The sequence below is a fragment of the Glacieibacterium arshaanense genome (assembly GCF_004681125.1).
Classification (GTDB): domain Bacteria; phylum Pseudomonadota; class Alphaproteobacteria; order Sphingomonadales; family Sphingomonadaceae; genus Polymorphobacter_A; species Polymorphobacter_A arshaanense.
Window position 1 is genome coordinate 1,079,972 of sequence record NZ_SIHO01000001.1, and the last position, 223,105, is coordinate 1,303,076.

Consider the following 223,105-nt stretch of genomic DNA (forward strand, 5'->3'; position numbering starts at 1 on the left):
CGCAGTTTGTTGCATGTTGCGGTCGCGCTGCCGCCGCTCCTCATTGGCTGCGCTTTGGTGCTGTCGGGACGACGCGGGCTAGATGCGCTGGCGCTGGGCGAAGACGTTGCGGCCAGCCTCGGCGTCGATGTCGCGCGGCTGCGGCTGCGTATCGTCGTCGGCACCGCGCTCGCTGTCGGTGCCGGTGTCGCTGTCGCCGGGTCGATCGGCTTTATCGGGCTGGTGGTGCCGCATCTGGTGCGGCCTCGCGTCGGTGGCCGCCCTGGCGCGGCGCTGATGCCGAGCGCGCTGGCGGGCGCGGCGCTGCTGTGCGCTGCCGACCTCGTCGTGCGGTTGCCGGTGGCGGGGCATGACCTTAAACTGGGGGTTGTCACCGCGCTCATCGGTGCGCCCTTCTTCCTCTGGCTGATCGTCCGCCAGCGCGAAGTCATCGAGCCATGATGCTGGACGTCAACGGCCTCGCGCGCCCGCCCATATTGGCGCCGCTGTCGTTCAGCATCGCAGCGGGCGAACTTGTTGGTCTTGTGGGGCCCAACGGCGCCGGCAAGACCACTCTGCTGCGCGCCCTCGCCGGCCTGACGACAGGCCCCGGCACCGTGCGCATTGACGGCACTACTCTCACCGAAATGCCCGCGCGCGTCCGGGCGCGCCGGCTGGCATGGCTGCCTGCCGATCGCGGCACGGTCTGGCCGATGCGTGGCCGCGATATCGTGGCGCTTGGGATGATGCCGCTCGGCGTGCGCGACGAGGCCGCAATCGACGCCGCACTCGCAGCTGTCGATGCCAACGGCTTTGCCGACCGCGATGTCCAGACGCTATCGACCGGCGAGCGCGCGCGCGTGCTGCTGGCTCGCGCGCTGGTGGCACGGCCGGAGTTGTTATTGCTCGACGAACCCATTGCCAACCTCGATCCCGAACACCGCCTCGGCGTGCTCGATGCGCTGCGCGGCGAAGCGGCGCGCGGCGCTGCGGTGGTGGTGGCGCTGCACGATCTCGATCTGGCGGCGGCGCGCTGCGACCGGTTGCTACTGCTCGATTGTGGGCGGTTGATCGCCGACGGCCCGCCTGACGCAGTCCTGACCGCCGCGACATTGGCGCAGGTGTTCAAGGTGCGCCGCGATGAGACGGGCTGGCAGCGCGCTTGAGCCCCGGTTGCAAGCTTGAGTGACTGCCGGCGCGCGCCTATAGCCTTTGCACTATGGCAAGCACCCTCGGCACCGCGCTCAGCGCCACCGCAACCGTCAAATCCAACGCCGAAGCGATGGAGCGCCAAGTCGCTGACCTGGCCGCCTTGGTTGGCAAAATCGCGCTCGGCGGACCGCAAAGCTCACGCGAACGCCACGTCGCACGCGGCAAGCTGTTGCCGCGCCGACGCGTCGAAGCGCTGCTCGATCCGGGCTGCGCCTTCCTCGAAATCGCGCAGCTTGCGGCGCATCAGGTCTATGAGGACGACGTACCGGCAGCAGGCATGATCGCCGGTGTCGGGCAGGTCAGCGGGCGGCTGTGCGTGATTGTCGCGAACGACCCGACCGTGAAGGGCGGCAGCTACTACCCGCTCACCGTCAAGAAGCACCTGCGCGCGCAGGAAATCGCGATGCAGAACAATCTGCCGTGCGTCTATCTGGTCGACAGCGGCGGTGCCAATCTGCCGCGCCAGGACGAAGTTTTCCCCGACCGCGACCATTTCGGCCGCATCTTTTACAATCAGGCCAATATGTCGGCCGCCGGCATCAGCCAGATTGCTGTCGTCATGGGGAGCTGCACTGCGGGCGGCGCCTATGTCCCCGCGATGTCCGACGAGAGCATCATCGTCCGCGACCAGGGCACGATTTTTCTGGGCGGGCCGCCGCTGGTCAAGGCCGCGACCGGCGAGGAGGTCAGCGCCGAGGATCTGGGCGGCGGTGACGTCCATGCACGGCTGTCGGGGGTCGTCGATCACCTCGCCGAAAACGACAGTCACGCGCTCGAAATCGCGCGGAATATTGTCGCCACCCTGCCCGCGCCCGAACCGGCGTTGAAGGGCCGCGCGGCCAGCGCACCGCTGTTTCCGGCGAGCGACTTGTACGGCCTGATCCCCACCGACATGCGCCAGCCGTATGACGTGCGCGAAATCATCGCGCGGCTGGTCGATGGCTCGCAATTCGACGAGTTCAAGAAGCTCTACGGCGAAACGCTGGTCACCGGCTTTGCGCATATCGAAGGGCTGCCCGTCGGCATCATCGCCAACAACGGCATCCTGTTTTCGGAAAGTGCACAAAAGGGCGCGCACTTCATCGAGCTGTGCTGCCAGCGCAAGATTCCGCTGCTGTTCCTGCAAAATATCAGCGGCTTCATGGTCGGCCGAAAATATGAAAATGAAGGCATCGCCAAGCACGGCGCCAAGATGGTTACCGCCGTCGCCTGCGCGGCAGTGCCGAAGATTACCGTGGTCATCGGCGGCAGCTTCGGCGCCGGCAACTACGGTATGTGCGGCCGCGCCTATTCACCGCGCTTCCTGTGGATGTGGCCCAATGCGCGCATCAGTGTCATGGGCGGCGAACAGGCCTCCAGCGTGCTCGCCACCGTCAAGTCGGGCGGGTTCAAGAATGCCAAGGAGGAGGAAGCCTTCAAGGCGCCTATCCGCGACCAGTATGAACGTGAAGGCCACCCCTATCACGCCAGCGCGCGGCTGTGGGACGACGGGGTCATCGACCCCGCCGACACGCGCCGCGTCATTGCGCTGAGCCTTGTCGCCAGCCTCAACGCGCCGATCCCGGAGACGCGCTTCGGCACGTTCCGGATGTGATGATGCACAAGTTCGCCCTCGCCGCTGCGCTGACACTCGCGGCACCCGTCGCTGCCGCGCCCGCTGCGAGCGCCGCCAGCGCAAACGACACCGGCACCGTGCTTGCGGTCATCGACAGCTGGTTCGCGGCCATGCGCGCCAAGGACCGCCCGGCGTTCGAAGTGGTAATGCAGGCGGAGTCGACCTTCATCGCGATGCGTCGGACGGCCGATGGCTGGACGCAGGTGCGGCGCAACCGCAGCGAGCTTGCCGACGCACTGCTGACCCGGCCCGGCGAGATCATCGAGCGTTTCATCGAGCGCCCGACGGTTCTCGTACATGGGCCCATTGCCACCGTCTGGGGGCGTTACGAGATCGGCATTGACGGCAAGCGGCTGCATTGCGGCGTCGACAGCTTCAACCTGATCAAGGATGGCGTAGGCTGGAAAATTGCGAATGCCAGCTGGACCATCGAACCCGAAGGTTGCCCGAAATGACCGCCTCCCTCCTCGTCACGCTCGATGACCGCGGCACCGCGCGCGTCACGCTCAACCGGCCCGACAAGCATAATGCCTTCGATGCCGAGCTAATCGCCGAACTGACCGCGGCGTTCACCGCGATTTCGGCCGATCCAAAGGTTCGCGCCGTCGTGCTGCGCGGCAACGGGCCGAGCTTCTGCGCCGGCGCCGATGCGGCATGGATGCGCGCTTCGGCCGACCTCAGCGAAGCCGAAAACCGCGCCGACGCGCAGCGCCTGTCGGCGATGCTCGCGACCATCAACGATTGCCCCAAGCCGGTTATCGCGGTGGCGCATGGCTCGGTGTTCGGCGGCGGTGTCGGGCTGGTCGCCTGCGCCGATCTAGTCATTGCCCGTAGCAACACCCGGTTCCGGCTATCCGAGGTCCGGCTTGGACTGACACCTGCAACCATCTCGCCATTCGTCGTCGGGAAGATCGGCGCCAGCCACGCGCGGCGCTATTTCACCACGGCCGAAGATATCGGTGCCGAACAGGCCGTGCATATCGGCCTCGCGCATATCCACACCGACGACGCCGACCTCCAGACCGTGCACTGGCTCACGGCTATAGACCAGGGCGCGCCCGGTGCCATCGCTGACGCCAAGGCACTGGTCCGCGACGTTGCCGACCGGCCGATTACCGACGAGCTACGCGCGCTGACCGCCGACCGAATTGCCGCGCGCCGCGCCAGCGACGAAGGTCGCGAAGGTCTCGCGGCGTTCATTGAAAAGCGCAAACCCAAGTGGGCCCCGAATGCATAAGCTCCTGATTGCCAACCGAGGCGAAATCGCCCGCCGTATCATCCGCACAGCGCATAGGATGGGCATCGATACCGTCGCGCTCTATTCGGATGCTGACGCGGGTGCGCCGCATGTGCGCGAGGCGACACAGGCGGTGCATATTGGTGCGTCGCCCGCGACCGAATCTTATCTCGATGCTGCGAAAATCCTCGCTGCCGCCAAGGCCAGCGGCGCCGATGCCGTCCACCCCGGCTATGGCTTCCTTTCCGAAAATGCCGTGTTTGCAGAAAGCGTCATCAAGGCAGGGCTGATCTGGGTCGGCCCCTCGCCAGCCGCTATGAAGGCTATGGGGCTCAAGGATACTGCCAAGGCGGTGATGAAGAAAGCCGGCGTGCCGATCACGCCAGGCTATCAAGGAACCGACCAGAGCCTCGTTCGGCTTGAGCGCGCCGCAGCGCAGATCGGCTATCCGCTGCTGATCAAGGCGGTGGCGGGCGGCGGCGGCAAGGGCATGCGAAGCGTCAACGACGCCGCCGCGTTCGCCGAGAATCTGCTGTCGTGCCAGCGCGAAGGCGCAGCCAGCTTCGGCAATCCCGGCGTGCTGCTCGAAAAGCTGATTACCCGGCCGCGGCATGTCGAGGTCCAGGTATTCGCCGACAAGCACGGCAATGTCGTGCATCTGTTCGAGCGCGATTGCAGCCTCCAGCGCCGTCACCAGAAGGTCATCGAGGAAGCCCCGGCGCCGGGGCTGTCGGACAATCTGCGCAACATGCTCGGCGTCGCGGCCTGTGCAGCGGCCACCGCGATCCGCTACGAAGGCGCCGGCACCGTCGAATTCATCCTCGACCTCGACAACACCGACAAAGCCGGCGACCCGGCGTTCTACTTCATGGAAATGAACACGCGGCTGCAAGTCGAACACCCGGTCACCGAATGCATCACCGGTTATGACCTTGTCGAATGGCAGCTGCGCGTCGCGCGCGGCGAAATGCTGCCGGCGCATCAGGACGCCATCCAGGTCACCGGCCACGCGGTCGAAGCGCGCTTCTACGCCGAGGACCCTGAGACCGGCTTCCTGCCCTCAACCGGCACGTTGAAAACGCTGCGCTTTCCTGCCGGGCAGGGCATCCGCATCGACAGCGGTGTCGAACAGGGCAGCGAGATCAGCCCCTATTACGACCCGATGATCGCCAAGGTCATCACGCACGGCGCCGACCGCTCTGCCGCGATCGACCGGCTCGTCGCGGCGCTCGACGGTTGTGTGGTGGAGGGCGTCAAGACCAATCGCGCGTTTCTGGCGCGGCTTGTCGATCACGCGGCGTTCCGGGCCGGCGATATCGATACCGGATTCATCGCGCGCCACGGCGACGACTTGGCCACGACCGAGGCTGCGAAGCCGACGTTGATCGCGCTTGCGGCTTTGGCGCTCGCCCGCGAAGGCACAACGACCAGCGCCGAGGGCCTATTTGCGCGACTTGGGAATTGGCGGCTCAACTTGCCGTACGAGCGGCATATCGACCTGTTCGGCGCGGACAATGTCGCGCAGACGGTCGTGTTGCGTGACGAGGCCGGCAAGCAGCGCCTAGACGGCCCCGGCTTCAGGATGCTGGCGACCAGCCGCTGGCTCGATGACGTCAATTTCGAGGCTGAACTCGACGGCATGCTGCACCGTGCAGTCGTGCTGGTCGGCGCCGATAGCGTCGAAGTCCGTGTCGGCGCGCGCGTGCACCGTTTCGCGCGCCGGGCGCTCGCCGCCGATGCGCGCGGACTGGCGAGCGACGCGCGCGTGGCGGCGCCGATGCCCGGCCGCGTGCTGGCGCTCGATGTCGCCGTGGGTGACAGCGTTGCGGTCGGCGACCGCTTGCTCGTGCTCGAAGCGATGAAGATGGAGCACCGGCTGTCGGCTAAGCTGGCGGGTACGATTGCCGCCGTCCATGTAGCCGCCGGCGATCAGGTGGCCGATGGCATGCTTCTTGTTGAAATTGAAGGAATACCCGCATGAGCTTGACGATGCTCGATTTTGGTCATGACGAGACCATCAAGATGCTGCGCGACAGCGTGCGCGCCTTTGCCGCTGCCGAACTGGCACCGCGCGCCGCGGAAATCGACAGCGAGAACAAGTTTCCGCGCGATCTGTGGACCAAGTTCGGCGACCTTGGCCTGCACGGCATTACCGTCCCCGAAGCGGATGGCGGACTCGGCCTCGGCTACTTGGCGCACGTCATCGCGATCGAGGAAATTAGTCGCGCCTCGGCGAGCGTAGGCCTCAGCTACGGCGCACATTCGAACCTGTGCATCAACCAGATCGCGCGCTGGGGCACCGCCGAGCAGAAGGCCAAATATTTGCCGAAACTGATTTCGGGCGAGCATCTCGGCAGCCTCGCCATGTCCGAACCCGGCGCCGGTTCAGACGTCGTGTCGATGCGGATGCGCGCAGAGAAGCGCAACGACCGCTACGTCCTCAACGGCAACAAATTCTGGATCACCAATGGCCCCGGCGCCGATACGTTGGTGGTCTATGGCAAAACAGACCCGGCGGCCGGCGCACGCGGCATCACAGCGTTCCTGATCGAGCGCGACATGAAAGGATTTTCGACCGCGCAGAAGCTCGACAAGCTCGGCATGCGCGGCTCGGATACCTGTGAGCTGGTGTTCGAAGATTGCGAAGTGCCGTTCGAGAACGTGCTTGGCGAGGAAGGCCGCGGCGTCCAGGTGCTGATGTCGGGGCTCGACTATGAACGTGTCGTACTGTGCGGCGGACCGCTGGGCATCATGCAGGCCTGCCTCGATATCGTCGTGCCCTATGTCCACGAACGCCAGCAATTCGGCCAATCGATCGGAACGTTCCAGTTGATGCAGGGCAAGCTCGCCGACATGTACGTCGCGCTGTCGACAGCGCGCTCCTATGTCTATGCCGTCGCCGCCGCCTGCGACCGTGGCGAGACGACGCGCAAGGATGCTGCCGGCGCCATCCTCTACAGCGCAGAAAAGGCAACGTGGATGGCACTCGAAGCGATCCAGGCGCTGGGCGGCAATGGCTATATCAACGATTACGCCACCGGCCGGCTGCTCCGCGATGCCAAGCTGTACGAGATCGGCGCGGGCACCAGCGAAATCCGCCGTTATCTGATCGGCCGCGAGCTGTTCGACGAAACCGCCTGAACATCAAAAAGGCGGCGCGGACTTGATCAGTCTGCGCCGCCCGTTTGCGGCCCTCCGGTCGAACTATGATTTACGGCAATCTATCTGCCAATTGTATAACGGCAAACATGCTGGCAGCGCAAGCCGTTACGCCGTCGGTTGCGGCCGCATCGCGCTGCGCAGCATGACGACCGCCGTATAGAGCACGACCACAACAACGCCCCAGCGCAGCGCCTCGAGCGGAAGTGATTTGACGACATAGGCCGCAAGCAGCACTGCAGGAATCCCACCTGCCGCAAGCGAAAGCACGAGCTTGAAATCAATACGATCCGATTTGAGGAAGCGGAAACCGCTCGATGGCATCAGGAACGCGCAACTGCCCATCATAATCGGAAAAACCGCTTCAGGATTGAGGCCCATCAGGCTGAGCAAAACTAGCGACGGCGCATACATGCCAATGCCTGCGGTCATCAAAGCGCCCAGGATGAAATGTGCAAACACCGCGGCGGCGAACTGCGTTGGCGGCAACGACAGCGCATCACCGCCCGCCGGCATTAGTCCAAGGTTCGTCATGGCATAGAGCACTGCCGCAATCAGCAACGCGATCCCGACGAAAGTTTGCACGGCGCGTACGGGCATCCGTGTCACGACGGGCGCGCCGATCAGGGCACCCACAACCGCAGCGGCGATACAGGCGACCAGCAATTTCGGATCGACCTTGACCAAGGTGATGAACACCAGCGCCTGGGCTATAGAAGGGAGAGCATGCCCGACGTTGAGTACTGCCGGCAGATAGCTGTCGGGTACCAGCTTGCGCAGCTTGATCCATGCGGTGGTCGGCGCGAACGAGCCGATGCCGAGCGTATCGAAGAAGTTGGTGACCGCGCCAAGCGCCATGCCTTCGCCGCTAAAGCCGAATGCCCCACGTGCCCGCGCCGTGCGCACCAGCACGCTCGCAAACACCAATCCAATCAGCGCCAGCGCGCCCAGCAAGAATGGAACCATGCCTTATCCCCTTAATCCGCGCAAAACGGCGCGGCGTTGCTGCAGGCTAAAGCCAATCCGACGCGCGCGCCACTGCGGTGACGCTACAAGATGTAATAGTCGCCGGCGGCGCGGACGGTCACCTCGCCAATCGACACACCCCAGGGCTGGTCGATGGCGTAGATGATTGCATCGGCGATGAAACGCGGGTCGAGATTGACATAGTCGATGCCTTCAGGGTCGACGCGTGCCGGGTCGATGGTGCCGTCGACAAGCCCGGCGAACACCTCGTTTGCCGCAGCGGCATTGCCACCGAGGATCCCGGCAAGGCCTTCGCCGTTGACGACCGTGCCGCCGAGACCGGTGCCAAACACGCCGGTGGGCTTGACCGTGGTCACCTTAATCTTGCCGCGCGCTTCGAGCCGAAGCGATTCGCCGAGCACGTTGACCGCCGCCTTGGTTGCGCCATAGACCGCCGCACCGACGGTCGGATAATTGCCGTAGATCGACGAGACATTGACCATCTGGCCCTGCCCTGCAGCGATCATCGCATCATAGGCTGCGACCATGCCGTTGAGCACGCCCTTGAAATTGATGTCGATGCAGCGGACCCAGGCGTCATAGGCAGCAGCGTGGTCGGCGTAGAACGCCAGCGGCATGACGCCGGCGTTGTTGACCATAACGTCTATGCCGTCGTGGTTCTGCACGGCGGCGGCGACAAGCGCCTTCATTGCGGTCAGGTCGGTGACGTCGGTGACCACGGCTTGTGCAGCGCCGCCCTGTGCGCGGATTTCGGCGACCGCGGCATCGAGCGCGGCCGCATTGATGTCGCCCAGTGTGACCTTCGCACCCCGTGTCGCGGCCTTTGCGGCAACCAGCCTGCCGAAACCGCTGCCGGCGCCGGTGATGACGATTGATTTTCCTGAAACATGGTCCGGCATGGCAATATTCCCGTTTGGCGACGCTGCGTTGCGAGTCACGCTAACGGCGGTGCTGGCCGGACGCCACTGCTACATGGCACGCACGTCAGGATTGCCGGGCGCGGGCTTCGCCAAGCAGCAGTGCCTTGATGTCGCCCTTTGTCTTGAAGCTGTGGAACAGCAGATAGGCGGACAGGAACGGCGTGCCGCCGAAAACCGCGATCAGCCCCAGTGCCAATCCACCCGGGCTGAATTGATGCCGCCATGACACCCACAGTCCCGACAGCAGCAGGAAACCGAGGAAATCGAGATTGAACTGCCCGGGCCATGTCATCGCCGCGATGTCGCCGAAGAATATCGGCATCAGTCCCATCCCGTGGTTCGCGATGACCACCGAAGTGTAGGCGGCGATACCGATGATGCAGGCGGCCAGATACAGGCGCAACGGCGACATTCCTTATCCCCTCGTATTGCCGTCCACGGCATTTAATCCCGTGGTACTGGCATGACGATATCCGAATGTAGCATGCGCTACAATAGTCGCTGGCGTTGCGCGCGCACTTAGGTCGCGGCGTTAGTCCAGCGGCAACTCACGCACTTCGACTGTGCCGCCGCATTCGTAAACCGGATTGCCAGAAACCAGCGCTTGAGCCGCAGGAAGGTCGGCTGCTCGGATCCGGATGAAGCCGGCAAGCTGTGCGGTAAGCGGTGCAGCCGTCGCGCCCTTGCGCAGTGTCACGCCGTCACCGATCGAGCTGCCGCCCACGAAAGCTCCTTGCGCGTGCAGCGCAGCGAAATAGGCGTCCCACAGCGTTGCATCGGGCGTACGCGGCGTATCGCCATGCATCAGCAGGATGTATTCGGGCATGGCCACCCCGTCGTGATCATCTGGAAGGAAGTGGTAGCGGAGGAGGGATTTGAACCCCCGACCCCAGGATTATGATTCCCGTGCTCTAACCAACTGAGCTACTCCGCCACGCCCGCGCCGGCCGTCAGACCGCATCGCGAGACGCGCCATATAGTCAGGGGGCGTGGGGCGGTCAACCTTGCGTGCGGGGCAGCGACCGGATTTGCACGCAGCCGCCGGCGGCGCTATCGAAAGCGCCATGAAAACCCCCTCGCCTCGCCCCACCTGGTCGCTTGTCATCCATGGCGGCTCCGGCATCATGACGCGCACCTCGACCCCGCCCGAACAGGATGTCGCCGCGCGCGCCGGGCTGGCCGCGGCGCTGGCGGCAGGTGCCGCGATACTCGACGGTGGCGGCAGCGCGCTCGATGCCGTCGAGGCGGCGGTGCGCATCCTCGAAGACGATTCGCACTTCAACGCTGGGCGCGGCGCTGTGTTCACCGCCGAAGGCACAACTTCGCTCGACGCCGCCGTTATGACCGGCGACCGCAAGGCCGGCGCCGTCGCGGGGCTTTCGGCATCACGCAATCCGGTCAGCGTTGCGCGTGCCGTCATGGAGGCAACGCCGCACGTGATGCTGTCGGGCGTTGGTGCCGATGCCTTTTCCGCCGACTATGGCCTCGAACAGGTCGGCCCCGACTGGTTCCACACCGATGAGCGCTGGCAACAGCTCGTCGACATGCGCGCCGCCGGTGGCGGTGATGCCAAATTTGATGCCAGCCTGAAATACGGCACAGTCGGTGCAGTGGCGCGTGACACCGCCGGGCATGTCGCTGCTGCAACCTCGACAGGCGGGCTGACCGGCAAGCGCTGGGGCCGCATCGGTGATACGCCGATCATCGGTGCGGGCACCTATGCCGATGACCGCGCCGGTGCGGTGTCGGCCACTGGATCGGGCGAATACTTCATCCGCGAAACCGTGGCCGCCGAAATCTGCGCGCGGGTGCGGTTGCGCGGCGATGCCATGCAGGCCGCCGCCGATGCCGTGGTCCGCGATGAACTGCGCGCGTTGGGAGGCGCAGGCGGCGTCATTCTGGTCGGTGCCGATGGCAGCAGCGGCTGGTCATTCAACACGCCGGGCATGTATCGCGGCCGCGTCAGCGCGAACGAACCGGCGCTTGTCGCAATTTACGGAGACGAACCATGACCCAGTATGACGTGCTTATCGTCGGCGCCGGCCAAGCCGGCGCACAGGTCGCCATGTCACTACGCATGGCCAATTTCGAAGGAAGCATCGCGCTGATCGGTACCGAACCCGATGCGCCGTATGAACGCCCGCCGCTGAGCAAGGACTATCTCGCGGGTGAAAAGGCCGCCGACCGGCTGCAGTTGCGCCCGGCCGATTTCTGGACCTCACGCAACATCGAGCTGCGGCTTGGCGAGCGCGTCACGGCAGTCGACGCGACCGCGCACAACGCCACCACCGACCGCGGGGTCACGCTGGGCTACCGCCACCTCGTCTGGGCCACCGGCGGTCCGCCGCGCGCGTTGCCGGTACCGGGTGGTAACCTTGCCGGCGTGCACGTTATCCGCACGCGCGCCGATGTCGATACGCTGCGCGCCGAGGCCGAAACCGCGACCAACATCATCATCGTCGGCGGCGGCTATATCGGGCTGGAGGCCGCTGCGGTGCTGTCGAAAGCGGGCAAGCATGTCACCGTGCTCGAAGCGATGGACCGCGTGCTGGCGCGGGTTGCCGGCGAGCCGGTGTCGCGATTCTATGAAGCACAGCACCGCGCGCACGGCGTGACCATCGTGCTCGGCGCCAAGATCGAGAAATTCGAGGGTGAAGGCCGCGTCAATGCGGTGCGGACGGCAGACGGCGTGTTACCGGCCGATTTGGTGATTGTCGGCATCGGTATCGTGCCGGCGGTCGCCGAACTGGCGGCGGCCGGTGCCAAGGTCAGCAACGGCATCGAAGTCGATAATCTGTGCCGCACGTCTTTGCCCGACGTGTTCGCGATCGGTGACTGCGCTTTCCATGTCAACGAGTATGCCCTCGGCAACGGCATCCGGCTCGAATCGGTGCAGAACGCCATCGATCAGGCCAAGACCGTCGCGGGCGTCATCACCGGAGCCCCCAAGCCGTATCACGCGGTGCCGTGGTTCTGGTCGAACCAATATGACCTCAAGCTGCAGACGGTCGGGCTATCGGGTGGCCATGATGCGACGGTGACGCGCGGCGACCCCGCCAGCGGTTCATGGAGCCTCGTCTACCTCAATAAGGGCCGCGTCGTGGCGCTCGACTGCATCAACGCGGCGCGCGATTTCGTTCAGGGCAAGGCGCTGGTTGACGCAGGCGTCATGCAAGGGCTTGTCCCCGACCTCGAATTGCTCAAGAACAGCGAAGTGCCGCTCAAATCGCTGTTACCGGCGGCTTGAGCCAATAGCGTCAGCGCAAGCCAAACGGCTGCGCATCAAATCTAGGGGAAGCCATTTGTCGATCGATCCTGCCCTCGCCCGCCGCCTGTCGATTCCGGTCATCGGGTCGCCGCTGTTCATCATCTCCGGTCCCGAAATGGTGATCGCGCAGTGCAAGGCCGGTGTCATCGGCAGCTTCCCCAGCCTCAACGCGCGGCCGCTGGCACAGTTCGAGGAATGGCTGCAGCGCCTGTCGACCGAACTCGGCCCCGATGACGCGCCCTACGCGGTCAATCTCATTGTGCACAAATCGAACGACCGGCTGCTCGATGACCTGGCGCTGTGCGTCAAGTACAAGGTGCCGATCGTGATCACGTCGCTTGGTGCTCGCACCGACGTCAACGAAGCGATCCGCAGCTACGGCGGCACGGTGCTCCACGATGTCATCGACAACCGCTTCGCGCACAAGGCCATCGAAAAGGGCGCCACGGGCATTATCGCGGTCGCGGCAGGCGCAGGAGGTCATGCCGGCACGACGTCGCCGTTCGCGCTGGTTTCCGAAATCCGCGAATGGTTCGACGGTCCGCTGGCACTTTCAGGCTCGATCGCCACAGGCGACGCCGTGCTGGCAGCCCAGGCTGCCGGTGCCGATTTCGGCTATATCGGCTCGGCGTTCATCGCCACCGAGGAAGCCCGCGCGGTGCCCGGCTATAAGGACATGATCGTCGATAGCGCCGCCAGCGACATCGTCTATTCGAACCTGTTCACCGGCGTGCACGGCAACTACCTGCGCCCGTCGATCGTCCGCGCCGGCATGGACCCCGACAAGCTGCCGCAGAGCGACCCGAGCGCGATGAACTTCGGTAGCGGCGGCAACACCGAGGCTAAGGCGTGGAAAGACATCTGGGGCTGCGGCCAGGGCATCGGCGCGGTCAAGGCCGTCGTGCCGGTCGCCGAGATGGTGGCGCGGCTGAAGCGCGAGTATGACGCCGCGCGCGCCCGCCTCGGCCTGCCCGCTCGCACGGCGGTCGCTGCTTAGGCGCATTCATGCTATGACGGTGGCGAAGGAGCTGCCGTCATGGAACTCAATATCGCGCTCGAAACCGTCTGCCGTATCATCCTACGTGCGCGCGAGTTCGATGCGCTGGTCCCCGATTCGGACCCCGACGAGGGCTCGAACGCCAGCGACGACGGCAGTGTCGACGAACTCGAAGCTGACGGCGACAATCCCGTCGAGCAAGAGCTGCGCGCCGCCATCGACGATCTCGCCGATGACGAGGCCATCGAGCTCGTCGCACTGGCGCTGGTCGGCCGCGGAACCTTTGACGCCAGCGAATGGGAGGACGCGCTGGAAGCCGCAGAAGACGATGGCCGTGCCGCCGCCGACTTCCTGCTCGGTCTGCCGCTGCTCGGCGATTATCTCGAAAACGGTCTCGCGGCGTTCGAGCTGAGCTGCAATGGCATGGGGCAGATCGTTTAAGAGCCTCCGGCTAGCAGGCCTGAGGCCTGCACCCAATTGTTGGCCGGTGACCCAAACCTGGTATCGCGTTTGATGCGCGCGCATGAAAATGGGTGCAGGGGCAAGCCCCTGCCCGCCGGAGGCTCTCAAGTCGCCAGCAACCCCGCCGCCACGTGCCGCCCTTCATTGACCAGCACGTTGTAAGTCCGCGCAGCAGCACGCGAGTCCATGAACTCGGTAGCCCAGCCCTTGGCTTGTAGTGCCTTGAGCAGCGCCAGATCAGGTCGCTGCATCGTGCTGCCGGTGCCGATCAGCACCAGTTCTATGGCAGGCTCGGCCGTTTCGAGCGCCGTGAAGGCATCGCAGTCGAGCGCCGTCAGCGCCCAGACCGCGCGCGCGCTGACCAGCACGCCCTCAGGCCAGACATTGCCGCCAACGACAAAGCCGCGGCCGGCATAGCCTTCGACCAGCAGCGCGTCAGTGTGCTGCGGTTCAAACTTGAGCATTCGGCTACTTGCGCGGCGCAACGCGTTCGGCACGCGCCGCGATGCGTTCGCCGCGCGGCGCGTCTTCGGACGCATCCGATCGCGTCTTGATGCCGAGCGAGATGAGCAGCGACGACGACACGAAGATCGACGAATAGGTGCCGACGACGATTCCCAGCAGCATCGCGGCGGTGAAACCGAAAATAACGTCGGGGCCGAGCAACAGCATCGCGGTCAGCGCTACGATCATCGCCAGCGACGTCATCACAGTACGCGGAAGCGTTTCGTTGACCGAAAGATCGATGATCGGGCCGATGTCCATCTTACGATATTTGCGCAGGTTTTCACGGATACGGTCATCGATGACCACCTTGTCGTTCAATGAATAGCCGATGATGGTCAGGATCGCGGCGATGACGTTGAGGTCAAATTCAAGCTGTGTCAGCGCAAAGAATCCGAGTGTCACCAGCACGTCGTGGACGAGCGCGACGACGGTCGAGACGCCGAAATACCATTCGAAGCGGATCCAGGTGAACAACGCCACCGCCGCCATCGACAGCAAGACTGCGAGCGCGCCCTTTTGAATCAGTTCCTGACTGACCTTGCCGCTGACCGACTCGACACGCCGGAAGCTGACCTCGCCGTATTTGGCCTTGAGGTCGGCCTGCACCTTGGCCACGACCTTCTGCACTGCGGTCTGGTCACCTTCAGGCAGCGGCAGACGGATCAGGATGGTGCGGTTGTTGCCGAACTCCTGCAGCGATGCCTTGCCGACGTTAAGGCCCTCGACTTCGGCGCGCAGCCCGTCGAGTTGCGGCGGGCTCTTGAACTCGACCTCCATCGTCAGACCGCCGACAAAGTCGACGCCAAGATTGAGACCGCGGATACCGAGCAACGCCAGCGACCCGAGCGTCAGCGCGATGGTCAGCGCGAACGCCCAGTAACGCATCCGCACGAAGCCGATGTTGGTGTTGTCGGGAACAAGCTTGAGTGTCATGCGGCCGTTTCCGTCAGATTACGAGAGTTGAAGGGCGACGACGGCTGAGCCACCGCGCCACCATCAACCGAGTTACGGTGACAGCGGTGAACACCGACGTCGCGATGCCGATCGACAGCACGACCGCAAAGCCCTTGATCGGGCCCGAGCCGAACGAGAACATGATGACCGCGACAATGATGTTGAGACTGTTTGCGTCCCAGATGGTGCGCGTCGCATCGCGGTAGCCGACCTCAATCGACGGCACGATGCCCCTACCCTTGCGCGCTTCTTCGCGGATTCGCTCGTTGATCAGCACGTTGGCATCGACAGCGGCACCGATCGTTAACACCAGACCAGCGATGCCCGGCAAGGTCAGCGTCGCCCCGAGCATCGACATGATGCCGAGGATCATCAGTACGTTGAGCACCAGCGCGATCACCGAATAGATGCCGAACCGGCCATAGGTGAGGATCATCAGCGTCGCCACAGCGAGCACCGCAGCAATCGACGCCAGCGCACCGGCGCGGATCGAATCGGCGCCGAGATCGGGACCGACAGTGCGCTCCTCGATGACCTTGAGCTCGACTGGTAGCTTGCCCGAGCGCAGCAACACCGCGAGGTTGTTGGCGCTTTCGGTGGTGAAACTGCCCGAAATAATGCCGGCACCACCAAGGATGGCGTCGTTGATGCGCGGTGCCGAGATCACCTTGTTGTCGAGGATGATGGCGAACGGCTTGCCGATGTTTTCCTGCGTCGCCTTGGCGAAACGGCGCCCACCGGCACTGTCGAAGCGGAACGACACCACGGCCTGCCCGTCCTGGAAGCTCGGCTGCGAATCGACGAGTTGGTCGCCGGTGATCATGACGCGGCGCTTGACGACGATCACGCCGGGCTGATCGGCATATTGCAGCACCTGCGACCCCGGAGGCGCGCGACCCGCAGCCGCTTCGGCCGGATCGGCATCGACATCGACCAGTTTGAATTCAAGCTTGGCGGTCTTGCCGAGCAGCGCCTTGAGCGCCGACGGATCCTGCAGGCCGGGTACTTGCACAACAATGCGGTTGTCGCCCTGACGGACGATCGTCGGCTCGCGCGTGCCGAGTTCATCGATGCGACGGCGAATGACTTCAACAGCCTGCGTCATCGCCGAATTGACTGCGGTGGCGATGCCGGCGTCGGTGGGCGTCAGGATGATGCGGTTGCCGTCAACCACACTGACTTCGACATCGCGCTGGCCCGACAGCGAACCGACAGGGCGTGTGACGTTGCGCAAGGTTTCAACAGCGGTATCGAGGCGCGTCGGATCGGTAATGGTGATGCTGAGCACACCGCCGGAAATCGACAGGTCGGTGAACGCCACCGGCCCGCCGTCGGCGCCGCGCAATTCGGATCGGACGGTTTCCTCAAGCCCTTCGAGCTTGGTCTTGCGCACGTCGTCGGTATTGGCTTCGAGCAGGATGTGCGAGCCGCCGCGCAAGTCGAGCCCAAGGTTGAGCTGCTTGTGTGGCACCCACGACGGCCAGTTTGCGACGGTGGCTTCAGGAAAGAAGTTGGGAACTGCGAACGCCAAGCCGACGAACAACGTCAGCATGATCGACCAGATTTTCCACTGTGGAAAGTCGAGCATCAAGCCGGCTCAGCTCTTGGCGTCGTTGGCAGCAGCGGGGGCACCGCGGGTGCGGACATCGGTCAGCGTGCCCTTGAGCGCCTTGACCTTGACAGTCGGCGACAGCTCGATTTCGACTTCACCGTCGCTGACCTTGACGACGCGGCCAATCAGCCCGCCGCCGGTGACGACCTCGTCGCCCTTCTTGACGGCGTCGATCATCGCGCGATGCGCCTTGACGCGCTTTTGCTGCGGCCGGATCATCAGGAAATAGAAGATCACGAAGATCGCAATCAGCGGCACGAATTGGATGAAGGCAGCGGCGCCGCCTGAAGCCCCCGCCGTCTGGGCAAAGGCCGGAGATGCGAACATGAAAGTGACTTCCGTATTGCGTGATTGAATCTGCTGCCGCCTATACAAGAACGCGACGCCCAAGCAAATGCGGGCCAGCAAATCATGTCATGACAGCCAGAGCTATGTCATAGAGCGCCCATTCAGTTTCAACCCCGGACCTTGACCATGCCGCTGCCCACGCCCAACGAAGCCCCTGCCCCGGCAACAACCGCACCCGAGATCGCGGCCACGCTGGCACGGATCGCCGATGCGCTTGAGCGACTGGCACCGCCGCCTCTTCCGGTGTCGGGAACTGTGGCAGTCGATGGCAGCCATTCGTTCGTCTGGTCGCATCACCAGCTGCGCTCGGTGTTACCGGCGCGGACGCAGCCTCTCGATTGTTTCGAGGGGGTCGAGCCGCAGAAGGCGGCGCTGCTTGAAAACTGCCGCCGGCTGGCTGCCGGGCTGCCCGCGCATGACGTGTTGCTCTGGGGCGCGCGCGGCATGGGCAAGAGCTCGCTGGTCAAGGCGGTACACGCCACGTTGAGCGCGCAGGGTAAGCCGCTGGCGCTGGTCCAGGTGGGTCGCGACGACATCGCCAGTCTTGGCGATCTGTTCGCGCAACTTGCCAGGCAGCCATTGCCGGCGCTGGTGTTTGCCGATGACCTGTCGTTTGAAGCCGACGAGCACCAGTACAAGGCGCTGCGCTCGGTACTCGAAGGCGGCATCGAAGCGCGGCCCGACAATGTACGCGTGATTGTCACTTCCAACCGCCGCCATCTGGTGGCGCGTGAACATGCCGATGCCGAAGCCGCGAACGCCATCAACGCACGCGATGTGCTTGATGACCGGCTGGCACTCGCCGATCGCTTCGGGCTCAGCCTAGGCTTTCACAACTGCGACCAGCCAACCTATCTCGCCATCGTTGCTGGCTATGCCAAGGCTTACGGCCTCAATGCCGTGCCCGCCGAAGCGCTGACATGGGCGATGACCCGTGGCAGCAGGTCGGGGCGAGTCGCCTGGCAGTTCATTCAGGAACTTGCTGGTCGAGACGGCGTTGTACTTGACACGGTCCGGTAAACCGGCGGATTTGCAAAGCGTTAGAAATCGCGTTGGCGGAGGCGAGAATGCGGCGTTCCCTTTTGGCTGTGGCGTTTGCGCTATTGGTCGGCCTCTTTGGCGCCAGCGCCGCTTCGGCGCAGACGCGTGGCGACCTCAAATGCGAATCGTGGAATTATCAGCCGGCGCGCTGCCCCGTCGACAATCTGGTCGATGCGCAACTGACCAGCGTCATTGCCGGGCAATGCTATCAGGGCCGCAGTTGGGGATTCGACCGCGGCGCCATCTGGGTCAACAATGGCTGCCGCGCGCGCTTCAGCTATCAGACCGCCTATAACGGCGGCGGCTATCCGGGTGGCGGCGGCTACCCCGGCGGCGGTGGTTATCCTGGTGGCGGCGGCGGCGGCTACTACCCCGGCGGCAACCAGGGCACGACCGTCATCAAGTGCGAGTCGTGGAATTATCAGAACGCCCGTTGTCAGGTTGATACGCGCGGCGGCGTCGAGCTGAGCCGTCGCATTGCAGGCAACTGCGTGCAGAACCGCACTTGGGGCTTTGACCGCGGCGGTATCTGGGTGTCTGATGGCTGCCGCGCCGAGTTCCGTGTCTTCTATGGTGGCGGCAATAACGGCGGCGGCGGCTATTACCCGCCGCAGAACGAAGGCTATCGCGTGAAGTGCCAGTCGTGGGATTACCAGCCAGCACGCTGCCCGGCGAGCATCCGGGTCGGCGTGCGCATCACCAACATCATCGCCGGCGAGTGCAAAATGAACCGCACGTGGGGCTGGGATCGCGGCGGCATATGGGTCAACGGCGGCTGCCGCGCCGAATTCATGGTCGACGGCTGACAACAGCCGCGACCAATCTGTTTTGGGGAGACTGAACGCATGCTACGCAATCTGACAACGCTGCTGACCTGCGGCGCACTGGTCATTCCGCAAGTCGGGGCGCTGGCGCAATCGACACCTCCCGACGCATCGTCATCGCGGCAGTCGCCAAGCAACTGGGGCGGCTCAGGGAACAGTGGTAACAACAACAACAGCAATTGGGGTGGTTCCGGCGGCAGCAACAATAACAACAATAACTGGAATAACTCTACCGGCAGCGGCCAACTCACCTGCGAGTCGTGGGACTATCAATACCGCCGCTGTCCGGCGAACACCGGCAACAATGTCCGGCTGACACGCCGCATTGCCGGCAACTGCAACGAGGGCCGGACCTGGGGTTATGACCGCAACGCCATCTGGGTCGACGGCGGCTGCCGCGCGCAGTTCCAATTTGGTAACAATAACAACAACAATAACAACAATTGGGGCCGCGGCTATGCCGGCACACTACGCTGCGAATCGTGGAACTATGCGTTCCGGCGCTGCAACGCCAACACCAACGGTCGCGTTGACCTGCTGCGCACACTCGCCGGCACCTGCCAGCGCGGCCGCAGCTGGGGCTTCGACAATGGCGGCATCTGGGTCAACCAGGGCTGCCGCGGCGAATTCGGCTTCGGTTATGGCAACAACAACGGTGGCAACAATAACAACAACACCGGCGAAGTCGTCGCCGGTGTTGCACTCGCCGCCGGGTTGATCGCCCTGCTCGCCGCCAGCAGCAATTCGGGCAAATCGAGCAGCACCACGACCCCGCCGGTCAACGCCAGCGCACCGCCGGCCGCCATTGTCGCCAATCTGTCGGCGATCCCGACCGATCGCCGGCCTTCGGTGCAGACCTGCCTCGATGAAGCTGCACGCCAGATCGGCGCCACCGGCGGCACGCAGATCAGCCTCGACCGCGTCACTTCGCTGACCCGCGTCAGTGACGGGTGGGAACTGCGCGCGCAGCTGATCACCAGCTATCCCGACGAGTCGCGCTCGGTGACACTGACCTGCCGCGCAGATGGGCCACAGCTGCTGGCGATCGATTTCGGCAGCTGATCGGGCACGCAAAAGCTCCGGCGGGCCGTCAACCGCCGGAGGCGCAACATCGTTGATTCGTGGTGCGCCCGGCTGGATTCGAACCAGCGACCTCAGGATTAGAAGTCCCGCGCTCTATCCAACTGAGCTACGGGCGCAAAGGCCTGCGGCCTATCTGAAATTATCGGCGTAGGCCTGCAGCTTAAGGCTGTGGCTGCCCAGCGGGACGATGGCATAGACGAGGCCTTGCGCCTTGGCATAGGCAATCGCGGCGTCGCGGTCGGGGAACGTCAACTGCACTTGCGCTGCGGTATTGCCCGACCCCGCCCAGCCGGTCAGCGGATCGGCGTGCTGCGGTGCCTCGGGCTCGACGGCGAGAACCCATTGACCGGTGCGCGCATGCCCCGACTGCATTGCATTCTTGGGTCGCTGATAGATGCGCGCCTTCATCGCCTGTGTACTCCCGCCGAAACTGTAGCCGCCGACTTGGGCGAGGAACGTTGCAAGGTCAAGGCTTGCCGCGCAATTGATCGGCCCGTTTGGTGCGCGTGGTGGCCGGCGCCGCCGCCGGATCGTCGGGCCAGGGGTGCCGAGGGTAGCGACCCTTCATTTCAGCCTTCACCGCCGCCCAGCTGCCGCGCCAGAACCCCGGCAGGTCGCGCGTCGTCTGGATGGGGCGGTGCGCGGGCGACAACAGCCGCAATAGTAACGGCACGCCCGCCACCGTCGGATGCACAGACAGCCCGAACAGTTCCTGCACGCGCACATCGACCGACGGCCCCGCGACATCGGCATAGTGGATCGCATGGCTGGTGCCTGCGGGCGTCGCAAATCGGGCTGGCGCTTGGACATCGAGCGCCTGCCGCGCCGGCCAGTCGAGCATATTCGCCAGCGCAGACGTCAACGCCGCCGGCACCAGCGCATCAAGCCGGCGCTTGCCCGTCAACACTGGCCGCAGCCAATCGTCGAGGCCGGCGAGCAATGCCGAGTCCGACAGGTCGGGGAACCGCGTATCGCCCTGCCCGCGCACAAACGCGATGCGTGCGCGCAGCGCTGCAGCTTCGTCATCCCACGGCAACATCTGCAGGCCAGCGCGGGCAACAGCGGCAACCAGCGCATCGGCCAGCAACGCCGCATCGGGATTGTCGAGCGGTCGCCGTGTCAGCACAATTGCCCCGAGCGCGTCTACGGTCTCCGCCACAACCGCACCGCGATCGGCATCATAATCGAGACGGGTTTCACGCGTGATGCGATCGCCAAGCAGCGCATCAACGCTGGCGCGCGTCAGTGCCGCGCCGGCCATCAGCCGTGCGCCGTCAGCACTGCCGCTGGCATCGGCGACCGCCAGCCATTCGCTGTGCGCCAGCGCATCCGAATCGACGACGCGAACCGCGCGACCATTTGCCATCAGGAACGCTGCTTCTGCACTGTTGCGTCGTCGTGCGACGCGATCGGTATAGCCGAGCGCAATGACGGCACCGACGGCGTCTTCGCGTATGGCGTCGGGTTGCTGCTGCACCAGCCGCGCCCAATGTGCCGCCATGCGCCGCGCCGCGTTCGCCCGCGGGCCACGGTCGCGCGCCCAGTGGCGCCGTCGCGTTTCCAGATCGGCATCATTGCCACCGAGCCCGCGTTCGCCGAGCAGCACCGCGACTTCGGCAGCGACGCCCGCCAGTTCGTGGTCAGCTGCACGCACCAGCATGTGCGCCATGCGCGGTGGTATCGGCAATTTCGCAATCCGCTGGCCATGCGGAGTCGGGCGCCCATCATCATCAATCGCATCTAGCCCGCTCAATGTCGTGCGTGCTTCGGCAAGCGCCGGCACCGGCGGCGCGTCAAGCCAATGCAATGTCGCCGGGTCGGCGACACCCCAGCACGCTAGATCGAGCGTCAGCCCGGTCAAATCCGATTCGAGTATCTCAGGTGGATCGAACAGCGGTAGGCCGCCAGTTGCGGCCTTCTCCCAAAGTCGCCACGCCACGCCCGGCGCGGTGCGCCCTGCCCGGCCAGCGCGCTGGGTCACCGAAGATTGCGCGGCGCGTTCGGTGACGAGCTGCGTCAGCCCCGTTGCGCGGTCGAAGCGCGGACGCCTTGCCAGCCCGGAGTCGATGACAACCCGCACACCGTCGATGGTCAGGCTGGTCTCGGCGATACTGCTCGCCAGCACGACCTTGCGCGCGCCACCGCGTGCCGGTGCAATAGCGGCGCGCTGCGCCGCGGGATCGATGGCGCCGTAAAGCTTGTGGAGTTCGACGCCCGCCGGCAACGCTAGTCGCTCGGCGGTGCGCTCGATTTCGCCGGCGCCGGGTAGAAACGCCAAGATGCAGCCAGTCTCGTCGGCCAGCGCACGGTGGACGGCGCGGGCCATCGCGTCCTCGATGCGCTCGCGCGGATCACGGCCCAGGTAGAGCAAATCGACTGGATAGGTCCGTCCCGCCGACTCGATTACCGGCGCGTCGAGCAGTTCGGCATAGCGCGCGCCGTCGAGCGTCGCGGACATCGCCACAAGCCGCAAATCGGGCCGCAACGCCCCGCGAACGTCGAGCGCCAGCGCCAGTCCCAGATCACCTTCGAGGCTGCGTTCGTGAACTTCATCGAACAGCACAACCGCGACGCCCGAAAGTTCAGGATCGTCTTGCACCATGCGCGTGAAGATGCCCTCGGTGAGCACTTCGATGCGGGTGTCGCGCCCGATCTTGCTGTCGAGCCGCGTGCGGTAGCCGACCGTCGCCCCCACCGCTTCGCCGCGTAGCTTAGCCATACGCTCGGCCGCAGCGCGCGCTGCCAGCCGCCGCGGACTGAGCAGTAGTATGCGCTTGCCCGCCGCCCAGGGCCGGTCAAGCAATGCAGGCGCCACCATCGTCGTCTTTCCGGCGCCGGGCGGCGCGACCAGCACAGCAGTGCCGCCATCGTCGAGCGCGGCAATTAGTTCGGGAAGCACGGATTCGACAGGAAGAGTGATTTCAGAGCCTCCGGCGGGCAGGCGTGACGCCTGCACCCAGTTGAAGAGCGCCAAACAGATGGCTGCAGGCCTCAGGCCTGCCTGCCGGGGGCCCTAATAAGCGCGCGCTATCGCGAACTCGACCGTTTCGGTCAGTGCCGCACGGGCGCTGCTGTCGGGGAAGCGCGCCAGCGCGTCGATGGCGCGGGTGCCGTAGTGACGCGCGCGCGCGAGCGTGTCCTCGATGGCGCGGCTGGCGCGCATCAGTTCGAGTGCGTGCGCGAGATCCGCGTCGCTACTGCGGCGGCCCTGCATGGCATCACGCCAGAAAGTGCGTTCATCAGCACCGCCACGGGCATAGGCGAGGATTACGGGCAGCGTGACCTTGCCGTCGCGGAAATCATCGCCGCAATCCTTGCCCATGGTCACGGCATCCGACACGTAATCGATGGCGTCATCGACAAGCTGGAAGGCAATGCCGAGGTTGCGGCCGTAGGCGTCCAGCGCGGCTTCGACGCTGGCATCGCGCTCGGCGACCACGGCGGCGATTTGGCAGGCAGCCGAAAACAGCACGGCGGTCTTGGCCGAGATGATTTCGAGGTAGCGGTCTTCGGTGGTTTCGACGTTGCGCTGGGCCGTCAGCTGCGCGACCTCCCCCTCGGCAATGACGGCTGAGGCATGGCTAAGGATCTTGAGTACGCGTAAGCTGCCGTCTTCGACCATCAGCTCGAACGACCGCGAGAAAAGGAAGTCGCCGACCAGCACGCTGGCGGGATTGCCCCAGACGGTGTTGGCCGTCGCCCGGCCACGCCTCAGATCCGACCCGTCAACGACGTCATCGTGGAGCAACGTCGCGGTGTGGATAAATTCGACGCAGGCAGCGAGCTTGTGGTGGCGCGTGCCGGCATAATCGAGCAACCGCGCGCAGGCCAGCGTCAGCATTGGGCGCAGCCGCTTTCCGCCTCCGGCGATCAGATGCCCGGCGAGTTCGGGAATCAGCGAGACCGGGCTTTGCATGCGGTCGAGAATGACCTTGTTCACCGATGCCAGTTCCGGACCGGCGAGTGCCAGCAGCGCATTCAGCGACGGCGTCGTTTCGCTGCCACGGCCACGCGGGCGGATCGGATGAACGGATGCGGTCATAGGGGCTACCTTTAGCGTGCGGTGCTGCCAGCACAAGTCTGCCGAATGCTGCTTCGCTGGTGTCTTGGACGAAATTGGCTGCTTTTGCCATGTGCCGCATGGTCGCGCTTGCCCAATCGCGCACGCTTGGTGAATATGACACGCGACAGCTTCTCCGGTTCCAGGACACGACGCATGAACGACTCAACCTCGACCGCCGATGCGACGCTGCGCAGCTACCGCGAGAGCATCGACAACATCGATGCCGCACTGGTGTTCATGCTCGCCGAGCGCTTCAAGGTGACGCAAAAGGTCGGCGAGCACAAAGCCGCGACCGGCATGCCGGCCGCCGATCCGGGACGCGAGGCCGCGCAAATCGCGAGGCTGCGCGCGCTGGCCAAGTCGGCCAACCTCGATCCGGAGTTCTCCGAAAAGTTCCTGCGCTTCATCATCCAGGAAGTCATTCGCCACCATCAAGCGAGTGGCGCCGCGGGCTAGCCAGCGGCCGGGAGTTGAAGCGTCACCGCGAGTCCGCCCAAGTCTTCGCTTTCGCCCAGCTCGACGCTGCCGCCGTAGATTTCGGCCACGTCGCGAACAATTGCCAGCCCGAGTCCCGTGCCGGGTTTGCCGGTGTCGAGACGGGCGCCACGTTCGAACAGCTTACCGCGGTCTTCGGCGCTGATGCCGCAGCCGTCATCTTCGATGACGATACGCACGAACGGCTCGCCATCGACGTCGGTCGGCGACGCCGTCACGAACACCCGGCCGCCACCATATTTGGCCGCATTGTCGAGGAGATTGCCTAGCATTTCGTCGAGGTCCTGGCGTTCGCCGCGGAAAACCAGTGTTTCGTCTCCGGTGATGTCGATGACGGTGTGGCGATCTGTGTGGATGCGTTCGATGGTCCGCGCGAGTGCTTCGAGCGACGGCCACAGTTCGGCGCGTGACGCGCTGGCCGCACGACGCCCGGCGGCCCGCGCCCGCGCCAGATGGTGGTCGACATGGCGCTGCATGATCGCGGTTTGCGTTGCGACAGTTTCGGCGAGGTTGGCGCGACCGAGCTGCGCTTCGTTGATCAGCACGCTCATCGGCGTCTTGAGCGCATGCGCTAGGTTGCCGGCGTGCATCCGCGCCGCTTCTGCGGCTTCGGCATTATGATCGAGCAATTCGTTGATCTCCGCAACCAAAGGCCCGATTTCCGGTGGAAAGTCTAGCGGCACCCGCTGTGATTGGCCCGAGCGAATGGCGGCGATGGCACGGCTAACGCGGCGCAAAGGCCAAAGCCCGTACGTCGATTGCAGCGCCGCCAAAATTAGCAGCCCCAGACCGAGTATCGACAGGGACCAAAGTAATGTCGACCGTAGCTGGCGCAACTGCTGGTCAAGATCCGGCGTGCTTTGCGCGACTTGGAAGTGAAACATCATCGGCGAGCCGGGAATCTTGGCGTCGCGCTCGACAACACGCAACGGCTCATTGGCGAAGTCGGCGCTGGCATAGCGACACGGATTGCGGCAATCGGCAACGGTATTAGGTTTCAGCGTCCGGTCCCAAAGCGACCGCGATTTGAACGGCAACTGGCCATTCGCGGAGATTTGCCAATACAACCCAGAATAGGGCTCATAGAATCGCTGGTCGCGCATTGGCAGCGTGAACAGGATCTCACCCGCCGGGTCGATTTCGGATGTCGCCACCATGGCGGTGAGTATGTTGTTGAGCTGGTTGTCGAAGTTTCGGGTGATCGCTGCAGAGAGCACACGATCCAGAGCAATGCCACCAACCAAGAGCAGCGGGATAATCCAAATCGCCGCCAGCGCAATCATGCGCTGCGTCAGCGATCCGGGCGTGATCGCCCAGACACGTGACCGCGCCGCAATAAGCGTGGGGTCAGGTCGCCGGATCTTCGAGACTGTAACCAAGACCGCGCGTCGTGCTGATCAGATCGGCGCCCAGCTTCTTGCGGATGCGCGTGATGAAGACTTCGATGGTGTTCGAATCGCGGTCGAAATCCTGATCATAGATGTGTTCGATCAGTTCGGTACGCGACACCACCTTGCCCTTGTGGTGCATCAAATAGCTCAGCAGCTTAAATTCCTGCGCGGTCAGCTTGACCGGCACGCCGTCGAGCGTCACGCGGCCCGAGCGGCCATCAAGATGCACCGGCCCTGCCGTCAATTCGGAGGTTGCATTGCCCGACGAGCGGCGGATCAAGGCGCGCAGCCGCGCCACCAGTTCCTCGGTCTGGAACGGCTTGGCGAGATAATCGTCGGCACCGGCATCGAGCCCGGCGACCTTGTCCGACCAGCTGTTGCGCGCCGTCAACACGAGCACCGGCATCGTGAGGCCCGACTTGCGCCAGCGGTCAAGCACCGTCAGCCCGTCCATTTCGGGCAATCCGAGATCGAGCACGACAGCGTCATAGCTTTCGGTCGTGCCGAGGAAATGCCCGTCTTCGCCGTCGGTTGCGCTATCAACCGCATAGCCTGCGGCTTCGAGTGTCTCGCGCAGCTGGCGCTGCAGGTTCGGTTCGTCCTCGACGACCAGAATTCGCATATCAGTTCCCCCCCCGGCCGATAAATTGGCCGGTACGCGCATCAACATAGACATCGACGGCGACGCCGTTCTGAATAAACCGCAATTTGTAGACTTGCCGCACGTGATCATATTGCGCGCCGACATAGGTGCCACCCACCTTGCGACTCGCCGAATCGCGGATTTCGCCAAAGCTGACAGTGGTCTGCGGAACCGGATTGTGCCGCAGGTAATTGTCGCCCTTGTCAGTGAATTGCGCGAGGACGGGGGTGGCCAGAACCAGCACCGTCACGCAACAAAGACCAAATTTACTCAATTCCATCGGCTAAACCTTACTCGTGGCCGTTGTTTGCCATAGCCGCGAGGCCGTGAATAGGCCATGAATGCGCGCGCCGCCTGTCCGGCCTACCCTCACCCGTTTCAATTCCATAACAGAACTGACCGCTTAACCTATGGCTGCCCCTATCCTGACGCTCGAAAACATTGGCCTGATCCAGGGATCCGGCTGGCTGCTGCGCGGGCTCGACCTGTTCATTGGCGAGCGCGACCGGTTGGCGCTGGTCGGGCGCAACGGCGCCGGCAAGACGACGTTGCTCAAGATTCTCGCCGGCCAAACGCAACTCGACGAAGGCCGTCGCACGATGCAGCCCGGTGCCAAGATCATCCTGCTCGAACAGGATCCCTCGGTCGCGGGCTTTGCCACGCTGCACGATTTCGCGCTGCGTGGGCCCGATGCCCCCGAAGCCCATGAAGTCGAGTCGATTGCCAATCAGCTCGGCATCGACCTCAATCGCGATGCCGCGACCGCCAGCGGCGGTGAACGCCGCCGTGCCGCGATTGCCCGCGCACTGGCGCAGTCGCCCGATGTGCTGCTGCTCGACGAGCCAACCAACCACCTCGATATCGCCGCGATCGAATGGCTCGAGGCCTGGCTGCAGCGCTACCGCGGCGCTTTCGTCGTCATCAGTCATGATCGCATGTTCCTGACGCGGCTGACGCGCTCGTCGCTGTGGCTAGACAATGGCAAGCTGCGCCGCACCGAAGTCGGCTTCGGCGGCTTCGAAGCTTGGACCGAGGCGGTGTTTGCCGAGCAGGCCAAGAACGCCGACAAGCTCGACAACAAGCTGCGTGCCGAACTTCATTGGCTCGAACGAGGTGTCACCGCACGGCGCAAGCGCAACCAGGGGCGTTTGGCCAAGCTCGCGACAATGCGAGAAACCCGGAAGGCGATGACCGGACCCCAGGGTGTCGCCAAGATCGCGCTGGCTGCCGATGACAACAAAACCAAGGTCGTCATCGATGCCGAGCACGTCACCAAGGCCTACGGCGGCCGGACGTTGATCAAGGACCTGAACTTGCGCGTACTGCGCGGTGATCGCATCGGCGTCATCGGCGCCAACGGCACCGGCAAGTCGACACTGCTCAAGCTGCTGACCGGCGAAATCGCCCCAGATTCGGGCAAGACCAAGCGCGCCGCGACGATCCAGTCAATTCTCATCGACCAGCAGCGCGCGCGCCTCACCCCGGGGTCGACGGTACGTGATATTCTGGCCGATGGCGGCGACTGGCTCGAAGTCGGCGGCGTCCGCAAGCATGTGGCCGGCTATCTCAAGGATTTTCTGTTCGACCCCAACGTGCTCGAGGCGAAAATCGAGACATTTTCGGGCGGCGAGCGTTCGCGGCTGCTGCTGGCGCGGGAGTTTGCACGGCCGTCGAACCTGCTCATCCTTGACGAGCCGACCAACGACCTCGATCTCGAAACGCTCGACCTGTTGCAGGAAGTCATCGACGATTATGCTGGCACGGTGCTGATCGTCAGCCATGACCGCGACTTTCTCGACCGCACGGTGACGATGGTCGTCGCGCTCGGCACCGGCGACGACGGCAAAGTCGATGTCGTGGCGGGTGGCTATTCGGATTGGGAAGCCAAGCGTCGGGAAGATTTGCGCCCGATCCCTACCCCGACACCGGCCAGCATCGCGCGCGAACAGGCAGCGAACGGCCAGCGCAAGCCGCAAGTCAAGCTGACCTACATTGAAGGCCGCGAGCTCGGTCTGCTGCCGGGCCAGATCGACGCGCTGCATGGTGAAATCGCCACCATCGAGGCCGCACTTGCAGATCCGAAGCTCTACACGGCGGACTTCAAGAAGTTCGAAAAGCTGACGAAGACGCTCGATGCAACCCGCGCCAAGCTGGCCGCCGCCGAAGAACGCTGGCTCGAACTCGAAGCGAAGGCCGAAGTGCTCGCCAGCTAGGCAAGCTCGACGCCGGGCACGACATCGGGCTCGACATGTGCCGGCACGACAACACGCGATGGCAGCGGCGTCTTATCTGCGGTGTCATGCGCGCGGATGAACTGCTCGACCACCGGCGCAATCGTGTCGCGCCACTTGCGGCCATTGAAGATGCCATAGTGGCCGGCACCTTCGGCCATATAGTAGCGCTTCATATGGTCAGGCAGGCCGGCCGCGAGATCGAGCGCCGCCTTGGTCTGGCCCAGCCCCGAAATATCGTCGCGCTCGCCTTCGATGGCGAGCAACGCGGTGCGGTTGATCGCCGCGGGGTTGGCCAGCACGCCACGGTGCACGAACTCGCCCTTCGCGACGAGTTGGCGCTGAAATACGACATCGATGGTCTGCAGGTAAAATTCGGCGGTCATGTCGCAGACGGCGCGATACTCCTCATAAAAGGTCTTGGTCGCAGCGGCGGCATCATCGTCGCCGTCAACCAAATGCCTGAACAGTTCCCAATGCGATTTCATGTGGTTGGCAAGGTTCATTGACATGAACCCAGCCAATTGCAGGAACCCCGGATAGACCTTGCGACCAGCGCCCGGATAGATGTTGGGCACGCGCGCCACGACATTCTGCTCGAACCAGGCATAAGGCCGTTCGGTCGCCAGATCATCGACCGAGGTCGGTGCCTTGCGAGTATCGACGGGGCCGCCCATCATCGTCAGCGTCAGCGGCGTTGCCGCGTCACCGGCTGCCGACATCAACGCAACTGCAGCATAAGCTGGCACTGCAGGCTGGCAGACGGCGAGCATATGACCGCCCGGGCCGACCGCGTTCATGAACTCGATGACATAGTCGACATAGTCGTTGAAATCGAAATGACCGTCGCTGACCGGCACCAGCTTGGCGTCGCGCCATTCGGTGACATAGACGTCATGATCGGGCAGCAAACGTTCGATGGTCCCGCGCAGCAACGTCGCATAGTGTCCCGACATCGGCGCCACCACGAGCACCCTCGGGTCGTTGCGGTCCGACACATCGCGAACAAAATGCTTCAATTGCCCGAAGGGTTTACGGACGGCAACGTCTTCCTTTACGGCAACTTCGGTGCCATCAATGATCGTCGAGGTCAGCCCGAAATCGGGCTTGCCGCGCGGTGCCGAAGCATGTGCGAAGACCTCGAGCGCACGCGCCATGACCGGGCTTGCCACGTGCCGCGACCACGGATTGGCCGGGTTGAGCAACAGTTCCGAATTGAACTGCGCAATGCGCCCCATCGTGGCCAACATCGTGCGATTGATTTCGTAACCCGTGTACAACATCGATTTTCCTATGCGTTGCCGCGCCGCAACCGGCGTCGCTTTGCCACAACGCAGGTGCAGCATAAAGCCAAAAACGACGCTGGGTGGCAAAGCTCAAGCCAGATTGAGTGACACTCGAATCCCTGTTAGACGGTGCCATGACCACAGCCGAAGCCGTCGAGATCACGCCAGCGCCCGCAACCGAGCCGCCTGCACGCAAGCTCAAGAAACTGACGCTGCTTTGGCAGTTTGTCCGGCGCTACCCTGCCCATCTGACTGCTGCGCTGGTGGCACTGGTGATTGCCGCAGTCGGCCAGATAGCAGTGTTGCAGGGCTTCAAGCTCGTCGTCGATCACGGGTTCGGTAAGGGCGCCAGCGCCGCATCGGTCGCCCCCTATTTCGAGCAGCTGCTGGCGATTGTCGCGGTGCTTGGCGTCGCCACCGCGGTTCGATTCTACTTTGTCAGCTGGATCGGCGAACGCGTCGTTGCCGACCTACGCATGGCCGTGCAGGCGCACCTGTTGAAACTCGACACCAACTATTTCGAGGAAAACCGCCCGGCCGAAATCGCCTCGCGCCTGACGTCGGACACCGCGATCATCGAGCAAGTCGTATCGAGCTCGGCATCGATTGCGCTGCGCAACAGTTTCACTGGCCTCGGTGGCATCGCCTATCTGTTCTACCTCAGCCCCAAGCTGACCGGGCTGATGTTACTCGTCATTCCGCTTACTGTCGTGCCGATCGTGTTGCTCGGTCGCCGCGTCCGCAACCTTTCGCGATCGAGCCAAGACCGTATTGCCAACATCGGTACCATCGTTTCTGAAGTGCTCGGCGCCATCAAAATTGTCCAGGCCTTCACACAGGAGCCGCGCGAACGCGCGCGATTTAGCGAGGCGGTCGAGGCGGTCTTCAATGCCGCACGTCGCCGTATCGCGGTGCGCGCCGGCATGACGGCGGTCGTCATCTTCCTGATTTTCGGCGCCATCACGCTGGTGCTGTGGCAAGGCGCGCTCGATTTCATCGCCGGCCACACCAGCGGCGGCACCATCACCGCCTTTGTGCTGGCCGCCGCGATGGTCGCCGGCGCATTCGGATCGCTCACCGAGGTGTTCGGCGACTTTATGCGTGCTGCCGGCGCCTCGGGCCGCATGGAAGAATTGCTCGCCGCCGAACCGGCCATCCGCACGCCCGACCAGCCCTTGAAACTACCCGAGCCGCCACGCGGGGAAGTCGCGCTGCACAACGTGTTCTTCCATTACCCCAGCCGCCCCGACGGCGCGGCGCTAACCGGCTTTGAGCTCAGCGTTCGCCCCGGCGAAATGGTTGCGATTGTTGGGCCGTCGGGCGCCGGCAAGTCAACGTTGTTCCAGCTCATCCAGCGTTTCTATGACCCGCAGTCAGGCCAGATCCTCGTGGACGGCGTGCCGATCGACCGCGTCGACCCGCGCGCGCTGCGCCAGCGCATTTCGGTCGTGCCGCAGGAAACCGTGATCTTCGCCGCCACCGCGTACGACAACATCCTCTACGGCCGTCCCGACGCAACCGAAGCTCAGGTCTGGGCCGCTGCAAAGGCCGCGCATGCCGACATGTTCCTGCGCGACCTGCCCGAGGGCATCCACAGCTTCCTCGGTGAATCTGGCACGCGGCTTTCGGGCGGCCAGCGCCAGCGCATGGCGATTGCCCGCGCCGTGCTGCGCGATGCGCCGATCCTGCTGCTCGACGAAGCCACAAGCGCGCTTGATGCTGAATCCGAGGCACTGGTGCAGGCAGCGCTCGACGAACTGATGGTCAACCGCACCACATTGGTTATCGCGCATCGCCTCGCCACCGTACGCGGCGCCGATCGCATCATTGTCATGGACCGCGGCCGCATAGTTGCCGAAGGCACGCATGATGCGCTGATTGCCGGTGGGGGGCTGTACGCCAAGCTGGCGCGGCTGCAGTTCGAGCAAGCCGCCGCGTAGTTTGGGAGATTAAGGGCCTCCGGCGGGCAGGCCTGAGGCCTGCACCCGATTGTTTGGCGCTGTCCAAATGGGTGCAGGCCCCCGTCTTGAGCAAGAATTGGCGTGCCCGCCGGAGGACGTTTCGACTCAGTGCGGCGACGGCAGCAGATACAGCCACAAGTTGAACAACATCACCACGCCGGCAACAATCATCAGTGCCGGCTTGAGCTTCGGGCCGGGTTGACGCAGACCCCAGATGCCAAAGCCGACCAGCGCGAAGATACACACCACCGCCAGCGTCAGTAGCAAGTCACGCACGTCACTCACTGGGTGAGCGCTTGGCGCACCGCATGCGCCCAGTTTTCGCGACGGACACCTCGTGCGTCAGTCGTGATCGCGGGCGCGAACACGCGGTCGGGTTGCGCCATTGCCGCCGCTGCCGTCAGATCGGCGAACAAGCCGGCACCGACGCCCGCGCACATCGCCGCACCCAGTGCCGTCGTTTCGATGACGCGCGGGCGTTCGACAGGCACGCCGAGCGTGTCGGCAATGTCCTGGCACATCCAATCATTGGCGACCATGCCGCCATCGACGCGCAGCTTTGCCGCGACAACGCCGTCGGCGGCCAGCGCATCGAGCAAATCGGCGGTCTGTTGGCCCATCGCCTCGAGCGTGGCGCGGGCGATGTGCGCGCGCGTAGTGCCGCCCGACAGTCCCGTCAGCAGGCCCCGTACATCGGCACGCCAGTGCGGCGCGCCCATGCCGGCAAACGCCGGAATGAGCACGACACCGCCGCTGTCGGGTACTGAAGCTGCCAGCGCTTCGGTTTCCGCGCTCGCGGTGATGATGCCGAGCCCGTCGCGCAGCCATTGCACCGCCGCACCGCCGATGAAGATGCTGCCTTCGACGGCATAGGTCGCTTGGCCCGCGATGCGCCACGCTACTGTCGCCAGCAGCCGGTGCGCCGATACCGGCGGCGTCGCGCCCGAATGCGCTAGCACGAAAATGCCGGTACCATAGGTCGCTTTGGCCATGCCGGGCTGCAGGCACGCCTGCCCGACCGCAGCAGCCTGCTGGTCGCCGATGCTGCCGGTGATGGCGATGTTGCCCCCCAGCAAAGTCGTCGAGCCCAGGTCACCTGCACAGTCGCTGATTGTCGGCAAGGCGCTGCGCGGGATGCCGAACAGGTCGATCAATCCCTCGTCCCATTGGCAGGTTGCGAGGTTCATCAACAGCATGCGCGAGGCGTTGGTGGCATCGGTGGCATGCACACGGCCGCCAGTCAGCCGATAACGCAGATAGCAATCGACGGTCCCGAGCGCGAGGCTGCCGGCGTCGGCCGCCGAACGCACCTGCGGCCAGTTTTCCAGTGCCCAGGCGATCTTGGTTGCCGAAAAATACGGATCGAGCAGTAGGCCGGTGGTCGCTTGCACCGCGGGTTCGCGGCCCTCGGCACGCAGCCTATCGCACAGGTCGGCGCTGCGCCGGTCCTGCCAGACAATCGCTGGCGCCAGTGGCTCCCCGGTTGCGCGGTCCCAGAATACGATGGTTTCGCGCTGGTTGGTGATGCCAATGGCGGCGATGCGCCCGGCCCCGACTTCGCCGACCACGGCCTTCAACGCCGCAAGCGAATGGTTCCAGATTTCGGCGGCGTCATGTTCGACCCAGCCGGGCTGCGGATAGCGCTGCGTCAGCGCATGACCGGCCTGAGCGACAATGCCGCCGCCAAGGTCGAATGCGATGGCGCGGGTGGAGGTGGTGCCCTCGTCTAGCACCAGCAGCAAGGGAGCATCATTCATGCCACTTTCCTAACAAGCCGCATGGTCCTAGGAAAGCCCATGGCTTCGCGATCCGACATCTTCGACCTGCTGATTATCGGTGGCGGCATCAACGGTGCCGGCATCGCGCGCGACGCTTCGGGACGCGGGCTCAAGGTCGCGCTGGTCGAAGCCGGCGATTTCGGCGGCGCGACGTCGAGCGCATCGACCAAGCTCATTCACGGCGGGCTACGCTATCTTGAATTCTATGAGTTCGGGCTGGTGCGCAAGGCACTCAAGGAACGAGAAGTGCTCCTCGACATCGCGCCACACATCAGCTGGCCGCAAAGCTTTGTGTTGCCCAGCGCGCCCGAACGCCCCGACTGGAAACTGCGCGCCGGGCTGTTCCTGTATGACCATCTGGCACGCCGCAAGGTCGTACCGGGATCGAACCGTATCGATTTGCGGCAGGACCGTGCCGGCCGAGCGCTCGAAAGCCATTACACGCACGCCTTCCGCTATTGGGACGGCTGGGTCGATGACGCGCGGCTGGTCATCGCCAATATCGCTGATGCGGCCGCGCGCGGTGCCTTTGTAAGGTCGCGTACCCGCGTCACCGGCACGCTCTGGGACGGCAGCGGCTGGACGGTGGCGCTGTCCGATGGCAGCAGCTTGCGCGCCAAGACCATCGTCAATACCGCCGGCCCCTGGGCCGAGGAGGTAGCGCGCAGCGTTATGGGCCGCAACGACGCGCCGTCGCTGCGGTTGGTGCAGGGCAGCCATATTGTCACGCGGCGCGTCCACCTCGGCCGCGACGCCTTTATGTTGCAGCAGCCCGACGGCCGCATCATCTTCGTGCTGCCGTACGAGCACGACTTCTCGCTGATCGGCACTACCGAGCGGAGCATCGACATGCCCGCCGCCGCGCACATTACCGACGAAGAATCCGACTATCTGATCGCCGCAGTCAACCGCTACCTCGCCCGGCCGCTGACGCTCGATGACATCGTCCACCGCTTCTCGGGTGTGCGGCCACTGATCCTCGAGGAAGGCAAGGCCGACCGCGAAACATCGCGCGACTACAGCCTGGTCAGCCATGACGGCGTGTCGGCGCTGACTGTCGTCGGCGGCAAGATCACCACCTACCGTGTGCTCGCCGAGGATGTGCTCGAAAAGCTGGCGCCCAAATCGAAGCGCTGGACGGCCACCGCACCGCTGCCCGGCGGCGACGTCGAGCGTTTTGCCGGCGAGACCGGCCAGGCAGCGTTCACGCGCTGGATGGACAACCTCGTCACCGCGCAGGAAAATTACGACCCGCGACTCGTGCGGCGACTGGCACGCACGATCGGCACCGGCGCCGAAACGCTGCTGAACGGCGGTCTTGGCGAAAACTTCGGCGGTATTTTCGAAGCCGAGCTCGAGTGGTTCAAGACACTCGAATGGGCGACCACCGCCGAAGATGTGCTGTGGCGCCGCACCAAGCTTGGCCTGCACCTTGATGACGCTGCCAAGGCGCGCGTCGCGGCCTGGTTCGGCGAGGCACCGCCGGCCGCCGAAGCGCTGCCCAAGTCGCGCAAAGCGACGCGCGGTCATCGCTTCGCGGTGCCGGGCGACGACTGACCATCAACCGGGGGACACCATGCGCAAAAGCTTTAATTGTGTCGCAGCAGTTGTACTGTCGGTGTCCACACCCTTGCTTGCCGCACCGGTGGTTGATTCGGCCGGGCTCGAAGCCGCGATCGACCAGAGCCACCGCGCGCTTCATGCCATCCTGAATGGCGATCCCAAGCTTTACGAAGCGCTATTCGCCGACCGCGACGATGTCACTTTGGGCAATCCTTTTGGCCCCTATGCCAAGGGCAAGGCCGCGGTTGCCAAGACCTTGGCAGGTGCCGCTGCAAAATACCGCGACGGTGAAGTCATCGCGGTTGACCGCGTCGCCGTCTATGACGACAACCGCCTCGCGGTCATTGTCGAGGTCGAACACGACCGCGCCAAGGTCGGCACTCGCACCGACCTTGCCGATTTCAGCGCCCGCGTCACCAGCGCCTATGAATATATCGATGGCAAATGGCTGCTGGTCCACCGTCACGCCGACCCGATCACCTCCCCGCGCCCGGCCGAGTCGGTATTGGCAAAATAGCGCCCAGCTCAGTTTCAAAGTTTGCCGCGCAAGGCTGCGGCTACTGGTATTCGCAACTACTTTGTTGCGTAGACCACCCTGCCACCGACGATGGTCTTGAGCACGCTGACGTCCTTGAGGCTTTCAGCAGGAATCGTAAAAATGTCGTCCGACAGCACCGCCATGTCGGCATATTTGCCGGGCTCGATTGAGCCTTTGCTCGCCCCCTCGCCGATGGCCTTAGCCGACCAGATCGTCCACATCTTTAGGGCCTCGGTGACCGATACCGCCTCCTGCTTCTCGAAAATCCCGGCGTCCGAATTGCGTGTGACCGACGCATAGATCGCCAGAAACGGATTGATGTTCGCCAGATAGATTCCGGTCAGATCGGTACCCGCCGCAGGCTCAAGGCCTGCATCGATCATCGAGCGGAACTTGAACCCCGTTTTGGTGAGTTTTTCACCCATGTTTTCCTGATCGGCCTTGACCAGATCGAGCAGCCAGGTCGGTTGCACCGAGATGAAAAGGCCTTGGGGCTTCAACGCGACCGCGCGCTTGAGCTGCTTGTCGGTCAGCTGGAACATGCCGAAATGTTCGATGCGCATCATCGTTGCGCGTGATCGCGCGCCGACTTCGCCTTCATAGGCATCGAGGCAGATGTCGGTGGCCCGGTCACCCGAACAGTGCAGCATCGAGATGACGTTGTTGCTGTTGGCCAGATCCGCAAAGTGCCGCGCCTGTGCCGGCGGGGTCACCAGCGAGCCCTTGTTGCCCGGTGGGTCGGTATCGAAATGCCCTTTGTACTCCTCGTACATATAGCCGGTGCGCGCGTCATTCTCGCCGTCCGCCCACGCCTTGATCGCGGCGAACCTATAGTAGGCGGGATCGACACCCGCCGGCATTTTGAAGCCATCAAGGTTGGCGGGCAAACCTTCGCCGTCCGGCGCTGCCCACACCGATACCGTCAGGCGGATGTCGGGCTTGGCGGTCTTCGCCACCGCTTGCAGGACCGGCAGTGCCGCCGCCGGGGTGATCGCCAGCACCGAGGTGAAGCCGTAAGGCTTCCAGAAGTCCTGAATACCGCTGGCGTAATAACTTTGCAGCTCAGCAACCGTGGGTGTCGTCGGCACCGCGCCCATCGCATCGGTCAGCGTGCCGTCGGGCTGGCCATCCTTGCCAAGCAGCGCCCGGCCGCCGCCCTTGAGCGCCGTGTTGGTGCTGCTGACACCGAGCAGGCGCAATGCCATCGAATTTGCCACCGCCATATGCGCGCCATTGGCGACAACGACCGGATTGTCGGGCGCTACCGCATCGAGTTCGGCTTTGCTCGGCAGGCGCTTTTCGGCGAACTTGTTCTGGCTCGCCGACACGCAGGCGACGAACACCCACTTACCCTTGGGCGTGTTTTTCATCCACGCGGCGATATTGGCGAGCGCCTGTTTGACCGACGGCGTCCCGGGGTAGCGCGCATCGACCCAGGTGTCCTTCATCATGATGGTTTCCATCGGATGCGTATGGCCATCGACCAGGCCGGGCACCACGAGCTTGCCATTCAGGTCGACCAACTGGGTCGAAGCCCCGGCAAGCTTGCGCATGGCCTCGGTGCTGCCGACCTGCTGGAACATGCCGTCCTTCACCGCGACGGCCGCCGCCGTCGATCTTGCAGGGTCGAGCGTAACGATCTTGCCGTTGTAGTAGATGACATCCGGCGCGGCATCCGGCGCCGCCGACAAGGCCGGCGTTGCGGCGGAAATCGCCAAGGCAGACACCAGTGCGAGGCTGAACTTGTTCATCCATCATCTCCCCGTGGCCAGATGGTCGTTCCGAACAGCTCCGCGCGCGTCCCGGGTGGAACTTCAGCTGGTTCAATGGCCCCGGCAGAAGTAGACGTGATTGGACGTCCCGCGGTCAAGCACTGCGTTGCGTGGTAAAGATTTAGGCCGATTCGCGCAGGCAGCGCGTGAACATTTCGGTATCGACATTGCCACCCGACAACAGCACCGCCACTGTCTTGCCACGCACATCGACCTTGCCGGCCAGCACTGCCGCGAGCGCCACCGCGCCGCCGGGTTCGACGACGAGCTTGAGTTCGCGGAAGGCGAAGGCGACGGCCGCCATCACCTCGGCTTCGCTGACCCAGATGCCGGGTAGCGCGCGCTCGGACAAGATGCCAAAGGTCAGCGGGCTGCAGAACAGCGTCTGCAGCGCATCGCAGATCGTCGGGCCGGGGTTTTCGACGGCCAGGATTTTGCGCGCCACCAGACTGCGCGCGACATCGTCATAGCCCTGCGGCTCGACCGGTACGACCGGCAGCCCGCTGCCCAGCGCGATGCCGCTCGCCAGCCCGCCGCCGCCACAGCACACCACAGCGAAATCGGCGGTCTTGTCCATCGCTTCGAGGTCCCGGGCGATTTCCAGCCCGGCAGTTCCCTGCCCCGCCACGACGAACGGATCGTCAAACGGCGGCACGATGACCGCACCACGCTTTTTGGCAATCGCGGTGGCAATCGCGCCGCGGTCCTCGGTCAGCCGGTCATAGAACACCACTTCGGCCCCGTGGCTGCGTGTGCGCGCCACTTTCAGCCCCGGGGCATCCGACGGCATGACGATCGTCGCGGGCATGTTCAGCAGCTTTGCCGCAAACGCCACGCCCTGGGCATGGTTGCCGCTAGAGTAAGCCACAACGCCGCCACTGCGGTCTTCTGGGGAAATCGCCGCGAGCCGGTTATAGGCGCCACGGAATTTGAATGAGCCCGTGCGTTGCAGGCATTCGGGCTTGAGCCAGACCTCGCCGCCGGTTAGCGCGTCGAGCACATCCGAGCGCAGCAACGGCGTCCTCACCGCGACATCCTCGATGCGCCCGGCGGCAACGACCACATCCATCCGCGAAACGCCTTGTGTCATGTCCGTTCTCCGTGCCCAGAAACCATTGAAAAAACGTCGCTTTTGACTTTGCGCTAAACCCTTGAACCACCAACGCAATTTGAACAAAATTTCGTAACAAAAAAACTCTTTACAGCGGGGGGTATCGTCCCTATTTACCCCCGCTCACCGCTGCCCCATGGGGACTTCCAACCGCAAGGCAGCTACTACACGACGCCCCGGAGGTCCCTTGAATTGCACAAGCCATATAACGCGCTGGGGGTAGCCCGCGACACTAATCCGTCGCAGCCCGTTACCCTGATCCGCCCGCACGCTGCTCTTCGCGCCGCCCGCTTCTTTGCCGAGAAGTTTCCGGGGACGACGATGTATGCCGTCAAGGCCAATCCCTCGCCCGACCTCATCCGGACCCTGTGGGACGGCGGTATCAAGGTTTATGACGTCGCCTCGATTGCCGAAGTGCGGCTGGTGCGCGAGCTGCTGCCTGATGCAACCTTGTGCTTCATGCACCCGGTCAAGGCGCCCGAAGCGATTGCCGAAGCTTATTTCGAACACGGCGTCCGCACCTTCTCGCTCGACAATCTCGAAGAGCTCGCAAAGGTCGTTGCCGCGACCAAGGGCGCGACCGACCTGACGTTGTGCGTGCGCCTGCGCGTGTCGTCGGCGCATTCGAAGCTCAGTCTCGCGTCGAAGTTCGGCGTCGGTGTCGAAGATGCGGCGCCGTTGCTGATGGCAGCACGCCAGGCGTCAGACGCGCTCGGTATCTGCTTCCACGTCGGTAGCCAAGCGATGAGCCCGCAGGCCTATAGCGACGCGCTGTCGCTGGTCCGCGCCGCGATCGTGTCGGCCGGCGTCACCGTCGATGTCATCGATGTCGGGGGCGGCTTCCCGTCGATATACCCCGGCATGGAGCCGGGCGAGCTGACTCGCTATTTTGACGTCATCCACGCCGCGTTCGAAGCGCTGCCGATTTCCTATTCGGCCGAGCTGTGGTGCGAACCCGGCCGCGCGCTGTCGGCGGAATATGCGAGCATCATCGTGCGCGTCGAGCAGCGCCGCGACGACGTGCTCTACATCAACGACGGCGCCTATGGCGCGTTGTTCGATGCCGCACACGTTGACTGGCGCTTCCCGGCGCGGCTGCTGCGTGACACGCCGTCGCACACCAAGGACATGGCATTCAGCTTCTACGGCCCGACGTGCGACGACATGGATTTCATGCGCGGTCCGTTCATGCTGCCTGCCGATGTCCAGGCTGGCGACTATCTCGAAATCGGCATGCTTGGCGCTTATGGCTCGGCGATGCGCACCGCGTTCAACGGCTTCACCAATGGTGATACCGTGGTGGTGACCGACGAACCGATGGACAGCGCTTATGGTGACACCGAAGTGACACCTTCGGTCGTTACACCGATCCGTAAGGTCAATTCGTAGCGTAGCCCGCGTCAATTGCAGTTCAACCCGTTCGGCGCCGGATGGTCCGGCCACGGGCGACGTTATTTGACGTCGAGCCACTCATCCTAGGAGTGACCCAATGACCAACCCTATCAACGCCCAGCGCAAGGCAGAGCTGCTGTCGAAGGTCGTCGAGCACATCGACATCCGCAGCTTCGACGCGCGCCCGATCATCGACGGCATGGCGAACATGAGCTTCACTTCGCGCGACCTCGCGCGCGCTACTGCCATCTATAACCAGATGCTCGGCGACCCCGATTGCACGATCTTCCTCGTCATCGCCGGCTCGACCTCGGCGGGCGGCTGCATGGACCTCTATGCCGAGCTGCTGCGCAGCAACATGGTAGACGGCATCGTCGCCACCGGCGCAACGATCGTCGACATGGATTTCTTCGAAGGCCTTGGCCACAAGCATTATCAGGCGCTCGACGTGCCCGACGATGATACGCTGCGTTCGCTGCTCATCGACCGCATCTACGACACCTATATCGATGAAGAGCAGCTGCAGGACTGCGACCACACCATCCTCGAAATCGCCAACAGCCTCGAGCCGCGCGCCTATTCGAGCCGCGCCTTCATCCGCGAGATGGGCAAGTATCTCAGCGAGCACGGCAAGAAGGACAACAGCCTCGTCAAGCTGGCCTATGAGCATGACGTGCCGATCTTCTGCCCGGCATTCGTCGACTCGTCGGCAGGCTTCGGCCTCGTCAAGCACCAGGTCGACCGCGCCAAGGAAGGAAAGCCGTACATGGTGCTCGACGCCATCGCCGACTTCCGCGAGCTCACCGACATCAAGATCAAGGCCGGCACTACTGGCCTGCTGATGATCGGCGGCGGCGTGCCGAAGAACTTCATCCAGGACACCGTCGTTTGCGCCGAAATCCTCGGCCATGACGATGTGCAGGTTCACAAGTACGCGGTGCAGATCACCGTTGCCGACGTCCGCGATGGCGCGTGCTCGTCGTCGACGCTGCAGGAAGCCGCGAGCTGGGGGAAAGTGAACACCGGCATCGAACAGATGGTGTTCGCCGAAGCCGGCTCGGTGATGCCGCTGCTCGCTAGCGACGCCTATCACCGTGGCATCTGGAAGACCCGTGCCAAACGCGCCTGGGGCAAGATGTTCGCCTGAACCCAACTGAACGACTGAATGACGAGCGCCCGGTGGCAACACCGGGCGCTTTTCGTTTACGCTGGTGCCAACAATTGGCAGGCAGAGATACAGAATCTGTTCATACAGGCATTGCTAAATCCGCGCTTGTCGCTGCTTGCACTGCGCCGCATCGGGCCATCACAGCCGCGACATGTGTTGGAGTATCTGTATGCGTTCTGAAATTTCCCCGCTTTTCAAAGTCAGCGTGGCGGTGGTCGCGCTCGCCGGTTCGGCACTCGCTGGCGCGCAGTATGCCGATCGTCTGCCGTGGCATGCCTCCCCTGCAATCACGCCGCCGGCGCGCACCAGCCAAGTCGCGGCGCTCGTCGCGCCGGCGGTCAAGGGCGGCTCGCTCGCCGACATGGTCGCCGCCGTGGGCCCCAGCGTCGTGCAAATCGTCGTCAAACCTACCGGAGGTTTCCATCCTATGCAGTTTGAAGGCCAGCCCGGCGAGGCACCGTCGCAGGGCGGCCTCGGTTCGGGCTTCATTGTCGATGCGAAGGGTATTGTCGTTACCAATAACCATGTTGTCGGCGATGCGCAGACCGTCACCGTGCAGTTGAGCGATGGCCGCGAACTTTCGGGCCGCGTTCTCGGCCGCGACAAGCAGACCGACCTCGCCGTCGTCCAGATCGAAGGCAGCGGTGACTTCACCCCGGTCGCCTGGGGTGACAGCGATCACACCCGCGTCGGCGATCCGATCTTCGCGGTCGGCAGCCCGTTCGGGCTCGGCAGCACCGTGACGTCGGGTATCATTTCGGCACGCGGCCGCGAAATCGGCGCGGGACCTTATGACGACTTCCTGCAGGTCGATGCCGCGATCAATTCGGGCAATTCGGGCGGGCCGCTGTTCGATGCTTCGGGCCGCGTCATCGGCGTCAACACCGCAATCTTCTCGCCGTCGGGCGGCAATGTCGGCATCGGCTTTGCGATTCCCGCGCAGATGGCGCACCGCGTCGTCGAGCAAATCGTCGCCAACGGCCATGTCGCGCGCGGCCGCATCGGCGTCGCGCTGCAGGCGGTGACCCCCGATATCGCCCGCGCCATCGGTGCCCCCGATACCAAGGGCGCGCTGATCGCGCAGGTCGATCCGAACGGCACCGCGGCGCAAGCCGAGCTGCAGTCTGGCGACATTGTCCGCAGCTTCGGCGGCCAGCCAGTTGACGACTCGCGCGATCTTGCGCGGCTGGTGGCCGACGCCAAGGCCGGCACCACGGTGCGCGTCGCTATCGTCCGGCGCGGCCAGCTGATGGACGTGCAGTTGCGCGTCGGCGGCGAACAGCAGGCCTAAGCCCCCGTCGATCCGCGTTGACGCCGGCATTTGACGCCCCCACGAAATCGGGGCAGTCATTTCCGGCAACAACGGGGAGGATAAGTCATGCATAGCGGCATTCTGGCGCCGGTCGCTTTACTCGCACTGTGGTCGATGGTGATGTTGGCGTGGACGCTGACGACACGTATGGGCGCGCTCAAGAAAATGGGCGTCGATATCAGCAAGGTGCGCGGTACCAAGCCGAACATGCTCGATGGCGTCCTGCCCGACAAGACGATGTGGGTGGCGCATAACTACAACCATTTGATGGAGCAGCCGACGGCGTTTTATGCCGTAGCACTGGCGCTGGCGATTATGGGGATGGGCGACGGGCTCAACGCCTGGCTGGCCTGGGCCTATGTCGGCTTGCGTATCGTACACAGTCTGGTGCAGGCGACTACAAACATCGTCGGCATCCGCTTCATGCTGTTCGTGCTGAGCAGCCTGTGCTTGGTTGCGTTGGCGCTACACGCGCTGCTCGGAGCACTGCTGAATTAGGTTCAAACACGCCGGAGGTGGGCATCAACAGCTGACATATTGCCAGTTGTGACGCTTGCCCTCGGCAATCCATTGCACCGCCTGTTCGATGCGGCGCGCGCGTGTATCGGCACGTTTGGCGTCGGTGATCCATTCGAGGTAGTCGCGTCGCGCGCCCGGCGGAAAAGCGTCGAAGTGTGTCCGTGCGCCGCTGTTGGCGGTGAGAGCTGCTGCAAAGTCGTCCGGCATGGCGATTTCGGGCTTGGTGCGTTTGGCTGGACGCGGCGTCGTCGCCCCAGCATCGATCTTGGCAATTGCTCGCGTGACAATTGCCGCAATTGTCTTGTCATCTGGGATATCGGCCAGACACGTCATCCGGCCGAATTGGCCCATCGCAGCCTTCTCGTTGGCGACTACTTCGGGCGCAGCTTCGCCGACAGCATCGCGACGCCAGAAGTTGCACGTCACATGTGCCTTGAAGCCGGCGATATTGGCAACCTGCGCGCCCTTGTAGGTAAACGCTGGCATCCCCCATTTGATTGTCTCGTCAAGGCTAGCGGCGGCGTGCAGTGCGTCGCGCAGCCGCGTCAGCATCGGCTGCGCAAACGGTACGGCTCTGGCGATATAGGCATCGATGCGCGGGTCGCGGTTCATATGCAACTCCTCCCCAGACGCGCAGAATACCCCAGGCCTCAGCGATCGAAAACCGCCACCAGTTCGAGATGCGGCGACCAGCGAAACTGCGCCACCGGCGTCAGCTTGCGCAACCGGTAGCCGCCCGCCACCAGCGTCCGCGCGTCTGCAGCAAAACTGACCGGGTTGCACGACACCGCGACCACCCGCGGCACGTTCGACTTCGCCAGTTGCACGGCCTGCGATGTGGCACCGGCGCGCGGCGGATCGAACACCACGGCATCGAAGCGCTTCAATTCCTCGACGTCCATGGGGCGCCGGAACAAGTCGCGTGTTTCGGGCAGCAGCAACAGCCCTGCCCCGCGTGCTGCCGTGGTCAGCGCCGCTATCGCCGGCCCAGCGTTATCGGCGGCCAACACGCGTCGCCTGTTCGCCGCCAACGGTAGCGCAAACGTCCCCAACCCGCAGAACAGGTCGGCAACGCGTGGCGCATTACCGACACCTGCGAGCACAGCCGCTGTCAATGCGGACTCGCCGTCGCGTGTCGCCTGCAGAAATGGCGCGGGCGGCAGCACGACAGGCACGCCACCGAATCGCAATACCGGCGGCTGCGCCTCAGCAATCGTCTCGACCCCGGCTGGACCTTCGACCGAAAGTCGCGCGAGATTGTGGCGCGCCGCAAAATTGGTGAGCCGCTCAATCTGCTTCAACGTCTGTGCAGCCACATTGGCGAGCAGCACGTCGACGCCGCTGTCGCTCAGCGTCAACGAAATTCCTGCGCCCTGCCCTTCGCCTAGCGCCTGCGACAGCAAAGCGCGCAAGGGCGCCAACAGTGTGAAGAGTTCGGGTACCAACACATGACATTCGTGCAGATCGATCAGGCTGTGGCTCGAATCGGCGTTGAACCCCAGCGTCAACGCTTTGCCGCGCCGCACCGCACGCAGAGCCGCGCGACGACGGCTGAACGATGGCGACAGGTGCAGCGGCGCAATTTCCCCGATCTCGACCCCGATCAGCGCGCGCCGCAGCCGCTCAAGCGCCCAGTCTGCATAGTAGGTATCGCTGACATGTTGCATCGCGCAGCCGCCGCAGTCGGGGAAATGCCGGCACGGCGGCGTTGCATGGTTGGGGCCGGGGTCGACTTCGACCTTACCATCGCTGACGCGTATGCGGTCACCGGTGACGGTGGCGCGGTAATAGTGACCGTCGGCGGTGGCACCATCGCCGCGTCCTGCAATGCGGACGATTTCGGCCCAGTCGGTCATGCCAGGCCCTGCAATACTGCCGGCAATAGTTCAGGCAGATCTTCGGCAATCAGGCCGGTACCGCCCCGTAACCCGGCATCGCCGTGTATCCAGACACCTGCACAAGCGGCGTCGAACGGTGCCATGCCCTGCGCCAGCAATCCGGCGATAATGCCCGCCAGCACATCGCCCGAGCCGGCGGTCGCCAGGGCCGGCGAGGCGTGTGTGTTGACCACGGCGCGGCCATCAGGCGCGGCGATGACGGTATCGGGGCCTTTGAGCACGACAACCGTGCCGGCGCGTGCCGCAGCGGCAAGTGCGCGGTCGATGCGGCTGCCGGGAAGATTGCCGAACATGCGGACGAATTCGCCTTCGTGCGGGGTCAAGACCGCGGCGTTCCGAAGCGCTTCGGGTTCACCAGCGCACAGCGTGAAGGCATCGGCATCGCACACCGTGGCCACCTCCGACGCCAGGACGGCAGCAAGCTTCGCTTTTGCCGCCGCGTCCTGGCCAAGGCCGGGGCCAATGACTACCGCGCCAATGCGACGATCGGTCAACACCCGCGCCAGCGCGGCCACATCAGGGGTGACGCGCAGCATGACGGCATCGAGCCGCGCGGCGTTTTCAGGCAGCGCCAACGGCTGGCAGGCAAGTGTCGCCAATCCGGCACCGGCCCGCAATGCCGCGCGCGCCGCCAGGCGCGCCGCACCACCCGCACCCGCCGGCCCGGCGATGACGATGACACTGCCGCGCTCATATTTGTGAACGTCGGCCACCGCAGCGCGCAATCGCGGCGGCGCGTTGCACCGGGTCTTGCTATCAATAGCTCCCAGACCAATATCGGCGACAACCACTCGGCCGCAGCATGAACGTGCGGGTTCAATGATATGCGCAGGCTTATTCGCACCAAATGTTACTGTGAGGTCGAATACGAACGGCACACCAAACAGCGCACCATCATCGCTGCCGACGCCGCTCGGCAAGTCGATGGCGATTCGCGTGCGCGCGTTGGCGCCCAGCCGCTGCAGTTCGGCGACATCGCCAACTTCAAGTGGCCGGTCGAGTCCGATGCCGAACAGCGCATCAATGAAACCTGCTGCGGGCTTCGCTTCGCCGTAAGCCAATACCGGCCCGGCCCAGCGCGCCGACATCGCGCGGGCATCGGCGCTACGCAGCGGCGCCGCAGCTATGACCCTGACGTCATGACCGCGTTCGGCGAGGTGGCGCGCGACGACATAGCCGTCGCCGCCGTTGTTGCCGGTGCCGCACAGAATGTTGACCTCACGCGGCAAACCGAAACGCCACGCGGCAACTGCCGCGGAAGCCCCTGCCCGCTCCATCAGCTCGAGCGACGGCGTGCCTGCGTCGATGACTCGCCTTTCGACCGCTCGCATCGCTGCCGCGGTCAAAATCGGGCGCATCGCATCAAGGCCGCTTGATAATCCCATGCCCTGCTGTAACAAGCTTCACCTTGAAATGGCACAGAACAAAATCACCCACCGCATCGGCCTGTGCATCGCGTGCGTCGCAGTTCTTGCGGGCTGTACGCCATCGCCGCTTTATTTCAGCAGCAACAAGCGCCCTGGTACCGGCGGCGAAATCCCGCGCGATGGCCGTGGTGAGCCGATCTGGACGGCGATCAGACCCGTTGCACCCTATGCCGCGCCGCCGCAAGCTGCGCCCGTGGCAGCGCCGGCGACCGCCTCACACTAGATATCGGCGTAAACGTGCCGTTCGGCGACAGCGCCGGGGTGCGTCAGTGCGCCCTTGCTCGCTGGACCGACATTCTGTGCATAGCGCCACAAAGCGCCTGACTGATAGGCGTTGGTGCGCGGCGCCCAGCCGGCACGACGTGCCGTCAGCACATGCGCAGGCACATCCAAGTCAATAGTGCCGGCAGCAGCGTCGATCGTGATAATATCGCCGTTTTCGACCAGCGCAATCGGGCCGCCATCGGCGGCTTCTGGGCCGACATGGCCGATGCAGAAGCCGCGCGTCGCGCCTGAAAAGCGCCCGTCGGTGATCAGCGCGACCTTTTCGCCCATACCCTGGCCGTAAAGCGCGGCAGTGGTCGACAGCATCTCGCGCATGCCGGGACCGCCCTTGGGGCCTTCGTAGCGAATGACGATGACTTCGCCCTCGTTGATGGTACGTGCTTCGACGGCGGCGAACGCATCTTCCTCGCACTCGAAAACCCGTGCCGGGCCGGTGAACTGTAGCTTGTGCATGCCGGCAACCTTGACGATGGCGCCATCGGGCGCGAGCGAGCCGCGCAGTCCGACTACGCCGCCAGTCGGCGACAGCGGCGACGACACTGGATAAATGACCTTCTGGTCAGGGTTCCACGTCACTTCGTCGATGTTCTCGCCGATGGTCTTGCCGGTCACCGTCATGCAGTCGCGGTGGATCAGGCCGGCGTCCATCAGCGTCTTCATCACCATGTAGACGCCGCCGGCATCGTGCATGTCCTTGGCGACATACTTCCCGCCGGGCTTGAGGTCGGCGATGTATGGTGTCGTCTTGAAGACTTCGGCGACATCGAACAGGTCGAAGTCGATCCCCGCCTCGCTCGCCATCGCCGGCAGGTGCAGTGCGCCGTTGGTCGAACCACCCGTGGCGGCCACGACGCGCGCCGCGTTGATGAACGCCTCGCGCGTGCAGATGTCGCGCGGCCGGATGTTCTTGGCGAGCAGCTCCATCACCTGCACGCCGGCGGCGCGCGCGATGTCGGCGCGGCTGAGGTACGGCGCCGGCACCATGTTCGAATTGGGCAGCGACAGCCCTATAGCTTCACCGACGCACGCCATGGTGTTCGCGGTGTACTGGCCTCCGCACGCGCCGTGGCCAGGGCACGCGACCTTTTCGAGCGCGATCAGCTCGGACAAGGGGCAATTGCCCGCGCCATATTTGCCGACCGCTTCGAACACATCGACGACGGTGACGTCATTGCCGTGGAATACACCCGGCAGGATCGAGCCGCCGTAGACGAAGATCGACGGCACGTTGAGGCGCAGCATCGCCATCATCATGCCAGGCAGCGACTTGTCGCATCCGGCAAAGCCGACGAGCGCGTCATAGCAATGCCCGCGGACGCTGACTTCGACCGAGTCGGCGATGATCTCGCGGCTAACTAGCGACGATTTCATGCCCTGGTGGCCCATCGCGATGCCGTCGGTGACGGTGATGGTGTTAAAGCGCCGCGGCATGCCGCCGTTGGCGATGACGCCCTCGCGCGCCACGTCAGCCTGCGCATCGAGCGCAGTGTTGCACGGCGCTGAATCATTACCTGCCGACACTACCCCGACGAATGGCTTGGCGATGTCTTCCTCGGTTAAACCCATCGCGTAATAATAGCTGCGGTGCGGCGCACGCTCGGGGCCGACCGAAACATGGCGGCTGGGCAGCTTGGATTTGTCAAAACGGGTCATGGCACGGGCCTTTCAAGAACGACCGGTCAATGGCCGATGGACGCCCCATAGGTCAACATTTCGATTTGGCTTGCACGCGCCGGCGAATGGCCGTTGATTGCGCGTTATGTTCGATACGGACCAATTTGTCTCCGATTGCCTTGACGCCGTGCGCGCCGACCGCTCTCACCGCGGTGTGCTCGAAGTCATGCAGCGGGCGCTTGCCGATCCGGCGGCGGTGCGTGCAGCGTTTGCCACGCCGCAGGCGGGTGTGCTGGCGCCGCTGTTCCGCTCGGACGAACTCACCGTGCTCAACGTCATCTGGAAGCCGGCGATGGCGGTGCCGCCGCACAACCATAACATGTGGGCAGTGATCGGCGTCTATGACGGGCGCGAGGACAACATCTTCTGGAAGCGTCTGCCCGACGGACGCGTCACGGCGGCGGGCGCGCAATCGCTGTCGGCAGGCGATGTCGTGCCCCTAGGCCGCGACATCATCCATTCAGTACACAATCCGGTGGCGCGTTTGAGCGCTGCGATCCACGTCTATGGGGGAGACTTCTTCGCCGATGGCCGCAGCGAATGGGACGCCGAGCTGCTTATCGAGCACGCCTACGACCTCAGCGTGGCGCGGGCACGCTTCGGCTAAACATCTGCGCCGCAACCTCGCTGACAACATCGGCCAGAATATCCGCCCAGGCCGCGATGCCGGCTGCATCGCCGAGCTGGTCCTGTCGCACTTCAAAGCCCAAATACGGTAGCCCGCGCGCTTCGGCATGGCGGTTCATCGTCGCGTTGAGCACGCGCCCCGAATAGGGCTGGTTGTCGCCGACGTTCCAGCCACGCGCAGCCAATGCGGCAATCCCCAGCCGCGCGGCGCGATCGTCCACATTGTAGAGGACCCCCACCGGCCACGGTCGCACTTCGTCAGGGCGTGTCGCCAGCTGCGGCGTGAAGCTGTGAATGCTGACCAGCATTGCCGGTGCAGTCTCGGCAATCGCCGCGTCGATCGTTGCATGATATGGCGCGTGATAGGCGTTGAGGCGCCGGGTGCGCTCGCCGTCAGGAAGTCCATCATTACCAATGATATGCACGCCGTCACTGATATGCGGAATCAGCCCCGTGGCGTCGGGCTCGCGGTTGAAGTCGATGACCAGCCGCGACACTGTTGCGATCACGGCTGGCGCACCCAAACGTGCCGCCAACCTGCGCGCCAGTTCGGCAGTCCCGATGTCGATGGCAATATGCGTCGCCATGGCGGCGGCCGAAACGCCAAGCTCGACACCGTGCGGTACCGCCGCCGATGCGTGGTCGGCGGTCACCAGCAGCCGCACACCAGCAAGGCCCGCGATGCGCTCGGGCGCCGTCACCCGCCGAACTTTGGCGTGCGCTTAGAGAGAAAGGCCGAAACCCCCTCGGCGAAATCAACCCCTTCAAATGCGGCATCGAACTGGCCGGATGACGCGGGATCATCATCGGTGACGCCGGACAGAATCCGTGAGACAATCGCCTTGGTGCCGCGTTGCGTGTGCGGTGAACCTGCCAGCAGTCGCGCGACATGGTCGGCGACGGCGGCATCGATGTTGTCGGCCAGAATCTGTACCAACCCGATGCGGGTCGCCTCAGCGGCATCGATTAGTTCAGCGGTATAGAGCAAGCGCTTGGCCTGCGCCGGCCCGACCAGATCGACCAGCAGCCGCGTGTCGTGCAGCGGATAAACCAGCCCGAGCTTGGCCGGCGTGATGCCGAAACGCGCACGCGGCGACGCGATGCGCAGGTCACACGCCAGAGCGATGCCGCAGCCACCGCCGATACAGTCCCCGTCGACCACCGCCAGCGTCGGCTTGGGCGCGCGCGCCAGCGTCACTTGCGTCGCGCGGATGCCGGCGCCGTTGGCGCGCCGCCATGCCGGATCGGCAGCACTTTTGGCGAACTCGGCAATGTCGGCGCCGGCACAGAATGGTCCCGGGGTGGCGGCCTGCACAATCAGCAAGCGTACATCGGGATTGGCCATCGCGGCGTCGACCAGTCCCGGGAACGCCGTCCACATCGCCTGGTTGAAGGCGTTGCGCTTGTCCGGACGGTCGATGAGCAAGCGCGCAATGCCGGTGTCGATTTCAAGGCGAAGTGGTTCGTTCACACTGGCAATCCCGCAGAACCAAGGAGCGCCCTGTCTGGGAGATTGATCTAGCGAGTGCAATCCAAATCCGGCGTAGCACAGAAAAAGAGCCGCCCCGTTTCCAGGACGGCTCAAAGTTACTCGAGGGGAGTAATCAGAGTTTAGGTCGCAGCCTTACTGGGCAGCAGCCTGAGCGCCGGCCGGCGCGGTGCCGAGCGCGGCAAGGTCGGTGCCGAGCAGCTTGCTCGCCTTGCTGAAGTTCTTCTTGGCTTCGAAGTCAGCACCGGCTTCGCACAGCTGGACGCCAGCGTTGATGTTGTAGCTGACCTTGCCCTGCACAGCCGCCGGAGCGGTGGCGTTGAGCGTGCGCAGCTGCGCGGGCGCCGTGGCGCAATAGTCGTTGGTCGCAGCGGCAGCCGGGCCAGCAGCGGCGCCGACGAAGGCAGCGCTAACAGCAAGGGCGATCGGAGCGACGAGGAAGAAGCGATTGATCATGACAGTCTCCTGTTTGCTTGTTTATCCTGGGGAGGATGGCTTGGTATTGAGTGGTACTCAGAACAACTGAGTGTGGCTTTAAGTGAGACTCAGAAAGCCGTCAACGAAAAACTGAGTGCCAATCAGAAGTTTTTTGCTGCAATGCACAAGTTAGGCTATCGCGCCACGCTGCCAACCCGGTTTTTCGATTTATTTTCAGATTATTAGACGTGCGACAATGCGCCACACAGGAAATCAGTGCAGTGCTGTGCCCGTTAGCCACCAGTCCGGAAATTGCGCTGAAAGTTGCTGTACCGCCCCGTTGCGAGTCGCATCCGACTCGAACAGTGCGAACACCGTGGCGCCTGATCCGGACATACGCACCAACGTCACGCCGGGCTGTTGTTCGAGCGCTGCGATGACCGTAGCGATCACCGGCGCCAGCGCAATCGCCGGCGCTGCCAGATCGTTGCGGAGCACCGCCAGCGGTGCCGCCGGATCGAGTGTGCCCCGATCAATGCCATCCCAACCCCGGAATACTGGGCCAGTCGCCACCGCGACGCGCGGATTGACCAGCAAAACCGGCGTTCCGGCAAGGTCGTGGCGCTGCATCGGTGCCAGCTGATCGCCGCGCCCGGTGCCGAATTGCAAACTGCCGTACAGACAAGCTGGAACATCGGCCCCCAGCCCCGAAGCGATTTCGGCAAGCCGGGCCGGCGGCCAATCAAGCTGCCAGGAACGCGCCAGCAGTCGTAACGCCGCAGCGGCATCGGCCGACCCACCTCCAAGTCCGGCGGCCACCGGAATATGCTTTTCGAGTCGCAGCCGCCCCGCCGCCGGCCTGCCACTGGCGTCGGCCAAGGCCCGTACCGCACGCAGCACGAGATTGTCATCATCGACCAGTGCCGCCGCGAATGGCCCGTCGATCGTCAAGCTCAATACTTCAGCGGGGGTCAGATGCAGCGTATCGCCGAAGTCGACAAAGGCGAAAATCGATTCAAGGTCGTGGTAGCCATCGGGATTGCGCGCCCGCACGTGCAGCGCCAGGTTCAGCTTCGCCGGCGCGAACTCGGTCAGTGCTGGCATCGGGCTATTTCCTGGCTGCGGCCGGCGCCATGGCCAGCGCAACATCCAGTCCGTAATCCAGCTTCGCCTTCAGCAGCGCCTTTTGCCTCTCGGTCGGATCGAGCTCCAGTGCGGCGCTCCAGCGAAAACGCGCTTCGAGCTTGCGGCCGACGCGCCAGAAAGCGTCGCCCAGGTGCTCGTTGATCGTCGGATCGCCGGGTTGTGCCGCAGCCGCACGCTCGAGCTCGGGCACGGCCTTTTCATACTGACCGGTGCGGAAATAGGCCCAGCCCAGCGAGTCGAGGATCGAGGCATCGTCGGGCTTGTACTTGGCGGCGCGCTCGATCAGCGCCTGAGCCTCGGCAAGATTCAGCCCGCGGTCGAGCAACGAATAGCCCAGATAGTTCAGCACGATCGGTTCATTGGGGGCCAATTCAAGCGCAATCCGCAGGTCGCTTTCGGCACCCACCCAGTCACCCACCTGCTCGCGCGCACTGCCGCGCTGGAAGTAATAGGCCCAGAGTGCAGGATCTTTCGGCTTTGCCAGCGCCAGCGCCTTGTCATACGCCGTCACGGCGTCGGCCAGCCGGTCTTCGCTGCGATACCAGTCGCCAAGCCGCGTCCAGTCGTCGATACCGGCGCCCTGCTGCGCTGTCGCGGCCAGTAGTAGGTCGCCCGCCGACTTGTCGCGGTCGAGCGTTTGGAGGACTTGCGCGCGACGCACATTCACGACCGGTGCCATCGGATCGGTGGGACCGATGTGCGCATAGGCCGCCAGCGCCGCTTCGCCCTTGCCACCACGCGCCAGAATATCGCCGGTAATCATCCATGCAGCATCGAGCGACGGGTCAAGGAACGTGCCGATCCGTCCCATTGTCAGCGCCAGCGGCACCGGCCGGTCGCGCGACATGTCTGCCGCAAGCCTCGCCGCCATCCAGGCGATACCGGCGGCAGGCGTCGGCGCCAGCGCGCCGATGCGCTTGCCCGCTTCAAAGCGCGCGCGTGCAGCCGCTAGCGGCAAATCGCCCGGCGCCGACGCCAGCATGTCGGCAGCGGCCTGCGTCTTGCCGGCCTGTTGCAGCGCATCGGCCTCCCCGACCCTAAGCCAGTTGATACCGTTGCCGATGCCGGCCAGCAGAGCATGATAGGCATCGGCGGCTTCGTCCCAGCGCCCGGCGGCGGCCAGCATATGCGCGCGCTGTTCGGCAACATAGCTGTTGGCGATACCGCTGTATTTCGCGGTGTTGAGCAGCGCCAAGGCCGCATCGACGTTGCCGCGGCCGAACTGCGTCCATGCCTCGATGATGGGCGAAGCCACTTGGGCATAACCGACATCACCCAGTCCTGGGCGCAGGGCATCGACGGCGTTCCAGTCTTTGCGTCCTACCGCGTCGGCAATGCGAACGAACGCCACCGTGGCATCGTTCTGCCCGGCGGCAGCGAGTTGCTTGGCAAGCGCCGTGGCGTGCGCCTGATCGCCCGCGACAATAGCCAGTTCGAAACTACGGCGGCGCAGCGCCAGGTCATTGGGGTCCTGACGTTGTGCAGCTTCATAATATTGCGAGGCTGTGGGGAGCGCGTCGGCGCTGAAGGCATAGCGCCCGAGCACATAGCCGTGCATCGCCGAGTCGGTCAGCGGGCTGACAGTGGCGACCGCCGGCGTGGCCAGAAGCAAAAGCGCGTAGGGCGCGAGCGCGCGGTTCATGTGCGGTGGTGGTCCTTGGGTCGCCCTGCTTGCTGTGAGTAATGGCGGGGTAGAGGGGCGATGTCGAGGGGGTGTGGGAGTCGCGCTGGTGTGAGGGCAGGCAGGACGGTAAGGCGTCGTGGCAAAGCCACGCCGTTGGACGGGTTCGTCGGCTGTGGCCTCCGCCCCGCCGGCCGGACGCGGCGCGAGTCCGCGCCTACGGCAAAATATGGAATGGCAAATTTTACCTTAAGCGCCGGCCGCGCTCGCGTCACATATTTGGATAGTTCGGTCCACCGCCACCTTCAGGCACCACCCAGTTGATATTCTGCGTCGGGTCCTTGATATCGCACGTCTTGCAGTGGACGCAGTTCTGCGCGTTGATCTGCAGGCGCGGATTATTGTCCTCCAGCCCGACGATTTCATAGACGCCTGCCGGGCAATAGCGTTGTGCCGGCTCGTCATACAGCGCCAGATTGACCTCGATCGGCACGGTCGGGTCCTTGAGCGTCAGGTGGACTGGCTGGTCTTCTTCATGGTTGGTGTTCGACAGGAAGACGCTGGTCAGCCGGTCGAAGCTGTAGACATTGTCGGGCTTGGGATAGGTGATCGGATAGACGTGATCCTTGCGGAACAGCGACTCATTGTCGGGATGCGTCTTCATCGTGAACGGCATGCGCACACCCAGATGTTCGGCCCACATTGTCACGCCCGCGAGCCCGGTGCCGATCAGATTGCCGAACTTTTCGACCAGCGGCAGCGTGTTGCGGACGCCGCGCAGTTCCGAATAGACCCAGCTATTCTCATACGCCGTCTGATAGGCATCGAGGCTGTCGTTGGCGCGTTGCGACACGATCGCTGCCACCGCCGCATCGGCCGCCATCATGCCGGTCTTCATCGCGGTATGGCTGCCCTTGATGCGCGGCACGTTGACGAAGCCCGCCGAGCAACCGATCAGCGCGCCGCCGGGGAAGTTCAACTTGGGCACCGCCTGCCAGCCGCCGTCGTTGATGGCGCGGGCGCCGTAGCTAACGCGGCGGCCGCCCTTGAGCACCGCCTTGATCGCTGGATGCGTCTTCCAGCGCTGCATTTCCTCGAACGGCGACAGATAGGGGTTCTTGTAATTAAGCCAGGTGACGAAGCCCAGCGCGACCTGGTTGTTCGCCTGATGATAGAGGAAACCGCCGCCGTTGGCGTCATCGAGCGGCCAACCCTGCGTGTGGATGACGCGGCCGGCGACATGGTTTTCGGGATCGATATCCCAGAGTTCCTTGATGCCGATGCCGTAGATCTGCGGCTGGCTGTCCTTGGCCAGATCGAAGCGCTTGATCAGCTGCTTCGACAGGTGCCCGCGCACGCCTTCGGCGAAGAAGGTGTATTTGGCATGGAGCTCGAGGCCGGGTGTGAAGCTGTCCTTGTGGCTGCCGTCCTTGGCAACGCCCATGTCGCCGGTGGCGACGCCCTTGACCGAGCCATCGTCGTTGAACAGCACTTCGGCCGCGGCAAAGCCGGGGAAAATCTCGACACCCAGCGCTTCGGCCTGTCCGGCAAGCCAGCGGCACAGGTTGCCGAGGCTGACGGTGTAGCAGCCCTTGTTGTTCATGAACGGCGGCATCAAGCCGTGCGGGAAGTCGTATTGCTTGTCCTTGGTCAGAATCCAGTGGTGGTTTTCGATGACCGGCACCGTCAGCGGACTGTCCAGTTCGCGCCAGTTCGGCAGCAGCTCGTCGAGCGCCACCGGATCGACGACCGCGCCCGACAGGATGTGGGCGCCGACTTCGGAGCCCTTTTCGAGGATGCAGACGCTGATTTCCGCGCCCTTTTCGGCGGCCGCCTGCTTGACGCGGATCGCCGCTGCCAGACCGGCGGGGCCACCGCCGACGATGACCACGTCATAAGGCATTGATTCGCGGTCGGTACGTGTTTCAGCCATGTGAGTCTTCCCTGCACCCCTCGGACGGCGACAATGCCAGCGCACGCTCGCGCCGTCGCACTATTGCAATGATTCACCAGATACGTTGCCAAAAGCCGCTTGACCAGAGGTACCGCCACCGCAGAGTGACACATGATGTCTCAATCACCCACTTTGTCGGGCGCGGGCCCGCTGTCGGGCGGCGAAGCGGCGGCAGCACTGGCGGCGTTGGCCTGGCTCGTCGACGCCGGGGTCGACACGCTGGTCGGCGATGCGCCCGCGACGTGGCTGGCCGAGGTGCCGCTGGTCCCCGAACCCATCGCCACCGCGGAGCCCCCCGTCCATGCGCCGCGCGCCGGACCGTTGCCGGTCCGCGACAACAGCGCGCTCCTGGCGCGCGTCGCGGCATGCGAAACGCTCGATGCGCTTGCGGCCTTGGTCGTCGAAAGCGGCGGCCGTCCGGCGCTGTTTGCCGACGGCAATCCGGCAACGCGCGTCATGGTTCTAGGCGACATGCCAACCGCGGACGATATTGCCGCGGGGCGGCTGTTTGCCGGGGCGAGCGGGCAGTTGCTCGACCATATGCTTGCGGCAATCGGTCGCGACCGTGCCGACACCTATCTCGCCAATCTGCTGGCACGACCAACGCCGCGCGCCCCTGGCGCTGTCGAAATCGCCGCGCAACTACCTGTGGTGCGGCGCCAGATCGAACTAGTGCGCCCGCACGCGGTGCTGGTGTTCGGCGGCGTCGCGGCGGCGGCGTTGTTCGGCGTCGAAACCGGTATCAACAGGCTGCGCGGCCGCTGGCAAACGCTCGAAATGGGTGCGCTCAAGGTACCTGTGTTGCCTAGCTTCGCGCCGGCCTATCTGCTTGCGCATCCGTCGCACAAAGCCTTGGCGTGGCGCGATCTGCTGCTGTTCAAATCCGCGCTCGCGGCGTACAGCGACCCACCATGAAATCCCGCCTCACCGGCTTTGCGCTGCTGCTCGCGGCGGCCGCCCCCCTTGCCGCCCAAACCTTGGCCCCGCCCGCCGCTACCCCGGCCTATGACGATGGCAGCCGCACGCCGATTACCGTCACTGGCACACCCGCCGACGGCATCACGTTGCGCCAGCGCCGTGTGCCGCCGCAACTGACACCGTCCGAAGCTGCCGCCTATGGCCGCATCTTCCGCGACATCGATGCCGGGCGCACAAGCGCAGCAGAATCGGCGCTCGCCTACATGCCCGCCAACGGCGTGCTCTATGGCTCGGCGGAGGGACAGTTGCTGCTGGCCCGCGGCAGCGGTCGCGCTAGTGTCAACACACTGACCGACTGGCTGTTCGCCAATCCCACCCTGCCGCAAGCGCCGCGCATTGCGCAGCTGGCGGTTGAACGTGGCGCGACCAATCTGCCGCTGCTGCCAAAGGTCAATTCGGCCCCCGCGATCAGTTTCAACCCGCGCATGACGCCCAAGTCGGCGAAGGGCGACAGCGCCAATGACGACGCCTTTGCCGCAGCGCTCAAGCCGCTGCTTGCCGCCGATAATAACAGCGCTGCTGAAAACCGATGGCGCGCGCAACGTTTCGAGGTCTCCGAGCCGGTACGAACCGAATACGCCCAGCGCATTGCCTGGAGCTATTACATCGCCGGCGATGATGCCGCAGCGCGGCGCATGGGCAGCGACGCCGCCACCGGCAGCGGCGAATGGGCAGCACTTGGGGCCTGGGTCAGCGGCCTTGCGGCGTTCCGCGTTGGCGATTGCAATGCTGCAGCGACGGCGTTCAACCTCGCGGGCCAGCGCGGCCCGACGAACGATCTTGCCGCCGCTGCCGCCTATTGGGCAAGCCGTGCCGATTTTGCCTGTATGCGGCCGCAACTCGTCAGCGCCAATCTGGCAAAGGCGGCCAGGTACCGCACTACCTTCTATGGATTGCTCGCGCAGCGGGCGCTAGGGCTGGCCTATCCGTTCAACTGGACCGAACCTGATTTCATCACAGCCGACTGGAACTATCTGAAATCAAAGGGCGGCGCCCGTCGTGCGGCGGCGCTCGTCGAGATTGGCCAGCTTGGTCTTGCCGACCGCGAATTGCGCTACCTCGCCAGCATCAGCCCCGGCACCGACTATGAACCGCTGTTACGGCTGGCGGCGCGGCTCAATCTGCCGGCGACGCAATATTGGCTAGCACACCACCCGCCGCTCGGCCTCGAACCGCCGGTGTCGGCGCGATTCCCCGCCCCCGACTGGGTGCCTTACCGCGGCTGGCGCGTCGACCAGAGTCTCGTCTATGCGCATGCGCTGCAGGAGAGCAATTTCATCACCACCGCCACCAGCCGTGTCGGCGCCAAGGGGCTGATGCAGTTGATGCCGGGCACCGCCAAGCTGGTGCAAAAGAGCTTCGGCGCTGCGGGCGACACGCCGTCGGTCGACCTTTCGGGCGCCGACCTTTCCGACCCGGCGTTTAACTTCGAACTCGGGCAGAGTTACCTCGAGAAGCTGCGCGACATGAGCTATACACAGGGCCTGCTGCCCAAGGTCGTCGCCGCGTACAATGCCGGGCCGGGATCGGTGCAGAAATGGAACGCTTCGCTGCGCGATAATGGCGATGCACTGCTGTTCATCGAGTCGATTCCGTTCAAGGAAACGCGGCATTATGTCGAAATCGTCATGCGCAATTTTTGGATGTACCAGTTGCGCAGCGACACGCCGACGACCAGCATTGATGCGCTCGTGCAAGGCCTGTGGCCGCGCTTCCCCGGCATGCCGGGGCCGACGGGCATCAAGCTGGCGCCGCGCGTCATGCCGCTGACGCCGGTGGTCGCTCCGTCGGCCGGCGCCCCCGTCGAAGCCGAGGAAAAGCCCGATGGCAATTGATTTCAGCGCCAAGTTCCTCCCCGTCCGCATCGCCTGCCTGACGGTATCGGATACGCGCACGTCTGCCGATGACCGCTCGGGCGACACGCTGGTTGCATTGTTGGCCGAGGCAGGGCACGAACTCGCCGGCCGTGCCATCTGCCGCGATGACGTGCCGGCAATTGTGGCTCAGCTCGAGGCGTGGATCTACGATGCCTCGGTCGATTGCATCATCACCACCGGCGGCACCGGCGTCACCGGGCGCGATGTGACGCCTGAGGCGTTGCAGCAGGTTTGCGACAAGGAAATCCCGGGCTTCGGCGAACTCTTCCGCTGGCTCAGCTTTCAAAGCATCGGCACCTCGACGATCCAGTCGCGCGCCACCGGCGGCGTGGCGCGGGGCACCTATATCTTTGCCCTGCCCGGCTCGACCGGCGCGGTCCGCGATGCGTGGAACGGCATATTGGTGACGCAACTCGACAGTCGCCATCGTCCATGCAACTTTGTGGAGCTGATGCCGCGGCTGACCGAGCGCTGACGCGGAACCAGCCTGCCGCGCACGCGTTGACGACGTGCGTGGACGTTACGGGGAGTTAATCATGTCAAATTCAATTCGGGTGCTTTCGGTGGCGCTGATGCTGGCACCTGCTGCAACTCTGGCGGAACCGCAGGGCAACCGTCATGTCGGCGGCAACAGCCAAGCCGCACCGGCGACGCGCCCGGCGCCCGGCAACAGCGGTGGTGGCTACAAGCAGTCGCCCGGCTACCAGCAGCCCGCAGCTCGCCCCGCACAGGGTAACGGTGGCGGCGGCAACTACAAGCCACCCGGCAGCAGCGGCCAATACCCACAGACCAAGCCTGCGACCAAGCCCGGCTATCCCGGCAACGGCGGCGGAGGCGGAGGCGGAGGCGGCGGAAATTACAAGCCACCGCAGGGTGGCAATAACGGCAACGGCAACTACAAACCCCCGCAAGGCGGTAACAACAACGGCAATTACCGGCCGCCGAACAACGGCGGCGGTAACGGCAATTGGAACGGCAATAACAACGGCAGCAATGGCGCCAACTGGAACAACAACAAGCTGCCGCCTCAGTACCGGCCTCCGCCAGGCTACAAGCCGCCGCCGGGTTATCGCCCGCCGCCGGGCGGTGGCTATTATCCACCGCCGGCGTTCTATCCACCCGGCGGGCGCTATCCGCCCGGCCACTACCCTCCCGCCGGCGGCTGGTACCGGCCGCCAGTCTATTATGCGCCGTGGCGCTATCCGCCCGGCTATTACTACCGGCCGTGGTCGGTGGGACTGTTCCTGCCGTCGCTGTTCCTAAGCAGCGCCTATTACTTCACCAGCTACAGTGCGTTCGGGCTCGGCGCACCGCCGTATGGCACGCAGTGGGTGCGCTATGGCCCCGACCTGCTGCTCGTCGAACTTGGTACCGGCCGCATTCGTGCCGTCTACAATAACGTTTTCCTGATGTAGCGGCCTGCCCGCCGGCGGGGACCACCCCGCCGGCAGCACGCTCATTTGAAGTTGGTCGGCAGTCCGAAACGCTGCTGCAGATCATAATTGAGCCCCGACTGCGGGATCCAGTTGCGCAGTTCGGCGCCGGTCACGCGAAATTCGATATCGGCGTAAAAAATCTGAGACTTGCCGGTTGCGACATCGAGTACCGATGTCTGCACCAACATCGGCGTGTAGTTCCATGTGCCGGGCGCGGGGTAGATCGCGACCAGGCTTACAATGGCGACGGGCGGCTTGCCCTTGACCTGCACCGCTTTGGCTAGCTCGACAGCATTGTGCACGTCGGCGAAGGCCGCCGGATCGACCGCCGACTCGGTCTGGATCTGATCGGTGGTGATGCACGTGCCCATCGCCTGGCAGAGCTTGCTGGCATCGGCGAGGTTGTTGAGGATGAACGGCGTCCCGACTTCGCTGCCCAAACCGGAGACCAGCGCATATTTAGTCGGTTCGTCGAGCGTGATCTGTGCGCGTGCCTGCTGCACATTGGCGGGCGGCGGTGAAGCTGGCGGTGTTCCGGCGCTCTGTCCAAGCACGGGTGACGATGCCAGCGCCAGCAACGGTATGGCCTTCAAAAGCAGCTTCATGATCAGATTTCCTATTGCCCCGGTTCAACTTCCGCTGGTCATTTTCGCACCGGATCAAGCCTGGGCCAAGTTAAAATCTGATTTTCTATGTTCTTGTTACGTTCTGTTCAATCGACTATATGTTGATGATGGTCACACCCCCGCCCCTCAAAGGCCGCGGCGCCGCCGACAACGCCGCGAGCGCGCGTTTCGATGCGCTGGCGACCCAGGTCGATGGCGACTGGCTCGACACGCGCGAGAGCCTTGATGACGTAGCGCCGCTGCGCACGACGGTCAGTATCGAGGCGCCCCGGACGATCATCACGCGCAACACCTCGCCCGACATTCCGTTCGACCGCTCGGTCAACGCCTATCGCGGCTGCGAGCACGGCTGCATCTATTGCTTTGCGCGGCCCACGCATGCCTATCTCGGTCTGTCGCCGGGTCTCGATTTCGAGACCAAACTGACCGCCAAGCCAAGTGCCGCGACCTTGCTGCGCGCCGAGCTGTCGAAGCGCGGCTACACGCCCAAACCGTTGGCCATGGGCACCAACACCGATCCCTACCAGCCGATCGAGGCCGCTTTTCGCATCACCCGCGCACTCCTAGGGGTGCTGCTTGAATTCGGCCACCCGGTGACGATCACCACCAAGTCCGATCGCGTCACGGCCGACCTCGACCTGCTTACCCAACTTGCATCGCAAAACCTTGTTGCTGTTGCAATTTCAGTGACCAGCCTCGACCGTACTATTGCCCGCAGCATCGAGCCGCGCGCCCCGACACCTGCGCGGCGCATCGAGGCCATACGGCAACTCGCCGCCGCCGGCGTGCCGGTCTTCGTGTCGGTGTCACCGGTCATCCCGGCGATAACCGACCACGAAATCGAAGCGATACTGGAGGCCGCTGCAGGCGCCGGTGCCTATGCCGCCTTCACCCGCCCCGTCCGGCTGCCGCATGAAGTCGCGCCGTTGTTCCGCGCCTGGCTCGATGCCCACTACCCCGACCGCGCGGCGCGCGTGCTGCACCTCATCCATTCGATGCGCGACGGCCGCGACAATGACCCCGAATTCGGCACGCGGATGGCCGGCAAAGGCCCCTATGCCGAAATGCTGCGCCGCCGCTTCGCCATCGGCTGCGCGCGGTTCGGTCTCGACAAGCCGCGATTGGAACTCGCGACCGATCGCTTCCGCGTACCGAGCGCGCAGCTCAGAATGTGGTAGGTGATGAATCACGTCGCACTTTCCAACCGAAAGTAGCTATGCCATCGTGATGCGCCTTCAAGGTAACATAGGGGAGAATCCTGATGAAACTGCACCTCATTCTGTCGGTGGCACTGCTTGCCACTGCCGGCGCCGCCAGCGCACAAACTGTCCCGCATCCGGGCGCCTGCAAGGCCGATGCGTCCAAGCTGTGCCCCGACGCCGTCGCGGCAATGGATCGGACCGCGGTCCAGGCATGCCTGACGCAAAAAATCGCGCAAGTGTCGCCTGACTGCAAAGCCAATATGGCCGCGATGAAGCAGGCAAACGCTGCCGCAACCGCAGCGCCGACCAGCAAATAACAGGCCTCGCGCTACGCGGTCGGCAAGCGATAGTCGCGGAAGCGGTCGCGTAGCGCAGTCTTGAGCAGCTTGCCCGTCGCCGTGTGCGGTAGCTCGTCGACAAACACGACATCGTCGGGCGTCCACCATTTGGCGATCTTGCCCGACAGGTACGCCAGCACGTCGTCCTTGGTCACGCTGGCGTCGGGCTTGCGCACGACCACCAGAAGCGGCCGCTCGTCCCATTTAGGATGCGCCACGCCGATGACCGCCGCCTCGGCAATCCCCGGGCAGCCAACCGCGGCATTCTCGAGTTCGATCGACGAGATCCACTCGCCGCCCGACTTGATGACGTCCTTCGAGCGGTCGACGATGTGCATGTAGCTCAGCGCATCGAGTGTCGCGACATCGCCGGTGTCGAACCAGCCATCGGCGTCGAGCACCTGGCCGCCATCGCCCTTGAAATACTGTTCAACTGTCCACGGCCCCTTGACCAGCAGCCGGCCGAACGCGACGCCGTCTCGCGGCAGCTCGGCGCCATTGTCGTCGACGATCTTCATTTCAACGCCGAACACCGCGCGCCCCTGCTTGCACTGGGCATCGAGCTTGGCTTCAGGCCCCATCGCCAGCACATCGGGACACGGCGTTCCCGACGTCCCGATCGGCGACAATTCGGTCATGCCCCAGATCTGGCTGACCGCGACGCCATGGTCGTTCTGGAAGCGCTCGATCATCATCCGCGGTACGGCCGAGCCGCCGATGGCGACGCGCTTGAGCTTGCCGAGGTGTTCGCCGGTCTTTTCAAGATGCTGCAACATCGATAGCCAAACCGTTGGAACAGCGAGCGTAAAGTCGACATCCTCATCGACGATCAGCTTGTGCAGCGTCGGCGCATCGGTGTGCGGCCCCGCCAGCACCAGCTTGGCGCCAGTCAGCGCCGCGGCATAGGGCACCGACCAGGCATTGGCGTGGTACATCGGCGAAAACGGCATCACCACCGTCTGCGCGCTCAGCCCGAACACGTCGTTGAGCGACGCGGCAAAGGCGTGCAGCACGTTCGACCGATGCGAATAGAGCACGCCCTTAGGATGGCCGGTTGTGCCGCTCGTATAGCACAGCCCCGACGGCGCGTGCTCGTCGACATCGACCCAGTCAAACTTTCCGTCCTGCGCGGCGACCAATTCTTCGTAGCACAGCAAGTCGAGCGACGAGCTTTCAGGCATATGTGCTCGATCGGTGAGCAGCACGAACTTCTCAATTGTCTTTAGCCGCGGCGCGATTGTTTCGACAAGTTTGACGAAGCTCAGGTCAAAAAACAGCACACGGTCTTCAGCATGGTTGGCGATGTAGACAATTTGATCCTCGAACAAGCGCGGATTAATCGTGTGTGCAACGCCCCCCATCCCCGAAATACCGTACCAGCATTCGAGGTGGCGATAGGTGTTCCAGGCCAATGTCGCGATGCGATCGCCTGGCTTCATGCCCAGTCCGACAAGCGCCTGCGCGACCTTGCGAGCCCGATCGCGAACCTCGCGCCAGTTGGTACATACCTTTGGCCCCTCGACCGTCAGCGAAATGACTTCGCGATTGGGGTGGTTGAGCGCGGCATGATCGATCAATCGCCAGACCAGCAGCGGCCAATCCTGCATTCCACCCAACATCGTCTTCTCCCCAAATTCCGTTGAGATGGTTCCTAGCAAAGCGGTGAGGCAGTGAAAATCCGCTGGTACAAAATTTCAACTTGACGCAAAAAGAACAAAAAAAGAACATGAGACATCAACGACGATTCGGGGCCGTAGCTTTCGCATCGTTGGCAACGGAGGCATTCAGTCGTGGCATCAATGTTCGTTTCGGTATTCTGCATCACCCAGATCGCCCTACTCCTAGCGCTGACGACGCGCGACGTTTGGACTCGCCGCCGTCAGATCGTACACGTGCTGCAACATCGCGGCTGGGTCATGTCGACGCGAGGCCTGCCGCCGATGCAACGCGAGCCGGTGTTCGCCGACGACGGGGGAGCGATAGTCTATCTTCTGCCCGAACGCCGCGAAGTGCTCATGACTGCTTCGCTGCAGCACGCTGCCTGACCCGGCGATAACTGCGGATCGCAAACGGCAAGGTTGACGCATAGGCCAGGCAGATCAGCGACAGCGTCATCCATGGCGCCGAAATCAGCGCTGCGCCAATCAGCCCGACGGCCAGCAATGCCACCAGCCGCCACTGACCGCGGATGCGCGCCGAGCCCCAGCTGTAGGTCGGCAGGTTGGAAATCATGAAGAATGACACGACAATCAAGACGGTCGCGCTGATCGCGGCGCGTAGTTCGAGATTGTCGAGTAGGACCGGCTCGAGCCAGAACGACACAAACATCGGGCTGAGCATGAGCCCTGCCCCGACCGGCGCCGGAATGCCCGTCAAAAAACCGGCTTTTTTGTGCGGCTGATTTTCGACATCGAGCTGGGCGTTAAACCGCGCTAGCCGCAGCGCACAAGTCACCGCATGCGTTAGGGCAATGATCCAGCCGATGCCCGGCAACACATGCAGCGACCAGAAATAGATGATCAACGCAGGCGCCACGCCGAACGCAGTAAGGTCGGACAGCGAGTCGAGTTCGGCGCCAAAGCGCGACGTTCCCTTGAGCAACCGTGCGATACGCCCGTCGAGCGCATCGAGTACACCGGCGATGACGATGGCGAAGACCGCCTTTTCCCATTCGCCGAGAAAAGCCGCGCGCACCCCAGTCAGACCGCAACACAACGCCAAGATGGTCACTGCGTTGGGTATCAGAGCCCGCATCGGGATGACGCGCTGCGAGCGTCTGATTTCGGAATTATCGCCGCTCATGCCATTCACCTGGCGCGCGTCACTGGGTCGCGCCCAGCAGCAACTCGGGCACGCCCTTGCGCGCCAGCACGGTTTCACCGGCAACGCAGCGTTGGCCCGCAAGCACCTGTGAAGTATAGCCTTCGGGCAGATAGACATCGACACGGCTGCCGAACCGGATCAAGCCGACGCGCTCGCCAACAGCCACCTGATCGCCTTCGGCAACGAAGCGCATAATGCGCCGCGCCACCAGGCCGGCAATCTGGCAGAAGCCCACCGCAGTGCCATCGGCGCCCTCGACGATGAAATATTGACGTTCGTTGTCCTCGCTTGCCTTATCGAGGTCGGCGTTGACGAACTTGCCCGGCACATAGGTAATGCGGCGGATATGGCCGGCAATCGGTGCCCGGTTGATGTGGACGTCAAAGACATTCATGAACACCGAAACGCGCGTTACGGTACCCGTAGCGGCATCGCTTTCGAGCCCGCCATCGCCGGTCAACTGGCGCGGCAGCGGGACCTGTGCGATCGAACAGACCATGCCGTCCGCGGGTGAAATGATCAGGCCCTCGCCGTGCGGAGTCGTTCGTTCCGGATCACGGAAGAACGCCGCGACCCAGACTGAAATACCCGCCATCAGCCAGCCCGCAACTTCCCATTTGAGTCCGAATCCGAGAAGAATGGTGATGCCGACCGCGATGGCGACGAACTTGCGGCCTTCGGGATGGATGGTTGGCACGCGATATTTGGCGCTTGTCGGCACCGGCAATGCCGGCGGTGGCGGCGTGGTCGTGTTGCTAAGGTCATTCATGCGCGCCACAGTAGGGCTATTCTATCCGGCTGACAATTCCAGCCGCAGCCCCGGAGCCTGTGATGTTGCGCCAGTCCGTCAACGCCCTATGCCTGTTCTGCGGTTCGCGGAGCGGCAATGATCCGGCTCAAAGCGCACTCGCCGAGGATTTTGGCCGCTTTTGCGCCGCGAACAAGCTCGCGCTGGTCTATGGCGGCGGCGGCATCGGGCTTATGGGACTGGCAGCACGCGCCGCCATCACCCAAGGAGGCAGAACGGTGGGCGTCATTCCACGCGCCTTGATGCACGCCGAAATCGCGCAGGACGGTCTCGACGAGTTGCTGGTGGTCGAGACATTGCACGAACGCAAGGCGCTGATGCATGCACGTGCCGATGCGATCGTCGCGCTCCCCGGCGGCATCGGCACGCTCGACGAGCTATTCGAAGTGATGACGTGGCGCGAGCTAGGCATCCACGACAAGCCGATTTTCTTGCTCGGTGGCAGCTATTGGGCGCCATTCTTGGCGCTGCTCGATCACCTGACGGCAAGCGGCATGGCGCCCGCCAATCTGCACCGGCTCGTCGAGCCCCTCGATGGGCTCGACAGCCTGGCGCAGCGGCTGGGGCTGTAGATCGGCCGGCTCAGGTGGCCTGCATCGACAACCATTCGGCGATCAGGGCCGGCTTTTCCTCGCCTTCGATTTCAACAGTCGTTTCATTGCGAAGTAGGTAGCGGCCGCCGCCCTTGTCCTCGATACCGAGCAGTTTGCCGCGCACGCGCACGCGCTTGCCGACGCGCACCGGCTGCAGGAAGCGCAGTTTGTCGCAGCCGTAGTTGATGCCCATCTTAATGCCCTGAAGCACGATGGCGTTCGACGGCTGCAGCGCGGCAGTCAACGACAGCGTAAGAAAACCGTGCGCGATCGGTCCACCAAACGGCGTCTTGGCGGCGGCTTCGGGATCGACGTGGATGAACTGGTGGTCACCGGTCACATCGGCGAAGGCGTTGACTTTCGCCTGATCAATCAGCACCCAGTCGGATGTTCCGAGATCGGTGCCGATCAGCGCGCGTGCGCCTTCGGGTGTTACCATTTGCGCCATCAATCATCTCCCAAGTCGTGTTGTTGCGTCGGGCATAGTGGCGCGCGATTGGTAGCGCTGCAAGCCCATGGTTGGCCGACCGCGCACTCCACTGTTGATTGACCCGCACTTGCCCCCTACAGCATCTCAGCATCAAATCAGGCCGCGCCGAATGAGGATCCGATGAGCAAAATCAAGGTAGCAAAACCCGTCGTCGAACTTGATGGCGACGAGATGACCCGGATCATCTGGCAGTGGATTCGCGAACAACTTATCCTGCCCTACCTCGATATCGACCTGCACTATTACGATCTGTCGATCGAACATCGCGATGAGACCGACGACAAGGTCACCGTGCAGGCCGCGAACGCCATCAAGGAAGTCGGCGTCGGCGTGAAGTGCGCGACGATCACCCCTGACGAAGAGCGCGTCAAGGAATTCGGCCTCAAGCGCATGTGGAAGTCGCCGAACGGCACGATCCGCAACATCCTCGGCGGCGTGGTATTCCGCGAACCCATCGTCATCCAGTCGGTGCCGCGGCTCGTGCCGGGCTGGACCGATCCGATTGTCGTCGGTCGTCACGCATTCGGTGACCAGTATCGCGCCACCGACTTCCTGGTCCCCGGCCCCGGCCGTTTGACGATGCGTTGGGAGAGCGAGAACGGCAAGGACGTCATCGAGCACGAGGTCTTCGACTATCCGTCGAGCGGCGTCGCGATGGGCATGTACAACCTCGACGATTCGATCCGCGATTTCGCCCGCGCCTGCCTCAACTATGGCATCAGCCGCGAATGGCCGGTCTATCTGTCGACCAAGAATACCATCCTCAAAGCCTATGACGGGCGTTTCAAGGACATCTTTGCCGAAGTTTACGACGCCGAGTTCAAGGCGCGCTACAAGAAGCTCGGCATCGTCTATGAACACCGCCTGATCGACGATCTCGTCGCCTCGGCGCTGAAGTGGTCGGGTAAGTTCATCTGGGCTTGCAAGAACTACGACGGCGACGTCCAGTCGGACATGGTCGCGCAGGGCTTCGGTTCGCTCGGCCTGATGACCTCGGTGCTGCTGACGCCCGATGGCAAGACCGTCGAGGCCGAAGCCGCGCATGGCACCGTCACGCGCCACTACCGCATGCACCAGCAGGGCAAGAGCACCTCGACCAACCCGATCGCGTCAATCTTCGCCTGGACCGGCGGCCTGAAGCATCGCGGCAAGCTCGATGACACGCCGAAGGTTACCGCATTCGCCGAAACGCTCGAGCGCGTCTGCGTCGAGACCGTCGAGGAAGGCAAGATGACCAAGGATCTCGCGATCCTCATCGGCCCCGACCAGCCGTGGATGACGACCGAGCAGTTCTTCGAAGCCGTCCGTGCCAACCTCGACAAGGCGATGGGCGCCTGACCGGCGCTGGCCAATCTGGTCAGTCTTTACGGGTGTAGAGCCAAAAACACGAATGCCGTCCTGCAGGTGCTACCTGCAGGACGGCATTTTTTTGGGCGTCGTTCAAACCCCGCTAGGCCGGATCAACGCAGGCGTTGAGTCGCGGCGAGTGCCTTTTCCGCGAGCCCCTTGGTGCGGTATTTCATGTCATCGAGCGTCGCATCATCGAGCTTTTCGCCCATCGCGCCGCCGAGATAGCGGGCATAGACACCGGCGTTGATGACGGCGAGCCGCCAGCAACCGAACGCGACATAGAAGTCAACCTGGCTGACGTCGCGGCCGGTTCGCCGCGCGTAACGGTCAACAACTTCGGCGTAGGTCAGGAAGCCCCCGGCCTGCGTCACGTCGGTGCTGGTGTTGGCCGAACCGGGACCATCCGACCACCAGACGCCCAGATAGCCGACGTCGGCGAGCGGGTCGCCGAGCGTGCACAATTCCCAGTCGAGCACCGCAGCAATCGCGCCGGTCGACGTGTTGGTCAGGCAATTGCCGAGCCGGTAGTCGCCATGAGCAATCGACACGCCCTGCTGGACGGGCACATGCGACTGCATATAGGCCGCGACCTCGTCGACCGCAGAAATTTCGAAGGTCTTCGATGCCGCCCATTGCGCCGACCAGCGCTTAACCTGGCGTTCGATATAACCCTCGCGCTTAGCGAGATTGCCGAGGCCGACGGCATCGACATCGACGGCGTGGAGGTCGGCAAGCACATCGACCAGGTTCTCGCTGATCTGCCGGCGTAGCGGCATCGCAATTGCCGCCGCGCGGTCGGGCGTGTCGAGCACGACGCCGTCGACATAGGCCATGATATAGAAATCAGCGCCATTGACCGCTGGGTCGGTGCACAGGCCAAGACACGCCGGCACGGGTACGTTGGTCTGGCCCATCGCGCTGATCAGCCGGTGTTCGCGTGCCATGTCATGCGCGGTCGCCAGCACCAGTCCGACCGGCGGGCGGCGCAGCACATAGCGCGTGCCATCGGCACCGGTGACCCGGAATGTCAGGTTCGAGCGGCCACCGGCAATCAGGTCGAAGCTGAACGGTGCGACCGCGCCCGCGACATTCATCGCAAGCCAGGCGCTGACATTGGCGGCATCGATGCCCTGCAGGGCTGCGGCGTCACCCACGAGCGACATTCACGACCTGCGGCACCATATATTCGAGCATGCCCTCCATGCCATTTTCGACACCGAAGCCGCTCTGCTTGTGGCCGGCGAACGGCGTATCGGGCCGCAGGTCGAGGTTGTGGTTGATCCACACCGTGCCGGTTTCCATGCGACGCGCAATGTCGATGGCGGCGTCGACGTCCTTCGACCAGACGGCGCCGGCCAGCCCATAGTCGCTGGCATTGGCGCGATCGATGACGTCGTTGATGTCCTCGAACTTGAGCATCGGCAAGATCGGGCCGAAGGCTTCCTCCTGCACCACGCGCGACGATTCGGGCGGGTTATCGACAATCGTCACCGGCACGAAATAGCCGCCGCCGTCGGGTATGTCGGCACCGTGGATCAACGTCAGATTGTTGGCGCGCGCGTCGTTGAGTAGATCCATTACGCGGTCATACTGGCGCTTGTTCTGGATGGGGCCGAGCACCGTGCCCTGTTCGGCGCCGTCGCCGACCTTGACCGCCTTGGCAATCGCCGCGAGTCGGTCGCGCAGACCGTCATAGACATCGGCATGAACGTACAACCGCTTAGTCGCGACACAGATCTGCGCGCTGTTGAAAAACGCACCGAAGAAAATTTTCTGTGCAACCTCGTCGAGATCGACATCGGGCAGCACGATCGCCGCATCATTGCCACCGAGTTCAAGCGTCACGCGCTTCAGATCTTTCGCGGCGCTTTCCATGACGCGCTTGCCGGTTGCGGTCGAGCCGGTGAAGCTGACCTTGTCGAACCCTGGATGGCTGGTCATCCATGGGCCGAGATCGTCGCCGCCGGTTATGACGTTGAAGACGCCGGGCGGGAAGATGCCGCTGAACAGTTCGCCGATCTTGAGCGTGCACAGCGGCGTGAACGGCGACGGCTTCAATACCATCGTGTTGCCCGCGACGAGTGCCGGCGCGACCTTCCACATCGACAGTGTGACCGGGAAGTTCCACGGGGCGATGGCGCAGATGACGCCGAGCGGGACGTAGCGCGTTTCGATGAACTTCGTCGGCGAATCCTCAATGACATGCACCGGCGGCGTCATGGCCGACACCGCGTGTAGCCACATTGCGGCGCCTTGAATTTCTTGCTTTGCAGCTTCGACCGGACGCCCCTGCTCGTGCGTGAACAGCCGCGCCAGATCGTCGGCGTTCGCCATCAGCACGTCCCCCGCCGCGCGCATCATCGCCTGGCGCTCGGCTATCGGGCGGGCACGCCACGGCTTGAAAGCCGCACGCGCAGCGGCAACCGCCGCATCGAGCTGTTCGCGCGATGCGTCGGGTGCCTGCGCAAACGCCTCGCCGGTTGCGGGATTGAACACGTCGATGGTCTTGGCTGATCCGACAGACTTGCCGTCGATGGTCATGCGATAGTCGGTGTCGAAATTCATGGTGACTCTCCCCAGAGCGATTCGTGATTCGTTGCTGCCTCTATTGGCGAAGCTTTTGTCAGGCGTCCATGAGCAGAACGACCTTGATGCAATCGCCGTGATGCTGCGCTGCAATGGCCTCGTTGATCTGCGAAAACGGAAAGGTCGTGATCATCCGATCGAACGGCAATTTACCCTTTCGGTGCAGTTCGATCAGTTCGGGCAAGAAAGTCTCCGGATCGCTGTCGCCCTCGATGATGCCCTTGAGTGTAAAGCCGAACGTCATCATCGTGTTGACCTCGCCCGGCATCGCAACTCCCGGCGCGGTAACGCCGACCATGCCAAGCACGCCCTTGGGCGCCAGCGACCCGAGGATGCCGGTGTAGACTGCGGGCAGCCCGGTCGTGTCGAAGGCATAGCCGACGCCGTCGGGCACGATGGCGCGTACCGCAGCCGCCAGATCATCGGTCGCGGTGGGATCGATGACATGCGTTGCGCCGAACTCCAGCGCCAGCGCACGGCGTGCGGCAACGGGTTCCACTAGAATGATTGTCGAACAGCCGGCGATCTTGCCGCCCATCACTGCGCTCAGCCCGACCGGGCCGCCACCGGTGATGAGCAAGGTCGATCCCGGCTCGCATTTGAGCGAGCGCGTGATGCCGCCGACGCCAGTCTGGATGCCGCAGCCAAGCGGGCCCATCAGCTCGAGCGGCAGGCCTTCGGGTACCTTCACCAGATTGCGCGCATAGGTCAGCGCATAGGTGGCGAAGGACGACTGGCCGAAGAAGTTGCTGCCGACATCGATGGTGTTGTCGTGCAGCGCCTTGCTGCCATCGGGGCGCATCCCGGCATAGTTGAGTAGCGGCATCGTCGCGCAATAGGCGGCGTCGCCCTTGGCGCAATTGCTGCACGTGCCGCAAGACCGGAAGCTGATGGCGACACGGTCACCGGCGGCGAATTTGGTGATGCTGCTGCCGACCTTTTCGACAACGCCCGAGCCTTCGTGGCCGAGCACGGCGGGCGCCGCGATCATCCCGGCTTCCTTGAACACCAGGTCGGTATGGCAGACGCCGACGCCGACAATGCGCACCAGCACTTCGTCGGGGCGCGGTTCGTCGAGCTCGAGCGTGCGGGTTTCGAATGGCAGGCCGGGGCCAACGGCGACAGCGGCTTGGACTGTGGTCACGCGTGAGTTTCCTTTTGTTAGACCTTGGTAGAAGCGGCGAGCGTCCGCGAAATCGTCGCCAGCGCGGCGGCACGCACGCGGGGAATATCGAGTGCCGGGTCAAGCAGGCACTCGATACCGATGCCAAGCAAAGTGCTGCCGATTGAAAGCGCCGCGGCATCAGGGTCGACTGAGCTGTCGATTTCACCGCGGTCCTGGCCTTGCGTGATCAGCCCTGACAGCCGCGCCTTGACTTTTTCATGCTCTGCCAGGAATTGCGTCTGGTTCGGCAGACGATTGGCAATCGCCGACGCCATCATCACCCAGTAGGCGCGGATGAACGGATCGCGTTCGATCTGCAGCAGGATGACATCGGCATAGGCGATGATCGAGTCGAGCGGCGACGCAGAGTCGGAATCACGCGCCACGAGCAACTCGGCACTCCGCGCAATGACCGCAGCGATGACCGCAGTGACCAGGCCATCCTTCGATCCGAATTTCTGGCTGGCAAGGCCGCGACTGTAGCCCGCAGTAGCGCCAACGCGCTCCAGGCTGGCCGCGGCAAAGCCTTCGGTGGCAATCAATTCTGCGGCCGCCGTCAACAGGCGCTGTTCGGATTCAGCGCGGCGTTCGACCTGCGTCTGTCGCCTGATTTTGAGAAGTTCGGACACGCTGGTGACCTAACATATTTGTTGACTGTATAGCAAATTGGCTTCACGTTCGGGGTAACTAGAATGCGGGAGGTCGCCAAATGTCAATTCCAACAGAAATCGCCAACACTGTCGTTGATCCGAAGGCCTATTCAGAAGGCGTCAAGCTCGACGCGGCCTTCTCGATGCTCCGCCGCGACATGCCGTTCGCGCGCGCGGAGCCCGATGACGTCAACCCGTTCTGGCTGGTGACCAAGCACGCCGATATCATGTCAATCGAGTCGCAGCCGGCGATCTTTCACAACGGCGACCGCCCTACCGTGATGTCGAACAAGGAAGGCGAGCAGTTCGTCCGTGCCGTCACCGGCGGCGAAGCCAATCTGATCCGTTCGCTAGTGTCGGTCGATGGAGACGAGCACAAGGCCTTGCGCGGCGTCGGCTTCCCGGCGTTCACGCCCAAGAAGGTCGGCGCATTGGAAGCGGACATCCGCGCCATTGCGCGCGAGTTTGTCGATCGGATGCTGGCCATGGGTCCCGAATGCGACTTCGCCAAGGACGTTGCCTTCCTGTATCCGCTGCGCGTCATCATGACGGTGCTCGGTGTGCCGCGCGAGGATGAACCCTTCATGCTCAAGCTGACGCAGGAGCTGTTCAACAGCAACGATCCCGATCTCAACCGCGACGGTCAGGTCGGCACGCCGACCGAAATCGCATTGAGCCTGCAACAGACGATGATCGATCTCGAAAACTATTTCGAGAACGTCACCACCGAGTTCCGCGCGCGGCCGCGCGACGTGGTCAACAGCGTCATCGCCAATGCGATGATCAACGGCGAATACATGAACCGCCGACAACTGATGGGCTATTACATCATTGCAGCAACCGCGGGCCACGACACCACGTCGAATACCATTGCTGCCGGTTTCTGGGCACTTGCCGAACGTCCCAACGTGTTCCGCCAGCTCAAGGCGGATCCGAGTCTGGTCAACGGGTTCATCGAAGAATCGATCCGCTGGGCAACGCCGGTCAAGCATTTCATGCGCAGCGCCACCGCGGACATCGAAGTCGCCGGCCAGAAGATTGCCAAGGACGACTGGCTGATGCTGTCGTACCACAGTGCCAACCGCGACGAGGACGTCTTCGACAGGCCGTTCGAGTTCGACATCACGCGCAAGTTCAAGCAGCAGTTGGCGTTCGGTTACGGCCCGCACGTCTGCCTCGGCCAGCACCTCGCGCGACTTGAGATGCGCATCATTGCCGAGGAGATCCTGTCGCGCATCAGCTCGTTCGAACTCGCGGGCGTGCCACAGCGGACCATTTCCAACTTCGTCTGCGGCCCCAAGTCGGTGCCGGTCCGCTTCACCGTCAACTGAGTGCAGGACGATGGCTGAACCGTTCAAGACCTGGCGCTGTGCGTCGTGCGGCTTCATCTATGACGAGGCCGCAGGCGATCCCGAAGAAGGGCTTGCCCCCGGCACGCGCTGGGCCGATGTACCGGACGATTGGTGCTGCCCGCAATGCGGCACCGAAAAGCAGGATTTCGAGATGGTCGAAGCCTGAACAGCTGTCACGCCAAACGACGGAGTGAGTGATGCTCAACAAGCTCGACGACTACCCGATTCACCAGACGCCCGAGCCCATCGCCGTGCTCGCGACCAGCGACCGCAACGCCTATGACCGGACGTGGTTCAACGGCTATGCGGCCGACGGTTCCTATTATTTCGGGATCGGCATGGCGGTGTATCCGCATCGCGGCATCATCGATTGCGCATTCAGCACCGTCCGTCCGGGCGAACGCCAGCATTGCTTCTACGGCTCGCGTCGCGCGCCCGACGAACGCACCGATACCAGCGTCGGCCCGTTCCGGCTCGAAGTCGTCGAGCCGATGCGCCGCACGCGCGTCATCCTCGACGACAATGCCAGCGGACTGTCGTGCGACCTGACATTCTCGACACGCACCGCGGCAATTCAGGAAGCACGCCAGACGCTTTGGTCGGGCACGCGCCGCATCATGGACGCAACGCGGTTCGATCAGTTCGGCCGGTGGAGCGGCACCATCCACACCCCAGATGGTGACATCAAGGTCGATGAAGACGTGTGCCGCGGCACTAAGGACCGGTCATGGGGCGTGCGCCGCATGGGCGAACCCGAAACCGGTGGCGCGCCCAATGCACCCGGCGCATTCTTCTTCCTGTGGGCGCCGATTCATTGGGACGACCATATCACGCACGCGATCTTCTTCGACGGCACGCGTGGCGAAGCGCTCGTGCGTGAAGGCTTTATCGCGCCGATGTATGCAAGCGAGGCCGCAGTGCCGGGCGTGCTCGACGGCCGCGAACACCGTATGGCCACCGCGCGCCACCGTGTCGTCTATGTGCCCGGCACACGGCTTGCGGCATCGGCCGAGATCGACCTTGTCGACCTTGACGAAAAGGTCCGGACAATTTCGCTCGACCCGATCCTGAAGTTCCAGATGAAGGGGCTCGGCTATGGCCACCCGGTCTGGGGCCAAGGCATGTGGAAGGGCGAGCTCGAAATCGGTGGTGAATCGTTCGATCCGCTGCAGCTCGATGCGCTGGCGCCGGAGAATCTGCATGTTCAGCAAATTGTGCGCGCCAGCGACGGCAGCCGTACCGGCATCGGTGTCCTTGAGCAGGTCGTTATCGGTCCCTACGCGCCGGCGGGATTCACGCAGTTCCTCGACGGCGCCAAGTGACGATGGCGTCGCGAATATAGTTCAGCGGCCCAATTTCGGATCAGGTTCCTCTTATTCAGCGATCTAGTCTGTCGCCGCGTTGAACGGTTCGCCGCGCGCTACGGCATTTCCTGCGAAAGATGCGGAAGCGCACCTGCACATATACTGCGGCCAGCGCCCGAGCGACATCGCGACCTCGAGCAAAAACAATGACTCGAATCGAGCGCAACGAGTATTACCAAACCACGCGTAGATCTTTTGCGGGTAACACTGTAGCCAGACGCCAGCGTCCGCTCGGCACCCCCTAACTCTCAGCACTGGCTATCACGCCACCAGTTCATTCGGTGTCGCTCATCCGACGTTTGTGCGCAAGAAATGCTCTTGATGGTACAGCACTCGGCAGCGCACACAACATCGGGCATTCTAACTACATTTACGCCAAAAAATTGGCGCGGGCTTCAGGGCGCGGTTGCGGCGGCAACGGTCGTGGCAATCCAGCCGCCGCCAAGCACGCGACTGCCATCATATACAACCGCAGCCTGCCCAGGCGCGACTCCAAATTCGGGCGTGGCAAAGTCGATGCGAAAGGTGCCGGCGACATCGCGCGTTACGCGTGCGAGGGCTGCAGCGGCCATCGATCGAACCTTGACCATGACATCGCGCCCCGCGCCCAAATCCGGGCCGATCCAGTTGGGTTCATCGAGCGTCAGCGCCGCGACCGCCAGTGCAGCGCGCGGGCCAACGACGACGCGCCGAGTTTCGGGTTCGATGCGCACGACATAGACGGGGGAAGCAAGCCCACCGAGTTCAAGGCCGCGGCGCTGGCCGACTGTGAAGTTGATCAACCCGGCGTGGCGGCCGAGCACATTGCCCGACAGGTCTACGATATCGCCCGGGGCGTCAGCTTCGGGACGCAGCTTGCGTACCACGGCCGCGTAGTCGCCGTTCGGCACGAAGCAGATGTCCTGGCTATCCGGCTTGGCGGCGACGCCGAGGCCGAGCCGCGTCGCATGTTCACGCACCGCGCGCTTGTCGATACCGCCGAGCGGGAAGCGCAGATAATCGAGCTGCGTCTGCGTCGTCGCGTACAGGAAATAACTCTGATCCTTGCCCGGATCGATACCGCGATGCAGCTCGGCACCCACGTGGCCCATCGCCCGGCGGACATAATGGCCGGTCGCCAGGCAATCGGCACCGAGGTCGCGGGCCACGCCAAGCAGGTCGCGGAACTTGACGGTCTGGTTGCAGCGCACGCACGGCACTGGTGTGCGGCCGGAAAGGTAGCTGTCGGCAAAGTCTTCGATGACGCTGTCGGCAAAGGCGCTTTCGTAATCGAGCACATAGTGCGCAATGCCGAGCCGGTCGGCGACGCGCCGCGCGTCATGGATATCCGACCCGGCGCAGCACGCGCCCTTGCGCGCTAGTGCGGCACCATGGTCGTAAAGCTGCAACGTCACGCCGATGGTTTCGCAGCCCGCTTCAGCACAAAGTGCCGCAACCACCGAGGAATCGACCCCGCCCGACATCGCCACGACGACGCGGCTGCCGCGCGGTGGCAGTTCGGGAAGCGCATTAGGGGTGTCGAGCAGCATCATGTGCCCGACTTAGGCGCACCGACCGCGAGGTCAACCCCGCACGACGCCGCAAGCAGCACGCAGCAGAGCGGCGCTTAACCACGAACTTGCCTTAGGTTGCCGGTGCCCGCGCCGTTTTTCGAGGCAGTGTTAGTTGCGTAAAGGCTTCACCGATGGCGACACTTGCGTCGAAACCCCTCCATGACGGCTTCCCTGATTCCGTAATCGGCCCGCTCGGCACGCCGCTGACGCTGGCCCAGCTGCCGCCGCCCGATACGCGGCGCTGGGTCGTTCGCCGCAAGGCCGAGGTTCTGGCCGGCATACGTGGCGGGCTGCTGACACGTTCCGAGGCGTGCAGCCGCTACCGGATCAGCGAGGAAGAACTGCAGCTTTGGGAGCGTGCGCACGACTGCGCGGGGGTGCCAAGCTTGCGCGTCACGCGCGTGCAAGTCTATCGACCGGTGTTCGAACGCAAATGAGCTGCGCTCATGCGTGCTCAATATGGCATCAATGATAGATTATCGTTCTTAACTTATCTTAAATTTTGCGTTATTAAGAAAGGAGTCGGAAACAATGCCGCCTCCGCACGCACGGAGCGCGCCCAAAACAGGGAATGATCTGTGAGAATATTGCTCGTAGAAGATGACAAGCTGATGGCGCGGACGCTGGCGTTGATGCTGACCCAGGCTGGCTTTGAGCATGAATCGGTCGAAAGCGGCGAAGAAGCCATCGAGATGGCGCGGCTTTATGATTACGACGCCATTCTGCTCGACCTCAATCTTCCCGATCTCCACGGCTATGAAGTCTTGCGGTTGCTGCGCCTGTCGCGGATCATGACGCCGGTACTTATCCTATCGGGTGACACCGAAACGGCTGCAAAGGTTTCTGGATTCAGTTTCGGCGCCGATGATTATGTAACGAAGCCCTTCCACCGCGACGAGATTCTGGCACGCATCCATGCGTTGATTCGTCGTGCCAATGGCCACAGCAACTCGGTTGTCCGCACCGGTCCGATTTCGCTCGACCTCGCCGCACGCACCGTTGAAGTCAGCGGCAACCGCGTCCATCTGACAGGCAAGGAGTTTGCCATTCTTGAAATGCTGTGCCTGCGCAAGGGCATGACGCTGACCAAGGAAATGTTCCTCAACCACCTTTATGGCGGCCGTGACGAGCCCGAACTCAAGATCATCGACGTGTTCATTTGCAAGCTGCGTAAGAAGCTGCATCTTGCCGGTGCGTCGGCCAATGGCTGCATCGAAACCGTCTGGGGCCGTGGCTATGCGTTACGCGATCCCGAAGAAGAAGGCGTCGCGCGCGTCGCCTGAGGCTTAGCGCGACAGCGGCACACGTGGCCACGGTGGCAGCACCACCGGCGCCGGCCCCATCTCGAGGCGTTCGAACGCCAGCACCAGCGTTTCGCTGACGATGGCGGGCCGGTTCGCGTCGAGCGCGCCATAGTCGAGGCTCACCGGTCGCGTCTTGATGAAGCGCCAGCGCAGAACGCTGGTGCGCAAATCGCGCGACAGCAAATCAATGGTCACGTTGCGCAAACCGCCTTTGGGATCGCGGCGAGCATTGTCCCACCAGCCATAGAGGTCGAGCGCACCCGTCACGGCACGGCGCAAGCGCAGCAACGGCGGCACTAGCGTATCGGGGTTGACCGCAAACGGCGGGAACACAACTTCGGCAAAGCCGGTATTGCTGCCATCGCCCAGATCGACGGTGAAGTTGCTGCCGCTCGGGAGCTGCTCCTTAACTGGCACCTCAATCGATCTCGATGCGTTCGCAAGTGAGCGTCAGCGATTCGATGGCGACTTCATTGCCCGTCGCCTTGAACGCTGCCGCTTCCCATTTCGACGGCCAGGCGCGCAGCAGCAGCCAGCGCAGCACCGGCGCATGGGTTTCATCGAGCAGCACGATAGCGACGTTGCGAACATCGGCGCTACCCTGCGTGACCGCACGCAACCACGCGAACAGCGCGGTGTCGCCGATGATGCCGCGCTTCAATGTCACATCACCAACCTTGTGCAGCCCGGGGATCTTGCGGACGCTATTGGTTTTGTCGTTGCCGTTGCGATACTCGATGACGCCGACTTCGACCGACAGCCCCGACACCTCGCTGAATCCGGCGCTGGTCACGCCGTCGACTTCTACCAGGAAGTTATACGCCCCATAGGGATTGTCGCGCACCGTCGCCATGCCCTGCCCTTTCGATTACGGCGTTAGTCTATCACCAACTCTGGCCGCCACCAATCGGCAGACTCAGTCGTTCGGCACTATCTTGGGGCGGCGCTTGCCCGCCAGCGCATGGACGATGCCGCGCCATGTCCGCACCTCGTCATCGGTATATTGCGGCCGCGTCAGCAGATTGCGGACATTGCGCTTGGACTGCGCAACCCGGTCGGCAACATTGTAGTAATCCGCCGCCTCGAGCACTTCATCGACTGCGGCAATCAGCCCTTCGAGTTCGCCATGCGCCGCCGGACCAGCATGGTGCGCGAGCAATTGCGCCGGAGTTTCGTCACCTGCCTTGAACCACTCATAGGCCGCGAGCAAAACCGCTTGCGCCAAGTTGAGCGAGCCAAAATCAGGGTTGACCGGCACCGTCAGAATGGCATGGGCGACCGCCAGATCATCGGTTTCGAGGCCGGCGCGTTCGGGGCCGAACATCAGCCCTGATTGCGCGGTCTGCGCGCGCATTTCGGTCGCCGCGCCCGACGGCGTGAACACCGGCTTCGTCAGCCGGCGCGGGCGCACGGTCGTGGCATAGACGGTGTGCAGGTCGGCGATGGCTTCGGCCAGTGTCGGAAATACGCGCGCATCATCGAGGACACGGTCGGCGCCGCTGGCGCGCGGCCAGGCTTCGGGATTGGGCCAGCCGTCGCGCGGCGCCACCAGCCGCATATCGGTCAGCCCGAAGTTGAGCATCGCACGCGCGCAGGCGCCGATGTTCTCGCCGAGTTGCGGTCGCACCAGAATGACCGCCGGTGCGGGCGTGGAAGCACTCATTCCTGGTCGTCGTCGTCCAGCCGGCTGCGACCGGTGGCGCGCAACGGCATCAGCCCGCCGACGAACGTCTCGAAATCGCGCGCCTCGCGGAAGTCGCGGTAGACACTGGCGAAGCGGATATAGGCGACCGGGTCGAGCGCCTGCAGCCCCTCCATCACCATCTCGCCGATGATGGCGCCGTCAATTTCGCTGTCGCCGAGCGACTCGAGCCGCCGCACCACGCCATTGACGAGACGTTCGATACGTTCGGGCTCGATCGGGCGTTTGCGGCAGGCGATTTCGATCGACCGCGCCAGCTTGTCGCGCTCGAACACCTCGCGCTTGCCCGACTTTTTGAGCACCACCAGCTCGCGCAACTGGATCCGCTCGAACGTCGTGAAGCGTGCGCCGCACGCCGGGCACTGCCGCCGCCGTCGAATGGCGCCGCCGTCCTCGGTAGGACGGCTGTCCTTCACCTGGCTGTCTTCATTGGCGCAGAAGGGACAGCGCATTTCAGGGCCTCCGGCGGGCAGGCCTGAGGCCTGCACCCAATAGTTTGGCGCTCTTCAATCGGGTGCAGGGGTTACCCATGCCCGCCGGAGGCCCTTTCACTTAGAACCCGTTTGCATAGATGGGAAAGCGCGCGCACAGCGCCCGCACCCGGCCGTTGACCTCGGCTTCCACCGCCGCATTGCCGGCTTCGCCGTTCTTGGCGAGACCATCGAGCACGTCGGCGACCATTTCGCCGATGGCAGCGAACTCGGCGAGGCCGAAACCGCGCGTCGTGCCAGCGGGCGAACCGACGCGGATGCCGCTGGTCTTGGTCGGCGGCAACGGATCGAACGGCACACCGTTCTTGTTGCAGGTGATACCGGCACGTTCGAGCGCTTCGTCGGCGTCCTTGCCGGTGATCCCCTTCGGGCTCAGGTCGATCAGCGCCAGGTGCGTATCGGTGCCACCGGCGACGACTTCGCAGCCGCGGGCCTTGAGCGTGGCGGCGAGGATCTGCGCATTGGCGATGACGGCGCGGCTATAGTCCTTGAAATCAGGGCGCAGCGCTTCGCCGAAGGCGACGGCCTTGGCGGCGATGACGTGCATCAGCGGGCCGCCCTGCAGCCCGGGGAACACCGCCGAGTTGAACTTCTTGCCGAGTGCTTCGTCGTTCGACAGGATCATGCCGCCACGCGGGCCACGCAGCGTCTTGTGCGTCGTGGTGGTGCAGACATGCGCGTGTGGCAGCGGGCTCGGATGGATACCGGCGGCGACCAAGCCGGCGAAGTGCGCCATGTCGACCATCAGATAGGCCCCTACGCTATCGGCGATGGCGCGGAAGCGCGCGAAATCGATGATGCGCGGATAGGCCGAGCCGCCGGCGATGATCAGGCGCGGCTTGTGCTCGGTCGCTAGGCGCTGGACTTCGTCATAGTCAATCAGATGATCGTCGCGGCGCACGCCGTATTGCACTGCGTTGAACCATTTACCCGACATGCTTGGCGCAGCGCCGTGCGTCAGATGGCCACCGGCGTCGAGGCTCATGCCGAGGATGGTTTCACCGGGCTTGACCAGCGCCAGCATCACCGCGCCGTTGGCCTGCGCGCCCGAGTGTGGCTGGACGTTGGCATAGGCGCAATCGAACAATTGCTTGGCGCGATCTATGGCGAGTTGCTCGACGGCGTCCGACGGTGCGCAGCCCTGATAATAGCGCTTGCCGGGATAGCCTTCGGCGTATTTGTTGGTGAACACCGAGCCCTGGGCTTCGAGCACCGCGCGGCTAACGATGTTCTCGCTGGCGATGAGCTCGATCTGCTCCTGCTCGCGCTTGAGCTCGCTGCTAATGGCGGCAGCGACAGCCGGGTCGACAGTGGCGACGCTCGCGGTGAAGCGGTCATCATTGGGGGTATAGCTCTGGGGGGAACTGCTCATCGGGGGACCTCGCTCAGCTTGGTGACGCGCGCGGCGTGACGGCCGCCGGCAAATGGGGTGGACAGGAATTGGGCGACACAGTCGCGCGCGACCTCGACGCCGATGATGCGACTGCCGAGTGCGAGGCAATTGGCGTCATTATGTTCGCGCGCCAGCTTTGCCATCAAACCGCTAGTGCACAGCGCGGCGCGCACGGCGGGGTTGCGGTTTGCGGCAATCGAAATGCCGATGCCCGAGCCGCAGACGATGATGCCGAATTGCGCGCGGCCACCGGCAATAGCGGTCGCCACGGCTGCGCCGAAATCGGGGTAATCCACCGAGTCGATATTGTTCGCTGTCCCGCAATCAATGACGTCGTGCCCGGCCGCGCGCAGTTCATCGGCAAGTAGCGCCTTGAGCGCATAGCCGGCATGGTCGGAGCCGATGGCGATACTGTGGTTCACGCAAGACCTCGTCGACGTGCGGCGGGATGTGCACACCCTGTAGTAGCAGAGCCGCCCGCGGGCAATCGCCTGTTTGGTCGCAGCGTGCGGAAATCTACCCCGCTGCCGGATCGAAATACGGCCGATCGCCGGCGATGGTGACCCGCTCCATCACCCGCCGCGCCGGGAAATAGTCCGATGCGGCAAGGTGCTGCGAGGCGCGATTGTCCCAGAATGCCAGCGACCCTACTTCCCAACGGAAACGGCATTGGATTTCGGGGTTGGCGGCCTGCGCGTAAAGGTGGTCGAGCAGCCAGCTGCTTTCTTTGTCGCTCAGGCCCTTGATGTGGGTGGTGAAGCCGGTGTTGACATAGAGCGCACGCTGGCCGGTTTCGGGGTGGGTGCGGACCACCGGATGCTCCATCGGCGGATAGAGTTGGTGCAGTTCTTCGACCGACTTGCCGAGCCGCTTGGCAAAGACGCGGGCGATGTCATGAACTGCCGTCAGTCCGCAGACAAAGCGCTGCATTTCGGGACTGAGCAAATCATAGGCCGCCGCCATATCGGCAAACAGCGTATCGCCGCCAACATCGGGCACCTCGATGGCGCGCAGGATTGAACCGAGCGACGGCTTCTCGCGCCAGGTGACGTCGGAATGCCAGTTGTTCTCGCGGCCACGGCTGTTCGGGCCATGTTCTATACGCAGCACTTCGGGCACCGCCTGGTCCTTGGGCGTCGCGGGATGGATTTCGAGTTCGCCGAAGGCGCGCGCGAAGGCGATATGCTGCGCGGTGGTCAGCGTCTGGTTGCGAAAGAACACGACCTTGTGGCGCAACAACGCGGCGCGGATGCCGGCGATCATCGCGTCGTCGAAGTGTGCCAGATCGACACCGTGGATTTCGGCACCGATGCGCGGTGTAAGCGGCCGGATATCCAGCCGATCCGCCACCGGCACTGCCGCAGTGCGTTGTAAAAGTTGTGGCATGTGCGTCCCCTTCCCCAAGGTCGAGCCATCGAGCGACGTTGCGCCCAAGCGCGGAGTGTCCCACGCAGCAAGGGTGCATGCAAGTGCCGACAGTTGGAAGGTCATAGCCGGCGACGACTGGGCTCAGGAGCCGTCGCCGGCTGCGCAGCCATGGAAGATACCATGGCCGGAAAGGCTGTCGCCCATGCGGCGCAGGACAACAGAAGCAGGTTGTCCCACCTGCAGTTTATGCTGTCGACATGCGCGCGACCCGCTTCGGGCCGCCGCGCCGGGGCTTAGGCCGCGAGGCGCAGTTCCATGCGGTCCCAGATTTCGACCAGCGCCTTGGTCAGCGCTTCCATCATGCCCTGGTCATGGAACGGGCCGGGCGTGAAGCGCAGGCGTTCGGTGCCGCGCGGGACGGTCGGGTAATTGATCGGTTGGACGTAGATGCCGTACTCGATCAACAGGATGTCGCTGATGCGCTTGGCCTTGACGGGGTCGCCGACCATCAGCGGCACGATGTGCGTGGTCGAGGCCATGACCGGCAAGCCGGCGTCGCTGAACATCGCTTTTAGCGCGGCAGCGTTGGTTTGCTGTGCCTCGCGCGGGGCGTTGTTGTCCTTGAGGTGGCGGACGCTCGCCAGCGCGCCGGCGACGAGCACCGGCGACAGGCTGGTGGTGAAGATGAACCCCGGCGCATAGCTGCGGATGACATCGACGATGGTCTGCGAGGCGCTGATATAGCCGCCCATCACGCCGAACGCCTTGCCGAGTGTGCCTTCGATGATCGTCACACGGTCGGCGACGCCGTCGCGTTCGGAAATGCCGCCGCCGCGCTTGCCGTACATGCCGACGGCATGGACTTCGTCGAGATAGGTCAGCGCACCGTATTTGTCGGCCAGGTCGCAGAACGCCGCTATCGGCGCGACATCGCCGTCCATCGAATAGACGCTTTCGAACGCGATGAGCTTGGGCACATCGGCAGGTTCGGCGGCGAGCAGTTCTTCGAGGTGGGCGACGTCATTATGGCGGAAGATGCGCTTGGGCGCGCCCGAGTTCTGGATGCCGGCGATCATCGAGGCATGGTTGAGCTCGTCCGAAAAGATCACGCAGCCCGGCAGGATCTTCGCCAGAGTCGCCAGGCTCGCCTCATTCGAGATATAGCCGCTGGTGAACAGCAGCGCGGCTTCCTTGCCGTGCAGTTCGGCAAGCTCGGCCTCGAGATCGAGATGATAATGCGTGTTGCCGCCGATGTTGCGAGTGCCGCCCGAGCCGGCGCCGACGTCATGCAGCGCGGCTTCCATCGCCGAAATGACGGTCTCGTGCTGGCCCATGCCGAGATAGTCGTTCGAGCACCAGACAGTGATCGGCCGGGCGCCGTTGTGGCCGGCAAAGCAGCGCGCGTTGGGATAGCTGCCCTTGTTGCGCAGGATGTCGACGAACACCCGGTAACGACCTTCGGCATGCAGCCGCTCGATCGCACCTTCGAAAATCGCGTTATAGTCCACGCCGCATCCACTTCGGAAACTTGACAGCCTTGTCCGTGCCATAGCGCAGCCGCACGCTTAGTGCCAGTGTTGCGTCATGGCCTGCATTACCTTGCCTTTCAGGGCCTACTGCGGTCGATACGCAATATCCCCTATGCGGCGTTTTGAGGCGCGCCAGATCAAGTCCGGCCCGTCACCCAAAGTTCGTCGAAACCGTTAAACGATGGCGCCGCCTTGCGCGTCCGCGGGCGATTGTCGAGCTCGAGCACTTTGAAGCGGGCGAGCAGCGTGACCAGCGCGACTTGCGCCTCGACCTTCGCCAGCGGCGCACCAAGGCAGAAATGCGCGCCGCCACCGAAGGCATGATGCGTATGATGGGGCCGGTCGATGTGGAACGCGTGCGGGTCAGCATGACATGCCGGGTCGCGGCCGGCTGCGAGCAGCGACGGCATGATTGACGCCCCTGCCCCGACCGTTGTGCCGCCCACCGAAACCGGTGCCAGCGCAATCCGCACGGTCTGCGTCACTGGCGGGTCGTAGCGCAGGACTTCCTCGACCGCGTCGCCGATGCGGTCAGGATGCGTGCGCAACCATGCCAGCTCGCGGGGATTTTCGAGCAGCGCGAGCACCGCATTGCCGATGAGATCGGTCGTCGTGACATTGCCGGCGATCAGCAGCAGCTTGCACATGGTGACGATCTCGGCCGTCGTCATTCGGTCGCCGTCTTCTTCTGCAGTGACCATGGCGCTGATCAGATCGTCGCGGCGGTCGGCGCGGCGCGCCTCGACAGCGCGACGCAGGTACGCCGACAGCGCGGCATCATTGGCGCGCAACTTCGCGTCCTGTTCGGGTGTCTTGGCCGGGTTGAACCCTTGTTCAGCCCCATGCGACCAGCGATAGAAGTCGGCGCTGTCGGCGGGGTCGACCCCCAGCATTTCGGCAATCATAACCAGCGGCAGTTGCGCTGCCAGACCGCCAATGATGTCGAACGGCTTGCCCTCAGGCAGCGCCGCGACCAGCCGCTCGGCAACAGCGGCAATACGCGGCCGCAATGCCTCGATACTGCGCAGGTTGAACGCCTTGCTGACCAGACCGCGCAGCCGCTTATGATCGGGATCATCGAGCACCAGCATCGATTTGTCGCCACCCGTAGAGCCGAGCACCAGCGCGCCGAAACTGCCGGGCGGTGCATTTGCGGGATCGAGCGACAGGCTGCGGTCGCGCATCAGTGCCGCAACATCGGCCTCGCGGGTCAGCACATATCGGTCGAGCACATCATCGCGGTGGACAGGATCGCGGTCGCGCAAGGCATCAAGATAGATATGCGGGCGCTCGCGATAGATTTCGTCAAGCGCGGTCAGCTGCATGCCGGTCGGCAGGTCCGACACGGTATCGGGCGAAGTCATCGGCAGGTCTCCCCAAAGGCCTGCGGCGACGTTATCCGCCAGTTGGAGCCCGTGCAACCGGGCCACACGTAATGCACCTCGGCGCTATTTGAGCCGGTCAGTGACGCTGTCGCGCAGTTCGGCGGGGACTTCAGCTTCGGGAACGGTGATGACCTCGACACCGTTTACCGTGGTGCGGCTGATCTTGTAGCTGAAGCCGTCGGCGCCCTTGGCGGGTGCGGCCTTGCCCTTGCCATAGGTCGCGAAGAGCAGATCGACGCGCGCCCGCACCGCCGGACTGAGCGATGTCGAGGCAACCTCGCCCTTGCTTTCGAGGTGCGAGCCCGGGAGGCCGAAGCCCCCCAGGCCGCCGATGCGTTCGATGACGATATCTACCAAACGCTGCACTCCATTGCAGGTCGCGACACTATCATAGCCCGACCAGCTTCCAGCCCTTGTCGATCGCTTGCGCCAGTGCAGTATCGCCGGGGAACATTGTCCCCGCAAGCTTGCGCGTGCGCGCCGCGAACGTCTTCATCTTCATGTTCGGGCTAGGGCGGAACCCGGTCAGCGCGCGGTACCAGACCTGCCCGACCTTGTCCCAGCTTTTGCCGCCGGCGGCCTTGGCCGCCGTGCAGAACGCCAGATTGGGCGGGCCGCTGGTATAGTGCGGGTCCATGCCCGGCGTCAGCTGCGAGTATTTCGTCGGCTGAGGTGCGAGGCAATGCGTAGCAGCAGGGTTCGCCATGTCGCGCAGGCAGGTCAGCCCGCGGGCCAAGGCCGCCGGCCCCATGATGTCCTTGCCGATCAACCAGTCGGCCTGTGCCGAGGTCTGCCCGGCACGCCACTGGCGGAACATGCTGCCGAACACATCGGACATGCTTTCGTTGAGGCCGCCCGCCTCGTTCGAGTAGGCGAACTGCGAACTGTGCTGCGTGACGCCGTGCGTTAGTTCATGGCCAATGACGTCGGTCGATTTGGTGAAGTCGACAAAGATTTGCCCGTCGCCGTCGCCATAGACCATCTGTCCACCAGTCCAGAAGGCGTTGTTGTATTTGACGCCGTAGTGGATCGACGACTGCATCGTCATGCCCTGGTTGTCGATCGAATTGCGACCGAACACCGCCTTGTAGAATTTGGCGACCTCGGTGGTTTCAACGAAGGCCCGCTTGGCGGTGGCATCGGCTGCCGAGCCCGGATTGGGTACCGGCGTGCCGGGCAGCGAAGTCGTTGTGCTGCAATTGAACACGGTGACGGCAGGCGCCAACGCGAGCGCAGCGCCGCTGGCGAGCAGGCCCTGCGCCGACGCGGTCGTCTTGGTGCGCAGCGCGCGCACCTTGCGCCAAGTGGCATCGAACTCGGCGGTGTTGGCGAAATTCTTGCGTTCCTCGGTCGACAGCTTCTTGTCTTTCGACAGTCGTTCGAGAACGTCGGCGGGAATGATGGTGCAACCGCATTGCATGGTCAGGTCTCCCTCTTGTTGGCGCGACGCAGCGACGGCCGCTGGCCGGCAGGTACAGTTGACGCAACATCAGGACGGTAAGTGGTGGACATAGGTCGAGCACGGGGCGCTTCGGGCCGAAACAAAAGCCATTGCGGCTGTCGGCGTCCAGAACGGCATCATAACATGTTTTGACCGGCAAAACAGCTACTTCAGTGGCGTCCGAAGCGTCCCATAATAGTGACGAAGAATGCCGTCGACCAGCCGATCAGCAACAAGCCGTTGATGCCCTCAATCGCCGCGATGAGCTTCCAGTCGTGCGCGATGGCTTCGTCGCTGTAGCCGATCGCAGCATAGGTTTGCGTCGAGAAATAGACCGCATGGCGCAGGCCTTCGACCGCACCAAGTTCAAGATAGAGCGTCGCATAGAGCCAGATTTCGAGACCGTGGACAACGAACAGCCCGAGCACCAGCGCCATGATCATCGCGACGCCGCGAACCGATAGCGGATGGATTCCCTCACGGTGTTCTTCTCGGGTCACCGCGTAGCTGAATTCGTTGAGCACCAGCAATCCGACGGCGTGCACCATCACGGTCGCCATCACCATGGCGGTGGCGATCGCCAGTTCGGTCAGCACGAACCGGCGCCGGGTTCAAAGATTGGCGAGATCACTTGCTCCAGTCGTTGCGCTTGCCGCGTGTCGCGAACAGCAGCGCGGCGACGAGTGCCGCCGACCCGACACCGACGGCGAGCCAGCCGCCACCGATCCGGCGCTGTGCTGTGGCATCAGTCGCAGGCGCCGGCGCGGCTGCGGCAGGCTTGGGGGTCGGCTTGGGCTTTGCCGACTTGGTGGCCGCGGGCTTTGCTGCGGGCTTCGTGGTCGCCTTCGCTTTGGATGCCGGGGCTGCGGCCTTGCGCGTCCGCTTGGGGGCTACAGCGCTAACGCCGTCTGCGGGGGCTTTGGGGGGCATGTCCGACTCCGTGCAATCTGGAGTGGCCATCAAACCGCAAACAGCCGGCAGCGCCAAGTCCTGATTACGTATGCCGTAATAGCACGGTGCAAGCGCGTCGCGCTTTACGCGTTTCCACCCAGGCAGTAATGGGGGGCAAGGCTCGGACTTGCTCTGGCTTGACGTGAAGGATGTGTAGCCAATGTTTAACTGTTTTGCCCGCAGCTTGATCGCCACTGGCGCTCTGGCACTTTCGATCATTGCCACGCCGGCACTGGCACAGTCTGTCGCCGGGGAGGAGCTCAGCGAAGACGCCAAGCTCGCTGCGCAGTTGTCGAACCCCGTCGCCGCGCTGATCAGCGTGCCGTTCCAGGGCAACTGGGACTCGGGTGGCGGCCCCAACGGCGATGGCAGCAAGTACACGCTCAACATCCAGCCGGTCGTTCCGATCAGCATCGGCGCAGACTGGAACATCATCTCGCGCACCATCTTGCCGTTCATCACCCAGTCGCACATCACGCCCGGCCCGGCCACCGGCCAGACGGGCTTCGGCGACACGACGCAGAGCTTCTTCTTCTCGCCCAAGAAGCCCGCCGGCGGCTGGCTGATCTGGGGCGCCGGACCGGTGTTCCTTATCCCCACCGGCACCAGCAAACCGCTAACCACCGACCAATGGTCGGCTGGCCCGACGGCGGTGTTCCTGACGCAGAAGGATGGCTGGACGGTCGGCATTCTCGCCAACCAGCTCTGGTCGTTTGCCGGCGACAGCAGCAACGGCAAGGTCAACTCGATGTTCCTGCAGCCGTTCCTGAGCTACACGACCAAGAAGTTCACCACCTACAGCATCAACACCGAAACCACCTGCAACTGGGAGCTGGTCGGTAACCAGTGCGCCGTGCCGATCAACGTCACCGTTGGCCAGCTGATGAAGCTCGGCAGCCAGCGTGTGTCGTTCACCGCGGGCGGGCGCTATTATGTCTCGCGCCCCGTCGGCACCGCCGAATGGGGCCTGCGCTTCGTCGCCACCTTGCTGTTCCCGACCGGCGAAAAGTAACCATGTCCGCGCGGCAGTCCGTCACCGATGGCATGGTGCTCATCCCCGGCGGGCTGTTCGCAATGGGCGCGAACGACAGCTACCCCGAGGAAGCGCCGATCCACAATGTCGAGGTCGACAGCTTCTGGATCGACAAGACGACGGTGACCAACGCGCAGTTCGCGGCGTTCGTCGCGGCCACCGGCCATGTCACCGTCGCCGAGACCGTGCCGCGTGCCGAAGACTATCCCGGCGCTCTGCCCGAGATGCTCTACGCCGGCAGCCTGGTGTTCAAGAAGACCCGCGGCAAGGTCGATACCGCCGACTGGTCGCAGTGGTGGGAATTCCGCAAGGGCGCCGACTGGCGCCACCCCTATGGTCCCGGCAGCAGCATCGAGGGGCTCGATGACCACCCCGTCGTCCATGTCGCCTATGCCGATGCACTGGCCTACGCCACCTGGGCCGGCAAGGAACTGCCGACCGAGGCCGAACATGAATATGCCGCACGCGGCGGGCTGATCGGCGCCACCTACGCCTGGGGCAACGTCTTCCGCCCCGGCGGCAAGCACATGGCGAACACCTGGCAGGGCGGCTTCCCGTACGAGAACACCCGCGAGGACGGCTGGGAAACCACCGCCCCCGTCGGCAGCTATCCGGCCAACGGCTACGGCCTGTACGACATGATCGGCAACGTCTGGGAATGGACGCAGGACTGGTACGCGCCCAAACACAGCGCCAACGAGGCCAAGGCCTGCTGCGTCCCCAAGAACCCGCGCGGCCCGGCGACCGGCACCATCGACCCCAACACGCCGCAGGTACCGATCCAGCAGAAGGTCCTCAAGGGCGGCAGCTTCCTGTGTGCGCCAAGCTATTGCAAACGCTACCGCCCCGCCGCGCGCCATGCCGAGTCGATCGATACATCGACCTGCCATGTCGGGTTCCGCTGCGTGGTGCGGGCGAAGTAGAGCCTCCGGCGGGCAGGGCCTTGGCCCTGCACCCATATGTTGGGGCGGTGCTGTCAGGCCGGACGTAGCGCTACACAGCGCCCACGCAAGTCATGGGTGCAGGGCCAAGGCCCTGCCCGCCGGAGGCCCTCCCACAAACACGTCCGAAAACCGCCAGACTTGCCCGCCGCCCATGTTATGTTGCCGGCATGGACAACGCCCCTGCCCCCATTGATCCCGCCACCGCGTACCGCGCCATGCTGGCGCGTGACGCACGGTTCGACGGGCGCTTCTTCGTCTGCGTCCGCACCACCGGCATCTACTGCCGGCCGGTGTGTCCGGCGCGGCCGCCGAAGGTGGAGAACTGCCGGTTCGTGGCTTCGGCGGCGGCGGCTCAGGCGGCGGGGTTTCGGCCGTGCCTGCGCTGCCGGCCCGAGACGGCGCCCGACATGGGGGCGTGGATTGGCAGCTCGAACACCGTGCGGCGGGCGCTGGCGCTGATCGAGGCGGGCGCGCTCGATAGCGGTGATGTCGAGGCGCTGGGTGACCGGCTGGGGGTTGGCGGGCGGCAATTGCGGCGGCTGTTCCGCCAGCATCTCGGCGCCTCGCCGGTGGCGGTGGCGCAGACGGCGCGGGTGCTGCTGGCGAAGCAGCTGATCCATGACACCGGGCTATCGATGGCGCAGGTGGCGTTTGCGGCGGGCTTCGGCAGCGTGCGGCGCTTCAACGAGACATTCCAGGCGCTGTATCAACGCCCGCCGGGTGCGCTGCGGCGGCGCAAGGCCGGGGCCGGTGGTCCGTTGCTGTTGCACCTTCGCTACCGCGGGCCGCTCGACTGGGATGACTTGCTCGCGCAGATCGCCGCGCGTGGCGACGCCGCTGAAACCGTCGCCGATGGCCGCTACCGGCGCAGCTTCGACGGCGGCAGCGTCAGCGTCCACCGCGTCGATGACGACCGGCTGGCGGCGGAGATCGACCTGCCCAAACTGGAGGCGCTGCCGCAGTTGATTGCCGCATTGCGCCGCCGGCTCGATCTGGCGGCCGATCCGGCGGCGATTGCGGCGGTGCTGGCGGCGGATCCGCGACTGGCGGCGGCGGTTGCCGCACGCCCCGGCCTGCGCGTCCCCGGCGCCTGGGATGGCCCCGCCGATCCGACACCTGACCCCGCCGAAAACCCGGCGTGGCGTCCGTGGGGCGCCTATGCCGCACGCTATCTTGCTTTAAGTTCAGGAGCTTCCGATGCAATTGCAGCTTGACCGTTTCACGACGCCGATCGGCGAATTGTTGCTGGTGTTCGATGACGCCGGCCTGCGCGCGCTCGATTTCGTCGATTTCGAGGAGCGCATGCGCCGCCTGCTGCGGCTGCACTATGGCGATGTGACTTTGACCGACGCCCCTGCCCCCGCCGCGATCACCGCGCCGCTGACCGCCTATTTCGCCGGCGATCTGGCCGCGCTCGACAGCGTCAAGGTGGCGACCGGCGGCACCGATTTCCAGCGCGAGGTGTGGGCGGCACTGCGCAACATTCCCGCCGGCGCGACCGCCAGCTACGGCGAACTTGCGGCAGCGGTCGGGCGCCCCAAGGCCAGCCGCGCCATCGGCATGGCGAACGGATCGAACCCCATCGGCATTGTCGTGCCCTGCCACCGCGTCATCGGCGCCAATGGCACGCTGACGGGCTATGCCGGCGGCGTCGAGCGCAAGCGCTGGCTGCTGCGGCACGAGGGCGCGCTGGCTGACGCGTTGATTTGAGCCACGACGAATTTCCGGCCAGCGGATATCCCCGCCCCGGTCCATCGTCCTCGCAATCTGTTCCCGCACCGCCACGGTGGGGGAAATCCTCTTCCCGGTAACGGCTTCCTTGGGTGGGTTGCTTGGTTACCGGGAAGAGGCAGGCTTTGTGTCGCTGGTCGAGGTAGCCGGTAGCGGAGGGCGACGGCTTCCAAGGCCGAACGCGTATATCACGCTGTAGTTCACGCGTTTTTTGGACGCATTTAGTGCAGACGTAAGTGCCCTCCTTGGAACACTTGGAGCTGAAGTCCTCGACCTGACAGAGCGCGGGGCTGAAAAGCGCGGCGGTGAAACGACACGTCCGGGTACGCAAGTGGCGATCGTGGGCCCGGACAGGTTGGACGGGAAACACCCATTTCCCGTCGCCTTGATGAACTTACTAACCGATTCGGTTCGTGAAGTCAAGTGAAATCGCGCCAGCGGCTCAGTCGCCCGCAGCCGCCTCAAGCTTCGCAACGCGCCGGCGGTCGCGGAATGCCACAATCTCGGTCCACGCCAGCAGCGCCAGCCCGAGCATGAATGGAATCAGCGTGTAGATGACGCGGAACAGGAACAGCGCGGCGAGCAACGGCGCCTTGGGCGCGTCGGGCAGCAGCAGCAGCGTGACGGCTTCGAACACCCCCAGCCCGCCCGGCGAATGGCTCATCGCGCCGACGATCATCGCCACAGCATAGACCGTCAGGAAGGTGGCAAACCCCGGCAGGCCCACATCAGGCAGCAGCACGTACAGCGCGGCGGCGGCAAACCCCAGGTCGAACGCGCCGAGCAGGATCTGGATGCCGGTCTCGCGGCCGTTGGGCAGGTAGAGCACATGGCCGAACGCCTTGAGCGGGTGGCGCCACAGCGCCGCGAGCAGCCAGTAGCCCGCCGCACCCGCCAGCAGCAGCACGCCGGCCCAGCGCTCGATGCCGGGCAGATAAGCCGAATATTGCGCGAACGGCCCCGACAATTCGGGCGAAATCACCAGCCCGACGCCCGCCAGCATGACGATACCGAGCCAGAAGGTGAAGCCGCACAGCCCGATGATCAGCGCCACATCGATCGGCGTCACCCCGACGCGCGTGTACATCCGGTACCGCACCGAGCCGCCGGTCAGCACCGTCAGCCCGAGCGTGTGGCTCATCGTGTAGCTGGTGAACGACGCCAGCGCGATCAGCTGGTAGCGCAGCGTGTAGCCGAGGTGGCGCACCGCGAACCAGTCATAGCCGGTCAGCAGCACATAGCTCATGAAGGCAAAGAACGCCGACATTATCAGCGTCGTCGTCGGCGTCGCGTGCACCGCGGCGACGATGTCGGCAATCCGCACCTCGTCGGCGATGCGCATCAGCGCGAAAATCGCGAGCGCCAGCACCAGCATGCCGGCCAACGCGCCCAGCGTGTTGGTCAGGCTCAGGCGCCGCTTGGGCACCGGAGGCAGCAGGTCAGGCGAAGTTGAGGTCAAACCTGAAATGCTCCGCACGCCAAACGCTCGAGTGGGCGACACTGGTGGGCCCGGAGGGGCTCGAACCCCCAACCTAGCCGTTATGAGCGGCCTGCTCTACCATTGAGCTACAGGCCCGACCGTGCCGGATGCATGCGGTAGCGCGAAGCGCGGCGTGGGGCAAGCGTGCGGGGGCACCGAGCGCGCGGCACAAAAAAATTGGGCCGGGTGCGCGTGGCACCCGGCCCAGTGGAATTTGGGTGATCCGACAGGCAGCCGAAGCCGCGCGGATCAAGTTCTGACCTCAAGGGGGGAGGAGCGGCCAGAAACACCCGTCGGGCACCGCAGGGGGGAGGAGCGGTGCCGGACATTCGCTGCCGAAGCAGCAACAATGACCCTATGCCCGATTCATATTTGAGAGAGCAGTCGTTTATGCTGCAGTGCAGCTATGCAGCGGATGCATGGCTGCGCGAGGGTTGTCGAGGAAGTTCAAGGGCCTCCGGCGGGCAGGCCGCAGGCCTGCACCATTTGTTTGGGGCTGGTGTGTCGGGAATGACCGGAATGGGGTGGGAAGCTGAACTTCAGGTATTTGTCCGGTAGTACAAATTCCAGACGTTAGCTTGGAATCGCTTGGAGCAATTCATCAACAAAGAGCCACACACCCATGGCGAAAACCAGCGAGAAAAATCCGATGAAAGCCCAAAACCCCAATGGGTTAGTGCTACGGACCAAATCATGCCGGCCAAACAAGAATATCACCTTATCCTGTTTTAGGGTGGTCAGTATGACACTCATGGGGACAAGGATCATGATAAGGCTACGAGTGATATGATAGCCGAAAATAGATGTGAAGATGCCAAGCAGCACCAGCCCGACGACAACGCGCCACACCTCAATTTGCAAAGTTGATTTCCCAATCACGTTTGCAGGCTAGCATCTATTCCAATGTCCGCAACTGGGAAACAAAGCCAACGATTTGAATGTCTGGAACGGGGTCGTTAGCCGACAGGCAGCTAAAGCCCACCCCCCGCCCCCTCCCTTGCAGGGAGGGGAGCAGCCAGTATGCGGCGCGAAACAACCGGGTGCAGGGGTCACCCCTGCCCGCAGGAGGCCCTTCGCGAACCTCCCTTCCCCTACGCCGTCGGGTCGCGCGTCAGATCGAGCGCTTCGAGCGTCATGCGTTGCACGAGGAAGTCGCGCAGCACGCCGACGCGCACCGATTTGCGCAGTTCGGAGGGGTAGACGAAATAGGTGCGGAAGACGGCGCCTTCGACGTCGGGCAGGATTGGTTTGACGCGCCCCGAGAAGCGGATGAGGTAGCTGGGGAGTGCGGCGATGCCGGCGCCGGCTTCGACGGCTTGCAAAACCCCGAAGCTGTTGTTGATGGTCAGCACCGGCACGCGCTGCGGCGCGTCGGGGCCGACTTCGAGGATCCAGTTGATGCCTTTGAGCGCATCGGGGGCCGAGGCGCCATAGGCGAGCAGCCGGTGGCCATCGAGGTCTTCGAGCGTTTTGGGCTCGCCGTAGCGTTCGAGGTAGGCGGGCGACGCGCACATGCGGTGGCGGATCGGCACCAGCGGTTTCTGGATGAGGTCGCTTTGGCGCGGCGCGTGGAAGCGGATGGCGACATCGGCCTCGCGCTTGGCCAAATCGACATCGCTGTCGCCGAGAAGCATGGTGACGGTGATATCGGGATAAAGATCGAGGAAATCGACCATTTGGCGGGCCAGCCAGGTCGACCCGAAGCTGACGGTGGTGGCGAGGCGGATTTCACCGGTGGGACGGTCGCGCGACGCCTCGATACTCGCCTGGGTGCGGTCGACCGCCTCGGCCATGTCGCGCGTTGCCTGGTGGAGCTGTTCGCCTTCGTGCGTCATTGCGAGGCCGCGGGCGTGGCGGTGGAACAGCTTGGCGTTGATGCTCGATTCGAGCGTCTGGATCTGGCGGCTGAGCGCCGGCTGGCTCATGTGCAGGCGCCGCGCCGCTTCGGTGAAGCTGCCGGCTTCGGCAACGGCATGAAACAGCCGCAGGCGTTCCCAGTCTAGCTGCATCGCTAGCTTGGCGCGTGCGCGAGGAAGCGTTCAGCCTCGAGCGCGGCCATGCAGCCCATGCCGGCGGCGGTGACGGCCTGGCGGAAGACCTTGTCCTTGACGTCGCCGGCGGCGAACACGCCGGGCACCGAGGTGGCGGTCGAGTCGGGGGCGGTGAGCAGATAGCCTTCGCTGTCCATGTCGAGCTGGCCGACGAACAATTCGGTGGCGGGCGTGTGGCCGATGGCGACGAACAGCCCGTCAACCGCGAGCGTGTTGCGTTCACCGGTGACGGTGTCGCGCAGCGTCAGCCCGGTGACGCCGACGGGTTCATGCGTGCCAGTGATTTCGGTGACTTCGGCGTTCCAGATCATCTCGATTTTCGGGTGGGCGAGCACGCGCGCCTGGTTGGTCTTGTCGGCGCGCAGCTCGTCGCGGCGGTGGATCAGGTAGACCTTGGTGGCGAAGTTGGTGAGGAACAGCGCCTCTTCGACCGCGGTGTTGCCGCCGCCGACGACGGCGACGACGCGGCCGCGGTAGAAGAAGCCGTCGCAGGTCGCGCATGCCGAAACGCCGTGGCCACGGAAGGTCAGCTCGGTGTCGAGCCCGAGCCAGCGCGCCTGCGCGCCGGTGGTGATGATGACAGTGTCGGCACTGTAGCGCGTGCCCGAGTCGCCGTTGGCGATGAAGGGCCGCTTCGACAGATCGATATCGAGGATGATGTCGCTGACCAGTTCGGCGCCGACGTGTTCGGCCTGTTCGGCCATCTTGAGCATCAGGTCGGGGCCCTGGATTGTGCTTTCACCGGGCCAGTTTTCGACTTCGGTGGTGATGGTCAGCTGGCCGCCGGGCTGCAGGCCCTGCACGAGCACCGGCGCCAATGCCGCGCGGGCGGCATAAACGGCAGCGGTATAGCCCGCCGGGCCGGAACCGATGACGAGGACCTTGGCATGTTTGACGTCGGACATTCGCGCAGATTCCTTGTTTGCGACTTCTCTAGCGCCAATGGCCAAGCGTTGCCTAGTGGAAGTGGCTGACACCGGTCGAGAGCACCGGAATCGCGTGATTTGTGCGTGCGTTTGACAAAAATGCGTGAATTATTGCCATTCTCCGCAATATAATTATAAATGCCGGCATACGGCACACGCAACGCCACATACCGTCTGTATCCAAGGATTTTCGCATGCACCGGTCCCGCCAGCCGCTCGATCAGATCGACCGCGTCATCCTGAGCCACCTGCAGAACGAAGGCCGAATCACCAACGTCGAACTTGCCGAGCGCGCCGGGCTGACAGCCCCGCCCTGCCTGCGCCGCGTCCGCGCGCTGGAAGAAGGCGGCGTCATCCGCGGCTATCACGCCGACCTCGACGCCGACTCGCTGGGCTACGGCATCACGGTGTTCGCTATGGTCAGCCTGAAGAGCCAGGCCGAAGCCGACCTGCGCGCCTTCGAGGAGCATGTCGCGGCGCTGCCGCAGGTCCGCGAATGCCACATGCTCAACGGCGAGATCGACTTCATTCTGAAGGTCGCAGCGCATGACCTGCAGGAGTTTCAGCGGTTTCTGACGACATCGCTGACGCCGGCGCCGAATGTTGCGAGTGTGAAGACGTCGCTGACGATCCGGACGTCGAAGTCGCTGCCCGGGGTGCCGGTGGATTTATAGGCGCGGGATTGCACGAACCAAGGTCGCTCATCCCGAGGTCGAGGGACGCGCTGAGGGGTCTGCGCGTCGCTATTAGACTGAGATAGAAAGTATCTATAAACTCGCGGAATGCTTCCAGTTTCGCAATACATTGAGCGCCTGCGCTTTCGGTATGCCCCAAGTGTGGCTCATTGGCTCGTCGATTTGTCAACCTGGCGAGCACGCCGCACCTTGAATCGGGACAATCAACTCGGAATATTGGTCGACAATACAGTGCTCAGCCATGCAACGACCCACGAAACCGCATGGATCTCAACAGAACGAGCGGGATCGGGAAGCCAGACCATAGACTCCGGTTATGCTGCACGGATCGCCGTCCATCCGGCAAATTCCAATGATAGGGACTATCACCATATTCGTCAGCTTCCCGGCCTGATTTCGCTCTATCGCCAAGGGCTCATCCAGCTACACACTTCGGCGGAGTTGCAGGCTGAGCAATTTCGTAAACCTGCAGGGCTGTTTCGCGGCTATGGCTATTGCGACCATAATCTTTTCAGCAGTGTGAAGCTGGAAAGTATCGATGGCTATGTCTTCCCCGACCTCGGACCGAAGTGGATGAACCTGCCAAATGCAGGAGATCAGCAACGCCGTAGGCTTGAAGCGCGCGCAGCATCTGATCCCGAATATGCGTCCCTTGTCGATGTGCTCGGACCGAGCAACAGCCAAGACGCATGGCATATTCGCACCGCTGAACAGAATGGCCTCTTCTGCTTCCTGACGATGGATTATCAGCTTTTGAAGAACCTAGAGGCTCAGAAAGGTGCGAAGCGCATAAAAGCCCTTCAAACGCGCGTGATGGCGCCATCCGAACTTGGACAGCATATTGGTTTGTTCCCCATCCCACCACATATTCTAAGCTATGCCGAGGCTAGTTTCCCCGTGCGCAGCGACCTGGCGTGGCCAGACGGGAAACGCAAAGGGCGAAAGAGACGCTAGAAGTGACACGCAATTGTTCGGTTATCAGATTTGTGCGCGAGCACCATCCGAACAACAAAACATAAAGATAGTAAGGGCGGGTCGGCAAAGCCGCCCGTCGGACGGGTTCGCCGGCGTTCGCCGCCGCCCCGCCGGCCGCACGCGCCGCGAGTCGGCGCGCTACGGAAATTCGCAAGTGCGAATTGCCATTGCGCGCGCGCCGCAGCGCGTGGTGGGCGATGACGGGCTCGAACCGCCGACCCTCTCGGTGTAAACGAGATGCTCTACCAACTGAGCTAATCGCCCCGCGCAGTGCAGGTGGCGCGGACTTACCGGCTTAGGGGGCGCACTGCAAGCACCGCGCCCGGTATCGGCAATTGCAACGGCGCGCAAATTGCCCGAATAAGGCCTTACGTTCCACGGAGGCCACCGCATGTTTGCCCGCCTGTTTGTCGACCACCCTGCCAGCGTCGGCGAAACCTATTTCCAGCACATGGGCGAATCGCTCAAGATCGGCGGGCGGCTGTTGCTTGCCGCGCTCGGCTGCGTCGTCCATGCCTTCGTGCCGGGGTGGTGCAAGACCACCGGCAGCACCGCGATCCTGACGCTCCACAAGGAAGTCATGCCGCGCCGCTTCGACCAACCGACGTTTTGATATAACCAACCAACGAACAAGGCCAAATGGCTGACAATAAAGGGGAGTTCGCATGACCAAACTCGGCTTTGACCGCAAGCGCCTGGCGGCAATCGATCCGTTCCTCAACGACCGCTACGTCAAGCCGGGCCGCCTGCCCGGTACGCTGACGCTGGTGGCGCGCCGTGGCGAGATCGCCCACCTAGGCGTCACCGGCATGGCCGATGTCGAGCGCAAGAAGAAGCTCGCCGAAGACACCATCTTCCGCATCTACTCGATGACCAAGCCGCTGACGTCGGTGGCGTTCATGATGCTGGTGGAGGAAGGCAAGGTATCGCTCGACCAGCCGGTGCACCGCTACATTCCGGCGTGGAAGGACCTTGGCGTGTTCAAGGCCGGCACGCACAAGACCGGCTTCATGACGACGCCGACCAGCGGCCCGATGCGCATCGTCGACCTGCTGCGCCACACCAGCGGGTTGACCTATGGCTTCCAGAATCGCACCAATGTCGATGCCGCCTACCGTTCGGCGCGCATCGGCGAGATCGAAAAGGCCGGCACGCTCGACACGATGATCGCCGATCTGGCGAAGATTCCGCTTGAGTTCTCGCCCGGAACTGCCTGGAATTACTCGGTGGCGACTGACATCCTGGGCTATCTCATCGGTGTCATTTCGGGGCAAAAGTTCGAAGATTTCCTGCACGACCGCATCCTCAAGCCGCTCGGCATGAAAGACACCGGCTTCCATGTGCCGGCCGACAAGGCGCACCGTTTCGCCGCCTGCTACACGCCGACGCCCAAGGGCGGCATGGACTTGCAGGACGATCCGACGAAGAGCCCCTATCTGGCGCCGCCGTCGTTCGTGTCGGGCGGCGGCGGGCTGGTTTCAACCGCCGCCGACTATCTCAAATTCGCGCAGGCCATGCTCAACGGCGGCGTCCATATCGACGGCAAGCATCGCCACCGCCTGATCAGCCGCAAGACGCTCGACCTGATGACCGCCAACCACCTGCCCGGCGGCGTCGACCTGCCGGCGCTGTCAAAGTCGCTGTTCAGCGAAGCGCAGTATGACGGCACCGGCTTTGGCCTCGGCTTCGCCACCAGCACCAGCGCCGCACGCACGCTGATGCCGGGCAGCGACGGCGACTATTTCTGGGGCGGCGCCGCCAGCACCTTCTTCTGGATCGACCCGAAAGAAGACCTGATCGCCATCTTCATGACGCAGCTCATCCCGTCATCGACCTATCCGGTGCGCAATGAACTGCGGACGATGATTTATTCGGCATTGGACGACTGACAGGGTCAAAGAGCCTCCGGCGGGCAGGCCTGAGGCCTGCACCCGATTGAAGGGCGCACAACAATTGGGTGCAGGGGTCACCCCTGCACGCCGGAGGCCCTGCTCTCTCAGACCTTGCGCAACTCGTCGGTCAGCGTCGCCAGCGCACCGACCACCGCATCGACCTTTTTGACCGTCGTGGCAATTTTGGCGGCGGCGGCACGGCCATCCTTGACTGCTTTATTGGCCGCCTTGGCATTGTTTAGCGCCGCATCAATGGCATCATTGTTGGCGTCGAGCTTGAGCCGCTTGGCGAGCGACCACATGCCGCTGATCCGCGCATAATTGGCATCGATGCGGTAGATCAGCTCGGGCTTGCCCTTCGCGGCGGTTATGTCGTCGTTATAGTTGTCGTCGGCGTCGATATACGCCTGATCATACTGGTCGAATTTTTCGTCCTTCGTCGACATACGCCACCCCCGTTATTTCGACCGGTTGTTGTACATCGCAGCCCAGCCCTCGGCCTCGCCCAGCGCGGCGATGACTTCGTCGAGTGTTACCGGCGCGCCCTTTTCGAACTCGACGTGCTGTTCGCGCAACGCCGCGAGCGCCTCGACATTCGCGGCATAAACTTTCGCGGCGGTCTGGCTGCGCACCCAGTCCTGATAATCGATCAGCGTCAGCGCGACCGCAGCAGCGCGCGGCGTCGACAGCGACGCCGGCGGTGCCAAGCCGAGCGGCGCCTGGAATTCAGTCACGAACGGCAGCGGATCGGCGTAACCGGTTGAAACCAGTGTCTTGATCAGGTTCTTGCGGACCCGCGCCAGCGTGTCGGCAATTTCCTGATCGGTCTTGGCCTCGCTGGCCAGCGCGTCGGCGAGACGCTGGTTGGCCTCACGGATCATCACGCTGCCATGGATCAGCCGCTCGGTCTGCGCATGTGCTGCACCGACGCCGGCCGCCTTGGCGAGCACCTTGCCGGCAAAATCGAGTGGCACGGTCGCCGGCAGCGACACCGCCGCGGCAAACGCATTGACCGAGCCGAACAGCGACCCGACCGCGGCTTCGAGCTCGCCCGGTGCGTCATATTTCGCCTCCGCCCCGAGCGCCTTATAGGCAGCGCCGAGAGCGTTGATGGCGCGGGCGCGCAGCTGGATGGTTTTCGCCAGCGCCTGGTCCTCGGCAAACTGCGCTTCCTGTTCGGGAATGATGACCGCGGGGTCGCACGCCGTCGCATCCGCGGCGCATTTGACCGCGACTGAACGCACCAGTTGGCGCTGCAATTTGAGGCTGACGTCCGAGGATACGGTCTCAAAGGTCGACGCGGCGACCTCGGTGGTCTGCTGTCCAGCATCGGCAAGCGACAACGCCGGCCCGCGCGGCACCGTCGCACAGGCGGACAGCAATGCGATTGTCACAATGGCCAGACCATGTCGCAGCACGGTGTCCCCCCTTGCCTTCAACGCACCCGAATAGTCAGGATACGCCCTTTGCCGGGCAAGTCCAGCGGCCAGCAACCGGGTGGCTCAGAGCCCGGCGCGCGCCATCAGCGCCGCGGTCGAGTCATCGAAGGCGCCGCCGGATTCGATCTGGCCGGCCATTTCCTTGCCGAGTTCGACGCCCCATTGGTCGAACGGGTTGATGCCGAGCATCGTTGCGGCGGTGAAGGTGCGGTGTTCGTAGAAGGCCAGCAGCGCGCCCAGCGTCGCGGCGTCGAGCCTGTCGAGCAGCAGCGTTGCCGAGGGGCGGTTGCCGGGGAAGCTCTTGGCGGCGGCGAGCGCGGGATCGCCGCCCGACAGCGCCAACGCGGCATCGAAGCTGCGACCCTTCATCAGCGCGGCGCCCTGCGCGAAACAGTTACCGAGTAGTTGGCGGTGGTGCGTCGGCGCGAGTTTGTCACCGGCTTCGATGACTGCGACGAATTCGGTGACGATGGGCTGCGTGCCCTGGTGCAGCAGCTGGAACACCGCATGCTGCGCGTCGGTGCCGGTACCGCCCCAGGTGACCGCGGCAGAGGCGCCGGCGAGCGGCGCGCCGTCGCGGGTGACGCGCTTGCCGTTGCTCTCCATTTCGAGCTGCTGGAGATAGGCGGGCAGCAGCGCGAGGCGCTGGTCATAGGCGAAGACGGCGCGTGTCGGGACGTTCTGGAAGGTGGCAGCCCAGACATCGAGCGCACCGGCGAGTGCCGGCAAATTGTCCGCGAGCGGTGTGTCGCGGAAATGCCGGTCAATGGCGGCGGCGCCGTCGAGCAATGCCGCGAACGTCGCCCAGCCGCAGCGCAGCGCCAAGGGCAGGCCTACGGCGGACCACAGCGAATAGCGGCCGCCGACGGTTTCGGCGAACGGCAGGATGTTCTCGTCGGCGATGCCGTATGCGGCGGCACGTGCGGGCGCGGCGGTGACGGCGATGCAGCGCGACCTTGGTTCGGCGATGCCGCCCGCCGCCAGCCAGTCGAGTGCCGAAGCGGCGTTGGTCATCGTCTCCAGCGTCGTGAAGGTCTTCGACACCAGCACCAGCAGCGTCGACGCCGGATCGCACTGTGCCAGCACGCGTTGCAGCGCGACGCCGTCGATGTTGGCGACGACGTGGCAGGCGGGGCCGTCGCCGCTATCACCCAGCGCATCGAGCAGCAGTGCCGGGCCGAGTGCCGAGCCACCGATGCCGATGTGGACGATGTGGCGCACGTCCGACGCGCGGACGCGGTCGACCAACGTGCGCATTTTGGTTTGTCCCACGGCGGCGGCCGCGACATCACGCGCCGCGCCGACGCCGCGTTCGGCCGTGTGCGTGGCCGCACGGCGCTCGCTGGGGTTGACGATCTCGCCGGCGAACAGTCGCGCTTTCCAGTCGTCGAGTTCGGCGGCGGCCGCCAGCTCGCCAAGCAGCGCCAGTGCGGGGGAATCGACCGCGAGCTTGGAAAAGTCGGCATAAAGCCCCGCGACATTGAGCGACAATGCCTCCAGCCGGCCTTCGTGTTCGTCGAACATTTGCGTCAGCGGCGTCGCGGCCAGCCCCTCGGCGTGCCTTGCCAGCGCCGCTTTGGCGGCCTGCAGGAGGTCGGCGGTCGTTCGGGTCGCGGTCATCAAGGGCTCCATCGCTCGGCCGGTGGTAGCATCAACCGGCGGGCGGCGTCACCCGCACTTGTCGCAGCGCCGCGTCGATTCCACGCGGATTGGCGGGGGCAAAACTTGACTTCGACCGCTGCAGCGCGTCATGCGGGCGTTGCATGATCCACGGACCCGCCCGATGAACAAGCCGCGCCCGGCCGATGCCACGCTCTACCCGACGCCGGCCGATATCGAGAACGCCCGCGCGCGCCACGCACAGCGCGCCGAGGCGCTGCGCCTGCGGCTGGGCGGTGTCACCAAGGTCATCGGCGGTGCGCTGCTGCTGGCGCTGACGTTGCGCAGTCTGGTGTTCGAGCCGTTCACCATCACGTCGCCGTCAATGCAGCCCGGCTTGCTGGTCGGCGATTATCTGTTCGTCGCCAAATGGCCCTATGGCTACAGCCGCTATTCGCTGCCACTGGCGCTGCCGCTGTTTGAAGGCCGCATTCCAGCGGGCCGGATGGCCAAGCGCGGCGATGTCGTGGTGTTCAAGGCGACTGCCGACAACCGCACCGACTTCATCAAGCGCGTCATCGGCCTGCCCGGCGATAGCGTTGCAGTGACGCACGGCCAACTGGTGCTCAACGGTGTCGCGGTGCCGCGCGTTGCCGAGCCGGCGAGCGCGACGCAGCACCGCTTCCGCGAAACGCTGGCGGGCCGCAGCTATGTCGTGACGCACAGCGCCGCCGACACGCCGCTCGATGACTTCGGGCCGGTCGTGGTGCCGCCCGACCATTATTTCATGCTGGGCGACAACCGCGACAACAGCGCCGACAGCCGGCTGGCGCTGATCGACGGCGGCGTCGGCATGGTGCCTGCAGGCAACCTTGTCGGCCGCGCCGACCGGGTGTTCTTCTCGGTCGATGCCGCCAAGTTGCGGCAGTCGCCGGTGCATTGGGGCGCGGCCATCCGGACCGACCGCATCGGGGCGCAGTTTTGAGCCGGACGCTGAAGCCTGCAACCGGTAACACCGACGACACGCTCGCCGCGTGGAGCCGCAGCGCGCTCGGCCATGACTTTGCCGATGCCAGCCTGCTACGCATCGCGCTGACCCATTCGAGCTTTCCTGGCGAAAGCTACGAACGGCTCGAGTTTCTCGGCGACCGCATCCTGGGTGCCATAGTCGCGTCGTGGCTGTTCAAGGAGTTCGGCGAAGTCGAGGGCAAGATGGCACGGCGCTTTGCAGCACTGGTCGATCGCGGCAGCTGCGCCGAAGTCGCGCGGCGCATCGATGTCGGCGCGCACCTGTTCATGGACCGCGCGGCGCGCAATGCGCATGTCGCGGCGTCCGAAAACGTGCTCGGCGACATGACCGAGGCGCTGATCGGCGCGCTGTATGTCGATGGCGGCTGGGCGGCGGCGGAAGCCTTTGTGCGCCGCCATTGGGAACCGATGGTCGATACCGCGACGCGCGCGCCCAAGGACCCCAAATCGGCGCTGCAGGAATGGGCACAGGGCCAGGGGCTGCCGATCCCCACCTATACCGTCATGCGCCGCGAAGGTCCCGACCATGCGCCGCGCTTCCGTGTCGCGGTCAGCATCCGTGGCCGCGACCCCGTCGATGCCAGCGGCAGCAGCAAGCAAGAGGCCGAAAAGGCCGCCGCGGTGGCGATGCTCGCCGCGGTTAGTCAAGGAACACCCGCGCGATGACCAACCAGCAACGTTGCGGCACGGTGGCCGTTGTCGGCGCGCCCAACGCCGGCAAGTCGACGCTCGTCAACGCGCTCGTCGGCCAGAAGGTCGCGATCGTGTCGAACAAGGTGCAGACCACCCGCACACGGCTGATGGGCATTGCCGTCGAGGGTGACGCCCAGCTGCTGCTGATCGATACGCCGGGCATCTTTGCGCCGCGCCGCCGCCTCGACCGCGCGATGGTGCGTGCTGCCTGGGAGGGTGCCAGCGGCGCCGATGTCATCGCCTTTGTCGTTGACGCCAAGACCGGCTTCCGCACCGATGCAGCCGCCATTCTCGACGCGATGGCGACGCGCAAGGAGCCCAAGCTGCTGGTGCTCAACAAGGTCGACATCACCAACAAGGGCAAGTTGCTCGACCTCGCGACGCACGCCAATGGCATCGCGCAGTTCGAGGAAACCTTTTTCATCGCCGCCGAAACCGGCGACGGTGTCCCCGAACTCAAGGCGGCACTCGCTGCGAAACTGCCGCTGAGCCCGTGGCACTTCCCCGAAGACCAGGTCAGCGACGCCACCACCCGCCTGATGGCAGCCGAAATCACTCGCGAGCAGCTCTACCGCCAGCTCCACGCCGAGCTGCCCTATTCGGCGGCGGTCGAGACCGAGAAATGGGAAGACCGCAAGGACGGCTCGACGGTCATCCATCAGCAGATCCTGATCGAGCGCGACAGCCAGAAAGCCATCGTGCTCGGCAAGGGCGGCGCGCGGCTGAAGGAAATCGGCTCGGTCGCGCGCGGCGAAATCGCCACGCTGACCGGCCGCAAGATCCATCTGTTCCTGCACGTCAAGGTCAAGCCCGACTGGTCCGAAGACCGCGATGTCTACAAGGGCATGGGGCTCGACTGGAGCGAGTGACGCAAGTGCCGCGCCGGCGGTGCGTATTTATCCCTAGTTAAATGCGCGCGCCGGCATGATAGTTTTATGAGAATTGGGTAACGGGAGACTCGCATGTCATTTTCAAACTTCGTTCGCGCCGGACTATGCGCACCGCTGATCGCCTTGTCGGTCCCGGCGTTGGCGCAGACCGCCGCGCAGGTTGCCGCGGCACCGAGCTTGCCGGGCGTCGGTCCGCAGGCGGGCGCCGCGCCGACGGCGCCGCCGATGACCCCGAACACCGATTTGCTCGGCACCAGCTGCGGCGAATTCGTGTCGATGCTCGCCGTCGCCAATCCGGGCACCAATCCGACGTCGGACCGCCAGAGCCAGGCAACGCGTGCGCAGCGCGACGTGTTCATGCTGGTCATCTGGACGCACGGCTATGTCACCGGCAAGTCGGGCGCCGACCTGTCGAAGGTTGCGCTGACGCAGGACTGGGTTTCCAAGAACACCGCGAAGCTGGCCAAAATCTGCAAGGCCAACCCGAACATTTCGACCTATCAGGCCGCGGGCAAGCTGTGATGCGCGGCGCAGGACTTATGGCGGGCGTCGCGCTGGCGGCGCTGGTGATCGGCACGCCGGCGCTGGCACGCGGCGGTTTCGGCGGCGGCGGCGGCTTCCACGGCGGTGGCGGTGGATGGGGTGGCGGTGGCTACCACGGCGGCGACGGCTTCGGCGGTGACGATATGCACGGCGATTCCGGCTGGCACGACAGTGCCGGCGGTGCCGACTGGTACCACGGCGCCAACGGCGGCGACTATCGCCCGCCGCAGATGACCGACACCGGATACAAGCCCGGCGCCGCCTACGTCCCCGGCAATGAATATCATCCACCCGCCGCAGCCGTTGGCGGTGATGCCTATCATGCCGGCGGCGTTGCGGTCGGCGGCGACGCCTATCACCCGCCGGAGGCGGCAACCGGCTATCGCTATCCCGGCGCGGTTGATGGCTATCCGCATGGCTATTGGGGCTATGGTTATCACCCCTATGCGGCGTGGGGCGCTGCGGGCGTCGTGACGGCGGCCGCCGTTGTCGGCATCGCCGCGGCCGACACCGCGACCTGGAACGCCGTCTATCCGTACGGGCCGCTGTTCGCCTATCCTTACGCCTATGGCTACACCGCACCGATGGTCTACACGATCAACTGCGGCGGCATCGGCCAGCCGATCTGCGCCACCCCAACGCAGATGTGGAGCCAGTCGTACGCCAATAGCGCGGCGGCGGGTGACGCCATCATGGCGGCGGCACTGGCAGCAAACTAGCGCCGGCGAACTAGCCCCCTGCCCTGACGCCGTGTTTGGCGTTAGGGTGGCGCATGGATATCGAAGCCCCGGCGCTGGTCATCGGCGTGCTGCCGCACGGCGAGCACGGCGCGGTGGTGCGTTTTCTGACGCAGGAACACGGGCTGGTCGCGGGCTATGTACGTGGCGGCCGGTCGCGGCGGCTGCGGCCGGTGCTCGGCATTGGCAATGGCGTAGCGCTGCAACTGCACGCACGGCTCGACAGCCAGCTCGGCAGTGCCACCGCCGAGCTGGGTAGTTCGCGCGCCGGACTGGCGCTCGATGCGCTGGGCGCTGCCAGCCTTGAGTGGCTGACCAGCCTGACCGCGACATTGCTGACCGAAGGCGTGCCGCATCCGCCGCTGTACAGCGCGCTCGACGGATTGCTCGAAGCCATGTCGCTCGGCGTCGATCCGGCGCGCGCCATGGCGGCGCTGGCGCGCTACGAGCTCCTGCTGATGACCGAGCTCGGCTTCGGGCCTGACCTGTCGAACTGCGTCGTCACCGGCGCCACAACCGACCTCGCCTATGTCTCGCCGAAGTCGTCGCACGCCGTCAGCCGGGGGGCCGGCCTGCCCTATGCGTCGCGGCTGTTGCCATTGCCGGCGTTGCTGCTCGGCACCGATGATGCGCCGTCATGGGATGATGTCGCGGCGGCGCTGCACACCACCGGTTATTTCCTCGAACGTGACATGCTGACCGGGCGGCTGGCGGCGCTGCTGCCGGCACGCGCACGCCTGACAAGCCTCATCGCACGGCAGCAGGACGCTGCCGTGCGATGAAGGGCTTGGCGGCTGCGACCGGCAGCGTCAGTCCAGAGGGCCTGAACCTCGCCGCCGGTGCGCCTCAATAGGCACGCTCGCGCCCTACCAGGCGCGGTAACGCGCCTCGAGCCATGTGCCGACACCGAGTGCCAGCAGCACCGGATAGGCCCAGAACACCTGCGCGGTCGCATAGGCCGCCGGCCAGATGGTCGAATCGACGATGCTGGCGAGGTGGATCGACGTGCCGACGACCTGGAAAGCCGCCGCCCAGAGCGGCCAGAAGCGGTCGCTTTGCAGTGCCAACACCAGCAGATAGGCGAGCAGCATCAGATCGATGATCAGGATGCCGGTTTCGGTCCCATAGAAGTGCCGTGTTTCAAAGACCCATGACGCCACCGCAGCCGACAGCAGCAGGACCGCAGTCCATTTTTCGCTGTTGCGCCCCTTCCAGAACGCAATGCCGCACGTGCCGAGCAGCATCGTCATGAATAATAGTTTGAGTAGCATTTGACTAACCTCCAGTCATATCGCCGCGCCACGTCTGGCGCGGAGACAAGCCGCATCACGCAGCGCGTTCGACGGCCGCAAGGTGGCGCGGGGCTTCACCGGTGAGCAGCGGCTTGTCGACGAGGCCGCCGAAGTTGACGGCGCCGAGGCCCATCTGCTTCTGCGCGACGGTCAGCGCGTTGTGCGTGGCGACAATGCTGCTGCGGGCACGGACCAGCATCGAGCAGGTTTCAGCGGCTTCGACGAGCGCGTCCTGACCGATGTGTGCCGAAATGCCGGCGGCCTGGCGGATCGAGGGCATCAGGCCAGTCAGCGACGCGGTGGCGGCGATGGCGGCATCAATGGCGGCTTCGGCAGCGAAAAGCTGCTGGGCGACCTGTTCGGCGATGAGGCGGCGTTCCTTGAGCATGAGACAATATCCTTCCTTGCCGCAAAATTGCGGTTGGTTTCAGTGTTGACGGACGCGGAACGTCCGGGTTGCTAGAGTAAACGCTTCAGCGCTTCGAGCGCGCCCAAAATAGCACCGAATGCCAGTGCCGAGCCGATCGCAATCGACGCGATCCAGGTAAGCCGCGCGGTAATCGACAGGTCATTGCGCTGTCCCCAGGGCAATGAAACGCCGGGTGCGCCGGCCAGGTTGGCTGCAGGCCAACCCGTGATGGTGCCCGTACGGTCGGGCAATGGTGGTGCAGCTGCTGCTGCGGGGCTTGCTTGAGAAGACGCATCGAAGAAGGTCGATGCGCCCGCCAGACGGGGAGGGCCGCTGGCGGGCGGACCGACGACCGGCTTGATCCTGGGGTCAGAAAGTGGGATCGCATTTTCGTCGCTTCTGGTTGAGGCCGGTGCCCCAACAATCGCGAATTCCGGCGTCCCGACAACATCCGACGACTGATATATCAACGATTGATATAGCTCGGCGGCGCTGGCTTCCTTGGCAATACGGGCATTTCCGCCTGCAATTTCAGCAGCTTCGGTGTGGACGAGCAAGCGTGCGGCATCGATGCGGCTCGGCACATCGAGCACCTTCATCGCGGTGCGCAGCCGCATATCGACGGTGTGCGGCGACACGCCGAGCGTGCGCGCAATGTCCTTCGACGTCATGTGGCGGTAGACCAGACGCAGGCAATCGCGCTGGCCGTCGGTGAGCTGGGCGAGGTGCTGCGTCATGACGCGCGCCAACCTGCCCGGTCGGTTACAGACGAGACAATAGCCTGCCGCAAAGCGCCTAGGCACTTGCCGCAAGCTTTCGCCGCGTTGCTGATTTCCGACACAGACCCAGTCATTTTGCTCTTCCCGGGTGGCCAACCGGTTAAGCGATCCCTTAGACCACCGTCTCGTCCTTATATCAGTAGCGACAATCTGGATACAATAACCGTGCAACGCGGCGTGTTTGCGCCACTATGTGTCCGATTCGCACATCTTTGTGATAATATCACTGCCGTAACTAACCGGCATCCGGCTCAAAGGGCCATAAAATTGTATGCCGCCGGACACCCTTCGGACCACTTCCAACCGCAGTGCAGGCGCGATAAGCTGGCGCCACCGGCATTTGCAGATGCCCACCACTTCGAAGCGGGGAAAAAATCATGAACTTTCGGACAGCTCTTGCCGTTGCGGCCACCGTCGCCCTGATGCTGCCTGTCGCCGCGCAGGCGCAGGGCATGGATGCCAAGGTCGAATCGCTCAAGGCCTCGCTCGCCGCCAGCCAGGCGGCGCTGCGCCACTATAGCTGGGTCGAAACCACGACCGTCACCTACAACGGCGAGGTCAAGGCAGTGAAACAGGCGAGCGTGTCCTACGGTCCCGACGGCACGCTGCAGAAGGTGCCGCTGGCCGCTACGCCGCAGGCACAAGCCCCCGGCGGACTGCGCGGGCGCATCGTGGCCGAGAAAAAGGCCGAGATGACCGACTATATGCAAAGTGCCGTGGCGCTGGTGAAGACCTATGTACCACCCGTCCCCGCCAAGCTCGCCGCGGTCAAGGCTGCCGGCAAGGTAGACATCACCATGCCCCCCGGCGGCGGCGCGACGCTGAACTTCCCCGGCTATGAAAAGCCCGGCGATAACCTCGCCATCACCGTCGATCCGGCGACCAACCGCATCCTCGGCATCAATGTCGCGACCTATCTCGATGACCCATCGCAGCCGGTGACGCTGGCGGTGCAGATGGGCCAGCTCGCCGACGGCACTACCTATACCGCTACGACAACGCTCAACGCGCCGGCGAAGAACCTGTCGGTGACGGTGGCAAACGCCAACTACCAGAAACTGCACTAGGGGCCCCTGCCCGCGCGCTGATTCCACGGCGCGCGGGCATGGCGTTCGCAGCCACCGCACGCTAGAACCGCGGCATGACGCTCAAAGCCACCGACCCCGACTCCAACCGCATCCTCGACACCCCGTTCGCGAGCGCGCTCAGCGACCGCTATCTGGTCTATGCGCTGTCGACGATTACCGCACGCTCGCTGCCCGATGTCCGCGACGGGTTGAAGCCGGTGCACCGCCGCTTGCTATGGGGGATGCGGCTTTTGAAGCTCGATCCCGCCACCGGTTACAAGAAGTGCGCGCGTGTCGTCGGCGACGTGATGGGCAAGTATCACCCGCACGGCGACCAATCGATTTACGACGCGATGGTGCGGCTCGCGCAGTCGTTCTCGCTCCGCTACCCGCTCGTCGACGGCCAGGGCAATTTCGGCAACATCGACGGCGATAACGCCGCCGCGATGCGCTACACCGAAGCGCGGCTGACCACTGCCGCCGCCGACCTGATGGACGGGCTCGACGAAGCCTGCGTGCCGTTCCGCCTGACCTACAACGGCGAGGACGAAGAGCCCGAAGTCTTCCCCGCCGCCTTCCCCAACCTTCTGGCGAACGGCGCCAGCGGCATCGCGGTCGGCATGGCGACATCAATCCCGCCGCACAATGTCGCCGAAATCGTCGATGCGGCGCGCGCCCTGCTCGCCGACCCCGACATCAGCATCGATGGCCTGCTCGCGCACATGCCCGGCCCGGACTTCCCGACCGGCGGCATATTGGTCGAACCGGCCGCGTCGATCCGCGAATCCTATGCGACCGGGCGCGGCAGCTTCCGGCTGCGCGCCCGCTGGCATAAGGAAGACGCCGGCCACGGCATGTGGAGCATCGTGGTCAGCGAAATCCCGTATCAGGTGCAAAAGGGCAAGCTGATCGAGGACATCGCCAACCTGATCAACGACAAGAAGCTGCCGATCCTCGCCGACGTCCGTGACGAATCGGACAGCGAAATCCGCCTCGTGCTCGAACCGCGCTCGCGCAATGTCGACCCTGACGTGCTGATGGAAAGCCTGTTCAAGCTCACTGACCTCGAACTGCGCTTTTCGCTCAACCTGAACGTCCTCGACAAGCATCGCCGCCCCGGCGTGATGTCATTGAAGCAGGCACTCGACGCCTTCCTCGATCACCAGCTCGACGTGCTCGTCAAGCGCACGCAGTTCCGGCTCAGCAAAATCGAAGACCGGCTCGAGCTGCTCGAAGGCTATCTCAAGGCCTATCTCAACATCGACGAGGTCATTCGCATCATCCGCGAGGAGGACGACCCCAAGGCCGAGTTGATGGCGCGTTTCGGCCTCAACGACCGCCAGGCCGAAGCCGTGCTCAACCTGCGCCTGCGGGCGTTGCGCCGCCTCGAAGAAATCGAAATCACCAAGGAAAACAACAAGCTGATTGCCGAGGCCAAGACGCTCCGCGCGCTGCTGAACTCGCCGCAAGCGCAGCGCGACCGCATTTCTGCCGAGCTCGCGCAGCTTGGCGCCCGCTACAGCCGCGAGACCGAACTCGGCCGCCGTCGCACGACGCTCGCCGACGCCCCCACCGTGACCTTCATCCCGCTGGAAGCGATGATCGACCGCGAGCCACTGACCGTCATCGCGTCCGCCAAGGGCTGGATCCGCGCGATGAAGGGCCATGTCGACCTGGCGTCCGCAGACGCCGTCAAGTTCAAGGAAGGCGACGGCCCCGGGTTCGCGTTCCACGCCTACACCACCGACAAGCTGCTGCTCGCTGCCGATAACGGCCGCTTCTACACGCTATCCGCGGCCAACCTGCCCGGCGGCCGCGGGTTCGGCGAACCCATCCGCCTGATGATCGATATGGATGCCGACGCCGCCATCCTGCTGATCGACGTCTACCGGCCAGAAACACGCCAGCTGCTGGTGGCCAGCGACGGCCGCGGCTTCATCGCCGAAAGCGCCGAACTGCTCGCCGAAACGCGCAAGGGTCGCCAGGTCGTCACCCCGCGCGCCGGCGCCAAACTGCTCATCGTCCGCAGCCTCGCCGCCAGCGACGACCACATCGCGGTCATCGGCGAAAACCGCAAACTGCTGATCTTCCCACTGACCGAGCTGCCGGTCATGGCACGCGGCCAGGGCGTCGCGCTGCAGAAATACAAGGACGGCGGGTTGTCCGACGCCACCGGTTTCGCACTCGCCGAAGGCCTGTCATGGCGCCTCGGCGGCAGCGGCACGCGCACGCGCACCGAAGTCGACCTGACACTTTGGGCGGGCAGCCGAGCCAGCGCCGGGCGGCTGCCGCCGCAGGGATTTCCGCGGGATAACAAGTTCGATTAAGGGCCTCCGGCGGGCAGGGCCTTGGGCCCTGCACCCGATTGTATGGCGTTCTTCAAATGGGTGCAGGCCTCAGGCCTGCCCGCCGGAGGCTCTATCTAGCAATTCGCCGACTCGCGCCGAATCGAGCGGAAAGCCTGCATCGATCCACGCCGTTTCGAACAGTTCCAGCCGCCGGCTGACATCGGGGCCAACGGTGACGCCGCGCGCAATCAAATCGCGGCCGGTTGCGGGCATTTTGGGGCGCTGCCAGTTTGCCAGCGTGGCGGCGTGGGCCACATTTTCGGGATGGATAGCAGCATCGAGCAGCAAGCGGTCGATGGCCGATGCGGCGCCGTCATGCCAGGCGAAGCGCCACATTTCGGCGGCGTCAAAGCGCGTCGCGGTGGCCACCAGCCGGCGGCGTTCGTCGTTCGACAGCCGCAGCCGATAGGCGATTTCGGTGAGCAGCGCGGTATCGACGGGCAGCAGCGCCGCGAGGCGCCGCACCCAGTTAGGTTCGGGCTCGACCGCGACCAGCGCTGCCAGCCGTGCAGCACCGTCAGGCAGAATTTCGGGCAGCACCGGGCGCAGGATGCCGGCGCCCACCATCAGCGCGACGGTCGGTGTCGGGTCGGTGACCACCAGCAGTTTGGAGACTTCGTCGCGGATGCGTTCGCGCGACAGTGCCATCAGGTCATTGGCGCGCGCCGTGCATGCCGCCATGCCGTCGGCGTCGGGCGCGCCGATACCGAAGCGCGCGTGGAAGCGGAAAAAGCGCAGGATGCGCAGATGGTCCTCGGCGATGCGTTCGAGCGGCGCGCCGATGAAGCGCACGCGGCGTGCTTCCAAATCGGCCATGCCGCCGAAGTAGTCGTCAATCTCGCCGGTGTCGGGGTCGGCGTAGAGCGCGTTGATGGTGAAGTCGCGGCGCGCCGCGTCCTCCTGCCACTGGTCGGTGAAGGCGACGGTGGCACGGCGACCGTCTGTGGTGACGTCGCGGCGCAACGTGGTGATTTCAATCGAGATTTCGGGAGTGACTGCGGTCACCGTGCCATGCGCGATGCCCGTCGGCACGACCTTGATGCCGGCAGCCGCCAGTCGCTCGGCGACGGTTTGCGGCGGCAACTGCGTCGCCACATCGACATCGGTGACCGGCAGCCCAAGCAGCCCGTCGCGCACCGCACCACCGACGAACCTGGCACCGGGCAGCGCCGCCAGCACGCGCCGCGTGCCGGCCAATTGCATCCACGGCTGCGCCACCAGCTTCATTTCAGGCGTCGCGCTAGGTTGACGATCATCGCCGCGGTCGCCCCCCAGATATGTTCGCCCTGCCAATCCATCGAATAATAGCGTCGCATTCGCCCCTGCCACTCGGTCTCGCGCAGTTCGTGGTTGGCGGGGTCGAACAGCCACTCGAGCGGCACCTCGAACAGCGCCGCGACTTCGCTCGCCGATGGCACCAGCGGCAGGTCGGGCGGGATGATGCCGACGACGGGGGTGATGCTGTAGCCCGTGCCTGTTTCGTAATTGTCGGTCGTGCCGATGACATGGACATGGCGCGGCGCCAGCGCCACCTCCTCCTCGGCCTCGCGCAGTGCAGCGGCGACCGGGCCATCGTCTTCGGGATCGACGCGGCCGCCGGGGAAGGCCACCTGCCCCGAATGGTTGCGCATCGCTGCCGTGCGCCGCGTCAGCAGCAATGTCGGCTGCGCGCGGTTGACGAACGGCACCAGCACGGCCGCCGGCTTGAGTTCGGGGCGCCGCTCGAAGCCGGTGTTCGGGGCAAGGTCCCAGTCGCCGCGATGCGGTTGGCCCGGAGTCGCGTTGATGGCAGCGGCCAGCCGTCGTGCCAGCGTCATGCGGTGGTCACCGTCATAGCGGCGCCGGTGCGAACGCGAAAAAGCAGCCTTCGCTCCACAGGCCGGGCGGCGATGCGCCTTCGTTCAGCGCCAGCTCGACCATTTCGTAGAACACTGCGCGATTGATCAGTGCCTCGAGGCCGGCGCGGACGTGGATATAGGGTCGCGGTGTGCCGTCGGGCGCGGTTTCGACGCGCAGGATGTTGCCCGGCCCGGCGATGACATAGTCGTCGGTGTTGAGCCGGAAGCCGAGGCGGCGTGAGGTGCCCTCGCCTTCGCTGGTCAGTTCGACGGCGACGAACGGCGCGTCCTCGACTTCGATGTCGAGCTTTTCGACCGGCGTCACCAGCACGAAGCTGCCATCGGGCTCGCGGCGCAGGATCGTCGAAAACAGTTTGACCAGCGCCGGCCGGCCGATCGGCGTGCCGGTGTGGAACCAGGTGCCGTCGCGCGCGATCCGCATGTCACTCGGCCCGCAATGCGTCGGGTTCCATTTGTCGACCGGCGGCAGTTTGCGCTCGGCAAGCAGCCGCGCAACATCGGCCAGCCCCATGGGGCCGTTGCTTATGCGGGACTCGGTGGGTGCGTCGTTCATCGGCGCGCAGTCTATACCGTTGGCGCGGCAATGTAAGCGTCGGCACACGCCAGCAGCCGGGCGACCTTGGGCAAATTGACGCGCCCGGGGTTGCGCAGCAGCACGCGATGCTGCTCGACCGGCCCCGGCAGCCGCCAGTCCGCGGTGGCATCGGCGCGGAAGCCGAAGCGCGTGTAATATTCGACGTCGCCGATCAGCACGACGGGGCCGCAGCCCAGCGCATCGGCGACGGCGAGCGATTTGTGCATCAGTTCAACGCCGATGCCGCGACCGCGCTGGTCGGGGGAGACGCCGATCGGGCCGAGCAGGGTCAGCGTAAATTGGCGACCCGCATCGTCGACCAGCGCCACCGGCCAATATTGCACCGAGGCGATGATCTGCCCGTGTTCGCGCACCACCATCGTCGGGCCGGCAATGGCCTGCGCGCCACGGCGCAGCAGATACGCGGTGCGCTGGTGGCGGTCTATGCCGAAGCATTTGTCGAGCAGATGGTCGACCTGGGCCGCGTCATCGACGCCGGCAGCACAAAATTGCATGGCAGTTTCCAGTGAAGTTCGGCCCGTTTGCGGGTCGCAAGCCAAATCCGTTACCGGACGCGGGAAACACCGCGCTGCGTCATCGCAGGCGGCGTAGTGCCCTATCGTCGGGTAACCGGCGTGTGGTTGGTCACTGGTTTGTGGCTCCGTCGCGTTTACGACAGGCCACGCGCCAAGTCGGCGATGGCATCCGCGGTAAGCGCGGCATGCGACTTGGCGTCCGATTCGGCGGCAATCAGCCGGCGCGCAGCCTGCGTCGCGAGATCGACGGCGCGGCTGCGCAGGTCGGCTTCGGCGGCGCGCTCGGCGGCGGCAATCTTGGTTTCGGCCATCGCGGTGCGGCGTGCGATGACGCCTTCGACCTGCTTGGCAGCATCGTCGATGATGTTCTTGGCTTCGGCATGCGCGTTGGCGACGATCGATTCGGCGTCACGGCCGGCCTGTTCGGCGCGCGCCTTATAGTCGGCGAGCAGCGCTTCGGCTTCGGTGCGCAGGCGCTTGGCTTCGGCGAGGTCGTTGCTGATGCGCGCGGCCTGGCCGTCGAGCGCGCCGGCAAGGAGCTTCGGGACCTTCAGATAGAGTAGCAGACCGACGAAAATCAGGAACGCAACCGCGACCCAACCTTCAGCGTTAAGGCCCCAGGTTTCCTCATGTGCTTCTTCGGCGTGAACGGTTGCCGAGGTCGTCGCTTCGGTCGCCTGAGCGGCAAGCGGCTGTCCATCGACGGGCAGGGCTTCGGTCGGCGTGGCAGTGGCTTCGGTCATCGATCGTATCCTATGCCGAAGCCTGTGCGACAGCCGAGGCTGCGGCGTCGGCGGCCGGACGGCGACCGGTCAGGCGTTCGACCATGTCACCCGTCACATCGGTCGCCACAGCTTCCAGGCTTTTCAGCGACTTGGCCTGCGACTTGGCGAGGGCCGCCTGCGCCGCGTCGGCCTTGGCGGCAAGCGCCGCGTCGATTTCCTTCAGACGCGCGGCGGCGTCCGCTGCCGCGCTCGTCTTGGTGTCACCGGTCACCTTGGTCGCGGTGGTGCGTGCTGCAACCAGCGCAGCCTGGAACGCGGCCTCGACCGACTGTGCGTCGGTCTTGGCCGTGTCGGCATGCCCCAGATCGTCACTGATCACCTTGGCACGGCTGAGCTTGACGGCTTCAACCTTGGGCAAGGCTGCCCGGACGACGAGGTACATGACCCCGAAAGTCAGGATCAGCCACGCAACCTGTGGCAACCAGTTGGCGAGTTCAAATTGCGGCATTTAACCCTCTTGTCCGTAAGCGTCCGGCGAGCCTGTAGGCTCAGACGACGAACAGCAGGATCAGCGCAACAAGGAACGAGAAGATGCCGAGAGCTTCGGTCACGGCGAAGCCGAACAGCAGGTTCGGACGCTGCGAGTTGGCAGCCGCCGGGTTGCGGAGCGCACCCTGGAGATACATGCCGAAGATGATACCCACGCCCAGAGCGGCGAGACCCATGCCGAAAGTGGCGATACCAGCGCCGATAAGCTTTGCTGCAGCAGCGTCCATTTTAGTTTCCTTGCTTCGATTAACGTTAAGAAACAGCCGATTAGTGGCTGAGGTTGATGGAATCGTTCAGGTAAACGCAGGTCAGGAGTGCAAACACATAGGCCTGAACGACCGAAACCAGCAGTTCGAGCGCGTAGAGCGCGATGTTCATTGCCATCGGCAACACCGCGACCGCCGACCAGATGCCGCCGGCAAGGCCGAGGCTGATGATGAAGCCGGCGAACACCTTGAGCAGGATGTGGCCTGCCGTCATGTTGGCGAAAAGACGAACCGACAGCGTCAACGGACGCGTCAGGAACGAGATCATTTCAATCATCACGATCAGCGGCAGCAGCACGATAGGCGTCTGCGGCGGCACGAACAGCGAGAAGAAATGCAGGCCGTGGCGCGCGAAACCGATCGCGATGCACAGCAGGAAAATGAAGCTGGCGAACGCGAAGGTCACCGCCAGATGACTGGTCGTCGTGAACGCGAACGGGATCAGGCCGATCAGGTTGGCGAACAACACGAACATGAAAAGTGCGAAGATGAACGGCACATACTTGCGGCCGTTCGGGCCGATATTCTCGTCGACCATGCCGACGACAAATTCGTGCATGGATTCCACTGCCGTCTGCCAGCGACCAGGGATCAGCTTGGCGTTACGCATGCCGAGCACGAGGAACAGGCCGACCAGAACGACGGTCACGACCATGAACATCGCCGAGTTGGTGAACGACACGTCATAACCCATGACGTCGGCCGTCACCAGCTTGTGAAGTTCGAACTGTTCGAGCGGACTCGCCACGGTATTATTGCCCTTCTTGATCAGGCGCGACGCCGGGCGGCACCGGTTCAGCGTTCACGATTGCTGCCTCGCGGTTGACCGCGCGCATCAAGTTCATGAACCCCGCCACCAAACCCAGCAGCAAAAACAACAAGGCCATCCAGGGCTTTGTGCCCAACCAACGGTCGAGCTGCCACCCCAGAAAACCACCTACAGCCGTACCGGCGACGATTTCGAGCGCATAGCGGGAACCCTGGGCCAGCGCCGAAGACGCCACTGCCCGCGGATCTGCCGTCGGCATCAGCCGCGCCCGCGCTTCGGCAAGCTGCGCATCAAGCGCTGCAAGCTCGTCGGTCGAGCGTGGCGTGTTCACGCGAGGCAAACCCCCAACTATGCGGCCGGCGCCGACCAAAAAGGCCAACGCAAGCCACCGGATTTCGGTGGTCGCCCACCGAAGCCCCGCTCCTCTAGTAGCGCGGCATTTCCAAGTCAACCGCAGCGGTGGGTTTTGTGAGCGGGTGCAGCATCACTGCGCTGCGCGCAGCAACATCAAAGCGCCGCGCGCCGCAACATCACTGCGCGGCGAGCAGCAACTCGGCGCGCGCCAGATCGACCGATACCAGCTGGCTGACGCCCTGTTCGGCCATGGTGACACCGTACAGGCGGTGCATGCGGCTCATCGTGACGGCGTTGTGCGTGACGATCAGGAAGCGTGTGGCGGTGGTCGTCGCCATGCGGTCGAGCAAATCGCAGAAGCGTTCGACATTGGCATCGTCGAGCGGCGCATCGACTTCATCGAGCACGCAGATCGGCGCCGGATTGGTCAGGAACAGCGCGAAGATCAGTGCAACGGCAGTCAGCGCCTGCTCGCCGCCCGACAGCAAGGTCAGCGATTGCAGCTTCTTGCCCGGCGGCTGCGCCATGATCTCAAGCCCGGCTTCGAGCGGGTCATCCGACTCGATGAGTTCGAGATGCGCGGCACCGCCGGCGAACAGCGTCGCGAACAGGTCGCGGAAATGCGAATCGACCTGCTTGAAGGCTTCGAGGAGCCGCACCCTGCCCTCGCGGTTGATCGAGCCGATGCTCCCGCGTAGCCGCGCGATTGCGGTTTCAAGTTCTTCGCGCTCTGCAGCCGAACCAGTGCGCGTCGATTCGAGTTCGTCGAGTTCGGTTTCGGCGCGCAGGTTGACCGGCCCGATGCGTTCGCGTTCGGCGACCAGCGCATCGAGCGCGCCGCCAAGGTCGGCGGCCTGGCCGACATTGGCTTCGTCGAAGCCGTGCTTTTCGGGCAAGTGGAGCGGCGCGGCGCCGAACTTTTCGATGCTGAGCTGGGCGATTTCGGCGCGCCGCGCCTCGGCATGGTCGGCGTTGGCGATCGCGGTGGCGCGGGCCTCGCGCGCTGACGCCTGTTCGCCGACAGCCGCCTGGAGTTCCTGGTCGAGCTTGCGCAACGTGGCTTCGGAATCGCGCAATGTCGCCGACGCCGCCTGACGATGGGCGTCGAGTGACTGGAGTGTCGTCGCGATATCGGCCTGCAGCGCGCGGATTTCGTCGGGCCGCGCGGCAAGTTGCAGCGCCTCCTCGCCAATCGCTGCGGCACGCGCTTCGAGGCTGACGCGCTGCGCCGCGCTCGCCGCCAGCCGTTCGGTCCACCCCTTGCGCTCGGCATCGACCGCGGTGAGACGCGTCCGGTCGCCTTCGACGTCGCGCGTGACGACCGCTTGCCGAGCGCGCGAGGCGGCAAGTGAAGCACGCGCAGTTTCGGCGGCGGCGCGCGCCTTGGTCGCGGTATCGGCGAGGCCTGCGAGATCAACCGCCAGTTCGGCGGCAGCGCTGGCGGCGGTGAGTTCGGCGCGGTCGCTTTCGGCTTCGGCGCTCAGCCGTGCGACTGCCGAACGCAGCGCGCCGACATTGGCTTCGCGGCGCTGATGTTCGGATTCGGTGCGCGCCAGCGTGGTGCGGGCGGTAGCGAGCGTGCGGTCGGCCTGGTCGCGCGTGCTGCGTGCGGCTTCCTCTGCAGCGACGCTGTCGGCGAGCGCCCTGGCACCGGCCTCGCGCGCCGCTGCGGCAGTAGCTTCATCGGCCGTGCCGCGTTCGATTTCGAGCAACAGTTCGGCGAGGCGGTTGCGTGCGACAAAGCGCTCGGCAGCGGCCTGCCCCTGCCCGCCGAACGCTCGGAACCCGTCCCAGCGCCACAGCCAGCCCGCCTTGGTCACCAGCCGCTGTCCGGGTTTGAGCTGGCCGATGAGGCTGGCGGCATCATCGACGACACCGACCTGCGCCAGCCGGCGCTGCAGCACCGCCGGCGCCTTGACGTGGTTGGCGAGCGGCTCAGCACCCGCCGGCAAGGCCGGATCGGCAGCACCCGCCGCGAGTTCCCAGAAGCGCCCGGCGTCCTGCTTGCCATCGGGTGCCGACAGGTCGTCACCCAGCGCGGCGGCGAGCGCGGCTTCATAGCCGGCACCGACCGTAATCGAATCGGCGATGGGCGCGCGGGCGCTATCCTTGAGCGATGCGAGCTGGCGCTCGAGCGCCGCGCGCTCCGACGTCAGTCCGGCGAGCGCGCCACGCGCCGTCAGCCACGCCGATTGCAGCGCCTCGCGTCCGCCCTCGGCTTCACGGCGCTGTACGCCCGATGCGGCGACGGCGGCGTTGGCGGCCTCAAGCTGTGCGACGGCGGCTTCGACGGCGTCGGTGGCGGCTTTGACGTCGGCGCCGCCACCGCTGTTTTCGAGCGCGGCATCGAGCTCGCGCGCCACGCGCGCCGCTTCCGATTCGGTGCGCAGCAGGCGGTTGCGCACGCTTTCGACCGCCGTCAGCGCCGCGCGCGATTGGGCGGCGGCGCGTGCGTGCGCCTCGATGGCGGCGGCGAGTTCGGTTTCGCGCAATGTCGCATCAGCCTCCGCCGCTGCTACTGCCGCACTCAGTTCGGGGAGCAGCACCTGCGCGTCGGCCAGCCGCTGCTGCAGCCTCGCAGATTCGTCGTCGAGGCGCTGGCTTGCGGCGCCCGCATCGGCGGCCAAGGTTTGCTCGCGTTCAAGGTCGCGACGGATTTGGTCGGTGGCGGCGGTGAGTTCGCGCTGGCGGCGTTCGACCTGCAGCAGTTCGGCGTTGGCGGCATTGCCGGCCTGCACCTGTGCCTGCCACGCAGCGGCGGCCGCGGCCTCGGCCTCGCGCAGCTGCGGCAGCGCGGCGGCGGCTTCGGCCTGCACCGTCGTCAGCCGTGCCGTGGTGCGCGTCGCCTCGGTGACTTGAGCTTCGAGTGTGGCAGCGGCTTGGCGCGCCGCCACAGCAGCATCGGCGGCGGCCCGCCAGCGTGCGAACAGCAGTTGCGCCTCCACGACCTGGATGCGGTCCGACAATTGCCGGTAGCGTTCGGCCTGCCGCGCCTGCCGCCGCAGCGTTGCCGCCTGCGCCTCCAGCCCGCGCAGCACATCATCGAGCCGCTGCAGATTGGCGTCGGCGGCGCGCAGCCGGATTTCGGCCTCGCGGCGGCGGACGTGCAGCCCCGAAATGCCGGCAGCTTCTTCGAGCAACTGGCGGCGCTCGACGGGTTTCGCGGCGATGATCGCGCCGATGCGGCCCTGACTGACCAATGCGGGCGAATGTGCGCCGGTCGCGGCATCGGCAAACAGCAGCTGGACGTCGCGCTGGCGCACGTCGCGGCCGTTGAGCCGGTACGCCGAACCCAGCCCGCGTTCGATACGGCGCTGGACCTCGATGGTGTCGCTGTCGTTGAAGCCGGCCGGCGCACCGCGGTCTTCATTGTCGAGCACCAGTGTCACGTCGGCGAATTCACGGCTCGGCCGCATCGCAGTGCCGGCGAAGATCACGTCTTCCATGCCGCCGCCGCGCAACGATTTCGCCGAGCCTTCGCCCATGACCCAGCGAATCGCTTCGAGCAGGTTGGATTTGCCGCAGCCGTTGGGGCCGACGACGCCGGTCAGCCCGGGTTCGATACGCAGTTCGGTCGGCTCGACAAACGACTTGAAGCCGGCGAGGCGAAGTCGTCTGAAGTGCACTGCCCCCCGGCTCCCGCGCGGCTTACTTAACCGCCGCCTGCAACTTCGGTTGCAGCGTCGCCCAGTTGTAGGTGTCGGCCTGCGTCTCGCCGTTGATGACGAAGGTCGGCGTGCCGGTCAGCTTGTACTTTTCGACCGCGTCGGTGCGGATTTTGGTCAGCTGGTCGAACGAGGCCTTGTTGCTGAGGCACTGGTCAAACTTGGCGCGCGGCATGCCGCGGGTGCGCATGAAGCCGTCGAGCCCGCCGGTAACTGCCAGCGCGCCGATCTGTTGATCCTGCGGCAGTGCAGCCAGCCGCTTCGAATCGGCGTCGGTCAGCTTGGTAAACGGCTCGGTCCACACCGACTGGTTGGCGTAGAAGGCATTGAGCAGGTTGAAGAAGACTTCGGGACCCTGGCAGCGTGCCAGCATCGCGGCGGCAAAATCGGGGCCGTTGAGTACGAAGCTACGGTATTCATAGCTGATCTTGCCCGGCGCGATGTACTTGGCCTTGATCGTCGCCATGGCTTCTTCGTGGAAGTCCTTGCAGTGCGGGCAGGTCAGCGACGCGAACTCAAGCAGCTTGACCGGTGCGTTAGGGTTGCCCATGCGGAAGCCGCCTTCGGGCGTCGCCGCGACGACCGTCGTCCAGTCCTTGGTCGCGGTGGCAGCAGCGGGTGCGGCGGCCTTGGTCTTGGTGCCGGTCGCAGCATCCGACGCGCTATTGTCGCACGCGGCAAGCGCGAGCACCGCAACGAGCGTCAGCGATTTGCGCAGATTGGCGCCGCCAGCGGTCATCATGAGTCAATTCTCCACAAACAAACTAGATTGCGCCTTGTGCCACTGCGTGCCCCCGATGTGCAACGGCAACGATGCGGCTTTAGCGAATAATCGGCGGCCCTTTTGTCGATCCCAACGCGATCGCCAGCGATTGCAGCGCGTCGCGCAGTTCGGGGTCGGCAATATCGCGCAGCGTCGCGCTGGTTTCGGGCGCCATGGGTTCACCGGCGCGCTTGGCTGCCCTGGGGGCTTTGTGCGGCATGTCCCCGTGGCGCAGCGCGACGCGGTCGACGGCGCCGTAGCCGAAAAAGCGGTTCACCCGCTCGATGATCTGCGGCTCGACCGCCTTGAGCAGTGGCGCAAAGGCACCGGTGACGACGACGCGCAATGTACCGCCGCTGCGCTTGCCGGTCGGGAAACTCAGCGCTTCGGGGGTGCAGTGCTGGGCATATTGTTCGCCGACGATTTCGGCCCAGCGCGCGACGACGGCGCTCTGCTGGAAACCGAAGCGGCGGAACGCCGCGCCGCCGACATCGGGCATCAGCTCGCTGATGGCGCGCGGGCGCCGCGAGCGCGGGGCGCCGGGGTTCTTTGATTCGATTTCAGTCACGCCCTGTCCATGCCATAGCAACGCCATGCGCGTCGATTCATCTGCACCTTACAACCACGCCCGGCGTCTGCTCGACTGGTACGACGTCAACGCCCGGACGCTGCCTTGGCGCAGCCCGCCGGGCACGCCACCGCCGGATCCGTACCGCGTCTGGCTGTCCGAAATCATGCTGCAGCAGACGACGGTCGCCAGCGTTAAGGGCTATTTCGAACTGTTCATCACACGCTGGCCGACTGTCGCGGCGCTGGCGGCGGCGGAAGATGCCGATGTCATGCAGGCCTGGGCCGGGCTGGGCTACTACGCCCGCGCACGCAATCTGCTGGCGTGCGCGCGAAGCGTTGTTGCCGATCATGGCGGTCGCTTTCCCGACACCGAGGCCGGGCTGCGCAAACTGCCCGGGATTGGCCCCTATACGGCGGCGGCGGTGGCCGCGATTGCCTTTGGCGCGCATGCCACGGTTGCCGACGGCAATGTCGAACGTGTTGTGGCGCGGCTCTATGCCGTCGAGACACCAATGCCCGCTGCCAAGCCGACGCTGCACGCGCTGGCGGCAGAACTGACACCGACGCAGCGCTGCGGCGACTATGCGCAGGCGATGATGGACCTCGGCGCGACCATATGTACGCCGCGCAGTCCCGATTGCCCCGCCTGCCCTGTCGCCGCCGGCTGCGCGGCACTCAAGCTGCAAACGCCGACTCGCTTCCCGGTGAAGGCCGCCAAGGTTGCGCGGCCGACGCGGCAAGGCACGATCTATTGGCTGCGCGCCGGTGATACGGTGCTGGTGACGCAACGCCCGCCGCGCGGCCTGCTCGGCGGCATGCGGGCGCTGCCAAGCGACGAATGGGCGACGGTGCGACCGGCACTTGCCCCACCTGCCGATGCGACGTGGCAGCTGCTGCCGGGCAGCGTGCGCCACGTCTTTACGCATTTCGAACTCGAGCTGGTGGTCATGGCCGCGACGCTGAACGACGGGCGCAGCGTGGCACTGCCGGCGGGCGCCACATGGGTTGCGCTTGCCGAAATCGACCGCATCGGGCTACCCACGGTTTTCGCCAAGGCTGCACGTCATGCCCTGGCGCATTTGAACACCGACCGCGTTGATGAAAAGGCCGCCTGAATGACCGACCTGTTTGAACACGTCCGCACCCCCAAAGTCGGCTTCACCGGCTCGACGCTCGACCGCGCCGATGCACTGCGCCGCGACCCCGCGGCACTGATTGCGCTACGGTCGGACCCGCGCGCGCGCTGGTTGGTGTTCGACGATTTGAAGCCGGTGATGGCGACCACCGAAGCCAGCGAAATGGGCGGCGCGCTCGACCTGCTGTGGTGCCACCGCAGCGATGTGCCGCACGACGCGCTGACGGTGTTCCTCGGTCTCGACGGCGATGCGCCGCGCTTTGCCTGCGTCGCGCCCGCCACCGACCTGCCCGGCCGCGCCACCGATGCCCGCGCCGTCGGTGCCCAGCTCGATGACGGCCGCGCCGCCATTGTCGCGCAGGCGCGCTCGCTCCTCGACTGGCATCTGCGCCACAAGTTCTGCGCCAAATGCGGTGCCCAGACCGAAATGCAAAAAGCCGGCTATGTGCGCTTCTGCGCCGCCTGCTCGACCGAACATTTCCCGCGCACCGACCCCGTCGTCATCATGCTCGCCATCCACGGCGACCAGGCGCTGGTCGGCCGCGGGCCGCAGTTCCCGCGCGGCTTCTTCTCGGCGCTCGCCGGCTTTGTTGAACATGGCGAAAGCCTTGAGGAAGCCGTGGCGCGCGAGCTCAACGAAGAAGTCGGCATCAACATCGGCCGCGTCCGCTACATCGCCAGCCAGCCCTGGCCGTTCCCGTCATCGATGATGATCGGCGCGTTCGCCGAAGCCACCTCGACCGAACTGACGCTCGACCGCGCCGAAATCGCCGAAGCGCGCTGGGTCAGCCGTGACGAGGTCCGCGCCGCCATGGCCGGCAATGGCGACTGGCACGCGCCGCCGCCGCTGGCGATTGCGCATACGCTGCTGGCGGAGTGGATTGCCGATTAGATTCAAGAGCCTCCGGCGGGCAGGCCTGAGGCCTGCACCCAACAATTTCCGGTGACCGATATCCAAACTCGGTTGTTGCGGCACCGGCAGCAATCGGGTGCAGGCCTCAGGCCTGCCCGCCGGAGGCCCTTCAGCCTAACCGTGGTCGCGCGCCGACGGATAGGTGCCGAGCACGCGCACCCATTTGCTGTGGAACGCCAGTTCCTCGAGCGCCAGCGCGACGTTTGGATCGCTCGGGCGACCATCGACATCGGCGTAGAATTCGGCTGCCGAGAAGCTACCGCCGCGCAGATAGCTTTCGAGCTTGGTGATGTTGACGCCGTTGGTGGCGAAGCCGCCGAGCGCCTTGAACAGCGCGGCGGGGACGTTGCGGACTTCGAACATCAGCGTCGTGCGCACCGACACATCGTCGGCGGGCGTAACGGGGTGGCGTGCCAGCACGACAAAGCGCGTGGTGTTGTGGTCGGCGTCCTCGATGCCTTCGGCGAGCACGTCGAGGCCGTAGAGTTCGCCCGCCAGCCGTGACGCGACCGCGGCCAACGCTGGGTTGCCGGTTTCGGCCACGTACGCCGCCGCAGATGCGGTGTCAGCGTAGTTTTCGCTGGCGATGCCCCAGCCCTTGAGGCGCGTGCGGCACTGGCCAATCGCCTGCGGGTGGCTCAGCGCGCGCTTGATGTCTTCGCGGCGCGTGCCGGGCAGTCCGAGCAGGCAGTGGCGGACGCGGACGAAATGCTCGGCGATGATCGACAATCCTGATTCGGGCAGCAGGAAGTGGATGTCGGCGACGCGGCCGTGCTGCGAGTTCTCGATCGGAATGACGGCGACTTCGGCGCGGCCGTCGACGACAGCGGCCAACGCATCCTCGAAACCGAAGCAAGGCAGCGCCAGCCAGTCAGGGAACAGCTCGCGCACGGCCTGGTGCGAATAGGCGCCGGGCGCGCCCTGAAACGCCACCGCGCGCGCCGGATCGGCAGCAGCGGCTGTGCGCATGGCTTCGACAAGCTGGCGCGCGGGGGCGGGATAGGAGTCCATGCGCGCCGCTTTGGTTGAGGCGGGCGCGCAGGTCAAGTTTGGCGAGCGCGTGCGGCTGCTGTGCACACACCACCATCATTTGCTTGCGAGCGCACCGCGCGCTAACTATGGAGTGCGCATATCTGGGCGAGGCCCGGGGCAAATCAACGGCCGGAGACGCTGGGTGGACAGTTTCGAGTGGAACAAATTTGCGGGTTGGCTGCTGGCTGCGTGCATCGCGGTGCTTGGCCTGTCGATCGTCAGCGGGATGATCTTCGCGCCGCACGCGCTAAAGACACAGGCCTATGTCATCGAAGGCGTTGAAGCCGAAGGTGCAGCGTTGGCGTCGGTCAAGAATGTCGACAAGCCGATTGAGTTCTACCTCGCCTCGGCAAGCCCCGAAAAGGGCGCTGCGATCTTCAAGAAGTGCGCCGCCTGCCACACGATCACGCCGGGCGGTGCTGCCGGTATCGGTCCGAACCTGTACGGCGTCGTCGGCGGCCCGCATGATCACATGCCCGGCTTCGCCTACTCTGACGCGATGATGAAGTTCAAGGGCCAGCCCTGGGACTGGAAGGCGCTCAACGAGTGGCTGTCGAGCCCCAAGACCTATGCACCGGGCACCAAGATGGCATTCGCGGGTATCAGCAAGCCGGAAGACCGCGCTGCGCTGATCGCCTATCTCAATTCGCAGAGCGCCAAGCCGTTGCCGATGCCGGCGGTGCCGGCTGAAGCACCTGCCGCTGCACCAGCTGCCGATGCGGCTGCTGCGACACCTGCTGCGGACGCTGCGGCTGCGGCACCGGCTGCTGCCGAACCTGCTGCGGCACCTGCTGCCAAGTAAAACCAGCGCTTACTGCAATCGCCAGACCGGCCCCGCTCAACCCGAGCGGGGCCGGTTTGCTTTGTGTGGCGTCAGAAACCGATGTTGAGGAAGAACGCCGGGCCGCTGTAGTTGTAGCGGACAAAGCCCTCCCAGTCGGGGCGTGACACATCGAGGCTATAGTGGACGTAGCGCCAGCCGATGCCGAGCCCGACATGGTTCATTACGCGGGCATTGGCGGTGGCCCAGACATAGGTCAGCCCGCCGCTATAGTCGCCGACAGTCAGCGACAGCCAGTCGATGCGGCCTTGCAGCGAGAAGGTCTTGTTGATGTCCCAGGCGACAAAGGCGCCAATCGTGGGCAGCGGCACGAGCTGCTGCTGGCGCCGCTGATCAATCGGAATGACGACCGAATTGACCCGCCCCTGCCCCGAAATCGAGGCAGCGAAATCGGTGACATGCGCGCCGATATCGGCGCCGAGCTCCCATTGCGGCGTCTTGACGAACGAATAGCCGATGGTGCCACGATAGACGGTGGTGTCGAAGCTGCTGTCGACATCGACGCCGGCATCATAGGTGACATCTTCCCAGACGATACTGCGGCGCAGCGTATCGCTCGACGAGCGCGACAGCCGGTAATATTCGGCCTCGATGCGGAAGCGGTTGCCGAGCCGCATGCCGGCTTCGAACGCCGGCAGCCATTCCGAATCGGCCATACCGAGATCGTTTTCGATATCGATGGCGGTGCCGTCGACCGGCAAGCCCGGCAGGCTGATCTGCAACGTCGTGTTGATATGCGGCTTGTACGCCGAAACCGACAGATAGTAGCGGTCATCGATGCGCGCCGCCCGCGCGGGCAGCGCCACCAGCGCCGCCGCCAGCCCGACCGATAAAGCCGCACATTTCGCGCCGTGCATCACCTGAATCCCCCTGATCCGATGCGCATATTGCCGAATGGATACGGTGGCTTGCAAGGCTTCAAATCGACCCGGCAATCCTCGACTTGCCGAATCCGGACGATGCCGCCAGTGTCGTTCCACAACGAAAAACAGCTACTCCGGGGAGATCGAACAATGGCAACAACAGGCGGACGCGTGGCCGGCAAGGTGGCGCTGATTACCGGCGGCGCGCGTGGCATGGGGGCAGCGCATGCGCGGCTGTTCGTCGCCGAGGGTGCCAAGGTGGTCATCGGCGACATTCTCGATGCCGAAGGCGCCGCACTCGCCGCCGAACTTGGCGACAGCGCGCGCTACATCCACCTCGATGTCACCCAGCCCGACGACTGGACCGCGGCGGTGGCGCTGTGCGTCAGCGCATTCGGCGGCCTGAGCGTGCTGGTCAACAACGCCGGCATCTTCGGCGGCGCGCCGATTGTCGATCACCCGCTCGACATGTGGCAGCGCTTTCTCGACGTCAATCTGACGGGCCCGTTCCTCGGCATCCGTGCAGCGACGACGACGCTGGTGGCATCGGGGAACGCGTCGATCATCAACATCTCGTCGATCGCCGGCCTGCGCGGTGCAGCGGGTGGCCATGCCTATGTAGCGTCGAAATTCGGGCTGCGCGGGCTGACCAAATCGGTCGCGGCCGAACTCGCGCCGTTTGGCGTGCGCTGCAATTCGGTGCACCCCGGCATCATCGACACACCGATGGCCGAAGGCCTCAACACCGGCGGCTACGACTACCCCATCGGCCGCATCGCGCGCGCCGACGAAGTGTCGAAGCTGGTGCTCTACCTCGCCAGCGACGATTCAAGCTATTCGACCGGCAGCGAGTTCACCGTCGACGGCGGTCTGACGATGGGCGGCATTTCACCGACGCGCGGCAACACCGAACCGGCCTAGCTTGCCGGATAGACTGTCTTACCGTCCTTGATCGTTTCGATGACCGTGATGTCCTTGATGGTCATCGGATCGACCTTGTTCGGGTCGGCTGACAGGATGACGAGGTCGGCACGCATGCCGGGCTTGATGCGCCCCTTGCTGTCCTCCTCGCGGTATTGATAGGCGGCACTCGTGGTGATCGCCTGCAACGCCTGATACGGGCTGATGCGCTGGTCGGGGCCCAGCGTACCGCCCGATCGCAGCGGCCGGTTCACCGCGGTCCACACCGTCATCATCTGGTTGATCGGCACGACAAAGGCATCGGTGTGGTTGGTCGGGCGCAGCCCTGCGGCAAGCGCGGCTTTCATCGGGCTGATGAAGCTCGCCTGCTGGAGACCGCGGTTCTTGATGTGCGTATCACCGAAGAAGAAGGTGTGATCGGTAAACAGTGCCGGGATGAGGTTGTACTTCCGGAACGCCGCGATCTGGTCGGGCCGGATGAACTGGCAGTGGATGCAGACGGTGCGGCGGTCGGCGGACGGGTCGGTGCCGGCGCTGGCGACGTGCGTCTTGATCAGGAAATCGATCGCCGCATCGCCATTGGCGTGAAATAGCACTTGGACGTTGTTGTCATAGCATTTCTTCATCATCGCCTGCATGGCATCGACGGGGAAGCCGGGCTCGCCCTTCCAGCCCTTCTCCCCGGCGGGGCCGCCGGTCAGATAAGGGGTCGTGAACCACGCCGTCTTGCCCTGCGGGCTGCCATCCGAGGTGATCTTGCAACCACCGACCTTGAGATGGTTGTCGTACTTGCCCCAGCTGGTGAACGGCGTTGTCTTGGAGATGGCATCGACATCAGTCAGGAACGGATAGCTGACGACATCGATGAAGAAACCGCCCGCCTTGGCAACCCGCTGGAATGTCTCGAGCTGCGCCTGGTGCGTCGATCCCTCCTGCGCGGTGGTGACGCCGGCGGCGGCATAGAGCAGCTGCCCGGCCTTCGCGTCGGCAAGTTCGGTTTCGCGCGTCGGTCCGGGCTGCTTCGTGTACATCGGCAGATAGGCGGTCTCCATGACCAGCCCTTGCAGATCCTGGGTACCCGGCTTGCGCACAATGATGCCGCCCTTGGGCGTCGGCATGCCGTCGGTGTAGCCGAACTTTTCCATCGCCTTCGAATTCATTACCGCGCCGTGCATCGAAACATGGATGATGCCGACCGGGTTATCCGGGAAAGCCTTGTCAAGAATGTCGCGCGACAGCAGGTCGCCGCCCGGCATCAGATTTTCGTCATAGCCCCAGCCGAGCAGCAGTTCGCCGGGCTTCAGCCCCTTCTTGGCAGCGGCAGCCTTCAAGGTCGCAACGATCTGCTCGGGGTTCGAAGCCGGCCCGACCGGTGGCGCCGAGACGTTGACACGATCGGCCATGGTAAGTGAATCGATGAAGTGGCTGTGCGGGTCTATGAAGCCCGGCAGCAGCAGCTTGCCGCCAAGTTCCTTGACGACGGTATGGTCATCCCTGGTTTTCATGACATCGGCGTCGCTGCCGGCTGTCAGAATCTTTCCATCCTTTACCGCGACGGCTTCGACATAGGTCGGCGTATCTCCGTCCATCGTCAGCACCGACCCACCGTGAATGATGAGGTCTGCACCATTTCCTGACGCAGGCGCGGTTGCCGATCCGGGCTTGTTGCATGCGGCAAGCGCAAGAATGGCGACAGCGGCCAGCAGCGGAGCAGTGCGACGGATCATGTGAATTCCCCCAAACCCGATGATACAGCGGCTTGCCAAATACCAAGCGGCGGGCAAAATAATTGCACAATTTTGGGAAGTGCAGCGTGAACTCTGGCCGAAGACCGGTGACATCAAACGTAATTTCGGCCGGCCGTGCGCAGCTGCTTGAACATCGTGCCATCGCTGTCCTGCCCCGCGAGTTCCGCATCGCGATGCTCGATGCCTGCCGTTGGGTGCATGTGATGCCGGGCGATGTAGTGACGCGTGTCGGGGATCCGGGTGACGGCATCTACGGCGTTGCAACGGGCGCCATCGGCATGCTGACGGCGCTCGGCATTCCCGATCTGACGATCGGCCACATCTTTTGCCCCGGTGAGTGGTTCGGGATCGATCCGATCTTCACGCGGCTGCCGCGAAACGCGACGATGTCGGCACGGCTGCCGAGTCTGCTCGCGCATCTGCCGATGGCGGCGGTCGAACGGCTGGGTAGCGAACATCCCGAGGGCTGGCGCCATTTTGGTGTGCTCGCCATACGCGGCGCGCAGGCTGCGACCAACCTTGCCGCCGACCTGATGATCCCCGATAGCCGCCGCCGCTGCCTTGCCACGCTGCTGAGGCTGGCCGGCGCGCGGTTTGCAACGCCCGAACGCAGGCCATTGCTGGCACCGGTCAATCAGCTGGAACTTGGCGCCATCGCCAATCTGTCGCGCAATTCGGTCAACGCCATCCTGCGGCGGGCCGCGCAGGATGGGTTGATCGATATCGGCTACGGCACCATCACATTGCGCGACGCCGATGCGCTGCGCTGGATCGTCGACGAAGCCTGAAGCCGGTGATCAGGGCGCGGTGTAGATCGCCTTGCCGTCCTTGATCGTCTGGACGACCTTGACGTCCTTGATCTTGTCAGGCGCGACGGTCAGCGGGTTGGCATCGAGGATCACGAGGTCGGCGCGCTTGCCGGTTTCGATCGAGCCCTTGCTGGCTTCCTCGCCATATTGACGCGCGCTGTTGATGGTGATCGCCTGCAGCGCCTGGTACGGCGTGATGCGCTCGTCGGGGCCGATGACCACGCCGGTGCGCGACGTGCGGTTGACCGCCGACCAGATCGTCCACAGCTGATTGATCGGCGCGACGTTGAAGTCGGTGTGGTTGGTCGGCAGCAGCTTCAGGCCGATTGCCGTCTTGAGCGGGCTTTCGAAATAGGCCTGCGTCTTGCCGCGGTTGGCGACATGGACATCACCGTAGAAGAAAGTGTGCTCGGCGAACATCGACGGGATGATCTTGTAGGTCACATATTTGTCGAGCTGGTCGAGCCGCGCGAACTGCGAATGCACCAGCACCGTGCGCCGGTCCTTGCCGAGGCTGCCGGCCGCTGCATATTCGTGTGCCTGCAGCGCTGCATCGACCGCCGCATCGCCGTTGACATGCACCAGCACCTGCAAGCCATTGTCGTAGCACAGCTTCATCGCGGTGTTGAACTGGTCCTGCGTGGCGCTGAGCTCGCCCTTCCAGTTGACCTGACCGCTGGGGCCGCCGGTCAGATACGGCGTGGTGAAAGCTGCGGTCTTGGCCTGCGGCGAGCCGTCGCTGATGATCTTGCAGCCGCCGATCTTGTAGCGGTTGCTGTATTTGCCCCAGGTCGCGGGCGGATTGGCCTTGAGGATCGGATCGAGTTCGAGGAAGAACGCATAGGAGACGATATCGAGATACAGCTCGTTCGCCGCGGCGTGACGCTGGAGCAACGCGATATCGGCCTGGTGCGAGGCGCCGTCCTGCGCGGTGGTGACGCCCGCCGAGGCATACATGGCCTGCGCGAATTTGAGCTGCGAGACTTCCTGCGCCGGAGTCGCCTTCGGCTTGTTCAGGAACACCGGCAGATAGCCGGTTTCCATCACCAGCCCCGATGGCTCCATCGAGCCCGGCTTGCGCTGGATGATGCCGCCCGGCGGGGTCGGCGTCGCGGCCGAAATGCCGTACTTGGCGAACGCCAGGCTGTTGAGCACCGCGCCGTGACCCGAAACATGGATGACATAGACCGGGTTGTTGGGGAATGCGGCGTCGAGAATGTCGCGGGTGAGCGGCTGGCCACCTTGCATCTGGGTTTCATCATAGCCGTAGCCGACGATGAGCTCGCCCGCCGGGATCTTGCGCGCCGTGGCGAATTGCTTGAACGCCGCGACGATCGCCGCCGGGCTGTTGCCGGGACCGACCGGCGGTGGCGAGGCATTGACCTGATCGGCCATGTCGAGCGCGTAGGTGAAATGGCTGTGCGGATCGACAAAGCCCGGTGTCATCACCTTGCCCTTCAGGTCGTTCATGACGGTCGCCGGCCCGCGCTCGGCCTTTTCGACCTCGCCCTTCTTGCCGACCGCGACGATCAGCCCGTCCTTGACCGCGACGGCTTCGGCGGTCGACGCCTTGGCATCGACGGTAATGATGTGGCCGCCGTACCAGATGGCGTCGGCGTTGGCCGCCATCGCGGCGGTGGCCATCAGCGAAGAGCCCGCCAACAGAATGACTGCGAATTTCATGTGCTTCGTGCCCCGTGCGATTGGTGTTGTGTAACAATATGCGGTTTGCGCCGCGCAATCATTAAGCAATTCTACGGGGGTCGGCATGTCTGGCGCCCAAAAGGCGTTTACGGGCTTGACCCCGCGCCCGGTGCCTGCGCGTAGCAGGGTTGACGCGGGCGTCAACTGTAGCGTTTACTGGCATCCTGAAATCCGCCTTCGAATGCGATCGGACTGCCATGTTCCTGAACTTCCTCGATGCACTGCGCGAAGCCAAGATTCCGGCGTCGCTCAAGGAGCATCTGACCTTGCTCGAAGCGCTCAAACAAGGCGTAATCGAGAATAACATCAACGAGTTCTATTTCCTGTCTCGCTCGGTCTATGTGAAGGACGAGGCGCTGCTCGACCGCTTCGACCAGGTCTTTGCCAAGGTCTTCAAGGGCATCGAGACCGTCTACGGCGAAGAGCAGGTCGAAATCCCCGAGGAGTGGCTCAAGATCGTCGCCGAGATGAACCTTTCGGACGAGGAGCTCGAAAAGCTCAAGTCGCTCGGCAGCTGGGACGAAATCATGGAGACGCTCAAGAAGCGCCTCGAAGAACAGAAGAAGCGCCACGAAGGCGGCAGCAAGTGGATCGGCACCGGCGGCACCTCGCCATTCGGATCGGGCGGCATGAACCCCGAAGGCGTCCGCATCGGTGACCAGGGCAAGCGCCAAGGCAAGGCGCTCAAGGTCTGGGAAAAGCGCGAGTTCAAAAACCTCGATGCCGATGTCGAACTCGGCACGCGCAACATCAAGGTGGCGCTGCGCCGCTTGCGAAAGTTCGCGCGCGAAGGCGCTGCCGACGAACTCGATCTCGACGCAACGGTCAGCGGCACCGCGAAAAAGGCCTATCTCGACATCATCATGCGGCCCGAGCGCCACAACGCGGTGAAGGTGCTGCTGCTGCTCGATGTCGGCGGCTCGATGGACCCGTACATCAAGCTGTGCGAGGAGCTGTTTTCAGCGGCGCGCACCGAATTCAAGCACCTCGAATTCTTCTATTTCCACAATTTCATCTATGAATCGATGTGGAAGGACAACAAGCGTCGCTGGTCCGAACGTACGCCCGTCATGGATATCCTCCACAAATTCGCGCATGATTACAAAATCATCATCGTCGGCGACGCGTCGATGAGTCCGTACGAAATCAACTATCCCGGCGGCTCGGTCGAACATTGGAACGACGAGGCCGGCGAGGTCTGGCTGAAACGCATCACCGAAGTCTATCACAGCGCCGTCTGGCTCAACCCGACGCCCGAAAAACACTGGGGCCACGGCCAGTCGATCCAGATGACCAAGACGCTGATGGAGGGCCGCATGTACCCGCTCAGTCTTGAGGGCATGGACCGCGCGATGCGTGAGCTGACGCGCACGCGCTAGCCGTGCCGAAACTGTTATCGCCGTCCCACCGGGTGACGGCGGCGCTTTGACCAGTCGCGCCGCCGCCGGTGGTTGTCACGAGAGGGGATGACAACCCGTGGCTGCCGGACTTGGCTCGCATTGCCGCGGGCCTGTTCGACTTTGCCAGTTTGTGACTCGATAGAACCGCAGCGCGTGGCGTTGCGAAAGATGCGTTGCGCTGCACCATGGTGCATCGGCGCGCATGCTCAGCGCTTGGCAAGCTCGCTGTATGTCGGCCCGCGCGTCAGCGCGCGCGCCAATGGGAGCCGCAGCAGCATGTCACCGCCGAGCGCATGCGCTTCGGGGCCGATGTCCCGCAACAAATGCGCGCGCAGGTCGTCGGAGACGCTGCCTTCAGGCGCGAGCGGGTTGAGCCCGGCGAGGCGTTCGAATTCGGCGTCATCTGTCGCCACGTCGCCGCTGAGTTCGCCGACGCGTTCGAACATCATCGCATAGGCGGTCGGCGTGCGCCCAGGGTCGAGCGACGGCGCGAGCACGATACCGTCGAGCACTTGCGCGCGCGCCGCGGCAACGCCGTGAAAGATGCCGAACAGCAGCGCGCCGCTGGTGACATCGGCGGCGATGCAGAACAGCTGATTGTGCAGCGGCAGCATCCAGCCTTCGACCAGCGTGCCGGCGGTGCCCATGCGCAGGCTGAGCAAGCCGTCACTGTCGAAGCGCAGCATGCCATGATCATGGACGAATAGGCCGGGCTGGAGGTTGTACGGCCGAGTCGAGCGGAAGAACCCCTCATACGCCTGCCCACGTAGCGCACTGGTGCTGCGGATGAGGTCGAGCAGCGGCAGCGGCAGTTGCGCGCGCGGTGCCGGTGCCGCACCGACCAGCGCACTGAAGTCGCTGTCGCTGCGGTCCCAGTCGAGCACGGTGAAGCCCGGCAACCGCGTCGCCACCAGCGCCGTCAGCCGCGCCAGATTATGCTCCGACGGCTTGACCGCGCCGCTCGCCCAGCGCCCGATGACCGACTTATCGACGCGCAGATCGGCGGCAAGCTGGACACGGCTCAGCGACAACGCCTTAAGCAGTAATGATAATTTGGCGCTGAACCGATCCGACATGGTACGCGCAACCCTAGGCTCAACCGCCTGATACGCAACCGAAATCGGCCCGGCGGGACAATCCCGCCGGGCCGTTCGCGTTACTTACCGGCGGGCGTCGCCGGTGCCGCAGGTGCAGCTGGTGCTGCAGCTTCCTGCGTTGCCAGCTTCTGCGCCTGTGCGCCGACATAACCGCGGATCGACTCGACCTGCTCGGGCGTCAGATACTTCTTGAACGCAACCATGCCGCGGTCCTGCAGCTGGCCGTCATAGACAATGCTCTGCCACAGCTTGGGATCGCTGAGCACCGTCGAACGCCGCAGATCGGGCGTGACGCCGCTGCCGCGCGCGCCCGAGCCATGGCAGACGCCGCAATTGCCTTCGAACAGATAGGCGCCTTCCTTCATCTGTGCCGGCGTCCAGCTGCCCTTCGGCGGATTGGCCGGCTGCATCGGTGTCGGCACCACGGCGGGCAGGCTGGCGGTGCCGCCAATCTTGAACACCAGCACCCGGCCGTTGGGCGCCATCTGCGGCGGGCTGTCGACGAACGGCGAGCTCAGCGGATAGGCGCCGCCGTAGCCGGCCATGACGGCGACATATTGTGTGCCATTGACGGCAAAGCTGATCGGCCCGGCGATGACGCCGGTCTGCGCGTCGAAATTCCACAGCTTCTTGCCGGTATCGGCGGCATAGGCGATGAACTGGCCGTGGGCATTGCCCTGGAACACCAGATTGCCCGCGGTAGCGAGCACGCCGCCGTTCCACGGGCCGTCATGCTGGACGCGCCAGACTTCCTTTTGCGCGACGGGATCCCAGGCCAGCAGCTGGCCCTTGAGCATCGCGCGCGTCGCCTTGAACGCCGCCGGATCATCGGGCGGCGTGTTCTTCAGGATGTCGACGGCGATGTTCCACGCGCCGGGCTTGTAGCCGAACGATTTGTCATCGCTGTACAGGAACGGCACTTCCTGCGCCGGCAGATAGACGAGCCCGGTCTTCGGGCTGAACGCCATCGGGTGCCAGTTATGCGCGCCGAGCGCCGACGGCATCATCAGGAAGCCGTCCTTCGGGTAGCGTGCGCCGGCGACTTCGATCGGCCGACCGGTCTTCATGTCGACGCCGGTCGTCCAAGTCTGCGGCACGAAGCCCTTTGCCGAAATCAGCTTACCGTCGGTGCGGTCGATGACATAGAAGAAGCCGTTCTTCGGTGCCTGCATCAGCACCTTGCGGTCCTTGCCGTCGATCTTCAGTGTCGCCAGCATGATCGGCTGCGTCTGGGTGAAGTCCCAGGTCTCGCCGGGCGTGCCCTGATAGTGCCAGAGGTACTTGCCGGTGTTGGGGTCGAGCGCGACCACCGACGACAGGAACAGATTGTCGCCCTTGCCTTCCGAACGGACCTTTTGATTCCAGGGGCTACCATTGCCGACACCGATGTAGAGCTGGTCGAGTTCCTGGTCATAGACGATGGCATCCCAGACGGTGCCGCCGCCGCCGACCTTGTAGTAGTTATCGCCGAACCAGGTACCGCGCGCCTTTTCCATGATCGGATCGGATGCCGCACCGTCGGGACCCTTCGACGGGTCACCCGGCACAGTGAAGAAGCGCCACAGCTGCTTGCCGTCATTGGCGTCATAGGCGCTGACATAGCCGCGAACGCCGAGTTCGGCGCCGCCGTTGCCGATGATGACCTTGCCCTTGATGACGCGCGGGGCGCCGGTGATGGTGTAGGGCTTCGACTGGTCGACGGTGACCACCGACCACACCGGCTTGCCTGTCTTGGCGTCGATGGCGATCAGCCGGCCGTCGAGCGTGCCGAGGAACAGCTTGCCGCCCCAGGCCGCGAGGCCACGGTTGACGACGTCGCAGCAGGCACTGTGGCCGCGTTCGCCCGGAACTTGCGGGTCGTAGGTCCAGAGTTCCTTGCCGGTCGCGGCGTCGAGCGCGACGACCTTCGACCAGGCCGTGGTGGTGTACATGACGCCGTCGATGACCAGCGGCGTGGCTTCCTGCCCGCGGTTGGTGTCGAGGTCGTAGCTCCACGCGAGGCTAAGCTTGCCGACATTGCTGTCGTTGACGTCGGTCAGCCGCGAGAAGCGCTGCTCGTTGTAGCTGCCGCCATGGGTAATCCAGTTCGCCGGGTCGGACTCGGCATTGACGAGTCGCTTTTCGTCGACCGCCGCCGGCCCCGAACTGCCAGCGCCCGCTTGCTTGAGCTTGTCGCAGGCGCTCGGCCCCATGAGCAAAGCCAGTGCCAGTGCCGCGCTGCTGACGGCATTTCCCAAACGCATCCTCAATCTCCCCGATGGACTTCAACTTTGGCCGATATGTTTCGGCGTTGCGGCGACCGTATCAATCCGTGCGCGCTGGTCAACGACTTTGGTTGACGTTTGCGGCAAGCATGCGATTTGCCGGGTGATTTGGGTTTGCGGTCAAAGGCTTCGTCCCAACAAAAAAGCCCCGGCAATGCCGGGGCTTGATCGTCTGACGGCGCACCGTCGAATTTAGTTAGCGTAGGCTTCGTTGCCGACAAAACCCATCTTGGTGACGCCGGCCTGCTGGGCTTCGGCCATGACCTTGTCGACGACGTCGTACTTGGCCTGGGCGTCGGGATGCAGCCGCAGTTCGGGCTGCGGGTCGATCTTGACCGACTGCTGCAGATAGTAGCGCAGCGCCGAAGCGTTGACTTCACGGTTGTTCCAGTAAACCACGCCGAGCAGATCGATGTCGATCTGGTTGAAATCAGGCTTGACGTCGTTCGGCTGGTTGTTCGGCGGCGGCAGGTCGAGCTTCACCGCATGGGTCTGGATCGGAATGGTGATAATGAACATGATCAGCAGCACCAGCATCACGTCGATCAGCGGCGTGGTGTTGATGTCCATCATCGGATCGCCTTCGGCGGTCGAGCTAGACATTGCCATGAAACAAACTCCTTAAATTCGCGACACACCCAAGTCCGGTGCGCCTGTAATTCGGCCGACCGCAGCGCGGTCGACGCCTGCACCGCAGCGCAGGCGTCAACTATCGCCTATCGGGTCGTGATGGTCCCAGCCGGCGGCTCCGAAATGAAGCCGATCTTCTGGAACCCGGCGCGCTGCATCGTGAAGATCACGCCGCCGACGCACCGATACTCCATGTCCTTGTCGCCACGGATATGGACTTCGGGCAGTTCGAGCTTGAGGCCCTTGGCCTTCTGGCGCTCGATTTCCGCCTTGAGTGCCGTGACACCACGATCAAGCAGCTCGGCCTTCGTCTCGATCTTCTGACGACCCCAATATACATCGCAATTGGTATCGACCGAAATCAGGACGTTTTCCGGCTTGGTCGTGGTCGGCAGGTTGGCAACCTTTGGCAAGGTCACCGGCACCGTCTGCAAAACCACCGGAACGGTGATGAGAAAGATGATCAGCAGCACCAGCATGACGTCGACGAGCGGCGTCGTGTTGATGTCCGACATCGGCAATTCTTCACCGGTCTCGGTGGGTGATCCGACGTTCATCGACATGGGTAAGTACCCTTTACGCGTTCAGCTGTGATGTACGGTGGCTTACTTGGCCGGCTTGGCAGCAGGCCCCGAAGTCATGCGCGAACCCGAAACCAGGGCGCCATGGACGTCAGCAGCGAAGTTGCCGAGCTTTTCAGCGAGATCCTTGTTGCGACGGATCAGCCAGTTGTAGCCAAGCACGGCCGGAACGGCGACGGCGAGACCGAGCGCGGTCATGATCAGTGCTTCACCGACCGGACCTGCGACCTTGTCGATCGAAGCCTGGCCCGCGATACCGATGCTGATCAGTGCGCGGTAAATACCGATAACCGTACCGAACAGACCGATGAACGGCGAGGTCGAACCGACCGAAGCGAGGAAGGCGAGGCCGCCCTGGAGCTTCGACTGAACCGCAGCGTTCGAGCGGTTGAGGCTCATCGAAATCCACTCATGCTCGTCGATCTTGTCGGTGAGCTTGCCGTCGTGGTGGTGCGAAGCGCGGATGCCGTCATCGACGATCTGGCGGAATGCCGATTCCTTCGGCAGCTTGGTGGCGCCGTCCTGAAGCGTCGGCGCGGTCCAGAACTTCTTTTCGAGCTCTGCGGCGTCGTTGAGCACCTTCCGCTGATCCCACCACTTGGTGAAGATAATGTACCAGGTGACGAGCGACATGAAGACAAGGATGCCGAACACGGTCTGGGTGATCGGACCGCCCTGCTGAAGAGCGGCCATCAGGCCATACGGGTTTTCGGTCGTCGCGACTGCTGCGGTTTCCATCTAAGTTCCCCTAACTGAAATATGAATAATCTTTGGAATGAATGCCCATGCGGGCAGGCGAATGAATGACGTATTACCGATCCGGCGGCACAACCCAGGTAATGCTGCGTGTCCGACCGATTTCTGGAACCGGCTGACCATTTTCGGTGGCCGGATCGTAGCGCAGACGCGAGGTCAGCAGGCGGCAGGTCGTCTTGTCGAGATCGGGCGAAACCGACTGGATGATGACGCAATTCGAAATGCGGCCATCGGTGCCGACGTCGAACTTCGCAACCACCTTGCCCTGCTCTTCACGACGCAGCGCACCGGGCGGATAGTCGTCGGTCGAGAACAGCCGTGACGGGTTGCCCTTTTCATGCGCCGGCGTGCCCGGCTTCGCTGCCGGTGCCGGCGGCGTGATCGCGGCCGGAGGCGGCGGCGCTTCGACACGGCTCTGCGTCGTCAGCGTCGGCGGCGGCGGATTATCCGTCTGCACGCTGACTTCCGGCGGCGGCACGAACGGCGGAATTTCGATATCCTTCGGCGGCGGCGGCGGCGGTTCTTCCGGCGGCGGCGCCTCTTCCTTGATGTTGACGGCTTCAATCGGGCCGGCGACAGCCTTGATTGCCTTTTGCGCCAGTCCGGTCATGAAAGCATAACCGAGCAGGACGTGGAGCGCCGCGACGACGCCCAAGGCGATCATCCGGTTCGTGCTCATTCCTTCTTCCGCGTAAGCCATAACTTATGCGACACTCCCTCTAGACGCTGCACACCTGGCAGTCGGTCGTCACAGGGAAAGCGGGTACAGCGCGCGAGTATCATCGCGACGCCTGATAACCCGAGTTGCTCCCCTCTGAACAACCTCTTGGCCACTCGTCGGTCCCGGTGGGGTTAATATTGCTTTTCCCACGGCCCTGAGGCGACCATTAGCCAAGCCAATCCGCCGCCGCAACCGCTTTGTCACCTTGGGCGTGCATATTGTTGGATTGGCCAAAGCGTGCGTCGCGCGCTAGTGAGCCTCATGGCTGGCACCGTCGGTCACCACAGGCAACAAGGAAGAGCGATGCGTATCATGCGCCGACGTCCCCTCGCCCCGGCCCTCGCCCCGGCAATCCTGCTCGCAGTTGCACTGGCGACAACGCCGGTTGCTGCCGCTCCGGCAAGTTTTGCCGACCTCGCTGACCTCGCCACCACGGCGCCGGTGATCGTGCGCGCCGATATCGAAAAGGCCGAAAAGCTCAAGCCCGACGAGGCTGGCACTGCGCCTGCGGGTCTGCAGCGCCAGTTGATGAGTGCGCACGTTACGGCGGCGCTCAAGGCCCCTTCAATCGTGCCGCAACAGTTGCAATATATCTGGGACGGCCCGACCGATGCGCGCGGCAAGGCCGTCAGCTTCAAGGGCCAGCCGGTGTTGCTGTTCCTGCGCCCGGCTGCCGGCCGACCTGACCAGCTGCAATTGGTCGGTGCACGCGCACAGCTGCCGCTGACCGCTGAAGCCGAGGCCGACACCCGGGCACTGCTCGCCGAGATCGCCCGCGGCGATGTGCCCGTCGTCACCGGTATCGGGTCGGCGTTCCGCGTGCCCGGCGCTGTCCCCGGCGAAGCCGAGAGCCAGTTCTTCCTGACGACGCAAAGCGGCAAGCCCATCTCGCTGGTGCTGCTGACACGGCCGGGCCAGGCGCAGACGCTGGTCGTCGCCACGGGTGATGTCATCGACGATGCGGCCAAGCCGGTGCAGCCGCGGACGTTGCTGTGGTACCGCCTCGCCTGCTTCCTGCCGGCACAATTGCCGCAAGCCGCGGCCAGCGCCGACCACGACGCCGTTGCGGCAGACTACGCCAGCGTGCTCAAGCTGCTCGGGCCCTGCCTGCGCTCGGCAGGCTAGACCCTAGAACGACGCCAGATAGACGCCGACGCCGGCGCAATCGGGATAGATGTCGGGCTTGCAGGTCGAAACGCTGAGCGCGGCGACGCCGTCGCGGCCGGCGACCAGGTCATAGATTTCTCGGGCTACGGTTTCCTGCAGGTTAAAACGGCGGCCGCTGCTCAGTTCGAGCACCGCGGTGCGCAACCAGTCGTAGTCCCAGGCCTGGTCGACGCTGTCGCATTCGGGGAATGCGCGCTTTTCAAGCCAGACCTCGATATTGACGCGCAGCCGCTGCGGCGTGCCGATTTCGAAATCATGGAAACCGATGTCGCAGGGGAAGTCGAAGTCGCGCAGGATGATCTTGCGGGTCTTTGGCGAAAGTGCCGCCGGCACCATGCCTTCGAGTGTGGTTGTAAATGTCATTGGTCCACCATGAAGGCCACGTCGCGCGGCAGTCCCATCAAACGTTGGCCGGCATCGAGCGTGATGACCTGGCCGTGCAGCGTCGGCGTCGCGACGATGAAACGCAGCGCGCCGACAATCTCGTCCACCGTGACGCCGCGCGCCAACGGATTGTGGACATGCGCGGCGGCGAAGTTTTCACGCGACTGCGGCCCGCTGACCATCGTCACCGCCGGCGCGATGCCAGCGACGCGGATGAGCGGCGCCAGCGCGCGCGCGCTGAGTTCGGTCAGTCCGAGCAGCCCGAACTTGCTGATCGTGTAGCTGAAATAATCGGGGTTGAGGCTGTAGAGTTTGACGTCGAGCAGGTTGACCACCAGCCCGTTGAGGCCGTCGGGTAACGCCGCCGCGAAAGCCTGTGTCAGCAGCGCCGGGGCGCGCAGATTGACATCGAGGTGGCGGTCCCAACCAACAACATCGAAATCGCTGATGGTGTCATAGTCGAAGCGCGAGGCGTTGTTGACCAGCAGCCCCAGCGGCGGCGCACCTTCCTGCGCCTGCGCTACAATCTGTGCGGCGCTGTCGGCATGCGCCAGATCGGCGACGATGACGTGCGCACCCTTCCCGGCCGCGCGCAGCTCGGCGCACAAGGCGTCAGCCTCGTCGCGCGAGTTGTTGCAGTGGATGGCGACGTGCCAGCCGTCGGCTGCCAGCGCGCGCACCAGCATCGCACCGATGCGCCTGGCGCCGCCGGTGACGATCGCGGTGCGGGGAAGACCGAATTCGCTGCTCATCTCAGCGCGCGCTTAGACGGTTGGCGCACGGGCGGCAAGGCGCGTCGCCACTGCCACTCAGCGTCCGGTCAGCATCGTGCGGAGCAGCCGCAGCTGTCGCCCGGCACTGCCACGCGGGCCAAGGTCGCGCCCGGCGAGCACGGTATCGACATCGGCGAGCGCCAAGCGCGCCAGTCCAGCCAAGGGGCGTAACGCGCGGTCGACAGGCCGGACAACCGCGTTTTGCCGCACCGTTTCGAGCAGCGCGCGCGCCACAAACGGCGGCCGCTCGCCGCGCCGGACGAATTCGCCCAACGCCCAGCAACGGCCCAATGCCTGCGCCGCGCCGACGTCGGCGCCAAGTAGCGTGGCGGCCGCCGTGAACAGCGTGCCGCCGCGATTGGCGAGGTAGCGATCGAGCTTGTCGGCATCGAAATGTTCGTCGAGCAGCAGCACCAGATGCGCATCTTCGAGCGGTTCAAGGCCGGCACCGCTGACACCTGCCGGCACGACATGCTGCGCCAGCGCCGCGAGTGTCGGCTGCGCCGGTGCGGGTGCGCTATCGAGCCGCGCCAGTTGCTCGCGCCACCACGCCAGCCGGATTTCGCCGAGCAATGGCTCGCTGGTTGTCGCCACGATCTGCGCGAGTTCGAGATCGAGCGCGAATAGCGCGAACAGCCCGTCGCGCGCCGCCGCCGGTGCGTGCAACACGGCGAGGTAGCGGTCGCGGTCGGCCGCCTGCACGCGCCCGGTCGGGTCTTCAGGCCCGGTATCGGACGCGGTCATGGCGAGCGCAGCGACCGCCACGCCTCAGCGCGTCAGCCGCTTGTAGGTCAGGGCGTGCGGACGGTCGGCAGCAGCGCCCATGCGGCGGTGCTTGTCTTCTTCATAGGCTTCGAAATTGCCTTCGAACCATTCGACATGGCTGTCGCCTTCGAACGCCAGGATGTGCGTCGCGAGACGGTCAAGGAAGAAGCGGTCATGGCTGATGACCACCGCGCAGCCGGCGAAGCTTTCGAGCGCTTCTTCGAGCGCGCGCAAGGTTTCGACGTCCAGATCGTTGGTCGGTTCATCGAGCAGCAACACGTTGCCGCCCTGCACCAGCATCTTCGCCATATGGACGCGGTTGCGTTCACCGCCCGACAGCTGCCCGACCTTCTTCTGCTGGTCGGCGCCCTTGAAGTTGAACGCGCCGGTATAGGCGCGCGTCAGCACCTCATTCTTGCCGAAGTAGAACTTCTCGTTGCCGCCGGAGATTTCCTCCCAGACGTTCTTGTTGGGGTCGAGGTGGTCGCGCGACTGGTCGACATAGCCGAGCTTGACGGTGTCGCCGACGCGGATGCTGCCCGAATCGGGCTGCTCCTGGCCGGTGATCATGCGGAACAGCGTCGTCTTGCCGGCGCCGTTGGGGCCGATGACGCCGACGATACCGCCCGGCGGCAGGCTGAAGCTGAGGTCGTCGATCAGCACGCGGTCGCCGTAGCTCTTCGTCAGGTTCTTGGCTTCGATGACGGTGTTGCCCAGGCGTTCGGGAATCTGGATGAGGATCTGCGCGCTGCCGAGACGGCGGTTGGCCTGCTTCTCGACGAGTTCATCGAACGCCTTGATACGTGCCTTCGACTTTGACTGGCGCGCCTTGGGGCTCGACCGAATCCATGCCAGCTCGTCCTTGATGGCCTTTTCGCGGCTTTCGTCCTCGCGGCCTTCCTGCGCCATGCGCTTCGACTTGGCTTCGAGCCATGCCGAGTAGTTGCCCTCGAACGGAATCGCGTTGCCGCGATCAAGTTCGAGCACCCACTTGACGACATTGTCGAGGAAGTAGCGGTCATGGGTGACCAGAATGCACATGCCGGCATAGTCCTGCAGATGCTTTTCGAGCCATGCCACCGATTCCGCATCTAGGTGGTTGGTCGGTTCGTCGAGCAGCAGGATTTCGGGCTTTTCGAGCAGCAGCTTGCACAGCGCGACGCGGCGCTTTTCACCGCCCGACAGCCGGTCGATGCTGGCGTCACCCGGCGGGCAGCGCAATGCGTCCATGGCGATCTCAAGCTGGTTGTCGAGCGTCCAGCCGTCGACGGCGTCGATCTTTTCCTGCAGCTCGCCCATTTCGGCCATCAGCGCGTCAAAGTCGGTATCGTCCTTGGGGTCGCCCATTTCGGCGGCCACGGCGTTGAAGCGCGCCACCATGTCGGCGACGCCGCGCACGCCGTCGGTGACGTTCTCGCGCACCGTCTTGGTCGGGTCGAGCTGCGGCTCCTGCGCCAGATAGCCGACGCGAATGCCTTCGGCCGCCCAGGCCTCGCCCTGATATTCCTTGTCGATGCCGGCGATGACTTTCATCAGCGTCGATTTACCGGCGCCGTTCGGGCCGATGACGGCGATCTTGGCGCCGGGCAGGAAGCTGAGCGTGATGTCCTTGAACACCGGCTTCTGACCGGGATAGGCCTTCGACAGGCCCTTCATCACATAAGCGTATTGATAGGCCAAGGGGATGGCTCCGTAGTCTGGGGTGGGCAAGGACTGCGGCTCTCTAGCCGATACAGGGGCCGCGGGTCCAGTGTAGCGACGGAAAGCGTGCGGGCAGGCGTTGCCTATTGCGGCGCAGTCGTTGAAATAGGCCGACGTTCAAGGGGATTCCAATATGTTCAAGCGTGCATTGTTTTTGGCTGCCGTTCTTGCCGCGCCGGTCTGGGCCGCACCTGTTGCGCCCGATGCTGCCGCAGTGGCCACTGCGACCAAGCTGCGCGACCAGGGCGTTGCCAGCGACACCGGCTACCAGCTACTCGAAAGCCTAACCACCGAAGTCGGGCAACGGCTGGCGGGCACCGAGGCCGAAGCCCGCGGCCGCGACTGGGCGGCCAAGAAGATGCAGGCGCTGGGCTTTACCAATGTCCGCATCGAAGAGTTCAAGGTGCCGTTGTGGGTACGCGGCGTCGAAACTGCGGAGGTCACTGCGCCGACGCCGCAGCGGCTGGTCGTCACCGCGCTCGGCCATAGCGGCGCGACGCCGGCGGCAGGCATCGAGGCCGAGGTCGTGCGCTTCGCCAGCTTCGACGATCTGGTCGCTGCGCCCGCCGGCAGCCTCAATGGCAAGATCGCCTTTCTCGACCATTACATGAAGCCGACGCAGGACGGATCGAGCTACGGCGCGTTCGGCGCGGTGCGCTTTGTCGGACCGTCGATTGCCGCGTCAAAGGGCGCCATCGGCGTCGTCATCCGCTCGCTCGGCACCAATGACGCGCGGGTCGCGCACACCGGCGTCACCGATTGGGAAAACGCCCTGCCCGCAGTGCCGGTTACCGGTGGCAGCAAGGTCGTTGGTGCCAAGATAGCGCCCATCCCTGCCGGTGCGCTGTCGGTGCCCGATGGCGACCTGATGCGGCAGCTGTTCGCCCGCGGTGGGCCGGTGCGGATGAAGTTGGTGCTGACCCCAGCGTTCAAGGGCGACGGCGTTTCTGGCAATGTCATCGGCGAAATCCCCGGGCGCAGTGCGCCGGATGAAATCGTGCTGATCGGCGGCCATCTCGACAGCTGGGACCTCGGCACCGGTGCGGTCGATGACGGCGCCGGCGTCGTCATCGCGATGGCGGCCGCCAAGCTGATCAAGGCCCAGGCGCCGCAAGGCCCGCGCCGCACCGTTCGCGTCGTGCTGTTCGGTGCCGAGGAAATCGGCGGCATGGGCGGCGACGATTACGGCAAGCGCCATGCTGGCGAAAAACACGTGCTCGCGATGGAATCGGACTTCGGTGCGGACCGCATCTGGAAAATCACCTCGCGCGTCGCCGACACCGGCATCCCGACAGTGCGCGCCATGCAGCGCGTCCTCGCCCCGCTCGGCATCAACCCGACCACCGACAACGCCAACGGCGGCGGCTCGGACCTCGCCCCCATCGGGCCGACGGTCGGCATGCTGACGCTGCACCAGGACGGCACGCACTATTTCGACCTGCACCACACGCCCGACGACACCTTCGACAAGGTCGATCCGGCGCAGCTCGCGCAGAATGTCGCGGCCTATGCGGTGACGACGTGGCTGGCCGCCGACAGCGACGTGGCGTTCGGACCGGCGCCGGCGCCGAAGAAGTAGAATTAAGGGCCTCCGGTGGGCAGGCCTGAGGCCTGCACCCTATAGAAGAGCGCCAAACAATTGGGTGCAGGGGCTAGCCCCTGCCCGCCGGAGGCCCTACCCCTACGACCGCGCCGCCCAGTTTTTAAGCACACCAAGCCGCACCCGGTTTGCACGCTGGACTCGGCGGTTTCATGCGCGCCTCGCCCATAGGCTTATCCACAGACTCCGTGGATAAGCTTGTCGCGGTGGTTGAGCCGCGGGCGTTCCGCGCCTAAGTCTGAGCAAGATGGCCGAACCCACGATCCCTGACCGATTTTCCGAGGAATCGGCGACCTACGCATTGCGTGGGGGAGACACGCCTGACCTTGATGCGGGCGTGGCGGCGATCCGCAATGTGCTGCGGACTTTGCCGGCGCGACCGGGGGTTTACCGGATGCTCAGTGCGGGCGGCGACGTGCTCTATGTCGGCAAGGCGAAGAGCCTTAAGAACCGCGTACTCAACTATACGCAGGTGACGCGGCTGCCGCGGCGGCTGCAGCGCATGGTGGCGCAGACGCGGTCGATGACGATTGTCACGACGGGCTCGGAACCCGAGGCGCTGCTGCTCGAAGCGCAACTCATCAAGCGCTTCCGGCCACCGTACAATGTACTGCTGCGCGACGATAAGAGTTTCCCCTTTATCTTCCTGCGCGAAGACCATGAATTTGCACGGATTTCGAAGCATCGCGGGGCGCGTGTCGGCAAGGGGTTGTACTACGGGCCGTTTGCCAGTGCCGGCGCGGTCAACACGACGCTGAATGCCTTGCAGAAAGTGTTCCTGCTGCGCTCGTGCTCGGACAGCTATTTCGCCAATCGCACGCGGCCGTGCCTGCTCTATCAAATTCGTCGCTGCTCGGCGCCGTGCGTCGGGCGTATCGAGCCCGCCGCCTATGCCGAACTGGTCGAGGACGCCAAGGCGTTCCTGTCTGGGCGCAGCCAGGAGGTGCAGCGCAAACTCGGCACCGCGATGGAGTCCGCCGCCGAGGCGCTCGATTTCGAACGTGCCGCGCTGGTCCGCGACCGGTTGCGTGCGCTGACCTATGTCCAGGGCAGCCAGGCGGTCAACGCCGACAACAGCAAGGCGGGTGCCGCCACCGACGCCGATGTCATCGCGATGGCGGCGAAGTCGGGGGCTATCTGCATCCAGATCTTCTTCATCCGCGGCGGCCAGAACTGGGGCCACCGCGCCTTCTTCCCGGCGCACACCGCCGATGTCGGCGAGGACGAAATCCTGTCGGCCTTCCTCGGGCAATTCTACGAGGACGTCCCCTGCCCCCGCGAAATCATGCTCGACCGCACGCTCGACGAAGCCGCGCTGCTGGCCGAGGCGCTGTCCGAACGCGCCGGCAAGCGCGTGACGCTGCGGGTGCCGGTGCGCGGCGCGGCGCGCAAGCTGGTCGAAACCGCACAGCGCAACGCCGTCGAGGCGCTCGACCGGCGGCTGGCGGAATCGACGACGCAGGGGCGCTTGCTTAGCGAAATCGGCGAATTGTTCGAACTTGAGGCGACGCCGCAGCGCATCGAAGTTTACGACAACAGCCATGTGTCGGGCACCAACGCTGTCGGCGCGATGATCGTCGCCGGCCCGGAAGGCTTCCGCAAGGGCGCCTATCGCAAGTTCAACATGAACGATCCGTCGATCACGCCGGGCGATGACTTCGCGATGATGAAGGCGATGCTGACCCGCCGCTTCGTCCGGCTCGAACGCGAAGACCCCGACCGCACTACCGGCGACTGGCCCGACCTGCTGCTCATCGACGGCGGCAAGGGCCAATTGTCGAGTGTTGTAGAGGTACTAACCGAACTCGGCGTCGAAGGCGTCGCGCTCGTAGGGGTCGCCAAGGGCCCTGACCGCAACGCCGGCCGCGAAACCTTCCACTTGACCTCGGGCCGCGAAATCAGGCTGCCGGTCAATGATGCGCGGCTGTTCTTCCTGCAGCGCCTGCGCGACGAAGCCCACCGCTTCGCCATCGGTGCCCACCGCGCCAAGCGATCGAAAGCCATTACCGCCAATCCGCTCGACGACGTCCCCGGCATCGGCCCGGCCCGCAAACGCGCGTTGCTGATGCACTTCGGCACCTCACGCGCGGTGCGCGACGCCAGCCTCGCCGACCTCGAAAAGGCTCCCGGTATCAGCAAGGCTATGGCCGCCGCCATCCATGGGCATTTTCACGCGAGTTGAAGGGCCTCCGGCGGGCAGGCCTGAGGCCTGCACCCATTGGTTAGGCGTTCTTCAATCGGGTGCAGGCCTCAGGCCTGCCCGCCGGAGGCCCTACCGCGTAGCACTATCGTAAAAGCGCAGCAGGTCAGTGCGGAACGCCGCCAATGACCCCGGCTCGATGTAGAACATGTGGCCCGCAGGGTAATAGGTGAAGCTCAGGTTCGGGCGCAGGCTGGGATCGAGCTGCATGTGCGCGAGGTCGTATTCGGCGCCGGTGAACGGCGTCGCCATGTCGTAGTAACCGTTCGCCGACAGCACCTTGAGACGCGGATTCTCGCGCATCGCGGCGGCGAGATCGAGCGCGGTGTCGGCGACCGGCAGCGGGCGGTTGCCGTCGGGCGCCTTGTGCTTCCAGTCCCAGCTCGGGTTGATCTTGCTGTAATAGTTGGGGCGGTAGCTGAGCTTGGTTTTGTAGCCCAAAGTGCCGGTCAGATAGGTGTTGAGCGCGCCGACATAGGCGCCGGACAAAGAGGCGTCGGCGGCGTCATAGTCGGGGTTTTCGCCGCCGGCATCGACATCGGTGCCGGTGAAGCGCGAGTCGAGGCGGCCGACGCTCTTGCGCTGGTCGAGCAGCAACTGTTTACGGAAGCGCCCGAGTTCGACGCGCAGGTCATTTTCGAGCAGCACCTGCGTCGACAAGCCCGTGAATTTGCTCAGTTCGGTGGCGACAGCCTGGGCTTCGGCAGGTGTCAGCGTGTCGCCCTTTTGCATCGCCAGCAGATACGGGCCGCGTGCATAGGCCTGTGCCTGTGCGACGAAGCTGGCGAGGTCGGTGCCCTGCCCTGCCCGCTTGTGGTACCAGGCGGTCGCGGCGTAGCTCGGCAGATAGGTGACATCGAGCTGGTCGAAGCCGGGGTTGCGGATGCCGTAGTTGAGGATCGATGACACCAGCATGACGCCGTTCATCGGCATCCCGCGCTGCTGCAGCGCATAGACGAGGCCGGCGGCGCGCAACGTGCCGTACGATTCGCCCATGATGAACTTCGGTGAATCCCAGCGGTTGTTCTTGGTCACCCAACGCTGGATGGCCTTGGCGAACGCATCGATATCGCCGTCGACGCCCCAGAATTCGGGGCCTTTCATGTCGCCGAGCGGGCGGGAATAGCCGGTGCCGACGGCGTCGATGAACACCAGGTCGGAGCGGTCGAGCAGGCTGTTGGCATTGGGCACGACGCGGTACGGCGCCGTCGCCGATGCCGCGACGTTGGGGGTATCGACACGCATCGGGCCGACCGAGCCCATGTGCAGCCACATCGTCGACGAGCCGGGGCCGCCGTTGAACAGGAAGGTCACCGGGCGGTTCGCGGCAGCACCCTCGACGGTATAGGCGGTGTAGAACACACTCGCGGTCGGCTTGCCGTCATCGTCGCGGATGATCAGCGTACCCGGCGTGGCGGTGTAGTTGACGGTGCGGCCGGCGATTTGCACGCTGTGGCGGCTGGGTTGCGCGTCTTCGGTGGTCGATGCGGCCGCGACATCGGGATCCGGCTTGTCGCCGGACTTTTCGGTGCTGGTGCTGGTTTCGGTCTTGGTCTTGCTGTCCGCAGCAATCCCGGGCGCGGCGATCATGGCGGTGGCAAGCAGGGCAGCAGCGAACGGTGACAATCGGCGCATGGGGAACTTTCACAAGGCTGGCGTGTTGCGCAGACAAAGCACGTGCGCGGGGTGTGGCACAACCGCATTTTGTCTGGCAGGATTGCGCCGCGCGGCATGGGGGCCGCGCCAGGGGATGCGACCATGATCAAGCTCTACACAGCGCCAACGCCGAACGGCTACAAAGTGTCGGTGCTGCTCGAAGAACTCGGCGTGCCGTATGAGGTCCACAAGGTCGACCTGATGAAGGGCGAACAGAAGCAGCAGTGGTTCCTCGATATCTGCCCCAACGGCCGCATCCCGGCGCTGACCGATGACGGCTTTCCGGTGTTCGAATCAGGCGCGATGATGATTTATCTCGCGGAAAAATACGGCAAATTCCTACCCACCGATGTGCAGGGCCGCAGCAAGGTTATCCAGTGGCTGATGTTCCAGATGGGCGGCATCGGCCCGATGATGGGGCAGGCCAATGTGTTCTTCCGCTATTTCCCCGAGAAGATCCCTGCCGCGATTGCGCGCTACCAGGGCGAGGGCCGTCGCTTGTTCGGCGTGCTCGATACGCAGCTGGCCAAGGGTGAATTTCTGGCAGGCGACTACAGCATCGCCGATATCGCCAACTGGTGCTGGGTGCGGACGCACAGCTGGTCGGGTATCGAAACCACCGGGCTGCCCAACCTCGAACGCTGGCTCGCGACGATTGCGGCACGGCCGGCGGTGCAGCGCGGCATCCAGGTGCCCGAGCCGACGGCGAAGCGCACCGGCACCGACGCCAAGGACTTCGCCGACAAGGCGCGGACGATTGTCGAGCTCGGGAAGCCTTAAATCCCGCGGAAGTGCGCGAATTCCTCGATCGGCGCGCGCGCGCTGTGCAGCGTGTTGACCGGCGCGCTGGTGTCGGCATGGCCGATCGCCATGCCGCAGAACAGCATGCGTTCGGGCGGCGTGCCAAGGAAGCCGCGGATGGTTTCGGGGTAAATCGCCCAGCATTCCTGCGCGCAGCTGTCGAGGCCTTCCTCGCGCAGCATCAGCATCACTGATTGCAGGAACATGCCGAGGTCGCTCCATTGCGGCGGCCCCATCGTCCGCGCCACGGTGGTGAACAACGCGACCGGCGCGTCGAAGAAGGCGAAGTTGCGCATGAACCACTTCATCCTCCCGGCCTTGTCCTCGCGCGGGACGCCGAGCGCGGCGTACATCGCCTCGCCGATGCCGAAGCGCCGCGACTTGTAGGGTTCACCCAGGCCTTCGGGATAGATGGCATATTCGGGGGTCTGCGCGCCCTTGGCGATCGCCTCGCGCACCTGAGCCTTGAGCGCCTCGAGCTCGGCACCGCCGACGACATCGACATGCCAGGGCTGGACATTGCCGCCCGACGGCGCGCGTGATGCAGTCGCCAGCACGCGCCGGATGACGGCGGGATCGACGGGGGCGTCGGTAAAGGCACGCACCGATTTCCGGCTTTCCAGGGCTTCGCTAACTTTCATTTTCACTGTCCATGCTGGTTGAGCGTTGCCCCCCAATAGCCTAACAACGGTGCATGTTGTCCAGCCTGCCCAACATTTTGACATTGAGCCGCATCCTAGCGGTGCCGTTTCTGGTGCTGCTGCTGTGGGATGCACATTGGCCGGGCTATATCGCCGCCACGGTGCTGTTCGGTGTCGCGGCCGCAACCGATTACCTTGATGGCTATCTGGCGCGTAGCCAGGGCACGGTATCGAAGCTCGGGGTATTTCTCGATCCGATTGCCGACAAGATCATGGTCGCGGCGACGATCGTCATGCTGGTCCATACCGGCATGATTCACGGGCTGGCGGTCATCCCGGCGCTGATCATCCTGCTGCGCGAAATCACCGTTTCGGGCCTTCGCGAATATCTCGCCGGGTTGCAGGTTTCGGTGCCCGTCAGCCAGCTCGCCAAATGGAAAACCGCGGCGCAAATGGTCGCACTCGGCGCGCTGCTGCTCGCCGGCGCGACGCCGGTGCTTGCGCCGTGGCTTCCGGCATCCGAAATCGGCCTCGCGTGCCTTTGGATCGCCGCCGGGCTGACGCTGATCACCGGCTATGACTACCTACGTGTCGGCCTGAAGCACATGTCATGACGCAGCTGCTGTATTTTGCCTGGGTGCGCGAAAAGCTTGGGCGTGACGGCGAGGAGATTGCGCTGCCGGTGTCGATTGCCACCGTCGGCGAATTGCTCGACTGGCTGGCGTCGCGCTCGCCCGCGCACGCCGCAGCATTGGCCGACCGCAGCCGGCTGCGCGTGGCGGTCAACCAGGAATTCGCCGACGACTACACCCCCGTTGGCCCGGCCGACGAGGTCGCGATTTTTCCGCCGGTGACGGGCGGCTGACATGCTATCGACGCGGGTCCAGGCCGAGCCGTTCGATACCGCCGCCGAAATTGCCGCGCTGTCGGCGGGACGAACCGACATCGGCGCGGTCGTGACCTTCACCGGTTTCGTCCGCGACCTGAGCCACGGCGTACCGGTCGAAGCGATGACGCTCGACCATTATCCGGCGATGACCACCAAGGCGCTCGCCGCCATTGCGGCCGAAGCCGCAGCACGCTGGCCGCTGCAGGGCGGCACGGTCATCCACCGCCATGGACGGCTGCTGCCCGGAGACCCCATCGTACTGGTCGCCGTCGCGTCAGCGCACCGTGCGGCGGCGTTCGAGGCGGCAGCGTTCCTGATGGACTGGCTCAAGACCAAGGCACCGTTTTGGAAGCTAGAAGAGGCCGGCGGGCAAGCGCGCTGGGTTGAAGCACAGGCCGGCGACGATGCGGCGGCGGCACGCTGGAGCTGAACTGAGCGACGACGATGACAGGCGGTTAGTCTCCGCTGTTCACGCCAGATATTCGTTCATGCTGCCGCGGCCCTGAGCACGACGGCTCAGGGCCGCGAGCAGTTCAGGCGACGTTGATGACGACCTTGCCGGTGGCCTTGCGGTCCATCAGGTAGCGGATCGCTTCGGCACCTTTTTCAAGCGAGAAGTGCTTCGAAATGTGCGGCTTGAGCTTGCCTTCGGAATACCAGCGCAGCAGCTCGGCCATGTTTTCCTGGTGCAGCTTCGGATTGGCGGCGGTGAACGCGCCCCAGAACACGCCGACGATCGACGCGCCCTTGATTAGCGGCAGATTGAGCGGCAGCGACGGGATCTGGCCGCCGGCGAAGCCGACGACAAGGTAGCGGCCGTTCCAGGCGATCGAGCGGAACGCCGGCTCGGCGTATTTGTCGCCGACGGGATCATAGACGACATCGACGCCCTTGCCGCCGGTCATGCGCTTGATCTCGTCGCGCCAACCGTCGTTCGAATAGTTGACGACTTCGTCGGCACCGTACTGCTTGCACAGCGCCAGCTTTTCGTCGGTCGAGGCCGCGGCAATGACCTTGGCGCCCATGACCTTCGCCAGTTCGACCGCGGTCAGCCCGACGCCGCCCGAGGCGCCGAGCACCAGCACGGTTTCGCCCGGCTGGAGGTTGGCGCGCTGCTTAAGCGCGTGGTGCGAGGTGCCATAGGTCATGGTGAAGCCACTCGCGACATCGAACGGCATGTCGTCGGCCATCGGGATGACCTGCGGGCGGTTGGCGATCAGATACTCGGCCATCGCGCCGTTGCCGATCATCGCGATGACGCGGTCGCCGACCTTGAGATCGGTAATCCCCTCGCCCACCGCATCAACCACGCCGGCGGCCTCGCCACCCGGCGAGAACGGCAACGGCGGCTTGAACTGGTACAGGTTCTGGATGATCAGCACGTCGGGAAAATTGACGCCGGCGGCATGCACTTTGATGCGCACCTGGTTCTTGCCGGGCTCGGGCACGGCAATGTCATTGAGCTGGAGGGTTTCCGGCAACCCATGTTGCACGCACTGCAAAGCCTTCACGCGATTCTCCCAAGATTTGGTTTTTCCAATTGCGCGCACCATAGAGCGCAATGCGCCGCCGTCGAGGGGCAGAATGCAATTGAGGCGCAAAAGAGCCTCCGGCGGGCAGGCCTGAGGCCTGCACCCGAAATTTTGGGGCGGTGCTGCGTCAACCGGCAGCGCGCTGGGAGCGCTCTGAACTATTGGGTGCAGGGGCAAGCCCCTGCCCGCCGGAGGCTCTTCAGGCCTGCCCAGCCAACCACGCGGTGGCGAGCGCCAGCGCCCGCGGATCATCGATGTCGAGCCAGTCGTGCGCGGTGCAATCGACGGCGACGGCGCTGCCCTTGCGGGCCAAGGCGCGGACGCCATCGGACAGGCTGGGCAGCGGCGCCGGGCGGAGTTCGTCGAACAACGCCGGCGTGATCTTGAAGACGCCGGTGTCATAGGCGTCGTAGAGCGGGATGTTCTTGCCGATTTCCACAATGCGGCGGTTGGCGCCGGTGCCGCGTGTTGCGACGCGGGTTACGTCGTCTTCATCGACCCAGGGGTGACCAAGGCGGCGGTCGACGCCGAGCGCGAGCGCGTCGGAGCCGAGGTCATGATCGATCATGGCGCGGTAGAGCGACGGCTCGACGAGGTGGTCGGCCATGCAGAGCAATGCCTCGCCGGACACCAGCGGGGCGGCAGCGAGCAGCGAAACGCCGTTGGGCTTGTGCCAGTCGGGGTTAAAAGCGCGGGTAATGCGGCAGCTGGTTTCGGTGTCGAGTGCGGCACCGATGGCGTCGGCTTCATAACCGAGCACGACGACGACTTCATCGATGCCAGCCGATGCCAACCGGCCAATGACGTGAAGCAGCAACGGCTTGCCGTCGAGCAGCGTCAGCGGCTTGACCGCCGACGCGCCGCGCAAACGCGTACCCATGCCGGCGGCCAGGATGATCGCCTGCATGGGTGTGTTCGCGTGTCGGCTTTGCCGGAATTACTGCTTGGTGGTGCCTGCGATGAAGTCTTCGAGCGCGGCAAATGCCACGTCATCGGGACGCTGCACCGGCGGGTGCTTGCAGAAGAATGCCGACGGTTCGTAGACGATACCGCCGAGACCGCGATCCTTGGCGATCTTGGCGCAACGGATCATGTCGATGGCGACGCCAGCCGAGTTGGGGCTGTCTTCGACCGACAGACGCATTTCGAGGTTCATCGGCACGCCGCCGAACATGCGGCCTTCCATGCGCAGGAAGCAGACCTTGTTGTCGTTCTGCCATGCAACATAGTCCGACGGACCGACGTGGATGTTTTCATCTTCCATGCGGAACTGCGCGACCGACTGCACGGCTTCGGTCTTCGACGTCTTCTTCGACGCGAGGCGCTTCTTGTTGAGCATGTTGAGGAAGTCGGTGTTGCCACCGGTGTTGAGCTGATAGGTGCGGTCGAGGCTGACGCCGCGCTTGGCGAAAAGGTCAGTCAGCACGCGGTGGACGATGGTCGCACCGAGCTGCGCCTTGATATCGTCGCCGAGCAGCGGCACGTTGGCGTCCTTGAAACGCTTCGCCCATTCGGGGTTCGAAGCGATGAACACCGGGATGTTATTGACGAACGCAACCTTGGCTTCGAGCGCACAGGCGGCGTAAAATTCGGTTGCGAGCTGGCTGCCGACGGGCAGGTAGTTCATCATCACGTCGGTGCGCGATTCAATCAGACGCTTGACGACATCGTCCTTGCTCGGCGCCTTGATATCGGCCGGCAGGAAGGTGCGGTCATCGGGATAGTCGGCCATATGGTCTGAATAACCATCAAGGATGTTGCCCATCTCGACCTTGACGCCGGTCTTGCCGACATGGTCGCAGAACACAGTGGTGCAGTTCGGCTTGGCGAAAATCGCGTCGGCAACATCGGTGCCAACCTTGCGACGATCGATATCCCACGCCGCGACAATCTTCAGGTCCTTGGGACGGTAGCCGCCGAGGTCCCAGTGCATCAGGCCGAGCGCATCGTTCGATCCGCCATTCGAGTAGTGCGAGAGCCCCTGAACAAGTGAGCTTGCACAATTGCCGACGCCCACGAGCGCGACGTTGATTCCGGTCATTCCAAATCCCTTTCGCACGGCGCTCAACAACGCGCCGGAGCGTTACACATATGTTTCACCTAGACGAGCGGAGCCATGCGGGCAAGAAGTTGTATGCAGTCCGCGCGAAATTGGCTTCGATCAGGGCTGATTGAGCGCTGCCGAATTGCTGCAAGCGGAGGAACATTCGAGCCTGCATCACGAAAAATGTCAAGGCGCTATAGATTGACATCGTGATGAATCCCGCGCCCCAGGCGCCAGCGACACCAAAAGGCAACAGTGTCCAAAAAAAAGTGTTGCGACGTCCGGCAATCAGCCGGAACCGCCGTTCGAAGCTGCCGGAATCGTCGAGCTGCTTGCCGGTGAAGCGCCGGAAGAATTCACCTTGCAGGCTTTCGGCGAGTGCGAACAGTACGAGCAACGCTGCCACACCCCACGGCCAGGCGTCATCATAGAACCGCGACAGATAGCTGCCGATGCACAGGAACCAGCCGTATTCGCAGATCTTGTCGAGCACATGCTCGAGATCGCCGAATCGCGAATAGTTGAGTGTTGTGCGCGCCAGCTTGCCATCGACCCCGTCGAGCGGCCCGACAATCAGCACCATGATCAGCCCCGTCCACAGCCAACCGAACAGGAACGCCACGCCGGCAGCGATGCCGAGACCGAAGGCAAATGCCGTCACCATGTTGGGCGTAACCGGCGTCGGCGCCAGCAGGCGCACCAGCGCATCCTCGATCGGCGGATGAATCAGGCGCGCCGGCCAGTCGAGGCAGCCCTTCTGGGCGGACTCGACGACAATGTCGGTGGCGTGGCGCGCCGACGTGATGTCGTTCGGCACCGCCCAGATAAACGGCACATGTCGGCGGCGCGCCGGCGCGTAGGTATCAAGCGCCGCAATGTCGATAATCGTCACCGCCGGATCGGCCAGTGTTGTGCGCAGCAAGGTCGAAGCAAGATCCCAGTCGCCAAGTCCAGCGGCAACTTCGCGCACTGTTGCGCCGCGATAGACAGCGACACCTGCCGACAGCCGTGTCGAATCGATGCGCTCGATGCCGCGTGGCGGTTCCATGGCGGGCCAGCTGGCGACCGCCGGGACCGGTGCGGCGCGCACAGCGGCGACGATGCGTTCGTCGGCGATCAGTCCTGCGGCAAACACTAGAACAGTGTCGTCCGCGGCGATCTCGCTGGCCAGACGCGCTGGCGAGTCAATCAGTGTGACATTCTCGTTTTCGAGTCCGGTGGTCGGGCCATCGGTCAGCACATAGACGCGCGCCGCCTTGGCAATATGGGCCTCGCGGCATTGGCGTGCCACGGTGCTGATCCCGCCGACTACAAGTGCCGGCGTCTCCCCGTTGGCTTCCGATATGACGACGGCGACCAACGCCATTACTGCTCCCACTCACTTTGCCCGACGCGCCATGCCGGTGTTGCCGACATGCCCCGGCGCGCTGCCGGATTGTGCGCGCCTGTCATAGAGACTGCCAACCCGACTTGCCAAGACCGGCTGTGCTCGCTTAACGCGATTTGATGAGTTCCGCGTTTTCTCCGCTGCAGCAATCCACGTCCACCGGCACCCCGACCGGCGGCAATATGGACGCACGTCCGCCATCGATTGAAACCCCGACCAACCGCTGGTTCATCCATCGCATTGCCGCAGCGCTGCTGCCCCCGGCGATCAGGCTGGGCATCCATCCCAATACCGTTTCGCTGATGGGCCTGGCATTCGGCGCCGGTGCCGGTTTTGCCTATTGGCAGTGGCGCGACCCGTGGATGGCGACGCTGGGCTTCATCCTGATGATCGGCTGGCACATCTGCGACGGGCTTGATGGTCAGTTGGCACGCGCGACGGGCAAGGTCACTGCGCTGGGGCGCCTGCTCGACGGGGTTTGCGACTATGCAACTTTCATCATGGTGCTGTTGCCGATTGCGTTGAGCTTCGACAACTGGCCGCTGACGCTGACGCTGGCACTGGCATCGGGCGTCGCGCACGCGCTGCAATCGGCCTATTACGAAGGCGAACGCGAAAGCTGGATCCGGCGATCGCGCGGGATTTTCACGGTGCGGCCGCGCTCAAACGCCGGCGGCTTCATCGAACGCAGCTACAACAAGATCGAATCAACGCTGGGCAACCGCGAACGTCCGGTCGATGCCTGGCTGGCGGCGAATCCGCAACGGCTGCCGCAGTATCTGGCGGCCACTGCACCGGTCATGCGCACGATGGCGATCCTCAGCGCCAACAGCCGCACCGTGGCGATCTGGACGGCCTGCATGATCGGTTTGCCGGTGACCTATTGGCTTTGGGAGCTCATCGGACTCAGCCTGTTTGCGATGATGCTGGCGGGCCGCTTGCGACAGGTGGAAACCGCGCTCGAAACCGGCGATGCCGCGGCGCTGTCAACCGGCCGTCGCGAGTGATAGAGCTGTCATTTATTCGACATGTTCCGGCGTTCGGCATAGTCCAGACGATGCTGCCCGAGATGACGCTGCAGAGGTGCGATGACTGACGACGCAATCGAATTCACGGAACAGCCGGCCCCGCGCGGCCGCCGTATCATTCTGTTCCTCGCGCTGCTGTGGGTGGTCGTTGCCGGTGTGCTGGCGATATTGGCCGTGCGTGCCGGATTCCGGATTGCGCCCGACGACCTCGTCGGCATGGCCACGCTTGCGGCAGGTTTCGCCGCACCGCTCGCGGCGCTCGTGCTGGTGGCCCTGATCGGCGCCCGCAATGATGACGACGCGACGCTGCTCGCGGTGCGGTCGCGCAATGCATCTGAAGCCGCAGCCGCAATCCGCCGCAACCTTCACGAAATTGATTCGATGCTCGGCGCCGTCGCAGTTCGCCTCGAAGGCGTGCGCGCCACTGTTTCCGAAGACGGCATCGGGCTGACCGATGGCGCCGGCCGACTGGCGGTTGCCGCCGATGCGCTGCTCGTCGCCAGCAAGACCGCCGACAGCGCCGGCACGGCGCTGCACGGTCGTTTGCCCGAAGCGCAGGCCCAAGTCGAAAAGATTGCCGGCCTGCTCGAAAGCACGGCAGCCGAATCGACGCGCCAGCTTGGCGAAATCGAAACCCAGTTGGCCGGTATCTGGACCCGCAACGACGAAGCGCAGGTGCAGGTCGACCGTATCGCCGCGCGCATGACCGAGGTGTTCGAATCGCTCGAAGCGCTGAGCGCGCGCGCCTCGACCGCGGTCGGCGACCGCGTCGGGCTGCTCGAAACCAGCGTCGCGCAAGTCTATGACCGCACCACCAGCGCACTCGATGCGACGCGTGACGGCGTCCATGCCCAGACCAATGCACTCCTTGCAGCGGTAGACCAGGCGCGTGTTGCGCTCGATCACATCGGTGGCGAAGCCGCGCGCGCGATTGCCAAGCGCCTCGACAAATTGCTCGGCGCCGCCGAAGCGCTCGGCACCATGCTTGGCGAACAGGATGTCCGCAGCCGCGCGTTGGTCGACACCATCGAACGCAGCTTCGTCATGCTCGACGGCAAGCTCCAGCACAGCAGCTCGATGGGCAGCACGACGCTCGACCAGCTCGGCGAGCGTGTCGCGCGCTTCCGTGATGATGTCGATGCCATGGGCCCCCCGATCAGTGCCACCGAAAGCGCCATCCTCGCCGTCGAGAACGTCCTGACCCGGCTGCGCGAAGCCGGCGACGAAGCGGTGGTGACACTGGCGACCCGCCTGCCCGCCACCAGCGACAGCATCGACGGCCTCGCCAGCGATGTCACTGCGCTGCATGCCAAGGTCGAAGCACTCGCCGACCCGGTGGCACGCGGCAAGGATGTCATCGCCGACGCCGCCGCGACCTTTGCTGCGCAACAGGTCGCGCTCGACGCCGCGACGCAGCAGTTCAGCGCGCAGCTCGGCAATGCCAAGGCTCAGCTTGAAGATATCGAAACGCAAACCCAGGGCTCGGCACTCGCCTCTGCGACTGCGCTGATCGAAGTTCTGGCACGCGTCCGCGAAGTTGCCGAAGCCAGCACCGGCTCGATGCGCGCCACCATCGAAGGCATCGTCGCTGAGGCCGAAGCTGCGCTCGAATCGGCCGGCACCGCCAAGGTTGAAAGCGCCTTCGGGGCGCCTGTCCGCGCCAAGCTCGCCGAAATCGAATCCGCCAGCACTGCCGCCGCCGCCGCTGCGCAAGCCGCGATCGAGCGCCTTTCGGCGCGACTGCTCGGTCTGACCACCACAGTCGCCACCGTCGAAGCGCGCATCGATGAAGCCGATGTCAAATATGACGCACGCGCGGCCGCCGACCTGTCGGTGCGCGCCGGTGCCATCATCGACCAACTCAACGCCGCGTCGATCGATATCACCAAGCGCCTCGCCATCGATGTCGGCGACGACGCCTGGGCCGCCTATCTCAAGGGCGACCGCAGCGTCTTCGCTCGCCGCGCGGTACAGTTGCTCGACCGTGGCTCGGCACGCGCAATCGCCCGCAACTACGCGCACGACGCCGAATTCCGCGACCTCGCCACCAACTATATCGCGACGTTCGAAGCGATGCTCCAGCGCGTCGTCAGCGACCGCGAGGGCAAGTCGCTGGCGGTGACGCTGGTGTCATCAGATGTCGGCAAGCTGTATGTGGCGCTGACGCAGGCGGTTGATAGAGCCAGATAAGTTGAAGGGCCTCCGGCGGGCAGGCCTGAGGCCTGCACCCAATTGCTGCCGGCGCTGTCATAAACAACGTCGAATATTGGTCACAGAAATCAAATGGGTGCAGGCCTCAGGCCTGCCCACCGGAGGCCCTTAATCCGGCCTTGCCTTCGGCCCGCGATTTTCCCAGCCAGGGATGTCGTTGATCGAAATCCAGCCGTGCACATAGTTGGCGTAGTAGGCGATGAAAATCACCGTCGCCAGCACCAGCGCCGCGCCGAGCTTTTGCCACATGCGCGGGTTGACGGGGGCGCTTTCGGCTGACCCCGCCGGTCGCTCGGTGCCGGCTTCTTCCGCTGTCTTGTTGCCGAACGGCAGCACCAGGAACAGCGAAAGCGTGAAGAACAGGAACCAGATAGCGGTGCCGGCGGGCCAGGACATGGTCTAGACCCGGACGATCTGGACGTCGGTGACGGGCTTTTTGCCGGTCCATTCGCGCGCGACGCGGCGGACGGCGATGCGGATGGCATCTTCAAACTTGGCGGCGTGGTGCGGGTTGCCGGCGTGCGCGGCCTTGGCGGCCGCCTCGCCACATTCCTTGAGGAAGTCGGCGCGGTCTTCTTCGACCGGCACGCCCTGCGCGATGATCGACGGCGGTGCCGCAAGCTTGCCCTTGGCATCGAGGATGAGTGTTGCTGACAGATAGCCGCTGTGCATCATCCGGCGGCGCGCCAGCATGGTTTCGCCGTCGGCGGGCACGATGACATCACCGTCGAGGACAAGGCGCCCGACCTTTTCATGGCTGAGCAGCTTGGGGCCATCGGGCGCGAGGCGGATTGCGGTGCCGTTCATCGGCACCATCGCGCGTGGCACGCCGGCTTCGAGTGCCAGCTTGGCGTGCGCTTCCATGTGACGGCGCTCGCCGTGCACCGGAATGGCGATCTGCGGGCGAATCCAGCTGTACATCGATTGCAGCTCGGGCTGGCCGGGGTGGCCCGACACGTGAACGTGCGCTTCCTTCTCGGTGATGACTTCGATGCCGCGCGTCGCGAGCAAATTCTGCACGCGGCCGATGGCGAGTTCATTGCCGGGGATCTGCTTCGACGAATAGACGACGAGGTCGCCGCGTTCGAGCTTGAGCTGCGAATGCGTGCCCTCGGCAATGCGGCTGAGCGCGGCGGCGGGTTCGCCCTGCGCGCCGGTGCACACGATGAGCAGCTTCGATGGGTCCATCTTGGCGGCCTGATCGAAGCTGAGCAGCGGCGGCATTTCCTTGAGGTAGCCGGCCGCCTTGGCGACCTGCGTGATGCGCTCCATCGAACGACCGACGAGGCAGAGATGCCGGCCGGTATCGATGGCCACCTGACCAAGCGTGTGCAACCGCGCCGCGTTCGACGCGAAGGTGGTGACGAGCACCCTGCCCTTGCCGCGCGCCGCGATGACGGCGTCGAGGCCGACGCGCACGCCCTCCTCGGAACCGCTGGCCTGGGTGTTGAAAACGTTGGTCGAATCGCCGATCATCGCCAGCACGCCGCTGTCGCCGATTTCGCGCAGCTGCTGCGGTGTCGACGGCGTGCCGAGCTGCGGGTTCTCGTCGAGCTTCCAGTCGCCAGTGTGGAAGATGCGGCCGTACGGCGTGTCGATGATCAGCGCATTGCCTTCGGGTATCGAGTGCGCCAACGCCGCATATTTGAAGGTGAAGTCGCCCAGCGTCAGTGTCCCGCCCATCGGGATGATGTTGAGCTTGACCTCTTTCTCGATGCCTTCTTCTTCGAGCTTGCGGCGGATGAGGCCGGCAGTGAACGGCGTCGCATAGAGCGGCACGCCGAGGTCGAGCGCGAGATACGGAATCGCGCCGATATGGTCTTCATGGCCATGCGTCAGCACGACGCCGAGCAGGTCCTTGCGGCGTTCCTCGATGAACGCAAGGTCAGGGAGGACGAGGTCGACGCCGGGATAGTTGGGGTCGGCAAACGTCATGCCGAGATCGACCATAACCCATTTGCCGCGGCAGCCGTAGAGATTGACGTTCATGCCGATTTCGCCGGATCCGCCCAAGGGCAGGAAGACCAGCTCGTCGCCGGGGAATTGTTTTTTCGATTTCATTTTAGTCTGTTGCCAGTTCTGATCAGGTTATTGCGTTAAGTGCGTTGATGCGGATGAGACCGCGAATGGTAAGGTCGCCGTCGACGCTGTCGATGGCGTCGGTGTGGCGGTTGAACAGCGTTGCCAGCCCGCCGGTGCCAATGACGGTCATCGGCCGGCCAACTTCAGCCTTGATGCGACTGGTCAGCCCTTCGATCAGCCCGACATAGCCCCAGAAGACGCCGGATTGCATCGCGTGGACGGTGTTCTTGCCGATGACGCTGGCGTTGTTGCTGCCGGTGGTCGGCGGTTCGACGGCGATGCGCGGCAGCTTCGCTGCAGCCATATATAAGGCATCCATCGACAAATTGATACCCGGCGCGATGACGCCGCCTTCATAGCTGCCCGCGCCCGTCACCGGATCGCTGGCGACGATGTCGAACGTCGTGGCGGTGCCGAAATCGACAATGATCAGGTCGCCCGGCGTGCTGGCATGGGCCGCGACGGCATTTACGATGCGGTCGGCGCCGACTTCGGCGGGGTTGGGCATGTTGATGGCGATGCCATAATCGATGCCGTTGGCGCCGACGATCAGCGGCTCGACATCGAAATATTTGCGGCACAGGTGCTGCAGGTTGAATAGCGTCGGCGGCACCACGGTCGCGATGATCGCGCCCGAAATATGGGCGCGCTCTACGCCTTCCAACGCCATCAGCTGGTTGAGCAGCACGGCATATTCGTCGGCGGTGCGGTTGTGATCGGTGGCGACGCGCCAGCGCCAGCGGATGGTTTCATCCTCCACGAGCGCGAACACGACATTGGTGTTGCCTACGTCAATTGCCAGCAGCATTTTGGAGCCCCTTCACAGCTGGAAAACTTCGCCGGCGTGGATAGCACGGCTGCTGCCGTCGTCGAAACGCAGCCGCAGCGCGCCGTCGGTGTCGAGGCCGTCGAATGTACCGGTCAGAGTCTCGGATCCGAGGCGTGCGACCAGCGGCGCCCCCAGCCCTGCTGCACGCGCCAGCCAGGCATTGCGAATGGAGTCGAAACCATAGTCGCGCCACGCCGTGCGGGTTGCGTCAAAGGCTTCCATCAGCGCGATGGCCAGATCATGCGCGCTCGGTGCAGCATAGCCCTGCGCCAAAAGCGAGGTCGCAGGACGCTCGGTATCCGCCGGATGCGCGACCAGATTGACGCCGAAGCCGATAATTGTCGCGCCGTCGCTGCCCTCTAGCAAGATACCCGACACTTTGATACCGATCAGCAGCAGGTCGTTGGGCCATTTGAGCGCTAGATGCGCTGATGGGACCCATTGCTGTAGCGCGCGGTCGAGCGCCACCGCCGCCACGAATGACAGTTGTTGCGACGGCCCCTCGCCAGCTTGCGGCCGCGTCAGCACGCTGATGAACAGATTGCCTTCGAGCGAGGACCACGCTCGCCCGCGCCGGCCGCGACCGCCGCTTTGGCGCGTGGCACGCACCCACAGGCCGTCGGCAGCACCATCCTGCGTTGCCAGCCAGTCGTTCGTCGAGCCGATTTCGTCGAATTCGACGAGGGTGGAGGTCAAAGCGACTCCGCCTGCCCTACAGCAACGACGCCGCCGCATGCGTTGCCGCAGCGACCAGCGGCGTGATCGCCAGCATGCCGAGCGGCGAGCAGGCGATCGCGGCGACCCCGATCATCGCCGCATTGATGCGGCTGTCCGACGGCGCGAAGTGCGGCGCCGGCGTGTCGAAGTACATCGTCTTGATGACGCGCAGGTAATAGTAAGCGCCGATGACGCTGGCGATGACGCCGAGGACGGCGAGCGTGTAGAGGTGCGCGTTCATCGCCGCGGTGAATACTGCGAACTTCGGCCAGAAGCCGAGCAGCGGCGGGATGCCCGCCAGGCTGAACATGAAGATGGCGAGCGCCGCCGCAAGACCAGGCCGCGAGCGCGACAGACCGGCAAGGCTGTCGAGCGTTTCGACCGGCTTGCCGTCGGCGTCGCGCATCGCGAGCACGCACAGGAAGCTGCCAAGCGTCATCACCAGATAGACCGTCATGTAGAACAGCACCGCTGCAACACCTTCGCGCGTGCCGGCGGCGAGGCCGATCAGCGCGAAGCCGATATTGGCAATCGACGAGTAAGCGAGCAGTCGCTTGATGTTCGTCTGGCCGATGGCACCGATGGCGCCGAGGAACATCGAGGCGATGGCGACAAAGGTGACGATCTGCTGCCAGTCGGCGGTCATCGGGCCGAACGCCTCGATAACGACGCGGATCAGCAGGCCCATCGCCGCCGCCTTGGGTGCCGAGGCGAAGAACGCCGCGACCGGCGTCGGGGCACCTTCGTAAACGTCGGGCGTCCACATGTGGAACGGCACCGCCGAAATCTTGAACGCCAGCCCCGACAGGATGAACACCAGCCCGATAAGGGCGCCGATGTTGCGCGCCGGGCCACCCACCAACGTCGCACCGAGCGCGCTGAAGTTGGTCGTGCCGGCAAAGCCATAGACGAGACTGATGCCGTAGAGCAGGATGCCCGAGGCGAGCGCGCCGAGGACGAAATATTTGAGACCGGCTTCGGATGAACGTGTCTCGTTGCGGTTGAACGCCGCGAGAACGTAGGCGGCCAAGCTCTGGAGTTCGAGGCCGACATATAGCGACAGCATGTCGTTAGCGCTGACCATCATGCACATGCCGGTGACGCCGAGCGTCAGCAGCACCGGATATTCGAATCGCGCGCTCGACGTGCCCTTGAGGTACGGCAATGCCAGCACCGCCGCGACGGCCGCCGCACTGAGGATGAGCAACTTGAAGTAGCTCGAAAAAGCGTCGGCAATGTAGAGCCCGTCGAATGCCAGAACCGGCGTACCGGCACCCTGCACGACCAGCACGCCGGCAACCGCGTAAAGCGCGACGGCAGCCCAGGTCAGCAGCGGCAAACTGCGGTCACCGTTGAAGACCCCGACCATCAGCAGCATCATCGCACCGATGCCGAGCACCAGTTCGGGGGCAATCGTGTGAAGCGAGACGAGCAACATTACTTGGCTCCCTGCTTCGCTTGCGGAAACACCACGGTCTGGACTCCGGGATTGGCGCGTTCGAGTCGGTCGAGCAGGCTGGTGACCGGCACGTGCAGCGGGCGCAGGAAGGCGGCGGGTGCGATGCCCATCCACAGCGTCGCCAGCGCGATTGGCAGCAGGATGGCGACTTCGCGCAAGCTAAGGTCCGGCATCGCCTTGACGTCGGCCTTGTCGAGCGTGCCGAAGACAACGCGACGGTACAGCCACAGCATATAGGCGGCGCCGAGGATGATGCCGGTGGTCATCACGGCCGCGACCCAGGTGTTGGCACCGTAGGTGCCGAGCAGCACGAGGAACTCCGCAACGAAGCCGCTGGTCGCCGGCAAGCCGATCGACGCCATCGTGAAGAACATGAAGAACAGCGCGTATTTCGGCATGTTGTCGGCGAGCCCGCCGTAGCGGTCGATTTCGCGCGTGTGCAGCCGGTCGTAGACGACACCGACGCACAGGAACAATGCTGCCGACACGAGGCCGTGGCTGAGCATCATCATCAGGCTGCCTTCGATGCCCTGACGGTTGAAGGCGAACAGCCCGACAGTGACGAACGCCATGTGCGCGACCGATGAGTAGGCGATGAGCTTCTTCATGTCATTCTGCACCAGCGCGACCAGCGAGGTGTAGACCACCGCGACCATGCTGAGCCCGAACACTAGCCACATCAGCTGCGCCGAAGCATCGGGGAACATCGGCAGCGAGAAGCGCACAAAGCCGTAGCCGCCCATCTTGAGCAGCACGCCGGCCAGGATGACCGAGCCTGCGGTGGGCGCCTCGACGTGCGCGTCGGGCAGCCAGGTGTGCACCGGCCACATCGGCATCTTGACCGCGAACGACGCGAAGAACGCCAGCCACAGCCAGGTCTGCACCGCGGGATCGAAGTCATACGCCATCAGCGCGCGGATATCGGTCGTGCCGGCGACGCCGACCATGTACAGCATCGCGAGCAGCATCAGCACCGAGCCGAGCAGCGTGTAGAGGAAGAATTTGTAGCTGGCGTAGATGCGCCGCGCCCCGCCCCAGATGCCGATGATCAGGTACATCGGGATCAGCCCGCCTTCGAAGAACAGGTAGAACAGGAAGAGATCAAGCGACGCGAACACGCCGAACATCAGCGATTCCATCAGCAGGAACGCCGCCATATATTCGGGCACGCGCGTCTTGATGCTGTCCCACGACGCGAGGATGCACAGCGGCATCAGGAACGCCGTCAGCACGATCAGCAGCAGCGCGATACCGTCGATCCCGAGATGCCAGGCGAAATACGGCGCGAACAGCGGCGCATATTCGGTGAACTGGAACGCCGGATCGGCATTGTCGAACTTGACCCAGACCAGAATGGCGAGCGCGAATTCGAGCAGCGTTACCACCAGCGCGGCAACACGGGCGTTCTGCGCGCGCGCGGCCTCGCCACCGGGCGCGAACAGCACCCACAGCGCGCCGGCGATCGGCAGGAAAATCAGCAGCGACAGCACCGGAAACCCCATTTTACTGGCCCCCGATGACGCGCGGCAGGAACCAGGTCACCGCCGCCGCAACGCCGACCAGCATCACCAGCGCATAGCTGTAGACAAAGCCCGACTGGAAGCGCTTGGCGACACCCGAGCCGCTGACCACCGCGGCGGCAACACCGTCGGGGCCGAAGCGGTCGATGACGCCCTGGTCACCGCGCTTCCACAGGAAGCGGCCGATGGCAAACGCCGGACGCACGAACACCAGATTGTAGAGCTCGTCGAAATACCATTTGTGGACGAGGAAGTTGTACAGCCCCGGGAAAGTCGCGACGAAGCGCGCCGGGCCGGTGCGGTCACGCATGTACATCTGGAACGCCAGCAGGAAGCCCAGCGTCATAACGGCCGCCGGTGTCCACACGACCCACGCCGGCACCTGCTCCATGCGTTCCATCAACTCGACATTGAACGCCACCGAGCCGCGCCAGAAATCGACACCATGTTCGACCCCGACAAACTGGTTGTGGAACGCCCAGCCGGCGAGCAGCGCGCCGACCGACAGCACGCCGAGCGGCAGCAGCATCGTCCACGGGCTTTCGTGCGGGTGGTAGCCGGCGGTGCCGTCATCATGGCCATGACCGTGTGCGTCATGAGCGTGATCGTCGTGACCATGGTCACCGTGCGCAGCGTGCTGGATATGTTCCGAGCCCGACCAGCGCGGCTTGCCGAAGAAGGTCAGGAACGCCAGGCGCCACGAATAGAAGCTGGTCAGGAACGCCGCGAACGCGCCGACGGTGAACGCGACATAGCCGGCTTCGGTGCCGCGCGCGAAAGCGGCTTCAAGGATAGCATCCTTCGAATAATAGCCGGCGGTGAAGAAGAAGCCGGTCAATGCCAGCGTGCCGATCGTCATCGCCGCAAATGTCAGCGGGATGTGCTTGCGCAGGCCGCCGTAGAACCGCATGTCCTGTTCATGGTGCATGGCATGGATGACCGAGCCGGCACCGAGGAACAGCAGCGCCTTGAAGAAGGCGTGCGTGAACAGATGGAACATCGACGCGCCATAGGCACCGACGCCGGCGGCGAAGAACATGTAGCCGAGCTGCGAGCAAGTTGAATAGGCGATGACGCGCTTGATGTCGGTCTGCACGGTGCCGACGGTGGCGGCGAACAGCGCGGTCGCGGCGCCGACATAAGTGACGACGGTCAGTGCGGTGGCGCTGGTTTCGAACATCGGCGACAGGCGGCAGACCATGAATACACCAGCGGTGACCATGGTCGCGGCGTGGATCAGCGCGCTGACCGGGGTCGGGCCTTCCATCGCGTCGGGGAGCCAAGTGTGCAGGCCGAGCTGCGCAGATTTACCGCAGGCGCCGACGAACAGCAGCAGGCACAGCGTCGTCATGACATCGACTTGGTGGCCGAGGAACACGAACGTCGCGCCGGTCATTCCGGGGGCCGCAGTCAGGATAGCATCGAGGTTGACGGTCTTGAACACCAGGAAGGTGCCGAAGATGCCGAGCGAGAAGCCAAAGTCGCCGACGCGGTTGACGACGAATGCCTTGATCGCCGCCGCATTCGCCGACGGCTTGTGGTACCAGAAGCCAATCAGCAGGTACGACGCAAGGCCGACGCCTTCCCAGCCGAAGAACATCTGCACGAGGTTATTAGCGGTCACCAGCATCAGCATCGCGAAGGTGAACAGCGACAGATAGGCGAAGAACCGCGACTGGTCGGGATCTTCGTCCATATAGCCCCAGCTATACAGGTGGACGAGCGCCGACACGGTGGTGACGACGACGAGCATCACCGCGGTCAGCGTGTCGATCTTGAGCGCCCAATCGATGACCAGGTCGCCCGATTCCATCCAGTCGAGCAGGTGGATGCTGTAGGCGGCACCGCCGCCCAGACCGATCTGCACGAACACCACCCATGACAGCGCGGCGGAAGTGAACAGCCCGGCGGTCGTCAGCAGCTTGGCCGGAACCTTGCCAATGATGCGGCCGCCCAGGCCAGCGATCAGCGCCGTGATTAGCGGCAGGAATACCAGAAGCTGGACCACGTCAGCCCTTCATCATGTTGATGTCGTCGACCGCGATGGTCCCACGATTACGGAAATAGATCACGAGAATGGCGAGGCCGATTGCCGCCTCGCCCGCCGCGACGGTCAGCACGAACATCGCGAAAATCTGCCCCGACAGGTCATGCAGGAACGCCGAAAAGGCGACCAGATTGATGTTGACCGCGAGCAGGATCATTTCGACCGACATCAGGATGACGATGACGTTCTTGCGGTTGATGAAGATGCCGAGCACGCCGAGCACGAACAGGATCGCGCCGACGGTCAGGTAATGGCCCAAGCCAATGGTCATCGCTTGATCTCCCCGCGACCCACCAGCCCGGCGCCGGTCTCGACCTTGATGGCGTGCGTCGACTCGCCCGGCTGGCGCGCCACCTGCTTGCCGATATTCTGGCGCCGCGTGCCGGGGCGCTGGCGATGCGTCAGCACGATCGCGCCGATCATCGAGGTCAGCAGCACCAGGCCCGCCGTCTGGAAGATATAGACATATTTCGTGTAAATGAGACTGCCGAGCGCCTGGGTATTCGACATGCCTTCGACGGCCGCGACCGGCGCCTGCGCCAGCGCCGGCTGGATATCGGCCATCGACCAGGCCCCGAGCACGATGACCAGTTCGGCGAGCAGCAGCGCGCCGAGCGCCAGCCCGAACGGCAGGTAGCGCGCGAAACCGGCACGCAACGCCGCGAAATCGATGTCGAGCATCATCACGACGAACAGGAACAGCACCGCGACCGCGCCGACGTAGACGATGACGAGGATCATCGCGAGGAACTCGGCACCGAGCAGCACGAACAGGCCGGCGGCGTTGAAGAACGCCAGGATCAGCCAGAGCACCGAATGCACCGGGTTGCGCGCCAGAATGACCATGATACCCGAAAGCACCACGAGCCCGGCGAACATGTAGAAGATGAGGGCTTCAATCACGTCAGATCATTTCCAAAGCCGTAAGGAGGTTGCCGCTCAACGCCATGGGGCGTCCGCCGCGATATTAGCCGCGATGGCGCGTTCCCAGCGTTCGCCGTTCGCCAGCAGCTTGTCCTTGTCGTAGATCAGTTCTTCGCGCGTTTCGGTCGAAAATTCGAAGTTCGGGCCTTCGACAATGGCATCGACCGGGCAAGCTTCCTGACAGAAACCGCAATAGATGCACTTGGTCATGTCGATGTCGTAGCGCGTTGTGCGGCGGCTGCCGTCTTCACGCGGCTCGGCTTCGATGGTGATGGCTTGCGCCGGGCAAACCGCCTCGCACAGCTTGCAGGCGATGCAGCGTTCTTCACCGTTGGGATAGCGGCGTAGCGCGTGCTCGCCGCGGAAGCGCGGGGAGATCGGGCCCTTTTCGAACGGATAGTTTAGCGTCGCCTTGGGCCGGAAGAAATAGCTCAGCGTCAGCGCCATGCCGCGAATGAATTCGAGCAGCAGCAGTGATTTGCCGGCACGGAAGACTGCATTCATGGTTACGCACCCCCCGGTAGAGCGGCAAAATGCCCGGTGAAGACCAGCCAGCCACTGACCACCGCGACCCAAGCCAGCGAGAGCGGCAGGAAGACCTTCCAGCCCAGTCGCATGAGTTGGTCATAACGGTAGCGCGGGACCGTCGCCTTGACCCAGGCGAAGACGAAAAACATGAAGGCGATCTTACCGAACATCCAGAAGATGCCGGGGATCAGATACAGCGGCGCCCAGTTGATCGGCGGTAGCCAGCCCCCGAGGAACAGGATGCTGGTCAGCGCGCACATCAGCAGCACGTTGGCGTATTCGCTCAAGAAAAACAGCGCGAAGCTCATCGAAGAATATTCGACCTGATAGCCGGCAACCAGCTCGGCTTCGGCTTCGGGAAGGTCGAACGGTGGCCGGTTGGTTTCGGCGAGCGCCGAGATGAAGAACATGATCGCCATCGGGAACAGCAGCGGGTTGAAGATGTTACCGTTGAACAGCCCGAGAATGTTGCCCTTCTGGCTCAACACGATGGCGCTGAGGTTGAAGCTTTGTGCGTAGAGCACGACGCAGACGATGATGAAGCCGATCGAGACTTCGTAGCTGACCATCTGTGCGGCCGAGCGCAGGCCGCCGAGGAACGGGTATTTCGAGTTCGAGGCCCAGCCCGCCATGATGATGCCGTAGACGCCCAATGAGCTGACCGCGAACATGTAGAGCAGCCCGACGTTGAGATCGGCGAGCACGACACCATAGTCGAACGGGATGACCGCCCAAGAGATCAGCGCCAACGTCAGCATGATCATCGGCGCGATGACAAAGACGCCCTTGTTGGCGCTCGACGGGATGATGGTTTCCTTGAGGAACAGCTTGGCGGCGTCGGCGAATGACTGCAGCAGCCCCAAGGGCCCGACCATGTTGGGACCGCGGCGCATCTGCATTGCGGCCCAGATCTTGCGGTCGAAATACACCGAGAAGGCGACCGCGAGCATCACCGGCAGCGCGATGACGAGAATCAGGATGATCGTCGCGACCAGATAGCCGAAGCCGCTGCCGAAGCCGGCGCCGAACCAGCCGGCGAACAGTTCTTCGAAGAAGTGTGTGAAGCCCATTATTCGGCCGCCTGCAGAGCGGGCTCATGCCCGTTCAGGATTTGCGCGACACATTCGGCCATCGTCTCGCTGGCGCGGGCGATCGCGTTGGTCGTGTAGAAATTGGTCACAGGCAGACGGATGGCGCCGCCTTCCAGCTTGGCATCACCGCCGAAATCGCCCCACACCGAAGCGGTCAGGCCTTCGCTGCCCAGATGCGGCCATTCGGCAGCGATGCGGGCGCGCAGTGCGTCGATGTTGTCGTACGGCAAGGTCACGCCGAGCACGTCGGACAGCGCACGGTAGATGCTCCAGTCCTCGCGGGCTTCGCCGGGGGCGAACACCGCGCGGTAGCCGCGCTGGACGCGGCCTTCCATGTTGACCCAGGTGCCGGGCTTTTCGGCATAGGCGGCGGCCGGCAAGATGACATCGGCATGCGCAACGCCGTGATCGCCGTGGCTGCCTATATAGACGGTGAAGGTGTCGGCGAGCGCCTTGGTGCTGATGTCATCGGCACCGGCGAGGAACACGACTTTCAGCTTGCCGCCGTGGTTGAGGATGGCGTCGACGCCGTTCGCGGTGAAGCCGACGTCTAGCGCACCGACGCGCGCGGCAGCGGTGTGCAGCACGTTGAAACCGTTCCAGCCGTCGCGCGCCAGCTTGTACTTGGTGGCGAGCTTGAATGCGGCGGCGTGGGCGCCAGCGTGCGCCAGCGCGCCCATGCCGATGATGATCGCGGGGCGTTCGGCAGCTTTCAGTGCGTCAGCGGCTTCCTTGGGCAGCTTGTTCAGCAGCGCCAGATCATCACCGAGTGCGACGTGCGGGTAGGTCAGGTCGAGCGTCGGGCCAATCGCGAACACCTTGGCGCCGCGCTTGCGGACCGCCTTGCGCAGCCGCGTGTTGACCAGCGGCGCTTCGAGGCGCGGGTTAGTACCGACCAGCAGCACGACATCGGCAGTTTCGATGCCCGCGAGGGTCGAATTGAAAACATAACCGCCACGCACCGACGCATCGAGAGCCGCGCCGTCCTGGCGCGCTTCGTGGTTGGTCGCGCCGAGCTTGCCGAGCAGATCCTTGAGCGCAACCAGGCCTTCGAGGTCGTTGAGGTCACCGGCAATCGCGGCAATCTGGTCGGGCTTTGCCGGTGCAAGCGCGGTCTTGATCGCGGCGAACGCCTCGCCCCAGCTGGCGGGTGCGAGCTTGCCGTTCTTGCGGACATAGGGCGTGTCGAGGCGGCGTTTCATCAGGCCGTCGATGGCGAAGCGTGTCTTGTCGCTTGCCCATTCCTCGTTGACGTCATCGTTGATGCGCGGCGTGACGCGCAGCACTTGCGGGCCGCGCGCGCCGAAAACGATGTTGGTGCCGACGGCATCCATCACGTCGATGCCTTCGGTCTTCTTGAGTTCCCACGGCCGTGCCTGGAACGCATAGGGCTTCGATGTCAGCGCACCGACCGGGCACAGGTCGATGATATTGCCCGACAATTCCGACGTGATCGCGGCTTCAAGATACGAAGTTATCTGGGTGTTCTCACCGCGGCCGATCGCGCCGATTTCTTCGACGCCGGCGATTTCCTCGGCAAAGCGGACGCAGCGCGTGCAGTGGATGCAGCGCGTCATCACGGTCTTGACCAGCGGGCCCATGAACTTCTCGGTCACTGCGCGCTTGTTCTCGTGATATCGCGTGAAGCCCTTGCCGTAGGTCAGGCTCTGGTCCTGTAGATCGCATTCGCCGCCCTGGTCGCAGATCGGGCAATCGAGCGGGTGGTTGATGAGCAGGAACTCCATCACCCCTTCGCGCGCCTTTTTGACCTTGGCCGTCGTGGTCATCACCACCTGACCGTCGGCCGCGGGCATCGCGCACGACGCCACCGGCTTGGGCGACTTCTCCATCTCCACAAGGCACATGCGGCAGTTGCCGGCAATCGACAGGCGTTCATGGTAGCAAAAGCGCGGCACTTCGACGCCGGCGAGCTCGCACGCCTGCAAGACGGTCGCGCCCGCAGGCACTTCGACTTCAATGCCATCGACGGTGAGTTTCGGCATTTACTTGGCCCCTGCCGCGCTGGTGTTCGTGCCGCCGACCGACAGACGGTAGAGAACTTCGGCAACAATCTGGATCAGACCCGCTTTGTCGATCTTGGTGGTGATGTTGGATGGCAGGCACTCACCGAGCAGCGGCGCCAGACCTTTGAATGCCATGCTCTCGCTGTCGCTGCCGACAGGGCCGAGCACAAGCTTGCGGGCTTGCGCCGGTTCCTTTCGGATCAGGCACTCGCCAAGTTCGCGCATGACGATGTATTTCTTGGCATTGTCGGAAGTGTCGCCGTCAGTATCAGCCCTGAAATCAATCGGTTGAGGTTGCAGCACCGGCGCTTCCCTGGAAAAGTCGCGGAGATAGAGTGCCGCGTAAAGCGCTCCGCGCAGCCCCTCTGAATTAAACTTCAGTTCGCCTTCGGACAGACAGTTGTTGTTGGCGAGCTTCTTTTCAATGATGTCCGCCTGACTACCATATTGGTAGGCTGCCAGATACTCGATCGTCGCCGCCGGGCGATACTGGACGATGCAAGTGGCATACCGGCTCAGCATTACGCGCGCCCTAGTGGCGTCCGACATCGACTTCGCGAGCGGCGCGTCGGCGGAAGGCGCAGTCTGAATGCGCGTCCCAGTATCGGGCACGCTCGGCGGCTTTTGCGCGAGCGCGGTCGATGCCATCATCAGGCCGACGGCAAGGAGGAGGGCGCGCTTCAAGGCTTTACTCCGCCGCCACGAGTGCGCTGCCGGCAACAAAGCCCTTGCGCTTGCCGATGCGGGCTTCGATTTCGGGGCGGAAGTGGCGAATTAGGCCCTGGATCGGCCACGCCGCGGCGTCGCCCAGAGCGCAGATTGTATGGCCTTCGATTTCGGTGGTCACTTCGAGCAACAGGTCGATTTCGTGATATTCGGCCTCGCCGGTGACCAGCCGCTCCATCACGCGCCACATCCATCCGGTGCCTTCGCGGCACGGCGTGCACTGGCCGCAGCTTTCGTGTTTGTAGAAATAGCTGAGGCGGGCGATTGCGCGGATGATGTCGGTCGACTTGTCCATGACAATGACCGCGGCGGTGCCGAGCCCCGATTTGAGGTCGCGCAGCCCGTCGAAATCCATCGGCGCGTCCCAGATCTCATGCGCGGGCACCAGCGGCACCGACGAACCGCCCGGAATCACCGCGAGCAGGTTGTCGCGCCCGCCACGGATGCCGCCGCAATGCGTATCGACCAGTTCGCTAAACGGGATCGACATCGCTTCTTCGACGACGCAGGGCTTGTTCACATGGCCGCTGATCTGGAACAGCTTGGTACCAAGGTTGTTCGGGCGGCCGATACCGGCAAACCATGCCGCACCGCGGCGCAGGATGGTCGGTGCGACGGCAATCGACTCAACATTGTTGACGGTGGTTGGGTTGCCATAGAGTCCGACACCGGCCGGGAACGGCGGCTTGAGGCGCGGCTGGCCCTTCTTGCCCTCGAGGCTTTCGATCATCGCGGTTTCTTCGCCGCAGATATAGGCGCCGGCACCGCGGTGGACGAACACGTCGAAATCATAGCCCGAGCCGCAGGCGTTCTTGCCGATCAGCTTGGCCTTATAGGCCTCGGCGACGGCGGCAAACAGCACTTCGGCTTCGCGGATATATTCGCCGCGGATGTAGATATAGGCGGCGCTCGCCCGCATCGCGAAGCCGGCGACCAGCGCGCCTTCGATCAGCTTGTGCGGATCGTGGCGGATGATTTCGCGGTCCTTGCAGCTGCCGGGCTCGGACTCGTCGGCGTTGATGACGAGGTAGCTCGGGCGCTCGGCGCTCGGCGTCTTGGGCATGAACGACCATTTCATGCCGGTCGGGAACCCTGCCCCGCCACGGCCGCGCAGGCCGGATGCCTTGATCGCGTCGATGATCGCATCGGGGCCGAGCGCCAGCAGCGCCTTGGTATCGGCCCAGTCGCCGCGCTTCTTGGCGGCAGCGAGGTTCCACTGCTGGAAGCCGTAGAGGTTGGTGAAGATGCGATCCTTATCCTCAAGCACCGGCGAATTCCTTGAGCGTCGTCGGGCCGCCTTCGGGGCAGCTCGCGGTGCGGCCGATCATCGAGCCGGGCTTCGGCGTTTCGCCGCGTGCCAAGGCTTCGAGGATGGCGGTCATGCTGTCGTAGGTCAGGTCTTCGTAGTTATCATCGTTGATCTGCACCATCGGCGCGTTGGCGCAGACGCCCATGCATTCGACTTCGGTGAGTGTGAACAGGCCGTCGGGCGTGTTGGCACCTTTCGCCAAGCCCTTGTCGTAGCAGGCTTTCAGAATGTCATCAGAGCCACGCAGCATGCACGGCGTCGTCCCGCAGACCTGCACATGATAGCGGCCGACCGGCGCCAAATTGTACATCGTGTAGAAGGTCGCGACTTCATAGGCGCGAATGTACGGCATGCCGATCTGGCCGGCGACGAACTCGATCACCGGCACCGGCAACCAGGCGCTGCCGGTCTGCGCTGCCATCTGGTACTGCGCCAGCCATAGCAAAGGCATGATGGCAGAAGCCGACTTGTGCGCCGGATAGCGCGACAGGATGACCTTGGCCTGTTCGGCGTTTTCGGGCGTCCAGGCGAAGTCGGTGAATTTGGCGTCGGCGGCCATCAGCGGACAAACTCCACACGGTCGACCTTGTCCCCGACGAACGAGTAGATCGAGATCACTTCGAATGGCGCCGTTTCGGGCGACCGGAAAACTTCTTCATACAGCACGACATATTCGCCCACCGCGTAGCGCGCGTGAACGACGGCCCGGTTCTGCGGGAACTCGGCGAACATTTTCTTGAGGCCCGAGCGCACGCCTTCGCGGCCTTCGCGCAACGCAGCACCGCGGTAGCCGGCTTCGACGGCAGCGTCGGTCATCAGCGCAACATAGCCGTCGGCGTCTGCCGCGTTGTAGCGCGCCATCAGCTCGTCAACGATTTTGAGGCGGTCGGTCAACGGTCGACCTCCCCAAACACCACGTCGAGGCTGCCGAGCACGGCCGGCGCGTCGGCGAGCATATGGCCCTTCAACAGGAAATCCATTGCCTGCAAATGGCTGAAGCCGGTCGCGCGGATGTGGCAACGGTACGGCTTGTTGGTGCCGTCGCTGACCAGATAGATGCCGAATTCGCCCTTGGGGCTCTCGGTGGCGACATAGGCCTCGCCGGCGGGCACGTGGAAGCCTTCGGTGTAGAGCTTGAAATGGTGAATCAGTGCTTCCATCGAGCGCTTCATTTCGCTGCGCGACGGCGGCACGACCTTGCGGTCGAGGCTCGACACCGGGCCTTCGGGCATGTCGGCGATGCACTGGCGGATGATGCGTACGCTCTGGCGCATTTCCTCCATGCGGACCATGAAACGGTCGTAGCAGTCGCCGTGGTTGCCGACGATGACCTCGAAATCGAGCCGGTCATAGACTTCGTACGGCTGCGACTTGCGCAAATCCCACGCGACATTGCTGGCGCGCAAATTGGGCCCGCTGAATCCCCAGGCGGTGGCGTCGGCGGCGGTGATGACACCGATATCGACATTGCGCTGCTTGAAGATGCGGTTGTCGGCGACGAGGCCCTGCGTTTCGTCGAGCACCTTGAGGAACGGCACGCACCAGTCGAGAATGTCCTGCGCCAGGCCGTCGGGCATGTCCTGATGGACGCCGCCGGGACGGAAATAGGCCGCGTGCATGCGGGCGCCCGAAACGCGCTCATAAAAGCACATCAGCTTTTCGCGTTCCTCGAACAGCCACAGGATCGGCGTCATCGCGCCGACGTCCATCGCGTGTGCGCCGACGTTCATCAAGTGATTGAGGATGCGGGTGATTTCGGCAAACAGCACGCGCACATATTGGCCGCGCAACGGCACCTGGATGTTCGCCAGCTTCTCGATCGCCAGCACATAGCTGTGCTCCATCGACATCGGGCTGACGTAGTCGAGGCGGTCCATATAGGGCAGCGCCTGCAGGTAGGTCTTGTATTCGATGAGCTTTTCGGTGCCGCGGTGCAGCAGGCCGATATGCGGGTCGCAGCGTTCGATGACTTCGCCGTCGAGCTCCATCACCAGCCGCAACACGCCGTGCGCCGCGGGATGCTGCGGGCCGAAGTTGATCAGATAGTTCTGGATCTTGACGCCTTCTTCGGCGCTGACGATCTGGGGGTCGCGATCAGCCATTGGGGGTGGCCTTCTCATCACCGGGGAGCGTGTAGGTCGTGCCTTCCCAGGGGCTCAGGAAGTCGAACGACCGGAAGTCCTGCGCGAGCTTGACGGGTTCATAGACGACGCGCTTGGCTTCTTCGGAATAGCGCAGCTCGACATGGCCGGTCAGCGGGAAGTCCTTGCGGAACGGATGGCCCTGGAAACCATAGTCGGTGAGGATGCGGCGCAGGTCGGGGTTGCCCTCGAAATAGACGCCGTAGCAGTCCCAGGTCTCGCGCTCGAACCAGCCGGCGACGGGATAGAGGTCGGTGATCGACGCGACCGGCGCTTCGGCGTCGGTGGTGACCTTGACGCGGATGCGAATGTTTTTGACCATCGATAGAAGGTGGTAAACGACTTCAAAGCGCTCGACCTGCGATGGATAATCGGCGCCGCAAATGTCCATCATCTGCGTGAACTGCAGTTCGGCATCATCGCGCAACGTCTTGATCGTGGCGTGTAGATCGCCGCGCGCGACGCTGACTGTCAGGTCGGGGCCATCGTGCAGCACGAAGCCGGGACGTGCGCCGAACAGCGCAACGACGCGCGCCGTCGCCGACGCGGAATCCGACGTTTCGGGCCAGTGCGGCTTCGAGATGACCACATCGCTCATCGCTCAAACGTCCCGGTGCGGCGAATTTTGCGCTGCAGCGCCATGACGCCATAGACCAGGGCCTCGGCGGTCGGCGGGCAACCCGGGACATAGATGTCGACGGGCACGATGCGGTCGCAACCGCGCACCACCGAATAGCTGTAGTGATAATAGCCGCCGCCATTGGCGCAGCTGCCCATCGAGATGACGTAGCGCGGCTCGGCCATCTGGTCGTAGACCTTGCGCAGCGCCGGGGCCATCTTGTTGCACAGCGTGCCGGCGACGATCATCACGTCGGACTGGCGCGGGCTGGCGCGCGGCGCGAAGCCGAAGCGTTCGAGGTCGTAGCGCGGCATGTTGGCCTGCATCATCTCGACGGCGCAGCAGGCGAGGCCGAAGGTCATCCACCACAGGCTGCCGGTGCGCGCCCAGTGGAACAGCTCCTCCGACGAGGTCACGAGGAAACCCTTGTTCGAGACTTCCTGGTTGAGATCGCTGAGGAAGCCGTCGCGCAGGCCTTCGGGCACCGTCAGCGCACTGACGGGGCTGTCGCCAAGCGCGCGCGCCTGCTGCTCTTCGGTAAGGCGGCCCTCTACTCCCATTCGAGTGCGCCCTTCTTCCATTCGTAGATGAAGCCGATGGTCAGGATGCCGAGGAACACCATCATCGACGCCCAGCCGAACACGCCGGTCCAGTGCAGCGACACCGCCCAGGGGAACAGGAACGCGACTTCAAGGTCGAAGATGATGAACAGGATCGAGACGAGGTAGAAGCGCACGTCGAACTGCGCACGCGAGTCGGTGAACGCCGGGAAGCCGCTTTCATACTCGCTGAGCTTCGCCACATCGGGCTTGTCGGTGCCGATGCCCTTCGACAACAGGATCGGCAGCCCGACAAAGATGCCCGAGAACGCAATTGCCACCGCCAGAAACAGCAGGATCGGCAGATACTGATGGGCAATGGCAGGCATGGCGACGGGTTCGGCCTTTGGCGACGTTGAGTTCGCGGCGGTTCTAAGCTTGGGCGACGGCAGGCGCAAGCCTTGTGCGGTGCATCATATGACGGTTTTTTGCGGTTGTTGCTGGAGCCTTGGCGCCAGCCGCGCTATCAGCGCCCTACCCCCCAGACTGGAGACTGCACATGGACATTTCGAAGATCGCCATCGGCCGCGCACCCCCGCATGACGTCAACGTCATCATCGAAGTGCCGATGGGCGGCGAGCCGGTGAAGTACGAGATGGACAAGGAGAGCGGTGCGCTGTTCGTCGACCGCTTCCTGCACACTGCGATGTTCTATCCCGGCAACTACGGTTTCGTACCGCACACGCTGTCAGCCGACGGTGACCCGATCGACGTACTGCTGGTCGGCCAGACGCCGCTGGTGCCCGGCGCCGTGGTGCGCGTCCGTGCCATCGGCGCGCTGGTCATGGAAGACGAAGCCGGCGGCGATGAGAAACTCATCGCGGTGCCTGTCGATGCGCTGTCGCCCTATTACGCCAACGTCCGCGAAATCACCGACTTGCCGGCGACGCTGACCGAGCAAATCGCGCACTTTTTCCAGCACTACAAGGATCTCGAAAAGGGCAAGTGGGTGACCATCGGCCACTGGGTCAATTCGGCCGGCGCGATGAAGCTCATCGAGGAAGCCATGGAGCGCGCCAGGAAATAGACTCCTTGGGCGCACCTGCTTGCGGCAGCGTGTAGTGGCGCATAGTGTTGCGGTACCGGCGCTGATGCCTGATTGTCGGCGCCCAGACTGACCACAGCGCTCTGGTTGCAGGGGAACGCCGAAATGCCGCACGATCCCGATACCGAGCCGACCATCTCGCCGCGAAGCTTTCGCGACGACCTGCCGCGCGCCACCTTGGTGGTGCTGTTCATTTGCGGGCTGCTCGCCGCGGTGTTCTGGGTACTGCGGCCGTTTATTGGCCCGGCGATATGGGCGACGCTGATCGTTGTCGCCGGATGGCCGCTGATGCTGCGCCTGCAGAAATTGCTCGGTGGCCGGCGCTGGGCCGCCGTTGCGGTGATGCTGCTGGCGCTGCTGATGCTGTTCATGCTGCCGGTGATCGTCGTCGGGATGACCATCGTCCAGAACGCCAACGACATCATGGCGGCAGCCGAGCACCTGCCCGAACTGGCGACACCGACGGCGCCTGCATGGGTTGCGGGGCTGCCGGTGGTCGGCGCCAAGGCCGCGATACTGTGGGAAAAGACCATAGACGGCGGCGCCGAAGGTATCTGGGCAACGGTCGAACCTTATAGCGGCAGGGTTTCAACGTGGCTGGTCAGCCAGGTCGGTAGCGTCGGCCTGACACTGGCGCACGGCGCATTGATGCTGCTGTTGACGGCGCTGCTATTCAGCAAGGGTGAAGTCGCGGCAGCACAGGTTCAGCGCGTGTTCCGGCGGCTCGGCGGCACGCACGGCGAAACCATGTTGACGATTGCCGGGCAGGCAATCCGCGGCGTCGCGCTCGGTGTCGGGTTGACCGCGGTCATCCAGTCGACGCTCGCCGGCATCAGCCTGACCATCGCCGGCGCGCCATTCGCCGGTCTGCTGACCATGGCGATTTTCCTGTGCTACCTCGGCCAAATCGGCTCGCTGCCGGTAATGGTGCCGACGATTGCCTGGATGTACTGGAGCGGCCATTTCGGCTGGGCGACTTTCCTCGTCGTAGCCACCGCGATCATCGCCGGCCTCGACAACGTCCTGTCGCCGCTGCTCATTCGCAAGGGCGTCGACTTGCCCATCCTCGTCATCATCTCGGGGGTTATCGGCGGGCTTATTGCCTATGGCCTGATCGGCATTTTTATCGGTCCGGTGGTGCTCGCGGTCGCCTATACGCTTCTCAACGCCTGGGTCGAGGAAATGGGCGACGCGGCCTAGGCGGCGTCGCGCTCGACCTCGAGCGGCGCATCGAGGAAGGCTTCGATTCTGGGAATCGACTGGTCGGCCTCGGTCACCAGAAACAGATGCCCGCCGCCATGGACGATTTCGAGCCGCGCGCCGGGGATCAGGAACTTCAAAAAGTGCCCGTTGACCAGCGGTACTATATTGTCGTCGTCGCCCATCATGATCATTGTCGGCACCTTGAGGAACGGCAGCGCGAACGCGCTCGTCCAGCCCAGCATCGCCAGCAACTGGTAGAAATAGCCGGTCTTGGTCGGCGCCTTGATGCGCGTCGTGTGGCCGTGCGAGCCGTCGCTCGACCCGCCGTACAGCGTCGCGAAATTCTTCAGCATGAAGTCCGGATCGATATAGCGGCGCGGGTCGGCCATCTTGGTCAGCGCCGACAGTTTCCCCGGCACCATCAGCATCCCCGCCGTGGTCGCCACCAAAATCAGCCGGCCGACGCGGTTCGGGTGCTGCAGTGCATATTGCTGCGCCATCGCCCCGCCCCAGCTGACGCCCATCACATCGACCTTGTCATGGTCGTGTTCGTGCATGATGCGGTCGGCAATCGCCGCCATCATCCATGGCCGGTATGGCAGAGTCGGATTGGGCGAATTGCCGATGCCGGGCATGTCGAAGGTGATGATTTCACGGTTCGGCATGCGCGCCGCCAACGGCGCGATCAGCTCGATATTGGCGCCGATGCCGTTGAAGAACAGCAGCGGGCGTTCGGCGGGATTCTTGCCTCGCGCCGGCCATCTTGCCATGCGCACGGTGCGGCCGTGGATGGTGACCATGGTGTAGATGGGTTCGGGTGACGTCATTTGGTCGTCCTGAATAAGGGCCTCCGGCGGGCAGGGCCTTGGCCCTGCACCCCTTAGCTTAGCGCGTAGTCGCCCGGGGCTTTGCCGACGGGTTTGTGCTTTTTGTTGCCCATCGCCTTGGGGGCGGCCACCTGCCCACCCGAGCGTGCCTTGAGCCAGTTCAGCCAGTACGGCCACCAGCTTCCGGCCATTTCCTCGGCTTCCTTGAGCCAGGCCTCGGGCGTCGGCGGGTTTTCGGGGGCGCGGTAGAACTTCGCCTTGGGGTTGCCCGGCGGGTTGAGGATCGCCTGGATATGCCCCGAATGCGACAGCACAAAGTCGATGTTCTTTGACCCGAACAGCTGCGTCGAGCGGTAGCACGCCTTCCACGGCGTGATGTGGTCGGTAACGCCAGCCATGATGAACAGGTCGCAGGTCACTTTCTTGAGGTCGACCTTGTGCCCGGCGAACTCGGACTTGCCGGGGTTGGCGAATGGTTGTTCCTCATACACCCGCAGATAGTCCGAATGCAGCTGCGCGGTCAGATTGGTCGCGTCGTTGTTCCAGAACAGGATGTCGAACGCGGGCGGGTCCTCGCCGTGCAGATAGTTGTTCACGACATAGTTCCACACCAGATCATTCGGCCGCAGCCAAGCGAAGGTCCGCGCCAGCGACGCGCCCTCCAATATGCCCTTCTTCGCCGATCGCTCGCGCGCCAGCTTGAGGCCGTTGTCCGACATCAACGCGCCGGCCTCGCTATCGTTGCGTTGCGGGTAGAGTACGCAGACCATCAGCGTCGCCGAGTTGATGCGCGTGTCGCCGCGCTCGGCGAGTTTCGACAGCAAGGTCGCCATGGTGATGCCACCCGAGCAGGCGCCCGCGACATTGACCTTGGCGGCGCCGGTGACGTCGCAGACGATGCCGATCGCGTCGATAATCGCGTCGATATAGGCGTCGAGGCCCCAGGCGCGGTTTTCGATCTGCGGGTTGAGCCAGCTGATCAGGAACGGCTGGATGCCCTGATCAAGTTCATAGCGGATGATGCTCTTTTCGGGCGTCAGGTCGTTGATATAAGCCTTGTTGATCTGCGGCGGGATGATCAGCAACGGGATTTCGTGGACGGTGTCGGTGCGCGGTTCGTACTGCAGCAGCTCCATGATGTCCGAGCGGTGGATGACCGCGCCGGGCGAGGTGGCGATGTTTTCGCCGATCTTGAACGGCCGCGAGTCGACCTGGCTGACGATGCCGTCGTTGTGAACCATGTCGTTGTAGGCATTGGTCAGCCCGCGGATCAGCGAGGAGCCGCCGGTTTCGAGCGCCTTCTTCAGCGCCGAAGGGTTGCCCACCAGGCTGTTGGTCGGACTGAGCGAATCGAGGATCATCCCCGAAACGAAATTGGCGCGCGCGCGTTCGAGCTCGTCGAGTTCGAGGTCGGCGATCCAGCGGTTCACCCCGGCCTGAGCCGCGAGGTAATATTGCATGCCCATCCGGTAGAACGGATTGGCAGCCCAGGACTTGTCGAGGAAGCGCTTGTCCTTGGGGTCAGGCGCGATGTCGGACTTGTTCGTCAGAATCTTGAGCACGTCGTCGGAAAACAGCCGCATGTGCTTGAAGGTAGTCGCCGGCTTTGCCGCAGTCTCGCGCAGCATCACCGTCACCGCACCGAGCAGGTCTTCGCGTGCCAGCCCGACAATCGGATTGAGCGCAACGTTCGCATCCACACCGCTACCGTCGCTGCCGCCGAGATCGACGCCCTTTTTGGCCATTTTGACCTCCCCTGTATCGTTGTGCCGAAGCTGCCCCCGCTGCGCAGCACTGTCAACAAGTGGTGAGCGACAGTGTCAACATGCGCCGCCGGGGTGGCCAAAAAACAAGAAGCCCGGCGCTGCATGGCAACACCGGACTTCCGTGCCGCGAGAAAAACAGGGGGAATTCCGTCGCGACAGTTATGCAGATACCACCCGAATCCCGGAAATAAAATAAGTACTAATACCTAGTTTTGCGAATTAATATTTTGGAAACGTTCTATCGCGCGACATCATCCGCGCCGGACAGGAAAGGACCCGGCGCGCAGGTTGCGCAGCCGGGTCCAGTTTTGACCGCGAAGAACAGGGGGAAATCCGCGGTGATGGGCAGTTTATCCCACACCGCGTGCGCCGCCGAAATACGGTCTACTACCTAGTCGGCAGGCAGGGCGATCAGTTTACGCCGGGGCGCGTGTAGACGCTTGTCCCTGCCTTGATCGTCGCATCGATCTTGATGTCTTTGATGGTTGCCGGCGGCACTGTCAGCGGGTTCGCCGACAGGATAACAAGATCGGCATCCTTGCCGACTTCAATCGAGCCCTTGCGGTCGGCTTCGAAGTGCTGCCACGCTGGCCAAAGCGTCATCGCCTTCAATGCCACGGCCGGACTGATGCGCTGCGCGGGTCCGAGCACATAATTGGTCCGCGTCGTGCGATTGACCGCCGAATCGAAGACCCGCATCGAATTGGGGAACGTCACCGGCGCATCATGGTGGATGCTGAACATCATGCCTTCGGCCAGCACCGCGCCGGTCGGCGAGATGAATTCGGCGCGTTGAGGCCCGGCCACCGAGGTGCGATGCCAGTCACCCCAATAAAAGGTGTGCATAGGGAACAGCGCGGGGAAGATCTCGAGCTTCTTGAGTTCGGGGATCTGATCGGCGCGCAGATACTGACCGTGGACCAATATCGTCCGGCGATCCTTCCCCGGAAACTGTTGCTCGGCCGACCTGACCGTGGTGATCAGTTGGTCAATTGCCGCATCGCCGTTGGCGTGGACCAGCAGTTGCCAATTGTTTTTGAACGCCATGTCGACCCAGCCTTGTGCCTCGCCCGGCTTGGGAAACGCCGGATAGCCCGCATAATCGGGCTTTTGCCCCGCGGGCACGACGAAATACGGCTGGGTGAACCATGCGGTCTTGCCCTGAGGTGACCCATCGAACGTTAGCTTGACCCCGCCAATACGAAAATGGTCGGTGTAATTGCGGCTCATCCACGGTCCGCGCAGAATAGGATCGTCCTTGAGTGTCACCAGGTCGGCGTAGGAGACGATATCGACCTTGAGCTTGCCGGCCTTCGCCGCACCGGTCAGCATGGCCATCGCGGCGGCGTCGGTCTTGCCGTCCTGCACTGTGGTATATCCGTTAGCCATGTAGATGTTCTGCGCAGCGTCAATCATCGCCATCGCCTGTGTCGGGGTGGTCTTGGGCATGATTTTATAGGCAATCAGCGCCAGACCCGACTCCTCGAAAACCCCGTTCGGGGTGCGTCCATCGGCTTCGCGCTGGATGACCCCGCCCGACGGATTGGGCGTATCGGCAGTAATGCCCGCCATCGCAATGGCCTTGCTGTTGAACGCACCCAGATGCCCTGACTGATGGATCACCATGATCGGAATTTCGGTCGAAACCGCATCGAGTTCCTGCCGCGTCGGGGCGCGCTTTTCGGCAAGCTGCGAATCGTCATAGTCGAATCCGATGGCGAAGCCGGTCGACTTGACCATCGGCGAGGTGGCGATGAAGTCGCGCATGATGCGCTGGATATCGGCGATCGAATGCACCGGGCCGTCCGGCGGTGGCAGCAGATTGGCGGATACCGCTTGCATGCCAACACCGCTGATATGGCCGTGCGCATCGACAAAGCCGGGAATCAACGTCCGGCCCTTGAGGTCGACGATGACCGTCTTCGGGCCGTGTTCGGCGGCGTGGACGGCCTTGCGCGTTCCCACCGCAACGATCTTGCCATTCTTGACCGCCAGCGCTTCGGCCGTCGGGGCCTTGTCGTTGACGGTCAGGATGGTGCCGCCGATATAGATGGTGTCGGCATCGGCAGCGTGAACTGCGGTGGCGCCCAGCAACGCAAGCAGCAATGGCAATTTATACGTCATGGCATCTCTCCCCAGATTTGGGGTGACGCTAGCGCAGCATTTTCCGATTGACTAGCGCAATGCGCCCGCGAGCAGCTTGTGCAGCTTGCTGTGAATCTGGTCATTGCCGGCGACGATTTCGGCGCGTTCGATGGGCTTGTCGCCGCCGCGGTAGTCGGTAACGAAGCCGCCGGCCTCGCGCACCAGCAGGATGCCCGCCGCGACGTCCCACGGCTGCAGGTCAGCTTCGAAATAGCCGTCGAACCGCCCGGCAGCGAGCCATGCCAGATCGAGCGACGCCGCGCCGAAACGGCGGATGCCTGCAACTTCAGGGGCGACAGCGGCCATGATCTTGTTGAACTTTTCGCTGTCACCGTGACCGGCGAACGGAATGCCGGTGGCAATCAGTGTATCGAGCAGGTCGCGGCGCGCGCTGACGCGCAGGCGGCGGTCCTGCAGCCAGGCGCCCTTGCCCTTTTCGGCCCAGAAGCTTTCATCGGTCAGTGGTTGATAGACGAGGCCGGCGACGACTTCGCCCTGGACCTCGGCAGCAATCGAAATGGCGAAATGCGGCAGGCCGTGGATGAAGTTGCTGGTGCCGTCGAGCGGATCAACGATCCAGCGCGCCTGCTGGTCGGCATGGCGGGTCTCGGACGATTCCTCCATCAGCAGGCCCCAATCGGGGCGCGCGTGCGTCAGGATTTCGCGGATCGTCGCTTCGGCGGCGTGATCGGCGTTCGACACGAAATCGGCGACGCCCTTGCGCGACACCTGCAGCGCCTCGATCTCGTTGAAATCGCGGCGCAGGCGGGGAGCCGCCTTGCGCGCGGCCTTTTCCATGATGGTGATCAGCGCCGATTTAATGGCCATGTTGAGTCTTTCTGCGCCCCCGCTCGGGATGCGGTGGCTTTAATCGGCGCGGCGGACGTATTCGCGCGCATAGGTATCGACGACGATCTTGGTGCCGGCGGTGACGAACGGCGGCACCATGACGCGCACGCCGTTTTCGAGCGTCGCGGGCTTGTACGACGATGACGCCGTCTGGCCCTTCACCACCGCTTCGGTATCACGGATGACGGCTTCGATCTGGTCGGGCAGCTGCACCGAAATCGGCTTTTCCTCATAGGTTTCCATAACCACGTCCATGCCGTCGGTCAGGAAATCGGCAGCATCGCCAAGCAGGTCCTTGTCGAGCGTGATCTGGTCGTAGTTGAGCTTGTCCATGAAGGTCAGCGTTTCGCCTTCGGCGAACAGGAACTGGAAATCGCGCGTGTCGAGGCGGACCTTTTCGACGGTTTCGGCCGAGCGGAAACGCTCGTTGGTCTTGCGGCCGTCCATCAGGTTCTTGAGTTCGACCTGCATATAGGCGCCGCCCTTGCCGGGCTGCGTGTGCTGGATCTTGACCGCGCGCCACAGGCCACCCTGATACTCGAGGATGTTGCCCGGACGGATATCGACGCTGTTGATTTTCATGGAAACTGGCTCACCGGAAGTGCGGAAAGCGCGGCTTCTAGCGGTTTGCGGCGCTTATGCCAACACCTCTGAAAACGCCGCGACCCCTGCCCCGGGCCCGTCGGGGTGCAACCACACCGCGTTGACGCAGGCGATGAAGTCGGCGCCCGCGGCGACCAGCGGCGCGGCGTTGGCGGGCGTGATGCCGCCGATCGCCACGCACGGCAGCTGGCTGATCGTCGTCCACCAGGTCAGGATGTCGGGACGCGGGCGATAGTGCGACGGCTTGGTGGTGGTGTCGTAGAAGGCGCCGAATGCGACATAGTCGGCCCCCGCCTCGCCGGCTTCCATGGCGAGATGCCGGCTGTCGTGACAGGTCACGCCAATTTGCGCGTCGGGGCCGAGCAGCTTGCGCGCATCCTTGACCGAGCCGTCGCTCTGGCCGAGGTGGACGCCGTCGGCACCGCAGGCCTTCGCGAGATCGGCACGGTCGTTGAGGATGAAGGCGACGTCGTGCGCCTTGCAGACTTCGATGCAAGCGGCCGCGGCGGCGAGAATGGCAGCGTCATCGACGCCCTTGAGCCGCAACTGGAATGCCGCGACCGGCCCGCCAGCAAGCGCGGCTTCGAGCTTGGCCGGGAAAGCGGTGTCAAAAACCGGCGGCGACACCACATACAGCTGCGGCTTGGGACGACGCTCGCGTTCGAAGCGCGTGCCGAATTCGGGGTCGAGCGGAATCAGTTCGTCGGGTTCGTCAGTCATGCGGGCGGGTTTAGCGCAGTTTTGCGGGGCGGTGTAGGTTCATTGCAGACCCCACACCGCCGCCGCGAACTTACAGCAGGTCGCCGCCGGCGGCCGCCGCCGTGGTACCGTCGCGCTGGAACGCCTTGATGACGTTGCGGCCGACCGTCCAGCGATGGACTTCGTCGGCACCGTCGACCAGCCGCTGCGAGCGGATCTGCGTGTACCAGCGCGCCAGCGGCGTATCCATCGAATAGCCGAGCGCGCCGTGGAGCTGGATCGCGGTATCGACGACATGATGGACCATGTGCGCCAGATAGACCTTGGCGATCGAATTCTCCTGCCGCAGGTCGAGGCCCTTTTCGGCCTTGTAGGCGATGTGCAGCAGCATCAGCCGCGCGATGTAGAGCTGCGTCGCGCACTCGGCCATCATGAACTGCACTGCCTGACGATCGGCCAGCTTCTTGCCGAAGGTCTCGCGCTTGGTGATGTGCGCCGCCGCCAGATCGAGCGCGCGCTGCGCCATCGCGACGTTGTGCATGCCGTGGCGCAAGCGGCCATAGGCCAGCCGGTGCTGCCCCATGCCGAAGCCATTGCCTTCGCCGCCGAGCAGATTGTCCGCCGACACGACAAGGTTCTTGATTTCGACTTCGGCATGGCCGCCGCCGAGAATGTGCGACAGTTCGCTTTCGGCCGCCATCGTCTTGATGTCGCGGATGATGCGGTAACCGGGGTTGGGCAGTTCGACGATGAACGTCGAAAACTGCTGGTGGCGCGGCGCTTCGGGGTTGGTCTTCGCCATGATGACGACGATGTCGGCGACGCTGGCACCGCTCGAAAACCATTTTTCGCCGTTGAGGATGTAGTTCTCGTTGCCGTCCTTGACCGCGGTGGTCTGCATGCCGGTGGCATCGGCGCCGGCAGCCTTTTCGGTCATCGAATAACAGATGCGCTTTTCGCCGTTGAGCAGCGGCTTGAGGAAGCGCTCCTTCTGGTCCTCGGTGCCATAGGTCAGCAACGTCAGGATTGTGGCATCGTCGGGGGCCTGGCTGTTGACCGACAGCGCGCCGAGGAAGCTTTCGCCGAGCTCCATCTGCACCAGCGCGTTGGCGAGCGGGCCAAGGCCCATGCCGCCATGCTCGACGGGGATGAACGGGCACCACAGCCCCTGCGCGCGCGCCTTGGTGCGCAGCTTGCCCAGGATGGTCTTGTAGTCGCCGCCGGCGATGAGTTCTTTTTCGGCCGGAATGCATTCGTCATGCACCCATTGGCGCACGCGCTCGCGTACTGCCTTGGCTTCCGCCGGAACTTCGAAATCGATCGACATGAGTCTTCATCCCCAAAGAATTGCCTGTGATGCGCATGAACCCGGCTTTGCCGCCGGTTGAATCATGCGCTGGTTCAATGGGTCTATGCGCTGGTCATGCTGCCGTCCAGCGCCTTGCCCGCCAAAATTGTGCGATCTTTCCGGGTCAATCGGCACTCGCCGCGTCGAGCATCGCCATCTGCGGCGTGTCAAGCGTCAGGTGCATCGCGGCGGTCAGGTCGGCGAGCTGGTCGAGGTTGGTGGCCGAGGCAATCGGCGCGTCAATGCCAGGACGGCGCATCATCCACGCCAGCGCCACCTGTGCCGGCGTTGCGTTCAATGCTGCCGCGACAGCATCGAGCGCCGCCAGAATCGCCCGCCCGCGGTCGTTGAGGTAGCTTGCCATGCGACCGCCGCGGACGCTTTTGCCGAAGTCGGCGTCCGAACGGTACTTGCCGGTCAGGAAGCCCGACGCCAGCCCGTAATAGGGAATGACGCCAATGCTTTCGGCAACGCACAGGTCCTGTAAATCGCCCTCATAGGCGCGGCGGTCATACAGGTTGTAGAGCGGCTGCAGCGTTTCATAGCGCGGCAGTCCGCCGGCGGCGCTGGCATCGAGCGCAGCACTCAACCGCTGCGAGCTGTAGTTCGAGGCACCGATGGCGCGCACTTTGCCGGCCGCGATAAGTTCGCCGAACGCAGCGAGCGTTTCCTCAAGTGGCGTCGCCTCGTCATCCTTGTGCGCCTGATACAGGTCGATGGTGTCGATGCCGAGACGCTTCAGGCTGTCGTCGCATGCCGCGAGGATGTTAGCGCGCCCCAGCCCCGGCCGCGCCGGCCACATGCCGACCTTGGTGGTGATCAGCACCTTGGCGCGCAGCGCCGAACCGCGTGCCGCCAGCCAGGCGCCGATCGCGGTTTCGGATTCGCCGCCCTTGTGGCCCGGCACCCACGCCGAATAGACGTCGGCGGTATCGATCAGGTTCACCCCGGCATCGACGGCGGCGTCGAGCAAGCGGAACGACATCGCGTGGTCGGCGGTCCAGTCGAAGACATTGCCGCCGAGCACCAGCGGTGCGGTGGTCAGCCCCGAGCGGCCGAGCGGACGGTGGTGCATGGCAATTTCCCCAAAGCCTGATGTTGACGCCAGCATAGACCTGCCGCAAGCCACGGCAAGCGCGACAATTGGGGCGGAAATCATGCAGCACAAAATGGGGAACGGCGAACTGCTCGATGCGCGCGGCCGGCTGGTCGAACGCGGCTGGGCGACCGCCGAGGTGCGCCGCTACGACCGTGCCCGCATCAAGGCGCAGCCGGTGCGCATCAAGGAATGGGACTATTATTGCATCACCAGCCCCAGCCACGCGCTGGCGCTGACCATCGCCGACAACGGCTATGTCGGCTTTGTCGGCGTGTCATGGATGGATTTTAGCGCGCGCACCGCGGTCAACTTCGGCGGCGGCAAGGCGCTGCCGATGGGGTCGATGCAGCTGCCCGGCAGCGCCGACAGCGGCGATGTCACCGGGCGCCACCCCAAGATCAGCGCCAGCTTTGCCCATGAACCCGGCGGCAGGCGGCTTACCATAGATGCACTAGGGTTTGACGGTGGCCGTGGGCTGAAGGGCGAGATCTGGCTCGACCAGCCCGCCGACGACCGCATGGTCATCGCCACGCCGTTCGCGAACAAGCCGACAGCGTTCTACTACAACCAGAAAATCAACTGCCTGCCGGCGCGCGGCGAAGTCGTGGTCGGCGGTGTCGCGCATCGCTTCGATCCGAAGTCGGCGTTCGGCGTGCTCGATTGGGGGCGCGGCGTCTGGACCTATGACAACACCTGGTACTGGGGCTCGGCATCGGGGCTGGTCGACGGGCGGCGCTTCGGCTTCAACATCGGCTACGGCTTCGGCGACACCAGCGCCGCGACCGAAAACATGCTGTTTTTCGACGGCCGCGCGCACAAGCTCGCCGATGTGACGTTCCACATGCCTGACGGCGCGCCCGATGCGGCGCCGTGGCGCTTCACCAGCAGCGACGGCCGCTTCGAAATGGATTTCGTGCCGATCGTCGACCGCGCCGACAAGGTCGACCTGGCGATCTTCAAGACCGACCAGCATCAGGTGTTCGGGCGGTTTTCAGGCACCGCGGTGCTTGATGACGGCACGCGGCTGGCGGTCAAGGACCTGATCGGATTTGCCGAAAAGGTCCGTAACCGCTGGTAAGCGGCTAGGCGTCGGGCGTTTCGACCAGCGCGCGCAGCGCCGTCATTATCCCCGGTGCTTCGGGGTCCCAGCTGTGGCGCGGGCCAATTGTGAGCCCGCCATCGACAAGGATATGCGTGCCGGTGATGAACCCGGCGTCATCGCTGGCGAGGAACGCCACGGTGCCGGCGATGTCTTCGGGGCGGCCGCCGCGTGCCACCGGCTGCGCTGCATCGGCGAGCTGCGCGATCATGCCATTGGCCATCGCCTTCTTCTCGGCGTCCAAGTCCATCGACGCGGTGAAGATGTTGGTCTTGATGAAACCGGGGCAAATCGCGTTGACGCGGATGCCATGCCTAGCGAGGTCAGCCGCCGCGAGCTTCGACAGGTGCAGCACGCCACCCTTGGCCACCGCATAGGCCGTCGGCGACATGCCCGTCGACAGCGCGGCGACGCTGGCGGTGTTGATGATCGACGCGCCGGGGCGGCCGGTCATGTGCGGCACGGCGTGGCGGATGCCCATCGCCACCGAGCGCAGCAGCAGGTCCATCGTCCGGTCCCAGCCGGCGGCGTCGATCCGGTCGATCGGTTCGGGCGCGCCGCCGGCGCCGGCATTGTTGAACAGAATGTCGATGCCGCCGGTCTTTTCGGCGGCGAAATCCATCAGCGCCTTGATGTCGGGGTCGCTGCACACGTCGCAATGCTTGAAGATGATCTTGCCGTTCGAGGTGCCGGCAAGCTCCTGCCCGCCCGCGTCATCGATATCGGCGGCGATGACGGTGGCGCCTTCGGACGCCAGCCGCAGGCAGGTCGCCTTGCCGATGCCCGACGCAGCGCCGGTGACAACGGCAGTCTTGCCGGTGAAGCGCATGGCAGTCTCCCCAAAGGTTGCGGCGGGCGGGCGCTACATTGGCACCCGCCCTGCCGGGCTATTCCTTGCCCTTGTAGATCTTGACGATCTTGTCGAGCATCGCCAGCGCCTCGTCGCGCGGGCGCTGGAAGGTGTTGCGGCCGATGATCGAGCCGTTGCCGCCACCGTCGCGAATGTCGCGGGCATCCTGGAACACGGCATCGGCACCCTTGGTCGCACCGCCCGAGAACACGACGATGCGGCGGCCCTGGAAGCAGCTCTGCACGACATGGCGGACCCGCGCCGCCTGGGTCTTGGAATCGATGCCTTCATACGGCTTCTTGGCGTCCTTCTGCGCGACATGGTCGCTCGGCAGCTTGACCTTGATGATGTGCGCGCCGGCGAGCGCCGCCATGTGCGCGGCATAGGCGCCGACATCGAGTGCCAATTCGTCTTCCTTCTTCAGGTCGCCGCCGCGCGGATAGCTCCACAGCACCGACGCGATACCCGATGCCTTGGCTTCGGCGCTGAGCTCGCGGAATTCCTCGAGCATGTCGAAGAAGTGATCCGAGCCCGGGTAGACGGTAAAGCCGATCGCCGCGCAACCGAGTCGCAATGCATCGTCGACGGTGCCGGTGACGGCCTGGTTCGGCGCGCCGGCCCAGCTGTTCGAGCTGTTGCACTTGAGGATGGTCGGGATCTGGCCGGCAAACGTATCTGCACCGGCTTCGAGCATGCCGAGCGGCGCAGCATAGGCACTGAGGCCCGCATCGATGGCGAGCTGATAATGGTAGTGCGGGTCATACGCCGGCGGGTTCGGCGCGAAGCTGCGCGCCGGGCCATGCTCGAAGCCCTGGTCGACCGGCAGGATGACCATCTTGCCGGTGCCGCCGAGCCGGCCCTGCATCAGCATGCGGGCAAGATTGCCCTTGGTGCCGGGGTTGTCGCTCTCGTAGCGGCTGAGGATGGCCTTGACGGCACGGGTCATCGACATGACGGGGGTCCCTTTGCGTGTTTGAATACGAATGCAGGCCGCATTAGCGGCGACAGCCCGCCACGACAACCTTCAGATTGCGGTCAGTCGCGGAAGTGGATTTCGGCGACCGCGACGAACAGCTCGAAGATTTCCTCGGCGATTTCGGTCGCCTCGTCCTCGGGCATGCTGGCGAGCGTATTGTCGACGGCGCCCTTGGCAAGTCCACCATCGGCACCGCGCACCGCACCCGCCACCGTCATGCGCGTCACGATGTCATTGAATCGTAGCCGCTGTTCGGGCGGAAAATCCTCGCCCGACAGGCCCTGGATTGCAGAAAACGCGGCACCGATGCGTTCATGGATACTGTCGGCAGAGCGCGCCAGTTTCCATGCCGCCGGATACAGCGCTTCCCAAAGTGCGTCGCCGTCGAGTGTCATACAGTCCCCCTATTTGCGCGCCTATTTGCGCAATGCTTCGACGCCCGGCAAAGCCTTACCTTCCATCCATTCGAGGAAAGCACCACCTGCCGTCGAGACATAGCTGAAGCTACCCGCGACGCCGGCATGGTTGAGCGCCGCAACGGTATCACCGCCGCCCGCTACCGAAATCAGCTGCCCGGCTTCGGTCAGTGCCGCTGCGGTGCGCGCCAGCGCCACCGTCGCGGTATCGAACGGCGGTGTTTCGAACGCGCCGAGCGGCCCGTTCCAGACGAGTGTCCGGCAAGTCTTAAGTACATCGGCAAGCGCTTCGACCGCTGCCGGGCCGACATCGAGGATCATCTCGTCGGCGGCGACTTCATGGACGTTGACGGTGCGCACCGGCGGATTGGAGCGGAATTCCTTCGCCACCACCACGTCATACGGCAGGTGGACGGTGCAGTTCGCCGCCTGCGCGGTGTCGAGGATCTGCAAAGCGGTGTCGCGCAGATCATGTTCGCACAGCGACTTGCCGACATCGACGCCGCGTGCTGCGAGGAAGGTGTTGGCCATGCCGCCGCCGATGATCAGATGATCGACGCGGGTCACCAGATGCTTGAGCACATCGAGCTTCGACGACACCTTGGCACCACCGACGACCGCCGCCACCGGATGCTCGGGCTGGCCCAGCGCCTTTTCGAGCGCCACCAGTTCGGCCTGCATGGCGCGACCGGCGAACGCCGGCAGCACATGCGCGAGCCCCTCGGTCGAAACATGCGCGCGATGCGCCGCCGAAAACGCGTCGTTGACGTACAGGTCGCCGAGCGCTGCCATCGCCGTTACCAGCGCGGCGTCGTTCTTTTCCTCGCCGGCATGGAAACGAGTGTTTTCCAGCACCGTAATCGACCCATCGGCAACCTTCGCCGCGGCCGCACCGACGGCGTCGGCGGTGCAACCATCGAGGAAGCCGACGTCGCGGCCCAGCACCCCCGCCAGCGCCGGGACGACCTGCCGCAGCGACATCGCCGCATCGGCGCCGCCCTTGGGCCGGCCGAAATGCGCTAGCACGAACACCTTAGCTCCGCGGTCGGCGAGTTCGGCGAGCGTCGCAACGGTGGCACGCAAGCGCGTGTCATCGCTCACATTTCCGTCCGTCATCGGCACGTTGAGGTCTTCGCGGACGAGCACGCGTAGCCCGCGAATATCGCCCATGTCGTCGAGGGTTCGGAAGCCGCTCATCGGATCAGATCAGCTTGCCCATCGCCACGGCAGTGTCGGCCATGCGGTTCGAGAAGCCCCATTCATTGTCGTACCAGCTGACAACGCGCACCAGCTTGCCGGCGATGACCGCGGTCTCGAGGCTGTCGACGGTCGAGCTCGCCTGGTTGTGGTTGAGGTCGATCGACACCAAAGGCTCGTCAGTGAACGCCAGAATGCCCTTGAGCGGGCCCGATTCAGAGGCTGCCTTGAGCACGCCGTTGACTTCTTCGCGGGTCACGGTACGGCCAGGCACAAAGGTCAGGTCGACGAGGCTGACGTTCGGGGTCGGCACGCGGACGGCCGAACCGTCGAGCTTGCCCTTGAGTTCGGGTAGCACTTCGCCGACCGCACGCGCGGCACCGGTCGTGGTCGGGATCATCGACATCGCGGCGGCACGGGCGCGGCGCGGATCTTCATGGACCTGGTCCAGGATCTTCTGGTCGTTGGTATAGGCGTGGATGGTGGTCATCAGGCCGTGCTCAATACCAAATGCGTCGTTCAGCACTTTGGCGACCGGCGCGAGGCAGTTAGTCGTGCACGAGGCATTCGAGACGATCTTGTGGTCGCTGATCAGCTTGTCATGGTTGACGCCGTAGACGACGGTCAGGTCGACGCCCTTGCCCGGTGCCGAAATCAGCACGCGCTTGGCGCCGGCGGTCAGGTGTGCGCCGGCCTTGTCGGCGGCGGTGAAGAAGCCGGTGCATTCGAGCGCGATGTCGACGCCCATTTCGGCGTGCGGCAACTTGGCAGGATCGCGTTCGGCGGTGACGCGGATGCGCTTGCCGTTGACGATGATGTCATTGCCATCGGCTTCGACGGTGCCGTGGAACGGGCCGTGCACCGAATCGCGCTTGAGCAGCATGGCGTTCATCTTGGCATCCGCCAGATCGTTGATCGCCACGACTTCGATATCGGTGCGGCCCGATTCGATGATCGCGCGCAGCACGTTGCGGCCGATGCGGCCGAAGCCGTTGATGGCAACCTTGAGGGTCATTTAAGTCTCCTGTTCAGCGGTTCAGGCGCGCTGTGATGCGCGCGGTAATCTTGTCGGCGGTCAGGCCGAAATGGTCGTACAAGGCCTCGATCGGCGCCGAAGCGCCGAAGCTGTCGATGCCGATGTTCAAGCCGTCATTGCCCGTATAGCGTTCCCAGCCCAGCGTCACGCCGGCCTCGACCGAGACAATCAGCGCGTCGGCGGTCAGCAAGCCAGCGCGATACGCGGCGGGTTGTACATCGAACGCTTCCCAGCACGGCATCGACACGACATCGGCGCCGATGCCCTGCGCTTCGAGCTTGGCGGCGGCATCGAGCGCGATGGCAACTTCGGAACCGGTGGCGAGCAGCACAACGCGGCGTGCGGCCTTGGCTGCAACCAGACGGTAACCACCCTTGGCGGTCAGGTTTTCACTAACATTGTCACGCAGTTGCGGCAGATTCTGACGCGACAGTGCGAGCACCGACGGCCGGGTCTTGTCGGCCAGCGCCAGCGCCCAGGCCTCGGCGGTCTCGACCGCGTCGGCGGGACGATAGACCGCAAGGTTGGGAATGGCACGCAGGCTAAGCATGTGCTCGACCGGCTGGTGCGTCGGGCCGTCTTCGCCGAGCCCGATCGAATCGTGCGTCAGCACATAGATGACGCGGGCGCGCTGCAGCGCCGACATGCGGATGGCGTTGCGGCAATAGTCCGAGAACACCAGGAAGGTGCCACCGAACGGCAGCAGCCCGCCGTGCAGCGCGATGCCGTTCATGGCGGCGGCCATGCCGAACTCGCGGATGCCGTAGTAAACGTAGCGGCCGTCATAGCTGTCACGCGTAAACGGCTGCAAATCCTTAGTTTTGGTGTTATTCGAACCGGTCAAGTCGGCCGAACCGCCAAACAGAGTCGGCGCGTGCGGGGTCAGCGCTGCAAGCGCGATTTCGGAGGCCTTGCGCGTCGCGATCTTCTGCGGGGCGGCAACTAGGCCTTCGAGGTGCGTCTGCAGTGCGGCGGCTGCTGCGGCCGGGATGTCGCCAGGCTGGCCGGCTTCGAAAGCGGCACGCGCTTCAGCGGGCGCAGCGGCAAGCCGGGCTTCCCACGCCGCGCGCCGAGCGGTGCCGCGGGCGCCCGCGCTGCGCCAGCCATCCAGAATGTCATCGGGAACTTCGAACGGCGCCGCCGTCCAGCCAAGTGCAACGCGCGCGCCGGCGATTTCCTCGGCGCCGAGCGGCGAACCGTGCGCGCCGCTGGTGCCGGCCTTCTTCGGCGCGCCGTAGCCGATGGTGGTGCGGCAGGCGATGAGTGTCGGGCGCGGATCAAGCTTGGCGGCAGCAATTGCGGCATCGACGGCAGCCATGTCATGGCCGTCGCACGCCAGCGTCTGCCAGCCGGCAGCTTCGAAGCGCAGCGCGGTGTTTTCACTGCTCGACAGGCTGACCGGCCCGTCGATCGAGATGCGGTTGTCGTCCCATAGCACGATCAGCCGGCCAAGTTGCAGATGCCCGGCAAGGCCAATAGCTTCGTGGCTGATGCCTTCCATCAGACAGCCGTCGCCGGCAATGACATAGGTGTGGTGGTCGACCAGCGCGTCGCCGTGGACGGCGTTGAGGTGGCGTTCGGCCATCGCCATGCCGACAGCGGTCGCCAGCCCCTGCCCCAGCGGCCCGGTGGTGGTTTCAACGCCGGCGAGTTCAAAATTTTCCGGGTGGCCGGCGCACGGGCTGCCGAGCTGGCGGAAGTTGCGTATGTCGTCCATCGTCGGGCGCGCATAGCCCGTCAGGTGCAACGCCGCGTAAATCAGCATCGAGCCATGCCCAGCCGACAGAACGAAGCGGTCGCGGTCGGGCCAATGCGGCTGCGCCGGGTCATAGTTGAGATGGCGTGTGAACAATATTGTCGCGACATCGGCCATACCCATCGGCATGCCAGGGTGCCCCGAGTTGGCGGCTTCGACGGCATCCATCGCGAGCGCGCGGATCGCATTTGCCATTTGCTGCGACGGGAGCGTGCTTGATTGCGACATCAGTGCGGGCGACCTTATGATCCAGGCGCGACTCGGCGTGCGTCGCGCGCCGCCCATATGGCCAGCGTGTTCCTATGCGTCAACAAAACTGCCTTTTGGCGGGCGTTAGCTGCACATTGCAGCAGCGTTACGGTGGCGTGACGGGCTGCCGGCGGTGCCAACACCATCACAGACGGCACTATTCGCACAATGCGATTGACGGCAGTCGATTTAGTTTCTTATGTTCGCGTTCCAACTCGCTGAAAACAGGACGGCCCTTCCGTGTCCAACCCGCCTAGTTTGGCCGAAAGCCTCGAAGTGCTCGAACGCGCCGTCGTCCGTCTCGAAATTGCCGCGCTGGCGCAGCGCGCGCGACTTGGCCGTGCCGAACGGCGCTACCGCGTGCTCGAACATCACGGCGATGCGGCGGTGGCCGCACTCGACAGCTTTCTCGCCAGCGCTGCACCGAGGAGCTGAGTCATGGGCCAGATCAACGTGAACATTGGCGGCCGCAGCTATCCGCTGGCTTGCGGCGACGGCGAGGAAGCGCATTTGACCGAGCTCGCCGAACATCTGCAGCGCAAGGCCGACGAATTGACCGGCGCGCTCGGCACGATGAGCGAGCCGCGGCTGCTGCTGATGGCAGGCATTCTGGTCGCCGACGAATTGTTCGAAGTCCGCAAGAAAAATGGCGCCCCCGACCCTGCCGAACTGGCACGCTTTGCCAAGCTTGCTGCACGCGCCGAGGCGCTCGCCGCGGCAATCGAACAGACCGACTGAAGCGGGGCTTGAGAAGTCACCGCCAAAGGCTTACCTTGGTGTCGGCGGGTACTGCTTGTTACGAGCATTTCGAGCATCCCTGAGGCGATATCACATCCACGGGAGCTATCCCTGAGCAGATCCTGGTCTGTCTTACATGGTTCCCACCTGACGTTACTGGCGTCAGAGGATCTTCGAGCAAACGGCCATAGCGGTCCCGCCACCTCATTCCCCGCATGATCACCGACAAAGCCCAACTGCGCGCTGCACTGCGCGCCCGCCGCGCGGCATTTGTCGTGCAGCTTGACGCCGCCACCGCAGCGCGGTTGCGCGCGCAGCTTGCCGATGTCGTCATGCCGCAACTGACCGGCGCCGGCAGCGTCGCAGTCTATGCCGCGCACGGCACCGAAATCGACCCGGCTGACATTGCCGCGCGATTACAACAGCTTGGACGACGCTTGTTGTGGCCGCGTGTCAACAACGCGACCGACACCTTGAGCTTCCACGCCTGTGCACCGCAGGCGCTGGTGCCCGGGTTTCGCGGGCTGTCCGAACCACCCGCCGATGCCCCGGCGGCCATCCCCGGCGTCATCCTGCTGCCTCTGGTCGGTGCCGATCTGGCGGGCAACCGCATCGGCCAGGGCGGCGGCCACTATGACCGCACGCTCGCTGCGCTGCGCGCCAGCGGCCACCACCCGCAAACCGTCGGGCTGGCATGGGAGGTGCAGGTTGTCGATGCCATCGCGCCCGATGCCTGGGACCAGCGCCTCGATGCGCTGGCGACGCCCGCGCGCTGGATGCGCTTTTCGCGACAATGACGCGGTTGGCGCGGCCGCATCAGGCGGCTATAGCGGCGCCATGACCCCGTCACCCCGCAAACCGTTCGGCGTGTTGCTGATTATCGTGCTGCTCATCGCCTATGCCGTGCTGGTCGCCAGCCTGGCGCCGTGGCTGTCGTCATGGCCGGCGCTGGCGCAGGCGCCGGTCTATCTGTTCCTCGGCGTCATCTGGATCGCGCCGCTGCGGCCGCTGCTGCGCTGGATGGAAACCGGGCGGCTGCGGCGATGAGCAATTTTGTCAAATCCCCGGCATCGGTGGCGGCCGAAGCCTGCACGTCGATGACCGAAGTGCGCGCCGGCGTTGATGCCATCGATACTGCGCTGGTGGCGCTACTCGCGGAACGCATGCGCTTCATGGACGCTGCCGCGCGCATCAAGCCGCACCGGTCGGCGGTGCGTGACGAGGCGCGCAAGGCGCAGGTCATCACACAGGCCGCCACACAAGCTGCGGCAGCCGGCCTGCCCGCGGGACTGGCAGAAGTGCTGTGGGAACATCTCGTCGAAGCATCGATTGCCTATGAGCTGGCGCGTTTCGAAGCGTTGCACGGCGGCAACAGTTCGAGCCAAGTTCTGCAGCAGGGTTAGTCAAGCAGACCGACTTTTGCTAACGATAGTGCCGCTACAATGGGCCGCAGCAAGCTGATTGCGGGTCCGGGGGGCCGAAAACTGGCGTTTTTTGACGAATTGGAGATTGTTATGGGCGTTGCATTCAAATCAATGTTGGCACTCGCAGCTGCCGGCACCACGCTGGCCGCGGCATTTGCAGCACCGGCAGCAGCCGCTGAAAGCAGCGGCTGGCAATACACCATCACGCCCTATCTCTATATGTCCAGCATGTCGGGAACGACGACGTTCGGACCGATTTCGGCGCCGACCGACCTGAGCTTCGGCCAAGTGCTCGACCATTTGAGCTTCGCCGCGATGGGCAATTTCAACGCGCAGAATGACAAATGGGCGGTAAATGTTGATCTGATGTACGCCAAACTCGGCGCCACAGGCCCAAAGAAGGGCTTGTTCAACGTTGATATCGAACAGGGCATCTACGCTGGCGTGCTGGCACGCCGCGTGGCCCAGCATGCCGAAGTCTATGCCGGCGTGCGCATCGTGACGCTCGATGTCGGCATCCATTCGAACTTCGGACCGCAGATCGATCGCAGCCGCGGCGTCGACTGGGTCGATCCCATCGTCGGCCTGCGCGTCAACGCACCGGTCAGCGACAAGGTGGCATTCAACTTCATGGCCGATGTCGGCGGTTTTGGCATCGGCGCCGACTATGACATTCAAGTCTGGCCAACGCTGCAGATCAAGCTCGGCCAGGGCCGCTGGCGCGCCGATGTCGGCTACCGTGTCAACTACCTCGACTACAGCCGAGATTCGGGCCCTGCGCGCTTCCAGTACGACATGCTGCTGTACGGGCCGACTTTGGGCGTTTCGTACACCTTCTGACCGACGACTGATCCACGGCGCGCGGGCGTCGTGGATCAGCCGTTCACGGCTCACTACTATGGCTGAAGTGCTGGTGGATGCGGCAGTTGCGCCATGCAATGGCGCGAGTGACGGGACTCGAACCCGCGACCTCCGGCGTGACAGGCCGGCGCTCTAACCAACTGAGCTACACCCGCATCCATGTGCTGCAACCGGCAACCGGTCGAAGCGTGCGGGGGGATTAGGCGAGGGGCCGCGCGGTGTCAAGCAAGTGCAGCGTCACTGTGTTGCAACATCGCGAATAAGCATTGTCGCACTGCACAATCCGGGGTGACAGCGCCGCTGCCGCGTTCTAGGTGCAAGGCCATGCAGAACCACGTCCCGCCCCCCTCGCCCGCGCTGACGCCCGCGCAATCGATCGAGCGCCTTGTCGCGCTGCTCGATGTCGAATCGCTTGGCGATGACCGATTCCGTGGCCACTCGACCGAAGCCGGCTGGCAACGTGTCTATGGCGGCCAGGTCATTGCCCAGGCGTTAATGGCAGCTTCCAAGACTGTGCCCGCGGATCGCCCGGCACATTCGCTGCACGCCTATTTCATGCGGCCCGGCGACCCAAAGGAATCAATCGTTTACCGCGTCGAGCGCGACCGCGACGGCGCCAGCTTCTCGTCGCGGCGGATTATTGCGCTGCAGTACGGCAAGGCGATTTTCAGCATGTCGGCGTCGTTCCAGGTCGAAGAGACCGGGCTCGAGCACACGACCGCCATGCCGGCCGTCGTCGGCCCCGAAGGCTTGATGAACGAGCTCGAACTGCACATTGCCAACGCCGACCACATCCCCGAATCGCATCGCGACCTGTGGCTCGGCCGTGACCGGCCGATCGAATTCCGGCCCATCGAGCCCGGTGACCCGATCAAGCCCGAAGCCAGTGCACCGGTCGCGCACAACTGGTTCCGTGCCGCCGCCACGGTGCCCGACATCGGTGCCGAGGCGCAGCCCGCGCTGGCGCGCTGCCTGCTCGCCTATGCCAGCGACATGACGTTGCTCGATACCTGCCTGCTGCCGCATGCCATCGCCTGGCCCGATCCGGCGCTTCAGGCGGCGTCGCTCGACCATGCGATGTGGTTCCACACGACGCCCGATCTGTCGCAATGGCATTTGTTCGCGCAGGACAGCCCGCGCGCCAGCGGCGGCCGCGGCATCAACCGCGGCCTGATCTATGCCGGAGACGGGACGCTCGTCGCTACCGTCATGCAGGAAGGGTTGATCCGCTACCGCGCCTAGGTGCGTCTATGGTATTGGTACGGCGACTTACCCGGCGTTCTTTTCGGCGTCATCGCTGACGATTGTCGCGGTGCCACGCGTTGCCGCCGGGCCATCCGCCACCAGACTGTACTCGATGCTTTCGTTGCCATCGTCGTGCTTGACCGCGCGCAGCACGATCGCACCGTCGAGCGACGTGCTGCGACTAAAGGTGCCCCAGCTCGATTTGGGTGCCTGTTCAAGCAGATGCGTCGCCAGCGCATCGGGGGTTACCGGACTGGCGAAATCGAAGACCACGGTGCCATGGTCGCGCCCGCCCCGCTCGGTTGCCTTGATGTTCATGCCCTTGATCATCGTCCCCTTGGGCAACATCATGCCGTCGACGTCCATTTTGTCGCCGTTGAATTCGATGCCGGGAATTTCGACATTCGCCTTGAACCCGTCGGTGTCGATCGCCAGCGCCGATGTCTTGCTGGGTGCAGCTGCGACCGAGGCCTTGGCATCGGCTGAGGGCTCGTTCTTGTGACGATCGCATCCTGCGAGCGCAGTCGTGGCCAAGGCAAGGGCCAGTACGGTGATGATCGGTCGCATATTCAACTCCTTAGCGTATTGTTTAGATAATACACTCCGGATTCGGGCTCGGCAAGCGGAAACCAAGGAGTGAAGGCGACGCTAATCACTATCTCGCCGATGGACGCTGCACATTTCTGCCACCTGTGTCCGATTCAGGCTGTCGGGCAACAAATGCTTGCGCTAGACCAGCCAGATGTTTTGAAATCGATTGCATGCGGCGACACCCGAAAGAATCGCTGGTGCAATTGCAGGGGGACGTCATGGCACTTGCAGCTCCGGCCGCGAAAACCGGGCACACGACCAATGGTGAAGGCGGTGAGTGGCCAGCCGATCTGCGCTGGTTCGTCTTCGCGCTGTTTTTCATCTTTGGCGGCATTACCAGCCTCAACGACATTCTGATCCCCAAGCTGCGCGGGCTGTTTGCGCTGACCCACACCGAATCGATGCTGGTGCAGTTCGCGTTCTTCACTGCCTATTTCCTGGTGTCGCTGCCCGCCGCGCTGGTGGTGCGCAAATTCGGCTATATGCGGTCGGCGGCCATAGGGCTGCTGACGATGACGGTCGGCTGCCTGCTGTTCATCCCGGCATCGACATCGGGGCTGTTCCCCGGCTTCCTGCTGGCGCTGTTCGTGCTGGCGAGCGGCGTCGTGCTGGTGCAGGTCGTGTCCAACCCGTTGATTTCCATGCTAGGCGCACCGCAATCGGCGCATAGCCGGCTTACCTTTGCACAAGCGTTCAATTCGCTCGGGACGACGGTGTTTCCGTTTTTCGGGGCGCGCCTCATCCTCGGCTCGCTCGACAAAGTCCAACCCGACGAACTCGATGCCGCCGCGCAGGCGGCATTTCGGACCGCGCAGACGCAGGTCATCGTCCACACCTATATCGGACTCGCAGTGGCGCTGGTCATCGTCGCGGCGGTGGTCTGGCTGCGTCGCAACCGTCTGCCGCATGTCGCTGTTGCGGGCAGCGGGTTGCTCGACTCGTTCGACCTGCTCAAGCGGCCACGCTTTGCCTTCGGGACTTTGGGCATCTTCCTCTATGTCGGCGGCGAGGTGGCGATCGGCAGCACGCTGGTCAGCTATTTGACTCAGGCCAATGTGCTCGGCGTCGATGCGCGCGCGGCGGGCGAGCTGGTGGCGCTGTACTGGGGCGGTGCCATGGTCGGGCGCTTCATCGGCGCTTGGCTGCTCAAACGATTCCCGCCGGCGCTGGTGCTCGCGGGCGCGGCGCTGGGCGCCTGTACATTGCTGGTGCTATCGGGATCTTCCACCGGCCCAGTTGCCGGCTATTCGTTGCTCGCAGTCGGCCTTATGAACTCGATCATGTTCCCGACGATATTCTCACTGGCCTGCGAAGGGCTCGGGGACCGCGCACCTGACGGGTCGGGGCTGTTGTGCATGGCGATTGTCGGTGGGGCCGTTGTGCCGCTGCTCTTCGGAATCGTGGCCGATATGTCGACGTTGGCAACGGCGCTGCTCGTGCCGGCAGCCTGCTATGTCGGGATCATCATGTTTGCGCGCTACTGCCGTCGTCATCCCGTTCTATGAACGTGCCATCCTTGTGACGGTGCCCGTCGACGCCGCACCGGTCGTACCACCAACCACCCTGCCCGCGATTGAACTGTTTTCAGGCGAGACGGCACGCCCAGCGCCCTATCGCGGCGCGGGTGCAGAGCTGTACCGCTGGGTCGGCACCGCCTGGCTGAAGCTGACCGGCTGGACGATGGCCGGCGATTGGCCCGATCTGCCGAAGATGGTGCTGGTTGCGGCGCCGCACACCTCGAACTGGGACGGCATCCACATGCTCGCCGCCGCGGGCTATTATCGCATCAAGCTGCGGTGGATGGGCAAAGCCAGCCTGACCAAGGGCATCTTCGGCGGCCTGGTGCGCTGGGCCGGCTGCGTTCCCATCGACCGGTCACGCAGCAGTGATGTGGTTGCCGACATGCGCGCCGCGTTTGCCGCAAGCCGGTCCATGGTCCTCGCGGTACCGCCTGAGGGAACACGCAGCCGCACCACCGAATGGAAATCGGGTTTCTACCATATCGCGCATGGTGCTGGCGTGCCGCTAGTGTTCAGCGTGCTTGACTATGGGACGCGCACGATACGCATTGCCGGCAGCATGATGACGTCGGGCGACTATGAGGCCGACTTGCCATCGATCCTGCGCCTCTATGCCGGCGCGTCGGGCAAACATCCGGCAAAGTTCAACGCGCAGTAGCGACGCGGCACGCAAGTGGAACAGGCGAACGGTAGTCCGTGGAACAGTCGATCCTGCCATAGCCCAGTCCAGCAGTGACCCAGTCAGCCAAAGGGCAATCAACCGTACCGCATGTCAGCGGCAGATGCTGACGCATCTGGCCAGCAGGTCCGTTGCGCCCAATGGGGTGCTGCCCAGCAAAAAAAATGGCGCGCACCGAAGTGCGCGCCAAATCTTTTCCGAGGTGACCGCCGAAGCGGTCGACCAAACCAGCCTTAGCCGGCGACCGAAGCCAGCTGGCGACGGCGACGAACCTGGAAGCCGACCATGCCGAAACCGGCAACGAACAGTGCCCAAGTAGCCGGCTCGGGAACCGACGGGCTCGGTTCCGAACCGAAGGTGCCGTTGGCCGAAGCGCGGAACGTGGTCAGCGCCGCGGTCGGCGCAGCGTTGTAGGCCTTGGCATTGAAGCCGATCGGCGTGCCCGACGCCTGACCGATCGAACCCAGCGTGATGCTGAAGTCACGCGCGGTGGTGTTGGTGAAGTCCAGGTTGAACATCGGAGCCGAGACATAGGTGATCGAGCCGCCAACCGGATCGGTACCCGTGAAAGCCGCCGAGCTGCCGCCGCGCACGCCGGCGATCAGCGCGCCGGTGTAGTTGGTGGCGCTCAAAAGGTTCGTACCATCGGGAATGGTGTAGGCGCCAATTGTCTGCGAACCGCCCGAAGCCGCTTTCGCGGTGAAGGTGAACGAACCAGTGATGTTCGCTTGGATCAGGAAGCACGTCGGCCCGGGGCAAGTACCAACCGTCTGCGCAGCCGTGTTCGTCGTGGTGCCGAAAAGCGTGAACTCGGCGCGCACCGCCTGGGGCAGGCCGCCGACCAGGAAGTTGAAGCTGACGATGGTCGCGCCCGGAACCGTCGAATTACCGGCACTGATCGTGTAGACCTGACCGTTCTTCGACGTATTGGCGTTGTTGCCATTCTTCCAATAGATGTTCGAAGCCGAGGTCAGCGTGTTGAAGTTGGCAAACGCTGTCGTGACGGCAGTGGCCGGAGCCGAAGCGGCGAGGACCGAACCAGCCAGGAGTGCTGCTGCAACAAAATTCTTAACCGACATTTTCATTCTCCAGTTTCTCGACCCGAATTCAACCGACTGAGCCTGCTTAATACACTCTGACTATCCGGCGAAACCACGACCCCAACAACCTTCCTCCAGGTTGGGCACCAAAAGTGCCTATGGGACCGAGGTTGCAACGCATTGCCTCAACTTCATACAAGCAAAAGCCGTGCCAATCTTTGGAACCACCATAAGTCATTGAATTTACACAGATGGAGATTTTTGGCATACGGCGATGTGTAATATTTTTTGACATTTTCGGGGTATTTTCACCGCGGACGGCGCGAAACCCGGTGCGGTACGCCTCGATCCAAACATTCAAACTGCTGATAAGATTCAACATTCATTGCAGGAGCCGCATGACCCGCCGCATCACTTGCGCTGGGAGTGCCTCAGAAGGCGTTGCGCGGCACAACCAGCGCGACAGCGGTACGCAGCAAGATGTACATGTCGAACGGTAACGACCAGTTCTCGATGTAGTAGAGGTCGTGTTCAAAGCGCTTGATCAGCTTGTCCTCGGTATCGGTCTCGCCGCGCCAGCCGCACACCTGCGCCCAACCGGTGATCCCCGGCTTGACCTTGTGGCGGGCCGCGTAAGAGGTCACAACTTCCGAAAACAGCTTTCCGCCGGCGCGCGTTGATGCGGCATGCGGGCGCGGGCCGACCAGCGACATGTCGCCAGCAAGGACATTGAACAGTTGCGGCAATTCATCAAGACTCGTGCGACGCAGGATTGAACCAACGCGCGTCACGCGCGGATCCTTGCGACTGGCCTGCTGGATATTGTCGAACTCGCTGAGATTATTGAACATTGTCCGAAATTTGTAAACGCGGAACGACTTGTTGTTGAAGCCCTCGCGCGGCTGACGGAAAAATACCGGGCCGCTCGAATCGAGTTTGATGGCAAGTGCAATCAGCAATAGCAGTGGCCAGATCAAGAGCAGGATGAGCGTGCCGAGAATCTTGTCCTCGGCGGCCTTGATGATCGCATCAATGCCCGAGATCGGCCGCTCGAACAGCGTCATCACCGGCATTTCACCAAGCAAGACGACGGGCCGGCGCGCAAAGACGAAGCTTGCCAAATCAGGCGCCAGACGGATGCGCACCGGAGTCAGGGCCAACTGCCGGACAACCTCCTGCAACCGCACCTCCGCCGACCATGGCAGTGCGACAATGACCTGATCGACCCGGTCATCGCGAATGACATTCATCAGGTCGCCGAGATTGCCCAGCACTGGAATGTTGCTCGCCGATGCCGGAACGCGGCCATCGCGGCGGTCATCAAAGAACCCGACGATGGTGATCGTCAGCTTGTCATGGGTCTGGATATACTGCGCTAGGCGCACACCCTGCGGCCCTGCGCCAAAGATCGCAACACGCTGGTTGAATGTGCCCTGCTTCTTCAACCGGCGCACCCAGATCGTCATGGCGACACGCGTACCCAGCAGCATGACGCCGCCACCGGCAAACCACGCAAGTGCCCATTCGCGGGACACCGCGTCCGACGCACGCAGCAGGAACGCCAACGTCAGCATGAACAGCGCCGTGATCAGCCAAGCTGTGAAGACGCGCTGCCACGCTTGCCGCAACGAGAATTGGGCATCGATGTCGTAGGAGCCGATGGTTTCGGACAGCACGGAAAACGCCAACGCCGCGACGAAAACAACGCGGTCATAGTTCGATGCGGCGCCGGTATTTTCAACGCCAAACCACCACGCTGTGGCAAGCGTGCCAGCGGCCATTACAGCCAGAAATTCGACGAGACGAACAGTCCAGATTACAAGATCAAGCGGCAGGCCGGGCCTGGAGTTTGATTCATGCTCTGCGCCTTGGGTATCGAAACGCATTTCGTTCATTAATGTGCCTTGGCTGTCTGACAAGGAGATGCCCGTAGAATCCCCTAGCCCCGCATGACTCTAACCCCGCAGATAGCCTTACTCGCACACTACGGTAACACGCAACGGTCGTGCATGCTTCTGGGTAGCCGCTGTTGCGAAAAATGGTGTAGATGAAGCATAGTGCGATTGCGACTTGAGGATTGAACACCATGCAAACCGTCTACGACTGGGTCACGATGATCGTGTTTGCAGGACTGATCGTGTTGTTTCTCCAGCGGTCGCAGGGAGAGCCGCGCGACCATCTGTGGCAGTACCTTGTCGCTGCCGTCGGCTGCGCCGCGACAAATTACCTGGGCAACGAAGGCTTCAAGCTCGAAAGCATGGCCTATCATCTCGGCGCCATTGCGCTTGGCCTAGCAACGGTCGGGTTCATCATGGTGGTCTTGCGGCCGCTAGACGGCTTCAACGAATAGCTGCTGTTCGCGGCGGCGCTACGGCGCTTTGACAGCAGCCCCGCCCGGCGCAACATGGGCATTCAATTCCGCGGCAAGCGGTCGACCGATAAACGCCTGACGGTTCGCTGCCGGAATCGACAACAACAATTCACGCGCAAACTCGCCAAGCTGGGCAAAAACCTCCGGACTCGGTTCGGCCACGGTCGAGATGCGCACCAGGATCCCATCGGGAATGTAACCGCGCATGCTTTGCGCCAGCTTCATGGACCGCTGCTGGCGACCATCGGTCGGCAGATCATCGCCGATGCGGGTCCAATAGACGATGGGCTCGACCCGCTGGTTCGACATTGCTGCCAATTCGCGCACCGGCAGCTTCACGCCTGGCGCCAGCGCGACAGTGGCAGCAGCCGTTGCAATAATCTGGAAGCCGACCGCCGTGTAGCAGACCTCGGGTCGATGCAGCTGCAGCTGGTCGCTCTGGGTGGCACCATAGGCCATGACCAGCATCACCGGCACCATCTGATCCGACTGGTACAGTCGCGTCAGCAGTTGATTGTAGAGGCGGTCGGACAGGCTGCCTTCGGTCTTGGGTAACACGAATGCGCTCGACGGCTGTTGGGTCCATGAGCCGATGGTCAGCGGCACCAGCTTTTCAAGTTGCTGGTCGCCAAGCAAATTCAGGTCGCGCCGCGGCGTCATTGCAAACGCCCCCGCGGCAGCGATGGCCATCCCGCCGCTGAGGATTACATCACGCCGCGTGACCATCTTCGCCTCCCAACCAGCGCCTGACCGGCCGCAGCAACGTATCCACGAGGAATATCAACAGCAGCGCGGAGGTGAAGGTGACCATCCCGGCAAAGTTGTGCAGGAAGCCCTGTGCGACCGCATCACCGAAATAATAGGTGAGCAGCACTAGCGCCATGACGCGCACGACGTTGGCCAAAATCGCGATCGGGATAACCAGCATCAGCAGCAGGATGGAGTATTTGGCGCTGCTGTTGTGCAGGATATAGACATAGAAAAGCCCGATAGAAATCAGGCTGACCAGCGAGTTCAGACCGGCGCATGCATCCTCGACGAGCAGCTGGTACTGCGCGATATAGATCGTCACCCCGACACGCGCGACGGGGTAACCAAGCCACTGCAGCGTGGTCGTTACGACCTCCGAAACCAGCTGCTTGAGAGGCAGCGTGATATAGTCGAGCACCCAGCCCGGCAGCGGGATCATGAAGCCCAAGTAGAAGATCGGAAACCAAAGCGCCTTGAGCACCTGGAAGCCGACATAGGCGTAAGCTGTAGCAAGCAACGCCAGCAATAACGCCGCGACTTCGATGCTGATGAAATCGAACGCCCTGCCAAAGACATAGAGCGGGATGGCGACCAACATCATCGCCGTTGCGATCGGCAAGGAGCCATGCACCGCCTTGGCGCGAATTTCAGGCAAGCGGCGCAGGAGCAGCCAAGTGCCGGTCGCGAGGACGATAGGTCCCTGAACCCCGGCTTCAGTGGTCCACGGGCCCGTTGCCAGCGAGTACAGCGTTGGCAGCACCATCGACAGGCATGCGGCAAGCAGCAGCCCATGGCGAGCGAACAGCCCCGACCAATCGATCGTGCTCAAACGGGCCTTGGTGGCCATTTTCAGAACTCGCTCAGAACCGAACCGATGACTGAGCAACGTGCCGCGGCAAGCTGTTGCGAAAGCGTCGTGATGTCCGAAAAGAACGACTGGTCGCGGCGCGCAACGATCAACGCATAACCGATCGCACCGGCAACCGAGAGCGCGTCGGCACACGAGTTCGCCGGCGGCGTGTCGAACAATGTCACGTCATATTCGCGCAGCAGCGTGTTCATGCCGTCGCGGAAGCGCGCGCTCGACAATAGCTCCTGCGGCTTCGACACCGGCGGACCTGCCCCGACTATCGACAGATTTGGCAGGACGTTGGCGTGCACCACGCGTTCGGGGCGCGCAACCTGCAGCGACAGGTAGCTCGACAGCCCGGCACCGTTAGGATCAAGGCCAAAAATCTGATCGATGCGCGGCGAACGCATGTTGGCATCGACCAGCAGCGTCTTCGTACCGATCTGCGACAGTGAAGCCGCAAGGTTGGCAATCAGGTAGCTGCAGCCCGAGCCCTCGACGGGGGCCACCATGACCAGTGCTCGACGGCCGGGCTTGATGTGCTGCGCGATCACCTGCGTGCGCAGCAACCGGATCGATTCCGAACGTCCGCCGATCGGGTCATTGAGCACGACCAGCTCATCGGACACCTGACGGCGCTGGGTATTTTGCAGCGCCAGGCTGTTGGTCAGTTGGTCACGCGCCAGTGCCAGGTCTTCGTGCGAGATGAAGCCGAGCTCGAGTGCGGCGGCATCGAAATCGACCCCCCGCTCGGCGCGATGCGCCTCTACACGTCGCGTCTGGTCATCCGACAACATCCCAAGCCGCAGCAACGCATCGCGGATCGGCGCATCGATCGCGCCCGAGCCATCATCGACCAGCAGCGTCGGATGCGAGGTTTCTGGAGTCATGGTCATTGCGCGGGCTGCCAGTTAGCGTTGCTGTGTTGCGGGCCGAACCGCCCGAATATGCGCCGGATCAAGCCACCGGCACGACGGCGGCGGCCGTCGGCGATGACCGCAAGCACCGGCACCTTGCCTGCAAACGCCAAATCTTCGACACCGCGTACCCGTCGTGCCATCAACTCGCTGAGCAGCGCCACGACGACACCCAGCAACAGGCCGAACATCAGCGAAAGCACGCCGATCAGCGGCATGTTGGGGAATGTCGGGGTATTCGAACCGACAACATCACCAAGCACGACCAGGCCCGATTCGGAGACATCGGCCTCAAGGCGCAAGTCGGCGGCGCGCTGAACGGCCTTGTCGTAGCGCGCCTGCAGCATCGCGACTTCGCGCTGCAGCTCGGCAAGTTTCGACAACTGTGTCTGCATCGCCATGACGCGCTGCTTCTGTGCTTCATAATCGGCTTCGAGTTGCGCATAGCTCGCCTGCGTGTAGCTGCCGACACCGCCACCAACCGCCCGCGCCTTCGCGGTAGCACGCGCGATTTCCGACTGCAGCGTCTCACGCCGCGTGATTAGCGCCTTGTAGCTCGGATGTGCCGTGCCATAGAGGTCGCCGGCCTGTTTGATCTGGTCGTTGACCTGCGCAAGCTGCGACGTCAGCGCATCGACGCTGCCCGAGTTGTTGACCGCCATCTGCGAAGAGAATTGCGCCTGCGACACCGAACTGCGTGCCGCCAGCAAAGCCTGTTGCAACGCATCGAGCTTGGCGTTTTCGGGGTCGACACCACCAGGGGTCACGACGATATTGTTGGCCTTTTCGAACTCGGACTTCTTGGCTTCGGCGGCGACCAATGCGCGGCGTTCCTTCTCGGCCTGCTCGCGGTACCATTCGGCGTTGCGGGCGGCAGCGTCGGTGCGGAAACGCAGCGTCGCATCGATATAGGCTTCACGCAGCATCGCCGCGACGTTCTTGGAAATCGTCGGGTTGGGCGACGTGTAGGTGATCTCGAGAATGTTGCTGTTCCCGATCATCTGCGCTTCGGTGCCAGCAATGATCCGTTCTGCAGCCCAGCGACGCATATCGCCGACGCCGCCGGTTTCGGCCTGCCACTGCGAAATGATCGCCGGGTTCGACGTAAAGCCCAGCTTGTCAACGACTTCACCAACGACGCGATAGTCCTGGATGAGCTCAGTCTGAGTGCGCGTGTAGGTCCGCAGGATCGTACCGGCAATCATCTGCCCGGTCACGGGATCGGGCTTGATGACGTCGAGCATGATACGCGCCGATGCCGGATAGCGCCGTGGCAGTTGCGAGCCGACAGCCAACGCCACCGTCACGCAACTGAGCATGATCGCCAGAATCATCCAGCGTCTTGCCAGCAGAATGCGAAAGAACTGTACGATGCTCATTAAGAATCACTCCACGTCGACAACGCGCGCGTCCGGCAAATGCCGTCTAGAATCGGCTGACTAGACTAGAAAAGCTTTTCCTTGAAGACCAATACGTCCTTGGGCTGAACTTGCGCATCAAGTTTCGCGTCGACTTCCTTGGCATTGCCGCGGACTAGCGAGACCTTCTTCTCCGAACCCAGCGCCGTCACACCGCCGGCAGCTGCCAATGCTTCACGCACGGTCATCCCCGGCGTGATGGCGACTGGCCCCGGCCGCAACACCTGTCCCTGAACATAAACGAACTCGGCATCGGGTACGAAAATCGTGTCGCCGGCTTCGAGATAGGGATCCTTGTCGGGCGAACCGCGCACCAGCTCAAGCGTATCGAGTTTGATCTCCTTGCCGTCCGAAGCACGGCGCAAATAAACTGTTTGCGAGCCCTGGATCCAGCCGGCCTTAAGCAGCACGTCGAGCACGCGGTACGGCTTGTCGAGCGGATAGAGCCCTGGCGCCCCGACCTTGCCGGCGACGCTGACGACACGGCTCGAATAGCCGAGAATTTCGATGTTGACGATCGGATCCTTGTAGAAATTGCCCGCAATGAGCTTCTTCTTGATGAGCGCGGCCAGCGACACGTTGGTCTGGCCAGCTGCCTGGATCGGGCCGATCATCGGCATGACGATGGTGCCGTCATATTTGATGCGGGTCTTCACGCTGGCTTCGGGGGCACCGAACACGGTGATGTCCAAGGCATCGTCGACGCCGAGCACATAGCCGGTCACCGGCACCGCCTGCGCCGAAGCCACCGTCGCCATCGCGCCAAACGCTACGAAAAGTGCGACGATAGCCCATTGAGCCAGTCGACCCAGCTTCGAAAAACCAGCAGCCACCGTGTTCACTAAACCCTCCATGCCGTCAGATACCGTAGGAAATCAGGATACCCGCCGTTGTGTCCTTGTAGTTGTAAATGTTTGGGTCCGCATTACGATTCTGTTGCGAAACATAAAATGACGTTTGCATGTTACGAATCGGGTTCCAGTTGACGCTCAGGCGCACGGTATTGAACCGGTCGTTTTTGACCTGGTTGGGATTGATGATGGCCCCGACCTGATCCTCATAGGTGCGCAGCGAGGTCGATCCGGTCAGCGCTGCCGACAGCGTCGAGCGCAACTGATACGACACGTTCGCCGAAAATGCCTGCTGCACGAAATACAAGGCCGTGCCGGTGTTGGGCGACGACGACGCGTTCCGCGTGGCGTTGATGCTCGCCGAAAGTCGCGACGGCGGCGTGTAGTTGACACTAAGACCGTAGCCGAGATTGCTGGTCTTCTGCTGCAGCGGGGAGTTCGGGTCGATACTAACCCGTGAAAGCGACGCGTCAGCCGAGAACTGCGAGGTCAGCGAGCGCGAATATTTGACGCCGAGGTTGGTAATCTTAACGCTACGGCTCGTGCCAAGTATCGGAATCGGCTGGTTGGGGTAATCATTGTTCGACAGCGTGCCGAAAAGCGAAACCACGCCCAGCGTCGGACGTGCATAGCCGAGGCTCACCGAATAGCTGTTGCTGGTCAGATCGGAAAACGAACGCGCTAATTCTTGATTGGTCGACTTGGAATAGCGATAGCTTGCCGTTGGCGTGAAGCCGCTGATGCCACCGCAACTTGCCGACGCGCCAAAACTCCGCGTGGTCTGGGTATTTGGCAAGATGCCCTGCTGCGCGCCTTGTGGTATCGTCGAATTAGGATTGCTCTGCGCCTGCATCCAGCTGCCATTGACCGAGCCAGTGCAGCTCGACCCGGCTGCCAGATTCACGCCGCCGGAGAACGCCAGCCGCTGCCGGTTATAGGCGCTGTTGGCAGTGTAATAGTCCTTGCCGATCACCGCCGTTGCAAACAGCGACTGACGACCGACCGGCAGGTTGACCCTGCCATTGATCGTCGGCGTGAAGCGGAAGCTGCTGCGACTTTGCCCCGCAGGGGGCTGCTTGTTGTCGGGCAGGCGCCGATAGTTGCTGTCATAGACGCTGAGCAGCGACGCGCTGATCGAATAGCCCAGATTGGGCAGCGGCAGCCCGTTGAAGAATGCGCCCGTCGGGTTGTTGACCGGGTTGCGCTGATCGACCTGGAACAGATCCGCCTCCGAAGCCTGCGCCGCTGCCGTTGGCCGCGGTGTGGGCGCCGCGACCGGTGCCACATACGGATCGGCCGCTTGCGCCGAGGCAGGCGCCGTCAGCGTCAGGCCCAGCGCTGGCGCCAGCACACCGGCGCAACGCTTAAGAAACATCCCGCATTCCAGCATTTACAAACCTGCGTTCCCAGCCTTGAGGGCGATTGTCCAACACCTAGCACGCTGCCCGCCGACACGGCAACCGGCACGCGAAACGAACATTGCCTGCCGCGCCCTGGCACGATTGCGAATGCTAGGGGCGCCGACAGCAATAACGACCAATTGTCCAACGGCTTGCGATGAGTGCGGGCAACTGAGGCCTTGCTAATTCGGGGCCGCGCGCCAAACTATGCAACTTGTCGCATCCTGCGTCCGGGTGCGCTGCAGATTGACAGGAACAACCATGGTTTTCAAACGCTGGCTGAGGGGTGGCAAAGCCGACGACGAGGCACCAGCCGGCTATGTCGTGCCGCAACGCAGCAATCCGGCCCACGCTATTGTCGACCCGGGCTCGCGGCAGCGACCGGCATTCCTTGATTCCATCCTGCAGGGCGAAGGCCCCGAAGGCGCCAATGTCATGCTGCCGCGCTTTAAGGCATCGGCATCGGACGATATCCAGACTTCAGGCGAGGATCCGAAACTCGCCCGTGCACGGCTGGCATTGCGTGATGCGCTGGGTGCATCACAGCCGGTCACCAGCAGCGACCGCTTCGCGGGGCGCCATGATGCCCTGGGGCAGTTGATTGCCGCGATCGAACAGCAGCGCGTGCATGTCGTGATCTACGGCGAGCGCGGCATCGGCAAAACCTCGCTGGTCCACGTCTTTGCCGATACGGCACGGCAGGCACGCTACCTCGTCATCTACGGCACCTGCGGCACTGAAGCGCGGTTCGATGATATGTTCCGCGCGTTTGCGTCGCGCATCCCGATCCTGTTCCATGGCAGCGTTGTGCCAACCGCGGCCGAAACCGAACATGGCAAGTATCTGGATTCGCTGCTGCCGGAAGGCAGTTTTGGCCCGCGCGAGATCAGCGACCTTTTCGCCGACATCGTTGGCACGCGCATCATCCTGATCCTCGATGAATACGACCGCGTCGCCGACCCGTCCTTTCGCCGCGACGTCGCAGAGCTCATCAAGAACCTGTCCGACCGCGCTGCGCGCGTGCAGTTGGTGCTGACCGGCGTGGCGTCGAACCTTGACGAACTCATCGGCTATGCACCGTCGATCCGCCGCAACGTCGTCGGCCTGCCTATGCGACCGCTGACGCTCGCCGAGGTGCGGTCGTTGCTCGCCATGGGCGAAACCGCAGCCGGGCTGCATTTCAACGACGAAGCTACGTCGCTGATTTCGACCATGGCGAATGGCTCGCCGTACCTGGTCCGGCTGCTGGGCCACCGCGCCGCGTTGATGGCGCTCGATCAGCGCCAGACGCTGGTTGACGAAGGCCATGCGCGTGCTGCCGTTGAAAAGGTTCTGGGCGACTGGAACGCCAGCCTGCCACTCCGCGCGCAGACCATCCTCGCCAGTAGCGCCGCTCAGGCGGAATGGCCGTTGCTTGTCGCGGCCGCCAAGGCTGGAATGGCGTCGGATGGCTGGTTTACCGTCGATGAGGTCGCGGGCGTTCTGGGCAATGCCAACCCGCCGGCAGCGGTCGAACGCAGCCTGCGCAGTTTTGTCGGTGCCAACAACATCATCGAGCTTGTCGACACAGGTCACGAACACCGGTTCCGCTTCCGCTATCCCGGCGTGGCGTCGATGTTGCTGATGTCAGCTGCCATGGCCGGATTGACAAGCTGATTCCGGACCGGGAACGAATAATCTAGCCATGCAAAATGTTGTGATGACAGTTGGCAGCAAGCAGTTTTGCCTATACTGCAGCGCACAACAGCCGTTCTTGGCTCGGGTAGCAGGAGAGAGGTAATATGGGCACAGCCTCTCAGTCGGATCCGCCGGCGCTGCGGCCGCGTGTTTCCGTCATCATTCCACACCTCAACATGCCCGAAATGCTGATGCGCTGCCTGGATTCGGTGACATCGCAGCGGCTTGACCATGGCCTGATTGAAATCATCGTTGTCGACAACGGCTCGAATGTATCACTCGATTCAGTCAGCGCCGCCTATCCGCAAGTCACCATTTTGCACGAGCCTAAGCCGGGCCCTGGCCAGGCACGAAACCTTGGCATCGCCGCCGCAAACGCCCCGGTACTGGCGTTCATCGATGCCGACTGCCGCGCGGCACCGGGCTGGCTGGCAGCCGCGGTTGAAGCCGTCGAGCCGATGCCGAACACGACAGTTGTCGGCGGCGACGTGCGCATCGACTTCTCCGACCCCAAACACCTGACGCCGATTGAAGCTTATGAAGCGGTGTTCGCCTTCCGGCAGCAGTTCTACATCAAGACGCGGCATTTTTCTGGGACCGGCAACCTCGCGATGGGGGCTGCGGTCCACAAGCAGGTCGGCCCGTTTGCCGGCATCGAAATTGCCGAGGACATGGATTGGGGCCAGCGGGCGCACCGCATGGGTTTCGTCACACGCTACATACCCGGCATGCGGGTCTATCACCCTGCCCGCAAGGACTTCTCCGGCCTGGCAAGCAAGTGGCAACGTCACATCAGCCATGAGTTCTACCTACACCGCGAAAACAATCGCTCGATGCTGCGATGGCATTTGATCAGCTTTGCCGTGCTCGGCTCGATTTTTGTCCATGGCGCTCGCATGTTCACGTCGCGTCGGCTATCTGGATTCGGCAACCGTATGCGGGGACTGACATTGCTGGTTCGGACACGTTGGTATCGCTTTGTTGAGATGAGTAGAGTCGCACGCTCGCCGGCGCAATCGGGGGCATTGTTCTGGAATCGCCAATCATGAATAACATCGTTGCACGCGGGGTCCCGCGACTGGGCATTGTCCTGGTCAATTGGAACCGTTGGGAAGACACCATCGAGTGTCTCGAGTCGATCTTCCGCAGCAGCATCCCGGTCCGAGTCGTTGTCGTCGATAACGGCTCAACCAATGAGTCGCTCGCCAAGATTGCCGCTTGGGCGAGCGGCGACATCGAAGCTGCAGCAGTGTCGCCGGCCATGACCCGCTTTTCGGCACCGCCGATTCCCAAGCCGCTGGGCTGTGTCGCTCTGAGCGCTGCACAGGCGCCCGAAGTGGATCCCGGCAGCGCCATGTTGACGCTGATCGATGGCGGCGGCAACCTTGGTTTCGCGGCCGGAAATAACCTCGGCTTGCGCCACCTGCTGCGCGATCCGTCGCTCGACTATTTCTGGCTGCTCAACAACGATACCGTCATCGAAACCGGTGCGGCTAACGCGCTGGTCATGCGCATGGATGCCACGCACCGCGTCGGCATGTGCGGCACAGTCGTGCGCTACTATCACCGCCCGAACGAAATCCAGGCGCTCAACGGCAGCCGCTTCAGCGCGCTATCGGGCGCATCGCAAGGCATTGGCCGTGGCCAGCCGATCACCATGCCGTTCGATCCAGCCAAGGTCGCGCGCGAAACCGATTTCGTGCTCGGCGCGTCGCTTGGCGTGTCGCGACGCTTCATCGAAGTTGTCGGGCTGATGGAAGAAAGCTATTTCCTCTATTTCGAGGAAATCGACTGGGCCTACCGCAATAACGATCGTTTCGAGATCGCGTTCGCGCACGGGGCGATTGTCTATCACAAGGAAGGCCATTCGATCGGATCGAGCGCCACCGCTGGCCAGCGCAGTCCCACTGCAGAATATTATCTGATGCGGTCACGATTGGCCTTTGTGAAACGGCGGCAGCCTCTTCTGTTGCCGGTGCATTGGGGCATTTCTATCGCGATGATCGGTCGTCGATTGATGCGTCGTCAGCCCGAAAAGGCCAAGGTCATGACCAAGGCACTTTTTGGACGCCCATTCTGATCTCGACCATGCATTCAATTTGTATTGCAACCGCCTGATTTCAGCTAAGCTATGCGCTGATCCGGAATGCGGCCCATTTTCCGCATGCCGGCGCGCCTTGGAGGAACTATGAAACAGCTTTCTAAATCGGCTCTGATTGTTGGAATCGCGCTGTCGGCGTTGATTGCCGGCTGCAACAAGAAGGACGAACTGCCCAAGGGCCAGGTCGTCGCCACGGTAGACGGCACCGATATCACCACGACCGAACTCAACTCCGAAATTGCGCTGGCGCAGGCTCCGCCCGAAGTGCCGCGCAAGGTGATCGAACAAGCCGCGCTCGAGCGCATTGTCGAACGCCGCATGCTCGCCGATGTCGCCACCAAGCGTGGCCTCGACAAGAGCCCGCAGTACCTGATGGAAAAGCGTCGCGTTGATGACGGCCTGCTCGTGCAGGCTCTGCAGGGCAGCATCGCATCGAAGGTGCCGACGGTCACCCCCGAAGCAGCTGAGAAATACATTGCCGCGCATCCAGTGCAGTTTGCCGACCGCAAGATCTACACAATCGATCAGATCCAGTTCCTGCGCCCGGCAAATATTGCCACGATCGGTTTGCAGGAAGCCAAGACAATGGCCGACGTCGAGCGGGTCTTGACGGCCGCCAATGTCGAATTCCGCCGCTTGCCTGCGACTGTCGACACGATGACGGCCGCGCCGCAACTGTCGAACGCCATCAGCCAGATTCTGGCGCGCAACCCGAGCGAAGTCTTCATGTTCGCCGACCAGCCGCGTGGCGCACCGGCACCGATCGTCTACATCAATCTCGTGACGAATGCGTCGGCCGCCCCCTTCACCGGGCCCAAGGCGATCGCGGTGGCACAGCCCATTCTGCAGCGCGAAGCGGTACAGAAGGCGCTGGCCGATGAGTTGAAGAAGATCAAAGCCGAGGAAAAGGGCAAGATCGTGTATGCCAAGGGCTATGAGCCCGCAGCGGCCCCGGCGGCCGGCGGACTCCCCACAGCAGGCGCAACGCCCGCTGCAGCGGCTGCCACGAAGCCGACGGGCGCGGTACCTGCTGCAAACTCGGCAGCAGCAACCAGCGCGGCGCCGACAGCGGCGCCGTCGAACTAGCGTCTCGAACTCGGTGCAGGTGCACCCACCAGGGTGCACCTGCCCGGTGCTTCTTGGCTTGCCGCGTGAGCCTTACGGTGCCGTCCTGGGTCATTGAACAACCAAATTCCTGCTCGGGCGAATGGCATGCCGCGACAATTTGAAATTGGACTCGTCTGGCATTCAGTGCGATCGGGCAATCTTGGCGTTGGTGCGCTGAGCGTTGGCAACATCGCGCTGGCCCGGCGTGCCGCAGAACGCGCCGGTTTGACCCCGAAGTTCACCGTCATCGGGCCGCGTGAACCGGGGCCCATCTACATCAGCGGTCCCGACATCAGCGCCCGCGAAATCACCGGCCGCTACATGGCCTCGCCCGGCGGCTATTGGGCCGACCTCGGCCACCTCGACTATGTGCTCGACATCGGCGCCGGCGACAGCTTCGCCGACATCTATCCAGACAAGCGCTTCGCCTACATCATGGCGACCAAGGCGATGGCGATCGCCCGCGGCGTGCCGATGATTCTGTCCCCGCAAACTATCGGGCCGTTTTCGCGCCAGCCGCACTCGGCCGCCGCCGCCTGGGCCTGCACCCGAGCTGAAGCGGTTTTCGCGCGCGACCCGCTGTCGATGGCGGCACTCGCCAAACTGGCGCCGCACGCCAAGGCGTTCCAGGCGGTCGATGTCGCGTTCGCGCTGCCGTTCGAGCGCCGGCCCAAGTCGAGCGGCAAACCCCGCATCGGCATCAACGTGTCGGGGCTGTTGTTCAGCGGCGGCTATACCGGCAAGAACGAATTCGGCATCGAAGTCGATTATGCGGCGCTTACCCGCGGGCTGGTCGCCGCACTGCTGGCGCGCGGCGACGTCGAGGTCATGCTGTTCGGCCATGTCAATTCGCCGCTGCCCAACGACGATGACGGCGTCGCCGTCGATGCGCTGGCGCGTGAGTTCCCCGGCGCCACCAAAGTCGCGCCGTTCACTTCGCCCTCCGAAGCCAAGTCGTTCATTTCGGGGCTCGATTTCGTCGTCGGCGCACGCATGCACGCAACCATCGCCGCCTATTCGAGCGGCGTACCGGTGGTGCCGGTGTCGTACAGCCGCAAGTTCGAGGGGCTGTTCGGCGGGCTCGGCTATGACTGGATGGTGCCGGTGCGCGGGCTGACCACCGACGCCGCCATTGCCTATGTGCTCAACGCCTATGAACGCCGTGCTAAACTCGCCGCCGACATCGCGCGCGGGTCGGCGATCGTAGAGGCCGGGCTGGAAACCTATGTCGCCGAACTTGCGCGGTGCTTCGCCGCTGCGGCAGCGCGCAAATGAGCGGATTCACCTCCCCGACGCTCAAGCGCATCGTCGACGGGCAGTTGTGTGTCGGCTGCGGGCTATGCGCTGCCGCCGCCCCCGCTGCCGTCACCATGCAGCGCGACGGCAAACTCGGCTATCTGCGCCCCGTCGAAACCGCAGCCGTCCCGCCCGCCGCCGAGGCGGTGATTGCCAGCGCCTGCCCTGGCGCTACTGTCGCCCCATGGCAGGATGCTCCCGCAACGTCGGCACTCTGGGGCCCGTACCAGTCGATCCATACCGGCCATTCGACCGATGCGCAGGTGCGCCATGCCGGCTCGTCGGGCGGAGTCTTGTCGGGACTGCTCATCCACCTGTTTAACACCGGCGCCATCGACCGCGTCGTTCATGTCGCGATGGACCCCGACGCACCGTTGCTGACGCATGTCGTGCG

General features: G+C 64.0%; 226 protein-coding genes and 5 tRNA genes (2 of these 231 cut by a window edge). 89 read left to right on the forward strand and 142 right to left on the reverse strand.

Annotated features, from left to right (window positions below; genetic code table 11):
* The 7 genes in view from EUV02_RS04930 to EUV02_RS04960 are tightly spaced (at most 53 nt apart) and all read left to right on the forward strand, a layout consistent with a single transcriptional unit that may run on beyond the window.
* Positions 1–441 carry the 3' portion of a FecCD family ABC transporter permease gene (locus EUV02_RS04930; protein ID WP_135245061.1) on the forward strand. The gene continues 525 nt to the left of window position 1, outside the view, so 441 of the gene's 966 nt are visible here — the last part of the coding sequence; its start codon lies off the left edge, out of view; its stop codon occupies positions 439–441.
* Positions 438–1,145 carry an ABC transporter ATP-binding protein gene (locus tag EUV02_RS04935; protein WP_135245062.1) on the forward strand — a complete coding sequence of 236 codons (708 nt, stop codon included), beginning with the start codon at positions 438–440 and terminating at the stop codon, positions 1,143–1,145. The genes EUV02_RS04930 and EUV02_RS04935 overlap by 4 nt, the downstream gene beginning before the upstream one ends.
* Before the next feature lie 53 nt (positions 1,146–1,198).
* Positions 1,199–2,785 (forward strand): carboxyl transferase domain-containing protein, encoded by a 1,587-nt coding sequence (locus EUV02_RS04940; RefSeq protein ID WP_135245063.1) that lies wholly within the window; start codon positions 1,199–1,201, stop codon positions 2,783–2,785.
* 2 nt (positions 2,786–2,787) lie between these two features.
* Positions 2,788–3,261, forward strand: a complete 474-nt coding sequence (locus tag EUV02_RS04945; RefSeq protein ID WP_166430510.1) for a nuclear transport factor 2 family protein — start codon at positions 2,788–2,790, stop codon at positions 3,259–3,261.
* Positions 3,258–4,043, forward strand: coding sequence for an enoyl-CoA hydratase-related protein (locus EUV02_RS04950; protein ID WP_135245065.1), 786 nt, complete (start codon positions 3,258–3,260; stop codon positions 4,041–4,043). Before EUV02_RS04945 ends, EUV02_RS04950 begins: the two co-directional genes overlap by 4 nt.
* Complete coding sequence (locus EUV02_RS04955) at positions 4,036–6,024, forward strand: acetyl/propionyl/methylcrotonyl-CoA carboxylase subunit alpha (protein ID WP_135245066.1); 1,989 nt, start codon at positions 4,036–4,038, stop codon at positions 6,022–6,024. Before EUV02_RS04950 ends, EUV02_RS04955 begins: the two co-directional genes overlap by 8 nt.
* The gene (locus EUV02_RS04960; RefSeq protein WP_135245067.1) at positions 6,021–7,184 is read left to right on the forward strand and encodes an isovaleryl-CoA dehydrogenase; all 1,164 of its coding nucleotides are present in this window, start codon (positions 6,021–6,023) and stop codon (positions 7,182–7,184) included. The genes EUV02_RS04955 and EUV02_RS04960 overlap by 4 nt, the downstream gene beginning before the upstream one ends.
* A gap of 126 nt (positions 7,185–7,310) precedes the next feature.
* Here the strand turns inward: EUV02_RS04960 and EUV02_RS04965 are convergent, their stop codons facing one another.
* From EUV02_RS04965 to EUV02_RS04985, 5 genes are all read right to left on the reverse strand, one after another.
* Positions 7,311–8,060, reverse strand: a complete 750-nt coding sequence (locus EUV02_RS04965; protein ID WP_207790110.1) for a sulfite exporter TauE/SafE family protein — start codon at positions 8,058–8,060, stop codon at positions 7,311–7,313.
* 191 nt (positions 8,061–8,251) lie between these two features.
* A complete protein-coding gene (locus EUV02_RS04970) occupies positions 8,252–9,088 on the reverse strand; it encodes an SDR family oxidoreductase (RefSeq protein ID WP_135245069.1) in 837 nt (278 codons plus the stop codon).
* Positions 9,089–9,173: 85 nt separating this feature from the next.
* Positions 9,174–9,521 (reverse strand): hypothetical protein, encoded by a 348-nt coding sequence (locus EUV02_RS04975; protein WP_135245070.1) that lies wholly within the window; start codon positions 9,519–9,521, stop codon positions 9,174–9,176.
* A gap of 120 nt (positions 9,522–9,641) precedes the next feature.
* Complete coding sequence (locus tag EUV02_RS04980; RefSeq protein ID WP_207790111.1) at positions 9,642–9,941, reverse strand: YciI family protein; 300 nt, start codon at positions 9,939–9,941, stop codon at positions 9,642–9,644.
* Positions 9,942–9,966: 25 nt separating this feature from the next.
* Positions 9,967–10,043, reverse strand: a tRNA-Met gene (locus EUV02_RS04985).
* A gap of 130 nt (positions 10,044–10,173) precedes the next feature.
* Between EUV02_RS04985 and EUV02_RS04990 the strand changes: the two genes are divergently transcribed.
* From EUV02_RS04990 to EUV02_RS05005, 4 genes are read left to right on the forward strand one after another with little or no spacing between them, the layout of a single operon-like run.
* Positions 10,174–11,121 carry an isoaspartyl peptidase/L-asparaginase family protein gene (locus EUV02_RS04990; RefSeq protein ID WP_135245072.1) on the forward strand — a complete coding sequence of 316 codons (948 nt, stop codon included), beginning with the start codon at positions 10,174–10,176 and terminating at the stop codon, positions 11,119–11,121.
* Complete coding sequence (locus EUV02_RS04995; RefSeq protein WP_135245073.1) at positions 11,118–12,356, forward strand: NAD(P)/FAD-dependent oxidoreductase; 1,239 nt, start codon at positions 11,118–11,120, stop codon at positions 12,354–12,356. The genes EUV02_RS04990 and EUV02_RS04995 overlap by 4 nt, the downstream gene beginning before the upstream one ends.
* A gap of 55 nt (positions 12,357–12,411) precedes the next feature.
* Entirely contained in the window at positions 12,412–13,374 is a 963-nt protein-coding gene (locus tag EUV02_RS05000; protein WP_135245074.1) for an NAD(P)H-dependent flavin oxidoreductase, read from the forward strand.
* 39 nt (positions 13,375–13,413) lie between these two features.
* Positions 13,414–13,815, forward strand: coding sequence for a DUF3775 domain-containing protein (locus tag EUV02_RS05005; protein ID WP_135245075.1), 402 nt, complete (start codon positions 13,414–13,416; stop codon positions 13,813–13,815).
* Positions 13,816–13,940: 125 nt separating this feature from the next.
* Here EUV02_RS05005 and EUV02_RS05010 read toward each other — a convergent pair whose 3' ends face one another.
* From EUV02_RS05010 to yajC, 4 genes are read right to left on the reverse strand one after another with little or no spacing between them, the layout of a single operon-like run.
* The gene (locus EUV02_RS05010; RefSeq protein ID WP_166430511.1) at positions 13,941–14,300 is read right to left on the reverse strand and encodes an Mth938-like domain-containing protein; all 360 of its coding nucleotides are present in this window, start codon (positions 14,298–14,300) and stop codon (positions 13,941–13,943) included.
* 4 nt (positions 14,301–14,304) lie between these two features.
* Positions 14,305–15,276 carry a protein translocase subunit SecF gene (gene secF, locus EUV02_RS05015; RefSeq protein WP_135245077.1) on the reverse strand — a complete coding sequence of 324 codons (972 nt, stop codon included), beginning with the start codon at positions 15,274–15,276 and terminating at the stop codon, positions 14,305–14,307.
* 13 nt (positions 15,277–15,289) lie between these two features.
* Positions 15,290–16,885: a protein translocase subunit SecD gene (gene secD / locus EUV02_RS05020; RefSeq protein WP_135245078.1), complete on the reverse strand. Its 1,596-nt coding sequence runs from the start codon at positions 16,883–16,885 to the stop codon at positions 15,290–15,292.
* 9 nt (positions 16,886–16,894) lie between these two features.
* Positions 16,895–17,236: a preprotein translocase subunit YajC gene (gene yajC / locus EUV02_RS05025; protein WP_135245079.1), complete on the reverse strand. Its 342-nt coding sequence runs from the start codon at positions 17,234–17,236 to the stop codon at positions 16,895–16,897.
* A gap of 147 nt (positions 17,237–17,383) precedes the next feature.
* Between yajC and EUV02_RS05030 the strand changes: the two genes are divergently transcribed.
* The 3 genes from EUV02_RS05030 to EUV02_RS05040 are packed head-to-tail and all read left to right on the forward strand — an operon-like array spanning position 17,384 to position 20,184.
* A complete protein-coding gene (locus EUV02_RS05030) occupies positions 17,384–18,277 on the forward strand; it encodes an ATP-binding protein (RefSeq protein ID WP_135245080.1) in 894 nt (297 codons plus the stop codon).
* Between the two features lie 47 nt (positions 18,278–18,324).
* Positions 18,325–19,104, forward strand: coding sequence for a DUF3011 domain-containing protein (locus EUV02_RS05035; protein ID WP_135245081.1), 780 nt, complete (start codon positions 18,325–18,327; stop codon positions 19,102–19,104).
* Between the two features lie 39 nt (positions 19,105–19,143).
* The gene (locus EUV02_RS05040; protein WP_135245082.1) at positions 19,144–20,184 is read left to right on the forward strand and encodes a DUF3011 domain-containing protein; all 1,041 of its coding nucleotides are present in this window, start codon (positions 19,144–19,146) and stop codon (positions 20,182–20,184) included.
* Positions 20,185–20,244: 60 nt separating this feature from the next.
* Here EUV02_RS05040 and EUV02_RS05045 read toward each other — a convergent pair.
* The 4 genes from EUV02_RS05045 to EUV02_RS05060 form a co-directional block, all read right to left on the reverse strand.
* A tRNA-Arg gene (locus EUV02_RS05045) sits at positions 20,245–20,321 on the reverse strand.
* Between the two features lie 13 nt (positions 20,322–20,334).
* A complete protein-coding gene (locus tag EUV02_RS05050) occupies positions 20,335–20,613 on the reverse strand; it encodes an ETC complex I subunit (RefSeq protein WP_135245083.1) in 279 nt (92 codons plus the stop codon).
* Positions 20,614–20,671: 58 nt separating this feature from the next.
* Entirely contained in the window at positions 20,672–23,161 is a 2,490-nt protein-coding gene (hrpB, locus tag EUV02_RS05055) for an ATP-dependent helicase HrpB (protein ID WP_279379501.1), read from the reverse strand.
* Between the two features lie 57 nt (positions 23,162–23,218).
* Positions 23,219–24,247, reverse strand: a complete 1,029-nt coding sequence (locus EUV02_RS05060) for a polyprenyl synthetase family protein (protein ID WP_135245084.1) — start codon at positions 24,245–24,247, stop codon at positions 23,219–23,221.
* Positions 24,248–24,421: 174 nt separating this feature from the next.
* On the opposite strand from EUV02_RS05060, the gene EUV02_RS05065 reads away from it, so the two are divergent.
* Positions 24,422–24,724 (forward strand): chorismate mutase, encoded by a 303-nt coding sequence (locus EUV02_RS05065; RefSeq protein WP_135245085.1) that lies wholly within the window; start codon positions 24,422–24,424, stop codon positions 24,722–24,724.
* Here the strand turns inward: EUV02_RS05065 and EUV02_RS05070 are convergent.
* The 3 genes from EUV02_RS05070 to EUV02_RS05080 all read right to left on the reverse strand — a co-directional run bounded on the left by EUV02_RS05070 (position 24,721) and on the right by EUV02_RS05080 (position 27,077).
* Positions 24,721–26,046 carry a sensor histidine kinase gene (locus tag EUV02_RS05070; protein ID WP_135245086.1) on the reverse strand — a complete coding sequence of 442 codons (1,326 nt, stop codon included), beginning with the start codon at positions 26,044–26,046 and terminating at the stop codon, positions 24,721–24,723. The two genes, EUV02_RS05065 and EUV02_RS05070, sit on opposite strands and share 4 nt — an antisense overlap.
* A gap of 64 nt (positions 26,047–26,110) precedes the next feature.
* Positions 26,111–26,776, reverse strand: a complete 666-nt coding sequence (locus EUV02_RS05075; RefSeq protein WP_135245087.1) for a response regulator transcription factor — start codon at positions 26,774–26,776, stop codon at positions 26,111–26,113.
* A 1-nt stretch (position 26,777) separates the two neighbouring features.
* Positions 26,778–27,077 (reverse strand): PepSY domain-containing protein, encoded by a 300-nt coding sequence (locus tag EUV02_RS05080; protein WP_166430512.1) that lies wholly within the window; start codon positions 27,075–27,077, stop codon positions 26,778–26,780.
* A 130-nt stretch (positions 27,078–27,207) separates the two neighbouring features.
* On the opposite strand from EUV02_RS05080, the gene EUV02_RS05085 reads away from it, so the two are divergent.
* On the forward strand, positions 27,208–29,010 hold the full coding sequence (locus EUV02_RS05085; protein ID WP_135245089.1) for an ABC-F family ATP-binding cassette domain-containing protein: 1,803 nt from the start codon (positions 27,208–27,210) through the stop codon (positions 29,008–29,010).
* Here EUV02_RS05085 and EUV02_RS05090 read toward each other — a convergent pair.
* Entirely contained in the window at positions 29,007–30,311 is a 1,305-nt protein-coding gene (locus tag EUV02_RS05090; RefSeq protein ID WP_135245090.1) for a polyhydroxyalkanoate depolymerase, read from the reverse strand. The genes EUV02_RS05085 and EUV02_RS05090 overlap by 4 nt on opposite strands.
* A gap of 137 nt (positions 30,312–30,448) precedes the next feature.
* Here EUV02_RS05090 and EUV02_RS05095 point away from each other — a divergent pair, with 137 nt between their 5' ends.
* Positions 30,449–32,254, forward strand: coding sequence for an ABC transporter transmembrane domain-containing protein (locus tag EUV02_RS05095; protein WP_135245091.1), 1,806 nt, complete (start codon positions 30,449–30,451; stop codon positions 32,252–32,254).
* Between the two features lie 126 nt (positions 32,255–32,380).
* On the opposite strand, the gene EUV02_RS15610 is transcribed toward EUV02_RS05095, so the two are convergent.
* Both EUV02_RS15610 and glpK read right to left on the reverse strand, forming a co-directional pair.
* Entirely contained in the window at positions 32,381–32,551 is a 171-nt protein-coding gene (locus EUV02_RS15610; protein ID WP_166430513.1) for a hypothetical protein, read from the reverse strand.
* 5 nt (positions 32,552–32,556) lie between these two features.
* A complete protein-coding gene (gene glpK / locus EUV02_RS05100; protein ID WP_135245092.1) occupies positions 32,557–34,032 on the reverse strand; it encodes a glycerol kinase GlpK in 1,476 nt (491 codons plus the stop codon).
* Positions 34,033–34,071: 39 nt separating this feature from the next.
* Between glpK and glpD the strand changes: the two genes are divergently transcribed.
* Together glpD and EUV02_RS05110 are read left to right on the forward strand one after the other, a co-directional pair.
* Positions 34,072–35,610: a glycerol-3-phosphate dehydrogenase gene (gene glpD, locus EUV02_RS05105; RefSeq protein ID WP_135245093.1), complete on the forward strand. Its 1,539-nt coding sequence runs from the start codon at positions 34,072–34,074 to the stop codon at positions 35,608–35,610.
* 61 nt (positions 35,611–35,671) lie between these two features.
* On the forward strand, positions 35,672–36,133 hold the full coding sequence (locus EUV02_RS05110; RefSeq protein ID WP_207790112.1) for a YybH family protein: 462 nt from the start codon (positions 35,672–35,674) through the stop codon (positions 36,131–36,133).
* Positions 36,134–36,189: 56 nt separating this feature from the next.
* On the opposite strand, the gene EUV02_RS05115 is transcribed toward EUV02_RS05110, so the two are convergent.
* Both EUV02_RS05115 and EUV02_RS05120 read right to left on the reverse strand, forming a co-directional pair.
* The gene (locus EUV02_RS05115; protein ID WP_135245095.1) at positions 36,190–37,905 is read right to left on the reverse strand and encodes an amidohydrolase; all 1,716 of its coding nucleotides are present in this window, start codon (positions 37,903–37,905) and stop codon (positions 36,190–36,192) included.
* 142 nt (positions 37,906–38,047) lie between these two features.
* On the reverse strand, positions 38,048–39,016 hold the full coding sequence (locus EUV02_RS05120) for a threonine ammonia-lyase (RefSeq protein WP_135245096.1): 969 nt from the start codon (positions 39,014–39,016) through the stop codon (positions 38,048–38,050).
* Between the two features lie 213 nt (positions 39,017–39,229).
* Here EUV02_RS05120 and EUV02_RS05125 point away from each other — a divergent pair, with 213 nt between their 5' ends.
* From EUV02_RS05125 to EUV02_RS05140, 4 genes are all read left to right on the forward strand, one after another.
* Positions 39,230–40,426 carry a type III PLP-dependent enzyme gene (locus EUV02_RS05125; RefSeq protein WP_135245097.1) on the forward strand — a complete coding sequence of 399 codons (1,197 nt, stop codon included), beginning with the start codon at positions 39,230–39,232 and terminating at the stop codon, positions 40,424–40,426.
* Between the two features lie 100 nt (positions 40,427–40,526).
* Positions 40,527–41,576: a 1,9-bis(guanidino)-5-aza-nonane synthase gene (locus tag EUV02_RS05130; RefSeq protein WP_135245098.1), complete on the forward strand. Its 1,050-nt coding sequence runs from the start codon at positions 40,527–40,529 to the stop codon at positions 41,574–41,576.
* A 190-nt stretch (positions 41,577–41,766) separates the two neighbouring features.
* Positions 41,767–42,888 (forward strand): S1C family serine protease, encoded by a 1,122-nt coding sequence (locus EUV02_RS05135; RefSeq protein ID WP_166430514.1) that lies wholly within the window; start codon positions 41,767–41,769, stop codon positions 42,886–42,888.
* A gap of 87 nt (positions 42,889–42,975) precedes the next feature.
* Positions 42,976–43,407 carry an MAPEG family protein gene (locus EUV02_RS05140; protein WP_135245100.1) on the forward strand — a complete coding sequence of 144 codons (432 nt, stop codon included), beginning with the start codon at positions 42,976–42,978 and terminating at the stop codon, positions 43,405–43,407.
* A gap of 24 nt (positions 43,408–43,431) precedes the next feature.
* Here EUV02_RS05140 and EUV02_RS05145 read toward each other — a convergent pair whose 3' ends face one another.
* Genes EUV02_RS05145 through EUV02_RS05155 form a run of 3 tightly spaced genes read right to left on the reverse strand, consistent with a single transcriptional unit; the run spans position 43,432 to position 46,711 of the window.
* Positions 43,432–44,040, reverse strand: coding sequence for a YdeI/OmpD-associated family protein (locus EUV02_RS05145; RefSeq protein ID WP_135245101.1), 609 nt, complete (start codon positions 44,038–44,040; stop codon positions 43,432–43,434).
* A gap of 38 nt (positions 44,041–44,078) precedes the next feature.
* The gene (locus tag EUV02_RS05150; RefSeq protein WP_135245102.1) at positions 44,079–45,284 is read right to left on the reverse strand and encodes a class I SAM-dependent RNA methyltransferase; all 1,206 of its coding nucleotides are present in this window, start codon (positions 45,282–45,284) and stop codon (positions 44,079–44,081) included.
* A complete protein-coding gene (locus EUV02_RS05155) occupies positions 45,281–46,711 on the reverse strand; it encodes an NAD(P)H-hydrate dehydratase (protein ID WP_341533699.1) in 1,431 nt (476 codons plus the stop codon). Before EUV02_RS05155 ends, EUV02_RS05150 begins: the two co-directional genes overlap by 4 nt.
* Before the next feature lie 28 nt (positions 46,712–46,739).
* On the opposite strand from EUV02_RS05155, the gene EUV02_RS05160 reads away from it, so the two are divergent.
* A complete protein-coding gene (locus EUV02_RS05160; protein WP_135245104.1) occupies positions 46,740–46,976 on the forward strand; it encodes a hypothetical protein in 237 nt (78 codons plus the stop codon).
* Here the strand turns inward: EUV02_RS05160 and ilvD are convergent.
* Positions 46,973–48,691, reverse strand: a complete 1,719-nt coding sequence (gene ilvD / locus EUV02_RS05165) for a dihydroxy-acid dehydratase (RefSeq protein WP_135245105.1) — start codon at positions 48,689–48,691, stop codon at positions 46,973–46,975. The genes EUV02_RS05160 and ilvD overlap by 4 nt on opposite strands.
* A gap of 106 nt (positions 48,692–48,797) precedes the next feature.
* Here ilvD and EUV02_RS05170 point away from each other — a divergent pair, with 106 nt between their 5' ends.
* Positions 48,798–49,319 (forward strand): cysteine dioxygenase family protein, encoded by a 522-nt coding sequence (locus EUV02_RS05170; protein ID WP_135245106.1) that lies wholly within the window; start codon positions 48,798–48,800, stop codon positions 49,317–49,319.
* Here the strand turns inward: EUV02_RS05170 and EUV02_RS05175 are convergent.
* The 6 genes from EUV02_RS05175 to EUV02_RS05200 form a co-directional block, all read right to left on the reverse strand.
* On the reverse strand, positions 49,291–50,040 hold the full coding sequence (locus tag EUV02_RS05175; protein ID WP_135245107.1) for an N-formylglutamate amidohydrolase: 750 nt from the start codon (positions 50,038–50,040) through the stop codon (positions 49,291–49,293). The two genes, EUV02_RS05170 and EUV02_RS05175, sit on opposite strands and share 29 nt — an antisense overlap.
* Positions 50,037–50,810 carry an enoyl-CoA hydratase/isomerase family protein gene (locus EUV02_RS05180; protein WP_135245108.1) on the reverse strand — a complete coding sequence of 258 codons (774 nt, stop codon included), beginning with the start codon at positions 50,808–50,810 and terminating at the stop codon, positions 50,037–50,039. Before EUV02_RS05180 ends, EUV02_RS05175 begins: the two co-directional genes overlap by 4 nt.
* Before the next feature lie 153 nt (positions 50,811–50,963).
* Positions 50,964–51,284, reverse strand: coding sequence for a hypothetical protein (locus EUV02_RS05185; protein ID WP_135245109.1), 321 nt, complete (start codon positions 51,282–51,284; stop codon positions 50,964–50,966).
* A 234-nt stretch (positions 51,285–51,518) separates the two neighbouring features.
* The gene (locus tag EUV02_RS05190; protein ID WP_135245110.1) at positions 51,519–52,349 is read right to left on the reverse strand and encodes a 4-(cytidine 5'-diphospho)-2-C-methyl-D-erythritol kinase; all 831 of its coding nucleotides are present in this window, start codon (positions 52,347–52,349) and stop codon (positions 51,519–51,521) included.
* A gap of 4 nt (positions 52,350–52,353) precedes the next feature.
* Positions 52,354–54,033, reverse strand: coding sequence for a tetratricopeptide repeat protein (locus tag EUV02_RS05195; protein ID WP_135245111.1), 1,680 nt, complete (start codon positions 54,031–54,033; stop codon positions 52,354–52,356).
* Positions 54,034–54,283: 250 nt separating this feature from the next.
* On the reverse strand, positions 54,284–55,915 hold the full coding sequence (locus EUV02_RS05200; RefSeq protein ID WP_135245391.1) for an electron transfer flavoprotein-ubiquinone oxidoreductase: 1,632 nt from the start codon (positions 55,913–55,915) through the stop codon (positions 54,284–54,286).
* A 165-nt stretch (positions 55,916–56,080) separates the two neighbouring features.
* Between EUV02_RS05200 and EUV02_RS05205 the strand changes: the two genes are divergently transcribed.
* The 4 genes from EUV02_RS05205 (at position 56,081) to EUV02_RS05220 (ending at position 60,236) form a co-directional block, all read left to right on the forward strand.
* Positions 56,081–56,881 carry a uracil-DNA glycosylase gene (locus tag EUV02_RS05205; RefSeq protein ID WP_135245112.1) on the forward strand — a complete coding sequence of 267 codons (801 nt, stop codon included), beginning with the start codon at positions 56,081–56,083 and terminating at the stop codon, positions 56,879–56,881.
* A complete protein-coding gene (locus tag EUV02_RS05210; protein ID WP_135245113.1) occupies positions 56,878–58,779 on the forward strand; it encodes a lytic transglycosylase domain-containing protein in 1,902 nt (633 codons plus the stop codon). The genes EUV02_RS05205 and EUV02_RS05210 overlap by 4 nt, the downstream gene beginning before the upstream one ends.
* The gene (moaB, locus tag EUV02_RS05215; RefSeq protein WP_135245114.1) at positions 58,769–59,296 is read left to right on the forward strand and encodes a molybdenum cofactor biosynthesis protein B; all 528 of its coding nucleotides are present in this window, start codon (positions 58,769–58,771) and stop codon (positions 59,294–59,296) included. The genes EUV02_RS05210 and moaB overlap by 11 nt, the downstream gene beginning before the upstream one ends.
* A gap of 61 nt (positions 59,297–59,357) precedes the next feature.
* Entirely contained in the window at positions 59,358–60,236 is an 879-nt protein-coding gene (locus tag EUV02_RS05220; RefSeq protein ID WP_243445771.1) for an RcnB family protein, read from the forward strand.
* 41 nt (positions 60,237–60,277) lie between these two features.
* On the opposite strand, the gene EUV02_RS05225 is transcribed toward EUV02_RS05220, so the two are convergent.
* Entirely contained in the window at positions 60,278–60,862 is a 585-nt protein-coding gene (locus EUV02_RS05225) for a hypothetical protein (protein WP_135245115.1), read from the reverse strand.
* 128 nt (positions 60,863–60,990) lie between these two features.
* Here EUV02_RS05225 and EUV02_RS05230 point away from each other — a divergent pair, with 128 nt between their 5' ends.
* Complete coding sequence (locus tag EUV02_RS05230) at positions 60,991–62,061, forward strand: PA0069 family radical SAM protein (RefSeq protein WP_135245116.1); 1,071 nt, start codon at positions 60,991–60,993, stop codon at positions 62,059–62,061.
* A gap of 83 nt (positions 62,062–62,144) precedes the next feature.
* Positions 62,145–62,402, forward strand: coding sequence for a hypothetical protein (locus EUV02_RS05235; RefSeq protein WP_135245117.1), 258 nt, complete (start codon positions 62,145–62,147; stop codon positions 62,400–62,402).
* Between the two features lie 11 nt (positions 62,403–62,413).
* Here EUV02_RS05235 and EUV02_RS05240 read toward each other — a convergent pair whose 3' ends face one another.
* Positions 62,414–64,042: a long-chain-fatty-acid--CoA ligase gene (locus tag EUV02_RS05240; protein WP_135245118.1), complete on the reverse strand. Its 1,629-nt coding sequence runs from the start codon at positions 64,040–64,042 to the stop codon at positions 62,414–62,416.
* A 180-nt stretch (positions 64,043–64,222) separates the two neighbouring features.
* On the opposite strand from EUV02_RS05240, the gene EUV02_RS05245 reads away from it, so the two are divergent.
* Positions 64,223–64,468 (forward strand): hypothetical protein, encoded by a 246-nt coding sequence (locus EUV02_RS05245; RefSeq protein ID WP_166430515.1) that lies wholly within the window; start codon positions 64,223–64,225, stop codon positions 64,466–64,468.
* Here the strand turns inward: EUV02_RS05245 and EUV02_RS05250 are convergent.
* Together EUV02_RS05250 and EUV02_RS05255 are read right to left on the reverse strand one after the other, a co-directional pair.
* On the reverse strand, positions 64,437–65,225 hold the full coding sequence (locus EUV02_RS05250) for a CDP-alcohol phosphatidyltransferase family protein (RefSeq protein ID WP_135245120.1): 789 nt from the start codon (positions 65,223–65,225) through the stop codon (positions 64,437–64,439). The genes EUV02_RS05245 and EUV02_RS05250 overlap by 32 nt on opposite strands.
* Positions 65,226–65,244: 19 nt before the next feature.
* Complete coding sequence (locus EUV02_RS05255; protein ID WP_135245121.1) at positions 65,245–66,015, reverse strand: phosphatidylserine decarboxylase; 771 nt, start codon at positions 66,013–66,015, stop codon at positions 65,245–65,247.
* Positions 66,016–66,077: 62 nt separating this feature from the next.
* On the opposite strand from EUV02_RS05255, the gene EUV02_RS05260 reads away from it, so the two are divergent.
* A complete protein-coding gene (locus EUV02_RS05260) occupies positions 66,078–66,626 on the forward strand; it encodes an LOG family protein (protein ID WP_135245122.1) in 549 nt (182 codons plus the stop codon).
* A gap of 10 nt (positions 66,627–66,636) precedes the next feature.
* Here EUV02_RS05260 and EUV02_RS05265 read toward each other — a convergent pair whose 3' ends face one another.
* Positions 66,637–67,095, reverse strand: a complete 459-nt coding sequence (locus EUV02_RS05265) for a MaoC family dehydratase (RefSeq protein ID WP_135245123.1) — start codon at positions 67,093–67,095, stop codon at positions 66,637–66,639.
* 162 nt (positions 67,096–67,257) lie between these two features.
* Between EUV02_RS05265 and EUV02_RS05270 the strand changes: the two genes are divergently transcribed.
* The gene (locus tag EUV02_RS05270; RefSeq protein WP_135245124.1) at positions 67,258–68,475 is read left to right on the forward strand and encodes an NADP-dependent isocitrate dehydrogenase; all 1,218 of its coding nucleotides are present in this window, start codon (positions 67,258–67,260) and stop codon (positions 68,473–68,475) included.
* A 122-nt stretch (positions 68,476–68,597) separates the two neighbouring features.
* Here the strand turns inward: EUV02_RS05270 and EUV02_RS05275 are convergent, their stop codons facing one another.
* From EUV02_RS05275 to EUV02_RS05290, 4 genes are read right to left on the reverse strand one after another with little or no spacing between them, the layout of a single operon-like run.
* Complete coding sequence (locus EUV02_RS05275; protein WP_135245125.1) at positions 68,598–69,650, reverse strand: phosphotransferase family protein; 1,053 nt, start codon at positions 69,648–69,650, stop codon at positions 68,598–68,600.
* On the reverse strand, positions 69,634–71,052 hold the full coding sequence (locus tag EUV02_RS05280; protein ID WP_135245126.1) for an aldehyde dehydrogenase family protein: 1,419 nt from the start codon (positions 71,050–71,052) through the stop codon (positions 69,634–69,636). The genes EUV02_RS05275 and EUV02_RS05280 overlap by 17 nt, the downstream gene beginning before the upstream one ends.
* A gap of 58 nt (positions 71,053–71,110) precedes the next feature.
* A complete protein-coding gene (locus EUV02_RS05285; protein WP_135245127.1) occupies positions 71,111–72,217 on the reverse strand; it encodes an NAD(P)-dependent alcohol dehydrogenase in 1,107 nt (368 codons plus the stop codon).
* Positions 72,218–72,234: 17 nt separating this feature from the next.
* Positions 72,235–72,867: a TetR/AcrR family transcriptional regulator gene (locus EUV02_RS05290; protein WP_135245128.1), complete on the reverse strand. Its 633-nt coding sequence runs from the start codon at positions 72,865–72,867 to the stop codon at positions 72,235–72,237.
* An 80-nt stretch (positions 72,868–72,947) separates the two neighbouring features.
* Between EUV02_RS05290 and EUV02_RS05295 the strand changes: the two genes are divergently transcribed.
* The 3 genes from EUV02_RS05295 to EUV02_RS05305 are packed head-to-tail and all read left to right on the forward strand — an operon-like array spanning position 72,948 to position 75,562.
* Positions 72,948–74,219, forward strand: a complete 1,272-nt coding sequence (locus EUV02_RS05295; RefSeq protein WP_135245129.1) for a cytochrome P450 — start codon at positions 72,948–72,950, stop codon at positions 74,217–74,219.
* A gap of 10 nt (positions 74,220–74,229) precedes the next feature.
* Entirely contained in the window at positions 74,230–74,406 is a 177-nt protein-coding gene (locus EUV02_RS05300) for a rubredoxin (protein WP_135245130.1), read from the forward strand.
* Positions 74,407–74,437: 31 nt separating this feature from the next.
* Entirely contained in the window at positions 74,438–75,562 is a 1,125-nt protein-coding gene (locus EUV02_RS05305; protein ID WP_135245131.1) for an Rv3169 family protein, read from the forward strand.
* A 437-nt stretch (positions 75,563–75,999) separates the two neighbouring features.
* Here the strand turns inward: EUV02_RS05305 and mnmA are convergent, their stop codons facing one another.
* Positions 76,000–77,136 (reverse strand): tRNA 2-thiouridine(34) synthase MnmA, encoded by a 1,137-nt coding sequence (mnmA, locus tag EUV02_RS05310; RefSeq protein ID WP_207790113.1) that lies wholly within the window; start codon positions 77,134–77,136, stop codon positions 76,000–76,002.
* 152 nt (positions 77,137–77,288) lie between these two features.
* On the opposite strand from mnmA, the gene sciP reads away from it, so the two are divergent.
* Positions 77,289–77,594 carry a CtrA inhibitor SciP gene (sciP, locus tag EUV02_RS05315; RefSeq protein ID WP_135245132.1) on the forward strand — a complete coding sequence of 102 codons (306 nt, stop codon included), beginning with the start codon at positions 77,289–77,291 and terminating at the stop codon, positions 77,592–77,594.
* A 141-nt stretch (positions 77,595–77,735) separates the two neighbouring features.
* Complete coding sequence (ctrA, locus tag EUV02_RS05320; RefSeq protein ID WP_135245133.1) at positions 77,736–78,440, forward strand: response regulator transcription factor CtrA; 705 nt, start codon at positions 77,736–77,738, stop codon at positions 78,438–78,440.
* Positions 78,441–78,443: 3 nt separating this feature from the next.
* Here ctrA and EUV02_RS05325 read toward each other — a convergent pair whose 3' ends face one another.
* From EUV02_RS05325 to EUV02_RS15765, 13 genes are all read right to left on the reverse strand, one after another.
* Positions 78,444–78,878 (reverse strand): phage tail protein, encoded by a 435-nt coding sequence (locus EUV02_RS05325; RefSeq protein WP_166430516.1) that lies wholly within the window; start codon positions 78,876–78,878, stop codon positions 78,444–78,446.
* Between the two features lies 1 nt (position 78,879).
* The gene (locus EUV02_RS05330; protein ID WP_135245135.1) at positions 78,880–79,314 is read right to left on the reverse strand and encodes a phage tail protein; all 435 of its coding nucleotides are present in this window, start codon (positions 79,312–79,314) and stop codon (positions 78,880–78,882) included.
* A gap of 63 nt (positions 79,315–79,377) precedes the next feature.
* Positions 79,378–80,124: an RNA methyltransferase gene (locus EUV02_RS05335; protein WP_135245136.1), complete on the reverse strand. Its 747-nt coding sequence runs from the start codon at positions 80,122–80,124 to the stop codon at positions 79,378–79,380.
* Positions 80,121–80,615 carry a transcriptional regulator NrdR gene (nrdR, locus tag EUV02_RS05340; protein WP_135245137.1) on the reverse strand — a complete coding sequence of 165 codons (495 nt, stop codon included), beginning with the start codon at positions 80,613–80,615 and terminating at the stop codon, positions 80,121–80,123. The genes EUV02_RS05335 and nrdR overlap by 4 nt, the downstream gene beginning before the upstream one ends.
* 100 nt (positions 80,616–80,715) lie before the next feature.
* Complete coding sequence (glyA, locus tag EUV02_RS05345) at positions 80,716–82,026, reverse strand: serine hydroxymethyltransferase (RefSeq protein ID WP_135245138.1); 1,311 nt, start codon at positions 82,024–82,026, stop codon at positions 80,716–80,718.
* Positions 82,023–82,469: a ribose 5-phosphate isomerase B gene (rpiB, locus tag EUV02_RS05350; RefSeq protein WP_135245139.1), complete on the reverse strand. Its 447-nt coding sequence runs from the start codon at positions 82,467–82,469 to the stop codon at positions 82,023–82,025. The genes glyA and rpiB overlap by 4 nt, the downstream gene beginning before the upstream one ends.
* A gap of 94 nt (positions 82,470–82,563) precedes the next feature.
* Positions 82,564–83,433 carry a TauD/TfdA dioxygenase family protein gene (locus EUV02_RS05355; RefSeq protein ID WP_135245140.1) on the reverse strand — a complete coding sequence of 290 codons (870 nt, stop codon included), beginning with the start codon at positions 83,431–83,433 and terminating at the stop codon, positions 82,564–82,566.
* 275 nt (positions 83,434–83,708) lie between these two features.
* Positions 83,709–84,965 (reverse strand): 5-aminolevulinate synthase, encoded by a 1,257-nt coding sequence (gene hemA / locus EUV02_RS05360; RefSeq protein WP_135245141.1) that lies wholly within the window; start codon positions 84,963–84,965, stop codon positions 83,709–83,711.
* A gap of 116 nt (positions 84,966–85,081) precedes the next feature.
* Positions 85,082–86,308: a cytochrome P450 gene (locus EUV02_RS05365; protein WP_135245142.1), complete on the reverse strand. Its 1,227-nt coding sequence runs from the start codon at positions 86,306–86,308 to the stop codon at positions 85,082–85,084.
* Between the two features lie 84 nt (positions 86,309–86,392).
* A complete protein-coding gene (locus tag EUV02_RS05370) occupies positions 86,393–86,695 on the reverse strand; it encodes a protealysin inhibitor emfourin (RefSeq protein ID WP_135245143.1) in 303 nt (100 codons plus the stop codon).
* A gap of 22 nt (positions 86,696–86,717) precedes the next feature.
* Positions 86,718–87,749, reverse strand: coding sequence for a M4 family metallopeptidase (locus tag EUV02_RS05375; RefSeq protein WP_135245144.1), 1,032 nt, complete (start codon positions 87,747–87,749; stop codon positions 86,718–86,720).
* 191 nt (positions 87,750–87,940) lie between these two features.
* Complete coding sequence (locus EUV02_RS05380) at positions 87,941–88,366, reverse strand: ion channel (RefSeq protein WP_135245145.1); 426 nt, start codon at positions 88,364–88,366, stop codon at positions 87,941–87,943.
* 31 nt (positions 88,367–88,397) lie between these two features.
* Positions 88,398–88,700 (reverse strand): hypothetical protein, encoded by a 303-nt coding sequence (locus tag EUV02_RS15765; protein WP_135245146.1) that lies wholly within the window; start codon positions 88,698–88,700, stop codon positions 88,398–88,400.
* A gap of 181 nt (positions 88,701–88,881) precedes the next feature.
* Between EUV02_RS15765 and EUV02_RS05390 the strand changes: the two genes are divergently transcribed.
* The 4 genes from EUV02_RS05390 (at position 88,882) to ogt (ending at position 92,408) form a co-directional block, all read left to right on the forward strand.
* A complete protein-coding gene (locus EUV02_RS05390) occupies positions 88,882–89,733 on the forward strand; it encodes a transporter (protein ID WP_135245147.1) in 852 nt (283 codons plus the stop codon).
* Between the two features lie 32 nt (positions 89,734–89,765).
* Complete coding sequence (locus EUV02_RS05395) at positions 89,766–90,677, forward strand: formylglycine-generating enzyme family protein (RefSeq protein WP_135245394.1); 912 nt, start codon at positions 89,766–89,768, stop codon at positions 90,675–90,677.
* Positions 90,678–90,865: 188 nt separating this feature from the next.
* A complete protein-coding gene (locus EUV02_RS05400; RefSeq protein ID WP_135245148.1) occupies positions 90,866–91,912 on the forward strand; it encodes a bifunctional transcriptional activator/DNA repair enzyme AdaA in 1,047 nt (348 codons plus the stop codon).
* A complete protein-coding gene (gene ogt, locus EUV02_RS05405) occupies positions 91,896–92,408 on the forward strand; it encodes a methylated-DNA--[protein]-cysteine S-methyltransferase (RefSeq protein WP_135245149.1) in 513 nt (170 codons plus the stop codon). The genes EUV02_RS05400 and ogt overlap by 17 nt, the downstream gene beginning before the upstream one ends.
* A gap of 463 nt (positions 92,409–92,871) precedes the next feature.
* Here the strand turns inward: ogt and EUV02_RS05410 are convergent, their stop codons facing one another.
* From EUV02_RS05410 to trxB, 5 genes are all read right to left on the reverse strand, one after another.
* Complete coding sequence (locus EUV02_RS05410) at positions 92,872–93,855, reverse strand: lysylphosphatidylglycerol synthase domain-containing protein (RefSeq protein WP_135245150.1); 984 nt, start codon at positions 93,853–93,855, stop codon at positions 92,872–92,874.
* 75 nt (positions 93,856–93,930) lie between these two features.
* Positions 93,931–94,005, reverse strand: a tRNA-Ile gene (locus EUV02_RS05415).
* Positions 94,006–94,482: 477 nt separating this feature from the next.
* Positions 94,483–94,788: a hypothetical protein gene (locus EUV02_RS05420; protein WP_135245151.1), complete on the reverse strand. Its 306-nt coding sequence runs from the start codon at positions 94,786–94,788 to the stop codon at positions 94,483–94,485.
* A 212-nt stretch (positions 94,789–95,000) separates the two neighbouring features.
* Complete coding sequence (locus EUV02_RS05425) at positions 95,001–95,918, reverse strand: LysR family transcriptional regulator (RefSeq protein WP_135245152.1); 918 nt, start codon at positions 95,916–95,918, stop codon at positions 95,001–95,003.
* Positions 95,919–95,920: 2 nt separating this feature from the next.
* Positions 95,921–96,865 carry a thioredoxin-disulfide reductase gene (gene trxB, locus EUV02_RS05430; RefSeq protein ID WP_135245153.1) on the reverse strand — a complete coding sequence of 315 codons (945 nt, stop codon included), beginning with the start codon at positions 96,863–96,865 and terminating at the stop codon, positions 95,921–95,923.
* 215 nt (positions 96,866–97,080) lie between these two features.
* On the opposite strand from trxB, the gene EUV02_RS05435 reads away from it, so the two are divergent.
* Both EUV02_RS05435 and EUV02_RS05440 read left to right on the forward strand, forming a co-directional pair.
* Positions 97,081–97,560 carry an Lrp/AsnC family transcriptional regulator gene (locus EUV02_RS05435; RefSeq protein ID WP_135245154.1) on the forward strand — a complete coding sequence of 160 codons (480 nt, stop codon included), beginning with the start codon at positions 97,081–97,083 and terminating at the stop codon, positions 97,558–97,560.
* A gap of 162 nt (positions 97,561–97,722) precedes the next feature.
* Complete coding sequence (locus EUV02_RS05440; protein WP_135245155.1) at positions 97,723–98,535, forward strand: hypothetical protein; 813 nt, start codon at positions 97,723–97,725, stop codon at positions 98,533–98,535.
* Positions 98,536–98,744: 209 nt separating this feature from the next.
* On the opposite strand, the gene EUV02_RS05445 is transcribed toward EUV02_RS05440, so the two are convergent.
* Positions 98,745–98,820, reverse strand: a tRNA-Val gene (locus EUV02_RS05445).
* 127 nt (positions 98,821–98,947) lie between these two features.
* Here EUV02_RS05445 and EUV02_RS05450 point away from each other — a divergent pair.
* On the forward strand, positions 98,948–99,169 hold the full coding sequence (locus EUV02_RS05450; protein WP_135245156.1) for a DUF6356 family protein: 222 nt from the start codon (positions 98,948–98,950) through the stop codon (positions 99,167–99,169).
* 52 nt (positions 99,170–99,221) lie between these two features.
* Positions 99,222–100,445: a serine hydrolase domain-containing protein gene (locus EUV02_RS05455; RefSeq protein ID WP_135245157.1), complete on the forward strand. Its 1,224-nt coding sequence runs from the start codon at positions 99,222–99,224 to the stop codon at positions 100,443–100,445.
* 107 nt (positions 100,446–100,552) lie between these two features.
* Here the strand turns inward: EUV02_RS05455 and EUV02_RS05460 are convergent, their stop codons facing one another.
* The 3 genes from EUV02_RS05460 to pgi form a co-directional block, all read right to left on the reverse strand.
* The gene (locus EUV02_RS05460) at positions 100,553–100,894 is read right to left on the reverse strand and encodes a hypothetical protein (protein WP_135245158.1); all 342 of its coding nucleotides are present in this window, start codon (positions 100,892–100,894) and stop codon (positions 100,553–100,555) included.
* A gap of 12 nt (positions 100,895–100,906) precedes the next feature.
* Positions 100,907–101,842 (reverse strand): hypothetical protein, encoded by a 936-nt coding sequence (locus EUV02_RS05465; RefSeq protein WP_135245159.1) that lies wholly within the window; start codon positions 101,840–101,842, stop codon positions 100,907–100,909.
* Positions 101,843–101,950: 108 nt separating this feature from the next.
* Positions 101,951–103,507 carry a glucose-6-phosphate isomerase gene (gene pgi, locus EUV02_RS05470; RefSeq protein WP_135245160.1) on the reverse strand — a complete coding sequence of 519 codons (1,557 nt, stop codon included), beginning with the start codon at positions 103,505–103,507 and terminating at the stop codon, positions 101,951–101,953.
* 163 nt (positions 103,508–103,670) lie between these two features.
* On the opposite strand from pgi, the gene lepB reads away from it, so the two are divergent.
* From lepB to recO, 6 genes are all read left to right on the forward strand, one after another.
* Positions 103,671–104,471, forward strand: a complete 801-nt coding sequence (gene lepB / locus EUV02_RS05475; RefSeq protein WP_166430517.1) for a signal peptidase I — start codon at positions 103,671–103,673, stop codon at positions 104,469–104,471.
* The gene (gene rnc / locus EUV02_RS05480; protein ID WP_243445773.1) at positions 104,468–105,181 is read left to right on the forward strand and encodes a ribonuclease III; all 714 of its coding nucleotides are present in this window, start codon (positions 104,468–104,470) and stop codon (positions 105,179–105,181) included. The genes lepB and rnc overlap by 4 nt, the downstream gene beginning before the upstream one ends.
* Positions 105,178–106,077: a GTPase Era gene (gene era, locus EUV02_RS05485; RefSeq protein WP_135245162.1), complete on the forward strand. Its 900-nt coding sequence runs from the start codon at positions 105,178–105,180 to the stop codon at positions 106,075–106,077. The genes rnc and era overlap by 4 nt, the downstream gene beginning before the upstream one ends.
* 93 nt (positions 106,078–106,170) lie before the next feature.
* On the forward strand, positions 106,171–106,620 hold the full coding sequence (locus EUV02_RS05490) for a hypothetical protein (protein ID WP_135245163.1): 450 nt from the start codon (positions 106,171–106,173) through the stop codon (positions 106,618–106,620).
* Complete coding sequence (locus tag EUV02_RS15770) at positions 106,620–107,360, forward strand: hypothetical protein (protein WP_207790114.1); 741 nt, start codon at positions 106,620–106,622, stop codon at positions 107,358–107,360. Before EUV02_RS05490 ends, EUV02_RS15770 begins: the two co-directional genes overlap by 1 nt.
* Before the next feature lie 53 nt (positions 107,361–107,413).
* On the forward strand, positions 107,414–108,160 hold the full coding sequence (gene recO, locus EUV02_RS05500) for a DNA repair protein RecO (RefSeq protein WP_135245164.1): 747 nt from the start codon (positions 107,414–107,416) through the stop codon (positions 108,158–108,160).
* Positions 108,161–108,244: 84 nt separating this feature from the next.
* Here recO and EUV02_RS05505 read toward each other — a convergent pair whose 3' ends face one another.
* The 3 genes from EUV02_RS05505 to EUV02_RS15620 form a co-directional block, all read right to left on the reverse strand.
* Positions 108,245–108,649 carry a hypothetical protein gene (locus EUV02_RS05505; protein ID WP_135245165.1) on the reverse strand — a complete coding sequence of 135 codons (405 nt, stop codon included), beginning with the start codon at positions 108,647–108,649 and terminating at the stop codon, positions 108,245–108,247.
* A gap of 55 nt (positions 108,650–108,704) precedes the next feature.
* The gene (locus tag EUV02_RS05510; protein ID WP_135245166.1) at positions 108,705–109,058 is read right to left on the reverse strand and encodes a hypothetical protein; all 354 of its coding nucleotides are present in this window, start codon (positions 109,056–109,058) and stop codon (positions 108,705–108,707) included.
* A 71-nt stretch (positions 109,059–109,129) separates the two neighbouring features.
* Positions 109,130–109,954, reverse strand: coding sequence for a helix-turn-helix domain-containing protein (locus tag EUV02_RS15620; protein ID WP_166430518.1), 825 nt, complete (start codon positions 109,952–109,954; stop codon positions 109,130–109,132).
* 281 nt (positions 109,955–110,235) lie between these two features.
* Here EUV02_RS15620 and EUV02_RS05520 point away from each other — a divergent pair, with 281 nt between their 5' ends.
* Entirely contained in the window at positions 110,236–110,925 is a 690-nt protein-coding gene (locus tag EUV02_RS05520; protein WP_135245167.1) for a hypothetical protein, read from the forward strand.
* 74 nt (positions 110,926–110,999) lie between these two features.
* Positions 111,000–113,252 carry a DNA topoisomerase IV subunit A gene (gene parC / locus EUV02_RS05525; RefSeq protein WP_135245168.1) on the forward strand — a complete coding sequence of 751 codons (2,253 nt, stop codon included), beginning with the start codon at positions 111,000–111,002 and terminating at the stop codon, positions 113,250–113,252.
* A gap of 69 nt (positions 113,253–113,321) precedes the next feature.
* Here parC and EUV02_RS05530 read toward each other — a convergent pair whose 3' ends face one another.
* The 12 genes from EUV02_RS05530 to EUV02_RS05585 all read right to left on the reverse strand — a co-directional run bounded on the left by EUV02_RS05530 (position 113,322) and on the right by EUV02_RS05585 (position 123,901).
* Positions 113,322–114,500: a CCA tRNA nucleotidyltransferase gene (locus EUV02_RS05530; RefSeq protein ID WP_135245169.1), complete on the reverse strand. Its 1,179-nt coding sequence runs from the start codon at positions 114,498–114,500 to the stop codon at positions 113,322–113,324.
* A complete protein-coding gene (locus EUV02_RS05535; RefSeq protein ID WP_135245170.1) occupies positions 114,497–115,090 on the reverse strand; it encodes a CoA pyrophosphatase in 594 nt (197 codons plus the stop codon). Before EUV02_RS05535 ends, EUV02_RS05530 begins: the two co-directional genes overlap by 4 nt.
* A gap of 13 nt (positions 115,091–115,103) precedes the next feature.
* Positions 115,104–115,685 (reverse strand): DUF1285 domain-containing protein, encoded by a 582-nt coding sequence (locus EUV02_RS05540; protein ID WP_243445774.1) that lies wholly within the window; start codon positions 115,683–115,685, stop codon positions 115,104–115,106.
* Between the two features lie 11 nt (positions 115,686–115,696).
* Positions 115,697–116,221 carry a GNAT family N-acetyltransferase gene (locus tag EUV02_RS05545; RefSeq protein WP_135245171.1) on the reverse strand — a complete coding sequence of 175 codons (525 nt, stop codon included), beginning with the start codon at positions 116,219–116,221 and terminating at the stop codon, positions 115,697–115,699.
* Positions 116,222–116,376: 155 nt separating this feature from the next.
* A complete protein-coding gene (locus EUV02_RS05550) occupies positions 116,377–116,985 on the reverse strand; it encodes a F0F1 ATP synthase subunit B family protein (RefSeq protein ID WP_135245172.1) in 609 nt (202 codons plus the stop codon).
* A 10-nt stretch (positions 116,986–116,995) separates the two neighbouring features.
* A complete protein-coding gene (locus tag EUV02_RS05555; RefSeq protein ID WP_135245173.1) occupies positions 116,996–117,475 on the reverse strand; it encodes an ATP synthase subunit B family protein in 480 nt (159 codons plus the stop codon).
* A gap of 40 nt (positions 117,476–117,515) precedes the next feature.
* A complete protein-coding gene (locus tag EUV02_RS05560; protein ID WP_135245174.1) occupies positions 117,516–117,743 on the reverse strand; it encodes a F0F1 ATP synthase subunit C in 228 nt (75 codons plus the stop codon).
* A gap of 40 nt (positions 117,744–117,783) precedes the next feature.
* Positions 117,784–118,530, reverse strand: a complete 747-nt coding sequence (locus tag EUV02_RS05565; RefSeq protein ID WP_135245175.1) for a F0F1 ATP synthase subunit A — start codon at positions 118,528–118,530, stop codon at positions 117,784–117,786.
* Between the two features lie 4 nt (positions 118,531–118,534).
* Positions 118,535–118,882: an AtpZ/AtpI family protein gene (locus EUV02_RS05570; RefSeq protein WP_243445775.1), complete on the reverse strand. Its 348-nt coding sequence runs from the start codon at positions 118,880–118,882 to the stop codon at positions 118,535–118,537.
* 199 nt (positions 118,883–119,081) lie between these two features.
* On the reverse strand, positions 119,082–122,531 hold the full coding sequence (gene smc / locus EUV02_RS05575; protein WP_135245176.1) for a chromosome segregation protein SMC: 3,450 nt from the start codon (positions 122,529–122,531) through the stop codon (positions 119,082–119,084).
* Between the two features lie 22 nt (positions 122,532–122,553).
* Positions 122,554–123,312 carry a thioredoxin domain-containing protein gene (locus tag EUV02_RS05580; RefSeq protein ID WP_135245177.1) on the reverse strand — a complete coding sequence of 253 codons (759 nt, stop codon included), beginning with the start codon at positions 123,310–123,312 and terminating at the stop codon, positions 122,554–122,556.
* A gap of 79 nt (positions 123,313–123,391) precedes the next feature.
* Positions 123,392–123,901: a DUF721 domain-containing protein gene (locus tag EUV02_RS05585; RefSeq protein WP_243445776.1), complete on the reverse strand. Its 510-nt coding sequence runs from the start codon at positions 123,899–123,901 to the stop codon at positions 123,392–123,394.
* A gap of 25 nt (positions 123,902–123,926) precedes the next feature.
* On the opposite strand from EUV02_RS05585, the gene mutY reads away from it, so the two are divergent.
* Both mutY and nudC read left to right on the forward strand, forming a co-directional pair.
* Positions 123,927–125,018 carry an A/G-specific adenine glycosylase gene (mutY, locus tag EUV02_RS05590; protein ID WP_135245179.1) on the forward strand — a complete coding sequence of 364 codons (1,092 nt, stop codon included), beginning with the start codon at positions 123,927–123,929 and terminating at the stop codon, positions 125,016–125,018.
* Entirely contained in the window at positions 125,019–125,930 is a 912-nt protein-coding gene (gene nudC, locus EUV02_RS05595; protein ID WP_135245180.1) for an NAD(+) diphosphatase, read from the forward strand. It abuts the gene before it with no gap.
* Between the two features lie 135 nt (positions 125,931–126,065).
* On the opposite strand, the gene EUV02_RS05600 is transcribed toward nudC, so the two are convergent.
* Complete coding sequence (locus EUV02_RS05600; protein WP_135245181.1) at positions 126,066–126,962, reverse strand: prephenate dehydratase; 897 nt, start codon at positions 126,960–126,962, stop codon at positions 126,066–126,068.
* Between the two features lie 163 nt (positions 126,963–127,125).
* Between EUV02_RS05600 and EUV02_RS05605 the strand changes: the two genes are divergently transcribed.
* Positions 127,126–127,785 (forward strand): c-type cytochrome, encoded by a 660-nt coding sequence (locus EUV02_RS05605; protein WP_243445777.1) that lies wholly within the window; start codon positions 127,126–127,128, stop codon positions 127,783–127,785.
* Between the two features lie 71 nt (positions 127,786–127,856).
* On the opposite strand, the gene EUV02_RS05610 is transcribed toward EUV02_RS05605, so the two are convergent.
* On the reverse strand, positions 127,857–128,681 hold the full coding sequence (locus tag EUV02_RS05610; RefSeq protein ID WP_135245182.1) for a hypothetical protein: 825 nt from the start codon (positions 128,679–128,681) through the stop codon (positions 127,857–127,859).
* A gap of 156 nt (positions 128,682–128,837) precedes the next feature.
* On the opposite strand from EUV02_RS05610, the gene EUV02_RS05615 reads away from it, so the two are divergent.
* Complete coding sequence (locus EUV02_RS05615) at positions 128,838–129,608, forward strand: SDR family oxidoreductase (RefSeq protein ID WP_135245183.1); 771 nt, start codon at positions 128,838–128,840, stop codon at positions 129,606–129,608.
* Here the strand turns inward: EUV02_RS05615 and EUV02_RS05620 are convergent.
* Entirely contained in the window at positions 129,605–131,335 is a 1,731-nt protein-coding gene (locus tag EUV02_RS05620; RefSeq protein ID WP_207790115.1) for an amidohydrolase, read from the reverse strand. The two genes, EUV02_RS05615 and EUV02_RS05620, sit on opposite strands and share 4 nt — an antisense overlap.
* A gap of 107 nt (positions 131,336–131,442) precedes the next feature.
* On the opposite strand from EUV02_RS05620, the gene EUV02_RS05625 reads away from it, so the two are divergent.
* Positions 131,443–132,144, forward strand: a complete 702-nt coding sequence (locus EUV02_RS05625) for a Crp/Fnr family transcriptional regulator (RefSeq protein ID WP_135245184.1) — start codon at positions 131,443–131,445, stop codon at positions 132,142–132,144.
* A gap of 9 nt (positions 132,145–132,153) precedes the next feature.
* On the opposite strand, the gene EUV02_RS05630 is transcribed toward EUV02_RS05625, so the two are convergent.
* Positions 132,154–133,848, reverse strand: a complete 1,695-nt coding sequence (locus tag EUV02_RS05630; protein ID WP_207790116.1) for an amidohydrolase — start codon at positions 133,846–133,848, stop codon at positions 132,154–132,156.
* A 218-nt stretch (positions 133,849–134,066) separates the two neighbouring features.
* Between EUV02_RS05630 and EUV02_RS05635 the strand changes: the two genes are divergently transcribed.
* Positions 134,067–135,248 carry a vWA domain-containing protein gene (locus EUV02_RS05635; RefSeq protein WP_135245185.1) on the forward strand — a complete coding sequence of 394 codons (1,182 nt, stop codon included), beginning with the start codon at positions 134,067–134,069 and terminating at the stop codon, positions 135,246–135,248.
* Positions 135,249–135,475: 227 nt separating this feature from the next.
* On the opposite strand, the gene EUV02_RS05640 is transcribed toward EUV02_RS05635, so the two are convergent.
* From EUV02_RS05640 to EUV02_RS05665, 6 genes are all read right to left on the reverse strand, one after another.
* The gene (locus EUV02_RS05640; RefSeq protein WP_135245186.1) at positions 135,476–136,345 is read right to left on the reverse strand and encodes a hypothetical protein; all 870 of its coding nucleotides are present in this window, start codon (positions 136,343–136,345) and stop codon (positions 135,476–135,478) included.
* A gap of 80 nt (positions 136,346–136,425) precedes the next feature.
* Positions 136,426–138,609 (reverse strand): PQQ-dependent dehydrogenase, methanol/ethanol family, encoded by a 2,184-nt coding sequence (locus EUV02_RS05645; protein ID WP_135245187.1) that lies wholly within the window; start codon positions 138,607–138,609, stop codon positions 136,426–136,428.
* 213 nt (positions 138,610–138,822) lie between these two features.
* Positions 138,823–139,239 (reverse strand): ExbD/TolR family protein, encoded by a 417-nt coding sequence (locus EUV02_RS05650; RefSeq protein WP_135245188.1) that lies wholly within the window; start codon positions 139,237–139,239, stop codon positions 138,823–138,825.
* A 107-nt stretch (positions 139,240–139,346) separates the two neighbouring features.
* Positions 139,347–139,823, reverse strand: coding sequence for an ExbD/TolR family protein (locus tag EUV02_RS05655; protein ID WP_135245189.1), 477 nt, complete (start codon positions 139,821–139,823; stop codon positions 139,347–139,349).
* Between the two features lie 42 nt (positions 139,824–139,865).
* Positions 139,866–140,579, reverse strand: coding sequence for a MotA/TolQ/ExbB proton channel family protein (locus EUV02_RS05660; RefSeq protein ID WP_135245190.1), 714 nt, complete (start codon positions 140,577–140,579; stop codon positions 139,866–139,868).
* 73 nt (positions 140,580–140,652) lie between these two features.
* Positions 140,653–141,276, reverse strand: a complete 624-nt coding sequence (locus tag EUV02_RS05665) for an energy transducer TonB (protein WP_166430519.1) — start codon at positions 141,274–141,276, stop codon at positions 140,653–140,655.
* A gap of 354 nt (positions 141,277–141,630) precedes the next feature.
* Between EUV02_RS05665 and EUV02_RS05670 the strand changes: the two genes are divergently transcribed.
* Positions 141,631–142,443 carry a hypothetical protein gene (locus EUV02_RS05670; RefSeq protein WP_135245192.1) on the forward strand — a complete coding sequence of 271 codons (813 nt, stop codon included), beginning with the start codon at positions 141,631–141,633 and terminating at the stop codon, positions 142,441–142,443.
* A gap of 3 nt (positions 142,444–142,446) precedes the next feature.
* Here EUV02_RS05670 and EUV02_RS05675 read toward each other — a convergent pair whose 3' ends face one another.
* From EUV02_RS05675 to ettA, 4 genes are read right to left on the reverse strand one after another with little or no spacing between them, the layout of a single operon-like run.
* On the reverse strand, positions 142,447–142,848 hold the full coding sequence (locus tag EUV02_RS05675; RefSeq protein ID WP_135245193.1) for a dihydroneopterin aldolase: 402 nt from the start codon (positions 142,846–142,848) through the stop codon (positions 142,447–142,449).
* On the reverse strand, positions 142,845–143,621 hold the full coding sequence (locus EUV02_RS05680; protein ID WP_135245194.1) for an SDR family oxidoreductase: 777 nt from the start codon (positions 143,619–143,621) through the stop codon (positions 142,845–142,847). Before EUV02_RS05680 ends, EUV02_RS05675 begins: the two co-directional genes overlap by 4 nt.
* 57 nt (positions 143,622–143,678) lie before the next feature.
* Positions 143,679–144,386, reverse strand: a complete 708-nt coding sequence (locus tag EUV02_RS05685) for a squalene/phytoene synthase family protein (protein WP_135245195.1) — start codon at positions 144,384–144,386, stop codon at positions 143,679–143,681.
* A 24-nt stretch (positions 144,387–144,410) separates the two neighbouring features.
* Positions 144,411–146,087 (reverse strand): energy-dependent translational throttle protein EttA, encoded by a 1,677-nt coding sequence (gene ettA, locus EUV02_RS05690; protein WP_135245196.1) that lies wholly within the window; start codon positions 146,085–146,087, stop codon positions 144,411–144,413.
* A gap of 154 nt (positions 146,088–146,241) precedes the next feature.
* Between ettA and EUV02_RS05695 the strand changes: the two genes are divergently transcribed.
* The gene (locus EUV02_RS05695) at positions 146,242–147,687 is read left to right on the forward strand and encodes a M20/M25/M40 family metallo-hydrolase (RefSeq protein WP_135245197.1); all 1,446 of its coding nucleotides are present in this window, start codon (positions 146,242–146,244) and stop codon (positions 147,685–147,687) included.
* Between the two features lie 268 nt (positions 147,688–147,955).
* The gene (uvrC, locus tag EUV02_RS05700) at positions 147,956–149,890 is read left to right on the forward strand and encodes an excinuclease ABC subunit UvrC (protein WP_135245198.1); all 1,935 of its coding nucleotides are present in this window, start codon (positions 147,956–147,958) and stop codon (positions 149,888–149,890) included.
* Between the two features lie 90 nt (positions 149,891–149,980).
* On the opposite strand, the gene EUV02_RS05705 is transcribed toward uvrC, so the two are convergent.
* Positions 149,981–151,498, reverse strand: a complete 1,518-nt coding sequence (locus tag EUV02_RS05705) for a S10 family peptidase (RefSeq protein ID WP_243445778.1) — start codon at positions 151,496–151,498, stop codon at positions 149,981–149,983.
* A gap of 168 nt (positions 151,499–151,666) precedes the next feature.
* Between EUV02_RS05705 and EUV02_RS05710 the strand changes: the two genes are divergently transcribed.
* Positions 151,667–152,344: a glutathione S-transferase family protein gene (locus EUV02_RS05710; protein ID WP_135245200.1), complete on the forward strand. Its 678-nt coding sequence runs from the start codon at positions 151,667–151,669 to the stop codon at positions 152,342–152,344.
* On the opposite strand, the gene EUV02_RS05715 is transcribed toward EUV02_RS05710, so the two are convergent.
* The gene (locus EUV02_RS05715) at positions 152,341–153,006 is read right to left on the reverse strand and encodes a nitroreductase (protein ID WP_135245201.1); all 666 of its coding nucleotides are present in this window, start codon (positions 153,004–153,006) and stop codon (positions 152,341–152,343) included. The two genes, EUV02_RS05710 and EUV02_RS05715, sit on opposite strands and share 4 nt — an antisense overlap.
* 56 nt (positions 153,007–153,062) lie before the next feature.
* On the opposite strand from EUV02_RS05715, the gene pgsA reads away from it, so the two are divergent.
* From pgsA to EUV02_RS05730, 3 genes are read left to right on the forward strand one after another with little or no spacing between them, the layout of a single operon-like run.
* A complete protein-coding gene (gene pgsA / locus EUV02_RS05720; RefSeq protein WP_135245401.1) occupies positions 153,063–153,620 on the forward strand; it encodes a CDP-diacylglycerol--glycerol-3-phosphate 3-phosphatidyltransferase in 558 nt (185 codons plus the stop codon).
* Positions 153,617–153,871, forward strand: a complete 255-nt coding sequence (moaD, locus tag EUV02_RS05725) for a molybdopterin converting factor subunit 1 (RefSeq protein ID WP_135245202.1) — start codon at positions 153,617–153,619, stop codon at positions 153,869–153,871. The genes pgsA and moaD overlap by 4 nt, the downstream gene beginning before the upstream one ends.
* Position 153,872: 1 nt before the next feature.
* Positions 153,873–154,325, forward strand: a complete 453-nt coding sequence (locus tag EUV02_RS05730; RefSeq protein WP_135245203.1) for a molybdenum cofactor biosynthesis protein MoaE — start codon at positions 153,873–153,875, stop codon at positions 154,323–154,325.
* A gap of 103 nt (positions 154,326–154,428) precedes the next feature.
* Here the strand turns inward: EUV02_RS05730 and EUV02_RS05735 are convergent, their stop codons facing one another.
* The 4 genes from EUV02_RS05735 to EUV02_RS05750 all read right to left on the reverse strand — a co-directional run bounded on the left by EUV02_RS05735 (position 154,429) and on the right by EUV02_RS05750 (position 158,837).
* On the reverse strand, positions 154,429–155,406 hold the full coding sequence (locus EUV02_RS05735) for an NADPH:quinone oxidoreductase family protein (protein ID WP_135245204.1): 978 nt from the start codon (positions 155,404–155,406) through the stop codon (positions 154,429–154,431).
* A gap of 220 nt (positions 155,407–155,626) precedes the next feature.
* Positions 155,627–156,334 (reverse strand): phosphocholine cytidylyltransferase family protein, encoded by a 708-nt coding sequence (locus EUV02_RS05740; RefSeq protein WP_135245205.1) that lies wholly within the window; start codon positions 156,332–156,334, stop codon positions 155,627–155,629.
* 30 nt (positions 156,335–156,364) lie between these two features.
* Positions 156,365–157,468: an inositol-3-phosphate synthase gene (locus EUV02_RS05745; RefSeq protein ID WP_135245206.1), complete on the reverse strand. Its 1,104-nt coding sequence runs from the start codon at positions 157,466–157,468 to the stop codon at positions 156,365–156,367.
* Between the two features lie 55 nt (positions 157,469–157,523).
* Positions 157,524–158,837, reverse strand: a complete 1,314-nt coding sequence (locus EUV02_RS05750) for a CDP-alcohol phosphatidyltransferase family protein (RefSeq protein ID WP_135245207.1) — start codon at positions 158,835–158,837, stop codon at positions 157,524–157,526.
* 203 nt (positions 158,838–159,040) lie between these two features.
* Between EUV02_RS05750 and EUV02_RS05755 the strand changes: the two genes are divergently transcribed.
* Together EUV02_RS05755 and EUV02_RS05760 are read left to right on the forward strand one after the other, a co-directional pair.
* Positions 159,041–159,865: a CDP-alcohol phosphatidyltransferase family protein gene (locus EUV02_RS05755; RefSeq protein WP_166430520.1), complete on the forward strand. Its 825-nt coding sequence runs from the start codon at positions 159,041–159,043 to the stop codon at positions 159,863–159,865.
* A gap of 81 nt (positions 159,866–159,946) precedes the next feature.
* On the forward strand, positions 159,947–162,076 hold the full coding sequence (locus tag EUV02_RS05760) for a hypothetical protein (RefSeq protein WP_135245209.1): 2,130 nt from the start codon (positions 159,947–159,949) through the stop codon (positions 162,074–162,076).
* 129 nt (positions 162,077–162,205) lie between these two features.
* On the opposite strand, the gene EUV02_RS05765 is transcribed toward EUV02_RS05760, so the two are convergent.
* The 20 genes from EUV02_RS05765 to ndhC are packed head-to-tail and all read right to left on the reverse strand — an operon-like array spanning position 162,206 to position 181,041.
* Positions 162,206–162,493 (reverse strand): DUF1467 family protein, encoded by a 288-nt coding sequence (locus EUV02_RS05765; RefSeq protein WP_135245210.1) that lies wholly within the window; start codon positions 162,491–162,493, stop codon positions 162,206–162,208.
* A gap of 3 nt (positions 162,494–162,496) precedes the next feature.
* Positions 162,497–164,158, reverse strand: a complete 1,662-nt coding sequence (locus EUV02_RS05770) for a ribonuclease J (RefSeq protein ID WP_243445779.1) — start codon at positions 164,156–164,158, stop codon at positions 162,497–162,499.
* A 22-nt stretch (positions 164,159–164,180) separates the two neighbouring features.
* Positions 164,181–164,987, reverse strand: coding sequence for a type III pantothenate kinase (locus EUV02_RS05775; protein WP_135245211.1), 807 nt, complete (start codon positions 164,985–164,987; stop codon positions 164,181–164,183).
* Positions 164,988–164,999: 12 nt separating this feature from the next.
* Positions 165,000–165,704, reverse strand: coding sequence for a biotin--[acetyl-CoA-carboxylase] ligase (locus EUV02_RS05780; protein WP_243445780.1), 705 nt, complete (start codon positions 165,702–165,704; stop codon positions 165,000–165,002).
* Between the two features lie 16 nt (positions 165,705–165,720).
* Positions 165,721–167,163, reverse strand: coding sequence for an NADH-quinone oxidoreductase subunit NuoN (nuoN, locus tag EUV02_RS05785; protein ID WP_135245213.1), 1,443 nt, complete (start codon positions 167,161–167,163; stop codon positions 165,721–165,723).
* A complete protein-coding gene (locus EUV02_RS05790; protein WP_135245214.1) occupies positions 167,163–168,686 on the reverse strand; it encodes an NADH-quinone oxidoreductase subunit M in 1,524 nt (507 codons plus the stop codon). The genes nuoN and EUV02_RS05790 overlap by 1 nt, the downstream gene beginning before the upstream one ends.
* 1 nt (position 168,687) lies before the next feature.
* A complete protein-coding gene (nuoL, locus tag EUV02_RS05795; protein WP_135245215.1) occupies positions 168,688–170,712 on the reverse strand; it encodes an NADH-quinone oxidoreductase subunit L in 2,025 nt (674 codons plus the stop codon).
* A 1-nt stretch (position 170,713) separates the two neighbouring features.
* Positions 170,714–171,022: an NADH-quinone oxidoreductase subunit NuoK gene (gene nuoK / locus EUV02_RS05800; protein WP_135245216.1), complete on the reverse strand. Its 309-nt coding sequence runs from the start codon at positions 171,020–171,022 to the stop codon at positions 170,714–170,716.
* Positions 171,019–171,654 (reverse strand): NADH-quinone oxidoreductase subunit J, encoded by a 636-nt coding sequence (locus tag EUV02_RS05805; RefSeq protein WP_135245217.1) that lies wholly within the window; start codon positions 171,652–171,654, stop codon positions 171,019–171,021. The genes nuoK and EUV02_RS05805 overlap by 4 nt, the downstream gene beginning before the upstream one ends.
* A 36-nt stretch (positions 171,655–171,690) precedes the next feature.
* Entirely contained in the window at positions 171,691–172,179 is a 489-nt protein-coding gene (gene nuoI, locus EUV02_RS05810) for an NADH-quinone oxidoreductase subunit NuoI (RefSeq protein ID WP_135245218.1), read from the reverse strand.
* A 2-nt stretch (positions 172,180–172,181) separates the two neighbouring features.
* A complete protein-coding gene (nuoH, locus tag EUV02_RS05815; RefSeq protein ID WP_135245219.1) occupies positions 172,182–173,273 on the reverse strand; it encodes an NADH-quinone oxidoreductase subunit NuoH in 1,092 nt (363 codons plus the stop codon).
* Positions 173,273–175,297: an NADH-quinone oxidoreductase subunit NuoG gene (gene nuoG / locus EUV02_RS05820; RefSeq protein WP_135245220.1), complete on the reverse strand. Its 2,025-nt coding sequence runs from the start codon at positions 175,295–175,297 to the stop codon at positions 173,273–173,275. Before nuoG ends, nuoH begins: the two co-directional genes overlap by 1 nt.
* Positions 175,298–176,002, reverse strand: a complete 705-nt coding sequence (locus EUV02_RS05825; RefSeq protein WP_135245221.1) for a hypothetical protein — start codon at positions 176,000–176,002, stop codon at positions 175,298–175,300. It lies immediately after the preceding gene.
* Between the two features lie 4 nt (positions 176,003–176,006).
* Positions 176,007–177,311: an NADH-quinone oxidoreductase subunit NuoF gene (gene nuoF, locus EUV02_RS05830; protein WP_135245222.1), complete on the reverse strand. Its 1,305-nt coding sequence runs from the start codon at positions 177,309–177,311 to the stop codon at positions 176,007–176,009.
* A complete protein-coding gene (gene nuoE, locus EUV02_RS05835) occupies positions 177,304–177,912 on the reverse strand; it encodes an NADH-quinone oxidoreductase subunit NuoE (RefSeq protein WP_135245223.1) in 609 nt (202 codons plus the stop codon). Before nuoE ends, nuoF begins: the two co-directional genes overlap by 8 nt.
* The gene (locus EUV02_RS05840; protein WP_135245403.1) at positions 177,912–178,214 is read right to left on the reverse strand and encodes a nuclear transport factor 2 family protein; all 303 of its coding nucleotides are present in this window, start codon (positions 178,212–178,214) and stop codon (positions 177,912–177,914) included. Before EUV02_RS05840 ends, nuoE begins: the two co-directional genes overlap by 1 nt.
* A gap of 29 nt (positions 178,215–178,243) precedes the next feature.
* Complete coding sequence (locus EUV02_RS05845; RefSeq protein ID WP_207790117.1) at positions 178,244–179,455, reverse strand: NADH-quinone oxidoreductase subunit D; 1,212 nt, start codon at positions 179,453–179,455, stop codon at positions 178,244–178,246.
* A complete protein-coding gene (locus tag EUV02_RS05850) occupies positions 179,448–180,092 on the reverse strand; it encodes an NADH-quinone oxidoreductase subunit C (RefSeq protein ID WP_135245225.1) in 645 nt (214 codons plus the stop codon). The genes EUV02_RS05845 and EUV02_RS05850 overlap by 8 nt, the downstream gene beginning before the upstream one ends.
* Positions 180,089–180,673 (reverse strand): NuoB/complex I 20 kDa subunit family protein, encoded by a 585-nt coding sequence (locus EUV02_RS05855; RefSeq protein ID WP_243445781.1) that lies wholly within the window; start codon positions 180,671–180,673, stop codon positions 180,089–180,091. The genes EUV02_RS05850 and EUV02_RS05855 overlap by 4 nt, the downstream gene beginning before the upstream one ends.
* The gene (ndhC, locus tag EUV02_RS05860) at positions 180,664–181,041 is read right to left on the reverse strand and encodes an NADH-quinone oxidoreductase subunit A (protein ID WP_135245226.1); all 378 of its coding nucleotides are present in this window, start codon (positions 181,039–181,041) and stop codon (positions 180,664–180,666) included. The genes EUV02_RS05855 and ndhC overlap by 10 nt, the downstream gene beginning before the upstream one ends.
* Before the next feature lie 170 nt (positions 181,042–181,211).
* Between ndhC and ppa the strand changes: the two genes are divergently transcribed.
* Together ppa and ydiK are read left to right on the forward strand one after the other, a co-directional pair.
* The gene (gene ppa / locus EUV02_RS05865) at positions 181,212–181,739 is read left to right on the forward strand and encodes an inorganic diphosphatase (protein ID WP_135245227.1); all 528 of its coding nucleotides are present in this window, start codon (positions 181,212–181,214) and stop codon (positions 181,737–181,739) included.
* Between the two features lie 123 nt (positions 181,740–181,862).
* Positions 181,863–182,957: an AI-2E family transporter YdiK gene (gene ydiK / locus EUV02_RS05870; protein WP_135245228.1), complete on the forward strand. Its 1,095-nt coding sequence runs from the start codon at positions 181,863–181,865 to the stop codon at positions 182,955–182,957.
* On the opposite strand, the gene EUV02_RS05875 is transcribed toward ydiK, so the two are convergent.
* From EUV02_RS05875 to EUV02_RS05910, 8 genes are all read right to left on the reverse strand, one after another.
* Complete coding sequence (locus EUV02_RS05875) at positions 182,954–183,787, reverse strand: alpha/beta fold hydrolase (protein WP_243445782.1); 834 nt, start codon at positions 183,785–183,787, stop codon at positions 182,954–182,956. The two genes, ydiK and EUV02_RS05875, sit on opposite strands and share 4 nt — an antisense overlap.
* Positions 183,788–183,840: 53 nt before the next feature.
* The gene (locus EUV02_RS05880) at positions 183,841–185,532 is read right to left on the reverse strand and encodes an alpha/beta fold hydrolase (protein WP_135245229.1); all 1,692 of its coding nucleotides are present in this window, start codon (positions 185,530–185,532) and stop codon (positions 183,841–183,843) included.
* A 432-nt stretch (positions 185,533–185,964) separates the two neighbouring features.
* Positions 185,965–187,677: an amidohydrolase gene (locus EUV02_RS05885; RefSeq protein ID WP_135245230.1), complete on the reverse strand. Its 1,713-nt coding sequence runs from the start codon at positions 187,675–187,677 to the stop codon at positions 185,965–185,967.
* A 51-nt stretch (positions 187,678–187,728) separates the two neighbouring features.
* Positions 187,729–188,526 carry an inositol monophosphatase family protein gene (locus EUV02_RS05890; protein WP_135245231.1) on the reverse strand — a complete coding sequence of 266 codons (798 nt, stop codon included), beginning with the start codon at positions 188,524–188,526 and terminating at the stop codon, positions 187,729–187,731.
* Positions 188,527–188,565: 39 nt separating this feature from the next.
* On the reverse strand, positions 188,566–189,129 hold the full coding sequence (efp, locus tag EUV02_RS05895) for an elongation factor P (RefSeq protein WP_135245232.1): 564 nt from the start codon (positions 189,127–189,129) through the stop codon (positions 188,566–188,568).
* Positions 189,130–189,183: 54 nt separating this feature from the next.
* Positions 189,184–189,870 carry a thiamine phosphate synthase gene (thiE, locus tag EUV02_RS05900; protein WP_135245233.1) on the reverse strand — a complete coding sequence of 229 codons (687 nt, stop codon included), beginning with the start codon at positions 189,868–189,870 and terminating at the stop codon, positions 189,184–189,186.
* A 70-nt stretch (positions 189,871–189,940) separates the two neighbouring features.
* Positions 189,941–191,176, reverse strand: a complete 1,236-nt coding sequence (locus EUV02_RS05905) for an acyl-CoA dehydrogenase family protein (protein ID WP_135245234.1) — start codon at positions 191,174–191,176, stop codon at positions 189,941–189,943.
* 145 nt (positions 191,177–191,321) lie between these two features.
* Positions 191,322–192,272: an aldo/keto reductase gene (locus EUV02_RS05910; RefSeq protein ID WP_135245235.1), complete on the reverse strand. Its 951-nt coding sequence runs from the start codon at positions 192,270–192,272 to the stop codon at positions 191,322–191,324.
* A gap of 82 nt (positions 192,273–192,354) precedes the next feature.
* Here EUV02_RS05910 and EUV02_RS05915 point away from each other — a divergent pair, with 82 nt between their 5' ends.
* On the forward strand, positions 192,355–193,374 hold the full coding sequence (locus tag EUV02_RS05915) for a DUF2804 domain-containing protein (RefSeq protein ID WP_135245236.1): 1,020 nt from the start codon (positions 192,355–192,357) through the stop codon (positions 193,372–193,374).
* A 4-nt stretch (positions 193,375–193,378) separates the two neighbouring features.
* Here EUV02_RS05915 and EUV02_RS05920 read toward each other — a convergent pair whose 3' ends face one another.
* From EUV02_RS05920 to tkt, 6 genes are all read right to left on the reverse strand, one after another.
* Positions 193,379–194,224 (reverse strand): SDR family NAD(P)-dependent oxidoreductase, encoded by an 846-nt coding sequence (locus tag EUV02_RS05920; RefSeq protein WP_135245237.1) that lies wholly within the window; start codon positions 194,222–194,224, stop codon positions 193,379–193,381.
* Between the two features lie 58 nt (positions 194,225–194,282).
* On the reverse strand, positions 194,283–195,197 hold the full coding sequence (locus tag EUV02_RS05925) for a class I fructose-bisphosphate aldolase (protein WP_135245238.1): 915 nt from the start codon (positions 195,195–195,197) through the stop codon (positions 194,283–194,285).
* A gap of 83 nt (positions 195,198–195,280) precedes the next feature.
* Positions 195,281–195,616 carry a hypothetical protein gene (locus EUV02_RS05930; protein WP_135245239.1) on the reverse strand — a complete coding sequence of 112 codons (336 nt, stop codon included), beginning with the start codon at positions 195,614–195,616 and terminating at the stop codon, positions 195,281–195,283.
* A gap of 21 nt (positions 195,617–195,637) precedes the next feature.
* Entirely contained in the window at positions 195,638–196,834 is a 1,197-nt protein-coding gene (locus EUV02_RS05935; protein ID WP_135245240.1) for a phosphoglycerate kinase, read from the reverse strand.
* Between the two features lie 4 nt (positions 196,835–196,838).
* Positions 196,839–197,849 (reverse strand): type I glyceraldehyde-3-phosphate dehydrogenase, encoded by a 1,011-nt coding sequence (gene gap, locus EUV02_RS05940; RefSeq protein WP_135245241.1) that lies wholly within the window; start codon positions 197,847–197,849, stop codon positions 196,839–196,841.
* Positions 197,850–197,862: 13 nt separating this feature from the next.
* The gene (gene tkt, locus EUV02_RS05945; protein WP_243445783.1) at positions 197,863–199,821 is read right to left on the reverse strand and encodes a transketolase; all 1,959 of its coding nucleotides are present in this window, start codon (positions 199,819–199,821) and stop codon (positions 197,863–197,865) included.
* Positions 199,822–200,115: 294 nt separating this feature from the next.
* Between tkt and EUV02_RS05950 the strand changes: the two genes are divergently transcribed.
* From EUV02_RS05950 to EUV02_RS05975, 6 genes are all read left to right on the forward strand, one after another.
* Positions 200,116–200,310, forward strand: a complete 195-nt coding sequence (locus EUV02_RS05950) for a hypothetical protein (RefSeq protein WP_135245243.1) — start codon at positions 200,116–200,118, stop codon at positions 200,308–200,310.
* Positions 200,311–200,313: 3 nt separating this feature from the next.
* Positions 200,314–200,613: a cell division protein ZapA gene (locus tag EUV02_RS05955; protein WP_135245244.1), complete on the forward strand. Its 300-nt coding sequence runs from the start codon at positions 200,314–200,316 to the stop codon at positions 200,611–200,613.
* Between the two features lie 215 nt (positions 200,614–200,828).
* Complete coding sequence (locus EUV02_RS05960; RefSeq protein WP_243445784.1) at positions 200,829–201,410, forward strand: 5-formyltetrahydrofolate cyclo-ligase; 582 nt, start codon at positions 200,829–200,831, stop codon at positions 201,408–201,410.
* Positions 201,411–201,450: 40 nt separating this feature from the next.
* On the forward strand, positions 201,451–201,660 hold the full coding sequence (locus EUV02_RS05965) for a DUF2842 domain-containing protein (protein ID WP_135245245.1): 210 nt from the start codon (positions 201,451–201,453) through the stop codon (positions 201,658–201,660).
* Positions 201,657–202,016 (forward strand): chorismate mutase, encoded by a 360-nt coding sequence (locus EUV02_RS05970; RefSeq protein ID WP_135245246.1) that lies wholly within the window; start codon positions 201,657–201,659, stop codon positions 202,014–202,016. The genes EUV02_RS05965 and EUV02_RS05970 overlap by 4 nt, the downstream gene beginning before the upstream one ends.
* 132 nt (positions 202,017–202,148) lie before the next feature.
* Positions 202,149–202,877, forward strand: coding sequence for a hypothetical protein (locus tag EUV02_RS05975; protein ID WP_135245247.1), 729 nt, complete (start codon positions 202,149–202,151; stop codon positions 202,875–202,877).
* A gap of 99 nt (positions 202,878–202,976) precedes the next feature.
* Here the strand turns inward: EUV02_RS05975 and EUV02_RS05980 are convergent.
* Positions 202,977–203,053, reverse strand: a tRNA-Asp gene (locus tag EUV02_RS05980).
* 169 nt (positions 203,054–203,222) lie between these two features.
* Between EUV02_RS05980 and EUV02_RS05985 the strand changes: the two genes are divergently transcribed.
* Entirely contained in the window at positions 203,223–204,140 is a 918-nt protein-coding gene (locus tag EUV02_RS05985) for an acyl-CoA thioesterase (protein ID WP_135245248.1), read from the forward strand.
* A 27-nt stretch (positions 204,141–204,167) separates the two neighbouring features.
* On the opposite strand, the gene EUV02_RS05990 is transcribed toward EUV02_RS05985, so the two are convergent.
* Positions 204,168–204,710 carry a hypothetical protein gene (locus EUV02_RS05990; RefSeq protein ID WP_135245249.1) on the reverse strand — a complete coding sequence of 181 codons (543 nt, stop codon included), beginning with the start codon at positions 204,708–204,710 and terminating at the stop codon, positions 204,168–204,170.
* A 242-nt stretch (positions 204,711–204,952) separates the two neighbouring features.
* Between EUV02_RS05990 and EUV02_RS05995 the strand changes: the two genes are divergently transcribed.
* Together EUV02_RS05995 and EUV02_RS06000 are read left to right on the forward strand one after the other, a co-directional pair.
* A complete protein-coding gene (locus EUV02_RS05995; RefSeq protein ID WP_135245250.1) occupies positions 204,953–206,239 on the forward strand; it encodes a sugar MFS transporter in 1,287 nt (428 codons plus the stop codon).
* Positions 206,205–206,912, forward strand: coding sequence for a 1-acyl-sn-glycerol-3-phosphate acyltransferase (locus EUV02_RS06000; protein ID WP_166430522.1), 708 nt, complete (start codon positions 206,205–206,207; stop codon positions 206,910–206,912). Before EUV02_RS05995 ends, EUV02_RS06000 begins: the two co-directional genes overlap by 35 nt.
* 254 nt (positions 206,913–207,166) lie before the next feature.
* Here the strand turns inward: EUV02_RS06000 and EUV02_RS06005 are convergent, their stop codons facing one another.
* Together EUV02_RS06005 and EUV02_RS06010 are read right to left on the reverse strand one after the other, a co-directional pair.
* A complete protein-coding gene (locus EUV02_RS06005) occupies positions 207,167–208,012 on the reverse strand; it encodes a PEPxxWA-CTERM sorting domain-containing protein (protein WP_166430523.1) in 846 nt (281 codons plus the stop codon).
* A gap of 392 nt (positions 208,013–208,404) precedes the next feature.
* Positions 208,405–209,868, reverse strand: coding sequence for an undecaprenyl-phosphate glucose phosphotransferase (locus EUV02_RS06010; protein ID WP_135245253.1), 1,464 nt, complete (start codon positions 209,866–209,868; stop codon positions 208,405–208,407).
* A 191-nt stretch (positions 209,869–210,059) separates the two neighbouring features.
* Between EUV02_RS06010 and EUV02_RS06015 the strand changes: the two genes are divergently transcribed.
* Positions 210,060–210,323: an XrtV sorting system accessory protein gene (locus EUV02_RS06015; RefSeq protein ID WP_135245254.1), complete on the forward strand. Its 264-nt coding sequence runs from the start codon at positions 210,060–210,062 to the stop codon at positions 210,321–210,323.
* Positions 210,324–210,341: 18 nt separating this feature from the next.
* Here EUV02_RS06015 and epsI read toward each other — a convergent pair whose 3' ends face one another.
* From epsI to EUV02_RS06045, 6 genes are all read right to left on the reverse strand, one after another.
* On the reverse strand, positions 210,342–211,070 hold the full coding sequence (epsI, locus tag EUV02_RS06020; protein WP_135245255.1) for an exosortase-associated protein EpsI, V-type: 729 nt from the start codon (positions 211,068–211,070) through the stop codon (positions 210,342–210,344).
* A complete protein-coding gene (gene xrtV / locus EUV02_RS06025) occupies positions 211,054–211,941 on the reverse strand; it encodes an exosortase V (protein ID WP_166430525.1) in 888 nt (295 codons plus the stop codon). Before xrtV ends, epsI begins: the two co-directional genes overlap by 17 nt.
* Positions 211,942–211,943: 2 nt before the next feature.
* Positions 211,944–212,840: a protein tyrosine kinase gene (locus EUV02_RS06030; protein WP_135245256.1), complete on the reverse strand. Its 897-nt coding sequence runs from the start codon at positions 212,838–212,840 to the stop codon at positions 211,944–211,946.
* Positions 212,837–214,240 (reverse strand): Wzz/FepE/Etk N-terminal domain-containing protein, encoded by a 1,404-nt coding sequence (locus EUV02_RS06035; RefSeq protein ID WP_135245257.1) that lies wholly within the window; start codon positions 214,238–214,240, stop codon positions 212,837–212,839. The genes EUV02_RS06030 and EUV02_RS06035 overlap by 4 nt, the downstream gene beginning before the upstream one ends.
* Before the next feature lie 65 nt (positions 214,241–214,305).
* Positions 214,306–215,121 (reverse strand): polysaccharide biosynthesis/export family protein, encoded by an 816-nt coding sequence (locus EUV02_RS06040; protein ID WP_166430526.1) that lies wholly within the window; start codon positions 215,119–215,121, stop codon positions 214,306–214,308.
* Between the two features lie 16 nt (positions 215,122–215,137).
* Positions 215,138–216,415: a porin family protein gene (locus EUV02_RS06045; RefSeq protein ID WP_166430527.1), complete on the reverse strand. Its 1,278-nt coding sequence runs from the start codon at positions 216,413–216,415 to the stop codon at positions 215,138–215,140.
* 376 nt (positions 216,416–216,791) lie between these two features.
* Here EUV02_RS06045 and EUV02_RS06050 point away from each other — a divergent pair, with 376 nt between their 5' ends.
* The 6 genes from EUV02_RS06050 to EUV02_RS06075 all read left to right on the forward strand — a co-directional run.
* Complete coding sequence (locus tag EUV02_RS06050) at positions 216,792–218,186, forward strand: AAA family ATPase (protein ID WP_166430528.1); 1,395 nt, start codon at positions 216,792–216,794, stop codon at positions 218,184–218,186.
* A 125-nt stretch (positions 218,187–218,311) separates the two neighbouring features.
* Positions 218,312–219,256 (forward strand): glycosyltransferase family 2 protein, encoded by a 945-nt coding sequence (locus EUV02_RS06055; RefSeq protein ID WP_135245261.1) that lies wholly within the window; start codon positions 218,312–218,314, stop codon positions 219,254–219,256.
* Entirely contained in the window at positions 219,253–220,287 is a 1,035-nt protein-coding gene (locus tag EUV02_RS06060) for a glycosyltransferase family 2 protein (protein WP_135245262.1), read from the forward strand. Before EUV02_RS06055 ends, EUV02_RS06060 begins: the two co-directional genes overlap by 4 nt.
* A 108-nt stretch (positions 220,288–220,395) precedes the next feature.
* A complete protein-coding gene (locus EUV02_RS06065) occupies positions 220,396–221,394 on the forward strand; it encodes a hypothetical protein (protein ID WP_135245263.1) in 999 nt (332 codons plus the stop codon).
* Positions 221,395–221,520: 126 nt separating this feature from the next.
* Positions 221,521–222,690 carry a polysaccharide pyruvyl transferase family protein gene (locus tag EUV02_RS06070; RefSeq protein ID WP_135245264.1) on the forward strand — a complete coding sequence of 390 codons (1,170 nt, stop codon included), beginning with the start codon at positions 221,521–221,523 and terminating at the stop codon, positions 222,688–222,690.
* Positions 222,687–223,105, forward strand: the start of a protein-coding gene (locus tag EUV02_RS06075) for a Coenzyme F420 hydrogenase/dehydrogenase, beta subunit C-terminal domain (RefSeq protein WP_135245265.1). 805 nt of this gene lie beyond the right edge of the window; the window shows 419 of its 1,224 coding nt (coding positions 1–419); its start codon is at positions 222,687–222,689; its stop codon lies off the right edge, out of view. Before EUV02_RS06070 ends, EUV02_RS06075 begins: the two co-directional genes overlap by 4 nt.

Bases quoted from the DNA above. Each gene is read 5' to 3' on its own strand.
- EUV02_RS04935 (WP_135245062.1), top strand. From the start codon at position 438: ATGATGCTGGACGTCAACGGCCTCGCGCGCCCGCCCATATTGGCGCCG.
- EUV02_RS04940 (WP_135245063.1), top strand. From the start codon at position 1,199: ATGGCAAGCACCCTCGGCACCGCGCTCAGCGCCACCGCAACCGTCAAA.
- EUV02_RS04945 (WP_166430510.1), top strand. From the start codon at position 2,788: ATGCACAAGTTCGCCCTCGCCGCTGCGCTGACACTCGCGGCACCCGTC.
- EUV02_RS04950 (WP_135245065.1), top strand. From the start codon at position 3,258: ATGACCGCCTCCCTCCTCGTCACGCTCGATGACCGCGGCACCGCGCGC.
- EUV02_RS04955 (WP_135245066.1), top strand. From the start codon at position 4,036: ATGCATAAGCTCCTGATTGCCAACCGAGGCGAAATCGCCCGCCGTATC.
- EUV02_RS04960 (WP_135245067.1), top strand. From the start codon at position 6,021: ATGAGCTTGACGATGCTCGATTTTGGTCATGACGAGACCATCAAGATG.
- EUV02_RS04965 (WP_207790110.1), bottom strand. From the start codon at position 8,060: ATGGCGCTTGGCGCGGTCACCAACTTCTTCGATACGCTCGGCATCGGC.
- EUV02_RS04970 (WP_135245069.1), bottom strand. From the start codon at position 9,088: ATGCCGGACCATGTTTCAGGAAAATCAATCGTCATCACCGGCGCCGGC.
- EUV02_RS04975 (WP_135245070.1), bottom strand. From the start codon at position 9,521: ATGTCGCCGTTGCGCCTGTATCTGGCCGCCTGCATCATCGGTATCGCC.
- EUV02_RS04990 (WP_135245072.1), top strand. From the start codon at position 10,174: ATGAAAACCCCCTCGCCTCGCCCCACCTGGTCGCTTGTCATCCATGGC.
- EUV02_RS04995 (WP_135245073.1), top strand. From the start codon at position 11,118: ATGACCCAGTATGACGTGCTTATCGTCGGCGCCGGCCAAGCCGGCGCA.
- EUV02_RS05005 (WP_135245075.1), top strand. From the start codon at position 13,414: ATGGAACTCAATATCGCGCTCGAAACCGTCTGCCGTATCATCCTACGT.
- EUV02_RS05010 (WP_166430511.1), bottom strand. From the start codon at position 14,300: ATGCTCAAGTTTGAACCGCAGCACACTGACGCGCTGCTGGTCGAAGGC.
- secF (WP_135245077.1), bottom strand. From the start codon at position 15,276: ATGACACTCAAGCTTGTTCCCGACAACACCAACATCGGCTTCGTGCGG.
- secD (WP_135245078.1), bottom strand. From the start codon at position 16,885: ATGCTCGACTTTCCACAGTGGAAAATCTGGTCGATCATGCTGACGTTG.
- yajC (WP_135245079.1), bottom strand. From the start codon at position 17,236: ATGTTCGCATCTCCGGCCTTTGCCCAGACGGCGGGGGCTTCAGGCGGC.
- EUV02_RS05030 (WP_135245080.1), top strand. From the start codon at position 17,384: ATGCCGCTGCCCACGCCCAACGAAGCCCCTGCCCCGGCAACAACCGCA.
- EUV02_RS05035 (WP_135245081.1), top strand. From the start codon at position 18,325: ATGCGGCGTTCCCTTTTGGCTGTGGCGTTTGCGCTATTGGTCGGCCTC.
- EUV02_RS05040 (WP_135245082.1), top strand. From the start codon at position 19,144: ATGCTACGCAATCTGACAACGCTGCTGACCTGCGGCGCACTGGTCATT.
- EUV02_RS05050 (WP_135245083.1), bottom strand. From the start codon at position 20,613: ATGAAGGCGCGCATCTATCAGCGACCCAAGAATGCAATGCAGTCGGGG.
- EUV02_RS05060 (WP_135245084.1), bottom strand. From the start codon at position 24,247: ATGACCGCATCCGTTCATCCGATCCGCCCGCGTGGCCGTGGCAGCGAA.
- EUV02_RS05065 (WP_135245085.1), top strand. From the start codon at position 24,422: ATGAACGACTCAACCTCGACCGCCGATGCGACGCTGCGCAGCTACCGC.
- EUV02_RS05070 (WP_135245086.1), bottom strand. From the start codon at position 26,046: ATGATTGCGCTGGCGGCGATTTGGATTATCCCGCTGCTCTTGGTTGGT.
- EUV02_RS05075 (WP_135245087.1), bottom strand. From the start codon at position 26,776: ATGCGAATTCTGGTCGTCGAGGACGAACCGAACCTGCAGCGCCAGCTG.
- EUV02_RS05080 (WP_166430512.1), bottom strand. From the start codon at position 27,077: ATGGAATTGAGTAAATTTGGTCTTTGTTGCGTGACGGTGCTGGTTCTG.
- EUV02_RS05085 (WP_135245089.1), top strand. From the start codon at position 27,208: ATGGCTGCCCCTATCCTGACGCTCGAAAACATTGGCCTGATCCAGGGA.
- EUV02_RS05090 (WP_135245090.1), bottom strand. From the start codon at position 30,311: ATGTTGTACACGGGTTACGAAATCAATCGCACGATGTTGGCCACGATG.
- EUV02_RS05095 (WP_135245091.1), top strand. From the start codon at position 30,449: ATGACCACAGCCGAAGCCGTCGAGATCACGCCAGCGCCCGCAACCGAG.
- glpK (WP_135245092.1), bottom strand. From the start codon at position 34,032: ATGAATGATGCTCCCTTGCTGCTGGTGCTAGACGAGGGCACCACCTCC.
- glpD (WP_135245093.1), top strand. From the start codon at position 34,072: ATGGCTTCGCGATCCGACATCTTCGACCTGCTGATTATCGGTGGCGGC.
- EUV02_RS05115 (WP_135245095.1), bottom strand. From the start codon at position 37,905: ATGAACAAGTTCAGCCTCGCACTGGTGTCTGCCTTGGCGATTTCCGCC.
- EUV02_RS05120 (WP_135245096.1), bottom strand. From the start codon at position 39,016: ATGACACAAGGCGTTTCGCGGATGGATGTGGTCGTTGCCGCCGGGCGC.
- EUV02_RS05130 (WP_135245098.1), top strand. From the start codon at position 40,527: ATGACCAACCCTATCAACGCCCAGCGCAAGGCAGAGCTGCTGTCGAAG.
- EUV02_RS05135 (WP_166430514.1), top strand. From the start codon at position 41,767: ATGCGTTCTGAAATTTCCCCGCTTTTCAAAGTCAGCGTGGCGGTGGTC.
- EUV02_RS05140 (WP_135245100.1), top strand. From the start codon at position 42,976: ATGCATAGCGGCATTCTGGCGCCGGTCGCTTTACTCGCACTGTGGTCG.
- EUV02_RS05145 (WP_135245101.1), bottom strand. From the start codon at position 44,040: ATGAACCGCGACCCGCGCATCGATGCCTATATCGCCAGAGCCGTACCG.
- EUV02_RS05150 (WP_135245102.1), bottom strand. From the start codon at position 45,284: ATGACCGACTGGGCCGAAATCGTCCGCATTGCAGGACGCGGCGATGGT.
- EUV02_RS05155 (WP_341533699.1), bottom strand. From the start codon at position 46,711: ATGGGATTATCAAGCGGCCTTGATGCGATGCGCCCGATTTTGACCGCG.
- EUV02_RS05160 (WP_135245104.1), top strand. From the start codon at position 46,740: ATGGCACAGAACAAAATCACCCACCGCATCGGCCTGTGCATCGCGTGC.
- ilvD (WP_135245105.1), bottom strand. From the start codon at position 48,691: ATGACCCGTTTTGACAAATCCAAGCTGCCCAGCCGCCATGTTTCGGTC.
- EUV02_RS05170 (WP_135245106.1), top strand. From the start codon at position 48,798: ATGTTCGATACGGACCAATTTGTCTCCGATTGCCTTGACGCCGTGCGC.
- EUV02_RS05185 (WP_135245109.1), bottom strand. From the start codon at position 51,284: ATGATCAATCGCTTCTTCCTCGTCGCTCCGATCGCCCTTGCTGTTAGC.
- EUV02_RS05190 (WP_135245110.1), bottom strand. From the start codon at position 52,349: ATGCCAGCACTGACCGAGTTCGCGCCGGCGAAGCTGAACCTGGCGCTG.
- EUV02_RS05195 (WP_135245111.1), bottom strand. From the start codon at position 54,033: ATGAACCGCGCGCTCGCGCCCTACGCGCTTTTGCTTCTGGCCACGCCG.
- EUV02_RS05200 (WP_135245391.1), bottom strand. From the start codon at position 55,915: ATGCCTTATGACGTGGTCATCGTCGGCGGTGGCCCCGCCGGTCTGGCA.
- EUV02_RS05205 (WP_135245112.1), top strand. From the start codon at position 56,081: ATGTCTCAATCACCCACTTTGTCGGGCGCGGGCCCGCTGTCGGGCGGC.
- EUV02_RS05210 (WP_135245113.1), top strand. From the start codon at position 56,878: ATGAAATCCCGCCTCACCGGCTTTGCGCTGCTGCTCGCGGCGGCCGCC.
- moaB (WP_135245114.1), top strand. From the start codon at position 58,769: ATGGCAATTGATTTCAGCGCCAAGTTCCTCCCCGTCCGCATCGCCTGC.
- EUV02_RS05220 (WP_243445771.1), top strand. From the start codon at position 59,358: ATGTCAAATTCAATTCGGGTGCTTTCGGTGGCGCTGATGCTGGCACCT.
- EUV02_RS05225 (WP_135245115.1), bottom strand. From the start codon at position 60,862: ATGAAGCTGCTTTTGAAGGCCATACCGTTGCTGGCGCTGGCATCGTCA.
- EUV02_RS05230 (WP_135245116.1), top strand. From the start codon at position 60,991: ATGGTCACACCCCCGCCCCTCAAAGGCCGCGGCGCCGCCGACAACGCC.
- EUV02_RS05235 (WP_135245117.1), top strand. From the start codon at position 62,145: ATGAAACTGCACCTCATTCTGTCGGTGGCACTGCTTGCCACTGCCGGC.
- EUV02_RS05240 (WP_135245118.1), bottom strand. From the start codon at position 64,042: ATGTTGGGTGGAATGCAGGATTGGCCGCTGCTGGTCTGGCGATTGATC.
- EUV02_RS05245 (WP_166430515.1), top strand. From the start codon at position 64,223: ATGTTCGTTTCGGTATTCTGCATCACCCAGATCGCCCTACTCCTAGCG.
- EUV02_RS05250 (WP_135245120.1), bottom strand. From the start codon at position 65,225: ATGAGCGGCGATAATTCCGAAATCAGACGCTCGCAGCGCGTCATCCCG.
- EUV02_RS05255 (WP_135245121.1), bottom strand. From the start codon at position 66,015: ATGAATGACCTTAGCAACACGACCACGCCGCCACCGCCGGCATTGCCG.
- EUV02_RS05260 (WP_135245122.1), top strand. From the start codon at position 66,078: ATGTTGCGCCAGTCCGTCAACGCCCTATGCCTGTTCTGCGGTTCGCGG.
- EUV02_RS05265 (WP_135245123.1), bottom strand. From the start codon at position 67,095: ATGGCGCAAATGGTAACACCCGAAGGCGCACGCGCGCTGATCGGCACC.
- EUV02_RS05270 (WP_135245124.1), top strand. From the start codon at position 67,258: ATGAGCAAAATCAAGGTAGCAAAACCCGTCGTCGAACTTGATGGCGAC.
- EUV02_RS05275 (WP_135245125.1), bottom strand. From the start codon at position 69,650: ATGTCGCTCGTGGGTGACGCCGCAGCCCTGCAGGGCATCGATGCCGCC.
- EUV02_RS05280 (WP_135245126.1), bottom strand. From the start codon at position 71,052: ATGAATTTCGACACCGACTATCGCATGACCATCGACGGCAAGTCTGTC.
- EUV02_RS05295 (WP_135245129.1), top strand. From the start codon at position 72,948: ATGTCAATTCCAACAGAAATCGCCAACACTGTCGTTGATCCGAAGGCC.
- EUV02_RS05300 (WP_135245130.1), top strand. From the start codon at position 74,230: ATGGCTGAACCGTTCAAGACCTGGCGCTGTGCGTCGTGCGGCTTCATC.
- EUV02_RS05305 (WP_135245131.1), top strand. From the start codon at position 74,438: ATGCTCAACAAGCTCGACGACTACCCGATTCACCAGACGCCCGAGCCC.
- mnmA (WP_207790113.1), bottom strand. From the start codon at position 77,136: ATGATGCTGCTCGACACCCCTAATGCGCTTCCCGAACTGCCACCGCGC.
- sciP (WP_135245132.1), top strand. From the start codon at position 77,289: ATGGCGACACTTGCGTCGAAACCCCTCCATGACGGCTTCCCTGATTCC.
- EUV02_RS05330 (WP_135245135.1), bottom strand. From the start codon at position 79,314: ATGGCGACGGTGCGCGACAATCCCTATGGGGCGTATAACTTCCTGGTA.
- EUV02_RS05335 (WP_135245136.1), bottom strand. From the start codon at position 80,124: ATGAGTGCTTCCACGCCCGCACCGGCGGTCATTCTGGTGCGACCGCAA.
- nrdR (WP_135245137.1), bottom strand. From the start codon at position 80,615: ATGCGCTGTCCCTTCTGCGCCAATGAAGACAGCCAGGTGAAGGACAGC.
- glyA (WP_135245138.1), bottom strand. From the start codon at position 82,026: ATGAGCAGTTCCCCCCAGAGCTATACCCCCAATGATGACCGCTTCACC.
- EUV02_RS05355 (WP_135245140.1), bottom strand. From the start codon at position 83,433: ATGCCACAACTTTTACAACGCACTGCGGCAGTGCCGGTGGCGGATCGG.
- hemA (WP_135245141.1), bottom strand. From the start codon at position 84,965: ATGGCACGGACAAGGCTGTCAAGTTTCCGAAGTGGATGCGGCGTGGAC.
- EUV02_RS05365 (WP_135245142.1), bottom strand. From the start codon at position 86,308: ATGACTTCGCCCGATACCGTGTCGGACCTGCCGACCGGCATGCAGCTG.
- EUV02_RS05375 (WP_135245144.1), bottom strand. From the start codon at position 87,749: ATGCAATGCGGTTGCACCATCATTCCCGCCGACGTTCTCGAACGACTG.
- EUV02_RS15765 (WP_135245146.1), bottom strand. From the start codon at position 88,700: ATGCCCCCCAAAGCCCCCGCAGACGGCGTTAGCGCTGTAGCCCCCAAG.
- EUV02_RS05390 (WP_135245147.1), top strand. From the start codon at position 88,882: ATGTTTAACTGTTTTGCCCGCAGCTTGATCGCCACTGGCGCTCTGGCA.
- EUV02_RS05395 (WP_135245394.1), top strand. From the start codon at position 89,766: ATGGTGCTCATCCCCGGCGGGCTGTTCGCAATGGGCGCGAACGACAGC.
- EUV02_RS05400 (WP_135245148.1), top strand. From the start codon at position 90,866: ATGGACAACGCCCCTGCCCCCATTGATCCCGCCACCGCGTACCGCGCC.
- ogt (WP_135245149.1), top strand. From the start codon at position 91,896: ATGCAATTGCAGCTTGACCGTTTCACGACGCCGATCGGCGAATTGTTG.
- EUV02_RS05425 (WP_135245152.1), bottom strand. From the start codon at position 95,918: ATGCAGCTAGACTGGGAACGCCTGCGGCTGTTTCATGCCGTTGCCGAA.
- trxB (WP_135245153.1), bottom strand. From the start codon at position 96,865: ATGTCCGACGTCAAACATGCCAAGGTCCTCGTCATCGGTTCCGGCCCG.
- EUV02_RS05435 (WP_135245154.1), top strand. From the start codon at position 97,081: ATGCACCGGTCCCGCCAGCCGCTCGATCAGATCGACCGCGTCATCCTG.
- EUV02_RS05450 (WP_135245156.1), top strand. From the start codon at position 98,948: ATGTTTGCCCGCCTGTTTGTCGACCACCCTGCCAGCGTCGGCGAAACC.
- EUV02_RS05455 (WP_135245157.1), top strand. From the start codon at position 99,222: ATGACCAAACTCGGCTTTGACCGCAAGCGCCTGGCGGCAATCGATCCG.
- EUV02_RS05460 (WP_135245158.1), bottom strand. From the start codon at position 100,894: ATGTCGACGAAGGACGAAAAATTCGACCAGTATGATCAGGCGTATATC.
- pgi (WP_135245160.1), bottom strand. From the start codon at position 103,507: ATGACCGCGACCCGAACGACCGCCGACCTCCTGCAGGCCGCCAAAGCG.
- lepB (WP_166430517.1), top strand. From the start codon at position 103,671: ATGAACAAGCCGCGCCCGGCCGATGCCACGCTCTACCCGACGCCGGCC.
- era (WP_135245162.1), top strand. From the start codon at position 105,178: ATGACCAACCAGCAACGTTGCGGCACGGTGGCCGTTGTCGGCGCGCCC.
- EUV02_RS05490 (WP_135245163.1), top strand. From the start codon at position 106,171: ATGTCATTTTCAAACTTCGTTCGCGCCGGACTATGCGCACCGCTGATC.
- EUV02_RS15770 (WP_207790114.1), top strand. From the start codon at position 106,620: ATGCGCGGCGCAGGACTTATGGCGGGCGTCGCGCTGGCGGCGCTGGTG.
- recO (WP_135245164.1), top strand. From the start codon at position 107,414: ATGGATATCGAAGCCCCGGCGCTGGTCATCGGCGTGCTGCCGCACGGC.
- EUV02_RS05505 (WP_135245165.1), bottom strand. From the start codon at position 108,649: ATGCTACTCAAACTATTATTCATGACGATGCTGCTCGGCACGTGCGGC.
- EUV02_RS05510 (WP_135245166.1), bottom strand. From the start codon at position 109,058: ATGCTCAAGGAACGCCGCCTCATCGCCGAACAGGTCGCCCAGCAGCTT.
- EUV02_RS05520 (WP_135245167.1), top strand. From the start codon at position 110,236: ATGAACTTTCGGACAGCTCTTGCCGTTGCGGCCACCGTCGCCCTGATG.
- parC (WP_135245168.1), top strand. From the start codon at position 111,000: ATGACGCTCAAAGCCACCGACCCCGACTCCAACCGCATCCTCGACACC.
- EUV02_RS05530 (WP_135245169.1), bottom strand. From the start codon at position 114,500: ATGAAGCTGGTGGCGCAGCCGTGGATGCAATTGGCCGGCACGCGGCGC.
- EUV02_RS05535 (WP_135245170.1), bottom strand. From the start codon at position 115,090: ATGACGCTGGCACGACGGCTGGCCGCTGCCATCAACGCGACTCCGGGC.
- EUV02_RS05540 (WP_243445774.1), bottom strand. From the start codon at position 115,685: ATGAACGACGCACCCACCGAGTCCCGCATAAGCAACGGCCCCATGGGG.
- EUV02_RS05545 (WP_135245171.1), bottom strand. From the start codon at position 116,221: ATGCAATTTTGTGCTGCCGGCGTCGATGACGCGGCCCAGGTCGACCAT.
- EUV02_RS05550 (WP_135245172.1), bottom strand. From the start codon at position 116,985: ATGACCGAAGCCACTGCCACGCCGACCGAAGCCCTGCCCGTCGATGGA.
- EUV02_RS05555 (WP_135245173.1), bottom strand. From the start codon at position 117,475: ATGCCGCAATTTGAACTCGCCAACTGGTTGCCACAGGTTGCGTGGCTG.
- EUV02_RS05560 (WP_135245174.1), bottom strand. From the start codon at position 117,743: ATGGACGCTGCTGCAGCAAAGCTTATCGGCGCTGGTATCGCCACTTTC.
- EUV02_RS05580 (WP_135245177.1), bottom strand. From the start codon at position 123,312: ATGATGACCGCTGGCGGCGCCAATCTGCGCAAATCGCTGACGCTCGTT.
- mutY (WP_135245179.1), top strand. From the start codon at position 123,927: ATGCGCGTCGATTCATCTGCACCTTACAACCACGCCCGGCGTCTGCTC.
- nudC (WP_135245180.1), top strand. From the start codon at position 125,019: ATGACCGACCTGTTTGAACACGTCCGCACCCCCAAAGTCGGCTTCACC.
- EUV02_RS05600 (WP_135245181.1), bottom strand. From the start codon at position 126,962: ATGGACTCCTATCCCGCCCCCGCGCGCCAGCTTGTCGAAGCCATGCGC.
- EUV02_RS05610 (WP_135245182.1), bottom strand. From the start codon at position 128,681: ATGCACGGCGCGAAATGTGCGGCTTTATCGGTCGGGCTGGCGGCGGCG.
- EUV02_RS05615 (WP_135245183.1), top strand. From the start codon at position 128,838: ATGGCAACAACAGGCGGACGCGTGGCCGGCAAGGTGGCGCTGATTACC.
- EUV02_RS05620 (WP_207790115.1), bottom strand. From the start codon at position 131,335: ATGATCCGTCGCACTGCTCCGCTGCTGGCCGCTGTCGCCATTCTTGCG.
- EUV02_RS05630 (WP_207790116.1), bottom strand. From the start codon at position 133,848: ATGAAATTCGCAGTCATTCTGTTGGCGGGCTCTTCGCTGATGGCCACC.
- EUV02_RS05635 (WP_135245185.1), top strand. From the start codon at position 134,067: ATGTTCCTGAACTTCCTCGATGCACTGCGCGAAGCCAAGATTCCGGCG.
- EUV02_RS05640 (WP_135245186.1), bottom strand. From the start codon at position 136,345: ATGTCGGATCGGTTCAGCGCCAAATTATCATTACTGCTTAAGGCGTTG.
- EUV02_RS05645 (WP_135245187.1), bottom strand. From the start codon at position 138,609: ATGCGTTTGGGAAATGCCGTCAGCAGCGCGGCACTGGCACTGGCTTTG.
- EUV02_RS05650 (WP_135245188.1), bottom strand. From the start codon at position 139,239: ATGGCAATGTCTAGCTCGACCGCCGAAGGCGATCCGATGATGGACATC.
- EUV02_RS05655 (WP_135245189.1), bottom strand. From the start codon at position 139,823: ATGTCGATGAACGTCGGATCACCCACCGAGACCGGTGAAGAATTGCCG.
- EUV02_RS05660 (WP_135245190.1), bottom strand. From the start codon at position 140,579: ATGGAAACCGCAGCAGTCGCGACGACCGAAAACCCGTATGGCCTGATG.
- EUV02_RS05665 (WP_166430519.1), bottom strand. From the start codon at position 141,276: ATGAGCACGAACCGGATGATCGCCTTGGGCGTCGTCGCGGCGCTCCAC.
- EUV02_RS05670 (WP_135245192.1), top strand. From the start codon at position 141,631: ATGCGCCGACGTCCCCTCGCCCCGGCCCTCGCCCCGGCAATCCTGCTC.
- EUV02_RS05675 (WP_135245193.1), bottom strand. From the start codon at position 142,848: ATGACATTTACAACCACACTCGAAGGCATGGTGCCGGCGGCACTTTCG.
- EUV02_RS05680 (WP_135245194.1), bottom strand. From the start codon at position 143,621: ATGAGCAGCGAATTCGGTCTTCCCCGCACCGCGATCGTCACCGGCGGC.
- EUV02_RS05685 (WP_135245195.1), bottom strand. From the start codon at position 144,386: ATGACCGCGTCCGATACCGGGCCTGAAGACCCGACCGGGCGCGTGCAG.
- EUV02_RS05695 (WP_135245197.1), top strand. From the start codon at position 146,242: ATGTTCAAGCGTGCATTGTTTTTGGCTGCCGTTCTTGCCGCGCCGGTC.
- uvrC (WP_135245198.1), top strand. From the start codon at position 147,956: ATGGCCGAACCCACGATCCCTGACCGATTTTCCGAGGAATCGGCGACC.
- EUV02_RS05705 (WP_243445778.1), bottom strand. From the start codon at position 151,498: ATGATCGCCGCGCCCGGGATTGCTGCGGACAGCAAGACCAAGACCGAA.
- EUV02_RS05710 (WP_135245200.1), top strand. From the start codon at position 151,667: ATGATCAAGCTCTACACAGCGCCAACGCCGAACGGCTACAAAGTGTCG.
- EUV02_RS05715 (WP_135245201.1), bottom strand. From the start codon at position 153,006: ATGAAAGTTAGCGAAGCCCTGGAAAGCCGGAAATCGGTGCGTGCCTTT.
- moaD (WP_135245202.1), top strand. From the start codon at position 153,617: ATGACGCAGCTGCTGTATTTTGCCTGGGTGCGCGAAAAGCTTGGGCGT.
- EUV02_RS05730 (WP_135245203.1), top strand. From the start codon at position 153,873: ATGCTATCGACGCGGGTCCAGGCCGAGCCGTTCGATACCGCCGCCGAA.
- EUV02_RS05740 (WP_135245205.1), bottom strand. From the start codon at position 156,334: ATGCAGGCGATCATCCTGGCCGCCGGCATGGGTACGCGTTTGCGCGGC.
- EUV02_RS05745 (WP_135245206.1), bottom strand. From the start codon at position 157,468: ATGACCGGAATCAACGTCGCGCTCGTGGGCGTCGGCAATTGTGCAAGC.
- EUV02_RS05750 (WP_135245207.1), bottom strand. From the start codon at position 158,837: ATGGCGTTGGTCGCCGTCGTCATATCGGAAGCCAACGGGGAGACGCCG.
- EUV02_RS05755 (WP_166430520.1), top strand. From the start codon at position 159,041: ATGGACGCACGTCCGCCATCGATTGAAACCCCGACCAACCGCTGGTTC.
- EUV02_RS05760 (WP_135245209.1), top strand. From the start codon at position 159,947: ATGACTGACGACGCAATCGAATTCACGGAACAGCCGGCCCCGCGCGGC.
- EUV02_RS05765 (WP_135245210.1), bottom strand. From the start codon at position 162,493: ATGTCCTGGCCCGCCGGCACCGCTATCTGGTTCCTGTTCTTCACGCTT.
- EUV02_RS05770 (WP_243445779.1), bottom strand. From the start codon at position 164,158: ATGAAATCGAAAAAACAATTCCCCGGCGACGAGCTGGTCTTCCTGCCC.
- EUV02_RS05775 (WP_135245211.1), bottom strand. From the start codon at position 164,987: ATGCTGCTGGCAATTGACGTAGGCAACACCAATGTCGTGTTCGCGCTC.
- nuoN (WP_135245213.1), bottom strand. From the start codon at position 167,163: ATGTTGCTCGTCTCGCTTCACACGATTGCCCCCGAACTGGTGCTCGGC.
- EUV02_RS05790 (WP_135245214.1), bottom strand. From the start codon at position 168,686: ATGGGGTTTCCGGTGCTGTCGCTGCTGATTTTCCTGCCGATCGCCGGC.
- nuoK (WP_135245216.1), bottom strand. From the start codon at position 171,022: ATGACCATTGGCTTGGGCCATTACCTGACCGTCGGCGCGATCCTGTTC.
- nuoI (WP_135245218.1), bottom strand. From the start codon at position 172,179: ATGAATGCAGTCTTCCGTGCCGGCAAATCACTGCTGCTGCTCGAATTC.
- nuoH (WP_135245219.1), bottom strand. From the start codon at position 173,273: ATGGGCTTCACACACTTCTTCGAAGAACTGTTCGCCGGCTGGTTCGGC.
- nuoG (WP_135245220.1), bottom strand. From the start codon at position 175,297: ATGCCGAAACTCACCGTCGATGGCATTGAAGTCGAAGTGCCTGCGGGC.
- nuoE (WP_135245223.1), bottom strand. From the start codon at position 177,912: ATGGCCGCCGACGCCAAATTCACCGACTTCGCCTGGACGCCCGAAAAC.
- EUV02_RS05840 (WP_135245403.1), bottom strand. From the start codon at position 178,214: ATGGCGCGCTACAACGCGGCAGACGCCGACGGCTATGTTGCGCTGATG.
- EUV02_RS05845 (WP_207790117.1), bottom strand. From the start codon at position 179,455: ATGGCTGATCGCGACCCCCAGATCGTCAGCGCCGAAGAAGGCGTCAAG.
- EUV02_RS05850 (WP_135245225.1), bottom strand. From the start codon at position 180,092: ATGAGCGATGTGGTCATCTCGAAGCCGCACTGGCCCGAAACGTCGGAT.
- EUV02_RS05855 (WP_243445781.1), bottom strand. From the start codon at position 180,673: ATGGGAGTAGAGGGCCGCCTTACCGAAGAGCAGCAGGCGCGCGCGCTT.
- ndhC (WP_135245226.1), bottom strand. From the start codon at position 181,041: ATGCCTGCCATTGCCCATCAGTATCTGCCGATCCTGCTGTTTCTGGCG.
- ppa (WP_135245227.1), top strand. From the start codon at position 181,212: ATGGACATTTCGAAGATCGCCATCGGCCGCGCACCCCCGCATGACGTC.
- ydiK (WP_135245228.1), top strand. From the start codon at position 181,863: ATGCCGCACGATCCCGATACCGAGCCGACCATCTCGCCGCGAAGCTTT.
- EUV02_RS05875 (WP_243445782.1), bottom strand. From the start codon at position 183,787: ATGACGTCACCCGAACCCATCTACACCATGGTCACCATCCACGGCCGC.
- EUV02_RS05880 (WP_135245229.1), bottom strand. From the start codon at position 185,532: ATGGCCAAAAAGGGCGTCGATCTCGGCGGCAGCGACGGTAGCGGTGTG.
- EUV02_RS05885 (WP_135245230.1), bottom strand. From the start codon at position 187,677: ATGACGTATAAATTGCCATTGCTGCTTGCGTTGCTGGGCGCCACCGCA.
- EUV02_RS05890 (WP_135245231.1), bottom strand. From the start codon at position 188,526: ATGGCCATTAAATCGGCGCTGATCACCATCATGGAAAAGGCCGCGCGC.
- efp (WP_135245232.1), bottom strand. From the start codon at position 189,129: ATGAAAATCAACAGCGTCGATATCCGTCCGGGCAACATCCTCGAGTAT.
- thiE (WP_135245233.1), bottom strand. From the start codon at position 189,870: ATGACTGACGAACCCGACGAACTGATTCCGCTCGACCCCGAATTCGGC.
- EUV02_RS05905 (WP_135245234.1), bottom strand. From the start codon at position 191,176: ATGTCGATCGATTTCGAAGTTCCGGCGGAAGCCAAGGCAGTACGCGAG.
- EUV02_RS05910 (WP_135245235.1), bottom strand. From the start codon at position 192,272: ATGCACCACCGTCCGCTCGGCCGCTCGGGGCTGACCACCGCACCGCTG.
- EUV02_RS05915 (WP_135245236.1), top strand. From the start codon at position 192,355: ATGCAGCACAAAATGGGGAACGGCGAACTGCTCGATGCGCGCGGCCGG.
- EUV02_RS05920 (WP_135245237.1), bottom strand. From the start codon at position 194,224: ATGCGCTTCACCGGCAAGACTGCCGTTGTCACCGGCGCTGCGTCGGGC.
- EUV02_RS05925 (WP_135245238.1), bottom strand. From the start codon at position 195,197: ATGTCGATGACCCGTGCCGTCAAGGCCATCCTCAGCCGCTACGAGAGC.
- EUV02_RS05930 (WP_135245239.1), bottom strand. From the start codon at position 195,616: ATGACACTCGACGGCGACGCACTTTGGGAAGCGCTGTATCCGGCGGCA.
- EUV02_RS05935 (WP_135245240.1), bottom strand. From the start codon at position 196,834: ATGAGCGGCTTCCGAACCCTCGACGACATGGGCGATATTCGCGGGCTA.
- gap (WP_135245241.1), bottom strand. From the start codon at position 197,849: ATGACCCTCAAGGTTGCCATCAACGGCTTCGGCCGCATCGGCCGCAAC.
- tkt (WP_243445783.1), bottom strand. From the start codon at position 199,821: ATGGCAAATGCGATCCGCGCGCTCGCGATGGATGCCGTCGAAGCCGCC.
- EUV02_RS05955 (WP_135245244.1), top strand. From the start codon at position 200,314: ATGGGCCAGATCAACGTGAACATTGGCGGCCGCAGCTATCCGCTGGCT.
- EUV02_RS05960 (WP_243445784.1), top strand. From the start codon at position 200,829: ATGATCACCGACAAAGCCCAACTGCGCGCTGCACTGCGCGCCCGCCGC.
- EUV02_RS05965 (WP_135245245.1), top strand. From the start codon at position 201,451: ATGACCCCGTCACCCCGCAAACCGTTCGGCGTGTTGCTGATTATCGTG.
- EUV02_RS05970 (WP_135245246.1), top strand. From the start codon at position 201,657: ATGAGCAATTTTGTCAAATCCCCGGCATCGGTGGCGGCCGAAGCCTGC.
- EUV02_RS05975 (WP_135245247.1), top strand. From the start codon at position 202,149: ATGTTGGCACTCGCAGCTGCCGGCACCACGCTGGCCGCGGCATTTGCA.
- EUV02_RS05985 (WP_135245248.1), top strand. From the start codon at position 203,223: ATGCAGAACCACGTCCCGCCCCCCTCGCCCGCGCTGACGCCCGCGCAA.
- EUV02_RS05990 (WP_135245249.1), bottom strand. From the start codon at position 204,710: ATGCGACCGATCATCACCGTACTGGCCCTTGCCTTGGCCACGACTGCG.
- EUV02_RS05995 (WP_135245250.1), top strand. From the start codon at position 204,953: ATGGCACTTGCAGCTCCGGCCGCGAAAACCGGGCACACGACCAATGGT.
- EUV02_RS06005 (WP_166430523.1), bottom strand. From the start codon at position 208,012: ATGTCGGTTAAGAATTTTGTTGCAGCAGCACTCCTGGCTGGTTCGGTC.
- EUV02_RS06010 (WP_135245253.1), bottom strand. From the start codon at position 209,868: ATGAACGAAATGCGTTTCGATACCCAAGGCGCAGAGCATGAATCAAAC.
- EUV02_RS06015 (WP_135245254.1), top strand. From the start codon at position 210,060: ATGCAAACCGTCTACGACTGGGTCACGATGATCGTGTTTGCAGGACTG.
- epsI (WP_135245255.1), bottom strand. From the start codon at position 211,070: ATGGTCACGCGGCGTGATGTAATCCTCAGCGGCGGGATGGCCATCGCT.
- xrtV (WP_166430525.1), bottom strand. From the start codon at position 211,941: ATGGCCACCAAGGCCCGTTTGAGCACGATCGATTGGTCGGGGCTGTTC.
- EUV02_RS06030 (WP_135245256.1), bottom strand. From the start codon at position 212,840: ATGACCATGACTCCAGAAACCTCGCATCCGACGCTGCTGGTCGATGAT.
- EUV02_RS06035 (WP_135245257.1), bottom strand. From the start codon at position 214,240: ATGAGCATCGTACAGTTCTTTCGCATTCTGCTGGCAAGACGCTGGATG.
- EUV02_RS06050 (WP_166430528.1), top strand. From the start codon at position 216,792: ATGGTTTTCAAACGCTGGCTGAGGGGTGGCAAAGCCGACGACGAGGCA.
- EUV02_RS06055 (WP_135245261.1), top strand. From the start codon at position 218,312: ATGGGCACAGCCTCTCAGTCGGATCCGCCGGCGCTGCGGCCGCGTGTT.
- EUV02_RS06060 (WP_135245262.1), top strand. From the start codon at position 219,253: ATGAATAACATCGTTGCACGCGGGGTCCCGCGACTGGGCATTGTCCTG.
- EUV02_RS06065 (WP_135245263.1), top strand. From the start codon at position 220,396: ATGAAACAGCTTTCTAAATCGGCTCTGATTGTTGGAATCGCGCTGTCG.
- EUV02_RS06070 (WP_135245264.1), top strand. From the start codon at position 221,521: ATGCCGCGACAATTTGAAATTGGACTCGTCTGGCATTCAGTGCGATCG.